Source organism: Faecalicatena sp. Marseille-Q4148 (genome assembly GCA_018228665.1).
GTDB lineage: Bacteria > Bacillota > Clostridia > Lachnospirales > Lachnospiraceae > UBA9414.
This window is the reverse complement of sequence record CP073692.1, coordinates 634,386-865,071: the sequence shown is the minus strand read 5'-3', so window position 1 is coordinate 865,071 and position 230,686 is coordinate 634,386. Positions and strand designations below refer to the sequence as shown.

The following is a 230,686-nucleotide window of genomic DNA, read 5'->3' as shown; positions in this document are numbered from 1 at the left end:
ATCGCACATATTTATGATATGGCAATGAAGATGGGGGCACCGGTAGTAGGTTTTGTGGACTGTGCAGGACTGCGGCTGCAGGAAGCGACAGATGCGCTTAACGGATTTGGAGAATTATATTTGAAACAGGCAATGGCTTCTGGTGTGATTCCGCAGATTACTGCTGTGTTTGGTACATGCGGAGGAGGACTTGCAGTTGTTCCGGCATTGACAGATTTTACTTTTATCGAAGAAAAAGGACGTTTGTTTGTGAACTCACCAAATGCAATTCCGGGAAATACAGAAGCAAAATGTGATACGGCATCTGCTTCTTATCAGGAGAAAGAGACAGGTCTTGTCGATTTTGTTGGAACCGAGGAAGAGATTATTGAGAACATCCGCGAACTGATCAGCATGATTCCTGGAAATAACGAGGACAATGATTCTTATGATGAATGTCTGGATGATTTAAACAGACGCTGCGAAGAATTGGAAAATGCAGTTGAAGATCCGGCAATTATGCTTTCAATGATTTCTGATAATGGGATTTTCTTTGAAGCAAAGAGAAACTTTGCAAAAGATATGGTAACAGGGCTGATCCGTTTAAATGGAATGACTGTTGGTGCAGTGGCAAACCGTACAACACGTTATGATGAAGAAGGAAACGCCGCAGAGACATTTGATTGTGCATTATCTGCCCGTGGCTGCAGAAAAGCGGCAGACTTTGTGAATTTCTGTGACGCTTTCAATCTTCCGGTTGTGACATTTGTAAATGTAAACGGATTTAAGGCATGTAAGTGTTCTGAAAATAATATTGCAAGAGAGACGGGACGCCTCACATATGCGTTTGCAAATGCAACTGTTCCGAAAGTAACTGTTGTAACAGGAAAGGCTTACGGAAGCGCTTATGTTGCAATGAACAGTAAATCGATTGGTGCAGATATGGTTTATGCATGGCCGGAAGCAGAAATCGGTATGATGGATGCAAAACTGGCAGCAAAGATTATGTATGCGGATGAAGCTGCTGAAGTGATTGCAAAAAAGGCAAAAGAGTATGAAGCGCTTCAGACAAGTCCGGCTGCTGCCGCCAGAAGAGGCTATGTAGATACCATCATTGAACCGGCAGATACAAGAAAATATCTGATCGGTGCATTTGAGATGTTATTTACGAAAAGGGAAGACCGTCCGGTAAAAAAACACGGAACAGTATAGTGAGGTGAACCAAATTGAAAAAGAAATTAAGTATTCTTGTCTGTATGCTTGTATTTGTACTCGGCCTTTCAGCATGTTCCGGACAGAAAGAAACTGCAGAGTACAATCAGGAAGCGCTGGCACAGGTATCAGACTTTTTGATTTCGAATTTCTCACAGATGACGGAAGAACAGTTCGAGGCGTTTCACAGTACATCTGAATATGCGTTGAATTATACTCTGATGAACACAGGGGTTCCATTAGAAAGTGATGCATTTCTTGCGGCAATGGATGCCTGGCAGGCAGCCATTAAAGAATGTGGAACATATGCTGATCATGGCGACTATTCTATGGAAGTGAAAAGTGACGGAGCAATTTTAAAAGCAAATGCATCTTTTGAGAACCGTGATGCAGTTATGGAGTTTGCTTTTGATGAAGAGTCAAAGCTGGAATCTCTTACCGTGAGTGCAGAATATACAACAGGAGAGATCCTGACAAAGGCAGGATTGAATACAGTGCTTGGAATGGGAACTGTATTTGTTGTGTTAATCTTTATGGCATGGCTGATTTCTCTTATGAAATATATTCCGGTAATTGCGGAGAAATTTTCCGGAAAGAAAAAAGAAGAGCCGTCAGAAGCAGCGCCGGTTGTTGTTGAGGAAACTGAGATCGCAGATGAAACAGATGATCTGGAACTTGTGGCTGTGATTACTGCAGCAATTGCTGCAGCAGAGGGAACATCCTCAGATGGATTTGTTGTAAGATCGATTAAAAAAAGAAGAAAACCAGGAAAATGGAATGCATAGGCGTTTTAGGAGGAAATCAATATGAAAAGCTATACAATTACAGTAAATGGAAATGTATATGATGTTACAGTAGAAGAAGTGGCTAATGGCACTGCACCGGCTGCAAGACCGGCGGCAGCACCTGTTGCAGCACCAAAAGCAGCACCGGCAAAGGCAGCAGCGAAACCGGCAGCAGGAAGTGTAGAAGTAAAAGCAGGTGCGGCAGGAAAAGTATTTAAGATTGAGGCATCTGTTGGTCAGACAGTGAAAAGCGGAGATACGGTTGTTGTCATTGAAGCAATGAAAATGGAAATCCCGGTTGTAGCACCGGAAGATGGAACAGTTGCAAGCATTAATGTAGCTGTCGGTGATGCAATTGAATCAGGAGCAGTTCTTGCTACATTAAACTAAACAATTAGCTCATCTTCGGATGTTACAGGAGGTTTAAACATGGAATATATTACAACGACCCTGGGAAACCTCGTTCATCAGACTGCCTTCTTCAATTTGACATGGGGAAACTTTTTGATGATTGCAGTTGCATGCGGTTTCCTGTATCTGGCGATAAAGCATGGGTTCGAACCGTTACTTCTGATTCCGATCGCATTTGGTATGCTGCTTGTTAATATCTATCCGGATATTATGCTCCATGCTGAAGATGCAGCGAACGGAACAGGTGGATTATTATATTATTTCTTCAAACTGGATGAATGGGCAATTCTTCCATCCCTGATTTTCATGGGAGTCGGGGCTATGACTGATTTCGGTCCTCTGATTGCAAATCCGGCCAGCTTCCTTCTTGGAGCTGCTGCACAGTTTGGTATTTTCGCAGCATATCTTGGCGCTATGGCAATGGGATTCTCAGATAAAGCAGCAGCTGCCATCTCTATCATTGGCGGTGCTGACGGACCAACATCTATTTTCCTTGCAAGCAAACTGCAGCAGACAGGACTTCTGGGACCGATTGCTGTGGCAGCGTATTCTTATATGTCGCTTGTGCCGATTATTCAGCCGCCGATCATGAAGCTTCTGACAACAGAAAAAGAGCGAAAGATTAAAATGGAACAGCTCCGTCCGGTATCAAAACTGGAAAGAATTCTGTTCCCGATCATCGTTACAATCGTTGTCTGCCTGATTCTTCCGACAACGGCTCCGCTTGTTGGTATGCTGATGCTCGGAAACCTGTTTAAAGAATGTGGCGTTGTAAGACAGCTGACAGAGACTGCCTCAAATGCAATGATGTATATTGTTGTTATTTTACTTGGAACGTCTGTTGGCGCTACAACAAGTGCAGAAGCATTCCTGAACTGGACTACATTAAAAATTGTGGCGCTTGGTTTGATTGCATTTGCATTCGGAACGGCATCCGGTGTTATTTTTGGTAAGATTATGTGTTATGCAACTCACGGAAAAGTCAATCCGCTGATTGGTTCTGCCGGAGTATCTGCAGTACCGATGGCAGCGCGTGTATCACAGAAAGTTGGTGCAGAAGCTGATCCGACGAACTTCCTGTTGATGCATGCAATGGGACCGAATGTAGCCGGCGTAATCGGAACAGCGGTTGCCGCCGGAACTTTTATGGCGATTTTCGGGGTATAGGAGACAGGGCATAATTGTCCAGGAAATAGGAGGAACACACAATGGCAGAAATGGTAAAAAAACCAATTAAAATAACTGAAACAATTCTGCGTGATGCACATCAGTCTTTGATTGCGACACGTATGACAACAGAACAGATGCTTCCGATCATTGATAAAATGGATCAGGTCGGATATCATTCTGTCGAATGTTGGGGTGGAGCCACATTTGACGCTTCTCTCAGATTTTTGAAAGAAGATCCGTGGGACAGACTTCGTAAATTCCGTGCCGGATTTAAAAACACAAAACTTCAGATGCTGTTCCGTGGGCAGAATATTCTCGGATATCGCCCGTATGCTGATGATGTAGTAGAATATTTCGTGAAGAAATCTGTTGCAAATGGAATTGATATTATTCGTATTTTTGATTGTCTGAATGACCTTCGCAACCTTCAGACAGCGGTAACAGCAGCAGTGTCAGAAAAAGCAGATGCACAGGTTGCGCTTTCTTATACACTGGGAGATGCTTATACACTGGAATACTGGATCGATATTGCGAAAAGAATTGAAGATATGGGAGCTACATCAATCTGTATTAAAGATATGGCAGGACTTCTTGTGCCGTATAAAGCAACAGAACTGGTACAGGCGATGAAAGAAGCAACAACACTTCCGATTCAGCTTCATACACATTACACATCAGGCGTTGCGTCTATGACTTATTTGAAGGCAGTAGAAGCCGGAGTTGATGTGATCGATACTGCAATCTCACCGTTTGCAATGGGAACGTCTCAGCCGGCGACAGAAGTTATGGTAGAGACATTTAAGGGAACGCCGTACGATACAGGACTGGATCAGAAATTGCTTGCAGAAATTGCAGACTATTTCCGTCCGATCCGCGACGAAGCTCTGGAATCCGGACTTCTCAATCCAAAGAATCTGGGAGTTAATATTAAAACACTTCTGTATCAGGTTCCGGGCGGAATGCTTTCTAACCTGACATCACAGTTAAAAGAGCAGGGTGCAGAAGATAAGTATTATGAAGTGTTAGAAGAGGTTCCAAGAGTGCGAAAAGATCTCGGAGAACCGCCGCTTGTAACACCATCTTCACAGATTGTCGGTACACAGGCTGTATTTAACGTATTGATGGGCGAACGTTACAAAATGGCAACAAAAGAAACGAAAGATATTTTAAGCGGAAAATACGGAAAAACAGTTAAGCCATTTAACGAAGAAGTACAGAAGAAATGTATTGGAGATGCAGAAGTCATTACATGTCGTCCGGCAGATCTGATTCCGGATGAACTTGACACACTGCGAGGAGAAATGGCACAGTGGTCACAGCAGGATGAGGACGTATTGTCTTATGCATTATTCCCGCAGGTGGCAACAGACTATTTTAAATATCGGGAAGCTCAGCAGACAAAAGTAGATCAGACAGTTGCCGATACAGAGAACGGTGCTTATCCGGTATAAGGAAATAAATAATCGGGGAGAAAATCAGAGATTCTGGTTTTCTTCCTTGTTTTTTTTCTGAAAAACATTTAATATAGAAGAGGTATTTTAGAAAAAAGGAAGAGTCAGAATATGAGCAGTAACAATAAGAATGAATTATTGCGGAGAATAGAAGAACAGTACAAAGAACTGAGCAAAGGGCAGAAACGGCTTGCAGACTATATTGTTCAGAATTACGATAAGGCGGTATTTTTGACTGCAGCCAGACTTGGAAAAGTTGTAGGAGTAAGTGAGTCTACGGTTGTGCGCTTTGCAACTCAGCTTGGTTATAAAGGATATCCGGGTTTTCAAAGAGCGCTGGAAGAGCTTGTAAGACATAAACTGAATTCCATTCAGCGTATGGAAGTAACTTATGGGCGTATCAGTCAGTCAGAGATTCTGGAGTCTGTATTGCAGTCGGATATTGAGAAGATTAAGATGACGATAGGAAGTCTGGATCAGAAGGCTTTTGAAGAAGCGGTGGATACGATTGTAAAGGCGCGGAAGATTTATATTATCGGGATTCGCAGCTGTGCGCCGTTGGCTAACTTCTTGAGTTATTACCTGAATCTGATCTTTGACCATATTACACTGGTTCATACCAACAGCTCCAGCGAGATCTTTGAACAGATGATACGGATTGGTGAGGAAGATGTCGTAATCGGCATTAGTTTTCCGCGGTATTCGATGCGTACACTAAAGGCGTTAGAATTTGCCAGCAATAGAAAAGCAAAGGTGATCACACTGACAGACAGTGTGCACTCGCCAATGACTATTTATTCTTCCTGTAATCTGATTGCAAGAAGCGACATGGCTTCTATTGTAGATTCGCTTGTGGCGCCGCTTAGTGTGATCAATGCGCTTGTTGTAGCATTGTGCATGAAGAAACAAAAGGAAGTTGTAAAGACGTTGGAGACGCTGGAAGAAATCTGGGATGAATATCAGGTATACAGCGGTGATGAACTGAATCAGGTAGATGACAGGATGGAATTAGGATATGAAGAATAAAGTGCTGATAATAGGCGGAGGAGCTGCCGGAATGTTTGCGGCTATCTTTGCTGCAAGAAATGGTCGGGAAGTACACTTATATGAACAGAACGAAAAGCTTGGGAAAAAACTATTTATTACAGGAAAAGGACGCTGTAATCTGACGAATGCTGCCGATATGGAAGTACTTTTCCGGTCGGTTGTATCCAACGCTAAGTTTTTGTACAGCAGTTTTTATGGATATACGAATGAGGACACCATTCGCTTCTTTGAAGAAATCGGGCTGAAGACAAAAATTGAGCGCGGAGACAGAGTTTTTCCGGTGTCAGATCATTCTTCTGATGTGATCCAGGTGCTGCAAAAAGAGATGAAAACTCAGGGAGTGCAAATACATCTGAACACAAAAGTGAAAGAAATTCTTACAAAAGAAGGAAGATTTGACGCGGTTATACTTGAAAAGGGAGAAAAGATACATGGAGATGCCTGTATTATTACAACAGGTGGATTTTCTTATCAGACAACAGGATCTCGTGGAGATGGATACCGGTTTGCAGCGGAACTGGGCCATAAGGTAACAGAGCTGATGCCGGCACTTGTTCCAATGGAGACGGAGGAAGTCTATACGCATGAGCTTCAGGGACTGTCGCTTCGCAATGTAGCAGTAAAGATTTTGAATGGCAAAAAAGTTCTGTACAGTGATTTTGGAGAAATGCTGTTCACTCATTATGGAGTAAGCGGACCGCTGATGTTAAGTGCCAGCAGCATTGTGGGAAAAAGGCTTTTAAAACAATCATTGGAACTTCAGATTGATCTCAAACCCGCACTTTCAGAAGAACAGCTTGATCAGAGGGTGCTTCGGGATTTTGAGGAGAATCGGAATAAACAGTTTAAAAATGCAGTCCACAAGCTCTTTCCGGCAAAATTGATTCCGGTAATGATTTCACTTAGTGGAATCGATCCGGATAAAAAAGTAAATGAAATTTCAAAGGAAGAACGCCAGAGATTTGTAAAATTGATGAAAGCATTTCCGGCAACACTGACCGGCTTGCGGGATTATAATGAAGCAATTATTACAAAAGGCGGTGTAAACGTAAAAGAAATCAATCCGGCGACAATGGAGTCCAAGATTGTACCGGGCGTTTATTTTGCGGGAGAAGTTTTGGATCTGGATGCGCTGACAGGAGGATTTAATCTTCAGATTGCATGGTCAACAGCTTATGCAGCGGGGATGAACGCCGGAATCGCAGAAGAATAATACGGAGGCAGAGTTTAGATGGGATATAATATTGCAATAGATGGACCGGCTGGTGCCGGTAAAAGTACAATAGCAAAAAAAGTTGCGAAAGAAAAAGGATTTATTTATGTAGATACCGGAGCAATGTATCGGGCGATGGCGCTGTATTTTTTAAAACTCGGAATCGCCCCGGAAGATAGTAATTCGATTGCCAAAGCCTGTACAGGTGCAGAAATTAAGATTGCCTATGAAGATGGAATGCAGCAGGTATATCTAAACGGACAGAATGTTACAGACCGGCTTAGAGAAGAGATGGTAGGAAATATGGCCTCTAAAAGCTCTGCTGTCGCTGAAGTGCGTGAGCATCTGCTGTCGCTGCAGAGAGAGCTTGCCAGAACTGAGGATGTGGTCATGGACGGACGTGACATCGGAACAAGAATCTTACCGGATGCCGATGTGAAAATATATTTGACGGCCAGCGTGGAAACAAGAGCAAAAAGACGCTACCGGGAACTTTTAGAGAAGGGCGAGGACTGCGATTATGAGAAAGTAGCGCAGGATATTGAACAGCGGGATTATCAGGATATGAATCGCCAGGTATCTCCGCTTTGCCAGGCAGAAGACGCGGTTTTCATAGATTCTTCCGATATGACAATTGAGGAAGTAGTGGAGGCGATTAAAGCATTATGCAGATAAAAGTAGCAAAAACAGCAGGGTTTTGTTTTGGGGTAAAGCGGGCTGTAGAGACTGTTTATGAGCAGGCAGAAACAAATCAGGGGAAAAAGATTTATACTTATGGTCCGATTATTCATAATGAGATTGTTGTGAATGATCTCCGGCAAAAAGGGGTAGAAGTAATCGAATCAGAAGAAGAGCTGGCTTCATTGAAAGATGGGATTGTTGTGATCCGTTCCCACGGTGTAGCAAAACATATTTATGATCTTTTGGAAGAAAATCAGATTGTCTGTGTGGATGCTACCTGTCCTTTTGTTAAAAAAATTCACAGAATCGTTGCAGAAGAGAGCGCGAAAGGCAAAGAAATTATTATTATCGGGAATGAAAAACATCCGGAAGTGGAAGGAATCAAAGGGTGGTCCGAAACAAAAGTGACAGTGATCGGATCAAAAGAAGATGCCTGCAGATTTCAGACTTCATTTGATCAGGAGCTGTGTATTGTATCACAGACGACATTTAATTACAATAAATTTAAAGAATTAGTTGAAATTATAGAAAAAATGGGGTATCATATAAGTGTTTTAAATACGATTTGCAGTGCTACGAAAGAACGTCAGGATGAGGCGCTTTGCATTGCCGGGGAAGTTGATGCCATGCTTGTCATTGGCGATAAGCACAGCTCGAATACCCAAAAGCTATTTGAAATATCAAAAAAAGCATGTAACAATACGTACTATATTCAGACACTTGACGATTTGGATTTGAATCAATTAGGGTCCTCGGAAACAGTAGGTATTACAGCTGGGGCATCGACGCCCAATAAAATAATTGAGGAGGTTCAAAATAATGTCAGATTTAACTTTTGAACAAATGTTAGAAGAGTCATTTAAAACAATACATAACGGAGAGGTAGTAGACGGTACAGTTATCGATGTAAAACCGGATGAGATTATCCTGAACATCGGATATAAAGCAGACGGTATCATTACACGCAGTGAATATACAAACGAAACCGGTGTAGATCTTACAACGCTTGTATCTGTTGGAGATCCGATGACAGTGAAAGTTCTGAAAGTCAATGACGGAGAAGGTCAGGTGCTCTTAACATATAAGAGATTGGCAGCTGAAAAAGGCAACGAAAGACTGCGTGAAGCATTTGAGAACAAAGAAGTTCTGAAAGCAACTGTAACTCAGATTTTAGGCGGCGGCTTAAGTGTTGTTGTTGATGAAGCAAGAGTATTTATTCCGGCAAGCCTTGTGTCTGACACATATGAGAAAGACTTAGGAAAATATCAGGGACAGGAAATTGAATTTGTTATCAGCGAATTCAACCCAAGAAGAAACCGTATTATCGGAGACAGAAGACAGCTTCTTGTTGCTAAGAAAGCAGAACTTCAGAAAGAATTATTTGCAAAACTTCAGGTTGGTGATACAGTAGAAGGAACTGTTAAGAATGTAACAGATTTTGGTGCATTCATTGACCTCGGCGGAGTAGACGGTTTACTTCATATTTCTGAAATGTCCTGGGGCAGAGTAGAGAACCCGAAAAAAGTATTCCAGGTAGGCGATACTGTGAAAGTTCTTGTAAAAGATATTAACGATACAAAAGTTGCTTTATCTTTAAAATTCCCAGAGACAAATCCGTGGGCAAATGCAGCTGAAGCATATGCTGTTGGAAGCGTTGTAACAGGAAAAGTCGCAAGAATGACAGATTTTGGTGCATTCGTAGAACTTGCTCCGGGTGTAGATGCATTACTTCATGTATCTCAGATTTCAAGAGCACATGTTGAAAAACCGGCAGATGTGCTGAGCATTGGTCAGGAGATTACAGCAAAAGTAGTAGACCTGAATGAAGAAGAGAAAAAAATCAGCTTAAGCATGAAAGCATTAGAACCAGAGACATCATCTGAAGAAGCAGCAGAGGAAGAATAAGACTGAATAATGCGAAGGACTGTACAGAAGTGTACAGTCCTTTTTACATATTGATGAAAAAATATCAATTTTGAAGCTTTTTTGTATGTTAAAATGTACAATATTTTTTGCACGGAAAACTGGATTTTTATATTGCTTTTGCCTATAATAGAGAAGGATAAGACTTAAAGAGAAAGGATAATGGGGTATGAAGCTTGTAACATTTAAAGGTGGTGTTCATCCGAATGATGGCAAAAGTCTCGCCAAAGACAAAGCCATCCAGGTATTGAAACCGAAAGGGACTCTTGTATACCCTCTTTCACAGCATATAGGTGCGCCTGCACAGGCAATCGTTTCTGTTGGTGATAGAGTGTTGAAAGGGCAAAAGATTGCTGAAAGCAGTGGATTTGTATCATCACCGATTTACGCATCTGTTTCCGGTACGGTAAAAGCAATTGAGCCGAGATATAATCCGACAGGTGCAAAGGTAAACAGTATTGTGATCGAAAATGATGAACAGTATGAAGAAGTAACCTATGAAGAGCGAAAACCGCTGATCTACATGACAAAAGAAGAAATTCTTAATATCATTGCAGAGGCGGGGATCGTTGGAATGGGAGGTGCAGGTTTCCCGACAAGGGTAAAACTGTCTCCGAAAGAACCTGAAAAGATAGATTATATTATTGCAAACTGTGCAGAGTGTGAACCGTATATTACGGCGGACTATCGCAGAATGCTGGAAAATCCGGATGAGCTTATCAGCGGTCTGAAGGTTGTTCTTCAGTTATTTGATAATGCTACAGGAATTTTGGCGATAGAAGATAATAAATCAGACTGTATCCAACGGTTAGAAGAGCTTGTTCAGAATGAACCGAGAATCAAAGTAGTAGCACTTCAGACAAAGTATCCGCAGGGTGCAGAGCGTCAATTGATTTATGCCTCTACAGGCAGGGCGATCAATTCAAGTATGCTGCCGGCAGATGCAGGCTGTGTAGTAGATAATGTGGAGACATTAATCAGCATTCATCGAGCAGTCATTACCGGAAAACCATTAATGGAACGAGTAGTAACAGTAAGTGGAGATGCTGTAAATGAACCTGGCAATTTCCTTGTTCCACTCGGAATGAATCAAAATGAATTGATTGAAGCGGCAGGAGGATTCAAAGGGGAACCGGAAAAAATTATTTCCGGCGGACCAATGATGGGATTTGCTATGTTTACGACAGATACGCCTGTGACTAAGACATCTTCTGCAATTCTCGGATTTACAGAAGATGAAGTTGCAAAACAGGAAGCAACGGCCTGCATTAACTGCGGACGATGTGTAGATGCGTGTCCGAGTCGGATTATTCCGTCAAGACTTGCAGATTTTGCAGAGCGGATGGATGAGTCTTCTTTTGTAAAATGGGAAGGGCTGGAATGTGTAGAGTGCGGTTCCTGCAGCTATGTTTGTCCGGCAAAACGTCATTTAAAGCAGGCAATCGGATCTATGAGAAAAATCGCTTTATCGCATAAAAAGAAATAGAGAGAAAGGGTAGGAATACGGGCGTGAGTGAACAATATCATCTTTCATCATCTCCGCATGTCCGGGATAAAATTACGACAAGCAATATTATGCTTATGGTAACAATTGCATTGTTGCCGGCAGCAGCATTTGGCGTATTTAATTTTGGACTTCCGGCATTGTGGAATATTATCGTGACGACAGCAGCAGCAGTTTTGACAGAATATGTTTATGAAAAGCTGATGCATAAGAAAATAACTATCAATGATTTCAGTGCAGTTGTAACAGGTCTTTTGCTGGCACTGAACCTTCCGCCGACAGCGCCGCTCTGGATGGGAGCGCTTGGAAGTGTTTTTGCAATTCTTGTTGTAAAACAGCTGTTTGGAGGATTAGGACAGAATTTTATGAACCCTGCGCTTGGTGCAAGGTGTTTCCTTTTGATTTCCTTTACTGGAAGAATGACAACATTTGTATATGATGGTGTGACATCAGCAACACCTTTGGCACAGATGCGGGCTGACGGAAGTCTTGAAGGAGTCAATACATTCAAAATGCTTCTTGGAACGATTCCGGGAACGATTGGTGAGACTTCTGTTATTGCAATTATGATTGGTGCGATCTTCCTTCTGCTTCTTGGCATCATCGATCTTCGCATCCCTGGTACATATATTGCTACATTTGTGATCTTTATCAGTATTTTTGGCGGACATGGATTTGATCCGCAGTTTATTACAGCACATCTGTGCGGCGGCGGTCTGATGCTCGGTGCATGGTTCATGGCAACGGATTATGTAACCTCACCGATTACAAAGAGAGGGCAGATTGTATATGGCATGCTGCTTGGTATCCTGACAGGATTGTTCCGTCTCTTCGGCGGCTCTGCAGAAGGTGTATCTTATGCGATCATTATCAGCAATATGCTTGTACCGTTGATTGAGAAGGTAACTCTTCCAAAACCATTTGGTAAAGGAGGAGAGAAATAATGAATAAGATTATGAAAAATACGTTGATTCTGACAGCGATCACACTTGTATCCGGTTTGCTGCTTGGGATCGTATATGAAGTAACGAAAGAACCGATTGCTGCATCTCAGGAAGCAGCGAAACAGGAAGCCTATCGTCAGGTGCTTCCGGAGGCAGATGCATTTGAGCCAATGACAGTTGATGTAAATGAAGCTGCAGCAGCTGTTGAACAGGCGACGATTGGCGGATCAGCTGTAAATGCTGTTATTGATGAAGCAGCAAAAGCACTTAGCGGAAGCGAAGAAATCGGATATGTAGTGACGGTGACAGATAAAGAAGGATATGGCGGAAATATTCAGATTTCTGTCGGAATTCTGTCCGATGGAACTTTGAATGGAATTTCAATTCTGTCAATCAGCGAAACTGCAGGTCTTGGTATGAATGCGCAGGAACCGGAGTTTTACGAACAGTTTTCAGGAAAACAGGCTGCTCAGTTTGAAGTAACAAAAAATGGCGCAGCATCAGATTCTGAAATCGATGCGATCAGTGGTGCAACGATTACATCGAAAGCTGTTACCGGTGGAGTAAATGCAGCATTAGCCTATTATCAAAATGTGTTAGGAGGCAGTGTCAATGAATAAATGTACAGAGAGACTATGGAATGGTCTCGTAAAAGAAAATCCTACGTTTGTCCTGATGCTCGGTATGTGTCCGACACTTGCGGTAACAACATCCGCAGTCAATGGAGTGGGAATGGGTCTTTCTACAACAGTAGTACTTGTATTATCGAATATGCTGATCTCCATGTTACGGAAAATTATTCCGGATTCTGTCAGAATGCCGGCATTTATCGTTGTTGTTGCATCATTTGTAACGATTGTGCAGTTTCTTCTGCAGGGATTTGTGCCAAGTTTATATGCTTCTCTCGGACTCTATATTCCGTTGATCGTTGTAAACTGCATTATTCTGGGACGTGCAGAGAGTTATGCTTCAAAAAACCCGGTACTTCCATCTATTTTTGACGGAATCGGAATGGGGCTTGGTTTTACAGTGGGGCTGACAGCAATCGGTATTGTCCGTGAACTTATTGGAGCCGGTCAGATTTTTGGATTTCAGGTAATGCCGTCTGCTTATGAGCCGGTTACAATCTTTATTTTAGCGCCGGGAGCATTTCTTGTACTTGCAGGACTTGTGGCAGTACAGAATAAAGTAAAAGCCAATGCGGCTAAGAAAAACAAGGCAGCAGCACCATCAGAAGGCGGATGTCCGGAGGGAGGATGTGCTTCCTGCAAAGGATGTACAGGTAATATCTTCCCGACAGGTCAGGAAAAGGAGTAGTGAGCTATGAAAGAATTATTGATCATTGCGATTGGTTCTGCACTTGTAAATAACGTTGTACTCAGCCAGTTCTTAGGAATCTGTCCATTTCTTGGGGTATCCAAGAAGGTTGAGACAGCTGCCGGAATGGGAGGCGCTGTTGTATTCGTTATAACAATCGCATCATTTGTAACAGGACTGATCTATAAATATATTCTGGCGAATCCTGCAATTCTCGGAGGAAAACTGGTTTATCTGCAGACAATTGTTTTCATCCTTGTAATTGCATGTCTCGTACAGTTTGTAGAAATGTTTTTAAAGAAAGCCATGCCGTCATTGTATCAGGCATTGGGAGTATACCTCCCACTGATCACAACAAACTGCGCTGTACTTGGAGTTGCACTGACAAATGTGCAGAAAGAGTACAATGTTTTAACAGGTGTGATCAATGGTTTCGGCACAGCAATCGGATTTCTTGTAGCGATTGTAATTATGGCAGGAATTAGAGAGAAAGTTGACAATAATACCGGAATTCCGGAAGCATTTAAAGGAACACCGATTGTTCTTGTAACGGCAGCGCTGATGTCTATTGCTTTCTTTGGTTTTTCCGGACTGATATAGGAGGAATAGAAAAATGATCATGGGAATTATTTTAGCCGCAGTAATTGTTGGCGGTACCGGATTATTTATTGGCGTTTTCCTCGGAGTAGCCGGCAAAAAATTTGCTGTTGAAGTGGATCCGCGAGAAGAAGAGATCGGAAGTGTTCTTCCGGGAAATAACTGCGGAGGCTGCGGGTATGCAGGATGTTCAGGACTGGCAGCTGCAATTGTGAAAGGAGAAGCGCCGGTTGGGGCTTGTCCGGTAGGCGGAGCGCCTGTAGCTGAGAAGATTGCTGAGATTATGGGAGAGAATGTCGGAGAATCTGTTCGCATGACGGCATTTGTAAAATGTGCCGGCACATGTGAAAAGGCAAAACAGAAATATGATTATACAGGTATTGAAGACTGTGTAATGGCTGGAATGATGCAAAATGGGGGGCCAAAAGGATGTACTTACGGGTGTCTTGGCTTCGGCTCCTGCGTAAAGGCATGTCCATTTGATGCAATCCACATCGTTGATGGTGTAGCAGTTGTAGATAAAGAGGCATGCAAATCCTGTGGAAAATGTGTAGCAGCATGTCCGAAAGGATTGATTGAGCTTGTTCCATATGAACAGAAGCATCTTGTACAGTGCAGTTCCAAAGACAAAGGAAAAGATGTCATGGCAGTATGTTCTGTTGGATGTATCGGATGCCGTATGTGTCAGAAAGTATGTGAATTTGATGCAGTCACAGTTGAAAATAATATTGCTCATATCGATCCGGAGAAATGTACCGGATGTGGAAAATGTGCAGAGAAATGTCCAAAGAAAATCATTTTATAAAAAAGGCAAAAAAAGTTCAGAGGACAAAGCAGTATCGCAGACGCTCACCGGGAGAGGTTCTGCGTACTGCCCTGCAGCTTGTTAGGGAAGATATCCGTGCATATGGTCTGGCAGTTGTGATTATTGCCGGATATCTTTTCTTCTGTTTGAAATTTTTTTACAGCAGCTGTCCGATTGTAATGCTGACCGGCTTTCCCTGTCCCGGATGCGGATTAACGAGAGCAGGAATCGCACTGCTTCATTTTCGATTTGCAGAAGCATTTCAAATGCATCCGATGATCTATCCGATTGCAGTATTCGTGCTGGTGTTTTTGGTTTGCCGTTATCTTTTGCAGAAACCTACTCGCTTTCTTCTGAAATATGTGGTTCTGATTCTGGCAGCAATGGGAATTCTTTATGTATATCGAATGTTGAAATACTTTCCGAATCATGAGCCGATGACTTATTACTATGGAGCTGTATTTCGATTTTTGTAAGAAACGGTAGTTTTTTCGTACAAAGCATGGTACAATAAGCGCAGAGTTTAGCCATGTCAGCGAAGCGCTGTGATGGCAGACCGGCAGGAGGTGAAAGATATGACAGAACAGGAATTTGAGAAAAATCAACCGGAGACAGGTGAATCCACGCAGTCTGTTGTGCCGGCAGCAAGTGAAACAGCAGAAGAACCGCAGCAGTCTGAAATGAATGGAACAATCGTACCGGAGAATAAACCGACAGGAGATTATCGTCAATATAATTATCAGCAGGAACAGACATATGACTATGGAAATACCGGTTATCATGCTGATTACAGCAGAAGCCAGAAGGCAGGAGAAGAGGAGCTGGATACACGCCCGCTTTCTATGGGAGAATGGGCGCTTACTTTATTAGCGTTGTTGATCCCGTGCTGTGGAGGAATCATCCTCTACATTTTTTGGGCATTTAGCAAAAAAGGCAATATTAACCGGAGAAATTACTGCCGTGCAGCATTAATTGTGATGGCAGGTGTTGCAGTTGTTTATTTCCTTGTAATGTCAATTCTCGGAAGCGCTGTATTTAGTTATGTGCAGCACTATGGAGTGTACTAAACGAGAGTATCAAAGATGATGTCAGGACTTTGGTTGTTCTGGCGTCATTTTTATTATATGGAAGGGAACATGGAATCGAACATGTGGTTGCATAATTAATTTCCCTGTGCTAGAATAGGACGAAGAGGAATGAAGGTGTGATATGAAACGAAATGATTATCTGCTGGCAGGAGTAATCTGTCTTACAGCTATGGTGCTGTGGGTGTTTCAGATTGTAAATCGGGATTCAGGAACTACCGTTGTTGTAAAGACGGACGGACGTATTTACGGAACGTATCGTTTGGATTGCAATCGGGAGATTTTAATTGATGATCATAATCTGCTTGTGATTGAAGAGGGAAAAGCATATATGAAATGGGCAGACTGTAAAGACCAGTTGTGTGTGCATCAGAAAGAAATCGCGTCGGAGAATGAGAGTATCATTTGCCTTCCGAATAAAGTAATTGCAGAGGTGTCCGGAAGGGCAGATACGCAGCCGGAAACAGATGCAACGGCACAGTAACGGAGGAATGAGTTTGAGACGACAGGCAGCATATTTTGGAGTATTGACAGCGCTTGCGCTTATTTTCAGCTATGTAGAAACATTCATCCCGGTGCCGATTGGGATTCCGGGAATAAAGCTTGGTCTTGCAAATCTTGTGGTTGTGATCGCGCTGTACAAGATGGATATTTTATCGGCGTATACATTGGCAGTTTTGCGAGTTGTACTGGCAGGATTCTTGTTTGGAAACCTGTTTAGCATCTTATATAGTTTGGCAGGAAGCCTTTTGAGTGTGTCGGTAATGTTTTTGCTTAAAAAAACAGAATTGTTTAGTGTAGTCGGAGTAAGCTTTGGAGGAGGAGTTGCCCACAATCTTGGTCAATTACTTGTGGCAGCGGCTGTAGTGGAAAGCTACGATGTATTTTACTATGTTCCGGTTCTGATTATTGCAGGGCTTCTTACAGGAGCTGCGATTGGATTTGTGGCCAGAGAGATGCTGAAGCGGCTGCAGAAGCTTTTGATATAGTGTGCAGGTCTTTATACAGATCAAGTATCTGGCAGTCAGAAATGAGAACAGGAGGAGAAGGATGATTTCATATATTAGAGGAACGCTTGCGGAGATAGAAGAAGACAGGATTCTTGTAGATGTAGGAGGTATCGGTTACGGAATCTATATGCCGGGAGAATCTATTACAAGACTTCCGGCGGTTGGAACAGAGATAAAGATTCACACATATCTGAATGTGCGGGAAGATGCGATGCAGTTGTTTGGATTTTTAACAAAAGATGACTTAAGGGTATTTCGTCTTGTGATTGGAGTCAGCGGAATCGGACCAAAGGGCGGATTGAACATCCTGTCTTGTCTCAGCCCGGATGACCTGAGATTTGCGGTAATGGCAGGTGATGCAAAAGCAATTTCGAAAGCACCCGGGATTGGGAAGAAAACAGCGGAAAAGCTGATTATTGAATTGAAAGATAAGTTGAGTATCGAAGATACGTTATCTCGGCTTGGAGATTCAGAAGAAGAACCCATGGCGGTTTCTTCCGGAATATCAGAGATACAGTCGGAAGCAGTTCAGGCACTTACTGCACTTGGATATGCAGCTTCTGAGGCGGCAAAAGCTGTAAAACTGGCGGCGCCTTCGCCGCAGGACAGCGTAGAAGATGTATTAAAAGCGGCGCTGAAGCAGATGATCAGTTTATAGCAGGAGATGGAAAACATGGCAAAACGGATTATAACAACAGAAAATCTGGAAGAAGATATGAAAATTGAGAATCATCTTCGCCCACAGATGCTGGACGACTATATCGGTCAGGAGAAGGCGAAGACGATGCTGAAGGTTTATATTGAAGCAGCGAAGGGCAGAGGCGAGGCGCTGGATCATGTGTTGTTCTATGGACCGCCCGGACTCGGTAAAACAACGCTTGCCGGCATTATTGCTAATGAAATGGGTGTTCATATGAAAATCACTTCCGGACCTGCCATCGAAAAGCCGGGGGAGATGGCTGCAATTTTGAATAATCTGCAGGAAGGAGACGTGCTTTTTGTAGATGAAATCCACCGTCTGAATCGTCAGGTGGAGGAAGTACTCTATCCTGCGATGGAAGATTACGCTATAGATATTATGATCGGAAAGGGCGCAGCAGCTCGATCCATTCGTCTGGATCTCCCAAAGTTTACGCTTGTGGGAGCGACAACAAGAGCAGGGATGCTGACGGCACCGCTGAGAGATCGTTTTGGTGTGATCAATCGACTGGAGTTTTACACGGATCAGGAATTAAAGACAATTATTACACGTTCTGCCAAAGTATTAGATGTAGAAATTGATGAACAGGGAGCGTTAGAGCTTGCAAGGCGTTCCAGAGGGACACCGCGTCTGGCGAATCGTTTGCTGAAGAGAGTCAGAGATTTTGCGCAGATTCGCTATGACGGAGTCATTACAGAGCAAGTTGCCGTCTATGCGCTCGATCTTTTGGATGTAGATCGATATGGTCTGGATCATATTGACAGAAATATTTTAATGACTATGATTCAGAAATTCGGCGGAGGACCGGTAGGACTTGATACACTGGCAGCATCAATTGGAGAAGATTCAGGAACGATCGAAGAAGTGTATGAACCGTATCTTCTAAAGAATGGATTTCTTCAAAGGACTCCCCGTGGACGGGTTGTGACAGAATTCGCGTACCATCACCTCGGAATTTCCACAGAAAATACCGGAAAATAGTTGGTTTTTTGTGCGATATCGTTTATAATAGGAAGAACAAAAGAGAAATTCGAGGAGGTAATGCCAATGGCATCAGCTAAGAATTATACAGAGGTTTTGATTGGCGGAAAGGTATTTACGCTGAGCGGATTTGAAAGTGAAGAATATTTGCAGAAAGTATCTGCATATCTGAACCATAAACTGACAGAATGTTCAAATAATGAGAGTTATCGCAAGCAGAGTGCAGAAACAAGAAGTATTTTGCTGGCGCTGAATATTGCGGATGACTACTTCAAGGCAAAGACACAGGCAGATTCTCTGGAAAATGACGCAGAGGGACGGGATAAAGAAGTATATGATCTGAAACATGATCTGATTTCAACACAGATCAAATACGAAAATACACAAAAAGCTCTGGACAAAGTACGCGAAGAGAACCGCGAACTTCAGATGCAGATCGTAAAATTAGAAACAGAAATACAAAGTAAGAAAAAATAGGCTGTCTTCTGACAGCCTTTTTTGAGGAAAGGGATTATGACGAAAGAAAGGACAGAAATATTGGCGCCGGCCGGTTCCTATGAAAGTTTAAAGACAGCGATTGCAGCAGGAGCGGATGCGGTATACATCGGCGGTTCTTTATTTGGAGCAAGAGCTTTTGCAGACAACCCGGAAGAAGATGTACTGCTGCAAGCAATTGATTATACACATTTGCATGGGAAAAAGATTTATTTGACGGTAAATACATTGTTGAAAGAGCAGGAATTGTCTGAACAGTTATATGAGTATTTGCTCCCATATTATCAGCAGGGATTGGATGCGGTTATTGTACAGGATATCGGAGTGCTGAGATTTGTGAAACGGCATTTCCCTAATATGGCTATTCATGCCAGCACGCAGATGACAATTACAAATACATACGGTGCAAAATTTCTGCAGCAATTGGGCGCAGAACGTGTCGTAACGGCGAGAGAACTACAGCTTTCAGAAGTGGCAGAGATTGTGAAGCAGACGGGAATGGAGATCGAAAGCTTTGTGCATGGCGCACTTTGCTATTGTTATTCCGGTCAATGTCTTTTAAGCAGTATGATTGGCGGAAGAAGCGGAAACCGGGGACAGTGTGCACAGCCGTGCAGACTTTTGTATCAGACAGCGCATAGCAAAAAGCCGGAATATCTGATGAGTCTGAAAGATATCTGTACGCTGGATCTTTTGCCAAAGCTTATTCAGGCGGGAATTTATTCTTTTAAGATTGAAGGGAGAATGAAAAAACCGGAATATGTGGCGGCAGTTACTTCGATGTACCGAAAATATACAGATTTGTATTTGGAAAGAGGAGAGAAAGGATATCGGGTATTGCCGGAAGATAAACAGATGCTTATGGACATCTATAATCGCGGCGGATTTCATTCCGGTTACTATCAGATGAGAAACGGGCGGGAAATGTTGTCTCTGGCTCGTCCGAATCATGCCGGAGTTCAGGCAGTAACAGTTGAAAAAATTCAGGGCAATCGAATCATAGGCAAGGCATTGACAGAACTGCATCCCGGAGATGTAATTGAAATCGGAAGAGAAAAAGAAAATTTCACAATGGCAGAGAGTGTTTTGGAAGGAAATAAGGTTAGCCTTACAACTCATCGAAATCATGCGGTAAAGAAAAATGCGGTACTTAACAGAGTACGCAATACGGCTTTGATTGAAGCACTTCGGAAAAACTATGTGGATACGAAAATAAAAGAAAAAATTAATGGGATTTTAATACTTTCTACGACAAATTCTGTTACACTAAAGGTTGAAAAAAACGGTATTGCAGTAGAGGTGTATGGGAAACCGGCTGAAAAGGCACAGACGCAGCCGATGACGATCGATCGGATAAAAAAACAAATGTGCAAAACAGGGACAACGCCTTTTGTATTTGAGACATTAGAAATTCAAATGGAAGAAGATCTGTTTGTACCGGTGCAGACTTTAAATGAGCTTCGCAGAGAAGCCCTTGAAGAATTAGAACGCAGACTATGCGGCAGTTACCGAAGAGAAACACCGCAGGAAGCAGATGAAGTATTGGAAAGAGATTCTGCAGAAGAGCAGCGGCTGAGGATGTATGCTTTGGCTGAAACAAAAGAGCAGTTTGATGCACTGTGCTGTGAACAGGGCGTTGAGAGAATCTATCTGGAAAGTTTCGCAGTTTCAGATGTTTTTGACAGTGAGGAAATACAAAAGATCGTACAGCTGGCTCATGAGATGGGGAAAGAGATTTTCTTAGCAATGCCTCATATTTTCCGCTCCAATACAGTTCAAAGATATGAAGAAAACTATACAGCATTCACAGGAACAGGCTTTGATGGTGTATTAATACGAAATTATGAAAGTTTTGCATTTTTGAAAACACATAATTATCAGGGAACCATTGTGACAGATCATAATCTATATCGATTCAATCGGGAAGCAGATAGATTTTGGAGAGAACTTGGTGTCAAAGAAGGAACTGCGCCGCTGGAGCTGAATGCCGGGGAACTTCGAAGACTTGGAATCCATGACAAAGAGCTTATCGTCTATGGTTATATTCCGGTAATGCTGTCTGCCCAATGCATTCAAAAGACAACCGGAGGATGCAGAAAGAAATCAGGGGTTATGACACTGACTGACCGTTGTCAGAAACAATTTCAGGTCAGAAACAATTGTGAAGATTGTTATAACATCATTTATAATACTGCGCCTATTATGCTGACAGATCAGCGCGAAGAAATAGAAAATCTGGCTCCCCGGGCGATTCGAATGATGTTTACGCGGGAGAATGCTTCGCAGGTAAAAGCATGTGTAGAGCGTTATCGCAAGGTGTTCCTGGAACAGGGCGAGATATCCAAAATAACAGGGGAATTTACAAGGGGACACTTTAAACGAGGAATAAAGTAGGTGAAGATTTGGTTAATATTATTGTAGAGCTGTCAAAATATCTCATAATTTTATTTATGATTGCGTATACTTATCAATGTTTTGCGGTATTTGGACATCATGACAGCAGAAAAAAGCGCAGGATTCTCCGGACACAAAATGTATTGATGTTTGAAATTCATCTTGTGGCCTTTCTTGTGATGTATTTACAGACACAGGAAAAAAGGGTTCTGTATTTATACATTGGTCAGGTATTTGTACTGGCTATGATTATTTTGTTATATACGAAAATCTATCCGAGGGTATCGCGATTGATTGTAAACAATATGTGTATGCTGCTAAGTGCAGGATTTATTATGCTGACACGTCTGTCTTATAATCTTTCTTTAAAACAGACGGTGATTGCAGCAGGAGGTGTGGTGATCAGTCTTCTCGTTCCGGTGGCCATGAGTCGGATAAAAATACTGGCTTCTCTGAAAAAAGTGTACGGGGTTGTAGGTATTATTGCACTGGCACTGGTGCTTGTGATCGCACCGATCTCCGGCGGCGCTAAACTGGGATTTGAAATTGGAGGATTTGGTATTCAGCCGTCGGAATTTGTTAAGATTTTGTTTGTGTTTCTTGTGGCAGCAAGCTTCGCAGAATCGGTGCAGTTTAAAAATATTGTTACGACAACGGCGATTGCAGCCGCACATGTGCTGATTCTTGTTGTCTCGAAAGATTTAGGAGCGGCGCTGATCATTTTTGTCGTGTATTTAGTAATGCTTTATGTAGCAACAAGACAGCCGCTTTATATTGTGGCAGGACTTGGTGCGGGTTCGGCAGCATCGGTATTGGCCTATCATCTGTTTACACATATCCGAACAAGAGTACATGCATGGAAAGATCCGTTTGCGGACTATTCCGGTGGAGGATATCAGGTGGCACAGTCGCTTTTTGCAATAGGAACCGGAAGCTGGTTTGGAATGGGACTGTATCAGGGAATGGCAGATAAGATTCCGGTAGCATCAACCGATTTTATTTTTTCAGCAATTGCAGAGGAGATGGGGCTGATCTATGCGCTCTGTTTGATTCTGGTGTATTTAAGCTGTTATGTTATGTTTCTGAATATTGCGCTGCAGCTTGTAAATGTGTTCTATAAGCTTGTAGCGCTTGGACTTGGAACTTGTTTTATTTTTCAGGCATTTCTTACGATCGGAGGGGTTACAAAATTTATCCCTTCGACCGGTGTAACTCTTCCGCTGATTAGTTATGGCGGAAGTTCTGTGCTGAGTACATTGATTATGTTTGCAATTATTCAGGGCTTGTATCATTTAAGAGAAGATGAGGAAGAGGCAATTGAACGAAGTAAAGAACAACAAAAACGCACAAAGCAGAAAAACGCAGAAAAAGAAAAACACACCCGCAGGCCAGCCAAGAGACCGGAAAGAGAAAGAACTGCAGTCTCCTCTGAGCGCAGGCCGCAGCCACAAAGCTATGGAACAGAAACGGGTAGTATTGACGAAGAGATCGGAGCAACCGTCCGTGAAGCACTCCGGGAACGCAAAGATGCCGGAGAAAGAAATGCGCCGGCAAGGAAGCGGGGCAGATAGAAAAGTGCATAGTCAAAAATACATGGATGAAGAAAGAAACAATCGAAGAAAACCGCCAAAACAAAAGCGGATTCGCAATAAAGAATTCACACGGATTACATATGTGTTTGTATCGCTGTTTCTTGTAATGATGGGGTATATTGTATATTTCAATGCAGTTAAAAGCAAAGATGTTATTAATAGCCCTTATAACAAAAGGCAGGAAGCATTTGCAGACAGAGTTGTGCGCGGAAATATTCTTGATCAATCCGGAAATGTATTGGCAAAGACCGAAGTGGGAGAAGACGGGAGTGAAACAAGAGTCTATCCATATGGTCCGATGTATGCACATGTAGTAGGGTATGATTCTTTCGGAGGAGCAGGACTGGAACTGACTGAGAATTTTTCGCTTGTAAATTCCAATGCATTCATTTTGGAACGAATTATGAATGATTTCAAAGATCAGAAAAATATTGGAGATAATATTGTGACAACGCTGGATACGGATGTACAAAGGGCAGCGTATCAGGCGCTTGGAGATAATAAAGGTGCGGTCTTCGTAATGGAGGCAAGTACAGGAAAGGTATTGGCAATGGTGTCCGGTTCTTCTTTTGATCCGAATACACTTGCAGATACATGGCCAACACTAAACTCAGACAATGAAAATAGTCCTTTGCTTAATAGAGCAATGCAGGGACTGTATGCGCCCGGTTCTACTTTTAAGATCATTACTGCTCTGGAATATATGAGGGAACATTCGGATTATCAGAATTATACATATGACTGCAGCGGAGAGATTGAGCATCAGGGAGCAGTAATCCACTGTTTCAACGGAACTGTCCATGGTCATCAGACACTGGCAGACTCATTTGCCAATTCTTGTAATGCATCATTTTGTAATATCGGACTTATGTTAGACCGCAATGCTTATCGGGAAACGGCAGAGAAATTATTATTTAATAAAAAGCTTCCGAATCTTTTGTCGTACAGCAAAAGTAAATTTTCGGTAACGAAACAGACAACAGACGCAGAACTTATGATGACAGCAATGGGGCAGGGAGAGACATTGGTAAGCCCTTATCATCTGGCGCTCATTACAGCGGCTGCGGCAAACGGCGGAACATTGATGGAGCCGTATTTGGTAGATGAGATTGTGAATCACACAGGAACCCGTGTGAAGAAAAATATGCCGAAAAAATATAAGACACTCATGACTTCAGAAGAAGCAGCACAGCTGAAAGAATATATGGAGGGCGTTGTGTCCTACGGAACAGGCACTCTTTTGAGCGGAGAAAGCTATTCAGCAGCCGGTAAGACAGGAACAGCAGAATACAGCAGTGATAAGAACAAGAGCCATTCCTGGTTTGTTGGATTTTCAAATGTGGAGAATCCGGAACTGGTTGTCAGTGTTGTTGTGGAAGGGGCAGATGATACAGGAGTGAAGGCAGTTCCAATCGCTAAAGCAGTATTTGATGCATATTATTATAGATAGTGGTGAATGCTATGCAGTATTACAGAGAATTATATTTAAGTGACACTTTATGCGAAAAAAAAGAAAAAATCATCTGGCGTTTAGAACATAATAAAATACAACTGCATATTTATCTGATCGTTCTGGCAGTTCGCGGAAAAAACCAATTAGAATTTTTTGATGCGGCTATGCTCCGGCAAAAGGAATTTTCTCCTCAAAAGGAGGAATGCAGAGTCATTGGGATTGCAGACGGCTATGAAGAAGCAGTAGGACTTGTGGCACAGATCACAGCAGATGTATTAGAAAAAACCGGTGGGATTGAACTTCGGGAATATTTTATGGAACGGATGCAGGCCGATGAAATGACAGAATAAGAGAAAGGGCATCAGAATATGATTTTACATATCTTATTATGGATTTTAAAAATAATCGGGATCGCGTTAGCTGTGATTCTTTGTATATTCCTGTTGTTAATCGGAATCCTTCTTTTTGTTCCGGTCAGATATGAAATTTTTTTTCGCTCGCGCGGTATGCGGGATTCTTTGGAAGCAGATATACGTGTTTCATGGTTTTTGCGCCTCATTGCCGCCCGGATCCGTGTTAATGGGAGAGAAACGGACTTCTGTGTAAGGGCAGCATGGAAACAGCTTCTTCCCGCAAAAGAAGAAGAGGAACCGGAAGAAGCTGAGAATTTTCCAAAAGAGAACCAGGAAAGCATATTGGAAAGTCCTGATGTGGAAGAAGAGCGGAAGACAGAACAGAGTTTTCCAAAAGAAGAGATTCTCAAAGAAAAGGATTTCAATCAAAAAACAGAAGAAAAAGAGACGGAAAGACAAAAGACAGAAGAAAAAAAAGGGACAGAACCGGACAAAGAATCGGACGGGATATGGTTCCGGAAAATATTGGTTCTCTGGAATAAGATAAAAGCAATCTGGGTAAAGATAAAATATACAATCACTGGAATTTGTGATAAAATAGAAGTATTCATTGAAAGAAAAGATCGTTTGACAGAATTTCTTGCGCAGGAAGAGCATCGGAAGGCATTTTCTGTTGGAGTTTCCGAACTTCGAAGAATTTTGTCTATTCTGAAACCAAAAGAACTTCGCGGTAAACTTCGGTTCGGATTTTCAGATCCGTATCTGACCGGAAACACATTGGCTTTGCTTGGGATAGTATATCCGTTCTTGGGAGATTCCTTAGAAATCACACCGGAATTTGAGGAATGTGTTCTGGAGGGAGAAGTTTTTGCCAAAGGGAAACTTCGAGTTGGAACATTTGTGAGAACAGCAATACGACTGCTGCGAAGTCGTGAATTGCGTATGACTGTCAGAGATATAAGAAAATTCAGATGGTAACGGCAGGATATGAATCAAAGGAGGAATACAAGATATGGCAGAAAATAATTTTAAAAATACTGTTGGAACATTGCTTCAGGGAATCGACAGTGTGATTTCATCTAAAACAGTGGTGGGAGATGCAATTCATATTGATGATACGATTATCGTACCACTTGTCGATGTCTCATTTGCAATTGGAGCAGGTTCCTTCCAGGGAGATAAAAAAGATAAGGGTGCCGGCGGTGTCGGCGGTAAGATTACTCCAAGCGCCGTGCTTGTGATTAAGAATGGTACAACAAGGCTGGTGAATATTAAAAATCAGGATACGATGACAAAAATTCTTGATATGGTTCCGGATCTGGTAGATAAATTTTCCGGGAAAAAAGAGACGGTAACGGAAGCAGATGTGGATGACATTTTGGATGCAGCAGTAAAAGAAGAGATGAAATAAAAGTGTGATAAGCAGATGCGTTCAGGCATAAATTATAGTAACACATGTCGGAGGAGTAATGTTTTGAAAAGGCTCATTGGATTTGGTCTGTTTTGTGTTGCGATTGGTTTAGTAGTCATGATGTGTTTGCCCGGTACTTTTGTCGGCAGTTTACTCGCATTGTTGTGTCTGTTCGCAGGGTACCGGTTATTCTGCTGTTGAATAAAAAGGAGAGAGTGGTTCTTATAAAGTTCTTATAGGAATGCTGTCTCTTTTTTTATTACACAGGAAATCCCTTCGGAATCTTGTGTAATAAAAATAAAACCGAGGCGATTACTCGTCCCGGTTTCTCTTCGTAAAATTAAGCTCTTTCAACTTTTCCAGATCTTAAGCAAGAAGTACACACGTACATTTTCTTTGTAGCGCCACCTTCTGTTTTAACTCTGACTGATTTTACATTTGATTTCCACATTTTTGGTGTTTTTCTATTAGAGTGGCTTACATTGTTTCCGAAATGAGCACCCTTTTCACAAATAGCACATTTAGCCATGACTGCACCTCCTAACGATCTTAAATAGTCTTGCTAGACTCACAACACTCGTTATTGTAGCAGATAACAATCAAAAATGCAAGTGATTATTTATGATTATTTTATTTTTTGTAAAGTTGTTGTAAAGCGAAAGGAAAAAGAGTATAATACATGTGTTAAGTATGCGTAAGAAATTCTAAGATAGAATTGGAGGTATAGATTATGAGAGGCAATATGAGTACAGAGCTTGGAATTATTACAGTAGATTCAGAAGTTATTGCGAAATATGCAGGATCTGTTGCAGTGGAATGTTTTGGAATTGTCGGTATGGCGGCAGTCAATGTGAAAGACGGTCTTGTAAGACTTCTCAAAAAAGAGAGCCTTACACACGGAATTCAGGTCGGAATCTCTGATGATAATCGTATTACACTTGACTTTCATGTCATTGTAGCTTATGGTGTAAGTATTTCTGCGGTTGCAGATAACCTGATCAGCAATGTAAAATATAAAGTAAAAGAATTTACAGGAATGCCGGTAGATAAGATCAATATCTACGTGGAAGGCGTGCGTGTAATTGATTAATCTAAGGAGGAACACGATTGTGGCAACGAAGACAATCAATGTAGAACTGCTTGCAAAGATGTTTCTTGCAGGTGCTTCGAATCTTGAAGCAAAGAAAGAGTTTATTAATGAATTGAATGTATTCCCGGTTCCGGATGGAGATACAGGTACAAATATGACACTGACGATCATGTCAGCTGCAAAGGAAGTAACAGCGCTTGCGAATCCTGATATGGCAACGCTTGCGAAAGCGATTTCTTCCGGTTCTCTAAGAGGGGCGCGTGGAAACTCCGGTGTAATTCTTTCTCAGTTATTGAGAGGATTTACTAAAGGAATCCGTGAATATGAAGAAATTGATGTAATGATTCTGGCGAATGCCCTTGTGAAAGCAAAAGAGACAGCTTATAAAGCGGTTATGAAACCGAAGGAAGGAACGATTCTCACTGTTGCAAGAGGGATTGCAGAGAAAGGTCTGGAGCTGGCAGAAGAGACAGACGATCTGGAAGAATTTATTCCGCAGGTAATTGCTTATGCGCAGGAAGTTCTGGATCAGACACCGGAGATGCTTCCGGTCTTAAAAGAGGCAGGTGTAGTGGACTCCGGCGGACAGGGACTTCTTGAGACAATCCGCGGTGCATATGATGCATTCCTCGGTAAAGAAATTGATTACAGTGCAATTACGCCGGCGGCTTCTTCTGTTAATGTGACTAAGATTTCAGATGACACTGCTGCAGAAATCAAGTTTGGATATTGTACAGAATTTATTATTCTGACAGAAAAGGAATTTACCGAGAAAGACGAACATGAATTTAAGGCATACCTGGAGTCCATTGGAGATTCTATTGTTTGCGTTGCAGATGATGAAGTTGTAAAAGTACATGTGCATACAAATGATCCGGGACTTGCGATTCAGAAAGCGCTGACATTTGGCCAGCTTTCCCGTATGAAGATTGATAATATGCGCGAAGAACATCAGGAGAAACTGATTCGGGATGCCGAGAAACTGGCAAAACAGCAACAAGAAGAGGCGCAGGAAGCAAAGAAGAATGAGCCTAGAAAACCGATGGGATTTGTTGCTGTTTCTATTGGCGCCGGTTTGAATGATATCTTTAGAGAGCTTGGTGTAGACTATATTATCGAAGGCGGACAGACAATGAATCCAAGTACAGAGGATATGCTCAAAGCCATTGATGAAGTTAACGCAGACTGCATTTTCATTCTTCCGAATAACAAGAACATTATTCTTGCTGCCAATCAGGCAAAGGCGCTTGTGGATGATAAGGAGATTATCGTGCTTCCAACAAAGACAGTTCCGCAGGGAATCACAGCTGTCATCAACTTCATGCCGGAGGCAACGCCACAGGAGAATGAAGAGACGATGCTAGAAGAAATCAAGCGGGTAAAGACAGGACAGGTAACATATGCGGTTCGTGATACGAAGATTGACGAAAAAGAGATTCATGAAGGCGATATCATGGGAATCGGAGATGCCGGAATTCTGGCAGTAGGCAGCGGAATCGACGCCACTTTGAAAGAAATGCTGGCAGAACTTGTAGATGAGGATTCTGAGCTTATCAGTCTCTACTATGGGGAAGATGTCTCAGAGGAAGATGCCGGTGCACTGACAGCAGAAATTGAAGAACTTTATCCTGAACTTGATGTGGATACGCATTTTGGAGGACAGCCGATTTATTACTATGTATTGGCTGTAGAATAGAAAAACAGATGAAAAGGCGCTCGGAGGATGTACTGATCTTCCGGGCGTAAATTTTATGCCGGATAAAGGCAGGAGTAACAGCAGGTTGGAATTATGAATGAATTAGCAAATATTAGCACCTTAAAAGGAATCGGCGAAAAAACAGCGCAGCTTTTCGGAAAGCTTGAGATTTATACGATAGGAGATCTTCTGAAATATTTTCCGCGAAGCTATGACGTGTATGAGAATCCGATTCCCATTAAAGAAGTGGAAGAGGGCCATGTGGTAACTGTAAGCGGTGCGATTTTTGGAGCGGTGCAGTTAGGAGGAAATCCGCGGATGCAGATTATATCTGCACAGATCAAAGATCTTACCGGAACGATCCAGGCGGTATGGTTTCGTATGCCCTTTTTGCGGCATACACTGCGCAGCGGTATGCCTGTCATTTTGAGAGGCCGGGCAGTGAATAAACGGGGACGATTAATTCTGGAGCATCCGGAGATTTTTCAGCCTCCGTCTTCTTATGAACATAAAAAAGATACATTGCAGCCGGTATATCCGCTGACAAATGGAATCACTAATCACACGATTATGAAAGCAGTCCGTCAGGCTTTGGAGCAGATAGATCTGCAGCCGGAATTTCTTCCGGAAGAGATTCGCAAGAAATATCACCTTGCGGAATATAATTATGCGTTGAAGGGGATTCATTTTCCGATTTCCAAAGAGAATTATTACCATGCAAGAGAGCGATTTGTTTTTGAAGAATTTTTTCTGTTTGTTATGGCACTGCGGCGTTTAAAAGCAGAAGAAGGGAAGGCAGAGAATTCCTTGCAGATTCGGGAGAAGGAAGAAATTGAAATCTTTATCAAAAAACTCCCGTATGAGCTGACAAATGCACAGAGAAAGGTATGGAAAGAGATTTCCGATGACATGACGGGACCGTATGTGATGTCCCGGCTTGTACAGGGAGATGTTGGTTCCGGAAAAACGATTCTTGCGGTGCTGGCCTTGATGTTAGCGGGATTTAATGGCTGTCAAGGTGCACTGATGGCGCCGACAGAAGTGCTTGCAAGACAGCACTTTGAGACTGTAAAGGAAATGTTTCTGACATATGATATTCCGCTTACGCCGATCTTACTTACCGGTTCTATGAAAGCCAAAGAAAAAAGAGAGGCATATGCACAGATCGAAAGCGGAGAGGCGGATATCATTATCGGTACCCATGCGCTGATTCAGGATAAAGTAAACTATCATAATCTTGGGCTTGTTGTGACGGATGAACAGCATCGCTTTGGCGTTCGTCAAAGAGAAACGCTGGCAGGGAAAGGAACGTGCCCGCATATTCTCGTTATGAGCGCGACACCGATTCCAAGAACATTAGGAATTATTCTCTATGGTGATCTTGATATTTCAGCGGTGGATGAGCTTCCAGCCAATCGTCTTCCGATCAAAAACTGCGTAGTGGATACCGGATATCGAAAAACAGCCTATCAGTTTATGAAAAAGCAGGTGCTGGAAGGACGTCAGTGTTATGTAATCTGTCCAATGGTCGAAGAAAGCGAACATATGGAGGCGGAAAATGTTATTGACTATGCGGCTGTGCTGCAGGAAGCATTGGGAGATGAGATTAAAGTCGGATATTTGCACGGGAAAATGAAGCAGACAGAGAAAGATCAGATTATGGAAGCATTTTCCAGACGGGAAATAGGGGTTCTTGTATCAACGACCGTCATCGAAGTTGGAATTAATGTACCGAATGCAACCGTAATGATGGTAGAGAATGCAGAACGATTTGGTCTGGCACAGCTTCATCAGCTCCGTGGAAGGGTTGGCCGGGGAGAGCACCAGTCATACTGTATTTTTATGACTGCATCAAAATCCAAGGAGACAAAGGAGCGCCTTGAAATTTTAAATCACTCGAATGATGGATTTTATATAGCAAATGAAGATCTGAAATTGCGGGGACCGGGAGATCTTTTTGGGATTCGCCAAAGCGGTGTAATGGACTTTAAGCTGGGAGATATCTTTCAGGATGCCAAAATTCTTCAAAATGCCAATGAAGCAGCAGGAACCATTTGGAAAGAAGATCCGACACTGAAAAAAGAAAACCATCGTCTTCTTGCAAAACGAATGGAGCAATTATTATCTGAAACAGAGCGGATTCGAAAAAATCTATAAACAATTTATAAATAATCTGTTTCTTCCATAAATTCTCATTGCAATTTATCATGGCGTTGGCTATAGTATCTTTTATATATTTTACAGAAGAGGTGACATGATGTATTACACATGGGAAGATTTGTTTTGGATTTTTCTTTTTTACTCGTTGATTGGGTGGATCGCAGGGGTAATTGCAAATGCATTCCGCAGAAAAGAATTTGTTAATACTGGATTTTTAAATCTTCCGCTTTGTCCTATTTACGGTGTGATAGAAGTTTTCTATTGTATTTTTCTTCCGGAATTAAAAGGACGTTTCTTTTTCCTGTTTCTCGGAAGCAGTGTGCTTGCGTTCTTTGTCATTGTAATGACAGGTTTGATACTGGAAAAAATCTTTAATGCAAAGTGGTGGGATTACAGCAAAAGCCGCTTTCAATTTCAAGGATATGTCCGTTTTTCACACCTGTTTCTTTTCGGACTCAGTGGTGTTGTCAGCATTAAGTTTGTGAACCCATTTATTTCTTCATTGCTTCACATGGTTCCGGACAAGATATTGCTGATTGCCGGGTTCATTACCGGTATGATTGTTATTTTTGACAGTATTTGCTGTATTGCTGCGGTGTTTAAACTAAAACAATCCCTTCAGACAAAACGCTTTGTCGGTTATGCGCAGCAGATTTCAAAAAACTTAGGGAATGCGCTGACAGGATATGTAGAAAAACGAATTGAGAAAGCTTATCCAAATGTAAAAGAAGCTGCTGTGACGGGAGAGGCATCTGGTTGTTCGCAACCGTCAGCAATTTTTGCAGAAGGATGTTGTTTTGATAAACTGGTTGGACTTTTTTTCATTGGAGCGTTTCTTGGGGATATTACTGAAACGATTTTCTGCCGGATCACTGCCGGAAGATGGATGAGCCGAAGCAGTGTTGTGTATGGCCCTTTTAGTATTGTGTGGGGACTTGGATGTGTGTTTTTAACTTTGTTTTTATATAAATATAAAGATAAAAATGACCGCTATATTTTTCTCTACGGGACAATTTTAGGCGGTGCTTATGAATATATCTGCAGTATTTTTACAGAGCTCGTTTTTGGCACAGTGTTCTGGGATTATAGTAAGATTCCTTTTAACCTTGGCGGAAGAATCAACTTGCTGTTCTGTTTCTTCTGGGGAATTGCAGCAGTAGTCTGGCTGAAGATCCTTTATCCGGTTTTTTCGGGATGGATTGAGCGGATTCCGGTAAAATGCGGAAAACTCCTGATTAAAATTTCGATTGTCTTTATGGTTTGGAATATCCTTTTATCCGCAGCGGCATTGTATCGATATAATGACAGGCTAGTGCATCCGACTCCGGCGAACCGGCTGGAGCAGCGTTTGGATGAACGTTTTCCGGATGAGAGAATGCATCGGATCTATCCAAATGCAAAAAGAGGAAGATAAGAAAGAATTGCTAAAATTTTCTAGTTTAAGTTTTTAAATTCTCCATATAATAGGACTGTAACAAAAACAGAAGTGTTACAAAGAAGGGAGAGTATAAAAATGACAAGTAATTCATCAAACAGAACATCTGTACCAGAAGCAAAAGAAGCATTAAACAAATTTAAATACGAGGTAGCCAGCGAGCTTGGTGTGCCGTTAAAAGAAGGCTACAACGGTGATCTGACTTCCAGACAGAACGGAAGTGTCGGAGGTTATATGGTGAAAAAAATGATTGAGCAGCAGGAAAGACAGATGGCAGGCAAATAAGCTTCCGCCACGTTTGGAAAGCAGACAATCTGAAAATAAAAAGGCGCTTTGCAGGATGCAGGCGCTTTTTTATTTTTCAGATGATGAGATACGAAACTTTCTTGAGATTTTTTGATTTTCCTTGACACAAATATTCTACAAATGTAGAATAGAAAATAATACGATAGTTGTAAATGCTGTTATTCCAAGTCAAATAGGAAAAAGCATATCAGGAGGTGAAGCTTGTGAAGAGACTTTCCGATGCTGAACAGGATATTATGATGTATATCTGGCAGAATCATCATGAAGTTACATCAGATGAAATTGTAGAGGGACTTCATTATCGCTGGAAAAAAACGTCTGTGCTTACATTTTTATCACGGCTGACAGAAAAAGAATATTTAAAATGCCGCAAAGATGGAAAGAAAAATTATTATGAACCTGCTGTTGCCTATGAAGCTTTTGCCAGAGAGGAAGGCAGAACAATCTTGGGAAAGTTATATCAGAATTCAGTCAAAAACTTTGTGGCGGCTTTATATGACGGTCAGGAACTGGATCGAAAAGAATTGGAAGAGTTAAAGCAATATTTAGTTTCTCTGGAAGATACCTCGGAAAAGAGCAGAAAGGAGTCAAGGTTATGGAAAAAAGACACAGAAAAATAAAGCGGAACAGATTGATCTGGATTTTGTCAGTTATCCTTATAGTTCTTATCGTAATCTGTATGGTTATGCTGTTATGGGGGAAAAAAGAAAAGAAACAGCAGACGCCGGAAATTGTTTTAAAAGCATATTATAAAGCGCTGAATGAAAAGAACTATGAAGAAATGTATGATTTTTTGACAGAAGATGCCAGAGCAAAGATTGCGAAAGAGGAGTTTGTAAAGCGGAATCAGAATATTTATGAAGGAATTGAAGCATCTAAGATTACCATTCAATTGACGAAAGAAGCAATCCGCTATGCCGATGACCAGAAAAGCGCTTCTGCTGAATATGAAACATCGATGCATACGATTGCCGGAGAGATTACATTTACAGCAAGTGCAGAATTTGTCAAAAACGATGAGAAAGATTATCGGATTAACTGGTCTTCCGAGATGATCTACCCGGAACTTTTGGATCAGTACAAATTAAGAGTGAATACAACGAAAGCAAAACGCGGAGAAATACTGGATCGGAATGGAATCGCTCTTGCGAAAAATGGAATAGTCACAAATGTAGGGCTTGTTCCGGGAAAAATGGGAGAGAATCGGCAGGCAGCAGAAGAGCAGCTGGCATCATTGCTTGGGATTTCAGCGGAAACAATTCAGAAGAAGCTGGAAGCAGGCTGGGTAACAGAAGAATCTTTTGTACCGATAAAGGAAATTGCAAAAGGAAACGCGGAGTTAGAAACAGCACTTTTAGGAATCCCGGGAGTGATGCTCAGTGATACAGAAGAAAGAGTATATCCTTTTGGTGCAGCAGCAGGACACTTAACAGGCTATGTGGCGTCAGTAAGTGCAGAAGATTTGGAAACGCTTTCCAAAGAGGGGTATCATTCCGGAAGTGTTATCGGGAAATCCGGATTGGAGAAAGCTTATGAATCCCGTCTCCGCCCGATAGACGGAGCAGAAATCCTGATTCTGAATGAGGAGGGAGAACAGGTAGGCATTATGGCACAGAAAAATCCTCAGGATGGAGAAACAATTACTGTGTCGATTGACAGCGCAGTACAGCAGAACACATATGAACAATTTGCAGAAGATGAAGGCGCGGCAGTTGCTATGAATCCGAAAACAGGAGAAGTGCTGGCGCTTGTCAGTACACCGGGAATGGACCCGAATGAATTTGTGCTGGGAATGTCAGACGCCAGGTGGGAAGCTCTGAATCAAGATCCGATGATGCCCCTTACAAACCGTTATCATGCTGCATGGGTACCTGGTTCAACATTAAAGCCGATTGTAGGTGCCATTGGTGTGGACAGTAACAGTCTGGATCCCAATGCAAATCTCGGAGATGTCGGGCTTTCCTGGCAGAAAGACGCAAGTTGGGGAAATTACTTTGTGACAACATTGACTGCTTATGGCGATCAGGTAACGTTGCAAAATGCGCTCGTATATTCTGATAATATTTATTTTGCGAGAGCAGCGCTTCAGATGGGAGAGGCTGCGCTGGTTGGCGGACTGAAAAAATTCGGTTTTGGAGAAACAATGGAATTTGATCTGAAACTGACAGCATCCAGTTACAGTTCAAAAGAAACAATTGATAACGAGATTCAACTGGCGGACAGCGGTTACGGTCAGGGAGAGATTCTTGTGAATCCGGTACATATGGCATCCATGTACTCTGCATTTGTGAATGACGGAAATATGATCCAACCGGTATTAATGACCGGAAAAACGCCGACTTACTGGAAAGAGCAGGTGATTTCGCCAAATACGGCAGAAATTATCCGAAATGCGATGAAAGAAGTGATCGAGCGAGAGGACGGAACAGGTCATGCCATGAAAATCGACGGTCTTATGCTCTGCGGAAAAACCGGAACTGCTGAGACAAAGCAAAGTCAGGAAGAGAGCGGAGCAACAGAATACGGCTGGTTTGCATGTTCAACTACAGAAGAGACAGAACGTCCGCTGGAAGTGATTGCAATGGTAAAAGACGTGCAGGCAAAGGGTGTGAAAGGGTACGTCACGAAAAAAGTACGGAATATTTATTCGTCCTATTATCAGCTTCCATAATTGACTTTTTTGCATAAAATCCTTATAATAGCGTGAGAGTGAAACGGAGGAAAGAACGTGAGAGTAATTTCAGGAAGTGCACGGAGGACCGTGTTAAAGACAGTAGAAGGAATGGATACAAGACCTACAACAGACCGGATTAAGGAAACGCTGTTTAATATGATTTCAGAATATTTATGTGACAGCAGTTTTCTGGATCTATTTGCCGGAAGCGGTGCCATTGGAATTGAGGCCTTAAGCCGCGGTGCAAGAGAGGCTGTGTTCGTTGAGAGCAGTCCGAAAGCGGCCGAATGTATCCGGGAGAATTTAAAGAGGACGTCTCTGACAGAACGAGGTTTTGTAATGATCCAGGATGTGATCAGTGCGCTTGCAGCTTTAGATGGGAAAAAGCAGTTTGATTATATTTTTCTGGATCCGCCGTACAGATGTGACTGGGAGAGAAAGGTTCTGGCAAAAATTGCAGACAGCAGTCTTCTAAGCCCGGATGCGCTGATCATTGTGGAAGCAGCAAAGGAGACAGATCTGTCCTTTGTGGAAGAATACGGATACCAGATGATAAAAGAAAAAGTTTATAAGACAAATAAACATATTTTTCTGGAATTTATCAAGAATTGACATTGTTTTCTGCTGAAGAACATGCTAGAATATGAAAGATAGGAGTATATTATCCTGTTATGATTGGAATTTCAAGTGTAGACTTTTGTGATACAAGTGAAATGAATGAACAAAGGAGAGTGTAGATTATGAGCAGCCGTATTGAGCAGATTATTGAAGAAATTGAAGAGTATATTGACAGCTGTAAATTTCAGCCGTTATCAACAACAAAGATTATTGTAAATAAAGATCAGATGGATGAACTGCTTCGTGAACTTAGAATGAAGACACCGGATGAGATTAAACGCTATCAGAAGATTATTGCCAACAAAGATGCGATTCTTGCAGATGCACAGGCAAAGGCCGACAGTATGTTAGAGCAGGCACAGGTACATACGAATGAACTTGTCAGCGAACATGAGATTATGCAGCAGGCTTACGCGCAGGCAAACGAGATTGTCATGGCAGCAACAGAGCAGGCACAGCAGATTCTTGACAATGCTACGAGTGATGCCAATGATATCCGCATTGGCGCAATTCAGTACACGAATGACCTTCTGGCCAATGCAGAGAATATTATTGGGCATACACTGGACAGCTATACAACAAAGTATGATGGTCTTGTGTCTTCTCTTCAGGAGTGTTATGAGACAGTACACCGTAACCGTGAGGAGCTGGAGATTCCGGAACGCTCTTCAAATGGTCTGGAATCTGAATTCGGCGGTGTCGTTTCAGAGGATATGATGTAAATAGAGCAAACAAAGCAGGCTGGTCACCAAAGCGGTGATCAGCTTTTCTATTAGATAAGGTACTATGCGAAGACCGCTGCCGCGGATCATGCAGTTTGTCTGGGCGGCGGCACAGATTCCCCCAAAGGAAGTCAGAGCACACACGGCTGGAAAAAGAAAATCCGACGACGGAAACATTTTTGTTAAAAGTAAAATACCATTTGTCATTTCCAAAGCCGGAAGAAAGAGCTTTGCACATGGCGGAAGGATGCTGCTTTCCTGAAGAAGAGCAAGAAGAATCGAGAAAAAGATAATATATCCTCCGATATTTGTAATGGTTTCAAAGCTATTCATAATACAGGTATCCAAAAGATCAAATTTTATAGAACAGCTGTGTGATGCTCCGGCTTGTGATTTTGGACTTTGGAAAGTTCGCAGATGATATTTGTGATAATAAAATATTCTAAAAAATATACTTGCAAGAACCGGAGAGAGCAGGAGAATAAACAGGCCGGGAACAGCCAGATCTTTTCTTTGCAGTATATTAAAAAAAATGTAATTCATAATAAATCCGATACTCGTATTATTACAAAAAGAAAGTAAATAAGTTCCCTCTGCCTGTGTAATATGACCGGAGCGGATAAGATCTGCCGTTGTTTTTGCCCCCATAGGGTAGCCGCAGAGAAATCCTGTCAGTACGGCAAAACTGCCTTCTTCGGATGTTCCAAAAAGCTGCCGGATGATTGGACCGAAAAGGCGGGTTAAGTAAGAAAATGCATTGGTATGTATAAGCAGGTTGGAAATTAGAATAAAAGGAAGCAGTGTAGGAAGTACAGTTTCAAACCAGAGGAGGAGTCCGGATCTGGCGCCGAGAAATACTGTTTCCGGACGGAGCAGCATACAGAAAAACAGCAGGACAAGAGAAATTTTCAAGACAGCAGGTTTCATAGAAGAAGCTCCTTTCAAAATGACGTTTTTAGTACTATATGGAATTGTCAAAGATCTTATGCAGAAAAACAGACCAGTAAACGTGCATGAGAAGTGGAGTGACTGCATAACGTGGTAGAAAAGAAGAAAAGGGATTCGTGTATGGGACCGATATGGGTAAAACAAAGAACGCTGTGGAATTTGTTTTTGCTTATCTTGCTTTGCTCTTTTTTTGATGTGCTTGGCGTGCAGATGTTGGAAGAAAAGTGTCATGCCCGGTGGCCGAAGGAAATTACTGTCAGAAGCGATGCTTTTCGGGCACAGCAATTTCCGGAAAATGCTCTTCCAAAGCTGTTTACATTTGCAAAGCCGGCAGAGGAGGAAAAAAGGGCAAAAGCGGCTGCGGCAATTTTTCTGGAATATCATTGTGCGGGAAAGGGATCAGGAAGAGGGAAGAAAACAGAGATTTCACAGCTGATCGAGAAATGGGAGCAATTTCCCCAGTGGAAATCATTTTTAAAACAAATGGATTCTATCTGGGCGGATGTACAGTATTTTCCGATTTTGCAGAGAACAGGAGAAAAAGAATCTGTCACTTTTGAAAACAGTTGGATGGAAGAACGTACTTTTGGGGGAAAGCGCGGGCATGAAGGGACAGATTTGATGACTGCATTTGATGAACCGGGACGTTACCCTGCGGTTAGTATGACGGATGGTACGGTGCTGCATAAAAGCTGGCTGCCAAAAGGTGGTTATCGAATCGGGATTCTCTCGCCTCACGGCGGCTATTTTTATTATGCACATCTGGATTCTTATGCAGAAATTGAAGAAGGAGATACGGTGCAGGCCGGACAGCTGATCGGTTTTGTCGGGAACAGCGGCTATGGTGTCGAAGGAACGAAGGGAAAATTTGCAACACATCTTCATGTGGGAATCTACCTGAATCCGGGGAAGGAAGAAATTAGTGTGAATCCTTATTGGATTCTGAAATATCTGGAACAGAGAAAATTAACATATACGTCAGGGTAGATTGTATGTTACAATAGAAAGAAGGTATGTTACTTGAGGAGGAAATCAGTATGAATTTACCGAAAGCATTTGAAGAGAAAATGAAACTACTTCTGAAAGAAGAGTTTGAAGATTATATTGCATGTTACGAAGAACCACGTTTTTATGGACTGCGCGTAAATACCGCAAAGATTAGTGTAGAAGAATTTCAGAAGATCTGCCCTTTTGAAATTCATCCGATTCCGTGGATTGAGAATGGATTTTATTATGACGGCGATCAGATACAGCCGTCAAAACATCCCTATTATTACGCAGGGCTTTACTATCTGCAGGAACCAAGCGCCATGACTCCGGCAAATCGCCTTCCGGTCAGTCCGGGAGAACGGGTTTTGGACGTCTGTGCGGCTCCGGGAGGAAAGGCCACAGAGCTTGGTGCGAAACTCGCAGGAGACGGAGTGCTTGTTGCCAATGATATCAGTAACTCCAGAGCGAAAGGTCTTTTAAAGAATCTGGAAGTATTTGGTGTAAAAAATATGCTGGTACTCAGTGAAGAGCCTGGAAAGCTGATTGATTATTTTCCGGAATATTTTGACAAGATACTGATCGATGCACCGTGTTCCGGAGAAGGGATGTTCCGCAAAGATAAGAAAATGGTAAAGGCATGGGAAGAGCATGGTCCGGAGTTTTTTGCGAAGCTTCAGAGAAGCATTATCACGCAGGCAGCACAAATGCTGCGTCCGGGTGGTATGATTTTATATTCTACTTGTACATTTGATGCAATGGAGAATGAAGGTACGATAGAATATCTGCTGACGCAGTATCCAGAATTCGAAATCTGTGAGATTGCCCCGTACGAACATTTTGCAAAAGGAATGCCGGAGGCAACCATGTCCGGTAATCCGGAATTTGAAAAGACAGTCCGTATTTTTCCGCATAAAATGCACGGAGAAGGACATTTTCTTGCGCTGCTGAAAAAGAAGGGGACAAAAGAGCAGCAATCTCAGGGAAAGAAGAATAAAAAGCCAACAGCAATTCCGGAACCGCTGGAAATGTTTTTCAAGGATACGAATTGGGAGCTGGAAGGCGACCGGCTTGAAATTCATGGCGAGCGGGTATATTATATGCCGGAGCAGATTCCGGACGTGAGAGGCCTGCGGTTTTTGCGGACAGGATTGTATCTTGGCGATTTGAAAAAGCAGCGTTTTGAGCCAAGTCAGGCGCTGGCGATGGCATTTACGAAGGAGGAATACCGTCATTGCATTTCTCTAAAAGCAGATGACGAGAGGGTAATTAAGTACCTGAAGGGAGAAACACTGGAAGTGGATGATCTTGTGACAGGAAAAGACAAGGGATGGCAGCTTGTACTGGTAGACGGATATCCGCTGGGCTGGGGCAAACTAAGCAACGGAACACTTAAGAATAAATATCTGCCAGGCTGGAGATGGATGTCATCATGATGAGATTAGATAAATTTCTTTCAGAAATGGGCGTGGGAACGCGCAGCGAATTAAAAAAAGCAATCCGTGCCGGTGCAGTGCAGATTGACGGAAGAACAGCGTTAAGACCGGAAGAAAAAGTGGAACCAGAACAACAGGAAATTACTTATCAGGGAAAACAGATCGGTTATGTCCAATATGAATACTATATGTTAAATAAACCGGCTGGCGTGATTTCTGCAACGGAAGATGCAGCTGCCAGAACAGTGTTAGATCTTATTGGAACAAAAAAACGCAAAGACCTCTTTCCGGTAGGAAGACTTGATAAGGATACGGAAGGTCTTTTGCTGATCACAAATGACGGGGATCTGGCTCATCGTCTGCTGTCACCGAAAAAGCATGTAGATAAAGTTTATTTTGCACGGATCGCAGGCCGGGTTACAGAGGAAGACAAGGAAGCATTTGCACTTGGCGTAGACATCGGAGATGAGAAATTAACGCTTCCGGCAGAACTCCAGATCCTGTGTTCCGATGAAGTTTCGGAAATCAAGCTGACAATCCGGGAGGGAAGATTTCATCAGGTAAAACGAATGTTTGAGGCAGTCGGAAAAGAAGTAATCTATCTGAAACGCCTGTCTATGGGACAACTTGTTTTGGATGATTCACTTGCTGCGGGAGCTTACCGGGAACTTACAAAGGAGGAATTGAATTTATTATGCTAAACGAAATCGATGCGGTTTTATTCGATCTGGACGGGACGCTTCTGGACTCTATGTGGGTATGGGAGGAGCTGGATCAGATTTATATTGAGAAATATCATTTGACGATTCCGGAAGATTTTTACACAAAAATGGAAGGAATGAGCTTTACCGAGACTGCCCGTTACTATCTGGAAACCTTTCCGCAAATTGATCGGACAATCGAAGAGCTGAAAGCAGAATGGAATGAGATTGCGATGGACTGTTATACGAAAGAAGTTGCAGCAAAGCCGGGGGCAGAGAATTTCCTGAGAGAGCTTCGGGAAAGGGGAATCCGCACTGCAATTGCCAGCAGTAACTCGAGAGAACTGATTGAAGCATCTTTAAAAGCGCATAAAATGGATCATCAGATTGAAGCGATCACAACAAGCTGTGAGGTAAATGCCGGAAAACCCGCACCGGATGTATATTTAAAATCAGCCGAGAAGCTTGGTGTTGTTCCGGAACGCTGCCTTGTTTTTGAAGATGTGCCAAATGGAATTCTGGCGGGAAAGAATGCCGGCATGAAAGTTTGTGCAGTTTATGACGAGTTTTCGGCTTGTCAGGATAAAAGGAAAAAAGAATTGGCGGATTACTACATCCGCAGTTATGATGAAATAAAAAATCAGACATACGAGGTATTATAAATGAGACAGGGATTTTTACCGGTCACGAAAGCAGATATGGAAGCACGGGGATGGGACCGGGTGGATTTTGTATATGTATCAGGAGATGCATATGTGGATCATCCGTCTTTTGGACATGCAATTATTACGAGAGTGCTGGAATCCAGAGGGTACCGTGTTGGGATTATTGCACAGCCGGATTGGAAAAAGAAAGAAAGTATTGCTGTATTTGGAGAACCACGGCTTGGATTTTTAGTTTCTTCCGGAAATATGGACTCTATGGTTAACCATTATTCCGTATCTAAAAAGCGAAGAAAGACAGACGCATATACACCGGGCGGAATTATGGGAAAACGTCCGGATTATGCAGCGGTTGTCTACGGCAATCTGATTCGCCAGACTTACAAGCATACTCCGATTATTCTCGGAGGAATCGAAGCTTCTCTTCGTCGGCTTGCCCACTATGATTACTGGTCGGACAAGTTAAAACGTTCGATACTTTTGGACGCTCAGGCAGATCTGATTTCTTATGGAATGGGCGAACGCTCTATTATAGAAATTGCAGAAGCACTGGATGCCGGAATCGCTGTGCAGGATATCACTTATATTGACGGAACTGTTTGTAAAGTGAAAAGCAAAGATCTGATTTATGACGCGGAATATCTTCCGTCTTATGAAGAACTTCAGGAAGATAAGATGAATTATGCGCGCAGTTTTTATCAGCAGTACAATAATACAGATCCATTTACCGGAAAGCGCCTTGCAGAGCCATATGGAGAGCATTTGTATGTAGTGCAGAATCCGCCGGCAAAGCCGTTGACACAGCAGGAAATGGATGACGTCTACAGTCTTCCGTATATGCGGACATACCATCCGGATTATGAGAAAGAAGGAGGCGTTCCGGCAATTTCAGAAGTGAAGTTTAGTCTGATCAGCAACCGGGGATGCTTCGGTTCCTGCAGCTTCTGTGCGCTGACATTTCATCAGGGAAGGATTATTCAGACAAGAAGTCATGAATCCCTTCTGCAAGAAGCAGAAATGTTCACAAAAGATCCGGAATTTAAAGGTTATATCCATGATGTAGGCGGACCTACAGCGAACTTCAGAGCGCCGGCATGTGATAAGCAGCTGACACATGGTGCATGCAGGCACAGACAATGTCTGTTCCCAACACCGTGTAAGCAGTTAAAAGCCGATCATAGTGATTATCTGAGTCTTTTGAAAAAACTTCGCGAGATCCCAAAAGTAAAGAAAGTCTTCATTCGTTCGGGGATCCGGTTTGATTATGTTCTTGCGGATCGTAATGACAGATTTTTAAAAGAATTATGCCAGTATCATGTCAGCGGTCAGCTGAAAGTTGCGCCGGAACATGTGTCAGACCAAGTGTTGGAATTGATGGGGAAACCAAAGAATTCCGTTTATCAGACTTTTGTGGAAAAATATTATGACATGAATAAAAAACTTGGCAAAGAGCAGTATCTTGTGCCATATCTGATGTCATCCCATCCGGGTTCGACTATGAAAGAGGCAGTGAAACTGGCGGAATATCTGAGAGGACTCGGCTATATGCCGGAACAGGTGCAGGATTTTTATCCGACGCCGTCAACGATTTCTACCTGTATGTATTATACAGGTGTGGATCCACGTACAATGAAACCGGTTTACGTACCGAAAAATCCGCACGAAAAGGCGATGCAGCGGGCGTTGATCCAATATCGTGATCCGAAGAATTATGATTTGATTCTGGAAGCATTAAAAATAACGGGAAGAATGGATCTTGTAGGATTTGGTCCGAACTGTCTGATCCCACCGAGAAAGACGGAATATACCGGAAGACAAAATGGAAAAAAAGCAAATACTTATGCGAAGCGAAAACCAATTCGGAATGTGCATAAAAAGAAGGAACGATAGAAATGAAAATTGCAGTTGTAACAGGAGCATCTTCTGGGTTTGGACGCATTTTTGTGTCAGAACTCCAGAAATGCTGTAAAACATTAGATGAGATATGGGTAGTTGCAAGAAGAAAAGAACGCCTGATGGAACTTGCAGAAAAAGCATCAATTCCGATACGAGTGTTTGAAGCAGATCTTAGCAAAAAGAGTTGGGATCGGGAATTTGCAGAGTCTTTAAGATCAGAGAATCCAACCGTTCGAATTTTAATTAATTGTGCGGGATACGGAAAGACCGGGAATTGTGGAGAGCTTGGCGTGGATGAGCAGCTTGGCATGATCGATGTGAACTGCAGGGCTCTGACAAAAATGACATTGTTATGTATGCCCTATCTTGGAAGTTACGGAAGAATTATCCAGGTTTCTTCGGCAGCAGCATTTGCACCTCAGCCAGGATTTGCAGTTTACGCAGCGAGTAAAGCCTATGTACTCAGCTTTTCCAGAGCGCTTCGGGAAGAAGTAGCGCCAAAGGGGATTTCTGTCACAGCAGTCTGTCCGGGACCGTCGGAAACGGAGTTTTTTCTTCGGGCAGGGCAGGGGATTGATGGAATAAAAAAACGAACAGCGCTCGCGCCGGAGCGAATCGTCAGACAGGCGCTGGAAAATGCCAGAAAAAGACGCGATGTTTCTGTCTGCGGTATACCGATGAAAGGCGCTCGGATTGCCTGCAAGCTCCTTCCGCATAGTATGATTGCGAAAGTGATGGCGCGATTTTGATATAGAATTAGGACTTACACAGAAAGAACGCTTAGAAAACAAAAGAAGAGGTGAATATGAATATGAAAATATCAGGCGGCGAGGCCGGATATATCAAATATAGAAAACGGATACTTGCCATCAAACTTCTCTTAGAGGCGGGTATCATTGCAGGACTTTTGATACTCGGTTATACACAAACCGGTACAAGAAAAAATCTGCTGACAATCGTGGCGATTATCGGCTGCCTTCCGGCATCAAAGATTGCGGTATTATTATTGACAATTTTGCCGTACAAAACCGTTTCCCAAAATATCATAACAGATCTTGAGGAGAAAGCAGCCTTATTAACGAAAGTATATGATACGGTACTGACAAGTACAGAGAAAATTTTACCGGTAGACTGTTTCGTTATTTCAGGCAATACGATTTGCGGCTATGCTTCCCACAAGAAAGCGGATCCTGCTTATACTGCAGATTTTATCAAACAAATATTAAAACAGAATGGCTATGAAGGGATTTCAGTAAAAATTTTCCGGGAATACCATGCATTTCTGACAAGGGCAGAAGGAATGAACAAAATTGCATCTGTAGAAAGAAACCAGGTAAAAGATTTGGAAAATGGACTTAAACAACTTCTGGTCAATATATCAATGTAAGGAAGAACAATATGCGGGAAATTATAATTTCTGCCAATGAGGCGGCGCAGAGAATGGATAAACTGCTATTTAAGTATTTGAATGAAGCGCCAAAGAGCTTTGTTTATAAAATGCTTCGCAAAAAAAATATTGTATTGAATGGAAAAAAAGCGGATGGCAGCGAAAAACTTTGTCCTGGAGACAGTATACGGCTGTATCTGGCGGAGGAAACACTGGAAAAGTTTTCAAAAGTACGGGTACAGCGGGTATCATCAAAACTTAATATTATCTATGAGGATAACAATATTATTCTGATTAATAAACCGGTCGGGATGCTTTCTCAGAAAGCAAAGCCGGAGGATGTGTCGGCAGTGGAACATCTGATTTCTTATCTGTTAGAAAAAGGGGAACTGACAGAAGAAACATTGCGAAGTTTCCGACCTTCTGTCTGCAATCGGTTAGATCGCAATACGAGCGGTTTGCTTGCGGCCGGAAAAAGTCTTGCGGGGCTTCAGACATTAAGCGAACTGTTTCGGGATCGAAGTCTGAAAAAATACTATCGCTGTATCGTTTCCGGACAGGTAAGAGAAGGATGTCGAATTTCCGGATGGCTTACAAAAGATGCCAAAACGAATAAAGTAACTATTTCCAAAGAAAAAACAGCAGATGCTTCTAGAATTGAAACAGAATATTATCCGGTTAAGGTGGGGGCAGCTGCCACACTGTTAGAAGTTCATCTTATTACGGGGAAAACGCATCAGATCAGAGCGCATCTGGCATCTCAGGGACATCCGATTCTCGGAGATTTTAAATATGGAATCGCAGGAGAAAATCAAAAATACCGGAAAGCGTATGGCATTCAGTCACAATTACTGCATGCTTTTCGATTAGAATTTCCGGACATGGACGGACCGCTTTCTTATTTGAGCGGAAAGACTTTTACAGCAGATATTCCGGAAAGTTTTCGCAAAGTATGCCGGGGAGAGGGGCTGTAGATGAGTACATGGAATTCAAGAGGGCTTAGGGGGTCAACACTGGAAGAATTTATTAATCGTACGAATGAATATTATCTCAGCAGGCATCTTGCACTGATCCAGAAGATTCCAACACCGATCACGCCTGTGAAAATTGATAAAACGCAGCGTCATATCACGCTGGCATATTTTGATCAGCGAAGTACGGTGGACTATATTGGAGCAGTTCAGGGGATACCGGTCTGCTTCGATGCGAAAGAATGTAATCAGGATACGTTCCCGATGCAGAACATTCATGAACATCAGGTTACATTTATGAGGGAATTTGAGGAACAGGGCGGAATTTCTTTTTTGATTATTTATTACAGTATGCGGGATGTTCTTTATTACATGCCCTATCGGGAAGTAAAACAGTTCTGGGAACGTGCCAAGAACGGCGGGCGAAAGAGTATACGGTTTGAAGAACTTACAGATGCACACTTTATGAAAGAGCGAAAAGGATTTCTTGTTCCGTATCTGGATGCGATTCAAAATGATCTGGATGAGCGGGATACAGAACAGTAATATATCCGGCGGGGGGATAGCGACACAGATGATTTGCAGTTAAATTTACTGAAAAGACAAAAGGGGAGATTTGCATGGATCAGACATTACATACTCCGGAAGGAGTCAGAGACATTTATCAGAAAGAATGCAGAAAAAAATTGGAATTGGAGCGGAAACTTCATCAGGCAGCAGCTCTATATGGCTATCAGGATATACAGACACCGATGTTTGAATACGCAGATGTATTTCAGAAAGACATAGGAACCGTTCCGTCAAAAGAGCAATATAAGTTTTTTGACCGGGAGGGAGAAATTCTGACGTTAAGACCGGATATGACACCGGCGATTGCAAGAGCAGCAGCCGGATTATATGAAACAGGAGACATGCCGCTAAGACTTTGTTGTTTTGGAGAAACTTTTGTGAACCATAGCAATCAGCAGAGGAGGCAGAACATTTCAGTGCAGCTGGATGCAGAGCTGATCGGAGTCGGAACAGCAGATGCAGATGTGGAAATGTTGGCAATGGCATTTGATTGTCTGAAAGAATCCGGCCTGAAACAATTCCATGTTACGCTTGGACATGTGGGATTTTGCCAGGGGTTAATGGAAGCAGCTTGTTTATCAGGGGAATCGGAACGGTTACTGAGGGAATATCTTCGGAATGGAAATGCCTCCGGAATCAAGATGCTTTTGAACCAGTCTAAGACCGGAAATGAAATAAAAGAAGCATTTGAAAAACTTGAAGAATTGCATGGAACAGCAGAAATACTGAAAATTGCGCGCAAATATGCGCCGGTCGGAAAAGCTATGGAGGCTATTTCCAGATTGGAAAAAGTTTTCGAGCTTCTAAAACTTTACGGAATCGAAGAAATATCTTTTGATCTTCGTATGACCGGGAAGTATGGCTATTATACCGGAATGATCTTTCGAGCCGAAACCGGAGAAGTATCCGGAGATCTCATGCGGGGCGGACGGTATGACCATCTGCTTGAGAAATATGGAAAATCCCGCCCGGCTGTTGGATTTACCATAAATATAGATAGACTTTTGGAGGCGCTCGAAAAGCAGGAAGTTTCTATGGACGGAGAAATGGATCGTACAATCGTATTATTTCTTCCGGAACGGCAGCAGGAGGCAATTGAACTTGTGCAGGAATTCCGCAGTTTGAAAAAGCAGACAGAACTCATTGGGAAACGTCCGGAATGTGCCCTGGAAGAATACTGCCGTTATGGACTTGAACATTTTGCCGGACGTCTGATTTATTTAAAAGAAGGAAAACTGATCGAAGTACACAATTTACTGACAAACGAACAGCAGACGATTACAGCAGAGGAAGAGTAACAGGAGAAGGAGATAAGAAAATGACATATAAGAGAATCATCCCATGTATTTTTATTAAAGATGGGAGAGCGGTGAAATGGTTTGATAATCCGGAAATAGTCGATGAAGATCCCATTGCACTGGCCAAATTTTATAATCTGCACGGGGCAGATGAACTTCTTGTATTTGATCTTTCTGATGATGATGAAGAACATGATGATACAATCGATCTGATCAAGAAAATGAATCGGGCAATTCAGATTCCGACCATTGTGGGAGGAAATATCCGCAGAGCGGAAGATGTGAAAAAAATCCTGTATGCGGGAGCGAAAAGAGCTATTTTGAATCTTGCAAAATCTTCGGCAGTTGAATTGTTTGAGGAAGTATCTTTAAAATTTGGCAGAGAACGAATCGCAGTCTCTTTGAATGATTTTGATGCATTGTTTAAACAACAGCATTTGATTGAAGAATACTGCAGTGAAATTCTATTTATGCACAGACTCGATCTGGATTCTATTATTAATATTACGAAAAAACCGTGTATTGTACTGACTGATACGATGGATGAGGAAGAATTGATCCAGATTTTAAAAAGTCAGAGTGTTATGGGACTGTCTGGAAAATATGTCAGCAGCAGAGAAATGGACTTTGAAGGATTTAAAGAGAAATGTACAGAAAAGGAAATCAAAATGGCATCCTTTGAAAGTCAGATGGATTTTGCCGAGTTTCAGTTGAACAGTGAAGGACTTCTGCCGGTGATCGTACAGAATTATAAGACAGATGAAGTTCTAATGTTTGCTTATATGAATGAGGCTGCGTTTGATCAGACAATTAAAACCGGACGGATGACGTACTTCGATCCGAACAAAGAGCTTTTGTGGACAAAGGGAGAAGCAGACGGACATTTTCAGTTTGTAAAATCATTGATCATCGAATGTAATAAAGAAAGTCTTCTTGCAAAGGTAGATCCGGTAGGGCCGGCCTGTCAAAGCGGGAATCCATCCTGCTTTCATCAGTCTATTGTAGGAAGCGATTATGATGAAACAAACCCACGGCAAGTTTTAGAGCGGGTTTATGATACCATTCGTGACCGGAAAGAAAATCCAATCGAAGGGTCGTATACAAATTATCTGTTTGAAAAAGGCATTGATAAAATTTTGAAAAAAGTAGGCGAAGAATCTACAGAGCTGATTATTGCGGCGAAAAACCCAAATCCGGAAGAAATTAAATATGAGCTTTCAGATTTTCTCTATCATGCAATGGTGCTGATGGTGGAAAAGGGAGTTACCTGGGAAGAAGTTATCCGGGAATTGGCAGATCGTTAAAGTTATTGGCTAAGTTCGTATAAAGAAAAAAGAGAGGGCATATACTGCTGTAACGTGGTATATGCTCATTTTATATAAGGGGGGAGCAGCATGAACGAAACAGAGAAACGCCGGCGGCAACTTTTGCGTCAGGCAAGAGAGCTTTACCGGGATGCCGGCGAAACAATTCCGGCAATTCATCCGAGATACCGGGCTGCTTATGAGAGTATTTATGGTACTGATACAGAAGAAACGATCCAAGGTACATTTGGGATACGGGTAGTCATCTGTGTAATGATTTTTGCTGTGTTTGTGTTGACGGATTATAAGGGAACAACGATCTGTAATCTAAATAGTCAGGAAATTACAGAGCAGATTCAAATTCAGTCCCATATAGCTAACGTCATAAAGGAAAGTCAAAATCCATAGGAAAATTAATGTTTTTGTAATGTCTTTGTAGTAGATTTGCATTTTTTCTCTGTTATAATTGCACTCTATGATAGGAGAGTGCATATGAGAGTTTTGAGAAACCGCTTCCTTCTGTTTGGAGGCATTATATATTTGATATATTTAGCAGTATATATTTTATTACGAAGACCGCTGCCCGGACATATTGAAATAAGAGCATGGGTATCTGTTCTCTTACTTATTGTCGCGATTGTTGGCGGGATGCTCTGGCTTTTGTCATTAATCCGGATAATTGCGGGGAAATTTACCAACATCGGCTGGAAACGATATGCCGTGAAAGGACTGGCAGTCATATGCAGTATGATAGTCATAAGCGGCGCGGTTATGTTCGGCAGGATACTTCTTTCAGAGATTCCGGATGAGACAATGAGTACCAGGGGAATACTCCTTGTCAGTGTTCAGGAATCAAAAGACTCTATGAGACTGTACTATTGCGAAGAAGTGAACATATTTTTGAGAAGGAAGCTTTCAGCAGAGGATTTTCGTCAGACGCAGCGCTAATCAATATTGTTGTGCAGTAGTTTATATATTCTTTAGATTTTCTGCATAGTTCTTTTCTTGTGAAATGAAAAAAAAGAGACTATAATAATAAAACAGAACGAATACTAGCAGGAAAGGAAGACGTGCAGATGCTTCAGATACAACATATCTGTAAAGAATATAAAACGGGAAAGTTTATCCAAAAAGCTTTGGATGATGTGAGTCTGAATCTGAGAGAGAATGAATTTGTTGCAATTCTCGGGCCAAGCGGCTCCGGAAAAACGACATTACTTAACATTATCGGAGGTTTGGACCGGTATGACAGCGGCGATCTTGTCATCAATGGTATCTCTACGAAAAAATACAAAGATCGCGATTGGGATTCTTATCGGAATCACACGATCGGTTTCGTATTTCAAAGCTATAATCTGATTCCACATCAAAGTGTACTGGCGAATGTGGAATTAGCACTGACTATTTCAGGAATCGGAAAAGCAGAGAGAAGAGAACGAGCTAAGGCAGCGCTTGAAGAGGTTGGGCTTGGAGAACAGCTTCACAAAAAACCAAATCAAATGTCAGGAGGACAGATGCAGCGAGTCGCTATTGCAAGAGCGCTTGTCAATGATCCGGATATTCTTCTGGCAGATGAACCGACAGGAGCGCTTGACAGCGATACAAGCATACAGGTAATGGAGCTTTTGAAAAAGGTAGCAAAGGACCGTCTTGTTGTTATGGTAACGCATAATCCGGAATTAGCAAAAGACTATGCGACAAGGATTGTAACATTGCGTGATGGGAAGATCCGGTCAGACACAAATCCGTTTGAAGTGGATGAGAAAGAACAGGCTGTGCCGGAACATAAGAACATGGGAAGATCTTCCATGTCTTTTTTGACTGCATTGTCGCTTAGTTTTCATAATCTCCGGACAAAAAAAGCCAGAACACTTCTGACTTCTTTTGCAGGTTCGATCGGAATTATAGGGATTGCATTGATTCTGGCTTTATCAGCAGGTGTGGATGCATACATCAAATCTATTGAAGAAGATACCTTATCAGAATATCCGGTACAGATTCAAAGCACCGGAGTAGATGTTACTTCCATGATGATGATGGAATCGGATGGAGGGACAGAGAAGAAAAAGGAAAGCGAGATCAATGTCATCGATATGGTAACAAATATGTTTTCCAAAATGAACTCCAATGATTTGACTTCTCTGAAAGCCTATCTGGACAGCAGTAACAGCGGCATTGATAATTATGCGAAGTCCGTAGAGTATGGTTATGGAATCACTCCGCAGATATATCGTATACAGGGGGACTCTGTCCGGCAGGTACATCCGGATAAGTCGTTCTCATCTCTTGGACTTGGTTCGGCTTCCGGCTCTAACAATTTAATGTCAGCGATGATGAGTACAAATGTGTTTTATGAAATGCCGGAATGTAAGGCTTTGTATGAGAAACAGTATGATGTGAAAGCCGGACGGTGGCCAGAAAAAGAGACGGAGTGTGTGCTTGTCCTTACCGGCAATGGAGATATCAGTGATTTTATGCTCTATACGCTTGGACTGCGCAACTCACTGGAATTGGATGAAATGATCCGGCAGTTCATAGAGGAAGAGCCGGTTGTGACGCCGGAATTGTCTAAAAACTATTCTTATCGTGAGATTCTCGGAACTACATTTAAACTTGTCAATGCAGCAGATTATTACCAGTACGACAGGGAATATCATGTCTGGAAGGACAAATCAAATGATGACGATTATATGAAGAAAATTGTGGAATCCGGAGAGAATCTGGAAATTGTCGGTATTGTACAGCCTTCTGATGATGCCAACAGCGCAATTCTTATGCCGGGCATCGCGTATCCTCACGGACTGGCTTTGCATGTAGCAGAAAATGCGGCAAACAGCCAGATTGTAAAAGAACAGCTTGCAGAGAAAGAGACAGATGTTTTTACAAAAAAAGCGTTTGGCGCTGAAGCAGAAGAAAAAACGCCTGATATGAATTCCCTATTTTCTGTTGACGAAAATGCATTGAAACAAGTCTTTGGATTCGATGAAAATGTATTATCGGGAGGGCTGGAGCGTGTCTTTAGACTTCCGGCGAATGGTGAAAACAGTAATCATACACTTGATTTGTCAGGCATGATAGATTTCAAAGATCTGTCAATCAAACTTCCGGATCATTCTCCGATTACAATGGATGAAATTCTGGAAAACCTTGATATTACAATAACGCCGGAGCAGCTGAAACAAATGTCGATAACATTTTTGGAGGGGTATAAAGCATACGTTGCGGCGCATCCGGAAGCAGACTATTCTCAGCTTGGGGAGCAATTTCTGACATTCCTTCAGACCGCGGAAGCGAAACAGATTTTGGCAGAACATATTCAGAATATGATTGAATCCGGGGGAAGTATTACTGTGTCAAAAGAACAGCTCCAGCAGCTTATCCGGGATGTCATGTCAGGATATGAGAAATATGCTCAGGAAAATCAACTGACAGATCCTGATAAGTTTGATGAATACTTGATCCAATATTTACAGACACCACAGGCGCAGCAGATTTTGAATGCGTGGGCAGAAGAGCACTTAAAGCCAAATGGAGATATTACCGTATTGCCTGAACAATTAGAAGCTTTGGCAAAAGATCTGGTAAATTGTTACAGCAGTTACGCAGCGGAAAATCATCTGCCTGATCCGGGACGGATGGAAGAGCATTTTCTTGCGTATTTAAGTACAGATCAGGCAAAAGAAGCATTGATGACGGGAATCTCCGGTATGATTGATACCGGAAAGCTGGAATCGGTTATTTCATCTTCTCTGAAAGAATACATGGAAGAAGTAATGAAATCTTACAGCACAGGGCTTTCAGAAGTAATCCAAACACAGGCGGCAGCTGTTACGTCACAAATCATAGAACAGATTGCCGGAAGTATGAAATCAACGATAACACGTTCTATGAATCAGTTAAGCAGTATGATGGAGCAGGCAGTTACGATTGATGGAGAAGCTTTTCTGAATGCATTCCAGATGAAAATGACTGGCGAGGAGTTGGCAGAGCTTTTGCTTACAACGACTAAGGAAACTGCTGCATCTTATGAAAATAACTTGAAGCGTCTTGGATATGTGGAATTTGACGAACCGGTAACCGTTAGTATTTATCCAAAAGATTTTGAGAGTAAGGAAGAAGTTGTTCAGATTCTTAATACTTATAACGAGCGAATGGAAGATGCCGGAAAAGAAGAACAGGTCATTACCTATGCTGATATGGTAGGAACATTGATGTCATCGGTAACAGATATTATTGATGTGATCAGCTATGTATTGATTGCCTTCGTAGCAATTTCTTTAATTGTATCTTCTATTATGATAGGTGTCATTACTTATATCAGCGTTTTGGAGCGGAAAAAAGAAATTGGAATCCTGCGTGCAATCGGAGCTTCCAAGAATAATATTTCTCAAGTATTTAATGCAGAGACATTTATTATTGGACTGGGTGCGGGAATCATTGGAATTGGGTTGACATTGCTTATGCTTATTCCCGGAAATGCACTCATTCATCATCTGGCAGGGACAGATGAGATTAATGCCGTACTTCCGGTAATTCCTGCTGTGATTCTGATTCTGTTAAGCGTGATTCTCACTTTGCTTGGAGGATTGCTGCCGTCCAGAAAAGCAGCGAAAAGCGATCCGGTAACAGCATTGCGGACAGAGTAATCATTTGAAACGATAACATCCTCATTCAAAAGTGATAAAAGCCGTCGGAGAATATTCTTTTTCAAAAGATTCCCGGCGGCTTTTAGTGCTATTTCTGATCTACCTCATTCATGTAACGAATCAGGCGGAAAATCTGACTGGTATAGCCCCATTCATTATCGTAGAAACTAATCAGCTTGAAAAATTGAGAATTTACCTGGATTCCTTCCCGTGCATCAAAAATAGATGCATGTGAATCACCGATGAAATCGGAGGAAACAACCTCATCATCCATGTAATCAAGAATTCCGGACAAGCAGGTGTTGGATGCCTCTTTCATTTTTACACAGATATCTTCATAAGTCGTCTGTTTCTTTAAAGCAACGTTTAAATCTACAATGGAGACATCTGACGTTGGTACGCGGTAAGAGATACCGCTCATTTTGCCTTCCAGTGACGGAATTACAAGGGAGATTGCCTTTGCAGCTCCTGTAGAAGAAGGAATAAGATTCCCAAAGGCAGAACGGCCGGTTCTCCAGTCTTTTAAAGAACGGCTGTCGACTACTTTCTGCTTTGCAGTAGCTGCATGAATGGTGGACATGAGTCCATATTCAATCCCATAATTGTCTTCCAGAACTTTACACAAAGGAGCAAGACAATTCGTAGTACAGGAGGCATTGGAAACAACGGAAAGATCTGAATGATATTTTTCGTGGTTGATTCCCATAATAAAAGTAGGGGTATTGTCTTTGGCAGGGGCGGAAATGATGACTTTCTTTGCACCTGCCTCTAAATGAGCAGAAGCTTTCTCGGTTGTGCAGTATGCTCCTGTGGCATCAATGATATATTCTGCACCGCATGCTCTCCATGGGATATTGCTGGCATCAGCTTCAGAGTATACCGGAATCTCTCTGCCGTTGATCCGAAGACCGTGAGCATATGTTTCAAGTTCTCCCTGAAAACGACCAAAAACTGAATCGAAACGGATCATATATTCCATATATTTCAAATCGGCATTGCGGATATTGATGCCGCATAATGTAAATTCTTCCGGTTTACTAAGTGCGATTCGGAGCGCCACACGTCCGATACGTCCAAATCCATTGATTCCGATCATAATTGCCATATCAAATACCTCCTGTCAAAAACGTACTCCTTTGCAAATAATGTAATGCATTTCGAATACATTAAAAAAATAATTATCTGTAAGTTATCGGAAGTATAGCATAATTATTTGACAAAAGCTATAGTTGAACCATTAATTAATAATTTAACGCGTTAGTTAATTAACTTTCAAATAGTACATTGGACGATACTAATTTCACTCCTTTTATTTTATATTGACACAAACCGTTAGTTAGTATATACTAACTAACGGATAATCTGACATTTTTACAAAAAGACAAAGCGGTCAGTGAAGAAATATCAAAAAGCAAAAAAGGAGTTTTATTTCATGAACAAAATTATTGACAAATTATTAATTAGCTCTATTATAATTATGACAGTGACTGGATTTACATTGAGTTTAGCCGGTGAGTTATTTATTATGATTATGCTGCATAAACTTTCAGCTGTTTTGTTTTTAGCGCTTAGTATCATGCATGCATTGCAATACCGGAGGAGAAAAATAAGAAAGAAGGAATTATCAAAATGATTACAACAGTTTTGTGGGATGTAGACGGTACATTGCTTGATTTTGCAGCCGCAGAGAAAGCAGCAATCCGAAAACTTTTTGAAGAATATCACTTAGGAGAATGTACGGATGAGATGCTTCTGCGATATTCCGGAATTAATAAAACATATTGGGAACGGTTAGAGCGGGGAGAAATTACAAAAGCAGAAGTACTTGTCGGCAGATTTCAGGAATTTTTTGAACAGGAAGGCATCGATAGTGCAATTGCTTCGGAATTTAATCAGAAATATCAAATCTGTCTTGGAGATACGATTGTATATCATGACAATAGTTTTCAGATTGTAAAATCACTGCAGGGCAAAGTCAGACAGTATGTAGTATCAAACGGAACAATAATTGCTCAGACAAAGAAGTTAAATCGTTCTGGGCTGGGAGCTTTGATGGACGGTATTTTTTTATCAGAACAGATTGGCGCTGAAAAACCGAATTTAGAATTTTTCGACAAAGTGTTTGAATCCATTGGAGAGATTGACAGAAATCAGACAATAATCATTGGAGATTCATTAACAAGTGATATATGCGGTGGTAATCGCGCAGGGATTATTACATGTTGGTACAATCCTGAAAAGGCAGAAAAAAGAGAACATGTCCATGTAGATTATGAAATTACAGATCTCCACGAAGTGTATCGGATTCTCTCATAAAGTGATTGAATAAAAATGCAGAACAGGATATAATAGCGCTAAGAGAATTTTTAGAATACGGTACAAATTTGGAGGAGAGATGGAACGAGAAAACTGGTGGGAACACAAAAAAGGACTTCTTTTAGCAATTATGGCGTTGGCATGGCCGACGTTATTGGAACAGTTTCTGCAGACGCTTGTACAGTACATTGATTCTGCAATGGTTGGAAGAATTGGAGCAGAAGCAACCGCAACTGTGGGAATAAGTACAACCGTAACATGGCTTGTAAATGGCCCCCTCTTTGCAATGGGAATCGGGTTTATGGCATTCATTTCAAGAGAGATGGGAGCAAAATCCTATGAGAAAGTGAAAGAAGCATCTGTGCAATCGGTTGTAGTAACGATTGCAGCCGGTGTTGTTGTCGGAATTGTTACACTTGCAATCAGTCCGCTGCTTCCGATATGGATGGGGGCAGAGGAAGCGATCCGCAGGAATGCTTCAATTTATTTCGCAATCATATGCCTCCCGATGCTGTTTCGAAGTGCGATTATTATATTTGGAGCAGTATTAAGAGCAGTCGGAGACACAAAAACACCAATGTATGTGAATGTATGCATGAATCTTGTGAATATTGTAATGAACTATATTTTTATTTACGATTCCAGAGTCATTACAATTGGCAGTATGAAGATTAAGATGTTTGGATTCGGATATGGAGCGGTAGGAGCCGGAATTGGAACTGCGATTTCATTTATCGTAGGCGGTATTTTTATGACAGTTGCACTTTATAAAAATAAATATGTTTCACCGGCAGGATGCAGGATCCGTGCGGAAAAAGATATTTTGCAGCCAATTATCCGTATCGGATTTCCTGTAGCGATGGAGCGTATAGCAACTTGTCTTGGTCACGTTGTATTTGCTTCATTGGTAACAGGGCTGGGAACCGTTTCTTTTGCAGCACATTCCATTGCTTTGACAGTAGAACAGGCTTTTTACATTCCGGGATATGGGATGCAGACAGCTGCCGCCACGCTTGCAGGAAATTCCATTGGAGCAAAAGATCAGAAGCGGCTGCATGAGTTGACGAGAATGCTGATGGTAATTATCATAATCATTATGGCATTATCCGGAGCATTGCTTTTTGTACTGGCGGCACCGCTTCTTGGAATCTTTACAAAAGATACGGAAGTAATCGCACTTGGAACGGTTGTTCTTCGCATGGTAGCAGTATCTGAGCCGCTATTTGGCGTATTGATCATTTTGGAAGGTATTTTTAACGGTGCAGGAGATACTGTAAAACCATTTTACTATGCACTTTTCAGTATGTGGGGCGTCAGAGTATTATTTACATATCTTTCTTTAAATGTATTTCATCTGGGATTATATGCAGTATGGGCATGTATGATTGCCAATAATGTTACACTCGCCACCTTCTTTATCATCAGATATTTTAGAGGAGAGTGGAATCCACTAAATAAAATCATTGAGAACGAATAGGAGAGGAGAAGATTTATGAACTTTATATATCCGGCAGTAATCCGAAAAAAAGAAAACGGAGGTTACCATGCATTTTTTCCGGATCTGGCCTGCTGTGAAGCAGAGGGAGATTCCGTTGATGATGTAATTGATCGTGCAAATGAAGCTGCTGCCACATGGATCATGGCAGAATTCGAAGAAGAAGAACCGGAATTTCCACCGGTTTCAGATTTGCATGATATTGTTTTACAGGAAGGGGATCTTGTAAGAAATATTTCTGTAAATTACCGATTCAGAGATGGATGGGATGAATAAAAAATAATATTATTTTTAAGGAGGTTTTATCATGAAACAATTATGCGAAAAAGTAGCTATCGTAACAGGCGCGGGACAGGGGATTGGCAAAGGGATTGCGCTCTGTCTGGCGAAACGTGGTGTGAAAGTAGTTGCAACCGGACGTCGTCTGGAGCCGATTGAGCAAACAATTGCAGAAATCAAAGCGCTTGGCGGTGATGGACTTGCAATGAGCTGTGATTCAGCAGATCGTGCCCGTGTGGACGAGGTTGTGAAAACTACAGTAGAAACATTCGGAGCGATTGACGTGATTGTTAATAATGGTCAGGCAATTGTACCGTCAGCTCCGGTAGAAGAAACAACCCATGAAAGTATGGTAAAAGCATGGGAAAGCGGTGTGATCGGTTCTTTGAATTATATGCAGGCAGCATTTCCTTATATGAAAGAGCAGCACGAAGGAAGAATCATCAACTTTGCTTCTGCCACAGGAATGTTTGGAATTGCAGGTCAGTTAGCATATGGTTCTAACAAAGAAGCGCTTCGTGGATTAACAAAAATTGCCGCAAAAGAATGGGGCCAGTATGGTATTTGTGTCAATATCGTTCTTCCGGGCGCAGAATCTCCTGCTGCAAAAGCGTGGGCAGAAAAATTCCCTGAAGAATATGCAAAACAGGTAAATCTCAATCCAATGAAACGATTTGGTGATCCGGAAAATGATATTGCACCGGTGATTGCGTTTCTTGCCGGCCCGGATTCCTGTTATTTTTCAGGACAGAGCGTAATTGTGGACGGTGCAAACTCCATTATGCCATAGAATAATTAAAGTAAATTCTAAGTTAAGAATAGAGCGGAATTTTAGAAATCCCGCTCTATTTTTTAGTTTATTTATCTAATTTTATAAGGTTCCGTTAGTTCTTTGGTGCAAAAAGAAATTGCATATAACGAATGAATGTATATACTACAAATATTACAGCGATGATTGTTTCGATCAAAACTACATATTGAAGAAATGGCATAGGCTGCTTCATATTTGCGAGACATGCCATTGTCTGCTTGGTAGCAATTGCACTGATAACAAATGGGAAAGTAAATGCTGCAAAGCTTGGATAGAATTTTAATTTTAAGTATCCGATTGCTTTGATGAGAGCAAACACATAAAGAATCGATGCAAGTACAAGCAGTGTCAATAAAAATCCTTTGGATTTTGGTGTAACAGACTGTACATATCCTGCAACACAAAGACTTGTAGGTGCTGCGTAGATGCAGATTAAAGGTTGTGCCGGCTCTGGGATTTGCTTAAATTTGATGTAACGGATTGTTACAAGCACTAACAGCAGCAGTAATGTCGCAAATCCAAACCAAAAGGCTGCTGTTCCGATGGAAAGCGCTTCAAATGCAGGTGCAGTTACAGCTGCGACTACAATTCCAACATATACGATAAAATAACTTGCAAACACCTTTGGCATCTGCAATTTAACAATAAATTTTATTGTAAAGTAAATGATTAGAACAAGATGCAGTGCAATTGCAAACAGCCAAATGTATTTTGCGATTGCACCAATCCATGGTTTTACATAAGTACTAAGAAGCATAAGCGCCATCGGGAATGTTGCGCTAACGCTTGCCATAATCGGATTCTGCAAATCCTCTTTGATCATCTTAGGGAACAAAACGAGCTTCAATAAAATTAGAACAAGCAACAATGCTGCTATTATTCCACAGGCATATCGAATACCTTCTCCGTAGCTTTGCAATAAATTGCCAAGCGCAGCCAACCCAAGCATAACACCGCAAAGCGGTACTGGAACTTTTTGTATTATTTTTTTCATGTTGATTCTATCCTCGTATTTAGATTTCTGCTATTGCGCGTCTAGGAGCCGGCTCATCAATTTCATCCAGATTTTTAATGCCTAGCTCACGACAGACAATCTGTGCAACCTTCCAGGCACAAAGACCTGTAAAGAAGATACATTGCTCTTTATGTTCTCCGCGTCCTTTGTCAAATTCTTTCGTAAGGATACGGCAGCAGATAGCATTTTTTGTATTTGCGACTTTAAACCAGTCGTGAAGTTCTTTGGTAAGTTCCATACATTTTACACTCTTAGGATTGGTAGGTCCATCCTGCTCTGTACGTCCAAAGAATAATCCTAAGGCAAGGATACCACCGTTGAATGCACCGCATACACAGCCGGCTTTTCCGGCGCCAACTGCCATACCGGAAGCCATTGCAATGACTTCTTCTGGAACGTCTAACTGGAATTCGTCACGAATAGCACTTACCAGTGCTTCGCAACAATAATATCCATCTTTGAATTTTTTCTCCGCTACTTGCTGTACGGCTCTTGGACTGATTTCTGTTACTCCGATTTTCATGTTTATTTCCTCCTACTAAATAAAATTGATATAACCATATTAACATAAATAAACGAAAAAGACTCATTGTGTTTTATAATGAACATATTGAAAAAAACTATATCTGTATAATTTCTACAGAAAATCAACCAAAATCTTGATGCAAAATCAACTTGATAATGTTAAAATCAATGTGAGTTTCTAGGGAAAGAGGAAATGAGAAATGAATCTAAGAACAATTTATGAGATTTTTTATCCGGGGAAAAGCACTCAATATCCTTTCGCATGGAAAGAAATACCGAAATATCGTTCCAAAAAAGAATTTTATGAAGAGATATTCCCAATGGAGCTTCGTTGGCTCAATATAAAACTCTGGAATGATAAGGCAAGAAGAAGCAGGTTTTTTACAGACAGCACGGTAGAGAAAAATTATGTTTCGGCATTAAAAGAATTTCTTATTCAAAATCCAATGGTAATTTCGCGCATGGAGAGTAAATGCTATCTTATGATAAAAGATGATTTGTTTCCTCCAACCATCAATCAGATTTTTTTTCAACTTGCCGAGCAGGAGCAAATAACTTTTTCTTCTGCGATAAAGCAATATTTGATGAATAAAGAAGGAACGGTTCTAAAAAATAGTTTTGAAAATGTGATTATCTTTTTGATTCTTTATGCCATATTTCCTTCTGAGATCAATCAACTATATATGCCTTATTTATATAGAAAGGGAAATGCAATTTCATATAATACAGAAGAAAAGGAACGAGATGACCGTTCCCTGTTTCAATATGAATTTCCACCGGATATGAGTGTACATAATCCGGGCGAATGGATTACGCATACATGGGTTATAAAAAATGTCGGAAAAATATCATGGAAGCACCGCCGGCTTGAATGTGTTTCCCCGCCGGACTGGCTGAATAAAGAGAGCAGAAGCATTGAAATAGCAGAGGTGGTTCATCCTGGCGATACAGTGTCATTTACAGTACATTTTTCTGTTCCGGATATTCCCGGGCACTATACTTTGTGCTGGAAAATGAAAAATGATATAGATGAACTTGTTTTTTGCGATAAATTAGGGCTTGGATTGCATTTTACAGTAATAGAAGAATGTATTGAAGATTTGGCAGAAGAAGGAAATAATTATCAGATTTTAGAAGAAAGGCCTGCGATTCCAACTACTTTGAGTGCCGGGAATCTGTATAAGCATAGTTGGATGATTGAAAATACGGGAACAATTGTATGGGAAAATTATTACTGCGAATGTATCAATGGAGATGTCTTTGGATATGCCAAAAATGAATTGCGGATTTCGATGAAAAAGAAAATAGAACCGGGGGAGCGTGTTGTTATGCAGATAGAGTTTGTTACGCCTCCGGTAGAAGGGCTCTATAAGTTAATATGGAGAATTATGAATCGCAATGGGAAGCCGGTATTTGCAAAAGGAAGACAACTGGAAGTGACATTGAATTTAATATAAAATTTATATATAAATTTATTAAAAACAGAGTGCAGCAAGCCAATAGAATCTTACCAATAAAGATACGGAAGAGAAGGGAACATATTACAGAAAATGTTCCCTTTTCCTGTACTACAGCTATTTCAAATCTTGTTTTTTAAAGATGGCTATTCCAATCTTACAAAAGAATACCAGTTCTAATAGATTAAAAATGCAGAATTCAAAATGGTATGGAACCTTTTTTAAGAGCAAAGAATTTGCAGCTTTTTCGCTTGTTTCTTCTAGTAACATAAAAGGTTCGTATTTCACCTGTGCGAATGGGGAAATTAAGAGCTGTAAATTTGCCGCAGTTCTTTTAAACCCATGAATATATAATGGATTTTTTTCTGTTTCGTGTGTAACAGGATCTGTCCAAGTTTTATCCTGACATAAGCTGGAAACCGTATTTCCTCCGAAAGATAACATGGCTAAAGTAAGTAATAAGACAATTGCCAGGCTGATTAATTGCTTATGTGCAATCATGACAAGCATTGTAAATAGGGAGGAAATGGTTATAATGCAGATCAGATTTATGAAAATATTCATAATAAAAGCTGTATATGTTACATGATTACTGAATTCCAAATGTTTTATCAAGGAACAGATAAAGACAATGATGATATCTGCGATAAATAAAAATGAAGAACAGATTGCACTTGTCACAACTTCCGTAAGATAAATCTGTTTTCTGGAATATCCGGCAGCTATCTTATTATTGATTGTGCGCACTTCAAAATCATGGCTAATATGCAGTGAAATGAATATCGCAATCATAATGCAGAGTAAGCCGGAATGTTCAAATAAAAAAGAAGTTGTGTATATGGCGAATCCATAAGAAGAACTTATGATTGCATATACGTTTATGCAGATTTCTGTAATGACGCTGATCCATAAAACAGGTGACAGGAAAGCGCGTTTCAGTTCCATCGACAGTAGTTTTTTCATTGTAAATCCCCCTTTTGTTATGACAAAATATTTTTAAAGTAAAATGTTTCCAAATCCTCATCCGCTATATCTGAGGAAGAAAATTCACGAATAAGTTTGCCATTTTTTAAAAATCCATAGTCAGTCGCAACTTTTTGCAATTCTCCCAGGATATGGCTTGAAATCAGGATAGTCACATCAAATTTGTGATTCAATTCCAAAATAACATTCCGGATATCTTTGATCCCTTCTGGATCGAGTCCATTGAGTGGTTCGTCCAAAATTAAAAAATCAGGCATTTCAACAAGGGCCATTGCCAAAGCCAATCTTTGTTTCATTCCCAGCGAATAATTCATAACTAATTTTCTCGAATCCTTTAAATGGACTAATGACAGAAGTCTGGCGCTCCTTTTCTTTCGTTCTTTTCCGGAATATCCGGTAATTTTCAATTGATATTCTAAGTTGCCGCGATCGCTTAGCGTAGGATAGAGGGCAGGAGACTCTATGATCGTTCCTATTTTGAGATTCTTTGGTTTCAAAACAGTTCCCGATGTTTGTGTTTGAAGTTCTGATAGAATTCTCATTAAAGTTGTTTTACCGGCTCCATTATTTCCGATTAATCCGTAGATAGATCCTTTTGGAATATGAAGCGAAACATGGTTTAAAGCAGTTGTTTCTTTGTATTGCTTGCAAAGAGCATCCGTTTTGATAATATACGTCATAACATTCATCCTTTCTTATGTTGGCAGCGCAATTGCCTTTTGTTACTGAAAGCATATCGAATTATGCTCAAATAGGAAAGCTTTTGAACCTTTACAAGGGTATTTGGGAACGATAAGATTACTTTACATCGATGTAAAGTAATAGTTCCTTGTGCGAAACAGAGATTATGGTATATACTTGAGGTAAGATTTTGTACAAAAATCAGAAGAGGGGATGTAAATGACAGTTGCAGAAATGATAAAACAAACCAGAACAGAATCACATATGACACAAGAAGAATATGGATTAAAATTTGGTGTGTCACGCCAGACGGTTTCCAGTTGGGAAAATGAAAGAAGTTTACCTGATCTTCAAATGCTGATTGATATTTGTAATACCTATCATATTTCTTTAGACAAACTGTTAAATGAAGATAAAGAGTTTGTTGAAAAAATCGATTTTTACAGTAAATATAAAAAGGCACTTAAAATATTTGGAATGTTTCTGGTTGTATGTTTTTTAATATTTGGTGCGATTTTTATCAATTGGAAGATCACAGAAGGAAACATGAATCAGGCGTTTGAAAACAATATGAAACGGTTAGGATTTGTGAAAGAAAAACAAATTTACGTGCTAGAGAAAGATGATATATCCTATCACTTGCCAAATCAAAAACTGCCATTTTTGAAAAAGGATTTCTATGTAAAAAATAGTTATGCAGATTTGATCATTAACGATACAGAGATTAGCATTTCTATTTATGACGGAAGTGAATTTAATATGAAGTTGAATCATTATCGCGGCATAGAAGGTATCATTAATAAAGAGGGTGAGTTTTTAGCAGAAGAAAATTCGCTGAATGAGAAAGAAAAAATCTTCTATGAGGAGAAAAAAGAAACAATAGAACAGACAATGAGGGAATTATTATCGATTCATATGAGCGTATATTCTGAATAACGGAGTGTGCAAGATGTTTTTAGGAGACAATAAATAGAGAGGAAAGACAGGAATAACATAAGGAGGCAGCGCTATGAAATTTATAATCGAACATTTATCTAAAAAATTCGAGAAAAAAGAAGTTCTCAGAGATATTGATTTTTCCTTTGAAGAGGGAAAAATCTACGGACTGTTGGGAAGAAACGGAGCCGGCAAAACAACACTGTTCAACTGTTTGAACCGTGATATCAAGGCAGACGGCGGAAAGTTTTATCTGGAAAAGGACGGTTCCCGCAATGAGGTGGCAGCGGAACCGATAATCCTCTTAATTACATCATATTGATTGTTTCTATACTTTGCATGAGTATGTTTTTCTCCGTACACTACCTGACGGTATATTATCTGCTCCAGCCCTTCAATGCCGGAACAGAGATAAAGAGTGGAATGTATCGTGTTGTTTTGACAGCGACTTATTTAATTTGTTTCTTTTTGATGCAGCAGCGTATGCCGATACTGATTTTTGGAATCATGACCATTGTGTTCTGTGTACTTTATTGCATCGTGGCAAGTGTCCTCATTTACCGGTTCGCACCAAAAACTTTCAAAATCCGTACATAAAATTTCCCTGATGTTACAGTTCTACTGCCGGTAGGTTTACATTATTTACCCATGAGCATAAAATGTGAGCAGGACAGGAGGTAAAATGAATGTATCAACTTGATAATGAAAAATTAGGAAAATTTCTTTGTGAGTTAAGAAAAGAAAAAAGTCTCACACAAAAACAACTTGCTGAAAAACTCTTTGTTTCAGACAAGACTGTAAGCAAATGGGAACGAGGCGCAAGCATACCTGATGTTGTGCTTTTAATACCGATTGCGGAAGTACTGGGAGTCACAGTAACAGAACTTTTAAAAGGAGAACGAATCGACACAAAAAAAGATATGGATGCAGGAGAAGTGGAACATCTTGTCGTTAGTTCTTTGGATCTATCAGTGCGGGATATGTTAAAACGCCGCAAAAGAATTTGGATCGTTTCTTATTTGGTTTGTCTTTTGATTGTTTTGGCAGAATTTATTTTACTTACGCTATTAAGTATGACTTCCGAACTGCTGCGTGATAGTTTGATTACGTCCGGTGTTATGCTGATATTTGCAGCGTGGCTTTGTTTTTTTGCAAAAGAATTGCCGGCATATTATGATGGGAATAAAATCAATTTCGTTTCACAGGGAATCTTCCGGATTCATATGGCCGGTTTATCATTTAATAATGCAAACTGGATTCATGTATTAAATGTATTCAGAGTAGTTTCGCTAGGTGTGGCAATATTGACTCCCGCCTTCTGTTACGCCTGTTTTCTAATTGGTGGTAAGGCATTATGGATTGAGTTAAGAACCTACGCAGTCTGGGTTACTGTTTTCATGACATTGGCAATAACTTATTATGTCGGGAAAAAATATGAATAAAAGTATTTTTAAATTGTTTATTTATAGTCTTTTATATGGCATATTGAAAATATGGCAGAAGGAGGCACTATATGACAGATAGAATACTTGTAGTAGATGATGATAAAAAAATAGTGAAGATGATAAAAGATTTTCTTGAAATGGAGCAGTATCAGGTCATAACTGCTTATGACGGAGAGGCAGCAATTCGACAAACACAACAGAATCCAGACTTGATTTTACTGGATATTAACATGCCGGGAATGAATGGGCTGGAAGTCTGCAGAACAATAAGAGATATGCTGGATTGTCCGATTATCTTTTTAACGGCGCGAATTGAAGAACGGGATAAAATTATCGGATTGCGTACAGGTGGTGATGATTATATTGTAAAGCCTGTTTCTTTGGAGGAATTGTTGGCACGGATAGAGGCTCATCTTCGCAGAGAAAAGCGAAAAAGTGCGAAAAGAACATTTCGGTTTGATGGTGGGTTATGCATCGACTATAGCAGCCGCCAGATCCTGTGTAATCATCAAGAGATTCTTATGACAAAATCTGAATTTGATATTATTGAGTTATTATCAAGTTATCCGGGGCAGATATTCGACCGTGAGCAAATCTATGAAAAGTTGTGGGGGCTGGAACGAACCGGAGATAATAAGATTGTCACGGAATTGATTCGACGGATCAGGAATAAATTAAAGGATGTTACTAAACAAGAATATATAGAAACTGTGTGGGGGTGTGGGTATAAATGGACCTTACAAAACAAAAATCAATAAAAGCATCCTTATTTTTCCATTTGGTGATTGCCTTAATGATATCTTTATTGTTTTCAGCCTTACTACAGGACTTTGCGTATGAGGCAAAACAGCAGATATGGTTGAATTATATAGAGGATAAGCAGCAACTGTATGAGTTTCAAAATGCATATTCTGAAAAGTTTGGAGAGTTACCACCTATTCCAAGTGTAAATAAGAGTATCCTTTCAACAACAGATAAATGGTTTGTAGAAATGTTAGACTGGATTCAGACGTGGAGTATGTTTTTCATTTCTTCTCTTTGTGTATTTTTTGCTTTGAACAGATTTTATCGGCATAGACTGAAAAATCCGCTGGAGATTTTGCAAAATGGCGCAGAAAAAATAGGGAGGCAGGAGTTGGATTTTTATGTTGCGTATGACCAGGACGATGAGATGGGACAACTGTGTGATGCTTTTGAACAGATGCGTCTGCAGCTTAAAGATAATAATCAGATGATGTGGAAGATGCTGGAAGAACAAAAACAGATGAGAGCAGCATTTTCTCATGATTTACGGACGCCGTTATCTGTATTAAAAGGTTATGTGGAGTATTTGAACCGATATTATCCGGATGGACGTCTTTCCAAAGAGAAAGTGATAGAGACTCTGAGTGAATTGGACGAACAGACACAGAGGATTGAAAATTTTGCGGATACAATGAAAGACATCAATCGGCTGGATGAACGGAAAGTAAATCGGAAATTGATGGATAAAGCCAGCGTTCTTAAAAAATCAGAAGAGGTACTTCATACGTTGGCAGAAAAATATGGAAAGACATATTCCATTCAGGAAACAATACAACAAAAAGAAATACAGCTTGACATTGATATATACATGGAAATTTTGGAAAATATTACTGCAAATGCCATGCGCTACGCTAAAAAAGAAATTCGATTGGAACTTGTAGATATAGAATCCTGGCTATACATGAATGTTTATGATGATGGCACAGGTTTTTCAACAGAAGCCTTGAAATCTGCGCGAAAACCTTTTTATCATGAGTTGAATGAAAATGAGGAAGACCATTATGGTATGGGATTGTATCTTTGCGATAACTTATGCAAAAAACACGGAGGAAAATTAAGTATTGGAAATCAAGGAACCGGTGGTGCGGCAGTAAAAGCGCAATTGAAAATAAAATAGATGACAAGATTCGGAAATTTCCGGATCTTGTTTTTTTGTAGTCATTTGTAAGATATGGTAAAAGCAGAAAGAAGGAGGCGAATAAAATGAATGGCAAATTAATAAAAAAAGAGATTGGTTTTTTGTTGAGAAACCCATTAGTTTATCTTGGGGTGTTGTTAATGACAGTCATTGTATTCTGGAGAGTCAGCCCGTATTGGAGTTTTTATGATAATCTCCAAGAAGCCGGAACGGAAGTTATGTATTCAGATGGCGGCGATGTGATTGATGGGTATATCCCAACTTCAAAGGAAGAAATATATCGGACTGCATTAGAAAAGTTGCAGAAATACCTGGTTACAGACTATAACTGGACGAATGAAGAAGCCAAATCGGAAATTGAGAAAGTAAAGAAGTGGAGTATACCGGAAATTGCCACATATTTTAAAGAAGAACATGGAATTGCAGGTGTGAGAAGTACCTTTGCGGAGAGAACATATCACTCTGCTACAAAAGAAGAAATGGATGACTACTTACAGGATACTTTTGGAAAAAATGGAAATAAGACTTATACAAAAGAAGTTTCTTATAAGTATGCAGATTATCTCGGGATCAGCTCCATTTTGTTTGCGGCGCTGATATTTGTATTACTATTATATCGGGATATGAAAAAAGATATTTATGCATTAATTCACGCCAAACCATTATCTGCCATGAAATTTCTTGGTGGGAAATTTGCAGCAGGAATTAGTGTCGTGTTTGGGGCAACCATACCGCTGACTTTAATGATGAATCTGTTGATGATAAAAGCGGGATCAGCGTATGGGTTGAGTGTTCGGTTTACTGATTTTTGGCTTACCATACTGATGTTCCATATTCCAAGTATTCTGGCAACCGGAAGTTTGATGATTCTGATTTCTCTTTTGTTTTGCAATACGGTACCTGCAATACCGGCGATACTTTTGTATTATTTATACTGCAATATGGGTTCCTATGATTCGACTCTTGGGATATTGTATGGATATCACTATCGGGCAAAATCATTGTCGCTGTTTACACGGTTTCCATCGGCATTCGGATTAAATGAATTTCCGGAAAACGGCATAATCAATCTATGTTTTTTGATTCTATTAACGATTTTCGCATTAATTGGAAGTATAAAACTGTGGGAAAGAAGGCGGTCTGTATGAAATATGAAATAAAAATCACGTTACCGGTATATAAAATTGTCTATTCGTTTTTGTTTGCGATAATTATTATACTGGTAAGACCAATTCAGTCAACCACAGAAATTATTGTGACATTAGAAACCTATATGGCATTACTTTCCGGAATATTTCTTGCAGATACTTATTATCAGGAATTTACAGGTGGCCGCATCGCCTGTTATTACCGCTATGGAATACGAAAGAAAATAGCATCTGTCATGAAAAGAAATGTGATTGCGATAAGCTATCTGCTTGTATTGACAACATTAACATACTGGGGATTTATACTCTGGTATCACCCGATTCATATATCCGCCGCTCCAGAGCTGCGCCTATATGGCAATGCAATTACGGCATCTCTGGCAAGTATTATTTTTATGAGCAGTTTTGGATTTACGCTAACAAATTTAGCGCAGAATATGGGAGCTGGCATTAGTGGAACATTGATTTTGTGGATGATTATGACCTCTTCGGTTATAAAATATCTTCCGAAGTGTTTTCAATTGTTTTTATTTAACAGTGCTGTGACAAAAGATGGAACACTGATCCCATATTATCCGAGCAGAGGATTATATGCAGCAGTTGGTATTGTACTATTCGGGATTAATGTGTTTTTAATCCAAAGGCAACCGAAACAAAAAAAGAAAGGATGGAAAAAGCATGGGAATTGAAATAAGAAATCTAGTTATGGAATATAAAAAAGGCATTAAAAGTTTAAATCACATAAACCTGTCTATTGAACATGGTATTTATGGATTATTAGGAGAAAATGGAGCGGGCAAAACGACATTAATGAAAATTCTCGTAACATTGCTTACTCCTACAGAAGGAGAAGTGAAAATTAATGGATTACAATTGGAAAAAAAGAATTATGAAGCAATCAAAAAGCAGATTGGTTATTTGCCGCAGGAATTAGGATTATATCCAAACATGACTGTTCGGGAATCTCTGGAATATGTGGGAATCATGTGCGGGATGGAGAAAAAGGCTTATACCAGGCAGATTGATTTTTATATGGAAAAAACAGGATTATTGGAACATCAGCAGAAAAAGAATAAGCAGTTATCAGGTGGAATGAAACGCCGGGTTGGTTTGGTACAGGCATTGCTGCATGAACCGAATATTCTGATCGTTGATGAACCGACAACCGGACTGGATCCAGAGGAGAGGATTCGCATTCGTAATCTTTTGGTTGATTTTGCAGCGGATAAGATCGTATTGTTTTCTACTCATGTAACAGAGGATTTAGCAGCCACCTGCGAACAACTCTGCATTATGAGAAAAGGTGAGATTGCTTATAATGGTACGATTAGCAAACTGATTGAAAATACGCAAAACCATGTTTTTTGTTGTACTCTTCTCAATGAACAAGAATTCTCCCTGTTTCAGCAAAAATATAAGGTGGCATCAAAAATTTATAAGGCGAAGGAAATTGAGGTACGTTTTGTATGTGACAGGATTCCGGGGATTCCATGTGAATTATGTGAGCCGACATTGGAGGACGCCTATATATACAGTTTGTATGTAAAAAATGATCAAAAGCACTTTTAATGATGGGCAAAGTTAGGTATAGGTTTTTGTTTAGATCTTTGTTATAATATAACCAGCAGAAAAGGAGTGTGAATGACATGATTCAAGAAAAGAAACGCCTTCCGGTAGGAGTGGAAAATTTCGAGCTGATTATGAATGATAATTATTATTATGTGGATAAGACAGGGCTGATTTCGGAACTGATCCGTAATGGCGGAATGGTAAATCTTTTTACCAGACCAAGACGTTTTGGAAAAACTTTGAATATGAGTATGCTGGAACACTTTTTTTCCATAGAGCGGGACCAGAGTATTTTTAATGGATTAGAAATTTCAAAAGATACAAAACTATGTGAAGAGTATATGGGGAAATATCCGGTTATTTCAATTTCCCTGAAAGGAATCAATGCCGCTGCTTATGAGACAGCATTTGATTTTGCGGTTCAGATTATGAAAAATGTAGCAGGTAAAATGCAGTTTCTTTTGGAAAGCGGGAATCTAAGTGATTTTGATAAGTCAGAATATAAGAAACTTTTAGATAGCGGAATGAGTAAAGCTGTATTTTGCAGCGGATTGAAAACTTTATCGGAATTATTGGAGAAACATTATGGAACAAAAGTAGTTCTTTTGATTGATGAGTATGATGTTCCATTGGCAAAAGCATTTGAAAATGGATATTATGATCAGATGGTATTTCTGATACGCAATCTGTTGGAACAGGTTTTAAAAACAAACAACAGTCTGAAATTTGCAATAATGACCGGATGTATGCGAATTTCAAAAGAAAGTATCTTTACGGGACTTAATAACCTGAAAGTATTATCTATTACAGATGAACGCTATGATGAATATTTCGGTTTTACAGATACGGAAGTAAAAGAAATGCTGAAGTATTATGAAATTGAAGATTATTACGAAGACATCAAAAGCTGGTATGATGGATATCGTTTTGGCAGTACAGAAGTGTATTGTCCCTGGGATGTCTTGAATTACTGTGATAAAGTAAAAGATCATGCAGATTCTTTCCCGGAAAATTATTGGATCAATACCAGCAGTAATGATGCCGTTAAGAAATTTATTCAAATGTCTGACAATATTACAACCAAACGTGAGATTGAAAATCTGCTTGCCGGCGGGGAAATCACAAAAGAGATTCATCAGGAACTGACTTACCCGGAGATGTATCAGTCTTTGGAGAACGTCTGGAGTCTTTTATTTATGACGGGATATTTAACGCAGCGTGGAAGGCTCGATGCAAAACACTATAAACTTGCGATACCGAATCTGGAAATCCGGGATATTTTTCAGACACAGATTATGGAATACTTTAAAGAGCATGTAAAAAAAGACGGCGACACGTTAAGCCGATTCTGTGATGCCCTGAAAAGCGGCGAGGAAACGAAGGTAGAAGAGATTTTTGAAAGCTACCTGAAAAAGACCATCAGTATCCGGGATACGTTTGTGAGAAAAGCAAGTAAGGAGAACTTTTATCACGGGATACTGCTTGGGATCTTGGGCGTAAAGGAAGAATGGTACGTATCGTCCAATCAGGAAAGCGGCGAAGGATACAGTGATATCCTCGTTGAAACCGAAAACAGTGAAACGGTTATCCTTATCGAAGTCAAGTACGCCAATGATGGAAATCTTGATCAGGCATGTGAACGGGCACTGCAACAGATAGAGGAAAAGAAATATGATGAAGAACTTCGGGAAAACGGAGTAGATAAAATTTTGAAATATGGAATTGCTTGTTATATGAAACGGTGTAAAGTAAAACTGGCGGATTCATGATACGTCCCAAAACAATCAGGTGATAAAAAACGGATGGGAAATCGTCCGATAAACGGATAGAATATATGAATCCAAATCATGTTTCAGTAGTTGATTTCGTGGCTGCTTTGACATTGAGAAGGGAATAAATATGAGGAAAAAAAGAAAAATTCTGATTGTGTTGATAGTTGGATTTACTCTTGCAATGGCATCTTTATTCTATTTTAGAGATAAACAGATGATTCGTTCTAATGACAATCCTGAAATAAGATCAATTAGCATTGACTATAAAAAGAACGGTATATATGGTACATTAGATTTATCAAATAATGAAATATCCAAAGATTTGAATGATCGTCTTGTATTTATATTTAATATCATATTGTTAACTCTGAAAGGGTATATAAAGAAGTCTATAGTCTATTGTTTGATTAGCTAATAATAAGAAGATAGCTATATTGGTTAAACCTTTAAAATGAACTGCTTTTTTGTATTCAAAGTTGAATATGGCCTTCTAAAGCACTTGCTATTTTCAATTTGAAAATGACAGGTGCTTTTGCTTTAGGATGCAAGAAAGCATCGTCTACTCTTTAAGTTGGTGAAGTATAATGTTGGTATTTCCATTGACTACCTTTTAGCGCATTTCTGATAGTAGCTGACATTGTTGTGTATTTTTTGCTAATCAATCTCGTAAATACAACCATTACAAATTTTTTGTCTCGAAAGCAGGAAACTAATTGCATATACAACGGGAAATTTGAAAAAGCAATCGCTTTGTTGACCCAATCAGAACAATGGAATAATAAGTATAGGTTTTTGCGTGGATCTTTGTTATAATATAATCAACAGTGAAGGAGTGTGAATAACATGATTCAAGAAAAAAAACGCCTTCCGGTGGGAGTAGAAAATTTTGAGCAGCTTATTAATGATAACTATTATTATGTGGATAAGACAGAGATGATTTCGGAGCTGCTCCGTAATGGTGGAATGGTAAATCTCTTTACCAGACCAAGACGTTTTGGGAAAACCTTAAATATGAGTATGCTGGAGCACTTTTTTTCCATAGAGGGAGATAAAAGTATTTTTGAAGGTTTGAAGATATCGAAGGATACAGAGTTGTCTGAAGAATATATGGGCAGGTATCCTGTTATTTTTGTATCATTAAAAGGAATTAACGCTGGATCATATGATACTGCATTTCGATTAATGGTTGAAACAATAAAAAGTGCTGCAAAAAAAGCAAAAATCCTCAAAATAAGCGACAAATTAGATGATGATGAGAAAGAGGATTATCGGGCACTCCTTGATAAAGATATGGATGAGGCCACACTTTTTTTGAGTTTAAAAACTTTGTCGGAACTTTTGGAGAAACATTACGCCTCAAAAGTAATTCTTCTGATTGATGAGTATGATGTTCCGTTAGCAAAAGCATTTGAAAATGGATATTATGATCAGATGGTATTTCTGATACGCAATCTGTTGGAACAGGTTTTAAAAACAAACAACAGTCTGAAATTTGCTGTGATGACCGGATGCATGCGAATTTCAAAAGAAAGTATCTTTGCGGGACTTAATAACCTGAAAGTATTGTCCATTACAGATGAACGGTATGATGAATATTTTGGCTTTACAGATACGGAAGTAAAAGAAATGCTGAAGTATTATGAAATTGAAGATTATTACGAAGACATCAAAAGCTGGTATGATGGATATCGTTTTGGCAGTACAGAAGTGTATTGTCCCTGGGATGTATTGAACTACTGTGATAAAGTAAAAGATCATACAGATTCTTTCCCAGAAAATTATTGGATCAATACCAGCAGTAATGATTCCGTCAGGAAATTTATTCAAATGTCCGACAATTTTAAAACCAAGCGTGAGATTGAAAAACTGCTTGCCGGCGGGGAAATCACGAAAGAGATTCATCAGGAGTTGACTTACCCGGAGATGTATCAATCTTTGGAGAACGTCTGGAGTCTTTTATTTATGACGGGATATTTAACGCAGCGTGGAAGGATCGATGCAAAATACTATAAACTTGCGATACCGAATCTGGAAATCCGGGATATTTTTCAGACACAGATCATGGAATACTTTAAAGAGCGTGTGAAAAAAGACGGCGACACGTTAAGCCGATTCTGTGATGCCCTGAAAAGCGGCGAGGAAACGAAGGTAGAAGAGATTTTTGAAAGCTACCTGAAAAAGACCATCAGTATCCGGGATACGTTTGTGAGAAAAGCAAGTAAGGAGAACTTTTATCATGGGATATTGCTTGGGATCTTGGGCGTAAAGGAAGAATGGTACGTATCGTCCAATCAGGAAAGCGGCGAAGGATACAGCGATATTCTCGTTGAAACCGAAAACAGTGAAACGGTTATCCTTATCGAAGTCAAGTACGCCAATGATGGAAATCTTGATCAGGCATGTGAACGGGCACTGCAACAGATAGAGGAAAAGAAATATGATGAAGAACTTCGGGAAAACGGAGTAGATAAAATTTTGAAATATGGAATTGCTTGTTATATGAAACGGTGTAAAGTAAAACTGGCGGATTCATGATACGTCCCAAAACAATCAGGTAATAAAAAAAGCGGAACTGTAAGTGCAGATAAAATCTTAGACTTTTTGGACATGAGTTATGATTTGATAGATGGGAAAATATAGTATAAGTGATGCGATGGGTGAAGTGTAGAATGTAATTAGAAAAGCTGTGCATCAGCGGTGGGTTTGACACCTAAAATCTGATATGTTTTCCGAACGCAGGTGTCGGAGGGTGGCAGACAACGGAAAAATCAACCTTGAGAAGGGAATGTTTAGTGCTGCGGCATGGACAGTCCCTTTTCTAAATCTTACAAGATTAAAATTGAAAGAGGAAAAATCAAATGAAATACATATTTTTGCATGGATTGGGACAAGTTCCTTCGGACTGGGAAACTACAATTAAGAGATTAGATTTGGGGTTGGATGTCGGCTGTCCTGATTTATCTGACTGGCTTTCAGGAAAAGAAGCCAGCTATTTTAATTTATATCATGCACTGGAGAGTTATTGTGAACAGCAAGAAGAACCTCTGCATTTATGTGGTCTTTCATTGGGTGGAATCCTTGCTTTGCATTATGCATTAGAACATGCAGAGAAAGTAGCATCTCTGGTATTAATTGGTACGCAATATGTCATGCCGAAGCGGTTATTGAAATTTCAGAATATGATATTTCACCTTATGCCAAACAGGAGTTTTCGCAAAATGGGATTTGGGAAAAATGATTTTATCAGCCTGTCCAAATCCATGATGGATTTAGATTTTCAAAAGGATTTAGAAAAAATAAATTGTCGGGTACTTGTGTTATGTGGCGAAAAGGATAAGGCAAATATGTCTGCAGCCATAGAATTAAAACAGCAGATCAATCATGCTGAATTAGAGATTATTCCTCATGCCGGACATGAGATAAATAAAGATAATCCAGTTGAATTAGGAAAGATTCTCAGTAATTTTTATAGATATGCCTCAATTTAGAGAAGAAAAAATTAATTGGTTCTAAATTTTAAGCAAACGGTATAAATTGATCTTAGTAAGCGATGAGAAGATGTGTGGTGACATGCATCTTCTTTTTGCGTTACAAGAGATTTTTAAGATTCCAAAAAGAAAATCATAATTTTTTCGATCTGTAACATTTCTAGGACATTTCTGTTGTAAAATAAGAATCAAAACTATAGCAAATTGTCATAAAGGATGAAAAGAATGAAACAGATTTTAATTGTAGAAGATGATGAACTTTTGAATAAAATGTTAGTTTACAACCTACAGTCAGAATCCTATGGGATTGTTTCTGTGGAAACGGTAAAAGAAGCCATGGAAGTACTAAAAAGCCGGCAGTTTGATTTGGTACTATTGGATATTAACCTTCCGGATGGAAATGGATATGCGATTGCAAAAACAATCCGGGAAAAATATAGTGATACCATTGTAATCTTTCTGACCGCAAATGATAGGGAAAGTGATGAGATCCGGGGATATGAACTTGGAGCAGTAGATTATATTACAAAACCTTTTTCTATCCATTCTTTACAGAGAAAAGTAGAAAATGTACTGCGTATGATGCGGCATCATGTATCTATGCAGGATGTCTTTGATGATGGCAGGCTGTTTTTAAATTTTGCAGAGCAGACGGCTATGCTCAACGGAAAACCATTAACCTTATCCACTTTGGAATTCCGGATGCTGAACTTGTTCTGTCAGAACCGCAATCGTGTATTAACAAGAAAACAGTTGCTAGAAAAAATATGGGACTGTACAGAGAATTATGTGGACGAGCATACGCTGACTACAACATTAAGCCGTATTCGGGGAAAGATTGAAACAAACGGAACAGTATATATCAAAACCGTATATGGCATGGGATATAAATGGACCGGAGGTGAACCTGCATGATAGGAAAGAAACTTTCTGTAAAAAGGATGTTTTTTTGGCTAACTGCCGGAATGACACTCACAATGACAGCAATCATATTGGTCGCATTCTTTCTGACCAAAAATATTGTAGTGTTATGGGTTGGGATGGCTTTGATAGTCTGTGCAATACTGTGGATGCTTTTTATGGTACAACTGTTGGGAATGAGACTGTCAAATTTCACTTCTGAATTGTGCCAGATCCTTGATGACATGATGAATCGTAGTCAGGAACCCCAAAATGTATCAGACAGGGAGACAATTTTTGCCCGTATCCATCATCGCCTGGTACGTCTGTATAACATCTTGCAGGAAAGTAACCGGAAGGTAGAAGCAGAACGGCAGGAATTACAGTCGTTGGTGTCAGATATTTCCCATCAGGTCAGAACTCCGGTAAGCAACATGAAGATGATTGTTGATACACTTTTGACAAAACCTCTGGAAGAACAGGAGAGAAATGAGTTTCTTAAAAGTGTAAGAGGACAGATTAATAAACTGGATTTTTTAATACAGGCATTAGTCAAAACCTCCCGTTTGGAAACCGGGGTGATTCAATTAGAGAAAGAAGAGCATTTCTTATATGATACTTTGGCTCAGGCTATGAGTGGAATCTTATATTCTGCAGAACAAAAAAAGAGCCATGTATCGGTGGAATGTCCGGAGGATCTGTGCGTATCCCATGACAGTAAATGGACTGAAGAAGCAATTTTTAATCTATTGGACAATGCAGTAAAATATACCCCGACAGGTGGACATGTAAATGTGTCTGTAGCGCAATGGGAAATGTATGTGGAAATAAAAGTATCCGATACAGGAAAAGGAATTTCAGAAAGCAATCAGGCATCTATTTTCAAGAGATTTTACCGGGAAGAAGAGATTCATAATCAGCCGGGTGTTGGAATCGGTCTTTATCTGACCAGGGAAATTCTGACACAGCAGGGCGGTTATGTTACTGTGGAATCACAGGTGGGAAAGGGATCAGCATTTTCTATTTTTCTGCCGAGATAAATAAAAGATAGTTTTTTGAAATGTCCGAGATTTGTAATAATTCAGGTTAAAATTCCTTGAATTTTGTTCCTTTTCTCGGACATTTCTGAGACATTTGTATTTTATAATAGAGCTATCATAAAGAAAGGCAGAAAGGAGTTTATAAAATATGAGTATTTTACAGACAATTGATTTAAAGAAATATTATGGCACAGAACCCAATATTACAAAGGCTTTAGACGGTGTGAATTTTTCAGTAGAGGAAGGAGAATTTGTAGCGGTAGTGGGAACTTCAGGTTCCGGAAAATCTACGATGCTTCATATGATGGGTGGTTTAGACACTCCTACCAGTGGAAAGGTCATTGTACGTGGAGAAGAACTGGCAAAGAAAAACGATGAAGAGCTGACGATTTTCAGGAGAAGAAATATTGGTTTTATCTTCCAAAATTATAATTTGGTTCCAATCTTGAATGTTTATGAAAATATTGTCCTTCCGGTAGAACTGGATGGAGATACGGTAGATCAGGGATTTATGGATGAGGTAGTTCATATGCTGGCGCTGGAAGATAAACTAAAGAATATGCCGAATAATCTTTCCGGCGGTCAGCAGCAGAGAGTTGCGATAGCAAGAGCTCTGGTTGCTAAGCCTGCAATTGTGCTGGCCGATGAGCCTACAGGTAACCTCGACTCTAAAACCAGTGTAGATGTTATGGGATTGATCAAACGGACCAGTTATGAGTTTCACCAGACAGTTGTAATGATTACACATAACAATGAGATTGCCCGACTTGCAGATCGGATTGTCCGTATTGAGGACGGAAAGATTGTAAATTGAGGAGGGGTGAAATGTTATGACTTGGCCTTTTGAAAATGATACAAAAACCATAATAAAGCGTATTTCGGGCAGGAATATATCAGCGAATCGAAAAAGAAATATCTTTATTATTATTACGATTGCACTTGCGAGTACATTATTATCTGCAATAACCCTTTATGGATTTGGAATTACACAGAAAACAAAAAATCTAAATAAAAAAACAGCACAGATTGTATATCATGCAATTTCAGAAAAAGAGGGTTCGGAATTATACAAAGAAAAAGAGATTGCGTGGATTGGAGAATTTTTCAATGCATTTTCTGAAGAAATAAACCATTCAACCGTAAATTTTACTTACGCAAATGCAGATATGCTAAAATCTCAAAGTATGCCTTATTCGGGAAAGTTACCAACTGCGGAAGATGAAATTGTAGTACAGGAATCTTTTTTGGACAGCTTAGGGTATTCAACTGAATTAGGACAGACAATTAAAATACCATTTTCTGACGGGATGAATCATGATTTCAGGTTGACAGGAATCTTAAATGTTGAAACCGGAGATATTGGACGATATACAGCTATTATATCGAAAGAATTAGTGAAACAACAGTATGGAAATAATACGGTTATAGATTATTACCTTGGATTAAAAGACGCTCAAAACATGAGCGAAGAAGATGCTACGGAATATGCAGACATTCTTGCAAAACAACTACACATCCCCGATGATAATGTGATTGTTCGCTCCACTTATTTTCATGTGAAGAGCGAAAATTCTGGAAATGAAATGCTATTTTATTTCGTGATTGGATTTGTAACTTTTATTGGCTCCGGCATTGTGATCTATTCCATTTTTTATATTTCCGTTGCAAGCAATATACGTAACTATGGACAGCTTCGCACGATTGGAACAACGAAACGGCAGATTAAAAAAATGGTTTACCGAGAAGGGAAGTTACTTGCTGCTGTTGGGATTTCTATTGGTTTGATTATAGGTAACGTAATCGGATATTTTCTGATTCCGGAGGGCTGGTACTGGCTGACTTCCTTATGTGTGACGATTGGGTGTGGGCTCTTTGCTTTTACAATGGTAATGCTCTCTATTCATACTCCTGTAAAAAAAGCTGCCGCAGTATCTCCAATGGAGGCTCTTCGATATTCGGATTATAAAGGAATATCGAAAGAAAGTTCGGCGTTGTACCGAAAAATAACACCTGCATCACTTGCTAAAATGAATCTGTCCAGGCAAAAAACAAAATCTATATTAACCATATTTTCACTCGCATTTGGAGGAGTGTTAGTTGTATTGATTTCAACGATATTAGTTTCCTATGATGGAGTTGCAGAAGCCCGTGGGAGAGATTTTTCAAAAGGCGAATTTAATATTCACCTTAATGCTAATCAATCCTTTGATACAGCAAAAGTTTCGTTGACGAAATTACAACAAAAAAATATGCTGAATGAAAATTTTGTGAAAACAATCAAAGATATCGATGGTGTTACCGGAATCAAGCGGTGGTATTATACGGACGCAGAATATCGTGTAAATGGAATTTCAGAAGATTGGATTCAGGGATTTAGTCAAGATGAACAATCTGATTTAGAAAAAAATCTCATAAAAGGAACTGCTGATTATGATGAATTGATTGCGGACAAAGGAATTATCCTATTACAAGAACGTGCAGATCTCAATGGAATGGATGTTGCTTTAGGTGATACAGTAGAAGTTGATTACGAAAATGTATCCGGTGATATTATGATGAAAACTTATACTGTGAAAGGCATAGTAAGCGATTATAATTATACGGGATTCGATAAATGTTTTACTCTCCCGGAACAACTTATAAATGAGGGAACCGGGATGGATTGCACAGGTACTATTTCCGTAATTACAGACAAAGATAAATTCGATACAATTGAAACTTCATTAAATCAGCTGATAGATAAAAACAGTGATTTGGTTATGGATACCATAGAAGAAAGCGTAAATTATTATAATAGAAATCAGCAACTAGTTTTCGGTGCATTTCTGATAGTAGCTATCATTGTTGTGTGTTTTTCGCTGATCAATCTCGTAAATACAACCATTACAAATTTTTTGTCTCGGAAGCAGGAAATTGGAATGTTACAGGCGATTGGTTTAAGCAAAAAACAACTCATCAGAATGCTTTGCTATGAGGGCATGATTTATTCACTCTTTGCTGTGCTTGTAACAGTGAGTTTAGGAGTTGGATTTGGGATTTTATGTATTCAGATCATGCGGTCATTAAATCCATATTTTTTCTATTCATTCCCATGGCCGGTTGTATCGATATATTCGGCTGTTCTGTTGGCTGTTCAGTTGATATTAATTGCATATACAACGGGAAATTTGAAAAAGCAACCTCTTGTTGACCAAATCAGAACAATGGAATAATAGGTATAGGTTTTTACGTGGATCTTTGCTATAATATAGTCAACAGTGAAGGAGTGTGAATAACATGGGTGAAGAAAAGAAACGCCTTCCGGTAGGAGTGGAAAATTTTGAGCAGATTATAAAAGATAACTATTATTATGTTGATAAAACAGGATTGATTTCTGAACTACTACGTAATGGTGGAATGGTAAATCTTTTTACCAGACCAAGACGTTTTGGAAAAACTTTAAATATGAGTATGCTGGAGCACTTTTTTTCCATAGAGGGAGATAAAAGTATTTTTGATGGTTTGGGAATTTTAAAAGATTCGAAGCTGTGCGACGGATATATGGGAAAATATCCCGTGATCTCTGTTTCCTTAAAAGGAATTAATGCAGCTACTTATGAGAGCGCTTTTGATTTTGCTGTGCAGATTATGAAAACTGCAGCTGGCAGCATGCAGTTTCTTCTTGACAGTGAAGTTTTGAGTGACTATGACAAGTCGGATTATAAAGTGCTTTTGGACAGCAACATGAGTGAGGCTGTTTTTTGCGGCGGACTGAGAAGGCTGTCAGAATTGTTGGAAAAGCATTATGGCACAAAAGTGATCTTATTGATTGATGAGTATGACGTTCCGTTAGCAAAAGCTTTTGCAAATGGATACTATGACCAGATGGTATTTCTGATCCGCAATCTATTGGAACAGGCGTTAAAAACAAACAGCAGTCTGAAGCTTGCCGTGTTGACCGGATGTATGCGCATCTCGAAAGAAAGTATTTTTACAGGACTTAATAATTTTACAACCTTTACGATCGCAGATGTCGATTTTGATGAATATTTTGGCTTTACAGATCAGGAGGTATGTGACCTTTTAACGTATTATGAATGTACGGATAAGTATGAAAGTATCAAAGAATGGTATGATGGATACCGCTTTGGAAACGTGGATGTATATTGTCCGTGGGATGTGGTTTCCTATCTTCGAAGTCTGCGTACAAACAGAGAAGCAATTCCTCAGAATTACTGGATCAATACAAGCAGCAACGCAGAAGTGAAAGAATTTATCCGGCAGTCGAAAAATCTGACCACAAAGCGGGAGATTGAGCGTTTGATGGCCGGGGAGAGCATCACAAAAACCATTCATCCGGAATTGACTTATAAGGAAATGTATGAGTCCATCGAAAATATCTGGAGCGTATTATTTTCAACCGGGTATTTAACGCAGTCCGGTCAGGTGGATGCGAGAAAATTCAAGCTGCGGATACCGAATTTGGAAATCCGGGATATTTTTAAAACACAGATTATGGATTATTTCAAAGAAAGTGTTGCAAAAGATGGGGATATGCTTGGCAGATTTTGTGAGGCATTGAAAAATGGAGAGGAAAAGAAGGTTGAAGATATTTTTGAAAGTTACCTGAAAAAGACCATCAGTATCCGAGACACCTTTGTAAGAAAGGAAATGAAAGAGAACTTTTATCATGGTATTCTGCTTGGGATTTTGGGTATCAAAGAAGAATGGGGAGTCTTTTCCAATCAGGAAACCGGAGAAGGTTACAGCGATATCTTGATAGAAACGGAGAACAGTGAAACTGCAATTTTGATCGAAGTGAAATATGCAGATAACGGAAACCTGGATGCTGCCTGTGAAAGAGCTTTAAAGCAGGTAGAGGAAAGGAAGTATGATGAGGAACTTCGGGAAAACGGAGTAGACAAAATTTTGAAATATGGAATTGCGTGTTATATGAAACGGTGTAAAGTAAAACTGGCGGACTCATGATACATGAGTCACATCTTTTTTTCAGTAAACTTGTTATTAAATAATAGGAAGTGATAGTGCTAGGAGAGTAGAATGTTAAAATTATGTTATAAAAATAATGCTAAAAGAACAGATGAATATTATTTTGATTTATAATCTCAGAAAGTATATAATATCTGTCTTTCAACATATTATGCAAAGCAAAATACAAGAGGTATCCCATTTGTTTTCATCTCAGGTGGGATATTAGCAATACTTTTAGAGCAGGTATCTCAACGTGTATATAGATATTAGTTTGTATAATTCTCCTGTATATTATGCGGTGCATGGCGTCTGTTAGAGTCGTTCAATAAGATTATCGGTACATAAAATTTTATTGTAGGGCCGATATGAGAATGCTATAATGTGGATATGAAAAAACGATAAACGGTAATTTTAAAAGGAGGAATGAAAAAGTGGCAGTTTCCAATATAAATACAATTATCAATAATGATATTCAAAAAGTTTGGAACATTGTTTTAGCTGTTGATAAATATAACTTATGGCGAAGTGATTTGAGCAAAACAGAAATAATAAATGACAAACAATTTATTGAATACACAAAAAATGGATACGCTACTACATTTACCGTTACCGTTGTAGAACCATATAAACGCTGGGAATTTGATATGGATAATAGCAACATGAAAGGTCACTGGATTGGTATTTTTGAGGACAAAGGGAATGAAACACAAATAGACTTTACAGAAAATGTGATACCTAAAAAGTGGTTTATGAAACCTTTTGTAAAAACCTATTTGAAAAAACAACAAAAGCAATTTGTGCTGGACTTAAAGAAAGCATTGGAATAATAAAATTTAAGAGTGGAGATTTAGAAATGGCTTCAAGTAAAGATTATTTACAATTTGTTTTAGAACAATTATCAGAATTACAAGAAATAACATATCGTGCAATGATGGGAGAATTTATTATCTATTATCGTGGAAAAATCGTTGGCGGTATATATGATGATAAGTTGTTGGTAAAACCAACAACTTCTGCGATTTCTTATATGCCGACAGTTACTTACGAAATTCCATACCAAAATGCCAAAGAAATGTTATTAGTGGAAGAAATTGATAATAAAGATTTTATAACGGGGTTGTTTAATGCAATGTATGATGAACTACCAATGCCAAAACCTAAAAAGAAAAAATAAACAGCTTACGTTTTAGTCCTGCAATCGAAACTGTTGTGAAAGAACAAGTTAAAAATCCGAAGAAACGTCAGGAAGATCTTTAGCTCTTTGCCAGCAGGATGAAATTGTTATGGGAATTGTATATGATCCTTTTCATGAAGATGTATTTTACACAATGAAAGGAAAAGGCAGTTTTTTTAATGGGATTCCATATTAGAGACTTGATAGCAGTAAGAGAGTAGTGAAAACTTTCTTACTGCTATTTTATGCTTGCAAATGACTATTTAACTATATAAGGTAGATTTGGATTGAAGCTTGAAGTTACTTTTGGGGAAATTTTTTGTGGATCCAAACCAGAAATTAGTTCTGCATTCAATTTTTGCAAAATTCTTTATGATTTCTCCGCACAGTTGGATTGAGAATTTCGTTATACATCATAGAAGGAGGGAAAAACATGGAGTTGGAAGAAATGTATGACCGGCTTTATCGGTATTGCTATTTTCATACAGGCAGAAAAGAATTGGCAGAAGATTTAACACAGGAAACTTTTCTGCGTTTTTTTCACAGGAATCCTTCTTTGCATCCGGAAAAACAGATAGCTTATCTCTATACCATTGCAAAAAATCTTTGTATAGATGTTTATCGGAAAAAAGAGGAATTACAGGAAGAAGTGGAACACAAAGTAAAAGAACATGTTTGGCCTTTGGAACAGGCAGAACTTTCTCTGGATTTAAAACAGGCTATTCTTCAGATGGACAGGCAGACTCAGGAACTGCTTTTGTTGCGCTATGTGGATGGGTTGAGTCCAGGAGAAGTGGGTAAAGTGCTAGAATTATCCAGATTTGCAGTATATCGAAGAGAAAAGGAAGCATTGAGAAGATTGAGAGAATATTTTTGTGTTGGAAATGAGGTGTGAAGATGAAAAAAAATCAGGATATATTAAAGACAGAACTGGAAAACTTATATTCTCCTCCGGTACCTGAAAGAAAGGAGGAATTTTTGCAGAACTTTTCTTATCCTCAGATTTCTTTTTGGGAATTTTTGCGGATTCAGTTTTTTTATATTGGAAAACTGGTTTGGGCAGGATATATCGTTTTGTTTTTTGCAGGTTTTTTTCTGGGAAAATTCCTTATGGATAAAGGCTTTTCCAGGGGAATGATGGCAGCTTTTTGTGCGGTACTCCCATTTATGGTGGCACTTCTAGCTAGTGAGATTTCAAAATCAGTACGCTTCGGGATGCAGGAACTGGAAATGAGTGCAAGGCATCGTCTGGAACAGGTGATGCTGGCAAGATTGTTTCTTTTGTCCGGTGCAGCAACTCTTCTAGTCATTTGCGGGTGTATTCTCGTTTCTCGGAATTCTGTAGTTGATGTGATTCCCTGTCTCTTTTACTTGACAGTTCCATTACTTTTTAATTCCGTTTCTTCTCTTTGGATTTGCAGACGAATCCCTTCTCTGGAGCTTCGGGATGTAAGTCTTGGGATGGGAGTGGCGATGGCAGGTGTTCACATTTTTTCTATAGAGAGAATGGATTGGATGTACGAAAAGGCGTATTTGGTTTTCTGGATGGGAATGTTAGTGATTTTGGCAGTGATACTGGAAAGGCAAATAAAACAATATAGAAAAAATCTGGAGGTATGTGTATGGAATTGAAAATTTCCCGTGTGACAAAACAGTTTTCTGCAAAAATTGCAGTAGACAAGGTGTCTCTGCAAATGCAACCTGGGGTTTACGGACTTCTGGGAGCGAATGGGGCAGGAAAAACCACACTTTTACGCATGATTTGCGGTGTGTTAAGCCCTGACAGTGGTGAAATTTCTTTGGACCGGTTTTCTGTAAAAGAAGAGGAATATAGAAATTGTCTTGGGTATCTGCCACAGGAATTTGGGTATTATCCTAATTTTACAGCCTGGGATTTTATGATGTATATGGCAGCACTAAAGGGGATTCCCAGAAATAAGGCAAAGGTAAGAATTGAGAAATTGCTGGAAGCAGTGAATTTAAAGGGATCGGAAAAGAAGAAAATAGCAGTTTTCTCCGGAGGAATGAAGCAAAGGCTTGGAATTGCACAGGCACTTCTAAATAATCCGAAGCTTCTGGTTTTAGATGAGCCTACTGCAGGCTTGGATCCAAAAGAAAGGGTAAAATTCCGCAACATGATCTCCCGCCTGGGTCAAGACAGGATTGTAATCTTGTCGACGCATATTGTTTCGGATATCGAGTATATTGCTGATGAGATTTTACTAATGAAAGAAGGTAGTATTCTTCAGAAAGGAAGTTTGTCGGAAATTCTGGAACCGATTCAGGGAAAGGTCTGGGAATGTAAGGTGAACCCTGCCAGGGAGGCGCAGATACTGGAGCAATATGCGGTGGTGAATATGAGAGAGGACACTGAGGGTGCATTTTTACGGGTTGTAGGTGCACAAAGGCCCTCTGCAGATGCTGTGAGCGTGGAGGCTACTTTGGAAGATTTGTATCTTTACTATTTCAAAGGAGAAGGAGGAGAATAGAAAATGAGGGAGTTGGTTTTCTTTGAGTATAAGAAGATGTTTAAGCGAAAATCTGTCTGGATTAGTATTTTTGCCATGTTGTTTGTGGTACTTCTGTGTTCTAATCTTTCTCTGTTCGGCAGTGTTTATGTAGATGACCATAAGGTGATGAGCCATTTGGAAGAAATTCAAATCAGGCGTGAAGGCGGAGAAAAGTTAAATGGAACTGTGCTGAAAAAGGAATTCTTAGAGGAGCATGCACAGGAGTATAAGTCTTATTTAAAAGACAGAGAGAACGGTAAAATTACCTGGGAAAATTATAAAACAGCACAAAGGGAGTTTGCCTCGGCACAACTTCTTTCCTGGTGGATGGAAAGCCTCGTACCTGAATTTCAGGGAGAAATCCCAGCGGATAAATTTTATGCCGCAAGAGAGAAGAACATGGAGAAGGTATGGAAAGCAGCAGGGCTTGATTCTGGTGCAATCCAGGAGCATAGAGAGCAGAATCAGAAAATCGCCACACCATTTACCTATTTTTATTGTGAGAGCTATGAAAAATTTTCTGTGTATTGGATGTCTAATATGATTGTTTTAGCCATGTCGGTGGCAGTTTGTGTAGCACCGGTTTTTGCAGAGGAATACAGTACGGGTATGGATATGCTTCAGCGTTCTTCCGGGAAGGGGCATGGAAGTCTGGTGGCAGCAAAGCTGGTTACAGGATTTTCTTTTACCTTCTTTCTTGGAGCGATTACTTTTGGCCTCAGTCTGGCAATGGAAATTCTTATCTATGGTGCAGGCAGTCTTAATGTACCTATGCAGATAATCGACACACTTTTGCTTAGCAGTTATCCCTTTACCATAGGAGAGATGCTGTTGTTATTATTCTTTGCCAGTGAGATTTCCCTGCTTGTTCTGGCGGCTGTGGTGATGTTTTGTTCTGCCAGAATGAACAGTGCTTTTGGGCCTGTTCTGGTGGGAGTTTTGTTAAGTTTATTATCTGTGGTAAAAGAAATGATTCCATCCTGGATGATAACCTTGCGGAGAATCGCATCTTTACTCCCAGGGCCTTTTGCAAGTTGGGAAAGTTTGTTTTATGAGAGATTTTGGAAACTGGGCGGAATGTATCTGAAAAGCTATGAGTATGTGCCGGTGATTTATAGCGTGGTAATTTTGCTGTTGTGCGTGTTTGCTTACAGAGGATTTGTGAGAAGGAAAAAATAAGTAAACTAATTTATAGACAAAAGTAGTTGTATCTTTCTGCTATTTTATACTTGTAAATGGCTGTTTGCATAAAAAATAGATTTGAGTTGAAGCTTGAAGTTACTTTTGCAATTTCATACAATAGAAGTCAGTTTTACAATTAACTTATAAGAAACTTTATAAAAAATTTCGGAAATGATGTAATATTTTAGGTAATTGCTGTGTCTAAGAAGTGAAGGAGGGAAATGGGATGCCGGCAGAGCAAGAAATAGAGCGAATGATAACAGAATATGGCGATACAGTACTGCGGATGTGTTATCTCTATTTGAAAGATTATCACTTGGCAGAAGATGCAGCACAGGAAACCTTCATAAAAGCACTGAAACATTATGACAGTTTTCACCGGAAATCCAGTGAAAAGACATGGCTTACAAAGATTGCCATTAACTGCTGCAAAAATATTATGCGAATGAACTGGTTCCGGATAGGGCGCTGGAAACTGGAAGAAAATATGCAGACTGTTGTTGCTGATCCCATAGAGAATGTGTTGGAAAGGGATAGTATAACCAGAGCTATTCAAAGTATGGAAGTTCAGGACAGAGAAGTAATTATTTTATATTACTATCAGGAACTGTCCATGAAAGAAATTGCACAGGTGATTGGAAAATCAGAAAATGTAACAATACAACGTGTAAACCGAGCCCGAAAAAAGCTCAGGAAAATTTTGATGGAGGCAGGTTATGGATTGTAAAGAAATGAAACAAAAAATAGACACAGAACTTTGTACGATTGTGTTTACAGATTGTATGAAGAAAACCGTTTTAGGAAGTTCGAAGAAACGGATGTCTCATCCGATACTGCGGTATGCGGCTATCATTGCACTTACTTTTTTGATTGGCGGGACTACTGCGTTTGCAGGTTATTATTTTTTGAATAAAGTAAACGTGAATGCAACCACCCTTCCGGAGCTGGATGAGATGAAGATTGTAAAGATGGCGCCTCTTAATGCAGAGGTAGATCAATATGGGCATATTCACAAAGATTTTTCTGATTACGCTATGCTACAATCTAATCTTGGGATTGATCTGCTAGAGAGCAAGTATGCAACAGATCAGTCGTATCTGCAAGGGAGTATGGAAACTGACCGGAAAGATTATGCGATTATAAAAATGGAGAATTATATCATAGGAGATACAAATAACTATATCTATCTGGAAGAGGAAGAACGGTATCAGTACGAACATGGAAAAACGTATTATTCTCCAATATCGCTGTCAATGGATTTGGTTTTAAGCCAGAAACAGTTGGGGCAAGGATGGGATACAGATTATTTGGGATTTTATGAGTATGTGGAAAACTATACATCTAAACAGGGATATAAGGTAAATCTTATTCAGGATACAACGGGAAAGCATATGTCCGAAGATTACATCTCAGAAAAATGTGCGGTTTTTGTTGCAGATGGTATTCGATATACTTTGTGTGGACGCACCTCTATAGAGCTGATCAAAGAGATTGTGGATAGTATGGAATAGAAAAGTCATTTTATTGATAACATTTCTTATAGGATAATCCAATAAGAAAAAGGATCTGAGAAAGGAATTGTTCTTTCAATTAGAAAACTTATGGAAACAATGGGGAGGTCGGTAGAACAGGAAATGGAAGGTCTGAAAATTCCTGAAGAAGAAAAGCGTAAATATTTAGATGAATTAAAAAAATGTAAGAGTACAAAGTATATAAATTTTGAAAATAGAGGTGAGCAGCACTGTTGTTGTTCACCTTATTGCATAATGCTACGGAAAAAGCAAAGCTTCCGCAAATGGCTTACAGAAATCAAATACTCCCTTTGAATATGGGAAGATATGTCACAATCATTGACACAATTCCTAATGCTTAGTATAATTTAAACGGCTTTTCATATTTATGCTGGGTGAATATGGAAGCCACCAAATAGATAGTGAATTACAACCAAACTATGAATGGGAAATATTATTTAGATTATACAAAAAAATATGGAGGTTTTCATGAGAAAACTAGCTTTAAACGATGAAATACTACTAAAAATCGAGAAGCCGGCCCGCTATATCGGGAACGAAGTGAACTCGGTGATGAAAGACAAAGAGAACGTAGACGTACGCTTCGCTATGTGTTTTCCGGATGTCTGCGGGGGTAGATGTCCAGATAGTATTATTTAGTATATATAGTGTTGATCAATGATGAATAGTACAAGATATAGATACAGAATGACATTAAAAAACACTCTTCAACACTAGATACTACTATGACCATGACCAAAATATGACCACTTTTAGCAAAAAACAGTTAAGAATTTTATACAACCAGTAAACAAAAATATGAATAAAATGGCTTAAATACCTCAAAGCATTTTATCGAGTATTTATGAAAGAATATATCAGGAATAAAAAGTACTTTGCAATGAACTGCAAGGTGCTTTTTTCTTAAAGAATTTAGGAAAAAGGTCAGCTTGTGTTCGGTAAATTGAGAGAGTATAATAATAGATGAAAGTAAAAAAAGATATAGATTGTGACGGTAAAATATGAACACTTATTGTTCTATAAGATATAAAAGAGAGATTTTGAAATGAGGAGATTTTTACAATGGATGATAACAAAAAATGTTTTGTATGTGGAAGTAATGCATTTGTTCAATTTGATATGGACCCCGTTAAGCATTTTTATGATTGCCCTGTTTGTGGGCGATATGAATATTATGTTGTGTTTGCAGAGTTGACAGAATTTAATCCGAATCATTTAGGAGCATACTTAGCGTATAATGGATTTAAACACAGTTTTAATGAGTATAGATATTTTACTACGATGAGCAAAGAGCAATGTGACGAATATAAAAAAGAATTTGAAAATGGAAATAAAAGTCATGGACATCCAGTACGATTAGAAAATGAAAATGTAGAAAATTGGTATCCTAAATCTTTTGCAGAAAAGGTTGATTATATTCTTTTATATTTGAATTCTAAAAATCCTTATTGGGGAGAAAGTATAATATTAGAAAAAGAAGAGATGATTAGTTGTCTTTTTGTAGATCGGTATGAGTTGAAAAATGGAAAATGGGAAAGACGTACGGATGAAGCATTACGGAATCAGGCGTATTATATGCTTCGATGTCTTGCAGAACAGAAATTTATTGAACTACCGGAAACTTGGAATGGCGGTGAATATAATAGATCTATTATTCTGACACCTGCAGGTTATGCCCGTATTGATATGCTACAAAAGAATAGTTCGAACGGTAAAAATGTCTTAGTTGCAATGAAATTTGGAGAAGACACAAAGATACTTCGAGAAGCTATACGACAGGGCATACATGAAGCGGGATATATTGCTATTTTGATTGATGAAGTGGAACATAATGATTTTATCACACCGGAATTGCTAAAATATATTAGAGATAGTAAATTTGTTGTTGTAGATTTATCACATCAAAATAATGGAGCCTATTTTGAAGAGGGTTATGCTATGGGACTGGGGAAACCGGTTATCCAGCTATGTAAAAAAGATGTTCGGTTGCATTTTGATATAGCACAAAAAAACACAATTATATGGGAAACGGAAGAAGAAATTCCCGAAAGATTAAAAAACCGAATTAAGGCAACTATAGATTAAAAACGATATACAAGAAACCAGTTTTTAAATTGAATAAAGCTGTTTTAACAAGTATTAAAACACGAGAGTAAGAATCTGAGTAGATTTTTGCTTTCGTGTTTTTTTATTTGCCTGAAAAATTTTTTTAATCTTTCCGAAAAAATTCATGAAATTTACAGAAAAGCCTTGTGTACGGACTTCTTATTTACTGAAGTTTGGTACATTGACAACTGAATACGGTAATGAGCTGAATTGTTCAGACGGGATGAATGCAGGATAAAACAATTTGGAGGGATTATATGTTGATATTAGGAGTTTGCTGGATGAAACAACACAGGAAAGATACCATGAAAGAATTGGGGGCGAATATATGGGAAAATCGGGTGTAATAAATCAAGATTTTAAAGGAGAAGACAATACTGCTTACCATGATGTGATCCGTCTGTTTAAAATATACCGGTCTGTAAATTGGAGAATGCAGATTAAGGTGAATCAAGTAAAGCACAGGGTACAAGAAGAGTATGGTACAAATCTGGATGAATTTCTGGATCATATTTATCAAGCCGGCATGGATATCAATCAGGATTTAGACGACATGAAGCAGCGGGTTGAGGCAATCAATCAAGCCAATAAGTTTTTAAAGCTGATAGATGAAGCAGTAGAATTGATGCGGAAGTTTCATCCGCAGGGCGAACGTTATTACTGGGTTTTATATTACAGCTATATGTCAGCAAGGAAAGCGGAAAATATAGAGGAAATATTAGACCATTTGGAACCACATTTCCCGAAAATTACCAGAATACACCGGGCAACTTATTTTCGATGGCGTGAGCAGGCATTTCAGGCTGTCAGCAGCATTTTATGGGGATATGAGGATGAGAGCAGAAAGCTAATTGAGTCTTTCAAAAATAATTTTGAAGAGGAATAGCGATTCTGTTGACGTAGCAAATACGAAAAATTTATAGTAGGTGCAAGTAATGAATGCGCATAAATTACGCAATAAGTTTTTTTATGGTTTGTACCGGAAAGGAGACAGAGAATATGTTTATGATGCCGATTGACACAGGAAACAAAGCAATCAAGACAGAAAATTTTGAATTTAATTCAGGGATCACAATGCTGGCGGACGTTCCAGGGGAAAATGAAGAAGCCTTAATGTATCAGGGCAGATATTACCGATTGAGCCATGAGAGAAATGTATATCTGCCGGATAAGACGATGGATGATCGCTATTATCTGCTGACACTTTTTGCGATTGCAAAAGAGTTGGAAGAAATGAGCCATTCAAAATCATTTATACCGGGAGAACTAATAAGCATGGATCTTGTTGTAGGACTTCCACCCTTGTATTATCGAGGACAGTATAAGAAGTTTCGAGAATACTTTTACCGGGATGGAAAAATCGTTCACTTTGTATATATGGGAAAATCATACCGAGTGACTTTTTCAAACGTGTTTGTTCATATGCAGACGTATGCCGCATACTTGTATATGGCAAAAGAATTAAAATTATCCACTTATCCGAAAGTGTTGATGATTGATATTGGTGGATTTACGATGGATTATATGTTGCTGGAAAAAGGCATGATTTTGTGGAATTATACAGATTCAACCGGAAAAGGTGTGATATCCATGTATCAGAGGGTGAATAAAGGAATTCGTGAAAAGTTTGATTTGGATTTGAAGGAAAACGATATTGACTCCATTTTGAAGGGCGAAAACTGTATGTATGGTGAACCAATCCGAAAGCGTGTAGAAGAAATCGTTACCGAGCACGTAGAAGAAATGTTGGGAATGTTCCGGGAGTGTGGCATTGATTTACGTTCGTCGATGACAATTTTCGTGGGCGGAGGTTCAATTCTTTTATCCAAGATTATTGAAGATGTGTGGAAGCGCTATGACGGAGAATATTATGTTGTAAATGATTCCAAGGTCAATGTACGGGGGTATCGGAAAAAATATCTGTTTGATATAGGGATGCAGTAAAGGAGGGAGTCCTTATGACAAAACAGGATGAATACCGTTTTAATTTGAAGTTTGACGAAGCTGATGAAGATCATAGACGAGTAAGCGAGTTTTTGAACAAATGTGGCAGGAAAAAGGCAAGATATATTGTGAAGGCAGTACTTGCTTACTGGGAATTGCAAAGCGGAAAAACGCCGATTGTAGAACGGTCAGCGGAAACACACATTTCACTAAAAGAGACAGTTATTCAGAAAGATGAACCGGATCGAGGTGATCGGCTGATTCAAGTGAAAGCTGAGAACAATAACGGATTAGATCAGGAGGAAGCTGATTTAATGCGTCAGAATTATGCAGTATTTGAAGATATAGAGTAAGAAAGGAGCTGAAAATACGAAAACCAAAAGAAATGCAATGCGAATAACACAGGCGTTCATCGTTGCGGTGTTGATATTGCTGGTGTTCCAGAACTTTTTTTCTATCGTTTATTTGAGTGGAGAGTCTATGGAGCCAACACTCCAAAATGGAAATGCATTATTATTAAAAAAGTGGGGGGTTCCACAAAAGGGAGATATTGTTACTGCATATATAGATGAATTGGATTATACAGTAGTAAAAAGAATACTGGCAGCAGAGGGTGATACTGTCAACATTGATGAAAGCGGGGTATATGTCAATGGGAAATGGGCAGCAGAGTCTGTCAAGAATGGGCAGAATAATATAGATTTTCGAGTGTCCGCAAATGAGTATTATTTAATAGGAGACAACCTAGCAGATTCCTTGGATTCACGTTCTTTTGGATGTGTTGGAAGAAGTGCAATCCGGGGAATTTTGATTAAAAAGTTATTTTAGGAGGCAGGATATGAGAACGAATAGGATTTACGGATTGTGTACGTTACAGCTTATAGGACTTGGGGTGCAGGTAATCAATAGGATGGCTGGAAATTTTATTATTTTTATATGTAGCGCAGGAATCATTTTATATGCGGTAAAGTTGGATATTGAACAGCGTAAATTTAAGATTTGTCCGAAATGTAAGATGAAAATACCAAAAAAAACACGTATCTGTCCGGAATGCGGATATCAGTACGGACCATCCGTAAGAGAAGAGGAATTAACAGATATGATTGAGCATAGGCGTGATGAAGAGGAAGCATACAGTGCGGATCGGATTGATTGTGATTTTGAAAAGATTGAGGAAGTAGCAGTAGATACGTTTACTTTATTTGACGGTGATATTCAGGAGTTTTTGGACGGGAGGGAAGATACCGAGGAAATATTGACCGTTAAGCAGGAAAATACTGGTAAAATGTAAGAATTCCTATATATTGCTACTGTTAAGATTATACCGAAAAAATCGCTTTGACAAGATAAAGCAAAAAAGAAAGGTATAATCTCAGGTAGAAGTATGATGACGGATGTTCTTTTGCAAGTATTTTCTTGGGACATAAGGTAAGCCTATTAAGAGAAGATACATAAAAAAGAGAAAACAAATAGATTTATCAGACTGTTGGGAACTATTCCTGACAGTCTGTTTTTTTATCAGAAATGGCAGTTTTCTGTGGAAATGTGTACGGAAACAGAAAAGATGCAAGATAAGAGCGCCGCCTGGAGGTTTCAGCGAAACAGAAAAAACTTTCAGGAGGCAGAAATGAATAAATATGATAGCGATTTAAAAACACAGTTTAGTGCGTATGTGAAACAGTCAGTTTTGAATGCAAAAGGACACTACCTGAAGAAAAAATGCAGGATTGAATGTATAGAGACAAGCTATGCAGATGGGTTGATTGTTCCGGGACAGAATACAGAAGATTTACTACGAGAAATAGAACTGTTGTCTGGAAAAATATTTAATGGAATTACAGAGATCAGAATACTGTTGGAACAAATAGAGGATGCACAGCTATTTCATGCGATTGTTACCTTGACGGAAGAACAGAAAAAGGTAATTTTGCTCCGTATATTTTACGAAAAAACATTCCGGGAAATTGGAAGAATTCTGGAGATGTCTGAAAAAAAGGCGGAGAATACATATTATAACGCTTTGAAAAAGATGCGGAAATTACTAAGGGGTGATAAATATGGAATTTGAAGAACTTTTACAGTATGCAAGAACGTATGATAAAAAGGCAATGATGGATATTATTGAAATGTATCGCCCTTTGCTGATCAGTCAGGCGATTATAAATGAAAAATTCGACGAAGATCTGTATCAGGAATTGGTTTACACGATGCTTTTATGTATTTTAAAATTTCCATATATCCCTACAAAATGGGAATAAAGAGAGAATAAACACTATATATAGTGCTTGAATGATTGACAAATACGATATATTGAACTATGATAAGAGTGATACAAATTTTTTTCAGACAATAGATTCTGGAAGACATTGTTTTTGTTTCAGCGTAGGTTGAAACTAAAATTTAGGCAGATATCTGCGAGTAAATTCGGAAGAAAGGCATTGATTGTTTTAGGATAATCAGTGTCTTTTTTTGTATGTCTGAAAGTAGAAAGTATCGGAGAGGAGGACAGGATAGCAGGACGAAAGAAGAATGGGAAAGGAGGAATACGAATGAAACCCAAAAAATTTGTACAGATTTACGGTAAAGTTGTATTGCCGATAATCAGAGGAATGAATGTAAGATATTTCAGCAATGGAACATGGAAAGAAACAGCAAGAGTGAGGCGTGTGATTGAGGTAACGGATGCATACATTAAATTTGAAACAGACCGGATTCGTTACTGTATTGATTTTGGGATGATAGAAGATAATGCAATGCCGATAGCTGCATAGAAGGGAGAGGAAAGGCTGTCAAATATGGATAGCCTTTCCCAAAATAAGATAAGAGATAAAATTGCTATGATTATGCGACTATATTGCGAACCTATTGATATTGACAGATGACTTCTGCAAATATACAATGATAAAGTAAAGTTTTGTGCATGGATGAGACTTTCATGGAGAGCCGCAAAACATTACAATGAACGGGCAGCCGCAGAAGGGCTGTCTTTTTTTGTGCGCAGATTAGGTGTCTGTCGTATTTGTGCAGACGGGAATCTGACGGGAACATATAGATTTTTATTAGAAGGGAGGGAAGTTATTGACGGGAAATATCAGAAAACAGAATACAGCTAGTCATAAAGCAGGGAATCAGTACATGGAACTGGTTCCCTGTTTTGCGTTTGTCGCATTTTTGGCAGTCGTATTGATTGCAGTTTCCGCATCCCCTGTGTTCGCAGCTGGGATTTTTGAAACAGCTAAAAATGCAATGCAGACAGTGTATAAGGATGTGGCAGGAATTGCTACAGTAGCAGCGGTTGTATGTGCGGCAGTCTGTTTGTTTTTAATGAATTTTTCTAAATCGGGACGTACTGTAGATGAATCAAGATCCTGGTTAAAAAGAATCATTATTTGTTGGGCAGCGCTCATGACGATGGGAGCTATTGTAACTTATTTCGAAAGTATTATTCCACAGAGTATCTTCGGCGGTTAATGAAAACAAAGAAAAAGCCGGTGCTCTCCCGGCAGAAAGGGGGTTACCTGAAAAGGTAAAACACATACATGGGTTGGTTATTAGAATTATTGGTCGAAGGAATCAGAGAAATGTTATCTCAGTTTGTCATTGATATGATGACACTTGTAACAGATATGTTTACCGAACTTCTGTCCTGTGACCTTAGCTTGTTTGAGGAACTATTTTCCGTAGTAGGAGACTTGTATAAAAATGTAGTGTTGCCGATGGGAATTGCTCTGCTTCTTTTGATATGTGTCTGGCAATTATTTAAAAGTATGTTCGGGAAAGCGGGGGTTGCCAGTGAAGATCCAATAGAATTAGTATGCCGGACTGGAATTAGTCTGTTTTTTATTGTAGCAGCGAAACCGCTGGTGGATTACATTCTGGCGGTAGCAGGAACACCATATCAATGGATCACAGGCACAGATGTTGAAGTAAGCAGTTTTTCAGAGTATGTATCGGTGCTGGAAGGACTGACAGGCGGACTGGGAATTGACAGTTTAAACATAGCGATTTTAATGTTGATTATGCAGTTTGTAGTTGCATGGAATTATTTCAAAATGCTCTTTGTAATTGCAGAACGCTATGTACTTTTAGGAGTATTCTCTTATACAGCACCTTTGGCATTTGGTACAGGCGGATCGAAAGCGACAAATAATATTCTTGCATCATGGGCGAAAATGTTTGGAGGACAGATTATCTTGATTCTTCTGAATTCCTGGTGCTTGAAAATGTTTTTATCTGGATATGGAAATCTGAATGCGAGTGCATACGGATTTACAAAATTCTTTGTAGCGACGTTATGTTTGGTAGGATTTTGTAAAGTTACATTTAAACTGGATTCGTATTTATCATCACTAGGCGTTAATCTTGGACGACCAACAACTGGAATCGGAGCGCTTGGACTGATGATGGCTGCCGGTAGAGTTTTGTCACATGTTGGCAGAGGTAGCGGAGAATCATCGGGCAGCAGTAGTCCTACGGGTACGGAAAGCCAGACTGCAGCTACAGATGGAGCCGGAATGACAGATGCCGCCCCGGGACCAATTCCAATGGGATTTCCAGGTGATAATGATGCTGTGCGTATGGATGGAGAAAATGAGTTTAGTGGCGCTACGACAGATGAAACAGCAGATATGGAACTGGCAAATGGAGATTTTGATACAATGGATGACGAACAGGGCAGCGTTCTGGAGGAAATGGGTATGATGCCGCAAGATTCATTTGCTGAAACAGAGGATGGCATGATGGATATGAGTGGTATGCAGGATGCCACAGATTTTGATTCTGGTACAACATCACAAAATGATGCGGACGCTTTTGTAGATGGTATGGACAATTCCGATATAAATGGTGCGTTTACGGGAGAAGGAAGTGCAGTTAATGATCTTGGCGATTATCCAGTAGAAGAAGAGGAAGCTGGAATGGAAGAATCTTCAGAACCGGATATGGAATTAGAAGGAAATGCAATCGGCAGTGCTGGAGGCGACGATATCGGAATTGGAAGTGGAATGGATACGTCAGGCGGGGAAACAGCTCTTTCAGGCGGAAATCCTTCATCCGGAGAGCAGGCATCCGTACAATCTGGTGGGATCATTAGTGAAATAAGTGGTAACGCCGGTATGAAACTATCGGATTCTTCTGAAACTTCTGGTGGAGTATATGCATCTAATGAAGGGGAATCTTCTTATACAGTAGGCGGACAAGGTTATACATCAGAAGGAAGATCGCCTCATACGGATTTCAGTTCAGCTCGTGAGAATGGCAAATATGAATCAGAAGGTTATCATGATTTTGACGGACCGATGTATCAAAATACTTCTACTAATATGGAGTCAAATCAAGGCATTCATGCAGAGGAATTGAAAAAAAGGGAGCAGGGAATTGGTTCGGAATCAGGAGAAATTCGTGAAGTTCCTAAAACAAGAGAAGAATTTCGTAAGAAGAACCAGAGAAACCACAGTCACAGTGAAGATCATTTTCTGACATAAGGAGGGGTGTATGTATGAGAGATGACAGGTCAGAATCCTCTCCTTTAGATCAGGCGGCTGGCACTGCAAGTCAAGCGGCACAAACAGCAGGGCAAGTAAAAAAAGCGGTCAATCAGGCAAAACAGGGAGCAAATGCAGCACAAAAAGCAGCTCATACATCACAGGCAGCCTATGCCGCGACTGCTTCTGCGCAAGGCGGTGCAGCAGCGGCTGGTGCAACAACAGGAACAGCCCTTGCAGGTCCATTGGGAGCAGTGGTCGGTGTGATTGTAACCAGTAAGACCTTCTGGAAGGTGATTGGCGGCATTCTTGGAGCAATTTTTCTATTTATGTTTATTATTGCGAACCTTATAGGCATTATTTTGACTTATCTGGGATTTGCTGATGCGGACGCTTTTGCAAATGAAGCTCAGTCAGAAGAACTCTCTAACTTGAAAATCCGGATCGAGCAGATTTTTGATCAAGAGGAGTATGAGCGTGAAATTCTAGCGATTATTGAGCAAAACAGAGATTTGAAGATTGAAGAAATTGATGCAGATAAGGAGAAAAACTATAGCGATTACCAGTTATCTGTGATAGACGAATATGAAACCAAGTTCAAGAGGAATGCAAGTTATTATCTTTCCATCTTTTTGCTGGATATTTGGGATAACAGTACAAGGAATAAATTTTTAGGATATTCCAGTGAATGGGGAGATATGTCAACAGATCTGACAAGTCAATATGATTCTTATTTTGAAGAGGCGGCACAAACTTACGGCGTTCCTGTGGCTCTGCTTAAAGCGATGGGAAAAACCGAATCAAATTTTAATCAGGGTGCAGTTTCCGGAGCCGGTGCAATCGGTATTATGCAACTTATGCCGGCAACGGCAGCCTCGCTGGGAGTAGATCCCTATGATGCACGTCAAAATATTATGGGCGGGGCAAAATATATTGCAGGCAATCTGGAGCGATTTAAAGATTATTCTAACGGCTTGGAGCTTGCCATTGCTGCTTATAATGCGGGACCGGGGGCAGTCATAAAATACGGTTATCAGATTCCGCCGTATAAAGAGACACAAAACTATGTGAAAAAGGTCTTGGGATATTTGACGATTGCAGAAGGAAAGACGGAAAACGGTGCTGATATAGAATCAGATGAGGATTTAAGTGAACCGTATCAACTGTTAAAGAATGCTGTCACAGAACATGTTGACAGCTTTTTTTCATGGTCTGTAACAGATGAGAAGGAACAAGCGGCTACGGAAAGCAAATACTATCAGATTTCAGAAACGGGGAAGATCGGAATAGATAAGGACACCTATGAAAAGATGAAAAAAGACGGAGAAAACGTAGTGATAGAAACGGTTCCTGTGACAAAAAAAACGGTTGAGTATACACTTGCACTCCTTCTTAATTCACAGCCACAAGCTGGAAGTGGGTATGAATATAAATATGTTACGAGCCAGAGTACTTTTGAATTGGTACTAAAAGTATTAAAAGTAATGGAGGATGGTGTATCAGCCTTAAAAGACGCCTTTTTCTCATTGTTTTCATGGAAAGATTTTGTGACCGGCGGAGGAGATGATACCTATGTCAGTAATCTTGATGTATCGGGAGATATCTTTACATACGATACAGTCGGAAAAGGAGTAAAAAAAGTGGTCTATTTTAATCAGACTGAAGAACCATGGGGCAGTATGCCTTATGGAACAAGTACCATAGGGGCAGCAGGGTGTGGACCAACCTCAATGTCAATTGTCATATCTACTCTTACCGGACAAACGGTAAATCCGCAGACGACCTGTGCATTTTCGATTCAGAATGGAGAATATGTGTCAGGAGTGGGTACGGCACATTCTTTCATCGGAAATGCTGCAAGTAACTGGGGATTGACATGTGAGCGCGTGGGAAAAGACCGTATGGACTATGTTGTACAATCGCTGAAGGAAGGGAAAATGGTTGTCGAAATATGTGAAGCATATACCATAACAGGAAGTGGCAGCGGACATTTTATCGTACTTACCGGAGTGACAAGAGACGGTTACATCACGATTGCAGATTGTGCGAGCAGAGAGCGAAGCACAAAGGTCTATAGTGTTGATACGATTAAATCATACGGACGTGATTTAAGTGCGGGAGCATTTTGGATTATTGGAAAGAAATAGCAATTTGGTAAATAGTCAAGGGTTATTTTGAAAAGATTTTTATACAAAAGGGTAACTTTAATAAACCTGTGAATTACAACGAGTTTCACAAGCAGAAAATGCGATATGGATTACCTACTCTTTTCCGGAGAGTAGAGTTGGCCCTTGTCCAGCAGACCATAGAGCAGACGTATAAATTTACGGGAAGTCAACGCGAGTGCTCGTTTATGCTGATGATTTCTTGTTTCAGCATATTTCTTTTGATAGAAGCGTTCATATTCAGGGCAGTGTCTTATGACACTTCCAGTAGCTTCTATAATGTAATAGCGCAGGTAACTGTTGCCAGCTTTGCTCATACGTTTGTCTTCGGCCTCAAAATCTCCGGAATCATTATCATTCCAGATAATGCCGCAATACTTTGCGAGAGCATTGGCATTTTGAAAAGCCTTGACTGAACCGATTTCAGCAAGAATCCCGGCAGAGTAAACCTTACCGATGCCAGGGATAGAATTTAGCACGGTATATTCGTCGGGATTTATCCCCTGTACAGTTTGCAGGATTGCTTTGTCAATTGCTTTTAATTCCTTTTCAAAAGAACTGATACAGTTAAAAGAGGATGCAATTGAAATCGTAAGCGGTTCATAAAGGCATTTATCAAGTCTGTATGAATTGCGGGCGGCAGCTTGTACCATCTTGGCAGTTTCTTCTGGATCAGCAATCCGGCCTCGGCTTTTTGCATTAATGAAAGCAACGAGATCTTCCACAGAGGAGTTCACAATATCCTCATTGGTGGTAAATTCGGTCAGGATTGCTTCGGCAGTAGCACTGTATTTATTTGAAAAGGGATGTTCTCCATCACGCAGTAAAGCATACTCACTGAATTTCAGAAAGATGTTATTTAACATATATGTTTTTTCTCTGGCAATACATTCAGTGATGTGCATACGGTGTCTGGTAAGCCTTTGCAAAGCAAGGTATTGGGAACCGCGCCAAGGTTTGATGCTGATACGCCCAACACGGGCAAAATCGGCAATGACAAAAGAATCAATGCCATCGTTCTTTCCGATGTCGTTGAAGGATTTTTTATAATTTTTCACTTCTTTTGGATTGAGGCAATAAACACGGACTGAAAATGGAGCCAGTAAATCGCTGGCAGAAAGGTAATTAGCCAGATGGACACCATAGAATCCGGTGGATTCCATTGCAATGACAACGTATTTAAACTGATGGTTTTCTTTCAAAACATCAACAATCATGCTCTCAAGAAGAGTAGCACCATCTTGAGTATTTTGAACAGGCTTCATCTTTATGAAAAAGTCCTGATTAAAATCAAGAGCAGAAAGCACATGGATACGGGATGCAATATCAATCCCAACAAAAAGCGTTGAGAGGTAATCGAATTTTTCTTTCACGGATCGTCACCACCTTTCATCGTAGAATAAAAAGAATGTAATCATGGCTTATCCCAGATCACTACGCCACCCTAAACCTCGCATTATGAGCATTCACCGGTAAAAAATACCCTGCTGGTGGCTAGAAACCGGGATGCAGCATTTGTGTAATAAGTCTTAGCGTAGCGTTAGGGCTGCAAGCTTTTTTTGGCAATAACAACATGTTTTGCAGGAGGCGTAAAGCAGTAACCACAGCTACAGTTCTTACGAACCTAAGTATAGCATCTGGGAGCATGACTATAAAGTAACTTATTAATCTAAAGACAGAGAAAGGATGAAGCAGCATTGCTGAAGAAGAATCTTCGGAAAAGATGTTTAGAAATATCCTTCTGTCTTATCAAAAAAAGAATAAGTCTGTAAGCGTTTTTCTTGCTTACAAACTTATAGGTAATTGCGAAACTCACGAAGTTTGTTTGCAATCTTGAACAAGAAAAGGGATGAATTCATGCTCTGCACGAGTTCTGGAATAAAATGTGGGTAAGCGGACAGTTTAGGCGCACTTTAATAAGCCTTAGGCTTTATAGAGTTGGTAAGTCCTATGCTATGAGAGGTTTTAAACTTCGAATGTATTCGTGATGTTTGATTTTATCTGCAAGAACGACACTGATGAGTTGTGTAATACCTGCAAGAATTAAATCCACATACAAAGTCCTCTCATTCTGGGTTCGGCGTCCTGCAAGACAAAGATTATCCTTGATGTGATTGATGTTTCTTTCCACAACAGTCCTGATTTTGTAGGTATTATCCCATTCTTCGGTTCCGCGAATCGTTCCGGGATAAGCACGCAGATTCTTTTCAGGATAGATATAAACCATACGACCACCTCTTGATGTGGTACAGGGAGTTTTGCAACAGCATTGCCGATAGGATTTTCTGGTAGATTTATCGTAAGCCCACTTCATTTTGGGACAGACAAACTTGAATCTGGTAATACCGTTTCTTAGTTTAGAAGTGCATTCGTACTTCATAGAAAGCGAAGGGTCATGAGGACAGCAGGGGATACCATCTTCATTGATGGTATAGTCTGGATGTTCAAGTCCGGATCTTGCATTCAGTGGAATATAAGCTTTGGCGAAATGTTTGTCATTACCAAAAGTGTTACCAGTAAGAAGGCTCTTATAGAGCTGTGTGGTATCGAAAGCTGCATCTCCAAGGAAAGTTTTCGGATTAATCAGTGGATGTTTGGAAAAGAAGTCTTTGAGTGTCGGAATCAAAAGCTTTGAATCATGAACACTTTTATCCTCATCAGGGGAGTCGGATTTCTTTTCGATAATAATATCAGGATGTGCATACATAAAGTCTTTATTATAAAAAGAGATATGACGAATAATTCCCAGCCCATTGGTAACAATGCCAAATTTGAAAACATAGCAAAAATGGCCATTGATATAAAGTTGTTTGATTTCAGGGTTAGCAGAAGCATGGGAAGGCATGGAACCATAAGCAGCTTTGTAGGGGTCGTAAGATTTATCAAATCCCTGAGTTTTTGCATAAGCTTTAAGCTGTTTGATAATTCTGTTAGCATACTTTGGATTATTTTCTGTAACGAATGCTTCAATACCGGAAGAATCAAAGATAGTCATATCCGCTTTTGCAGAGTCAATTGCCTGACAGATAGGCTCAGTAACATCAACAAGTTTATCGAAAACAAGCTGCAGGTCACCTAAAAAGTCCTGTTTGAAGCGGGTTATTTTGGAAGCGTCTGGGACTTTGGTAAAACCACAAAATTCACGAAGAGGTTTTGAGTAAGTGAGAAAAGTCAAAAGAAGTTGATCCGTAGGGATGGAGAAAATACGTTGGATGATCAAAGCCCACAAAAAAGCTTGTAAAGGGTATTTACGGGTTCGTCCCGTTGATGCATAAAAATGATTTCTGAAAGAAATCGGAATAAACTCATCCAAATCGATATGAGTTTCCAATAGAGAAAGAAATGCAGGTTTGTCATTTTCAAATTTATCTTGGCAATCCGAAAAAATATCTGCCAAAGAAAGCTGTTTATATGGTATCATAGGTATTAGAATAACTCCTTTCTTGGATTGCGGATTTTAGTTTTTGGCAACTCTATTATACCATATCCAGTGAGGAGTTATTTGCTTTTGAGCAACAAAAAATGCCGTATTTATGCGGCTTGCGGCGTTTCGCAAACGCCTATTACAAACTTATTATACGAGGAGGCGTGGTAGATGCAGTTGAAAAGCAAAATTTGTTGTTTGATTACCGCATGTAGTCTATTTTTCAGTCTTTTTTCCATGGATGTATTTGCAAAGACAGATAAAAATCAAGAAGATCCGGAAACTGTCCAATGGAAAGAACGAGAATCGTATGCAGAGAATTTCACAGATACCGAACAACCGACTGCGACACTTGCTTTACGAACAGAGTGTTTTACGGGATTTACAGGAAAAATTTCTGTTACAATACAAAAGGAAAATGGTGCAAGCAGACAGTATGAATTATCAGAGGATAACCTGTATGAACAGAATATTCCGGTAAATACAGGAATCTATATGGTGAAATCAGTGGAAGCGGCAGATGAAGAATGTGTCTATAAAACGGAATATTCCCAAGAGGAACTAAAGGTAAAACCAGATCAGTTACTTCTTTTGAAAATTATGGTTATGGAAGAAGAGATTGGAACAGTGGCAGAAATACAAAAAGAAAAGTCGGAAAATTCTCTGCATACAGAGATAAAAGAAACAGTGGATGAAGAAAATATCATCAAAACTCTTTTGGAGGAAGAACAAGGGATCGGAAAGTATCTTTTGGGGATTGGAATTTTGTCAGGAACTGCTTTGGTTATAGGGCTTTTGGTTCGTAAGAAAAGAAACAAGTATGATTAACAGGAGGTGGTTAAAATCGCACAGAGAGAACGGGTAGATGTATATACGATTCCGCCGAATTTTGCACAGGAGGGAACTATTTTTTCAGGAAGAGTCAGACTTAGGAATGCATTTGAAGCAGGCCTTCTGGCTCTTCTTTTATTGCAGGCACTTTTGGCGACGGATCTTGGAGTAAAAGGTAAGATTTATGCCGGGGTAATTGTGATGATACCGATTGTAATCTTTGCGGTATTAGGTGTGCAGGGAGAAAGTCTGACTTCTTTTTTATTTCAGTTTTTGAAATATCTGTGTGGTCGGAGAATACTTACAGTTCCGGATGGTAAATACCGTTTGAAGCGGAATCGCAGATTGAGGAAACAGCAATACAGAAGCCGGAGGGGAAAAGGAGGCGAGCGTCATAGGAAACGAAGTAAAAGAGCTGAAGCGTCAGCTCAAAGAAGCAAAACAGGCAGAAAAACAGAATCTGAAAGAAGAGAAAAAAGAACGTAAAGAGCAGCAGAAATTGGAACGGCAGCGTTTTCGGGAAGAGGAACGGATGCGAAAAGTTCAGATGCAGGAGGAACGTGAGTTAAAAAAAGAACTCGACAAAACTGAACCAGCGAAAGAGAAACATGTTGTCCGAACGGATATTAAGAGAAAAAAGGACACAGAACGTGAACCGGATTTGGATTTACTGCCGGTAACCTGGGTATCATCTTATCTTCCAATACGACAGATAAAAAATGGAATTATCTACACAACGGATCATCGTTATGTGAAACTGATAGAAATTCTGCCGATTAACTTTTTGCTGCGTTCGCCTTCTGAGCAACGGAATATTATCATGTCCTTTATGTCTTATTTAAAAATTGCTCCAGTCAGAATACAGTTTAAGGTTGTGTCTAAGAAAGCAGATATTTCGGAGTATATTGAAAAAATACAAAAGGAGGCGGAAAGGGAATGTGACACAAGGGTAAAAATGCTTCAGGAGGATTATGCAAAACTCATTGAGAAACTTGGAAGGAAAGAAGCAATTACAAGACGTTTTTTTATGGTTTTTGAGTATCAATCCTATAACAATAATAAAAATCCGAGGGAACATGATATTCTTCCGTACATGAAATCAGTAGTACAGACTGCTAAAAAATATCTTTCTCAATGTGGGAATGTTGTTTTGGAGCATGAAAACGATACGCGGTTTCTTGTGGATGTTTTGTATCAGATTTTAAATCGAAGGACAAGTGTTTATGAGTCTTTAGAAGAGCGTACCCAAAAGGTAGTAGCATATTACCGGAAAGAGAACGGTGAGGACAGTATTCGTCATATTCCGGTTACGGAATTGATTGCACCAGAGACGATGGATCTGCGTCACCGAAGTCATCTTGTTATTGATGGGATGTATTACAGCTATCTTTTGATACCTTCCCATAAATACAGATCGAGAGTGCCGGCAGGATGGCTGTCACTTTTAATCAATGCAGGTGAGGGAATTGATGTAGATGTTTTCTTTTTCCGGCAGGATAAAAGCAAATCTATGGAACGCATAGGAAGAAGTATTCGTCTGAACCGGTCGAAGATTAAAGATACCTATGATACGAATACTGATTTTGATGATTTAAGTGAATCCATCCATGCAGGATATTATCTGAAACGCGGATTAAGTGGAAGTGAAGACTTCTACTATATGAGTACATTGATTACCATTACCGGATACAGTGCGAAAGAGGTGGAATGGCGTGTAAAAGAAATGACAAAATTATTAAATTCGCAGGATATTGGTGTGACAAGCTGTATGTTTCGGGAAGAAGAGGCATTTCTGTCTTCTTTGCCGTTGCTATGTCTGGATAAAAAACTGTACGAGAGATCCAAACGGAATGTACTGACTTCCGGAGTGGCAAGCTGCTATCCGTTTACTTCCTATGAAATGTCGGATAAAGATGGGATTATGATGGGGGTTAATAAGGCGAATAATTCTCTCGTAATCGTGGATATTTTCAATACGAAAATATATAAGAATGCCAACATTGCCATTCTGGGAACATCAGGCGCTGGCAAGACTTTTACCATGCAGCTAATGGCATTAAGACTGAGAAGGAAAAATGTGCAGGTCTTTATTATTGCACCAGACAAAGGGCATGAATTTGCAAGAGCCTGTAATAATATCGGTGGGGCTTTTATACAGATTTCTCCAGCTTCCCAAAACTGTATCAACGTTATGGAAATACGTCCGACAGATAGGACTGCAAGTGAAATTTTGGATGGATATACAGTAGAGCGTTCTGAACTGGCAATGAAAATCCAAAGTTTACATATTTTCTTCAGTCTGCTGATCCCAGATTTGAGCCATGAAGAAAAACAGCTTTTAGATGAAGCATTAGTGATTACCTATGCAGAAAAGGGAATTACCCATGATAATCAGAGTTTAGAAGATTCTGATAATCCGGGACAATACAAAGATATGCCGATTTTAGGTGATTTACATGAAGTCTTATTAAGAAAGAGAGAATGTCGGAGGATGGCAAACATTCTCAATCGTTTGGTACATGGTTCTGCGGCAACATTCAATCAAAAAACAAATGTAGATTTATCGAATAAGTATGTTGTTCTGGATATTTCAGAGTTATCCGGAGATCTGTTGTTGGGAATGTTTGTTGCACTGGATTTTGTATGGGCAAAGGCAAAAGAAGACAGAACTGTAGAAAAAGCGATCTTTGTGGATGAGGCTTGGAAATTGTTGGTGTCAAACGAATTGGCAGGAGAATATCTGCTGGAGATTTTCAAAGTAATTCGTGCTTACGGCGGTTCTGCAATCTGTGCAACACAGGACCTTGTAGATTTCTTTGCTCTAAAGGGCGGCAAGCTTGGCAGAGGTATTCTGAATAACTCGAAGACGAAAATTATTCTCAATATGGAACCTAGTGAAGCGGAGAATATAAGGAAGGAACTTGATTTATCAGAGGCAGAAGCAATGTCCATTGCAAGATTTGAAAGAGGAACCGGTCTGATTTCCACCAACAGTAATAATCTGATTGTAGATTTTAAGGCGAGCCAGTTGGAAAAAGACTTGATTACAACGGACAGAAAAGATTTGCAGGAACTAAAAGAACGTTTGCAGAAATATGGAAGACAGGCATATGGAAAGCAGGCTATATAAGCAAGTAGATTTATAATAATGCGTATTAAAAGCGTCATTGTATGCGTCGTAAGATTGTTTATAAACGAGAGCTATAACAATCTGTCATACAATACGCTTTTTATATGTCATTAAGATAACTATTATTATTTGGAAAGGATACGGGCATTATGGAAAATCAGAACAAACAGAGAGGTGTGGAACGGGAATTAAAAGAGTTGGTACAGAAATATAATGTGCTGGAGAAGGGGCAGATATACGCCTATTTTGAAAAGGATGGAAGAGAAAGGTTTGTGGGGCGGGCATTGAAAACCCTGGAAAAGGACCGCATGATCTATACAAACAACGAAACCAAACAGGTAGCGTCCAGTGAGTCGGCATATGAAACCTGGGAACGTGGGACAAGTACCTGTTTGTGGGTGCTGCTTGATTTGATGGATCAAAAGAAGATTGAACAGCATTTTCTTGCATCCAAAGAAGAATATCCCATACGGATCGTATTTGTGGGAGACGGGGAAATCTTTGATATTCTGTATGTTGCACCAGAAGATATTGAATTGACAAATCAACTGTTTGTACGGAGAAAAATCGATGGATGCGGGCATGTTGTAGTAGTGGAGGAAGCGGAAAGCATCCCAAAGATTCAGGTTTCCGATGTGATTGGATATTGCACAGTAAAGGAGGATGGTGAAGTCGAATACTATCGAAAAGAAAGCCGGTAGCCGGGATACATTTCAAAAGGTAAAGAGGCAGTTAGATGATGCACAGAAAGTAACCGCAGAGGTGGGAGAACTGATGGCAGAAGCAAGAAATATACTGACCTCTTATGCAAGATGTAAAACGGAAAACGGATATGAAAATTTTATGGATATGATACTGGAAGCATCGAAAAAAGGAGAACAACTGACGGAAAAATTAAGGCGTTTATCTCTGGAAGTTGTGCTGGATCAGGTGAAATATGAGAAGTATCAGTCAGAACTTGTGGCTGTACATGGAATTAAAATTGGCTATTGTGATGAAATTTTGGGGATTACAATGCCGGTTTTAATTCCGCATCGGAAAGAACAATATACCGATTATTTGTATAAGCCTTTGTATATTGCATTCAAGCAATGGTGTATCGAGCAGAATCAGGAGCAAAAAAAGATACCGGAATATGAAAAATGTACGGTTTGTTTTGTGCATTTGTATAATCGGGATTTGCCGCTTGGACGGATCAGGGATCACGATAATTTTGAAGAAAAGCATGTCCTTGATGTGATTTCAAATTTCTTTCTTGTGTCAGACAGCGGCTTGCATGTGGACACGTATCATATTACACGAATGGCAGATAAAGATGGGACAGAAGTTTATATTATGGATACGGACAAATTCCCCCGGTGGCTTCAAAGTATTTAAAATATAGTATCGAAAAACGTATCTGGTTTGAAAGTGCCTTTTTCGATAACAGGAAAATGTCAGAAAAGGTAGTAAAACAATCGTTTTTTCGGGAGTCAGAAAGAAAAACTGTACCTAAGTGTTAATCAGATAGGGTAGTGTTTTTGGAAAAGAGAAACGGTGGAAGGAGAAAGTTATATGCGCAAACAGGATATGTTACTTTTGCTGATTGCTGTTAGCGGAGAGATGCCGGCAGACCTTGCGGAACAGATTATCGGCTCTGTATCTTATACAGCGTCTGTCATTACCAGATTAAAACAAGAGGGTTATATCTCTGTGAGAAATAAAGCCGGATGGAAAGGATATGTACTGCGGGCAAAAGGTAAGCGATATGTTCTTTCACAATATGGTGAAGATACGGCGTTCTTTTTACAGGGTTCAGTGGAAACAAATCATGTAAAAACGGAGATTGAAAAACGTCTTCGTTTATACCGGATGAGCAAGGTATGGGTCTTTTTTTGGAAGACGGGTATTCCCATTTTCAGAAGTCAAAAACCGGAACTGTTTTGTTTTGCTTCTGAATTTGGGAGGGGGCAAACAGCATATTACGGAAGTTTGGAGTTTAAGGGACTGACTGATGCCATTAAGGGGTCAAGAGCTTGTGGAATTATGCTGTCCGGGGAGTCCGGTTACATTGTTTACCATACGCTGGAACAGCGAATGCGCTGGGCGAAAAAAATGGAACGTACCATGCGCAGCTTTGTAGAAAGAGAAAGCATGAGAACGGGCGTATTAAAACGAATAGATGCAGTGATCATGGGAGATACATTGGAATTTCTTCTAGAACTTTTGAACAGCGATGGAGGTTTAAAGGGGAACCTGTTTCAAGTAGATGATATTTATGAGAATTATTATTATGTTCCAACAATCGAGCAGGCTAAAATACAGGTATTACTTTTAGCAGACCGGGAAAAACAAATCAGACTGTATCAGTTTTTATGTGGGATACTGGAAGAACAGAGAAATCAGGAATATCAGGTGAGTGCAGGTGTCGATCAAGCAGGGAATCCGGTTTATTTTTGCTATGAACTGGAAATGCGTCATTTGTTACGTGTGAAACAGGAACTAGGATGGAAAAAGCAAGGTACGATTCTCTGCTTATCTTATCAAAAAAACGTATTAGAAACTTATTTTGGAAAGGAGGTTGCATATCGTGAAATTTTGACAGAAAAAGTTTTGGATTATTTAGGAGGATTGTAACACTGTCCTTCATACAGTGAAGGAGGTGCGGGCATGAACAGTCCGTTTGAAACAGGCAGTCTTACGGTGGATCAGATGAGTCGGCTTCAAATATCTGGAAATGTGATTCCCGTCAGTTGGTATAAGACGATTCGGAAACCCACAGGGAAACCTAATTTGAATGCGATTATCATATTGGCAGATATTGTGTACTGGTACCGGGCGGTGGAAATCCGAGATGAAATGACCGGGCAGTTAATCGGACTAAGGAAAAAATTCCACGCAGATCTGTTGCAGCGCAGTTATCAGCAGCTTGCGGATCAATTTGGGATTACCAAGCGTGATGCTACGAATGCAGTTGTAGAACTTGAAAAGCTGGGTGTTGTGCGCAGGGTATTCCGAACACTTGATGTCAAAGGACAAACTGTGTCCAATGTATTATTTTTGGATTTGAACGTAACAGTTTTAGAGCATCTGACGTATCCGAAGGAAGCTGAAACAGGGACACCAGAGGCAAGAGGCAGGTGTCCGCCGGATACTGTCTCACCGAAATCGGGGAGGGGTATCACCGAAATAAGTGAGAGGGTATCCCCGGAATTTGTGGGAGGTGGCACGAAAACCAGTGAAACATATACAGAGAGTAAAGCAAAAGATTACCGTACAAAAGATTTCTATCAGTCTTATCAGTATGTGGAAGATATGGTAAAGGCGCAGATTGATTATGAGGCATTGAAAAATGATAATCCATACGATGAAAGAATCGATGAACTGCTTGGTATTATGGTGGAGGTACTGACTTCCAGTTCTAAGACTATTCGCGTAAACAGGGAGGAAAAACCAGCGCAGGTGGTAAAGGAACAGTTTCAGAAAATTACAAAAAATCATATAGAGTTTGTATTACACAGTATGGATGAGAGCCATACAAAAGCTCGTAATATTCGTGCACTTCTCGTGACTGCCCTTTATAACTCCATACATACTATCTCGACGTATTATGGAAATCTTGTACAATATCATATGGCAACAGATATTTATACAGCAAAGGAGGTGGAAGAATAAACCGGAAAGGTGTTACAGTTTTAAAAATCATAGCATTAGCAGGCGCATTTGTGATTCTTGCATTGTACGTGGGTGGATTCATGGAACAGTTATTTATGGAATCAGCAGTACGTTTAGCACCGATTGATACTATCCGTCATGGAATTTCTTCAGTGGCAGGGATTCAGTGTTCCATAGTCGCTTTTATCTTATTTGGGGCGGTTGCAGGACTGATTGTCTGGAGAGGATCGGGAAAAGAAGCTTACGATGAACGTAATTTTGAAGTTTCCAGCAAAGGAACTTACGGCACCGCAGGATTTATGGATGAAGAGGAACGTGCACAGGTTTTACAATCCGAGAAAAGTTTTGAAAAAGTAGACGGAGTGATATTTGGAAGAAATCTACAGGATGAAAAAATTATAAGTCTTCCGGTGGAGTCCAGACTAAATAGGAATTTTGCAGTCTGTGGGTCACAGGGAAGTATGAAATCGCGAGCTTTTGCACGAGTAATGGCATTGCAATGTATCCGCAGGGGAGAGAGCGTATATCTGACAGATCCCAAGTCAGAATTATACGAAGATTTATCGTGCTACTTCCGGGAATCCGGTTATACGGTGAAACAGTTAAATCTCATTCAGTTAGAGCATTCCGATGCATGGAATTGTTTGGGAGAAATTGACGATGGCAGTTTGATTGATGTTTTTTGTGATGTGGTGATTCGTAATACAACAGACAAATTCGATCATTTTTATGATAATACAGAGATGGATCTGTTAAAAGCTTTGTGTCTTTATGTGTTTCATGAGTATCCACCAGAAAAGAGAACTTTTCCTGAAGCATATAAATTATTAATTAACAAGAGCGTAGATATGCTGGATGCCATTTTTGATAGATTACCGACTCATCATCCCGCGCGAGGTCCATATCAATTGTTTGCCAAAGCCGAGAAGGTAAAGGGAAATGCAGTTTTAGGACTTGGAACAAGATTACAGATTATGCAGAACAAATTAGTGCAGCAGATTACCAGTCATGATGAAATTGATTTGTCGTTGCCGGGAAGAGAAAAATGTGCATATTTTTGTATTACATCCGATCAGGACAGTACCTTTGATATGTTAGCCACATTGTTTACATCATTTTTAAGTATTAAATTAGTGCGTTATGCTGACCGTACAAAAGAACGCCGTCTACCTGTGCCAGTACAATTTATTTTGGATGAATTTCCGAATCTGGGTGTTGTACCGGATTTTAAAAAGAAACTGGCAACTGCCAGAAGCAGGGGAATCGGTATGAGTATTCTGTTTCAAAATATTCCGCAGCTACAGAACCGGTATCCAGATAATCAGTGGGAAGAAATATTAGGAGGCTGTGATTTTTCTATCTTTTTAGGCTGCAATGATATGACAACAGCATCCTATTACAGTGACAGAACAGGAGAAATCACTGTGTCGGTATCTTCCATACGAAAAAGTTATTATACCATACGTGCAACGGATTATGTGCCGGAGTATACGGAATCTACATCACTTGGAAAGAGAATGCTTCTTCTCCCAGATGAAATTTTGCGTTTTCCACTTGATCAGGGGCTTTTGATTATCCGTGGACAAAAAGTATGCCGTTTTCGGAAAATGGATTATTTGGAGCATCCGGATTCACAATACATGAAACTGGAAAAGGTAGAGGAACATATTCCGGAATGGTTTAAAGACTGGAAGCAGGAGAAACAGAATTTCAAAATCTATGCCGAGAAGGAACCTGATTTACCGGATAAAAAAGAAGGCGGAACAGAAGCAGGGAATCCATTTACGTTAGATACGGAGATAAAAAAGACTGAAAAACAAGCCAACGCAAAAACGAGCGAACAACAGGAAGAAAAGAGAATCATGAAAGTGGAAGAACTGTTTGCATTTGAAACATCTGATGGAAAGGAGGGTTAGGTTGGAGAACTCCCTTGTGAAATATGGATTTTTAAAAATATTGGAACTGGAGTTTGGAATATATTTGAAAGAGCAGGAAACAGAAAAAATAGAACTTGCAGAGAAGTGTATTGAGATTTATGACAGCGTGGAAGAATTCTATAAAGCAACAGGATGGAAACGTGATAATCCGGAATCGGCAAATCTGGAATATCTTTTGCAACACAGGATATTGGTTGAAATACAGGGGAAAATGTGGTATTTTTCCAGAATCCGGTATGATGACGGACTAAAAGAGTTAGTGAAATAAAATTGCACCTAATATGCGACTGTATTGCAACGGTGCTGAAATTGACATCCGATTATAGTCCGTTTAAAATAGTATCTGTAAAATAATGACAGGGCATAAGAAGCAGCCAGATGGCTGTTTTTTTGTGCCCTTTTTTCAACTGAATGGAGGTTTACGATGGCAGAATTAAAGAGAGCAGGCAACAAGATGGAAGATCAGGGAATTCCAAGGGCAGCATTGTCAGAAGGTGTTTTAACAATCGATGTAGATTCCCATGTAGAAACTATGGAAGAACAGGAGGATGCCAGATGGCATCAGCTTTTAAACGCACACAGAACAAAGAAAATCCTGACCGGGCAATTGGGAGGAATAGAACGGTTGGATAGTGGATGGGTAGTTGCAATTACCTATTACAATGGATTCCGTATTTTGATCCCTATGGATGAAATGATGATCAATCTTATAGGAGATGGACGAGAAAATTCCGATACTTTAAACCGACAGACAAGAATTGCCAATAATATGCTCGGTAGTGATATTGATTTTATTATCCGCGATCTGGATGAACAGAGCAGAAGCGTGGTTGCGTCAAGAAAAGATGCCATGCTGAAAAAACGGCAGATGTTTTATCTGAATGAAAATGAAGAGGAAAAACCAATGCTGTATCCGGGAAGGGTTGTGGAAGCGCGCGTGATAGCTGTTGCGCCGAAGGTTGTCCGTTTAGAAGTGTTTGGGGTGGAAGTTTCTGTGCGGGCAAGGGATATGGCCTGGGAGTGGATGGTAGATGCCGGCGAAAAATTCCAGGTAGGCGATCTTACTCTTGTAATGGTAAATAAGATCAATATCCGGTCGTTAGAGGAAATAGATATTTCCGTAGATGCAAAAGGTGCAACTGCAAACACGAACAAAGATAACCTTAAGCGATGCGTACGTCAAGGCAAATATGTAGGAATCATTACAGATATTTACAAAGGAACGTATTTTATCCGGCTCAATATTGGTGTGAATGCAGTTGCACATTCCTGTAATATGACAAGTCTTCCCTCTAAACGTGACGAAGTTGGATTTGTAGTTACCAGAATTAACGATAAATTTGAGGTGGCAGAAGGAATCATCACCCGTATGATTAAGCGTGCTGTATAAAAAAGAAAAAGGGTACTGTTGACTCACAGAAATCAGATTGTTTACAATACCTGCAAAACAAAAGAGACATTTGACAGGAGGCGTTGCTGATGAAAAAGAAAAAACAGAAACCGGAGCAAATACGTGTACGGTGTCAGTATTGCGGCAGGATGGCGAGGCTACATCCGGCATCTTATGTATATGGCAGTAACAATCTGGATTCAGAAAGTTATCTCTATGTGTGCGACGGGTATCCCGATGATTGTGATGCGTATGTGGGAGCACATAAAAAATCACTTTTGCCGAAAGGGGAACTGGCAGATGGTCAACTTCGCAATAAGCGAATTTTAGCGCATCGAGCATTAAACACACTCTTGAAGGAGGGCGGGATGACACGAAAAAGTGCATATATCTGGCTGCAAAACAAATTGTGCCTTCAGAAAAAGGATATGCATATTGCAAAGTTCTCCCTGTATTACTGTGAGGAAACAATTCGGGTATGTAATGAATTGATTGAATGGCATCAGAAAAGGAAGGGGGAATGACATGCGTTTAAAGGCAAAAGAAGATGACATTTATAAACTAATGGATCAAAGAGATTGGTATCTGGCTGCAGCAGGTGGCTGTGGAATTGTAGGCATCCTTCTACTTTTCTTTACCTTACATGGATATGTGAGTTGGGAAATCCTGTATTTTCTGGCAGTCCTTTTGGTAGGAATCAGTCTTTTACTGTACCATATATGGAAAATCAGTAAGCGGATTGTAGAAGCTAAGTGGTGTTATATGGAATTGGATGAAGATTCTTTGGCAGTATACCAGCCGGAGGAAAACGGGCAATATGAAGCCTGCCGCATTTTCTATCAGGAAATTGAAAAAATCGTAGAGGGAAGCAGAAAAGGAATACCGGAGTTTTATGTGGTATTAAAAGACGATGAAGAACGGAAAAGTTTTATTTTGCTGAATGATGAAGAACAGATGCGGAAGATTTTTCAAGTCAGATCGTTGGGATACCAGCATGAGGAATTCAAAGCGTTCTACCGGAAACTCCGATGGGAGGTTCCAGGTAAAGTGCAAATAATCGGTACAAAATATCAGACCGTATGGGATATGAAAGCATCGCATAAAGGATGGTTGTTTTTAGGCTGTTCGGGAGCTGTATATTTACTTTTAAAAGCCGGTTTTATTTTTGGAATTTTGTAAGGAGGGCGACAAAATGAGATGGTATACAGCAGTGGGCGTAAAGATGGACCAGCCGGGAGGCTCATTCTGCGTTCAGGTTGGGGCGGAGAAAAAAATTTTATCCGGTATGGAAATTTATATTTGGAATGCATTACTTTGGTCATTTGTGGAAGAAACGCAAATTTATGAAAGGATGTTACAGTTGTTAAAAGCAGTTTTTCCTGGGGAAAATATAGAGGAGAAAACAGGAAAAGATGAATTTGATTTCTGCTTTCGGCGGCTGTCCGGACGTGGGCTCATTGCATTTCATGATTGTGATACGCTGAAAGAAGCGGCAGAACATCTGTTAAAAAATGCAATAGTCGTAAGGGTTATGAGAAATGGCGGAGAACGGTTTTTGATGTTTTGTGAGAGTTTTTCATGCGGTACCCCATTTTTTAAAGCAATCAGAGTGTTCCGAAAAGAACCCCTGGAACGGACATATCAGGAATTTCTCCTTGAGATACAGCACTGTGGAGAGGTGAGACAGTATTTGGAGAAAGCAGAGCAGCCGGATGAAATACTGGAGATTATACATCTTTTATATCAAAAGAAAATATTATTCATCCGTTCGGTAAAGGAGGAAATGATTGAAGCATAAGAAAAAAACAAATAGATGTGAGAGGATCATCACATACATCCGTCAGCGCATGGAAGGCATTTCGTCTGTTCCAGGCGTACTTGCAGACAGGGCATTGAAAATAGGCGCCCTGTCTTTTCTTATCCTTTTTCTTGGAAGTTATATAGGAAGACAGAATGATTCTTTGAATTTTATTATCTGGTCTATCATCCTGTGGATGTTTGGAATCGGATATTCGTATCATCTGCTTCGATGTGGGGAGAAAAAAGATTATGAGACAATAGAAGGAACGGTCTGTGAGATTAAAGGGAAACGTATTCCCGGACGGGTATATAAAGTGGTAGTCTGCCTTTCTGATGGAAAACAGACGATATTGATGATGGATAAGAGGCAGCGGTTTGAAATTGGTAAGAAGTACCGTTTCTATTTTAATAAAAAAACACAGGGAGTTCTTTTTGGAATTCAGAAATTAGACGCTGCTTTAAATGTAGGATCTTATTACGGAGCAGAAGAAATTGAGTAGGGCAAGGAGATCATGGGCATGGTTCGATTCCATGCCGCCCGGTTTCGTGTGGCGCCAACACGAGAATTAAAAGCAGAAAAGGAGAGATGATTATGGCACAGAAAACAGGAATCGTGAAGTGGTTCAGCGCAAGAAGAGGTTACGGTTTTATTTCAGATGAAAAAGGAAATGATTTTTTCGTCCACTTTTCAGAAATTCAGACAGAGGGATTCCGAAAATTGAAAACCGGACAGGCAGTTACATTTCAAACAGAGGAAGATGAACAGGGAAGACTGCTTGCTAAAGAAGTTTATCCGGCAGAGCCAGAAAAGGAGACAGAGCCAAAAGAAGAGCTGGTATAAGAAGCATATTTTGTATCTGAATTCTTAAAATCAAAAAGTGTGGCACAATATATAGATATAATAAGTTGACAACAACTATATATTGTGCTAATCTTGAATTGAATTAAAATTTGTGCAGGTTCAAGGTAAGAACAGGCAGAGTTTTTAATTTTTGTTCCGGCAAGACCGGAAGTTAAATTTGAAGTGCGAAGGCGCTTGGAAGAGGGCATAGTCTATAAGAAAGATACAAAAAGTGTAAGAACCTTTTTGTGTCTTTTTTTATTGCCCGTCATGCAAAACGAACCAGTAAGATCTGGTTTGTGACATTCAGAAAGGAGGAGCATGAATGAAAGCAACAAGGAGAATTTTTCAATCACACGAAAAAGAAATTCCACCTGACAGGAAACGATGCCACAGAAGGAGTGTATAGGAAGAACAAAGGAGGAAGAATATGCAGATCATAAAAGTAATGTGGGAAGGCATCAACGAACTGGATATTAGAACGTTAACAGAAATGAGTGAGGACGGTTATCTTTTTGAGATTGATGATGGAAGGATTCAAAAAATCCTGATGTTGACAGGAACTTCGAAATAAGAGACATCTAAGAAAGGAGCAGTATGTATTATTATGATGAATTCGGAAAGGAATTTGAAGATGAATTGAGTTTCCACGAGTATCTGGAAGAAATTGATGAGCGTGCCAAATGGATTCGTGTACCGTCAAGAAGTTTAAGCGTATTGACTGTTTCCGGACATGAAGTACTGATGCCGGATATAGAGAATGTTGACATGAAAGACCTGTTAGCTGATACCAAGAAACATTCCGGATTGCTGCTACAATTCCCGGAAGGGATGTATCCGCTTGGAAAAACGGCGGTCAGCACCCTGAAAGACCGGGCAAGAATCAAGGGAACGGCGCTTATGGATGTAAAAAAAACAGTACTGGCGGATATTCTCAATGAGTGTCTGCAGGTTTCAAAAGGGGAGGCGCTTCTTCGCATTTCAGAAGGAAAGGTAAGGGGAGTACTCTCTGGTGACGAGGCAGATTATGCAATTATTTCTATGCCGAAACTTTTTATGATTGCATCAGCGTACATTAGTGGTGATCACAATGCGGAATTCTCTTACGCTTATGCAGATCACAATATGGCGCAGATCACATGGAAGATTATCGACGAGAAGATGACAAAAGCTTATGCAGATTTGATGGCAGAACATGGGAAAACGCCGTTTGGAAAGCTTCAGACGTTTATCCGTATTGTGAGTTCTGATGTAGGGGCGTCGGGAGCAAATATCTTTTATTCTATTTTAGATGGAGATTATACCATTGTTTTGGGAGAAGCCTTGCGCACAAAGCATCGTCACAAACAGGGATTGGAGGAATTTACTGAAAATATGGAATCTATTTTCCAGTATTACAAACAGAAACTCAAAGATATCGGAAAACTGTGTGATATCCGTATCCGGTACCCGGTAAATACCCTGTCAGAAGTCATGAAGAAACAGAGTTTTGGAAAGAAACTGATTGCTGAGACTGTGGAACGGTTTAAGGTGAATTTTGGAGAACAGCCATGCAGCGCATACGAGATTTATTGTGGGCTTTGTGAAGCCCTCTTTTTTGCCAGAAAAAATGGGAGCAGTCCTTCCAGTCTCGTAAAGATGGAAGAGAAAATTGCACGATGTATGAATGTACGCTGGCATGACTGTGATATGCCAGGGGAACTTTCGTAATGAACAGGAAGAAATCAAAAATGCTGCCTACCTGGGTAGTATCGGGTTCTTGTACCGGGAGCTTTTGGGCATGGCTTGAGGAAACTGAGACAAAAAGTACATGGGAGAATCTGGACTATACTGTAGTAAAAGTAGAGCAGGGAAACTTTTTCTACCTGTATCTTCAAAAAAGAACAGGAAAAAACCTTATACCTGGAAATGACCTGAATTTTGCAGGGTTGTTTTCCAAAAAGAATAGCAGTCTGTATGATGTGGATGAGAAATTGGCAGTAATGCTCGGACTGCCAGAAGAAATGGGGTTTCCAAATAGAGCCGATATCAGGAAGGACGCAGAAAGATGTATCAGTCAAAAAGCGGAAGAAATGTTAAGTGCATCCTGGCAGGACTTTCTATACCAATCTGGATGTGATACAAAGAGCCTGCTTCCAATGGTAAGGCGCAGTGAAATCAGAGAACGCGCAGAGCGCTATTACCTACAGAATGGAAGTCTTGCGGACATTCACTTCATACCACAAATTTCTCTGGAGACTTCCTTTTCGGATGCTATATATTTATTGTTTTTAGAATATGGAGAACAGGCAGCAGAGAAGATTGCAAGGCAGTGGATCAAGCGAAATATACCGTATATTTCACAGCAGAGAATTTTGTATGGTTGTGTGCGGGACGAATTCCGGGAAATCTTGGACACGCCAAATGACCGGATTCATAAAATCAAACATTTGATACAAGCGCTGAATGAAACCCGTCACAAGGCAGTACAGGTAATTCTTTGCCGTAAAAAGAAAGTTATTCAAGTGAATATGTCGGTAGAGGAGCTTTGTAACCCTAAAGGGTATTATTCCATCCGAGGGTGTTCCCAAAAGGATAGAGCGACATTGGAGCGAATGTTTGGGAAAACGGCTGAGTTTCGGATTGAAGACATACAGAGTGTGTCATATGGTGGAATAGTTCTTTATGAAAACGTCGCAAGCAGGAATGCGGCATAAACAATAGAAATAGGAGGAAACGAATCAATGAAAAATTATCAATACTTGAATCTGGAACAGAAAATGTTAAGAATCAGACGAAAAATGCCGACTCTTTTAAAAAGATTTTACAATGATGAGGCTGATTATGATTTTGCTACGCTGGATGATATTTATGAAGCCATGACACCGGCATTAAATAAATATGGAGTTAATTTCGATATTGTGCGGGAAATCCCGACACAGTATGATGAGTCAGGGCATCAGACCTATCTGGTACTGGATAAAGATGATTACTGGAGATATGAGGCAGATGTAGAACTTTGCTGGACAAATGCAGACCGGCCGGAAGAATGCAGGCATGTGACGATCCATATCACCGGAACAAATGAGATCCCAGATAAGGCGCATGGAACGGCATTGACTTATGGCTTGAAATATTATTTCCGCAATAAATTCTGTATCCGTCAGGTGGGAAGTGAGCAGGAAGATCCGGATTATGCTGAGCATGATGGAAAGCAGAGTTCCAACACGAAAAATAATCCGACAAGGCAGGTACATGGAAAAGAAAAAGCAGTAGAGAAGAGTACTAAGCGGGCAGAAGATAAGCAAACTTCCAGTGGAGAAGGAAAAAAGTCAGTTGTTTCTTCTAAAAAAAGTCAGAAACTGAAACCGCTGTTAGGCAATGCACCGATTGTCAAAGACTGCGAACAGTTGGAAATGAAATCAGATGCAGAATCACGCCCACAGGAAAAAGCAGAAAAGCATTCGGAAAATAAACCGAGCTTTGATGGAAAAGATGAAACGATCAAACCGAAAATGGAAGAAAAACCGGAATCAGAAGAAGCATCATCGGTAGAAAAAGCAGAAAATACGGATGGATTCATCCCGGTAAATGCAGAAGAAGTTCCATTTGAAGAAGATGCTGATTTTATGGAAGAACTTCAGGAGGAACTGGAAGATGACGTATCGGATTCGGAAGTAGAAGCAGCGAAGAAATTCGTGTGTGACTTTGGCGTGTTCAAAGGAAAAACGATGGAACAGGTTCTGGAATCCGGAGTGAAAGGCACAGAAACCATGAAATGGATCGTAAATAAGTATAAGGGTCCGAATAAAGAGTTAGTAAAAGCGGCAAAAACACTTCTGGATTATCAAAGTGAATCGGAAGAGCTTAGGGCTGCATAACAGTTGCATGAACATGGTTCCTTTGTAGGGACCATGTTCTTTTGGGGAAAAGAATATGACACCATTTACAATTACAGATGTAGGAACGATTTTAGGAATTGAGAGACTTCCTGGTGGTGATGAGGCTTCGTATAATGTGGTCTGTCCGTTTTGCGGAGACAGAAGGGGAAAATGCAATTTTGTCGTATATAAAGAAGGCGAAATGGCGAATATCTATCATTGTTTTCATTGTGATGCGGCGGGAAATATGCTGACGTTATATGCGGATTTGACTGGATTATATGGGACAGAACGTTATAAAGAAGCATACCATGAGATCCAAAGGACACTGCATTTTGGTGTACGAGAACAGATCGCAAAGAAACTGGAAATCCATCGTCAGAAAAAGAAGCAGAAAGAATCCCTGGCAAAACCTGCAGATTATGAGAGGCGGGATCATACGTATCGGGAACTTATAACTTTGTTGCGATTGCTGCCACGACATAAGCAGGATTTATTGAAGAGGGGACTTACCCAACAGGAAATTGCAAATATGGAAAATGCGGGTTATAAAAGCACCAGTCCTGAAGAATCTGTTGCGATAGCGAGAAAACTGATCAAACGGGGATGTAGACTGGAAGGAGTACCGGGGTTCTTCGTGAATTATCAAGGAGATTGGGAAATTGCATTTTATGAAAAAAATCAAGGGTATCTTTGTCCGGTGTGGACCGATGAAGGATTGCTTGTTGCATTTCAGATTCGTTTGGATAATCCTTTTCAGAAACGGAAATATATATGGCTCAGCAGCGCTAAGATGGAAAAAGGTTGTTCCCCCGGAAGTCCGGTAAGCCTTTCCGGTACTTTGAAATCTCCTGTAGTTTATGTGACAGAGGGTGTTTTAAAAGCCGAAGCAGCTTCTCAGAGAACCGGGCAGCCATATCTTGGAAATCCAGGCGTATCCAATTACAAGGAACTGGAATTGTCACTGAACCGATTAAAAGAACAAGGAGTAAAAGTGGTCATTGAAGCAAATGATATGGATAAATGTATGCGGTTAGACTGTGACCATGCTTACAAAGAAATTTGTGAAAAATGTAAAGGCAGTAATGGAGAATGTCCGAAAAAGAGGGAAAAACGAAATCATATTCGGAAAGGCTGCCTGAAACTCTATGAGATTTGTGAAAAGCTGGATTTAATCTGTAAGCGTGCGGTTTGGGATACGGATGACGAAGGTTACTGGCAGGAAAATTACAAAGGCATTGATGACTGGGAATTACGGGAATTATGACTAAAGTTAGGTATAGGCTTTTGTGCGGATCTTTGTTATAATATAACCAACAGAGAAGGAGTGTGAATAACATGGGTGAAGAAAAGAAACGCCTTCCGGTAGGATTGGAAAATTTTGAGCAGATTATAAAAGATAATTATTATTATGTTGATAAAACGGGATTGATTTCTGAACTACTCCGTAATGGTGGAATGGTAAATCTCTTTACCAGACCAAGACGCTTTGGAAAAACTTTAAATATGAGTATGCTGGAGCACTTTTTTTCCATAGAAGGAGATAAAAGTATTTTTGAAGGTTTGAAGATATCAAAGGATACAGAGTTGTCTGAAGAATATATGGGAAGGTATCCTGTTATTTTTGTATCATTAAAAGGAATTAACGCTGGATCATATGATACCGCATTTCGATTAACGGTTGAAACAATAAAAGGTGCTGCAAAAAAAGCAAAAGTCCTCAAAACAAGCGACAAATTAGATGATGATGAGAAAGAGGATTATCGGGCACTCCTTGATAAAGATATGGATGAGGCCACGCTTTTTTTGAGTTTAAAAACTTTGTCGGAACTTTTGGAGAAACATTACGACTCAAAAGTAATTCTTCTGATTGATGAGTATGACGTTCCGTTAGCAAAAGCATTTGAAAATGGATATTATGATCAGATGGTATTTTTGATACGAAATCTGTTGGAACAGGTTTTAAAAACAAACAACAGTCTGAAATTTGCAGTGATGACCGGGTGTATGCGTATTTCAAAAGAAAGTATCTTTACTGGTCTGAATAATCTGAAAGTATTATCGATTACAGATGAACGTTATGATGAATATTTTGGTTTTACAGATACGGAAGTAAAAGAAATGCTGAAGTATTATGAAATTGAAGATCATTATGAAGAAATCAAAAGCTGGTATGATGGATATCGTTTTGGCAGTACAGAAGTGTATTGTCCCTGGGATGTATTGAACTACTGTGATAAAATAAAAGATCATGCAGATTCTTTTCCAGAAAATTATTGGATCAATACCAGCAGTAATGATGCTGTTAAGAAATTTATTCAAATGTCTGACAATGTTACAACCAAACGTGAGATTGAAAATCTGCTTGCCGGTGAGGAAATTATAAAAGAGATTCATCAGGAGCTTGTCTATCCGGAAATGTATCAGTCGGTAGAGAACGTCTGGAGCCTGTTGTTTATGACGGGATATTTGACACAGCGTGGAAGAGTTGATGCAAAACGGTATAAACTTGCGATACCGAATCTGGAAATCCGGGATATTTTTGAAACACAGATCATGGAATACTTTAAAGAGAGCGTTGCAAAGGACGGCGATACATTAAGCCGATTCTGTGATGCCCTGAAAAACGGTGAGGAAACGAAGGTAGGAGAAATTTTTGAAAGCTACCTGAAAAAGACCATCAGTATCCGGGATACGTTTGTGAAAAAAGCAAGTAAGGAGAACTTTTATCATGGGATACTGCTTGGAATCCTGGGTGTGAAGGAAGAATGGTACGTATCGTCCAATCAGGAAAGCGGCGAAGGATACAGCGATATTCTCGTTGAAACTGAAAACAGTGAAACGGTTATTCTTATCGAAGTTAAGTATGCCAATGACGGAAATCTTGATCAGGCTTGTGAACGGGCACTACAGCAGATAGAGGAAAAGAAATATGATGAAGAACTCCGGGAGAACGGAGTGGATAAAATTTTAAAATACGGGATTGCGTGTTATATGAAACGATGCAAAGTAAAACTGGCAGATTCATGATACGTCCCAAAACAATCAGGTGATAAAAAAGCGGAACTGTAAGAGTGCAGTTCCGTTTTTTTATGGCCTGATTTATGAGCCAGAGGAAAGGAGATGAAGCATATGCACATACGGGAACGCCCTACATAAGATTCGGGGAAATAAGAAGACACAATCACACTCAAAAACCAACAGGAAAGGAGCGTTGCAATTGAAACATAGAAAACACAGATGGCTGGCGGGAACGCTGGCTTTTCTTTTATCCTGTTCTGCACTTATTCCGTCTGAGAATGCCGTATTTGCGGCATCAAAAGGCAGAATAGCAGAATCAGAGACAAATGTAACAAAGGAGGAAAAAGGCGATGAGAATGAGAAACAGACCACCGCCGAAACTTTGACGATTGAGCAGGGGGAATCATTTGAAATCGAAAAAGATTTTACGGGGCTTGCCTTGAAAAAAGGTGAAAAAGCTGTATTCATGGATGTTGTCAGCGAAGATGGACAGGGATTTTTTGCAGACCGCCCTGGTACATACCTTGCAACTTATCTGGTTACACCGGAAAAAGGAGCGTGTTATGAACTGACACGAAAAATTGTAGTCAGACCTCGTGAACCAGAGAACAAAAGAGCAGACCGTAATCAGAAAAGTTCAAAAGAGGATACAGAGGAAAGTGACCCTGACCCGGAACCTGTACTGACAGAAGCACCGGAAGTGCCGGAGAATGTGGAGAACTTAAAGCTGGATGTATCTGCGGAGAATGCCTCTTTTTTATCGGTAGTACCAGAAACCATGACAGAAAACCGATCTGTCAATGTGAATCTGGTCGTAGGAGAAAGACTTCCGTATCCATCTAATTTAGGAAACTATTCCACCACTTATTTTACGGTGAATGGGCATGTGGCATATTGTCTGGAGTCTGCAAAATCTTCGCCGCCGTCCAGTGATTATGTAGCAAATATCTTTGAAAGTAATCTGGCTTTGCAGAAAGTTCTTTATTATGGATACGGAGGACCTGGAGATATTACTGGCAGTTATATGCCGAGTTTTGACTGGAAATTGAAATATATCTTTACACATATTGCAGCTTCTTATGCGTATTGCGGTACAGATGGATTTTACGGGTGTACTTTTGAAAGCGTCAAGGCTTCAGGATTATGGGATTACATTCAGTATCTAAATGGGTTGGAAGAGCCACCTAAAGCAGCCATTGATCTTACCCCAACTTCGACAAAAGCATACGAAAGCAATGGAGTGCAGCGGACAGAAGAATTTCGGCTGCAGGGAGATCATCGGAATTATATTACATTGAATCTGCCGGAAAATGTAACGTATCATAGCGGTGGCAGCACGAAAAACGGAAATGTAAAAATTCCTGGTGGTACAAATTTTTATTTCAGTGCGCCGATGACTGTGACCGGAACATGGAACTCCGGTTCCTTAGCGGGAAAAATGGGAACCCAATGGAAAACTCTTGTGGTCTCTACAGGCGGTTCTACTCAGGATATTGGATATGGCACATTCTTTGAAGAAGAAAGCGATTCGGTGAGTTTTGAAGTAAAATGGATGGATTATGCAAAAGTCAAGGTTATGAAAAAGGATAATGTGACAAATGTAAATCTTGCAGGTGCAGTTTTTGGAATTTACAGTGACAAAGAATGCACCAAGCTGATTACTGAAATGCCAGCAACAAATGAAAAAGGAGAAACGCAGGTAGAAATTCCTAAAACACAGGAAACGGTATATCTCAAAGAAATATCCGTTCCCAATGGATATAAGCTGAATACGGAGGCTTTCAATGTGAAGCTACAGTCAGGGAAAACACAGAGCCTGACTATCTCAAATGAGGAACAGAAGGGGAAAATCACAATTCGAAAAAGCGGAGAGGTTCTTTCTTCTGTATCCGGACAGGAAGGAAATCTTAAATTTGAATATCAGTCGGTTCCGTTTGGAGAGGCAAGTTATTCTATTTATGCAGCAGAAAAAATTGTAAGTCAGGATCAGAAGACACCTATTTATGAATCCGGTGAATTGGTAGATCAGTTGACAACAAAAGCAGACGGAAGCATTACCAGTAAAGAACTGCATTTAGGAAAGTATAAGATTGTGGAGCAGAAGGCGCCGGCAGACCTAACTATCGGAAAGACAGAGGCAGACCGCACACAGTATGTGACTCTTTCTTATGCCGGGCAGACGGTGGAATTGGTACAGGAGGAGACAACTTATATCAATGACAGACCAAAGGTAAAGGTCCAGGCAGTAAAGAAATCGGAAAATGACAAAGTGACTTTAGAGGGTGCTGTATTCGGTCTGTATGCAGGTGAAGACATTATCAATGCAGAAGGAAAAGTAGTGGTAAAAAAGGATACCCTGATTGAGAAGGTCACTTCTGATAAAGAGGGAGCTGCGGCTTTTCATTCAGATATTCCTATCAATTTCCGCTATTATTTGAAAGAGATTCAGGCTCCGGAATCTTATTATATGAGTTCTGACCGGTATGACTTCCTGTTTGAGTATGAGAATGATAAAACTTATACATATGAATTTTCGCATACGTTTTCCAATAAAGAGGTTCGAGGGGAAATCCATGTGTTTAAGATTGATAAAGATGCGGAAGAATATATCAGCCAGGGAGATGCAGACTTAGATGGTGCAGTTTACGGACTCTATGCAGCAGAGGATATCAAACATCCGAATGGGAAGTCAGAAGACGTCCATAAAAAAGATGATCTGGTTGCGCAGGGCGTGATCAAAGATGGAAAAGTTGATTTTACGAATCTGTATCTGGGAAATTATTATGTAAAAGAAATCTCACCTGGAGAGGGCTATCTTTTGGATGAAACGGCCTATCCAGTGGAAGTTGGTTATGAAGGACAGGATGTTGCAATCGTGCATCGGAATGTGACAGTGAAAGAAACGGTAAAAAAACAGGCATTTGAACTGATCAAGATTTCAGAGGATGGAAACCAGACAGAAACAGAGCTTTTGAAAGGTGCTGGATTTAAAGTATTTCTGATCCAGAATCTGAAAGGTGTAAAAGATGGAAGTCTGAAACCATCGGAAGGAAATGCTTTCAAAGCAGAGGATTTTATCGGCTATGATTATTCAGAAGATGAAACGGCACATTATTACGAGAATGGTAAGAAAGTTTCGGTGGAAGAACTGTTTACAGACAAGAAAGGATTTGTACGTTCTCCAGAACTTCCATATGGAAAATATGTGGTTTTTGAATCTACAACTCCAGAAAATCTCCAGACCATCAATCCATTCCTTGTAACCATTACCGAAGATAGCAGGGAACCGCAGCCATGGCGTGTTTTTGATGATAGACCAATCCAGTTTTTCCTTAAGATTATCAAGGAAGATGCACAGACACATCTTCCGGTATTAAATAATCACGCACAATATAAAATCTATGATGTGAAAAAGAAAGAATATGTGACAATGAAGGTGCGCTATCCGGAAGAAAAAGAACTGGATGTATTTGAAACGAATGACGAAGGTTATCTTATGACACCGGAGCAGTTAAAGATGGGAACTTACCGCATAGAAGAAGTAAAAGCTCCTGATTTATATGTACAGCCAGGGTATGAAATGGCGTTGAAAGACGGAGAGGGCGATATTCCATTAAACCAGTTGTCACAGACAGGCGCTTATGAAGATGCAAAGCGCGATTTCATTACAATCACTGTGAATTCCGAAACAGCTTATGAAGTAGAGGAAGAAACCGGAAAATATATTGTCGTAGTTCGACAGCAAAACGATGAAGCGGTAGGCAGTCTGACAATCAAGAAAACAGGGGAAGATCTTGTGGGTGCTAAGAATGTGGAAGATTCCCTTCTTACAAAAATGAAAAATGGCATCGCAGGCACAATAAATTCTATCAGTGAATTTTTCGGCAAAGAGGAAGTCATAGAAGAAGACAGCGGCTATATGTTCCAATATGAGAAGAAGGGAGCAGAAGGTATAACCTTTGAAGTTTATGCAAAAGAAACGATTTATACACCAGATGGGCAGAAAGATGAAGCAGGTAACCGCAAAGTGTTGTATGAAAAAGATGGACTTGTTGCAAAACTTGTGACCGGAAAAGAGGGAACTGTATCACTTCACAATCTGCCGGTTGGTTCCTATTATCTGAAGGAAACGGATGTTGGAAATCATCATTTTGTTTTGGATCCTAAAGCGAAAGAATTTGAAATTAAGTATCAGGGACAGGAAGTAGCGGTAGATTATGTTTCTATGGAACTTGAAAATAAGCGCCAGAAGATAGAGCTTGTTCTTACGAAATTGTCCAAAGAAACAAAAGAGCCTGTACAGGGAGCAGTATTTGGATTGTATGCGGAGGAAGATATTGTTGATCTTGCAGATAATGTACTTATAGAATCTGGTACTCTGATTGCAAAAACAGAGTCCGCAGAAGACGGAAGCATCCGCTTTGACGTTGAACTCCCACATGGAAAATATCTGGTAAAAGAACTGGAGGCAGCACCGGGATATCTGAAAACAGAAGATACATGGTCCTTTGATGCAACCTATCAGAACCCAGAACTGGAGGTTATCACGCTTACAAAAGAGATTGAAAATCAGCCGACAGTAGTAGAAATCACAAAAACTGACATCACAGATGAAAAGGAAGTAGAAGGGGCAAAACTTCAAATCCTTAATAAGGACGGGGACATAGTGGAAGAATGGGTTTCCACAAAAGAACCGCATAAAGTGTATGCGTTAGAACCGGGCGAATACATCCTGCATGAAGAGGCAGCCCCGGAAGGATATCTTGTTGTATCAGATGTTCCTTTTGTTGTAGAAGAAACGGGAGAAATCCAGAAAGTAGAGATGAAAGATGAACGTCCATCCGGTCAGCTCCTGGTTCAGAAGACAGATGCGGAAAATAAGGCTCCGCTTGCAGGTGTAGAATTTGAACTTCGCAATAAAGCTACTGGGGAAGTAGTTGGAACACTGGTGACCGGCGAGGATGGAACTGCAAAGAGTGAAGAACTGCCGATTGCAGTTTATGAAGAGGGCAAATATGTAGAACCGATTGTATATGTTCTTGTGGAAACGAAACCGTTAGAAGGCTATGAAGCAAACACAGAGGAGGTGGAAGTGGTATTCGATTATCAGGATGATGAGACAAAAATCATTGAGGTGACAAAAGAAATTGAAAATACCAGAAAGCCTGGAACACCTCCGCCGGATGCGCCAAAAACCGGTGATCATACAAAGATATGGATTCCGGTGATTATTATGGCAGCAGCGATACTTGGCATTGTGGTTATAGTAATCCGTATCCGCAGAAGGAGAAGATAAACGATAATGCTGAAAAAATGTAACATGTAACGATGGAGATTGTCACTTTAAAATTGTGAGTGGCAATCTCTTTTTTTATTGGAGGAAAAGAGATGCGTCATAGAGGAGAAAAGATGATTTTACTGCTTTGTATTGCAGTCTTTGGAATTGCAGCTGCGAAACTGATAGATATAGGGAAAGAATATTATGTTGGACAGAAAGAATATGAAGAACTGAAGGCGTACATAAAAGAAGTTCCTGTATGTCAGCCGGAAAAAATGACAGGAGATGAACCGGAAAAGGAAACAGGGAAGGAAATTGATTTTGAAGGACTTCGTAAAATCAATGAGGATCTAGTTGCCTGGATACAGATTCCGGGGATAGGGGTGGATTATCCTGTGGCACAGGGAGAAGATAACGAGTATTACCTGTATCACACTTTTCAAAAAGAAAACAATAAGGCAGGAAGTATCTTTCTGGATTATAGAAACCATGATGATTTTACAGATCGGCGCGTGATCTTATACGGTCATAATATGAAAGACGGCAGCATGTTCAGTAATCTGAAGCAGTATCAAGATTCTGTGTTCCGGAAGAACTCTAGTTCTGCATATCTGTATTTACCTGAAAAAACCTTGCATTTGGAGATAACAGCGTGTGAAAAAGTGTCCATGCGGGATGATATATATGCTTTGGAAGACGATGTGTCTTGCGACTGGCCGGAGGAAGTCATATTGTCTACCTGTAGTTCTTCTTCAGATACCAGACTAATTTTAAGATGCAAAGTAACAAAGATACAGCATTTAACGAATATAAAATAGGAATAACCTTTTAGATAAGGCTATGTTTAGAGAGAATATCTTTCAATGTTCAAGTGTTATAATCCAAAATAAGAGCAAATACTTTTCATTTTCATAATAGAATTTTCTTTCTTACGCCTGTTGCAGTATCAGGGCAGGTCTGCAGAAAGGGGGCATCACTTTTTTACTGTCGTTCCTTGATTCACCAGTAAAGCCCAAGAGCCAGTCAACGGTGGACATGCTTTGCTTACCGTTGACTGGTCAGCTTCGTGTTACTTGGAATTAAACTTGTAACCATATCCAATTACTGTTTTTATATACTCTTGTCCCTTGCAATATGGTTTTAGTCTTTTACGTATTTGAAAAATTGTGTTTTCTACTGCGTGTAAATGGTTATTTGTAGGTTCATTCCATATCTTTTCATAAATCTCTTTTTTGGTAAATGTGGTTTGAGGAGACGAGTACAACATATAAAGGACTTCAAATTCGTTTGTTGATAAATACACTTCCTGTTGATCTATCATTACGCAATGACTTTTAAGATCCATGCATAGGGTATGATTTATTTGCTTTAACCCCCAGAATTCTTGTACCGATAATCGGTCACTTCTTATTTGTTCAAGTAATAAGGATAATTCATTAAATTTTTTTACTTCTCTTAACTTTTTATATAGGTTGACAGTTATCGTACATCTATATATATCCCTATCAAAATCCAAAATATGTGTTTCGATTGAAATAGTATTATCGTTATCAAGTGTAGGTCGCATTCCGACGTGAGTAATACCATAATATCTTTGTCTATCTATGAGAACATTTGCAGCATATACGCCTGATTCTGGAAAGATTGTATTATTTCTTATCTCTAAGTTTGCGGTAGGTGTTCCAACATGCTTTCCAATACCCCGGCCATGCACAACAGTTCCTGTTAGTATATACATAGGTTTCAAATTTTCTTTCATTTTAATCCTCTCATATAATTCCTTTCATTGATAAAATAATCAAAATACAAGTTGTAAAAATAAAACCTGCCACTATAAACAGTCCAGCATGTTTCTGCTTTGCTTCTTTCTCTACAGTAGAAATATAGCTGCTTTTTCTCAATGCAGTAACTATGGGCTTATACAGTAAAAATGTAATGGATGCATTTAATCCGCCTTTTAATAAGTTGAAGGGAAGAATGGCAGGAAACAATAATTCTGCAACAGCTTCTCTAGGATATCCCATATAAAGCGGTGTCACTAAATAATTCCACAGTAGCATAATAATAACTGTTATCAGCCACCCAGATGCCAGTCCAATTATTGCACCAGATAAAGTGTGCTTTTTTTTATAAATAACAGATGCCGTACACGAAAAAGATAGTGTTTGTATTATATTCATGATACAACCCAATATTCCGGTATCACTTACTGTTAACATTTCGATCGTTGCCACAATAACAGATACAATGCAGGAAGTCATTGGTCCCCAAATAAAACCTCCTAAAGTCACGACAACATCAGATGGATCATACTTGAAAAATAAAATAACAGGTATCCTGCCTATAACCATTACAACATAAGTAATAGCACATAACATACCGATAGTTGTGATTTTTTTTGTTTTAGTGTTCATGATTGAGTACCTCCATGGTAAAAAAATTAACACCCAAAAGAAAATGTCTTTCAGGTGCTAATATCATAATTAGACCACAAAATGAGAAGTACCTCCCATGATCTGTGGAAACCTAACCATATCTTCTTTCATCCAGACTATACTGTTGGTTTTGGAATTGCACCAAATCGTGCGTTTTACGCTCGCGGACTTTACCGCCAATCGGGAATTTCACCCTGCCCCGAAGACACTTTTATTCTGTTGTTCATTTCAAATTATAACATTTCCTACTTTGGAGAACAATGGAGTGGAGGAAGTTCGGAAATATTTCGGAAACTTGCATTTTACAGAATGGGATTTACTTGGAATACAATTAAATTATAACAATAGAAGGATTCAATTACACTTACAGTTTTGAGAGTAAACGAATAACAAAAGAGCCGCAATCATGTAGGTCACAATTCTGTGAAGCATTTTTACGACCCTTTACATACACTCTCTAAAGAAATACAATTACGATTTTTTACAAATAGTCGTAGGAAACCAATTCTTTCATAGAAATACGGGTAGTAACGTGACGTTCTGAGTCTGCCGGGGTTTCTTTTCCATACCCGATGACTAATATATTGATTGGTTCCAAATTATCTGGCAGTTGAAATTCTTTTTTGATTACATCTGGTTTAAAAAAGCATACCCATACGGTTCCCAACCCTAATTCTGTTGCCTGAAGCATCATATGGTCTGTTAAAATGGATGCATCAATATCTCCAGTTTGTTTCCGGTCAAAAGGACGTACCCACGCTTTGTTGTGATCTGCACAGACAATGATTGCTAATGGGGCATTATAGATATTTGCTGCCATGCTTATTTTTGCGAGTGCTTCATCGCTTTGGGCTACAATTAGATGAACCGGTTGAAGGTTGGCTGCTGTCGGGGCAACATGGGCAGCCTCCAGAATTTTATTTAATTTTTCCGGCTCTACTTTCTGATCCGTATAGCTACGGACAGAGAATCGTTTCTTTGCAGTTTCAAGTAATTCCATAATTTTAAATTCCTCTTTCTTTATATATTTGGGAGATTATCAAATCAACCATTGACTATATTGTAACACCACCAGTATAATCTACAAGAATGTACTTTCAGGGAAGATAGTTCCCAAAAGGAAAGTGCCTGGATCTGAAAGGAGAGAACTATTATGCAGCGGCCACAAGAACCATTTAATTGTCCTGTAGAAGCGACATTATCTTTGATAGGCGGGAAATATAAACCGCTTATTCTTTGGCATTTAATGGATAACCCGCTTCATTACATGGAATTGCAACGACTTATTCCAAAAGCAACGGCTAAAATGCTTTCGCAGCAGCTTCGTGATTTGGAAAACGATGGGATGGTACTAAGAGAAGTTATTCCTGAAAAACCGCCTAAAACAATCTATTCTTTAACATCTTTTGGAAAAAGTATCATTCCTGTATTGGAAGCAATGTGCAATTGGGGAGAGGGGTATTTGGAGAGTTTAGATATACAGAACTCTTGTGACTCATCCAAGAAACAGTGATTATTAGGAGATGAAACCGTATGAATAAAATCATTGTTATTGAAGATGATATAGCCATTTGTGGGGATATGGCATACTCCCAGAAGTGAAAAATTGATTCATCAGACCAGATGGGAAAATATGCAGGATTTTAAGATGTTTGGAAATTTCATAAGCATATTAAGATTGAAGAAATTCGTGGACTTTTATCGTCCTAAATGTGTAGACAGGAGGTATCTTTTCTACCGGTGTTCCGAGTTTTTCTTACAGTGCATGGCTATTTCTGGATATGAGTTATACGTCACTTTCTTATTCATATTCCTTGCCTTGTATTCTTCGAGCAAAAGAAATATAATAAGTCATATTGGTGGGAAACTATTTGGACTACATGATGCTGAAAGAGGCAAGCAAGAAATGGGGTATCTCTACCCGAATGATAAACTATTATTGCACCGAGGGACGCGTCCCCGGTGCTGTAAAAATGGCTACTGTCTGGCTAATACCAAAAAAGGCAGAAAAGCCGGTTGACCGACGATATAAGAAAAAGTGAAAGGAGGCTCCTCTATATGGCAAATATTTTGATTGTTGAAGATGAAAAGAATATGCAGAGCATTATTGTCGAGTATATGCATCGAGGCGGCCACACCTGCTTTACGGCTGATGATGGCGTGGACGCTTTAATGATCTTGAAAAACAATCCCATGGACTTGATGATACTGGATGTGATGATGCCCCACCTTGACGGTTTTTCCGTCTGCAAGATGGCAAGGGAAATGAGTAACCTTCCCATTATCATGTTGACTGCAAAAAGCGAGGAAGAAGATAAACTGAAAGGCTATGAGTTGGGAGCCGATGACTATATCACAAAACCATTCAGTCCTAAAGTGTTACTGGCAAAGGTAGGCGCTTTGCTGCGCCGATCCTCGATTACGCCCACCGATTCTATGAATGCCGGAAAAATTACGATCATCCCTACATCCCACAAGGTCTTTGTGGACGGACAGGAAATCACTTTAACCCATAAGGAATATGAACTGCTGCATTTCTTCATGGCAAATCCCAGCCAGATATTCAGCAGAGAGCAGTTGCTTAATCGGATTTGGGGCTACGATTTTGAAGGAACGACTCGGACAGTAGATACCCATATCAAAACCCTGCGACAGAAATTGGGCGATGAGGGCAAGCACATTGTTACCCTGATCCGTTCCGGCTATAAGTTCGAGGTGAGTGTATGAAGATCAACGAAAACATGAACATCTTTACCATACGAAAGAAGATACTGCTTGCCTCCAAGCTGATTGGTGTTGCCTTGATTGTTTCTTATATACTGTCCACCAAACTGCCAGTGAATGCAGATATTTCCTTTGTGATATGGCTGGCATTTGTGGTAGTGCTGATCTGCGCCATTGACCTGTTGATGGCACGTTTTATCACAAAGCCAGTTTCAGAACTGAATGAGGCCGCGAAAAATCTGGCAGAGCTGGATTTTTCCAAACCTTGTAAGGTGACAAGCTTGGATGAGTTTGGTGAGCTTTCAGAAAGCCTGAATAAGATGGCGGAAAATCTGCAGCAGGCTTTTGTTTCGTTAGAAGATGCCAATTTGAAATTAGAGCAGGATGTGGAGCAGAAAAAACGGCTGTTGGCTGAACGTAAGGAGTTGGTAGACAATCTTTCCCATGAGATGAAAACTCCGCTGGGAGTGATTCGGGCATATACGGAAGGATTACAGGATGAAACAGGTGAAGAGAAACGGCAGAAATATACGGAAGTGATCATTCAGGAGACGGAACGTATGAACTGTCTGATCACCACACTTTTAGATTTATCCGCATTGGAAAATGGAGCAACCAATCTCCAGCCGGAACGATTTGACTTTGTAGAGTTTGTGGAAACGATAGCAGGACGACTGCTGATCGATACGCCGGATGCGGATTTTGTATTGGAATATGAACTTCCGGAGAGCCCAGTTTATGTGTATACAGATCAAGGGCGCATGGAGCAGGTTCTGGATAATCTGATTGTGAATGCGAAACGAAACGTATCTCCAGGCGGTATTTTGAAATTATCCCTGACTGAGAAGAAAGACGGTTTGCATTTTTCTATTTACAATGAGGGAAGGGAAATTTCAAAGGAGGATTTGAAAAAAATTTGGACCAAGTTTTACAGAAATCCCAATGCTTCCTATGGCGGTTCCGGACTTGGACTTGCCATTGTTGCACAGATTTTATCCATGCAGGGATTCTCCTATGGAGTGGAGAATCAACCGGGCGGTGTGAAGTTTTATTTTACAATTCCTGCCGTAAAATAAATCATAGAATACAGATGGAAAAGCTTTCATTTACAGAGAGATGAGGGTTTTTCTTTTTTTGTGGATATTTCACACCAACTTCACTTCGACTTCACCTCAATTTCAATGCGTTTTTTTATGTTTATCCTATCAAAAGAAGTAATAAGGAGGACACGATATGTTTTTAGGATTGGAATGGTATTGGTGGCTTGTGATTTTGGTGCTTTTGATTGTTTCTATCCCGTTTAAGGTGAAATTTATGAAATGGTGGAATCAACGGGAAAAAGAGAAGAAAAAAGGTCAGATAGGAAAATGGGGTGAGGAAGATGATTGAAGTAAAAAATCTGATGTTTTCCTATGGAAAGGATAAACAGGCGCTGCATGGACTAAATTTCAACGTAGAAGACGGGGAAATCTTCGGTTTCCTGGGACCAAACGGTTCTGGGAAGTCCACAACACAGAAAATATTGACGGGAATCTTAAAAGGACATGGAGGAGAAGTTTCTCTATTTGGAAAGGACCTCAAAGAGGTTCATACGCAGGAGTTTTTCCGGAAGATCGGCGTGTTATTTGAATTCCCCTATCTGTATGCGAATTTGAGTGCAGTAGATAATCTGAATTATTTTGCATCCTTTTATCCAGAAGAACAGTTGCGAGATGTAGAAGAACTTTTGACTATGCTAGAAGTAAAAAAGGACTTCTGGAAGAAACCGGTGTCTTCCTACTCCAAAGGAATGCGACAGCGTGTAAGTATGGCGCGGGCGTTGATCAGTAATCCAAAGCTTTTGTTTTTGGATGAACCAACCAGTGGTCTTGATCCTGCCGGGGCGGTGCTATTTCGCAAAATTATTGAGGAAGAACGACAAAAGGGTACAACCGTATTTCTTACTACCCACAATATGCTGGATGCAGATCTACTTTGTGACCGGGTGGCATTTATCGCAGGCGGCAATATTGTTGCACTGGATACGCCGGGAAACTTAAAGGAGAAAAACAGCGATCATCGTATTGTGATTTCCTATCTGTATCAAGGAAAACGGGAAGAGCAGATCATGGGAACCTTGGAACTGAAGGATAGCATGGCTTTTGCGTATGATGAAATCATCAGTATCCATTCCCAGGAGCCGACTTTGGAGGATGTCTTTATTCAGTATACAGGAAGGGGGCTGTCTTGATGTGGAAATGCTTTCTTTCTTTATTCAAAAAAGACTGCCGGATGATGATATCCGGGAAATTTTTTCTGGTGGCGTTTTGTTCCCTGATACTGTATACCTTGTTTATTAATTTTGGTTATGTAAATTTTATGGATGCGAAGCTCTACAACGTGTATTTATATGATCCGGAAGGTACACAGCGTGAGGTTTCCTCTTTGGTCCATCCAGTGTCCTCGCTAGAAGAGTTAGATGCAGCTCTTGTCGGTGATACCAACGGTGTTGGGATTGATGTAAGCAATGGAACTCCCCATGTCAGGTTCTATGAGGCAACGGAAAAAGCGGATAAACACAGAGTGGACTATGCGCTGTCTCTGCTGTCTATGGATGAGAACTATACAGCAGAAACAGTGGGCAATTATACTACGGAAACAAAACAGCGCAGGGAAATTACTTGTGAACTTGTATTTATTGAGATTGTTGCGGTTGGATTTTTGGGGATTGCTTCGGTGCTGTTCAAAGAAAAACAGATGGGTGTCATTCGTGTCCATGCGATTATGCCGCTTCAAAAAAGTCTGTTTGTATGTTCCAAAATCATACTTTTTTTACTTACGGATTTGATTTTTGCAACATTAATGGTGTTGTTGAATGTTGGACTTGATGGGGTTGCGGTTCTGCCAGGCGTTTTGGTACAGACAGCCATCCTTTCGTTGATTATGGCATTGGCAGGTTTTGGGTGTACCATGATTCTTAGGGATTTTAAACAGTTTTCACTTGCTTATCTGGTGATTGCACTCTTTGCAGCTACACCGGTATTCTTGGCAGCAAATACATCTGTAAAGATGGCATGGATTGACTATCATCCGTTTTATCATGTGTACATGGGGCTAAAAAATGCTTTTTTCGGTATCACGACTATCAACCCGGTGTATTATATTGGTGCAATCAGTGCAATTTTGTTACTTTTTATCTTTGTGGAAGCAGCGTTTCATAAGGAAATGGGAAGGGAGGGGTAGTGATGAAAGGACTTATGTATCAGCTGAAAAGTGTCCGGAAAGATAAGTTTTGCATTATGTCATTTCTCCTGCCTATTATAGTTGCTGTGGCATTGCATTTTGTCGGATCCATTGATCTTTCTTCGTTGGGGGAATTTCATTTTGGAGTGACAGAACAAGGCACGAATGATGAAGTAACCACATGGCTGGAACGGTATGGTACAGTTACCGTTTATCCAGAACAGGAAGAATTGGTTGCAGCTATCAATGAGCCTTCCACAAACCTAATCGGAGTGGAAACGGACGGGGACAGCATCCAGACCATCCTTTCCGGGGATGAACTAGAAATGTTCCGCCAGACAGCGAATACACTTCCAGCTCTCTATGCACAGAGAGAAATGGCAAAACAGGCCAGAGTGCAGGTATTAGAACGGCAGGACATGATGTCTGGCTATCAGAATATCTTTATTGCAATTACCCTAATTGTAGCGATGTTTATGGGATGTACCTTTAACGCTATGAACATCATTTCTGAAAAAGAAGATGGTGTTGCGCTGATCAATGAAATTCTGCCTATGACGGACTGGCAGTATATGATTCAGAAGATTTTTGTCGGTTTTGTATTTGGCTGCTTGTCCGCTATTCTTACGGCAGTAATCTGCTTTCGGCTCTCTTTCACAGGAGCGGCGGTTATGCTAGCATTGATTGTCCTTTCCGCATTTGTGTCGGCTCTGATTGGCTTGTTTGTCGGCAAACTCTCTGATGGCATGATGGTAGGCGTGGTCTATATTAAAATCGTGATGATTGTATTTATGGCAGTTCCGATCCTGAATTATTTGATTGGTGCAGGAAACAAAGTTCTTTCCTACATTTGTTACCTAATCCCGTCCAGCGCCACTTTTGAGGGCATAATGGATTTAGCAAATGGAACTGCATCAACAGCGATTAAGGACATCGTTATCCTCACCCTCCATTGTGTCTTATGGTTTTTACTCTACTTGTTGTTATCCAAACAACAAAGAAAACATATTTAAAAGAGCCTTTATAGAGCAAATAAGCTGCGCAAGATGTTACGCTTTGAAGCAGACCTTTCAAATTATATTGAGAGTGTCTCCGGAATCGGCTATAAATTTGAACATTTGTAAGCTAAAGCCACGAGATTTTTTCTATCTTGTGGCATTAGTTTTTTCAAGCTACTTTTCAATATTATAAAAATTTAAAAAATTGCAGTAATTACTCATGTAAAATGCCCATTCGTTCTATACACTATATCTATATGGTGGAGCACCAAACGAAAGGAGCAAAAAATATGTCTGAGATTCAAAATGCGATTGATGTGAGAAACTTAACAAAGGTTTTTAGTGGAAGAGTTTTGTTTGAGAATTTTAGCCTGAATGTAAAAGCAAACACCATCCATGCGATTATTGGTCCGAACGGTTCTGGAAAGACCACATTGCTACGCTTGATTACCGGGGTATATCAGCCAAATGAAGGAACAATCAACATTGCAGGAAAATATGCAATGCAACTTGAAAATGACTATCTGTATGAAGAAAAGACTGGTCTTGAAAATCTGAAAATTTTCGGGAAATACTTTGGATTTGAAATAAATAATCGTTCAGACAGCTACTGTACGCAATTAGGATTGACCGAACATTTAGAAAAGCGTGTTAGCACTTATTCTAAAGGAATGAAAAGAAAACTGTCCCTCTTAATTGTTATTATGATGGGACGAAATATTCTGCTCATGGATGAACCAACATCGGGTGTAGACCCCATATCCAGAGTAGAAATCCGAAATTTGATAGAGGCTCTAAAAGCTGACGGAAAAACGGTTATTATCACATCACATGACCTTAGCGAGATTGAAAAGTGTGCTGATGATGTATCTATGATTAAAAATGGGAGATTACTGTTTGATAAGAGTGTTCAAGAAATGCAAGGTCAATCACTGGAAGAAATCTTTATTAAGGAGGGCAATCGGCATGAGTAACATGGGAAAAGGCGCAGGCTACTATCTTACCAGAAGTAAAAGTCTCCAAATGGATACTGTGATTGTTGCCATTCTGGCAATTTTTATGAGCTTTGCAATGCGGATGGATGCCTTGCAGTCTAAGGGAGAAGATTATTTAGTGCTAATGCTCTATGCGGTTATTTTTGGTCTTACCTCCCTGCAATCCGGTGCTATGATTGTAGATTTGACAGCAAAGGATAAGTTAAGCCGGAGAATTGAATTTTTTGCAGCTTCTGGAATTGCGGTAAAAGAGATTATCAAACAGTATTCGATACAGATTTTCCGCTTTTCTGGAATTATCCCGTTCTTTGTTTTTATGAGTTGCTATTACTTTACCAACTGGACAATGAGCTTTGGGCGGATCGTATGCGTTTATCTTAGTATTCTTGCACTTAGTTTTTGTGAGATTGTCGCTTTGAATATCATTGTACTAGATATGAAACGAGTAAAACTGTTCAAAAATGTTCTGTTCTTTGGTAATTTTGCACTGGTTTATTTGATTGCAATGTCGGCAGAACGAATTACAGAGTTTGTTAGTGAACATCACATAGGAATTGACTATTTGATTATTGTGGTTGATGTTGTACTTTGTATTATGTTTGTACTATTAAGTTTCTTTAAGGCTCGGCACATGAGCAACGAAACAGTTATCAGGAGGGATGGCGAATGGGTTTGATAACCTTAAACCTTAAAAGGGTATTGAACTGGAATTTTATATTTATGAGTGCGGTAGCAACTATCTTCGGCATAATCTCTCTGATGAACTTCGGGGATATTTCAGAGAACATTGTATTTGGCGCTGATATAAAGTATTTTATGCTTGATGGCTACCTATGCTTATTTATCTTTTTTGCAGGAGAAATAAGCAAGGATATGTTGCAACAAGAAAAAATTACAAAGAGAATAGAATGGAAACTTGCTAATGGTATTAAAATCTCAAGTATTATCATGGAGAATCTGCTATCACTATGGATTGGTACGTTGATTCTTTTGTTTCCTCTACTTTTGATGATTTCCATTCGCTTGCCAAACCTTATTATGTTATTAGGCACCTATTTTCTAATTCTTAGTATATTGTATTCGGCATTTATAAATGTTTTGATTCTCTGGATTAAAAATATGAACTGGTTTAAGGGCATCCCTATTTGTGTAACACTACTTCACATTTTATTGCTTGTCTTAAAATGTGGGATATTTATGAAACTGAATAATATATGGGTGTTGCTACTATTTTCTCCAGTGAGTATAATAGTTTTGACTGCGTGTGGTTTATGTCTGATAACAAAAGAACGGATTGTATCGTCATACTACTAACATAGTGTATTTTAGCAGAAAGGAGGAATGTCCTATGCAGGATAAACGCTTTTACCCGTATTTGTTTCTTCATGCAGGTATTGTGACTTTATGGGTTATACTGGATAGAGTTCATAAAGGGATCACGAATGATGGAACAATCAACTTATTGTCGATTGCTATCTTACTTTGTTATTTCAATCTGCTTTATCTTCATGTAATGGCATCAAGGCGAGCAGCAACAGTATCCGAGTGTAGCTGGAATGTGCTTTCTGTATCCTTTATTGCAGCCTTGATGTATGATGGATTTTCCACCTTATATACGGGTATATTTCTGGCTTTTGCACTGATTATTGGAATAATACTGGTAAGAACCGATGCAAGCCCGGGAAAGATAGTTCGCCTGCTATTTGGAATTGCGGCTATTATATTGTCATTTTTCCATTTCCAAATTCTTCCAGCTGTAACTATATTAGTTGGAATGTTCTTGGGAATTTTCCTTGATTATAGATATATAAATTTGAAACAGATTAACATTCTTCCGATCGCCCAAAGAAAAGCAAGATATGTCCTCATTTTCATGATTCCCTTGTTTACAGTTGTACTTTATTGCTTTGATTTGTCTACCCTACAAGTCAATGTGTTTTTTCAACTTATAATGCTTTTGTTTGAGTCTTTTGCTGTCCTTCATCTTGGCGACATGGAAGCCCGTTACAAGGAACTAACAAAGTATTATGGATTGACGAATTATATTGCAAATGAGAGAGAAGGTTTCTCAAGGGTGCTTCATAACGATGTGCTTCAAGATATTGGAGGTGCCAAAAACCTCCTGTCGCTTCGTTCACCAGATATTGATGAAACAAAAAGGATATTATCCGATTTGGAACTGCGAGTAAGAAATATAATGAATTTCTATTCTTCCAATATCTTTTCAGGATATTCTTCATGGGAACATATCGAATATATGCTTGCCGCTATTAAGAAACTGTACCCCCAAAAGGATATACTTGTAGATTTCACCATTGACGGCGAAGCAAGGATTGCTTTGAAAAAAAGTGACAGTTTGGAACAGGCTATGCAGATAATCAAAGAGCTTGTCAACAATGTTTATAAACATGCTGCCGCTACTTTTATCCATTTGGAAATCGTGCTAAATGAAGAAAGCAAACTCGTAATTACCTGTCAAAACGATGGAGCGAAACCAAGTGACATTGAAAATATCCTTTCTTCCAAAGGTGGTATGTTGTTCTTGACAGTGTTGATAAATGGGAATGGTGGTAACATTCAGTATTTAGAGAAAGATGGTATTTTAACTGCAACGGCAGTTTTGGGGAGAAAAAATGAAGATATTATTATTTGATGACCATAGGATATTTGGAGAGAGTTTAAGCAAACTTCTAGAAGATTGGGACGAAATCTCTATCTGTCACTATGCAAGTAATGAAACAGAGTTTTGGAATATTCTTTCCGCAGAAGAATGGGACATTGTATTGCTTGATGTCAACCTAAGAGATCAGTCAAGGGGTTCTGGCATTGACTTGATAGAAACAATATATAGGAAGCAAGCACAAACAAAGGTAGTTATGCTATCCTCTTATGATATGCCGGTTTATAGACAGGAAGCGCTTAAAAGAGGTGCCGTAAGTTATATTAACAAATCTGCCTCCGCTGATGAGTTGGTAAAAAAGCTCACTGCTATTAGTAAAGGCTACAAATCCACTGATTCCCCTTTATTAGATCCCTTGACAGATCGTGAAGTGGAAATTATTAAGGCGATTGGAACAGGGAAAACAAAGAATGAAATCGCTAAGGATTTGTATATCAGCGAGAGAACTCTTTATAATCATATTCAACATATTTATGAAAAATTGGAGGCGAAAAATTTTATTGAAGCTTTCAAAAAAGCAATAAAAATGGGATATATTGAGCCGTTTATATGAATTTGGGCTTATCTATTTGATCTACATCATGAATCAACGAAACTATATATTATTTCTTGTCAGTGCGATTGCTGCTTTGAAGAATATTGTGACTGGACTGTATTCGGATTTGGATATATAAGGATACAGCATTTGGAAAAATTACAATAATCGTAATTCCAGATTGTAGAAGTAATGTGGGAATGTTATAATCTATAAAATAGGTTATTTTTTGTTAGAGATACCAGTTGCATGTAAGGTAGCTTCAGCAGACAATCAAAATAAATGAAAGAAACATAGGTAAAAGGCAGGGCAGATGTCCTGCCCGATTTTTGACCAAAAGAGAAATAAAATGAAACTATGGGGTGAATGTGAGCAATGAAACGGGAAGAAATTTTTGAGTATGTAAAAAAGCAATATGGAACAGTTCCAGAATACCTTTGGAAAGAATCTCCGGAGAGCGCGGTCCTTCGGAATAAAAATGGGAAATGGTACGCAATTATTATGAATATCGAAAAATCCAGACTAGGGATGGAAGAAAATGAAAGAATAGATATTATAGATGTAAAGTGTAATCCGGATATGGTGGGACTACTGACGCAAACCTTTGGATTTTTACCGGGATATCACATGAATAAAAAGTACTGGATTACCATGTTGCTGGATGGATCAGTAAGCGAAGCAAAAATATTGGACTTTTTGGATATGAGTTATGATTTGATTGATGGGAAAATATAGTATAAGTTTATTTAATAGGTTAAAGTATAGATTGAATAATGTATAAAATGTAGAAGAGTACCAGAATATAAAATGGTAATTGTATTTCTCACATATTTCGCGTAGAATGTAAATTAGAAAAGCTATGCATCAGCGGTGGGTTGACACCTAAAATCTGATACGTTTTCCGAACGAAGGTGTCGGAGGTTGGCAGGCAACGGAAAAACCTGTTATTTTCCAGACGCAGGTGCTGGAGGTTGGCAGACAACAGAAAAATCAACCATGAGAAGGGAATACTTAGTGCTGCGGCATGGGCAGTCCCTTTTTAAATCTTACAAGATTAAAAATGAAAGGGGAAAAATTGAATGAAATACATATTTTTGCATGGACTGGGACAAGTGCCTTCAGATTGGGAAACTACAATTAAGAGATTAGATTTGGGGTTGGATGTCGACTGTCCTGATTTATCTGACTGGCTTTCAGGAAAAGAAGCCAGCTATTCTAATTTATATCATGCACTGGAGAGTTATTGTGAACAGCAAGAAGGACCTCTGCATTTATGTGGTCTTTCATTGGGTGGAATCCTTGCTTTGCATTATGCATTGGAACATGCAGAGAAAGTAGCCTCTCTGGTATTAATTGGTACGCAATATATCATGCCGAAGCGGTTATTGAAATTTCAGAATATGATATTTCACCTTATGCCAAACAGGAGTTTTCGCAAAATGGGATTTGGGAAAAAAGATTTTATCAGTCTGTCCAAATCCATGATGGATTTAGATTTTCAAAAGGATTTAGAAAAAATAAATTGTCGGGTACTTGTGTTATGTGGCGAAAAGGATAAGGCAAATATGTCTGCAGCCATAGAATTAAAACAGCAGATCAATCATGCTGAATTAGAGATTATTTCTCATGCCGGCCATGAAATAAATAAAGATAATCCAGTTGAATTAGGAAAGATTCTCAGTAATTTTTATAGATGTGAATGATGTTAAATTGAAACAGGTGGATAAGAATGTAGAGGTTCAGTGATGAATTTGACGTTGGAGGTATTCTATATATGGATGAGAGAGAAAAAATGATCCGATTATGGTTTTCTATGTGGCTGGAAAAGAAGGATTTGGGAATTGATGATATTTTTGCAGAAAACGTGATTTATACAGAAAGTTGGGGACCATGTTATCGCAATCGTGAAATAGTAAAACATTGGTTTCAGGAATGGAATACGAGAGGAAGCGTAATCGCATGGGACATCAAACAGTTTTTTCACAAAGGAAATCAGACAGCTGTTGAATGGTATTTTAAAAATATTATGGATAATGGAGACATCGAAGAATTTGATGGAATCTCTTTAATTGAATGGTCAGCAGAGAATAGAATCCAATCCTTGAGGGAGTTCGGTTGCAATCTTCATAACTATAATCCGTACCAAAATAGTGATATGCCTCAATTTAGAGAAGAAAAAATTAATTGGTTCTAAATTTTAAGCAAGCGGTATAAAGTGATCTTAGTAAGCGATGAGAAGGTGTGTGGTGACATGCATCTTCTTTTTTGCGTTACAAGAGATTTTTAAGATTTCAAAAAGAAAATCATAATTTTTTCGATATGTAACATTTCTAGGACATTTCTGTTGTAAAATAAGAATCAAAACTATAGCAAAATTGTCGTAAAGGATGAAAAAAATGAAACAGATTTTAATTGTAGAAGATGATGAGCTTTTGAATAAAATGTTAGTTTACAACCTACAGTCAGAATCCTATGGGATTGTCTCTGTGGAAACGGTAAAAGAAGCCATGAAAGTACTAAAAAACCAGCAGTTTGATCTGGTACTATTGGATATCAACCTTCCGGATGGAAATGGATATGTGATTGCAAAAACAATCCGGGAAAAATATAGTGATACCATTGTGATCTTTCTGACTGCTAATGATAGGGAAAGTGATGAGATCCGGGGATATGAACTTGGAGCAGTGGATTATATTACAAAACCTTTTTCAATCCATTCCCTACAGAGAAAAGTAGAAAATGTGCTGCGTATGATGCGGCATCATGTATCTATGCAGGATGTCTTTGATGATGGCAGGCTGTTTTTAAATTTTGCAGAGCAGACGGCTATGCTCAATGGGAAACCGTTAACCTTATCTACCTTGGAATTCCGGATGCTGAACCTGTTCTGTCAGAACCGCAATCGTGTATTAACAAGAAAGCAGTTGTTGGAAAAAATATGGGATTGCACAGAGAATTATGTGGACGAGCATACGCTAACTACAACATTAAGCCGTATTCGGGGAAAGATTGAGACAAACGGAACAGTATATATCAAAACCGTATATGGCATGGGATATAAATGGACCGGAGGTGAACCTGCATGATAGGAAAGAAACTCTCTGTAAAAAAGATGTTTTTTTGGCTGACTGCCGGAATGACACTCACAATGACAGCAATCATATTGGTCGCATTCTTTCTGACAAAAAATATTGTAGTGTTATGGGTTGGGATGGCATTAATAGTCTGTGCAATACTGTGGATGCTTTTTATGATACAACTGTTGGGAATGAGACTATCAAATTTTACTTCTGAATTGTGCCAGATCCTTGATGACATGATGAACCGTAGTCAGGAACCCGAAAATGTATCAGACAGGGAAACGATTTTTGCCCGTATCCATCATCGCCTGGTACGTCTGTATAACATCTTGCAGGAAAGTAACCGGAAGGTAGAAGCAGAGAGGCAGGAATTACAGTCGTTGGTGTCAGATATTTCCCATCAGGTCAGGACTCCGGTAAGCAACATGAAGATGATTGTGGATACACTTTTGACAAAACCTCTGGAAGAACAGGAGAGGAATGAGTTTCTTAAAAGTGTAAGAGGACAGATTAATAAACTGGATTTTTTAATACAGGCATTAGTCAAAACCTCCCGTTTGGAAACCGGGGTGATACAATTAGAAAAGGAAGAGCATTTCTTATATGATACTTTGGCTCAGGCTATGAGTGGAATCTTATATTCTGCAGAACAAAAAAAGATCCATGTATCGGTGGAATGTCCGGAGGATCTGTGCGTATCCCATGACAGTAAATGGACTGAAGAAGCGATTTTTAATCTATTGGACAATGCAGTAAAATATACCCCGACAGGTGGACATGTAAATGTGTCGGTAGCGCAATGGGAAATGTATGTGGAAATAAAAGTATCCGATACAGGAAAAGGAATTTCAGAAAGCAATCAGGCATCTATTTTCAAGAGATTTTACCGGGAAGAAGAGATTCATAATCAGCCAGGAGTTGGAATCGGTCTTTATTTGACCAGGGAAATTGTGACACAGCAGGGTGGTTATGTTACTGTGGAATCACAGGTGGGAAAGGGATCGGCATTTTCTATTTTTCTGCCAAGATAAAGGAAAGAAATATATGGAGGGAATTGAATAATGTATCAAACCGTATTAATAGAAAACATTACTACTGAAAATGTAACTGAAAAAATAAATACAAAACTCCTGGAAATGGAAAAACAAAGCTACAAACTTGTAACCATGTCATTTCTGGGAACTGAAAAAGCTGTCTTGGTTTTTAAAAAAGGATTAAAAGGCAGTTTGCTGTGATATTTTAAACAGAATTATAGTCACAGATAAAATCAAGAACAGCAGAATATCATATTTGGTATCTTTTGCAACTTTTTTGAAATGTCCGAGATTTGTAACAATTCAGGCTGAAATTCCTTGAATTTTGTTCCTTTTCTCGGACATTTCTGAGACATTTGTATTTTATAATAGAGCTATCATAAAAAAGGCAGAAAGGAGTTTATAAAATATGAGTATTTTACAGACAATCGATTTAAAGAAATATTATGGCACAGAGCCCAATATTACAAAGGCTTTAGACGGTGTGAATTTTTCAGTAGAGGAAGGAGAATTTGTAGCGGTAGTAGGAACTTCAGGTTCCGGAAAATCCACGATGCTTCATATGATGGGAGGTTTGGACACTCCTACCAGTGGAAAGGTCATTGTACGCGGAGAAGAGCTGGCAAAGAAAAACGATGAAGAGCTGACGATTTTCAGGAGAAGAAATATTGGTTTCATTTTCCAAAATTATAATTTGGTTCCAATTCTGAATGTTTATGAAAATATTGTCCTTCCGGTAGAACTGGATGGAGATACGGTAGATCAGGGATTTATGGATGAGGTAGTTCATATGCTGGCTCTGGAAGATAAACTAAAGAATATGCCGAATAATCTTTCTGGAGGACAGCAGCAGAGAGTTGCGATAGCAAGAGCTCTGGTTGCTAAGCCTGCAATTGTGCTGGCCGATGAACCTACAGGTAACCTCGACTCTAAAACCAGTGCAGATGTTATGGGATTGATCAAACGGACCAGTTATGAGTTTCACCAGACGGTTGTAATGATTACACATAACAATGAGATTGCCCGACTTGCAGACCGGATTGTCCGTATTGAGGACGGAAAGATTGTAAATTGAGGAGGGGTGAAATGTTATGACTTGGCCTTTTGAAAATAATACAAATGGAATTGTAAAAAACCTGGCGAAAAGGAGTTTAAAAAGTGAAAAGCGTCGGAATTTAATGATAGTAATTGCTATTGCATTGGCAGCATTTTTGATGTCGATGTGCGGAACATTATTCTTTGCTTTTCAAGAATCCCAAAGTAATATAGCTACTTTTCAAGCCAGCTATCATGATGTAACACAGGATAAAATTGAAAAACTACGTCATCAATCAGAAATTGAAATGGTTGGCTCACTTTATAATCTGGGAGAAATAAAAATGTCTGAAGGATATTCCTTGTATTTGTCCTATATGGATGAAGTAGCTTGCCATATTGCCAGAAATCAATTTGTTTTAAAAAGTGGAACTATGCCCTCTAAAGAAAATGAAATTTCCGTTGACAAAGAAATGATAGAAACCTATTTTCCCAATACTTCAATAGGTGATAAAATTTCTTTGGAGATAGAGGGAAAACAACAGGAGTTTGTTGTTTCTGGTATTACAGAAAGTTTAACAGAATCACAAGGTAATTATTCTTGCTATGTATCAAAAAAATTCATAGAAAATATTCCTAATTACAATCCTGCAAATTATGACAGCTATGTTTGTTTTATTGATGCAGATACAATGTCAAAAGAAGATTTAAAAGAAAAAATAGCGTCTATCGGAAACACTATAGATGCAGAGTATAGCTTGAGTTTTCTCTTTTTTAGAGAAAATATGGGGTTATCATTTGAAAGTATATTAACTTTTGCAAGTTTATCTGTGCTTGTATTATTTGCAGGGGTAATTGTAATCCAAAGTATATTTAGAATTTCTGTTAATGAAAAAATAAGAAATTTTGGACAGCTACGCACTTTGGGTACTACTGCACTGCAAATAAAGAAAATGATAACTTATGAAAGTCGGTACTTATCATGGCTTGGAATTCCTCCAGGTATTGTTTTGGGAGCAATTGCAGGAACTGCTTTGGGAAGTAATAAAATTTCCAGCGGTTTTTCCTTGGCCAATATACTTCTGGTCATGATTGGTGTTTCTATTATCTGCATATTTATGGTAAAGTTTTCTATCCATAAACCCTTAAAAATTGCAGCAATGACTTCACCTATAGAAGCAATACGTTATGTGACCTATCAAAATGCTCCAATGCAATCTAGAAAACATAGTAAAAAGATTTCTCCTTACTCTTTGGCCTTGTTGAATCTTGGACGCGATAAGAAAAAAACTGCTAGTACTTTGTTGTCCTTGATATTCGGTGGATTACTTCTCCTTATATCTGCATCTGCAGCAGTAAGTAACACCCCAGAGCAATTCGTCCGTAAAAAGATGTTTGTAAACAATGGAAGTTTTCGCATATATTCTTCTGAAGAAATGGTTGAGAATGAGAAAATGAATCCATTGAATGCCTCTTTGAAGGAAGAACTTTTGAATATTGAAGGAATTCAAAAGATTATACAGATTAGAGAATCTGCAGGAATGTGCCAATTTTCTATTGACGGAGATGCCACAGAAGGAATGTGTGATATCATATCAGATCATAGCACAGAAGGTAATCCAAGTTTTATAGAACAACACTTGATTGATGGGCAGATGCCTAAGAATCCATTTGAAATTCTATTGACAGATGGATACTTGGATCTAGGTATTGCAAAAGGAACACCTATTAAGATTAAAAATAATGGAAAAGAAATAGAATGTGTTGTATCTGGATTTTTTGATAAGAGTTTTGTCGGAACGGAAAATGGTACTGATGCTATAGATCCGGCAAATCTTATGATTACACAGGAACTTGCTGAGCAGTTATTTCCTAGTATAGAAAATTTTGCATATTCATGGGAAATTATAACTGATACTACTTACAACAATCAAATAGAAAATGTCATTCAACAGAAAATTGCTGCCAAAAAGATGGATCTTTCTATTTGTAGTTACGATGCTGTCGTAAAGTATATGGAATCTTCTATGGATCTACTATTTGGAAGTTTACAGATATTATCCCTGTTAATTTTGTTGTTTGGAATAATTAACTTGATTAATATGACGCTATCAAATCATCAAGCACGTAAACAGGAAATCAGTACATTGCGTTCTGTTGGATTAAGCTTAAAACAGTTATACAGATCTCTTATTACAGAAGGATTATTGTATGTACTTGCTTCATTGGGAATGGTGCTTTTGATTGGCATCCCTATCGCTATTCCTGTAAGTAAGAGTGTTGGAATTTTATTCGGTATGTCAAATCTTCCATATAAATTTCCCGTGTTGCAAATCGGAATTTATTTACTAATATTGCTTGTTTTACAGTTGATTTTATCAGCATGGGCAGTAAACAATTTGCAAAAGCGTTCATTGACGGAACAGATGAAGTCAATGGAATAATCGATGAAATACTTGTATAAAATCACTAACTGATTCTCGTTTTCGCCGATTTTAAGGAAATATTTATCTTTAAATGATAAAGAGTATTTTAATAAACGGTAGTTATGATTACGCTCAGTAAAACATTATATTAAGAAAAAACAAGGAGATGATGTGATATGACTTGGCCTTTTGAAAATAATACAAATGGAATTGTAAAAAATCTGGCGAAAAGGAGTTTAAAAGCAGATAAGCGAAGTAAGATTTTTTTGTTTCTTACAATCGCTCTTTCTGTTTGTATGGTTTTTTCAATCATTCTGATATCAACAGGTACAGAGGAGAAGTTTAAGGATACACAGAGGAATAAAGCACAGATTGGTATTCTAGGAGTTACAGATGAACAAACAGCTCAGTTGCGTCAAAATAGTGATGTTTCATGGATTGGTGAATATTCCGCTATTGGATCGTTTTATGTAGATAATAAAACAATCACAGTTGCTTTTGGAAATGAAGATTATTTTTTTCATCAGGAAGAAAAAACCTTAGAAGGAACTGTACCACAAAATATAAATGAGATTATGCTTCCCCAGAATTACATTGACTTTTTGGGAAAGGAATATCAGGTTGGAGATATAATTTCTCTTGACCTAACCGGAACGGGTCAAGAAGCAAAATATACGCTTTCCGGTATTTTGGATGATGCAAAAGAAAGTAATGGATATTTTATCTATATTAGCAAAGAACTCGCTCGAAATTTGGCTCCAGATTCTTTTCAGATAACAGCATATACACGACTAAATACAGATTCCATAAATTCAGGAGATATTCTTGACTTTGCAGAGAAAGTAATAGAAAATACAGGCATTGTTGAAGAACAGATAAATCTTACAGAATATTTTGCAGTTATGTCCGGAGCAATAAAATCGGGAATTCCGATTCCTGTACCATTACTGGCATTGTTGACAGCTGTTTTAGCAGCAACGATTGTTTATGGTGTCTTTTACACTAAGATTGTAAAGAATGTTCAAATGTTTGGGCAACTGCGAACGATTGGTATGACAAAAAAGCAGATTAAACGAATGGCGAGAAAAGAAGGGGCGCTGTATGCCTTGACAGGTATTCCTTTAGGTCTTGTTATTGGTGGAATCATCGGATTTATGGGCTGTCCTGACGGATTTCATTTTAAAACAACAATCATTTATGCAATTTTGATTGCAGTGATAGCTTTTGTGACAGTTAATATTGCTATTTTCAAACCTGTTCATGTGGCTATGAATACTTCTCCTATTGAAGGTGCTAAATATTTTGCCTATACGGGAAAGGTAAAAAATAGTTCTAAATTGCATCGAAAACTTACACCACTTAATTTGGCAAAAATAAACATACAGAGAAATAAGAAAAAGGCAATCTTAACACTTCTTATGCTCGGATTGAGTGGTACACTTTTGCTAGTTACTTCTACGGTTGCAGGATCTATTGACCCGGAAAAACAGGCAAATTTCAAATATTATCCTGCTGGTAATATTCTGATCCAGATAAGAAATACAGTAGGAAGTTCTTTTAATACAGAGTCAGAACCATACGGAAGTTCAAAATTGCAGCTGGAAGCAAATCCACTTGAAAATCAAGCATTGATACAGGAATTAGAAAAGATAGATGAAATAGAAAAAATCACAGCTTTTAATTGTATTAATATGACAATCACTTTTCCTGATAAAAGCGGTTCTATTACAAGCATTACGAATTTCTTTCCGACATTAAATCGAGAACAGATGGATGAGAAGCAAGCAATTTTGTCTTCTGGAACAGCTTCTTATGACGAAATGGTTGAGAAAAATGGAATATTGGTTGCCGAGGGTACCGCCCAGGTCGGTGATACTTTGAAAATTGAAGGTAGATCATTAGATGGTAGTACCTTTTATATAGATGCTATTGTTGTAGGGATATACGACAGGACTGATTTAATGAAAGATAGTCCGATTGTACCAGGAAGTCCTTATTTCATTATGGCATATGATACGGCAAAGAAACTAACAGGGATAACAAATCAAACAGGTATTCTTGCAATTAAAAATCGTGACGGGTATTTTGATGAAGCTTTGGCTTCAATTCAAAGAATTGTGGATAGAAATGAAAAAATAGAAGTAAATACGATTGAGCAGACAGTTAAAAATATACAGTACCAGTATGATTCCTCTATAAAGGCGTTGTATATGATCTCTGCCATCCTATTTATCTTTGGAGGCATTAGTCTTATGAATATGCTTATGGTTGATTTTCAGAACAGAAAACGTGAATTTGGTCTGTTTGAAGCCATTGGAATAACACAAAAGCAGTTGAAGGTAATGCTGAATAGAGAGATTGGAATCTACCTCGGAGGTTCGCTGATAATATCTCTTGTATTTGGAAGCATTTTAAGCGTGATTGCTTGTATGAGATTGGATGCAGTAAATCATTGTATTACATTTGTGTTACCTTGGCTGTTCATATTGGCTTTAATCACTATTTTAGCCATTGTATATTTGATTTTTACTGCATATGTAAAGTCTGAATTAAGGAAAATCAGTATATTATCTGCTATAAGGGATGAGTAGTACTTTCATTGTTACTATAAAGCAGATATATCTGTGAAAAACAGCCTTTAAAGGAAGATAAACTTTCGCAGAAAATCACTAACTTCTTTTCGTTTCCGCTGATTTTAAGGAAATATTTAACTTTAAAAGATAAAGAGTCTTTTAATAAATCGTAGTTATGATTATGCTCAGTAAAACAGTATATTGGAGATAAAAAAATCAAGGAGATGATGTTATGACTTGGCCTTTTGAAAATGATACTCGTACTATCACGAAAAAGTTAGCAAATAGGAGTATTCATGCAGATAAGCGGAGAAATATTTTTATTACTTTAACAATCGTTTTTGCTTCTTGCTTAATGACAGTACTTGCACTTTATACTTTCGGTAAATCATATGAATTAAAAACATTTTTACAGGGACGTTATCAAGCAGCTGTTATTGATGTAGAACCAGAAATTATCAATGAATTAGAAAAAGATTCCAATATTGAACTAATTGGAACAGAAGTTTTACTTGATAGTTTTCGTATTGATGATTATACATTAAATGTGAATTTCCGCGACAGTAACAATTTATATTTATATTCAACAGAGTTTATTGGCAAATTACCTGATAAATATGATGAAATAGCAGTTTCAGAAGCCTATTTGAAGCATGCGAATCTTTCGGCTGAGTTAAATCAAGAAATTGAATTGCCTTTAAAAGGCAGTAAGGAAAAATTCACCATTTGTGGAATTTTAAAGGATGATGGAGCAAATCGGCGTTATCAAGTTCTTGTATCAAAAGAATTTTTGCAATCATATTATACCGATCATATTCCTTATAATGCAACACTTAGAATTGCCGGAAGTAGTTCGTTTAAAGAAGAGGAACTTAAAAATTTAATTCAATCGTGTTTAGAATCCTATGGAATTCACGAAGAACAAATAGCGTATAGTTCCTCTTATTTTGAGAGTGTAGACAATTCCACCAGAGATATGTTAGGCGTATCAGTTATTAGTATTTTGATTGTAATTGCTTGTTCAACGGTAATTTATAGCCTTTTTTATATCTCGGTAGTCGGAAAAGTAAAGGAATATGGTCGTTTAAAAGTAATTGGTATGACTCAAAAACAAATTAAAAGGATGGTCAGGAAAGAAAGTTATCAGTTATCACTTTTATCAATCCCTATAGGAATTATAATTGGTTGCATTGTAGGATATGTTCTTGTACCTAATGGATGGAATTGGCTAAATACATTTGTGATTATTGTTATAATATCTTTATTGACAGAATTATCAGTTCTCCTTTCAATCCATAAGCCAATTAAGATTGCTTCTAATATTTCTCCTGTTGAAGCAGTACGCATATCAACGACATCAACCGGAGATAAGCTAAATAATACAAAAAAATTAAGAAGAAAACTTACTCCTGATAATTTAGCTAAAATAGGTTTCATGAGAAATCATAAAAAAGCCATCTTAACTTTGATTTCATTAGGCTTTTCAGGAATTTTATTAATGAGTGCTGCAACCTTTTTATCCTCTATTGATGAAGAGGATATGGCACGTCAATCATTTGGAAATAAAGAATTTTTATTAACATTATCTGATGAAGAGAATAATGTTCCATTGGAAAAAAATCCGTTGAATGATGATATCGCTGAAATTTTAACAAAATTTCCTTATATAACCAAGGTTTATTCCATAACAGGGTGTTCTGCTGATATTTTCCTTCCTAATAGCGATGAACCATCTTCATTTCAAGAAATAATAGGTCTATCCAATGATGAATTTTCCCGTTTGTCTAATAATGTATTAACGGGAAGTATAGATTATCAGAGGTTCGTTGAAAAGAGGGGGGTATTAATTGATGATACATCTAACATGCTAAAGACATGGGAAAATTATAGTGTTTCCTTGGGAGATTGTATAGCAATAACTACTGCGGATGGAAAAAAGATTGAACTTCCTATTGTGGGAACAATTGATATGACCAACACAGATTATGCTGGTACATATTTCTTTGTTCCGGAAAACATACTGTCAGAAATTTATCCTGAAAGAGAGAATTTTAATACAAAGTTTGTTATCAACGCAGATGTAAAACACCTTTCAGAAGCAGAAGATGCAGTATTGAAGGCGATAGGTGATAACCCCAATATCCAGTTTCTCAGTTTTGAAGATGCGTTATCTTCCATTAAAATGCATATGACAGGGTATCAACTTCCAATATATGGATTAATTATTTTTATTGGGATCTTTGGTATTATAAACCTCAGCAATACACTAATGACAAATCTTGTGTCTCGGCAACAGGAATTTGGCATATTACAATCCATTGGCCTATCAAATAAGCAATTATATCAAATGTTGAAAATGGAGAGTTTATATTATGTACTGGGAACCATGATCATAACACTTGTTCTTGGCACTTTTTCAGGATACGTTTTGTGCCAAATATTTAATCAGGTAGGTATATTCGGAAAACTTAATTATACTTTCCCAATATTACAGATATTGATTTTCTTTATAATTTTATTGATAATTGCTAAGATATATGCTTCCCTGGCTATACGATACTGCCAAAAGAAATCATTTGTGGAACGTATTAAAACAATGGAATAAGAGACTATTTTAAAATTGACAAGAAATTACGAAGATGTATTTGCTAAAAAAATTATGTTTTCTGCAAATGCATCTTCTATTTTATATAAATTTTCTCGGAAAAAATATATAATATATATTGAGTTCCAAAATTTTATGAATGATTAGGACATTTCTGTAACATTTGAGGTTTAAAATAGCGACAAGTTTAGAAGATGGGAAAGGAAGAATCTGTATTGAGGAAAATTTTAATTGTAGAAGATGATAAAGTACTAAATAAAACACTGGCTTATAATCTTACTGCGGATGGTTATGAAGTAACTTCTGCATACAGTTTTCTGGATGCAGTAGAACGATTGAAGGAGAGTGAATTTGATATCGCCCTGTTGGATATTAATCTGCCGGATGGGAACGGTCTGCATTTATGTGATGAAATCAGAGGAAGAGGGCAGCATACCTATATTATGTTTATCACAGCAAATGATAAAGAAGGCGATATGCTGAAAGGCTATGAAGCCGGATGCACAGATTATATTACAAAACCATTTTCAGTGATGGTTCTCTGTAAAAAGGTAGCTGCTGTTTTTGCAAATATGGAATTACGGACACCAAAGCATGACGTATTTGAGGATGAAGTTTTGAAAATTGACTTTTCCGAGCAGAGTGCGGTTTTGGAAGGAAAGGTGATAGATTTTACACCAAAAGAATACCGTACCTTATTTTTATTTGTAAAAAATCCGCACATTATATTAACGAAGCGGCAACTGATTGAGAAATTGTGGGATATTGATGGGGATTTTGTAGATGAGCATACGCTTACTACCATCATCAGCCGGATTCGCAAAAAGATTGAAACAGATGAACGAAAATATATTAAAACTGCTTACGGAATGGGATATCAATGGATAGGCGGTGAATCACGATGAAATTACAGAATTTATCCACTAGAGCTTTTCTGCGGCTGATTGTGGGAGGTGCTTCACTGACATCAATTCTTTTGTTGTTCATCCTTTATGCCTTCACAAAAGATATAAGGATGATACTTGGTGGTTTCAGCGTGATGATCCTTCTGTTTCTATGGGGGGCAGTTTTTTTGCATTATTTCCAGAAGAAACTATCGGTATTTACAGATGGACTATGCCGAACATTAGATGAAATGATGGATAGTACCGTTCGTCCGCAAATAAATTATGAAGCAGAAACACTGTTAGCACGCATCAGTCATCGTCTGGAAAGATTATATCATGTAATGCAGGAAACCCGGCATAAAGTAGAAGAAGAAAAAGCAGAATTACAGTCTTTGGTATCTGATATTTCACATCAGACCAAAACACCGATAGCAAATCTAAAAATGCTCAATGACACGATGTTGACCAGAAGAATTACTGATGAGACACGTAAGGAATTTTTATATGCTACTGCCAGTCAGTTAGATAAACTGGACTTTTTGATTCAGGGAATGGTGAAAACATCACGATTGGAAACTGGAGTGATCACTTTGGAAAAGAAAGAAACAGCTATTGCGGATACACTTGTAGATGCGATAAATGGGGTTCTTGCTCCTATGGAAAGAAAGCATCTTCATTTATCCGTAAATTGTCCTGAAAATTTAACGGTTTCACATGACAGTCGCTGGACCTCAGAAGCATTGTTTAATCTTTTAGACAATGCAGTAAAATATACTCCGGAAGGCGGTGACATTCACGTAACAGTACAGGACTGGGAGATGTATTTGGAAATTGCCGTAGCGGATACGGGAAGAGGTATTCCGGAAAGTGTCCAGGCAACTATTTTTAAACGATTTTATCGGGAAGAAGCTGTACATGATGTGGATGGGATTGGAATAGGATTATACCTGGCACGTGAGATTATCACTATGCAAGGCGGCTATATTACAGTTGAATCAGAGGTGGGAAAAGGCTCAACTTTCTCTATATTTCTTCCTCAAAGATAATGAAACGGCGGTCTGTTTATTCAGACTGCCTTTTTTAAAAAAATTTAGAAAAAAAGAATTTTAGGACATTTCTGCAACATTTGAGAGTTAGGATAATGGCGAAAGGGGGCAATGGCTATGACATTACCATTTGAGAATGATACTAGCGTAATAATCAGAAAATATGCAAAAAAAAGTATAAAAGAAAGTAAGAGCAAAACGATATTGTCCATATTAACCATAATGCTATCTGTTGCATTACTATCAGGATTTATTCTTTCAGTAGTCGGAATGGCAACAGAAACCAAAAGAGGGTTGCAGACAACAAACCATGCAATTTATTACAATATCAATCATAAGCAAATTGAAGAATTGCGGCGAGACAGCAGAATTGCTGATTCAAGAATTTATATTCAAGCTGGCAACACACAGGTTGACAATTATTTAGTAATTCCAGTTTACATTGAACAGAATGACAGTAATATTGCCGTAGAAGAAATCGTAGAGGGACAATACCCCATCGGTTTATATGATGTAGCTGTGGATAAAGCCTATTTATCACGATTAGGATTACCAGCTGAATTAGGAACTAAAATTACAATTCCTTTTTATGATGGAAGTTCAGAAACTTTTACTGTTGTTGGTCTTACAGACAATGGATCAACAGAACGGACATATTCCTTATACTGTTCTGAAGAATATGCCCACATAGGCAGTCAATTTGAAACTTCTGTAACGGCGCTTACTGTTCAATTAGCAAATACTGCTCAAATGTCATCAGATAATTTTAAAGAGATTGTTCAAAAAATCGGGACTGATTATGGTGTTACACCACAGTATTCTGATTATAACGATGGTTTTGCAGCCTCTCTTGAACCAAATCAAGAAAATATTATGATTATCAGTATTTTTTCGATTGCGGTGCTATTAGTAAGCTATTTGGTTATTTATAGTATTTTTTACATTTATGTTCAAAATCAAGTAAGAGAATTTGGACAGTTGAGAACAATGGGAGCTACAGCAAAGCAAATTAAAACGATTTTACGAACACAGGGAAAACTTCTTTGCATTTTAGGAACAATTTTAGGACTTATCATTGGTGGAACGGCGGCCTTTTTATTTAAACCTGACGGCTGGAGTTGGCAGAATACTGCATTAGTAAGTGTACTGATTTTTTGCATCGTATATGCAATGGTATGGCTGGCTTTAAGCAAACCTGCTAAAATTGCAGGAAGCGTATCTCCAATTGAAGCTGCAAAAAATACGGGGTATCAGTCTACACAGTTGTACTCTAAAAAACTGCATAGAAAAATCACTCCGTTTTCAATGGCTGTTATGGGATGTTCACGCAATCGGCGTAAGTGGATAATGACCGTTCTTTCTTTAGGTGTAGCTGGGATTATGTTTATGGGCGGTACAACATTACTATCCTCTTTGGATATGGAGCGTTTTGCACGACAGGGATTATTGGAATACGGAGAATTTGAAATTAACTTGTCCAGAAATGCAGTCCGTAATGATCCTCATGGAACAACAGGAGTTCAGCTTAACAATCTCCATTAAACGACGATCTCATTCGGAATATCGCACAGATTGAGGGCGTAAAAGAAGTTACAGAATATAAAACTTTGGAGGCAAAATTTGAATACAATAAGGCTTCCAGAAAGGATAAACTTGTTCCATTCACTTCTGAACAACAAAGAATTTTGAAACAGTATCTTTCTGCTGGCACGATAGATTATCAAGCTATGATCGAAAACAAGGAAATACTCGTATTGCGTAATGAGTATGCAGAGTATGTTTTCGACTGGACGTTCCAAGTGGGTGATACCGTTAGATTCCGTTGGTTTGATGGGCAATCGTATCAGGAAACAGAATACACCATAGCCGGTGAAATCAGCGATGACATATTTAAAGATCCAATAGGCGGAAAACTATTCGGAAAAACAGGATTTTTCCTATTGCCCGATCAGCTATTGCAGAAAATGGTCGTTCCTAACTTCAATTTCACTAGCCATCTTTTAGTCAGCATTAACAATTTTTCTCTAGAGCCAGAAGTCCGGGAGAAAATGAATAGCTTGGTAGAAACGATCCCTACTGTTACAATGGAAACACTGCATAACCTTTATCAGGATAGTGAAGCAATGTACCAACGTACAAGTCTTGTCATTTGGGGCTTGAGCGGCTTTATTATGTTGTTTGCAGTTATTAACTTGATTAACACATTGATTGCCACAACACTTTCCAGAAAGCATGAGTTTTCAACTTTGCGTTCGATTGGCATGGAAAAAAAGCAATTACAATGGACGATACAATGGGAGGGGATTTTACTGGCTTTTTGGAATATTGGTATCACATTGGCTGTAGGAACGCCTGTCGGTTATAGCATTGTCCGTTACTTAAATAGTGTGGGGGATGATACATGGGTATGGAAATTCCCTTTCATTTACATGGGAGCATATATTATAATTTCAATTTTTCTTCCACTAATAATTTCTGCGATTATTATTCGTATTTTGCAGCAAAAATCTATTGTGGAACAATTAAGGGAAACTACGTAAGGATTAAAATTATGCCGAAAGGAGTGAATGGCTATGACTTTACCATTTGAAAATGATACAAATGCAGTTGTCAAAAAACTTGCCAAACAAAATATTAAAGCAAATCACCGGACAGCACTTTCTATTATGTCTGCCATATTAATTGCAGCCACTTTTATGTGTACATTATGTTCTCTTGTGCAGAGTTATTGGAATCAGAGAGTGCAGCAGGAAATTTTTGATTCAGGGAATTGGGATGCACAGATATTAGAAGTTCAGGCAAATCAGATTGAACTTATCAAAAAGAATGAAAATATCAAAGACGTTATGGTAAAAGGAAATAACCAAACATTCCTATTATCGTTTAGAGAAAATGATCCTTATCTTTTAGTCCAAAATTGTGATGCAAAATATTGGGAATCCATGCATGAAAAAAATTTAATTATACGTGGAAGAGTTCCAGAGGCTCCGGGTGAAATTGTTGTTGGGAAAAAATTTTTTGAGGATAATCCTTCCTTCAAAATCGGTGATACCATTGATTTAGAATTAGGTGAACGGAGAAAAGATAATAGAATTGTTGATTTCCTGTCCCCACTTCAAGATGGGGAAGTATTTGTAAAAACAGATAATGTACAGTATACCATTGTTGGAGAAATTGATAGGACAGTTTCCAGTGCATATAATGGTTATCCTGCATATGGTTGGCTCAATCTGGAAGAAACGCCAAAAGATGCTAGTGTAGTTGTATATACCCAGACAAAGAATCCAAGGAAAATCTATGAAACAGTCCCTCAGATTGCACAGGCTATTGGTTTGGAACAAGATGAATATGGTGAATATCCATATCGTTATCATACAGCTCTGCTCGGAATGTATGGAATTTATGAGCCGGGGCACTTCTGGAGCAGCGATTTACCTAAACTTTTTCTTTCACTTTTGATAGTTGCTGTTGCTTCTATGACGGTATTTGCCTATATTATCCGCGGGGCCTTTTCCATTTCTGCTAAGCGAAAAATAAAGGAGCTTGGAATATTAAAATCAATAGGTATGACGCCAAAACAGATACGGAAGCTAGTTAAATATGAAGCACGTTGGTTATCTTTTTTTCCAATTGTTATTTCTATAGGACTTGGTCATTTGCTTTCTTATGGAGTATTGACCGCATATTCCAAATTGACACGCGAAGTAACAGGAAATCAGATTTCAGTTTCTTTCTCACCATGGATTGCAATCATTTCAATAATGCTTTCTTTTTTAACAGTGCTCTTAGCAGCATCCGGACCTGCAAGACAAATGGGAAAAATACGTCCAATAGAAGCTATAAAGGAGAATTGGAACAATGTTTCTTTGGAAAAATCAGCAAAACATACCTTTTTAAAAAGGTGTTTTGGATTTTTGGGGAAAGTCTCAGCTAACTCTCTTATCGCAAATAAGAAATTATTTCGGACCTGTACTGTAACATTATGTTTATGTATGGTACTCATGTTTAGTTTTCTGGCTGTTTTTTCTGTTTCAGATGTTAATAATACGAAAGCAGAACATGATAATCCTTTTGATATAAATATTACATTAGAATCTGGTCAGCGGATAGAACCAGCGCTTATTCAGAAATTAAAAGATCTTCCAGACGTGAAAGAACAGACAACTTATACGATGGCAATGTGTGCAAGTTGGCTTTCGGAGCAAGAATTGTCTAAAGAATTTCTTTCATATGGAGGATTTGATACGAAAGCAGCTGGAGAATATGTTGTTAAACGTGATGGCAGATATAGAATTCCTTGTACATTAATTGGTCTGGAACAGGATACTTATAATGCTTATCTAAAGAATGCAGGAATTTCCTCCCATAATTCCAGATCAGCTGTTATTGTTAATTCAGTTGCAAAGAATCCGGATGCTAGGGGTTATGAAGCAAAAAAAGAGCAGGTGTCATATCTGGATATAAAAGAAGGTCAGAGGTTACAATTAACGGAAAAGTTTTTAGACTCTGTTCAAGGAAATTATAGTTTTGATATTCAAATATCTTCTGTACTTACAGAGATGCCAGACATAGGTTTGAATGTTGCTTTTTATACTTTGCCTATTATTGTACCTATGGAAGAGTATTATGAGATTATAAACAATTTTGGGGAAGATCGTGCAGTATATAATTATAGAACCTATATGAATCTTCGTACTGAGCAAGGGAAAGATATTATAGTACAAAGTCGAGTGGATCAACTTTGTGGTGAATATTTGAGTAAGAATGATTTTTTTACTTCCAGTAAAACACAAAGAGCAGCTGATAGAGATAAACTGACAAATGCTACAATGTTAATTGTTTATAGCTTGACAGCGCTTTTTGGGATTGTTGGTATTTCATCGGCAGTGGCAGCTATATTAAATAGTTTATATCAAAGAAAAAAGGAGTTTGCTATGTTGCGCTCTGTCGGTCTTGATAAAAAAGGGCTATGTCACTTACTTTATACAGAAGGATTTCTTCTTGTAATCAAACCTTTGTTAATAGGGATCTCAATACTAATTTTAGTCAGTACCATATTAATTTGGCTACAGGATATAACAGTTATAGAATTTCTTAAGGTTTTTCCGTTCTGGGGGGTAGTAGTATATATCATACTCACATTTGCCATCATCAGAGGAATCTATATGGTGGCATCCCGGAAAATTCGTAGGGATATTATTGTTGAAGTTTTAAAAGATGAAACCGTTTAGGATTATGAAAAATGAAATACATCAAATTAAAACATTTTTAAGTAGTTTCATAGAGTTTTAGGACATTTCTGCAACATTTGACCGTTACTATATACTCATCAAACAAAGAAAGGAAGTAGTGATTATGACAATTTTACAGACAAAGGATTTAAAAAAATATTATGGCACAGAACCTAATATAACTCGTGCTTTAGATGGTGTAAATTTTTCTGTTGAGCAAGGAGAATTTGTAGCAGTAGTAGGGACTTCAGGTTCCGGAAAATCCACGTTGCTTCACATGATGGGAGGATTGGATACTCCAACATCAGGAAGTGTAGTTGTGGCAGGGAAGGAACTGGCTAAAATGAATGATGAACAACTTACTATTTTTCGCAGGAGGAATATCGGGTTTATCTTCCAAAATTACAATCTGGTTCCGATTTTAAATGTTTATGAAAACATTGTCCTTCCGGTAGAGTTAGATGGAGATACCGTAGATCAGAAATTTATGGATGAAGTTGTTACTATGCTGGGATTGGAAGATAAGTTGAAAAGTATGCCAAATAATCTTTCCGGTGGGCAGCAGCAGAGAGTGGCGATTGCAAGAGCCTTGGTTGCTAAACCTGCAATTGTGTTGGCCGATGAACCTACAGGTAACCTTGACTCTAAAACCAGTGCGGATGTTTTAGGACTGCTTCAGAGAACCAGTAGAGAGTTCGATCAGACATTGGTAATGATTACACATAACAATGCTATTGCACAGCTTGCTGATCGCATTGTGAGGATTGAAGATGGGAAAATAGTAGGATAGAGGGGTGGGCATTTATGACATTACCTTTTGAAAATGATACAAAAACCATAATCAAGCGTATTTCGAGCAGGAATATATCAGCGAATCGAAAAAGAAATATCTTTATTATTATTACGATTGCACTTGCGAGTACATTATTATCTGCAATAACCCTTTATGGATTTGGAATTACACAGAAAACAAAAAATCTAAATAAAAAAACAGCACAGATTGTATATCATGCAATTTCAGAAAAAGAGGGTTCGGAATTATACAAAGAAAAAGAGATCGCGTGGATTGGAGAATTTTTCAATGCATTTTCTGAAGAAATAAACCATTCAACCGTAAATTTTACTTACGCAAATGCAGATATGCTAAAATCTCAAAGTATGCCTTATTCGGGAAAGTTACCAACTGCGGAAGATGAAATTGTAGTACAGGAATCTTTTTTGGACAGTTTGGGGTATTCAACTGAATTAGGACAGACAATTAAAATACCATTTTCTGACGGGATGAATCATGATTTCAGGTTGACAGGAATCTTAAATGTTGAAACCGGAGATATTGGACGATATACAGCTATTATATCGAAAGAATTAGTGAAACAACAGTATGGAAATAATACGGTTATAGATTATTACCTTGGATTAAAAGACGCTCAAAACATGAGCGAAGAAGATGCTACGGAATATGCAGACATTCTTGCAAAACAATTACACATCCCCGATGATAATGTGATTGTTCGCTCCACTTATTTTCATGTGAAGAGCGAAAATTCTGGAAGTGAAATGCTATTTTATTTCGTGATTGGATTTGTAACTTTTATTGGCTCCGGCATTGTGATCTATTCCATTTTTTATATTTCCGTTGCAAGCAATATACGTAACTATGGACAGCTTCGCACGATTGGAACAACGAAACGGCAGATTAAAAAAATGGTTTACCGAGAAGGGAAGTTACTTGCTGCTGTTGGGATTTCCATTGGTTTGATTATAGGTAACGTAATCGGATATTTTCTGATTCCGGAGGGCTGGTACTGGCTGACTTCCTTATGTGTGACGATTGGGTGTGGGTTCTTTGCTTTTACAATGGTAATGCTCTCTATTCATACTCCTGTAAAAAAAGCTGCCGCAGTATCTCCAATGGAGGCTCTTCGATATTCGGATTATAAAGGAAAGTCTAAAGAAAGTTCGGCGCTGTACCGAAAAATAACGCCTGCATCACTTGCTAAAATGAATCTGTCCAGGCAAAAAACAAAATCTATATTAACCATATTTTCACTCGCATTTGGAGGAGTGTTAGTTGTATTGATTTCAACGATATTAGTTTCCTATGATGGAGTTGCAGAAGCCCGTGGGAGGGATTTTTCAAAAGGCGAATTTAATATTCACCTTAATGCTAATCAATCCTTTGATACTGCAAAAGTTTCGTTGACTAAATTACAACAAAAAAATATGCTGAATGAAAATTTTGTGAAAACAATCAAAGCTATCGATGGTGTTACCGGAATCAAGCGGTGGTATTATACGGACGCAGAATATCGTGTAAATGGAATTTCTGGAGATTGGATTCAAGGATTTAGTCAAGATGAACAATCTGATTTAGAAAAAAATCTCATAAAAGGAACCGTTGATTATGATGAATTGATTACGGACAATGGAATTATCCTATTACAAGAACGTGCAGATCTCAATGGAATGGATGTTGCTTTAGGTGATACAGTAGAAGTTGATTACGAAAATGTATCCGGTGATATTATGACGAAAACTTATACTGTGAAAGGCATAGTAAGCGATTATAATTATACGGGATTCGATAAATGTTTTTCTCTCCCGGAACAACTTATAAATGAGGGAACCGGGATGGATTGCACAGGTACTATTTCCGTAATTACAGACAAAGATAAATTCGATACCATTGAAACTTCATTAAATCAGCTGATAGATAAAAACAGTGATTTGGTTATGGATACCATAGAAGAAAGCGTAAATTATTATAATAGAAATCAGCAACTAGTTTTCGGTGCATTTCTGATAGTAGCTATCATTGTTGTGTGTTTTTCGCTGATCAATCTCGTAAATACAACCATTACAAATTTTTTGTCTCGGAAGCAGGAAATTGGAATGTTACAGGCGATTGGTTTAAGCAAAAAACAACTCATCCGAATGCTTTGCTATGAGGGCATGATTTATTCACTCTTTGCTGTGCTTGTAACATTGATTTTAGGAGTTGGACTTGGAATTTTATGTATTCAGATCATGCGGTCATTAAATCCATATTTTTTCTATTCATTCCCATGTCCGGTTGTATTGATATATTCGGCTGTTCTGTTGGCTGTTCAGTTGATATTAATTGCATATACAACGGGAAATTTGAAAAAGCAATCTCTTGTTGACCAAATCAGAACAATGGAATAAAACGAATTGGAGCAGGGAAACTTGCTCCAATTTTAGCTGTATTATGTTATAATGCAGTTTAGGAGGATTGTTATGAATACAGAAATTTTAATTATTGAAGATGATCCAGTGATCCGTAAAGAACTGCAAACAGTACTGGAGGGAAATAAATATCACACATCTGTTATTGAAGATTTTTCTGATGTAACAGAACAAGTGCGAAAAATAAATCCACATCTGATTTTATTGGATATTAAATTACCGCAAGAAAATGGGTTTACCATTTGTTCTGGCATTCGGAGTTTTTCACAGGCTCCGATTATCTTTGTTACCAGCTGCAATACGGATATGGATGAATTGAACAGTATTATGCTTGGAGGAGATGCTTTTATCACAAAGCCCTATCACACAGCCATTTTACTTGCAAAAATTGCTTCCTTGCTGAAACGTGCTTATCCTGATACACAAAGCAGACATCTGACTTATCAAGGAGTTTCTTTATCTTTAGAGACTGGAACAATAGAAGCGGAAGGAAAGCAAACAGAACTCACAAAAAATGAACTGAAGATTATGTACTATCTATTTGAACATGCCGGAACCATTTGCACAAGAGCAGATCTGATGGAATATTTATGGGACAATCAGCTCTATGTAGATGATAATGCATTGAGTGTAAATATTGGCCGTATCAGAGAAAAATTATCAAAGATTGGCGTTAAAGACTTTATTAAAACAAAACACCGTCAGGGGTACACATTATGAATGGAAAACAGTATTGGAAAGACAAAATCCCTATTTTCATCATCAATATCGTCTGTATGGTATTGTTATCGGTTTTTCTGTTCTTTGTAGGAAATAATGTAGATAGTATTGCGGTGATTCTTATCATTTGGACGATGTTACTGGCTGGTGTACTGACGTTTACTTATCATCAGCGAAAAAGGAGATTAAATAGATTAGTAAAAATGGTAGAAGGACTGGAAGAAAAATACTTGTTGTCAGAGATGCTTCCGGAACCGGAACATGCCGAAGAACAGGTTTATTTTCAACTCTTAAAAATGGCGTCCAAATCTATGCTGGAACAGATTGGAACAGTAGCAAGGGAGAGACAGGAGTACCGGGAATATATTGAGCAGTGGATTCATGAAATCAAAACACCGATTACTGCAATGAAACTATTGTGTGAAAATCATAAAGAGCCTTTTACCAGAGAACTGATGAGGGAACTGGAAAAAACCAATCGCTTTACAGAACAGGCGCTTTATTATGCCCGTAGTGAATATACGGAAAAGGATTATTCTGTTCAGGAAATCCGGTTATTTGATGTGGTGCATCAGGCGATTGCAGATAACAAGTATCTTTTATTGCAGAATCAGGTTGCCTTAGAGACGGAAGAGAGTGAACTGACGGTTTATTCGGATGACAAATGGCTCCGATTTATTCTGGATCAGTTGATTGTCAATGCTGTAAAATACAGCCGGGAGCATCCCGTATTGCGCTTTTATACCAAGGTGCAGGGAGATCAGATTTTTCTCTTTGTAGAAGATCATGGAATCGGGATCTGTGCAAATGATCTGCCCCGTATTTTTGAGAAAGGTTTTACCGGGCAAAATGGACGTATCCGGCAAAATGCAACCGGTATAGGGCTTTATCTTTGCAAAAGACTTTGTGATAAGCTGGGAATTGGAATTGCCGCCCAGTCAGGCGAGACAGGAACGACAATGATCCTGTCCTTTCAAATCAATCATTTTATTCATCAGGTGCAGGGCTAAGAAAAGCCCTGCATTTCTTACATTTTTGTTAGAATTTTGTTAGAAAACTTGATACAAACACAGGCAGAAATCCGTTACAATCATAATATCAAAAGACGAGGTGAGTATCATGAAAGAAATTTTAAAATTAGACCATATTCAAAAATTTTATGGAAATGAAGGCAATGTAACAAAAGCGATTCAGGATATTGATTTTTCTGTGCAGGAAGGTGAGTTTTTAGGCATTATGGGTGCATCAGGCTCAGGAAAAACAACGATGCTGAACTGTATTTCTACCATAGATACGGTAAGCGCAGGGCATATTTATTTGGATGGTACAGATGTAACTGAGATAAAAGAAAAGGCGATTGCAAAGTTTCGGAGAGAAAATCTGGGATTTATTTTTCAAGATTTTAACCTGCTGGATACTTTAACCATTAGTGAGAATATCGCACTGGCACTGACGATTAACCATATTCCGGTCAGGGAAATAGAACCGAGAGTGGAAGAGATTGCGAAAAGTCTGAATATTGCCGATATTTTGGACAAATATCCATATCAGGTTTCCGGTGGACAGAAGCAGAGATGTGCTTGTGCCAGAGCAATTATCAATCACCCGAAGCTGATTTTGGCTGATGAACCGACAGGGGCCTTGGACAGCCACTCATCTCAGATGCTTTTATCTACCATGCAGAGTATGAATGAGAATCTGGGTGCAACCATTCTGATGGTTACACATGATGCATTTTCGGCAAGCTATGCCAATCGTATTTTATTTTTACGTGACGGTGTAATCTTCACTGAAATCTTAAAAGGCAGGGACACCCGTAAGGTATTTTTTGATAAAATCCTGAATGTTCTTACCATGATGGGAGGCGGGGGGAAGTGATGTATATTAAGCTCGCAATACAAAATATGAAAAAAAGCATACGAAATTATGTAATCTATTTTGTTACCATTACTCTGACTGCTGCCATGATGTATTCCTTTCTTGCGCTTGGATTTTCAAAAGAGGTCCTCTCCATGTCTGAAAATATGTCCATGCTGACATCAGGCATATTGGGAATGTCCGTTCTTGTAGCATTGATTGCATCTTTTGTAATCAGCTATGCAATACGCTTTATGCTGGAACAAAGGAAAAAGGAATTTGCCACCTATGAATTACTGGGAATGGAAACCTCAAATATCCAAAAACTATTTTTTATTGAAAATGGTGTGATTGGAATGGCTGCATTCTTTATAGGAACTTTTTCAGGAATTGGGCTTTCCGGAGTGTTGGTGCAGATTATCAACCATATTTTTGAGATGCCACATACCTATCGTATTTCCTTTTCCATAAAGGCTTTTGCAACAGCTTTTATACTTTTTATCCTCATGTACGGTATCGGAATATTGCGTGCAGCAAAGGTTATCCGTAAACGTAAAATTGTAGATATGCTTTATGATCATCAGAAAAATGAAAACGGAAAGACGCATTCTGTAAGATTTCATATTACACTGATTATTCTGTCGGTATTATGTATCCTTACGGGAGGCTGTCTGTTGGCAAAGGGAATGTCTGTTCAAACAAATGTATTCTACGTTTGGATGATTGGCGCTGTAATTTTATCAGCAATAGGAATATACGAAATGTATCGTAATTTACCAGTATTGCTGTTAAGACTTTTGAATAAAAGTAAACGTAGAAGATATAAGGACATCAACCTATTTTATTTGGGACAGATTGGAAGAAAAGTAGATTCTGCTGGAAAGCTTATGGCAGTCATCGCAATCCTTTTAACGGTATCCCTGAGTACAATGTTTGCAGGTCTTTCTACGGGAGCAGGATATAAGGCGAATATGGAGGCTTATTATCCGTATGATGCGGGTGTTGCTCTGGATGCTCCACTGACGAAAGAATGCCTACAGCCAATGGTAGAATTTACGAAGCAGCAATGTAGCGTAGAAGATGAACTGATTTATTATCTTTATGCAACAGATGCTTATCCGGTGGAAGCATTAGCGTTGTCCGATTATAATCATTTACGTTGTATGCTTGGGTTAAAATCTGTAAGTTTGTCTTCAAATGAATTTTTTATTCATTGTGATACATGGAATTATGTAGAGAAAATTCAAAAAGCGTTAGAGCAAAAAAGCGAAATTCTGTTAGCAGGCAGTGTTCTTGGAATTGCAGAAACAGCAATTTATACAGAACCGATGGAACAATATCAAATGGCAGGCACAAGAGGATACATTCTGGTAGTGCCTGATCAAGTGGCAACCCAGCTTTCCGGTGAAAAAATTCGTTTGGTAATGAAATTAGAAAATGGAGGATATCCAGAATTAAAACAAGCGCTGAAGAAGTTTTTGCATGATCCGAATGCATGGACTCCTGTACTTCAGGATGGAAAAGGTTTGCCAGAACAAGTAACGATGGGCGTAACTGTAAAAGCATGGGGCATTGAAAACTCTTTAACTGGATTTGCAGCAATTTCTTTTTGTGGCTTATATTTAAGTATTATTTTTATTATTTTATCTTCTACCATATTAGCTTTTGAACAACTTTCAAAAATAGACTATAATCGACGTAATTATCAGATTTTGGATAAAATGGGAGTGGCACAAAAAACAAGAAGAAACCTTATAAAAAAAGAAGTAGGGGTTCTGTTTTTCATTCCGGCGATTCTTCCAATGATCATGATGATATTTCTGATTTCAGGAGCAAATCAAGTATTTGGAGAAGCAATCTTGCAGGAAAATTTATTCTTGACATACGGAATCGTTACATTGGCAGTATTTGGTGGGATTTATTTGCTATATTATTGGGCTACAACCTCTGTTTTTCAATATGCAGTCTTAAAAAAGGAACTTTATAAATGACAGAATTGTAAGATCAAGGAGGTGACATAGAAGTATGTATTTGAAGCTGGCATTGAAAAATATGAAACAATCTACAAAAGATTATCTCATTTATATGATAACTTTGGTTTTATCGGTAGCGATGTTTTACGGATTTTTTTCTATTGTAAGCCCTTACTACAATAATATGCTTCCAATAAGTATTCACATGGAAATTCTGAATAAAGCTATGAGGATTGCTGTTCCGGCGGTAGGAATATTGATACTTTTTTTAGTTTCCTATGTAAACCGTTATATGCTAAAGCGAAAACAAAAAGAGTTTGCACTTCAGACAATTATTGGTATGGAACAAAGAACAGTAGCATGGATTTTCTTTTTGGAGAACCTAATGATTGGAGCACTCGCTCTTATACTAGGAATTTTATCAGGTACTATACTATCTCAACTGATTAATGCAGCTGTACTTAAGGCATTTAAACAAGAATTTAAACTATATTTTATGCTATTTCCAGATACTGTATTATGGACGGTATGTTTTTTTGGAATTATCTTTTTCATAACTGGTTTAAAAAATGTTTGCACCATACGAAAAATGAAAATTATCGATATGCTTCAGAATAGTCAGAAAGGCACACAATTTTTAAATCTTCATCAGCAGTTTGGAAAATTCAGTTGGTGTGTGGCGGTTTTATCAGTCGTGATTTTAATAATGCTTTCTCCGATTGTATCTATAAAGAACATAAATATTACTCTATGGATGAAAATCGGTGGGACGATCATAACTGCTTTGGGAAATTGCATACTTGTTTGTTGGTTCTTCATGGACAGAAGAAAGAAGAGAACAGGGAGTCTTCCATTGCTTTGCCTTACAATTTCTTGTATGTTGAATGGAATATTTTTACTTTTGCTGAATTCTTTTTTTGAAATATTGGTGCAGAAAGGAATTGCATTGCAGGCTTATGTTACTATGCCTCCATTGATAGCATTGTTTTTCATTCTCTTTGCTGTTATAAGTTTTTTTGGTAATTTAACATGGATTATAGTAAAAGCAACAGAGAAAAATCGCTGTTTTCATTATAATAATTTGTTTTTTGTAGGTCAATTAAAAAGCCGGTTGGGGAATTGCTCAAAAACAATGGGAATTATTACGGTCATAATGCTTTCCGCCATTGTGCTGTTTGTATGGTTCCCTATAATGGCTGTGCGAATTCATTCTTATCAGCAGGTAATGTCGGCTTTTGATGTGCAGCTGGGAACGATGTATACAGCAGATTTTAAAAATTTTCCTACAGGAACCTTGGATTATGAGTATATAAAAAAATATCTGGAGAAAAAAGGATATCCTATTATTTTAGAAGCACAAGTTGAGTTGTTTTCTTTAGGAGAAGAAAAATTACAATCGAAAAATGAATTTCCTGTTTTAGCTGTTTCTGTATCGGATTATAACGCAATCCGAAAATTATCTAATCTCCCGGAAATTCAATTAAAGGAAGATGAATATGGAGTTGCGTGGGAGCACAAAACACAGGAAAAAACGATTCGGAATTTTGATAAAACAGAGCAAAAGATAAAAGTAGAAAATCAAATTCTTAGTAAGGCAAAAAAAGCAGATTATAGAGAAAAAAAGGGAATCGGGCTTTTTACAAGCAAGACAGAAGGAGTATATATTATTCCAGACAAGTATTGTCGGAAACTACCTTTAGCAGTAACATTTTTTGCTGCAAATACAGAGAAGTCCCTTCCGTATGAAACTGCAAAATTGTTTGAACAGGATATGGAAATGTATCAGAAAAATTTGAATAGATTTTCAGAAGAACAATTGTATATCCGTTTACAGACGATACAAGAAAATGAAGGCATTTCCAATATGCTGTTATTGTCACTAATTGGTTCATATAGTGCTATGGTTCTAATTGTAATGGGATTGACAATGCTGTCTATCCAACAGATGACAGATGCAGTTGAGCAAAAACAGAGATTTCAAATAATTGAAAAAATGGGAGTAGATCGAACAACTCGGAACCGATATATTCGTCAACAGATGATGTTTTGGTTCGGCTTACCTGTTGGTGTCGCTGTAGTCGGAAGTGTGGGAACTTTGGCTTTTCTCATTTATAATACCTATAAAGAAATTATTGCTTATCTTACAATATCAGAGATTTTACAGATTTGTGGAGGGGTATATGTCTCATTTGCAATGATTTTATTGGGCTATTTTTCTGCAACCTACTATTTATTTAAAAGAAATCTGACATATAGAGTTATATAATCCTCAGTTTTTTCTTCTATGTTTGTAGCAGAAAAAATGTAATAAACCACAATATTTTTGAAATTAGGACATTTCTGTGACATTTATATTTTACAATATGACTATAGAAAGTAGGTGTCGTTATGAAAAAGAATCATGAGGTTGTTGGAGTGGTTATTGACGCAATTCAACAAAATGATACGCTGAAATTTTTATCAGTCATATTAGAATGTACAATTAAAGATTTTGATAAGATAACTTACAATGAAAACAGCACAGTAGAAGACTATCTGTCTACCTTTCCCATATTTCAAAATGATGTATTTTCGATGCAGGCAATGTTAGAACTTGCAGGTTTGAAAGGAACAGAAAACCATTCTATCAAAGAGTTGACAATTGGTGAGAAGAAATTACTGCTATTGATAACTCTTATTGTTGATACATCAAAACAATATTTGCTTCAAAATTTATTTCAGAATATGCAGGAGCTAGAAGTGAAATGTGCCACTGAATTATTAAAAGAAATGTCAACATATACGGATATTATTTTGGTTAGTTCATCAACGTATGGATATGAAATATGTGACAGGATGATTTACTGGCCGGATGATCATAGAATAGATGATGGCGAATACCATATTTCACGAAATAAGATTAAAGAAATGTGTATCATGCCCACCTTTATTATGAAGGAAATAATAAAAGTGATAAAAGAAAACCAAACTACAGATATAGCAATACCACTTTGGAGAGTAGTTCCGGGAGAATATGAAGAATACGCATATCAGCTATTAAATTCAAATGCAGATAAGGAAAGATTTGACTATCCATATATATCTATCACATAGACCTTTCCGATACGGTGATGTTTATTGGATTATGGAACATCAATTACAGGAATTGGAAGTAAATGGGAATAGGTGCTTTGAAGAAGCACATTTTATACCGGACGAAGCAATAATTCACGCGAAGTGTAGCGAATATTTCTTCAGATGTTGTAAAGAAGCAAAAAGGATTTTTTATGACTATGCAAAAAATCATGTAGAGGAACTGTAAGGAATTTAATAAACTGGAATAGTACTGAAAAACTTTCTTGTAATAAATCCTCCTTGTCTAGTAAATTAAAAAACTATTAATAAATTCTTTCCATTTTCTTAGATATAGCAATGTATAATGAATGATAAAATCGATATTACTATTAGAAACTATTATGAGCATGTTGGACCAACAAACTTTCTATAATTACTAGAAAGCTCATTAAAAACTGCAGGGAGGTACATAGATATGGAGATGATACAAAGTAACCAAACAGGGACAGCAATTCAGCTTAATTTATTTGAATCAATTAAAGACTTACTTTTGGTAAAACCTATTTTTCTAATAGGAGTTTTTCTAATAGGATTTTTCTTATTTTGGATATTTAATAAAGATAAAACGTTACCTAAACTGAAAATAACTGTTTTGTCGTTGGTAATGTATTACTATTTATGTTTGATGTTAGTAAATATTGTAGGTATCCCTACTCTTGATGAATATAAAAGACTGTTGCAGTTGGGTGAAACTTTCTTTAATCCTAATGTAAATCTTATTCCTTTTAGTGATGGATTTAGTTTGAGTTTTATTTTGAATATTTTTCTATTTATCCCATTCGGATTTTTGTGTCCATTGATCAGTAAAAGTTATGAACGTATAAGAAATACATTTTTAATTGGTATGGGGTTATCTTTTTTTATTGAAATTGTTCAGTTATTTACATTGTATAGGGCGACAGATATAAATGATCTTTTAACAAATGGCATTGGAACAATATTAGGTTATTTATGTTTTAGATTGATTACAAGGTTCCGAATAGTAAAGAGATCTTCTAAGGGCAACTCTATAAAGAAAGATTACACCGTATATATTCCATTTATCATTATTTTAGTTACTTTTGTATTAGGATTTTTTAGTTAAGAAGTGTAAAAAGATAAAGTAAGAATTGAATTGTACCACTTAGAATGGGGTTATAAGAGCAAGAGCCTTCTTACACTTTAAATAATTACATTAATGATTCTAAACATATTTTATAGATGCACAAAAAACAAAATGTGGGCAACATATTTCATGACATTTGGTAGTTTTCGAAAAAAGGAAGGTTATAAAAATGGAAAAAGAAACAATCGGAACGATAATTTCAGTGACTAAACAATGGTGGTTAAAAGTAAACCGTAAATCTGTCCGAATTCATGCCATGGATGGAGCAGACTTTCCATATATAATAAAGATTAAATATACAATAGAAGGCAAAGATTACATTTGCAGGAAGTGCATTGGTGCTGGTAAGAAGATTCCCGATAAAGGTGCAACGCTTAAAGTCATATATCGTGAAGACAGACCATCTAAGGTGAGAATAGAACTCTAATTCAAATAGCTGAATGAAGAAGATGTTGTTTATTGTGGAACAACTGATAGCTTATGAATCCAATATGAAAAATTTAATTTAAAGTGGGGATAAATATGAAAGTATTGGTTAGTGCCTGTATTCTGGGAGTGAACTGTAAATATAATGGGAAAAATAACGAAAATATAACAGCAATCAATTTCTTGAAAGATAAAAAAGTTATTTCTATCTGCCCGGAAGTATTAGCAGGTATGAAAATCCCCAGATCTTGCGCAGAAATTGTGAATGGGAGAGTAGTTGATGAAAACGGAAATGATGTTAGTTCAGAATATGATAAAGCAGTGCAGATTGCATTATCAAAAATTCAAAATGAAAACATTGACCTTGTTATATTGCAATCCAGAAGTCCGACTTGTGGCGTCAACCAGATATATGACGGTAGCTTTACCGGAAAATTAATTTCTGGAATGGGATTGTTTGTAAAAGAACTAAAACAAAGAGGATATAAGATTATTGATGTTGAAGAAATATAAGTTTTCAGTTTCTTATTTACCCAAATAACAAATCTCAATTTGTTTAATTGTATAATATCATTGGAAGGATAAAAAAGTTCATAAAGAATCATAAAAGGCAGGTTTCTAAATGGAAACTTGCTTTTTAACAATCGGGTATTATTTCTTGTGTCTTTTAAAATATCGAATTATAATGAAGTGGAATCTTATTTGGGAAGGAGAATTAATAGATGCATAATGTTTTGATAATTGATGATGATCAAGAACTTTGTCTTTTGATTAAACGCAGTATTCTATCGGAAGATATAGAAGCAGATTTTTGTAATACCGGAAAAGCAGGACTACAAAAATTGAAAGAAAAGCAATATCAGCTTGTTATACTGGATGTGATGATGCCTGGAATGGATGGCTTTGAAACGCTGGAAGAAATCAGAAAGGAAAACAGCTTGCCGATTTTGATGTTCACATCCAAAAATGACAGCGTTTCTAAAGTTAGGGGCTTACGGGCTGGAGCTGACGATTATCTCACAAAACCTTTTGATATGGATGAACTGATTGCCCGTATCGTTTCTTTGATCCGCCGTTATACCCGCTTTAATCAGCGAGAGGGCACTGCACAGCAGCAACTTATATTTGATGGATTGAAAATTGACCTCGAAAATCGCTCGATTACTACGGAAAACGGAACTTTTGAACTTCCACCAAAGGAATTTGACTTGTTGCTATATTGTGTGAAAAATCAAGGAAAGATTTTGACGAAACAGCAAATATATGAAAAAGTCTGGGGAGAAGAATACTTCTATGACGATAGTAATATTATGGCGATCATCAGTCGGCTTCGTAAAAAACTAGAAGTCAATCCTTCAAGTCCGAAGTATATCCAAACGGTCAAAGGAATTGGCTACCGCTTTAATAAGGAGGTATAGCTGGTATGGAAATCATCATTTTCTTGTCCATTGTGATTGCTGTTTTGGCTGTGCTGATCTCCATCTTTCTCATTCAGCACGTAAAGAAGCAAATAGCAGAAATGACGGATGCCTTAATTGATGTGAAAAACGGAAATGGCAATCGGCGTATTTTGTCTGCAACAAATGAACTGGTTGCCCCCATTTCCTATGAAATCAATGAAATTGTTGTGGCTTATGAAAACAGGCTTTCTATTGTCCGGCAGACAGAAGAAACCAACCGCCAGCTTATGACGAGCCTTTCCCATGATGTCCGAACGCCCCTTACCACTCTTATTGGGTATCTTGATGCTGCACATAAAGGGCTTGTTACTGGGAAAGACCGGGATGATTATATCGAAACCGCCCGTCGGAAAGCTCACGATCTGAAAGAATATATTGATGTACTCTTTGACTGGTTCAAATTAAATTCCGACGAGTTTGCTTTGGAGATCCAGTCTGTTGAAGCTGCAGAGCTGACAAGAAATATCCTGATTGACTGGATACCTATTTTTGAGGATAAGCAGGTTGATTATGACATTGATATTCCTGAACAACCTGTCCGAGTAAGGCTTGATATGGACAGCTATATAAGGATCATAAATAATCTCATTCAAAATGTAATCGCCCACAGTCATGCAGACAAAATTGAGATTTCCCTGTCAAAAAAGAAAAATAATATGAGGCTACTGTTGGCAGATAATGGTGTAGGGATTGAGAAAGAAGATTTGAAACACATTTTTGAACGGCTTTATAAGTGTGATAAAGGTCGGTCTGAAAAAGGCAGCGGTCTGGGCCTTTCTATCGTCCATCAATTAGTAGAAAAGATGGGTGGAAACATAACAGTTGAAAGTTTACTGGGAAAAGGAACTGAATTTACTTTGCTTTTTCCTTTGGATGATTGAGCAGGTTCCCGTCATTGTGGCGGGAGCCTTTGTCATTTTTACTTTATCCTAAATTGCAAGGTTAATGCAAGGTTGCGGCAAGGTTAATGCAAGGTTGGCGTGATAGAATACCTTACAGAACAGGAGGTTTTGAATATGGATACAAATTACATCATTGAAACAAAAAATCTTACAAAACAGTACGGCTCACAAAAGAGTGTTGCTGACTTAAATATTCATGTGCAGAAAGGGAGAATTTACGGACTGCTTGGAAGAAACGGAGCCGGAAAAACGACCACTATGAAAATGCTACTTGGATTGACAAAGCCAACTTCCGGCGAAGTTAAAATATGGGGAAAGTCTTTGCAGGGGAATGAAAAGAAATTGTTGCCCCGTATCGGTAGTCTGATTGAGTCCCCCGGTTTTTATCCTAATCTGACTGCTACGGAAAATTTGCGTATCTTTGCAACCCTACGGGGAGTACCAAACCGCCACGCAATCAAAGACGCTTTAGATTTGGTGGGATTGCCTTATAAAGACAAAAAACTGTTTTCCCAGTATTCTCTTGGTATGAAACAACGGCTTGCGATTGCACTTGCTGTTATGCACGACCCGGAGCTTTTGATTTTAGATGAACCTATCAATGGGCTTGATCCGATTGGAATTGCAGAGGTTCGTTCTTTTATTCGTGAACTTTGTGACGCGAGAGGAAAAACCATTTTAATTTCCAGTCATATTCTTTCAGAAATTTCGCTACTGGCTGATGATATTGGAATTATCGACCATGGCGCACTACTGGAAGAAGAAAGTCTTGCGGAACTGGATCAAAAAAGTAGCAAACATATCCGATTTACTCTTTCTGATACCGCACAGGCAGCAAGAATTTTGGAACGTACTTTCCACGAAAACCATTTTTCTATACAGGACGACCACAATTTACGTCTACACAATCTTGATTTACCAGTAGGGAAAATTGTAACCGCCTTTGTAGAAAATGGATTGGAGGTATCAGAAGCTCATACTTGTGAAGAAAGCCTTGAAGATTATTTCAAGCGTGTGACAGGAGGCGAGGGAATTGCTTAAACTGATTAAATGCGAATTTTACAAATTTAAACGACGTTCTCTTTTTGTTTTGGCTACTCTTGTTGCTTTGGTTTTTCCGGTAGTAATGACTGCTTTATATTGGAACATTCCAACACAAGTTAATTATGATAATTTGTTTTCTGGCATTGTGGACTATGGCGATTTTCTTCTTTTGTTGCCGATATTGGTTGTTATTGCAACTTCTCTGTTCTTTACAGAAACAGATAATGACACTTTAAAGAACCTTACAACCATTCCTGTCAGCAAAAGTAAAATAGTTGTAGCAAAAATAGGAGTAATGGCTATTATTTCAGTAGCTTATACTCTTTTAGGCTTTTTTGCCAGTATGTTGTGTTCAAAAATCCTTGGTATTGCTATGGAAAACATGGCACAAAAATTTGTATTGAGTATAGGATTGGGAATAATGCTCTTAGCTGCGGCTTTACCTTGTGTGGCATTAGTTGTATGGTTCAATAAAAGTGACTTGATTTCTATTGTCATTACCCTTTTTTATACAATTATAAACTATGTAATTCATGTAACAGATATAGGAATGCTGACACCAATAGGGGTAAATATAGGAACAATCTTACCTATACCTGTAATCAATCGTTGGATTTATCAATTTTACGACGAAGGGAACGGAGCTGCGGCTGAATTTTATAACACTATGCGTCCTTATTTTGTCCCAACTCATATATGCGTCTGTATTATTGCACTCTTTCTGTTCGTATCAATTTATGCAATTATAAAAATTTATAATCGTCGTGAAATATAGGAGGTGTGAATATGCTTGCTTTTATTACAACAGAATTTCAAAAGTTAAAAAGATACAGTATTATTTTGGTTGGTATATTTGGTGTAGCGTGTTCCCCTATTATTTCAATCGTTATGCAAAAAATTATGACAGATGAAGCTAAAAATGTCTTGAATTATACATTTCCTGATTTACTTAATAGTACGATTTGGAATAATATGACCATGTTTTTTCCTATGATTATAGCTTTAATTGGTGGCTATATGATTAATCGGGAATACACTGATGATACACTAAAAAATCTGCAAGTTATTCCTATTGCTTTTCCTAAACTGATGATTGGTAAGCTAACTACAATAGGACTACTTTCTATACTTTTAGGGTTATGTAATTCATTTGTCACTATTATAGTCGGAATAATCGCTTGTCGTGAGAATATGACTTTATCAACGATTATAATTGGTACTATACAAATTTGTGGAATGGCATTATTTACATTTATTGGAGAAATGCCACTTATCGCACACTGTGGGAAAAAACAAAACTCTTTCAAGGGCGGGGCTGTTGCAGCTTTTCTATTAGGATATATTAGTATTTACTTCAAAAATCCTATTATCAGAAATTTGTATCCGCTCTCTGCCGGATTAAGTATAGTCGGCTTTAACGGAGAAGGATTTGTGACAGATACTACCGGTGCTTATTCATCTTCTCAAAGCATTTTATTAGGTGTTTTAACGATGTTAGCTATGCTTATATTATCATTGATAATAATTTCTATTCCACAAAAAGAAACTTTAGCTACCCCTTTATCTCAAAAAAGAAGAAAAACAGAAAGGAAGATTGCAAAATGAAAAAGCTGATACCTTTATTTTTAATGTTATGTTGTCTTGTTTCTGTAACTGCCTGTTCTAAAGATGAAATTGTAAGTAATTATAATCAAACCTTACAATCTATTGGAGATAAGGGTTTAACAGATAATAAAGATTTGCAAGGAAAACGTGAATTTGGTATAGATAGCTATGTAGGAAATTATACTGCTGACTATGATGATTTTTCCGGTAATGAAATCATTTTCGGGGGAACAGCTCTTGAACGAGATAATGGAAATAAAATAGAAATTTCTTGTGATATAGCTGCTCAAACCGGGAAGTTGAAACTAATTTTACAAACGGGAACGGATGAACCGAAGATCCTTTGTGATACAGAAAACTCATATAATAATACTATTGAACTTCCATCTGCAAGCAATTATGTTCTGATTGAAGCAGATAATTTTACAGGTTCACTGAAATTAAAACTCAAATGATAATAGAAAGGAAACCATTATGAAAGAAAAATTTTTAAGTATTATATCCCTTGTTACAATTTTTGTGCCTCTTACTATGTTATTTGTTTGGAAGCCTACGGCTGCAAATGCAACAGCTATTGCTATTGGTTACGGTGTTTTTATTGTTGCCAGTTTTCTTTACGCACTATTCTTATTTTTCAAAAGACAGCAACGTGATATTTATGTAAAAGTTGGTTTGGGTGTAAATGTTCTTTACTTACTTGGGATATTATTTATGGTTATAATCCCACGTCTTTTCTAAAATTTCTTTATAACTTTTGAAACGTAGTGGCGAAGACCTTTATATATGGATATTTCGGAACTTTTGATGGATCTTTGTTAAACTATTATATACTTAAGATAAACGTGCTACTGATGGATTCGAAATATAGCACAGAGAAGAAAAAGGTCACGATATAAAACGGCGAGATTTAGAAATAAAAATCTGAATCTTGCCGTTTTATATCTTTGATTAAAAGGTTGCAATTCCCACGCATTAAAGAAGAAATCATCACACTATAAATGGAATTTCAATCTTTACACTTAGTCCATGTGGTTCAAGGTTACTAAAATATAGTTTACCTTTATGCAAATTGACAATTTGCTGTACAATTTTAATTCCCAATCCATGTTCTGTACATTCTGTTTTTTCCTGTGTACTGAAAATGGTTCCAGTATCATTTAAAGTTTTCAAACGTGCAGGACTGATGCCGCATCCATCATCACAAATATCAAAAAAGCAGCTATCAGCATTAGAAAAAATGGAGAGTGTAATGTTACACCCATTTGGATTATGAATAATACAGTTGGAAATCAAGTTGTATAACATACGATGCAGCAAAGAATGATCCCCATTTAATGTAATCGTACAAGGCTGCGAATCCTCCCGAAATTCTATAGGGTATTGTTCTGGTAATTCATTTAAAAATTCACTGACGACCTGCCTTGCTAATTCAACGATATCGACACTTCTTTTTTTTAGAGGATACATGGAATATTCCAGTTTAGTAGTTAAATTAAGATCAGAAATAAGTGATTGTAGTTTTTCGCTTTTTTTTCTTATTGCTTTTGCCTGTTTCCTTGTGATGATAGGAAGATTGGTATCATCTTCAATTTCACATGCATAACCTAAAATGATAGAAAGTGGTGTACGGATATCATGTGAAACACCCCGAATCCATTCTGCACGTGTGTTATCTTTTTTTTGTAAATATTCACCAGCATGATTTAAACAGATATTGATTTCTGATAATTCTCCTTTTTCATCCAGATGGAATGTTTCACTTTTTGAAAGCGCTTGGATACCATTTAGAGCAGGTTTAATTGCCTTTTCTATCCGATAAGTGTTACGTATTAAAAGATAAATCAATAAAAAGATATTAGTAAAAAAGACAATCCCAAGAGTAATAAATAAAGGACGTAAATAAATGGTTTTGAAAGATAAGTAATGATTCACAATATATCCAGGTGGGAATCCAATGACTAAAAGACCTTCTGGATGTTTCCAAACATTTACAGGATAATCTTTTAAATACCATCGACTGAATAAGGCTATATCAGCTGAAGTATATTTTCGAGAAAAATCTGATGGAAGATCGTATTCCCATATAACATCACCAATATCATTAAGTAGCATAGCCCAGGCATCTTCATGTTGCAAGATTTTCTGAACGTCTTTATCAGCATTTATTTTTCCATCCTTTAAAGTAATATGATTGGATAGTTCTTCAATAACCGGATGAGAATTCGTTGCACCATCAAGATAGAGAATGAAATTTAACATACCAAGCAAAAGAATGTTTATCATAAAGAACAGTGCAATAATACCAACTGTTGAAAAAATATAACGGCGAAAAAAATGTTTTACAGAGTTCATTATTTTGCCCCCTTGATATTGAGTAGGTAACCAATTCCCTTAATTGTGATAAGTGAAGTTGGGGATGATGGATTTCCTTCAATTTTTTCTCTTAGGTGACGGATATGTGATGATAAAGTTCTTTCATATCCCTGCCAAAATTCACCACATACTGCTTCACATAAGGAGCCTGTTGTCACGATACGTCCTGCATTATCAGCCAACTTTTTTATAAGTGTTAGTTCTTTTCCGGTAAGCGAGAGACACTCGTCACCTCGCTGAACTTCTGCCTTTTCCAGATTGATGACGGCAGAATCTAAATAGATTTTTCGATCTTTTTCAGGATACGTGCGATTTAAAATTACTTGTGTTCGTAATAATAATTCTTTGGGATAAAATGGTTTTGTAAGATAATCGTCAGCACCATTTTCAAATCCGGCTACCCGATCTTCTACCTCTCCACGCGCAGTTAATAAAAGAACAGGAACCTTACTGGTTTCCCTAATTTTTTTCAATACAGAAAGTCCGTCTATTTCCGGCATCATTATATCAAGTATCACCATGTCCGGTTGAGCATCAGACCATATTTTTAATGCTTCTCGACCAGAAACTGCCGTTAAAATATTAGTAAATCCAGCACGTATAAATATGGACTGTATCATTTCAAGAATATCCATTTCGTCATCTACTACAAGTATTGTTCTATTGTACATAAGACACCTCCCATTTTTGTTGATATTATAGCGCAGAAATATAGTTTTGACCATTTTTTGTTATAAATCTCAGAGTAAAATCAGAGTTACCTCAGCGTTATTTCAAGGACCATAAGATATACTGAAAACATAAAATAGAAAAGGAGATATAAAACTATGGGAAATTACATAATTGAAACCCGCGGATTAACTAAAAAATATGGAAACCAGATCAGTGTTTCCAATTTGAATATTCATGTAAAAAAAGGAAGAATATATGGACTTCTTGGACGGAATGGTGCCGGAAAAACAACTACAATGCGTATGTTATTGGGATTGACACAACCTACATCTGGAGAAGTTCAAATTTTTGGAAAAACATTGGTGAACAATGAAAAAACAATATTACCAAAGATAGGGAGTTTAATAGAATCGCCAGGATTCTATCAGAACCTTACGGCTACGGAAAATTTAAAAATTTTTGCTGATCTGCGAGGATTAAAAAAAGCAGGATGTATCAAAGAGGCTTTGAATCTTGTTAATTTACCTTATGGAGACAAAAAACTTTTTTCTCAGTATTCGCTTGGCATGAAACAACGTCTTGCAATTGCATTGGCTATTATGCACAACCCACAGGTACTTATACTAGATGAGCCTATTAATGGGCTTGATCCGATTGGAATTGCAGAAGTGCGTTCCTTTATCCGAGAATTATGTGATAGTTATGGAAAGACCATTATAATTTCTAGTCATATTCTTTCAGAAATATCTTTATTGGCTGATGATATTGGTATTATCGACCGCGGTGTTTTATTGGAAGAAGAGAGTTTAAAAGAATTGGAAGAAAAAAATGCAAAATACATACATTTTATTACATCTAATGCAAAAAAAGCTGCACAAGTTATTGAAAGTCTTTTTCAAACTAAAAATGTAAAAATCACAGATGAATATAATCTGTATTTATACGATACGGTGTTACCAGTAGCCAAGATTAATCGTACCCTTATCGAATCAGGGATTGATATAAAAGAGGTTCATCTATGTGAAGAAACCTTAGAAGATTATTTCAAAAAAATCACAGGAGGTGAAGGGATTGCTTAAATTAATTAAATGTGAATTCCGTAAGCTCAAACGTAAACATTTTATTTCATTTGTTTTTATTGCAGCATTGCTGTTTCCGATTCCATTTACAGCATTAGTATTGTCTGGAAACATTGCAAATTATTCCGGTTTTGATGCTATTTTTGGATTACTCGTAACATTGGGAGAACCGGTTATGCTTCCGATTGTTTTAGGAATCGTGGCGTCTATGCTCTTTTTTATGGAATATGATAATGATACGCTGAAGAATCTGCAAGTTATTCCAATACTGCCAATAAAATTGGCGACAGCTAAAATTGCAGTACTCTTTATTATGGGGTTGGTTTTTGCACTAGCTACATTATTATCTTCCATGGTAGGAGGAATAATTGCTGGAAATGAATTGATTAATATCGGTGAAAAGATATGGATTTCAGCAATCACAGCATTGCTCTATACTGCCAGTACATTACCAGTTGTTATTGTGATTGTTTGGCTGAATAAATCTTATGTTTTTTCAATTATAGTAACATTTTTTTATACAGTATTTGATTATATGATGGCGTATACAGGGCAATTTGCTTCAGATAATCAAGCTATAAAACTTATTTCAACGATATTACCTGCGCCAACTATTTATCGCTGGCAGGCATCACAATTTGTTTCTCCAGACTTGCCTGCATATCCAATTATAAAGCCGTATTTTCTACCTCTTTGGATAGCGGTATTAACGACATTTGTCATCGGAATAATCTCATATTTGATAATTGTCAGACTATATAGCAAAAAAGAAAGTTGAGGTAGACATTATGTTAAAAATCGCAAAAACAGAATTTTATAAATTGAAACGGTATTCTGTCATATGGATAGGTGTTGCTACAATGTTAACAGTTGTACTATTGAGTCGACTTATGGCAGTAGCAACAGATGGTACAGTTCATACTCTTGAACAATTTTCAGGTACTGTGATCTGGAATAATTTTAGTCTTATTTTTCCGGCAACAATTACATTGATTGTTGGATACATAATAGAAAGAGAACGGGTTGAAGATACATTGAAAAATATTTTGACAATTCCATTGTCATATAGAAATCTGTTAACGGGAAAAATAATCGCTGGTGGTGCAGTAGCAGTGTTTCTGGCTTTTATTGAATTTATTTTTACAATGTTGGTGTTTATTATAAGCAAATTTCCAGGCTTATCGTTCAGTGGTATGATACTTGCATTTGTGAAAATGACTGTAATGAATCTTTGTGTTTATGTAGCTGTGCTCCCAATTATCATTTTTACAGGACAGCGTTCTGGTAGCTTTATGGCCGGGGTTGGCTTCTCTTTCTTTTATGGGTTTGTTGGAACATTTGCTTCTGGTCATGGGTTAGGAAATGTATATCCAATTACTGCGGGGTTAGGGATTATCAATTATCAAAATGGAGAAGAAGTTACGTACAACGTTGTATTAAGTGTAAGTGTCTTGATGGTGATGCTTATCATTAGCACAGTTATGCTCTGCTCAGCCCAAAATAGAGTTTCATCAGAAAAAAATAAGTCTAAGAAACCAAGAAACAATTCAAGAAGAAAATGAACAAGGGACTAACTTGAAGGAAATAATCATTCTATAGGTAGGAAGAGAGGATCTCATGATAAAAATTCAACAAATATTATCTGTTATGGAAACGTTGTGTTTAATTGTTTTTATCATATTAGCAGGTATTTTCTATATGATAATTACATTGATTGGAGACATGATAAATTTTTGTTCTAGAAAGTTTAGAAATAAAAGAATGAAAATGATACCTTCCAAGAAAGGAGAAATTATATGAGAAAGAAATACGAAGTTGTCGGTTTGGTAATAGATGCGAAAAAAGAGTATGAAAAGTTGTACTTTTTCGAAAGAATATTGGGATGTTCCATTGAAGATTTTGAAAAGACACTTGTGCAACAAAAAGAAAAAATGAATACAAGCCAGTATCTAGCTAGCATCTCAGAAATGAAAGATGATCTATTTTCCGTTCAGGCATTGTTAGATTCTGTAAATATGAGAAATAAGGAAAATACATTAATTAGGGATCTGACGATTGGTGAGCGGAAGATAATTGCATTAATAAAATTTGTTGTATGCAATAAAAGCCGATGTGTACTCCAAAATCTTTTTCATGGAATGTCAGAAATGGAAGTGAAGAAGGCAAGTGTATTATTAGTGGAAATTTCTACATATACAGATGTTTATTTAATTGATTCTACTACTTATGGTTTTGAAATATGTGATAGGATAGTATATTGGTCAGATAATAAGTGAAAAAAAGAGTATAGAAATGAAAAGGGCATATAGAAAGTATGGATGAGATTATTGTAGAAACACGTAATTTGGTCAAAAAATGGGGTAGTCAAATTTGCATTGCTTTATTTTTAAGTTTCCTAAATTAAAAAACGAGATGGTAGCTTTCCAATGAATCGCAAGAAAAAAGCAAGAATATAAATCTGTTATTTTCACAACTCTATGTTAAAATGTTCTTACTCATACTACGAAAGGAGGCCCTATTTTTGTCGAAAGCAACACTATTTGACAGCCGTATCAAAAAATACGCTTACTGTAAGCCGCTAGAAATCTGTCGGGATCTTGGAATATCTGCCCTTGGGCTGTCCGGAGAACAAGTGGATGCAATGCGGGAAAGATATGGTAAAAACAGTTTTCAGGAGCGAAAAACGGATACCACTATCCAGCGTTTGCGGCGAGCGTTTATTAATCCATTTCATGTGATTCTATTTATTTTAGGTATTGTTTCTCTTGTCACCGATGTTTTTATGGCTTCTAATTTTGCAAGGAACGCTACCACTGCTCTTATCATTTTTTCTATGATCGTAATCAGCGGTATCATCCGTTTGATTCAGGAGCTGCGAGCGAAAAGCACAGCCGCACAGCTTGACCGTTTGATTCACGAAAAGGTTACCGTAAGACGAAATGGGAAACTAAGGGAAATCCCTGGTGAAGAATTAGTGGTAGGAGATCTGGTTCTGTTTTCTGCTGGTGATCGTGTTCCTGCGGATATTCGGCTAACAAAAGTAACCGATCTATTCATTTCCCAGGCCGCTATCACTGGAGAAAGCGCCATTTTGGAAAAAAGCTGCCGTACACTTTGTTACAAAGAGCAGGAACCCATAACACAATTGGAAAATCTTGCGTTTATGGCGACTACAGTTATCAGCGGAAAAGGGGAAGGCATTGTACTGGCGGTAGGAACGGATACTCTGTACGGAGAATTTACAAAACCGGATTCCGAAGATAAAAATGCTTTTCAAAAAGGAGCCAATTCCATTGCCTGGGTCATGATCCGGTTTATGGCAGTTCTGGTTCCCATTGTATTTCTTATATTGGGAATTACAGGTGGAAAGTGGCTGGAATCCTTTGCATTCGCACTGTCTGTCGCGGTAGGACTGATGCCGGAAATGCTCCCCATGGTCATCACTGCCTGCCTGGCAAAAGGAAGCCTTGCCATGGGAAAAAAGCAGACCATCATCAAAGATCTGAATGCCATGCAGAGCTTTGGAAGTATGGATGTGCTTTGTATGGATAAAACAGGAACACTGACCAATGAAAATATTCTGTTGGAATATTATATGGATATTCTGGGCAATGAAAATACAGAGGTCCTGGATCTTGCTTATCTGAACAGTTCCTATCACTCTGGTGTCTGCAACCCCATTGACAATGCCATTCTTGCATGCAAATCCATGCCAGGCAGGGAAATCCATTATGCCAAGCTTCTGACAGAATATCAAAAGGCAGATGAAATTCCTTTTGACTATACCCGTAAGTTTGTCAGTACCCTTGTACAGGACAGTACCGGAAACAGCCATTTGATTATGAAAGGGGATATTGCACACATCCTTTCCCGATGCAGTCATGTAGAATATCAGGGAACACGACTTCCTATGGAGAAAGATGCCAGACAAAGCGTATTTTCTGTGGTAGGGGAAATGTTGCAGGATGGGATGAAGGTTATTGCTGTGGCTCGGAGAAATGTGGGAACACGAAAGGAAATCACACCTGACGATGAAAAAGATATGACTTTGGTTGGTTATCTGTCTTTCTTTGATGCTCCGAAACAGACTGCAAGCGAATCCGTAACAACACTGAAGAGATTAAAAGTAATTCCGAAGATTCTGACCGGAGATCAGGCAGCCATTGCGGTATCCGTCTGCCGCCGGGTTGGAATCTCTGCGGAACATATCCTGACCGGCACCCAACTGGATGAAATGACAGACTGTGAACTGAAAAAGGTGGTAGAAGAAACCCATGTTTTTGCAGAGCTTACTCCCGGTCAGAAAGTGCGTCTGGTTTCTGCACTCAAAGAGAATGGTCATACTGTTGGATTTCTTGGGGATGGGGTCAACGACATTCCTGCACTAAATGAGGCAAATGTAGGGATTTCTGTAGATACAGCAGTGGACGCTGCAAAAGATGCTGCTGATGTTGTACTACTGCAAAAAGACTTAAATGTATTGGAGCAGGGTGTCCTGGAAGGGCGAAAAACTTTTACCAATATGCTGAAGTATATTAAAATCACTGCAAGTTCCAATTTTGGAAATATTTTTTCCATCATTTGTGCCAGTGCATTTTTACCGTTTCTTCCTATGACCTCCATTCAGATCCTGCTTCTGAATCTGTTATATGATACGCTATGTATCGTACTTCCCTGGGACAATGTAGATGAAGAAGAAATGCTGTCCCCAAGAGACTGGTCCGGCAAGACACTAAAGCAGTTTATGCTTTCTTTCGGACCGATCAGTTCCCTGTTTGATATTGTGACTTTCCTGTTTTTGTATTATTTCCTATGCCCTGCACTGTGCGGAGGGGCAACTTACCTGCAGCTTACCGATCCTTCCCTGAAGCTTCAGTACGCTGCTTTATTCCAAACAGGCTGGTTTTTGGAGTCCATGTGGACACAGGTTTTGATCCTGCATTTCCTTCGTACTGCCAAAATCCCGTTTCTCCAAAGCAGGGCATCTGCACCGGTCATCTCTATCACTCTGGTAGGGATTCTTGCTTTTACAGCCCTTACGTTTACCAGCGGGGCATCACTGTTTGGACTGACAAAATTACCGCTTTGGTATTTTGCCTTTTTGCTGCTTGTGGCATTTTTCTATATGCTGCTGAGTTCCGTAACCAAATATTTTTATAAGAATAAATATCAAGAGTTAATTTAAAGGAGGCGTTCATGATGAAAAAGAATATCAGTTATATTCCCATGGATCATGCCCTTGAAATCTGGCTCTTGGAAAAATTATTAAGGGAACCGCCGGAAAGTGCTTATACAAAAGATCTGCTTTCCGGTATTCAGGACATGATAAGCGGTGAAGTATCCTCGCTGTTATTAGGAGACTCCGAAGATACAGAGGTGGCTATTGGTATACAATCGGATGCACTTCTGATCGGTGATCTGGAGATTCGTCCAAGAAGTCGGAAAGTCCTGATAAAAGGTTCTGAAATCAGCCTGACACCAAAGGAATTCGACATTTTATATTTTCTTGCTAAGAATCGTGGAGAAGTTTTTACAAAAGAACAGATTTACCGTGCAGTATGGGAGGAGGATTATCTTCTGGATAACAGTAACATCATGGCTTTTATCCGGAAACTGCGGAAAAAGATTGAACCTGCCCCAGATTCTCCCACATACATTTTAACGATCTGGGGGATTGGTTACAAATTTAATGATGAGTTATGAGAAAGGCGGACTGAGACCATTTTAGGTTCCAGCCCGTCTATTTTCTTGCCAAATCGCAAGAAAATCGCAAGACTTTAGCCATAGGATTCCCCTGCTGTTTTTTATATACTTTTCATGGTCAAAGAAACGTATCCAGAAATACGTTAATGATGAATGACTATCTTTCGGTTTTGTTATCAGGTAAGTGCTGTGGTCTGGGTTATTCTTGCTACCACTATGATTGTACTTGCCACCAAACTTTTGAAACTGACAAAACGAAGCAACCGCTTCTATCACTAAAAGGAGGATCAGACAATGGACTTTACTTGCATTTTTTTTGGATTCCTATTTACCTTTGCCGGTCTTTGGTTTGCCTTTGGAAAGGGCTACCTCCATCTTTCCTTATGGAAAAATATGCCGCAAAAAGAGAAGGATAAACTTCGAATTGTCCCGCTTTGCCGTAATATCGGAGGAATCATTACCTTAAACGGTATCATCTTTCTGGTAAAAGGATTTTTGCCCTTGTTTTCAAACCACTGGTTTGTATCTGCAATGATTGCATGGATGATACTTGCCGGCTTAGATGTCTGGTATATCGAAAAGAGCAACCGATACCACAGACCGTAATTCCCATTGCGGTTTTACATAGATAGCTTTTAAAGATTGTGAGGTGAAAGACATGGACTCTGAAGGCAGTCCACGAAGGCAGAGAATATTGTATGAGTGTCCACAGATTCCGTGTCCCTCATATCATCTTCCTTGCCCCTACAAAAATTCAAGGAGGTAAGACCAATGAACAAAAAAGAAAATCGTATGGCTGTTCGCCAGACTGTAGAAAAGGCAGTCATCCGTGACGAACAGAACCGTCGCATCCAATCTGCAGCAACCAACCCGGTAAAAGAGGTTTTAAAAATCCTTCATACCACACTTAGGGGGTTAGAAGCAGATACCGTATCCGTAAACCGTTCCAAATACGGTACGAACAAAGTCACCCATGAAAAAAAGAAATCCCTGGCAAAACGTGTGGCGGGTGCATTTATCAACCCTTTTACTGCTATTTTATTTTGCCTTGCTTTTGTTTCCACGATTACGGATATGATTTTCCCGTATTTTTCACTCTTTGGAAGCGTACCAGAGGACTTTGATTTTTTGACAGTCGTTATCATTTTAACTATGGTATTTATTTCCGGTACCCTTCGCTTTGTGCAGGAATCCCGCAGCGGAAATGCGGCGGAAAAGCTGCTTGCAATGATCACAACCACCTGTACCGTCACCCGCATAGGACAGGAAAAAACAGAGATACCCATGGATGATCTGGTGGTAGGTGATATTGTCCATTTATCTGCTGGGGACATGATTCCGGCGGATGTCCGTATCCTGGATGCAAAAGATCTATTTGTCAGCCAGGCAAGCCTTACCGGAGAAAGTGAACCGGTTGAAAAGCTCTCTCATGTAAGCCCAAGCTCACATAAGGACAGTGTGACGGATTATACCAATATTGCATTTATGGGCAGTAATGTAATCTCCGGAAGTGCAACGGCTGTTGTTATCTGTGTTGGCGATCATACGCTGTTTGGCTCTATGGCCGCTGCTGTTGCCGGAGAAGCTGTGGAAACCAGTTTTACGAAAGGTGTCAATGCTGTGTCATGGGTGCTGATTCGTTTTATGCTGGTGATGGTTCCGCTGGTATTCTTTGTGAATGGCATTACAAAGGGGGATTGGCTGGAGGCTTTCCTATTTGGGATTTCCATTGCAGTGGGGCTCACACCGGAAATGCTTCCGATGATTGTAACCACCTGTCTTGCAAAAGGCGCTGTTTCCATGAGTAAAAAACAAACGATTGTAAAAAACCTCAATTCCATTCAGAATTTTGGTGCTATGGACATCCTCTGCACAGACAAGACAGGGACACTGACACAGGACAAGGTGGTATTGGAATATCATCTCAATGTAAATGGAGAAGATGATACCAGAGTCCTTCGACATGCCTATCTGAACAGTTATTTTCAGACAGGATATAAAAATCTCATGGATCTGGCTATTATCCATAAAACAGAGGAGATGGAAGCGGCAGATAAACGTCTGATTGACCTGTCCGAAACCTACATCAAGGTGGATGAGATTCCCTTTGACTTTAAACGCCGCCGTTTATCCACTGTGGTACAGGATAAAAACGGAAAGACACAGATGGTAACAAAAGGTGCTGTGGAAGAAATGCTTTCGATCTGTAGCTTTGCAGAATGTGACGGGCATGTACAACCTCTGCGTGATGAAGTGCGGAGCCGGATTTTGAAAACTGTAGATGGATTAAATGAAAAAGGCTTTCGTGTTTTGGCTATCGCCCAAAAGAGCAACCCATCTCCAGTAGGAGCTTTTGGTGTTAAAGATGAATGCGATATGGTGCTGATTGGTTATCTGGCATTTTTAGATCCACCAAAAGAGTCTACTGCCGATGCTATCCAGGCATTGAAAAACCATGGGGTCCTTACCAAAATCCTCACAGGTGATAATGAAAAAGTAACCCGAACCATCTGTAAACAGGTCGGGCTGAAGGTTCGCAATATGCTCCTGGGTTCTGATCTGGAACATATGAGTGATGCTGAACTTGCCAGAGTGGCAGAAACCACCGATGTCTTTGCGAAACTGACACCAGAGCAGAAAGCCCGTATTGTTTCTGTTCTTCGTGAGAATGGTCATACCGTTGGATTTATGGGTGATGGAATCAATGATGCTGCTGCCATGAAATCAGCAGACATCGGCATCTCTGTAGATACAGCGGTAGACGTGGCAAAAGAATCGGCAGACATCATTCTTTTAGAAAAAGATCTGATGGTTTTGGAGCAGGGCATCATTGAAGGTCGGAAAACCTATGCCAACATGATCAAATACATCAAAATGACGGCTTCCTCCAATTTTGGAAATATGTTTTCCGTACTAGCTGCATCGGCTCTTTTACCATTCCTGCCAATGGAAAGTGTACATTTGATTTTCCTGAACCTGATCTACGACCTGTCCTGTACAGCAATCCCATGGGACAATGTAGATGAAGAGTTTATTGCCAAACCACGAAAATGGGATGCCTCCAGTGTAGGCAGTTTTATGATCTGGATCGGACCAACCAGCTCCATCTTTGATTTTACCACATACATTTTCATGTACTTTGTATTCTGCCCATTCTTTGTATCCAAGGGTATCCTGTTCAATGACCTGCCGGCTCATTTTAGCGGAACAGAGCTGACGGCGATGCAGACACAGTATATCGGAATGTTCCAGGCTGGCTGGTTTGTAGAATCTATGTGGAGCCAGACATTAGTAATCCACATGATCCGTACACCGAAGCTCCCATTTATCCAGAGCCGGGCATCTGCTCCTGTGACATTCCTTACGATGACAGGGATTACGATTCTGACCATCATACCATTTACGATATTCGGAAAGCTTCTTGGGTTTGTGGCACTGCCAGCAGCATACTTTGCATATCTGCTTCCGTGTATCTTATTGTATATGATTTTGGCAACAAGCTTGAAAAAGGCTTATGTTCGTCACTTTGGCGAATTGCTTTAAGGAGGTGCAACAATGAACTGGAAAGAACTTTGGATGACACTTTTTGGAACTACGGAATGGCTTGGTCTGAACATGGGATTCTGGGTGGCTTTAGCTGCTGTATTACTGATTGTAATTCTCATGAATGTCCTGTTCTGGTCTATGAAACCGAAAACAGACACCAAAAACTATCCTAATAAAAAAATATGATTCTGTTTGTTCGCAAGAGCAATTCCAGTGCGTATAATTTCAAAGATGAATATTATAGAGTCGAGTGAAATGGTTGAATAAATATTATAAAGGTACGATTGAAAAGAAAGTACCATAATATAATAATTTTTGTGATTTAGGACATTTCTGAGACATTTCTGTGACATTTGTGTTTTACACTATATTTAATAAAAAAAGTACATGATACAAAATATTTAGAACAGCTATATTTACTATAGAGAAAAAATAGATGCAATAAATCACCATTGTTTGTTTCTCAAGGACAGGTGATATGTATGAAAGATAAACAACAGAAATATCTACTAGAGCATTATAACAATCCAGATACATATTATGCTGCAGCCTTCGGGTTTGCAGCATTTTTTATATTGTCCTGTTTCTTCAAATACTATTATTACAAAATATATGCCATTCGAGGTACGCCCGGATGTCGATCACCTTGTAATTTTTTCAGGAAACCGAATGAGAAAAAACGACAATGGGGAGAAATTAAACATGCAGAAATTAGAAAGCACAAAAATGGAATATATAAATATAATTGACAAACAAAATATACTATATCTTTCGGATTACCAGAAAGGAGAAAAAACGTTTCAATCGTATCTGCAGGATACTTACTTTGTGAGAAGTCAGAGAATACCAAAGAAAGGAAGAGCTCTCTCACTGACTAATGAGAATTTTGTCCTTTGTATTATTGATATGATTCGTTTTACGGACAGAAGCGCAGAACTCGTCCGAGAGATACATCAGAAAACAGATATGCCTATTTTGTTTATTTCAGGAGCAACGCTGCATACTAGACAACAGGAAGAGACAATACTAGCAATACAATGTGGTGCAGACGAGTATCTTGACAATTCTAAGTCTACTGAGGAGATTGCTATACGAGTGTGGGCACTTATCCGTATACAAAAACGTGTAAAAGAAGAGCCTGGAATTTGGAACTGTCGTGATATTGAGATAGTGCCGGATAAAAGGCAGATTTTTTATAACGGGAAAGAAATTTTGCTTACCAAAATAGAATTTGATATTGTTCAGTTTCTGGCGGAACAGAACGGAAGAGTTGTTACTTATAAAGAAATATACGAAAAAGTATGGCATTGTGAGTATCTTCAAGATGATGGCAATATTATGGCTCATATACACCGAATTCGACAGAAATTAGAACGTGACGTCAAAAATCCGATGTACATACAGAATGTATATGGAATCGGTTACCGTTTCGGATGCTGCGTGAAACAGATTAAAAATACGAATCGCCAAAAAACTTTTCAAAAGTTTATCCCGGTTTGATGTTAGAGGCAGTGTTGTAGCGGGCACTGCCTTTCAAAATCTCGGAAATACTTTCATATAATCATACCATACCATGATTTTCCCTTTTTATATAACCACATATCCGGCAATAATCTATACTGAAATTATAGCCGAATATTCGGCAATGTTCAAGGGATAAATGTTCGTGATAATAGAGTTATAAAAGCATACGCAAACACAGTGAGTGACATTCTTAGTCATTTACCGCTTATATAGCCGAATATTCGGCAACGTATAAAATAACAGGTTTTCCTATAATACATAGTAGAGTATAGAATGATGACAGGATGTGATTGCTATTATCAGCTATGAACCGTTATGGGAAACTTTGCGTAAGAAAAATATCAGCCAGTATTCTCTGATCAAAGACTATGGTTTTAGTACTGGTACACTGGATGCACTACGGAAGAATAAAAGTGTGACGTTGAATACGATTCACGATATTTGTACCTTACTAGACTGCGAGCTGGGAGATGTTGTAAAATTCGAGAAAGAATAACTAAGAAATACAATATACTGAAAAAGAAACATTGACCAATACTATATATTGTGCTATTATGAAAATGAAATTTGTATTTGTATTCATCAGACGATGGATAGCGTATTTTAGTTTCGGAAAAGTCCGAAAGTGAATTATGAGGAATGTAAGATTCCTGTCTGTCACGCAAAATATAAGTGAGGCATTTAGAATGGAAGAATTCTAAATGCCTTTTTTGTTTTTTAGCTATAAGGATGAAAGCAAATACGAATGAAATAAAATCACAAGGAGGTATAAAAAGAGAAATTAAAGAAGGGAGGACATGAATGAAATGAATCGCAGCACAAGAAAAACAAGATACTGGCGATAAAGTGTTTAGGAAGAAATTTCTAAGCACTTTTTTTCTGCAAAAATAAAGGAGGATATGCATGAACAAATCAATTATGATGGGAAGACTGGTAAGAGATCCGGAGGTTAACTACACAACAAAGAAAGATGGGGATGAATTTATTGTAGCAAATTTCCGTATTGCCGTAGATAGAAAATACAGTGACGAAACTGATTTTTTCCCATGTACGGCATTCGGATGGCTGGCAGAATTCGTAGAAAAATATCTGTATCAGGGCATTAAAATCGTAATCACCGGAAGAATGGAAAACAATAATTACACCAACAAAGATGGCGATAAAGTGTATGGTGTAAGACTATGTTGTGATGAGATTGAATTTGCAGAAAGTAAGAACAGTCAGGATGACGATGATGAAGATTCCAGAAACAGAAGCAGAAATTCAAAAAGTGGACGGAGTTCAACAAGAGGAAAGAAAAATTCTGGAAGTCAGCGGTCATCAAAGAGTAGTTCAGGCAGATCCGGCAGAAGTTCCAGTTATTCTTCCGGAAAAAGCAGTCGTGGTAGCAGCCAAAGAAATCGGACAACCAGAAATGACGATGTAGATGACCAGTTTGATGAAACAGATTACGAAGAATTTGATTAAAGAATCCTGGGGGGAATATCCCCCCGGGAAGAAAGAGGTAGCTTATGGCAGAATGGAAGAGATTAGCAGAAAAATATAAATGGCTTTGCATTCTTACAGGAGGAATTGGTTTTTTTCTAGCTCCTTTTTTGTGGCCGATTTTTCTTGCAATTATTTTTCAGTCCTTAAGTCTTGCGGTACCCGTTATAGTGGCAGTGTTTTTTATAACAACCATACGGAAGGAGAAGAAAAATGAACAAAAATGCGACAATGAGAAAGTACAGACCAGAAATACAGATGATGTTTTCTCAGAAAACATATCAAAAAAGGGAACTTCAGCGAAGCAGACAGATGAAACGGAAGAGCATCTACCGGAAGGAAATAAAAAAGAACAATCACAACCATTAAAACAGAAAGCGTATCCGCAGCATGAGAAATACGAGACGGAATGCAGGGCAGTTGCATGGTATCAGCTTGAAGGAAAAGGGCGTATTCAAAATCTGAAAGCGAAGATGGAAAATGAAAATATTCGGATGTTTTCAATTAGTCCGGAAGGCGTCTGCTGTGTCCGGGAAGGAAACCGCTTTCGGAGAATCGGTGTATTAAGGGCATTCCCCTGTCGGGAGACAAAGGCGCTGATAAAATGTTTGTCCAAAGATCACATCCATGCTGTTAAAAAAGGAAAGTATCTATGGTTATCTTGGGAAAGGGGTGTCGCTAGATGATACATGGAAAATCCATTGAGCGGATATTTTATAATGCAGGAAATGGGTACACAGTTGCGTCTTATCATACAGAAGAGGAATTACCCAAAAAAGTAACACGTTCCCATCCGGAAAATCCCGGATATTTTCAAGCTGTAGGAATTGAACTTCCTACAGGAGCAGATGTAGAAGTTGAATTAGATGGAGAATGGAAAGAAACAAAATATGGAATGCAGTTAGATGTGTCTTCCTTTCGCATCTGTATTCCTGAAACGGCTGCAGGAATCAAAGCATACCTTGCCTCTGATATGATCAAAGGGATTGGTCCTGTAACAGCGGATCGTATCGTTGAGAAGTTTGGAGAAAAAACACTATTTATTATGGAGAATACCCCTGAAAAATTGTTGGAGGTTTCAGGAATCACAGAAACAAAATTAGAGACTATACTTGACGGTTACCATAAAAGCAGACAGTTAAGAGAATTGATGGTTTATCTGGCACCTTTCGGGGTGACCTCCAATAAGTTAATGCGCATACAGGAACATTTTGGCAGCAACGCTTATCCAATTATTAAAAAGAACCCGTTCCGTTTGTGTGAGATTAAAGGATTTGGATTTTTAACTGTAGATCCGATTGCCAGAAAAGCAAAAAATTTTAAAGTGGATAATCCAGAGAGGATCAAGGCGGCAATTGCTTATGTGCTTCAGAAAGCTGCCGACGAAGAAGGACATCTGTTTTTGAAAAGTGATGAGGTAGTGGAACGGGCTGCTGAATTATTAAATCATGTGAACGAACACCAGAAAGTTTCTGAACGTGCAATTAAAGATGCCGGAAACGAAATGATACGCAAAGATCAAACATTAATCGGAAATGGAGGCGGAATCTATACCAGACGGAATTTCCAGGCAGAAATGGGGGCTGCTGCACAATTAATGCAGCTTTTGCTTCAAAAAAGAAAACAACGGGATATTGATTCCCTCTTGCGGCAGGTTACAACAGAAGAAGGGATTATCTTAAGTAAAACACAGGAACAGGCAGTACGTCAGGTGTTCCAGTATCCGGTATCTATTATTACCGGAGGTCCAGGAACCGGAAAAACAACTCTGATCCGCATCATTATTCGAATTCAGGAAAAACTCAACAAAGATTCTGTGATTTTGCTTTGTGCACCCACTGGACGTGCCAGAAGACGTATGTATGAAAAGACAAATTTTCCAGCAATGACAATGCAGAAAGCAGTCGGGACTCCCGCAGAGAATGAAGATGAGGAAGAAATGTGGAATGCCGGTAAACTGGAAGATGATTTTATCATAGCTGATGAGTTTGGTATGTGTGATATGTATCTGGCAGACAGGTTTTTTTCAGCAATAAAGAAAGATGCAACCCTTGTTATGATAGGAGACAAAGATCAGCTTGGCAGCGTGGGACCAGGAAATGTATTTCATGAGATGATCGTTTCAGGGATGATTCCGACTACCATTCTCGATTCCTGCTTTCGTCAAGAGGAAGGAAGTACGATCGTGGAAAATGCGGTACGAATCAATCAAAAGCAGACGAAACTCATTTATGATGATACTTTTGAATTTTATACTGCTAATACTCCGGAAGATGCATCTGAAATTATACGGGATCTGTACGAAGAATACTGGAAATCAAAAGGAAAACGGACAGATGAGATACAGGTTCTGTCACCTCTGAAAAAAAATACCGCAGCTGGTTCGGATGCACTTAATGAAATGCTCCGGGAAGTGGTTAATCCCAAATGTCGTGGACGCAAGGAAGTTAAAAATGGAGGACGTCTCTACCGAGAAGGGGACAGAGTTATGCAGACGGAAAACAAAGATGAGATTTCCAATGGTGATCTGGGCGAGGTGATAAGTATATCCAAAAAAGAAGGAAAAAGTATCATGCGGGTCGATTTTGGTGATGACAGGATAGTAGATTTTACAGATGATGATTATTGGCCTTTAACTCATGGTTATGCAATGTCCGTACATAAGTCTCAGGGCAATGAATGTCCGATTGTGATCATTCCTATGTTGGGATGTTTTTGGCGCATGTTGCAGCGTAATATTTTATATACCGGGATTACTCGTGCGACAAAGAAAGTAATTATTGTAGGCAGTAAACGGGCAGTTGCTCAAGCGATCCGAAATAATACCACAGCTAAACGTAATACACTTTTCGGAATGCGTTTAAAACAGGTAGGAAAAGAATTATTGAATGCATATGAACGACGTAGTGCATAGATTATAAAAATTATTTTAAAATAATTATTATAAAGTAAAAGTGGGAAAAGCGGTTTGTCAACATGATGAATCGCTTTTCTTATTAATATGGAAGGAGAAGTTTATGTATTTTACAAAAATGAGCGAAGAGTATTTTCCGGCTGTTATTGATTTAGAAAAACAATCTTATCCTGAAGAAATGCGCATGGGAATGGAAGGTTTGAAAGAGGAAGCAACGCAGCCGGGGTTTTTTTATTATTCAGTAGCAGGTTTTTCTAAAGGAGAACTTGTGTGTTACATTATTGCATATATTCCTCAGATTTATACCGAGTATCACTCAAAGCAGATTTATATAGCTGATGTAAATTGCCCGAATTTTCAATATTTACCAAGATTATTGTTATTCTTTTTCCAGCAATGCGAAAAATGGAACCATAATAAGAAGCTTTTTCATGCAGAAATGAGAAGTACATCCTACCATCTTTTGGATAGTATTGATAAATGCAAAAAAAGGGGGATAAAAATTATAGAAGATCATATTTTGCATAAATATTACGATAATGGAGAAGATGCTCATCATGTGATTTTTAGCGTCGATTTAGAAATATTAGAAGAAAGCAATTGGAAATATGGTTTTTGGAGACAGATTGATGAGATGCCTATTGGAGGAAGCACTTATATATCGTCAGTGCTGAAATTTTTGAAGAAACCGATACAGGATGGTGTTGATTTTCACAAAAAGAATCATATGAAATTTATAATGCGTAATATGATTGAAAAATGGATAGATTACTATAGTATGTTCGGAGAAACGATCCCTATAACATCTGATTATTTTTTATATAACAGGATCCCGGAAGAAGCGAAGGACATGGATAATCATGAGATTATACATAAGTTTTTTCAAAAAGCATTGGAGCGTTATCAGTTATTTGGATACAAAGAAAAGAAAGATATGAGAGATAATGAAAAAGGATATTGTTATGATGACTATAGAAAATGCCTTAAAATATACAATAAAGGCAAAATCTATAACACATCCTATCGAAATACGTTATCGGGCTATCGCTGGCTGGAACGTACCTCCAGGGAATTTGGCGAACAGTATTTTCGAAAATATAAACGCACATATTATGTAAGTTATTTTAATAAATTTGGTTTATATCATCCTATGTATCCGGTTCCATATATAACAAAAAATTTATATTTGTTCTATTTGGACAGAATGCTTATTATTGATAAATATTTAAAAGAATTAGATGAATTGTGTGAGAATGAAAAAGAACAGTTTATTTCCATGTGTGAGACAATTTATCACATAGTATCAAAAAAATATGCATCCGGGTGTATTGAAAATATCGTCAAACGAAGAAACAAAGAAGAGGGGAATTATTTCCATGACTGGAATCTGATTGTACAAACATTATTTGGTGGGAAAATGCTTCTTACAACTGGTGCAATGAAAGCTATTTTAACAAAATCATATAATCAAGCTTTAAATACATCAAAAGTTATAGAAGGCGTATGCCGATACCTTAGAATAGAAAAGGAATTACAATTGCAGCCTAATCAAAAAAGAGCCCGTAAAAGATTAAGCAGTCTTATTAGAAAAAATAAAGATTGTAATGATTATCTGATGGAATTAAAAGAACATGTAATGGAAGCATATAATAAAAAACTGAATTTTTCAGAAATGGAAAAAGAGATGGTGACAGATTATATGCAGCGCATACAGACGTATTGTCCAAATGTTGTATTATATGATTTGTTTCGTGAATATGGAGATCATAACCTGTCAAAATTCATACGTGGAAAATATCCCTGTTTGTTTAAAGCGCAGGAAATCCGTCTGTCTTATGAGGGATTATCATCCTTTGTGAAAACATTATTGAAAAAGCAAACAAGGCAGGCAAAACATATTTATCGCAGGCTGAAAAAGGAAAACCTGTTACATACAGTTTTGGAAGAGAAGCTGACGCCGGTTCAGTATCGTGAAGTGCTGGAAATTATGAAATTCCATAATGTAGAAAATCTTCCGGATGAATTAAAGAAACTATGTAACTTTAAGGTGTTAGTAGAAGCAAAAGGTTCCCCGGAATATTTGACAGCGGGTGATGCAACGGTGTGCTGTATGAGCTATGGCAGTATCAAGGCAAAACAGTATGCACTGGAAAAAGGATTTGGAATTGTAAATGTTTATTATAAGAACAGAGTGATTGCCAATTCTGTGATATGGATCAATGAACCTTATAATTGTCTGGTGTTGGACAATATTGAAGTGCATCCAAATTATACGGTTTATAATGAAATTTTAAAAACATGTTTTCGCACTGCTGCAGAACAGCTTATGAAACAATATCAGATAGGATGGGTTGTACAAGGTACCTGCTATAATGATCTTATATTGTACAATGATGAACAGGATGAAATTATATTTCCGATGATGGAGCCAAAAGAAGTACGTTCAAAACCATTTTATTCAGATGCAAAAAGGAGTAAAATCGTTTGTGAAAAAACACCGAATACCGGATTTGACTCTTTAGTAGCGGCTTCTTATCCTTTTGCGGCATAATCATGTTGAGTGCTGGTACAAGAGGGAAAATAACTTAACATTGACGGTTCCAGGAATCAGGGATATAATTATATTGGAAGGAGGTACAGCAGATGGAACAAATGGTATTAGGAGAACTTGTAGAAGGAATCTTATCTATATTAGAATCTCAGGTTATTCGGATTGTTTTATACGGTTCTGTTGCACGAGGAACAAATACGGCAGAATCTGATGTTGATATAGCCTTGCTTTTGAATGGCAATTTGAGTAGAGAAACGGAAGATAAACTGTCTGATTTGATAGTGGACTTAAATTTAAAATATGATATAGTGCTTTCTGTCATCGACATTGACTATGAAATGTTCAAAAAGTGGGAAAAGGTGACACCATTTTATAAGAATGTAAACGAGGAAGGAGTTGTATTGTGGAAGGCAGCGTAATTGATTTATCAAAGTATCGTTTTGAATCAGCGAAAGAAGATTTGGAAACGGCTCGTTCGCTTAAAAAACGGATAAAGAACTGGGAATGATAGAACCTTATTTACTGGAACAATGGAAGAACGGATAACTGGAAAAGGCATTATCGCAAAAGCGGTAGTGCTTTTTCTTGACACTATGGATAGACAATGTTAAGATAAAATTGTAATTATTTTACACATCTAGGATGTGTCTTGTAACTTTTATTCCATCTGTAAGTAAAGGATGGAAGCGTTATTTTTCAGTGTATTCTGCATAAATTTCAAATTAAGAATGACAGGCAAAGTATGAAAAGAAAGAATCATGCTTTGCCTTTTTTATTTGCAAAAAAGGAGGGAAAACATAGGCAAGGATGTCGGTGCTTATTTGAAATATGCAGAAAAGAGAAAGGAGACGGATATTTTTATGACAGCACTTTATGAAACATGGACATTTCAACAGGAAGTACCGGGTTTAATTCAGGATCTGTTGAACAGATTACAAAAACAAAAGACAAGTACGAAAGCATCTGACTGTTCGCAATACAATACATGCCGGGCAAAATCCGCTACATTACATGCACCTACATTACGTGCAATTTTATGGCTGGCAGAACTGTACGAAGGTCTGGAAACAGAAGGAGCTGTCGGAAGGCAGTTTGGTGAAAACAATGAGACGAATTATTACTGTATGGAATATAAAAACAAAGATGTATCCTATGCCCTGATTTACAACTGGAAGAATGGTCGCTTTAAAGGCTGCGTACAAAAAGGAGATACGGTTTTAAGATTATCATCTATACAGAAAGACAAGGATGTAATGGAGTTATATATCGCATTGCTTGCATTTGCCAGCACCTGTTATGGAACAGAATTGTACAATGCTGAGTTCTCACAACACTTTGACAGCATTTTGAAAATGTTAAGTCTTGACTTGGAAATGGACGAGGAGACTCTCCTCACCAATGCATACATTTGTTGTGATAATCTCTATCGGCGGGTAGAATCTGGTCTTTCATTGAAAAATGGTGGAATTCCAATTGCAGAGCCACAGTTTACAAAATGTGAGTTTGTAGAATCCTTTCGCCTGAAATCCGGCTTATATAGCCCCAATCATGTAGAAGCAGGAACATTTCTGATTTTAACCAGGAAAAAAGAGTTTAAAGAGTCTACAATCGGAGAGCTGAAAGCATTCTATCATCAGGGAAAAGAAATTGATGAGAAATATCAAAATCTGATTCCAAATCTTCCGGATAGTTATAAAGTGAATCCGGATACGCAGGAAATCCTCTCTATGATCGTGAATACTCCATCACGTTTATTTATGATGGAAGGAGATTCGGGTTCCGGGAAGACAACAGACACAAAGATCATTGCACAGTTACTTGGATATCCTCGTTTTGTATTTACATGTGGTCCGGGAACGGAGGAGATAAGCCTTATGGTATCCCTTGTGCCAAATGTGGATAGCACTGCTAAGATTACGGAAAGCGAGTTGCCGACATATGAAGATTTTAAGATAGATCCGGCTTCTGCTCTGGCAGCGCTGACCGGAAATTATCAAGGAGAAATTGATGAAGCAAAAGCATTTCAGGAATTATTGAATGCAGCCATCCAGCAAGGCTATCAGCAGGCAAAACAGGAAAAGGATTTTGTAAAAACAGAATCTACCATTATTCAGGCTTGCCGGATGCCGGCAGTGATAGAAATCCAGGAAGTTGCCATGATTGAAAAACCGGGAACACTGACTCGTCTGAATGCCTTATTTGATGATGATGCTAAAACAGATCTTCTAAATGGTGAAATCATAGAAAGACACCCGGATACTGTTGTAATCATGACAACCAATATGGATTATATTGGCTGCCAGATGTTTAACGAATCGGTATTGTCACGTATGCAGCTGGTGCAGCATAGAAAAGAATTAGGCGTGGAAGAAATGACAGAACGTGCTGTTATGAAAACTGGATGTAAGGAAAAAGATTTGATTTATCGAATGGCGACAGCCATCAGAAAAATAAAACAATATCTAAGAGACAAGCAAATCCGAGGCGGTGTATGCGGATACCGGGAATTGGAAAACTGGGTTTGGAACTACATGACATCTCAGGATGTTCTGGAATCAGCCATTAGCGCTGTGATCAGTAAAGTGTCCCCTTTCCCAGAAGAAAGAGAAATTATTTTACGTACATTTATAAAGCCCATTTTTGAAGATGCGGCGTAAAGGAGGAGCATGAGAAATCAATTTATCTGGAAACAGCGGGTTCAAGAAGAAAAGGAACACCTGAAAGATTATGAAATTTTTGAATCAGCAGATTATATGGAATTGTTACGTTCTATTACATCTGAGATAACAGGCGGCACATTAAAAGAAGTACAATTGGTAAAAGAACCAGATGCCCCCTATGGTGGAAAATGTTCCAGTTTGCGGATACTCCTCAATATTGCAAATGAAGTGACGAGAAGTTTTCCCACGATAGAATTAAAAAGTGACAGTATTGTCGGTATACTGGGACACGAATGCGGACACTGGAATTATTCTGATTTTGAACTTCGTAAAAATTATCTAAGCAACATGGAACAAGGAAAATGGTCCTTACAGCTTCCGCTTCCGAAAGACTGGTCAGGACAGGAACGGATAATGGAAATTTCAGAATTTCTGACGGGCAATCATCCTGCTGCTAGATATATTATGACAGAAACAGCATCATTTATCCAAAATATGTTGGAAGATGTATATGTTGAAGAAATCATGTGCAGCCGATATCCGGGCAGCATCCGGCGTGGGATTCTTCAGAATCGAATGCGGAATATGGAACGGATGCCCAGTCTAAAAGTCCAACTCAATAAAGGATACCGACCAGTCAGTGTAATGCTTAATCTGATGGTGCAATATTCCCTGACAGGAATGGTAAATAACTGGGAGATGGAAACAGGAATTCTATTAGACCTTTTGGAAGAAGCAAAGCCGATCATAGATTACGGTGTTACATGTGCGGAGGCTGCTGGACGTCTGATGGCCTCCAATAGACTGCTACTTCTTATCTGGAGATTGCTGAAATCAGAGATTGAGGATATTGAAGAAAAAACCAAACAGAAAAAGCAATCTTATGAAAAGCAATCACTCAAAGCACAGGAAGCAGCAGAAATTTTATCAGAAGTTCAGAAAGAATGGGAAAATGTAAAACGGGAACTTCCGGATTTTCTTTGTTCCAAAGATGAAGAAACGGTGAGGGATACACAGCCTTCCATTCCGAAAAAACAACGGAAAGAATTTGCAAATAAGCCAATCGAAATATCAGGACAGGTACTTCTTTGTATAGAAAAGATTGCTGAATCCAAAGCAGAGAAAACTCATAATGCAGAAGTTCTAAATACTCTCAGAAAGGAGCTATTCAACACCGAATTTGACGGTGACCACCGAAAAGTCAAAATGACAGTAGAACGTAAGTCGCAGATTGGTCAGAGAGAAATGGCGCAATATGAATTAGCGGAACCCCGGGTCAAGCAGATTATGAGGAAAATGAAATCTGTTCTTTTGCCGGTATTCTATCAGCAGGGAGAGCGTACTGAAAAACATTTATTTTTCGGGACCAAAATCCATACACCGTCTCTTTATGATCCATATGGGCGTTTTTATCAGAAAAAGGAATCGGCAAAAGAATTAAATGCAGCGGTTGCAATTCTGGTTGACTTATCAGCTTCTATGTTGGGAGAAAGATTAGAACAGGCAATACGTTGTTGTTTGAGTTTGTATGAATTCTGCATCCATGTAGGAATTCCAATTTTGATTTATGGACATCATACCAACGGAGAAGGCTATTTCTTGCAAAATGAACTCGTGACATTACACTCTTTGGCAGAATTTGAGCCAGACAGAAATGACCGTTACCGTATTGCATCTATGGATGTAACAGGTTCGAACAGAGATGGAGCAGCATTAGCTTATGTAGGGGAAAAATTAGCAAAGAGGACAGAAAAGACGAAGCTATTATGTTGTATTACCGATGGACGTCCAAATGGAGCCAGATATTGTGGTGAGGAAGCCGAAAGAGATATTCAGAATATTAAAAAGAAACTGGAAGCAAGAGGAGTGATTGTAATGGCCGCCGCAATCGGAGGTGATAAAGACATGATTGAAAGAATTTACCGGGAGGGCTACCTGAATATTTCAGATTTGGAAACCCTTACAGTTGTTCTTGCAAGAGAATTATGGAAACGAATATTGAGATGAAAAAGAATGGACAGCCCACACCGGCTGTTTTTATTTTTGGAAAGGAGGATACGAATGAAAAAGAATTGGCAAAGTGAATCTCTGGATATGGACCAACTATTTCCAGGAGGATATGTCATAGAACTGGAAACTGGAAGATATCTGAATAATTGCAATGGGAAAAAGATACGAAGTTCTCCTTTTGACAGGGCAAAGCATTTTCCAAACAAGCAACAAGTGAAAACGTATATGGATTTACATTTCCCGTATATTGGCTTTCCAATATTTATTTGCGAAGTTTTGTGGGTACTGCTTTCACATAGATACGAATTGGAGGGGATAACAGAATATTGGACAGGGACTGGTTTTTCCACACAGTTTCAAAATGCGATTACTTTCAATACTTATAAAGAAGCATACGGATACCAAAAAACACAAGGACTGCTGAGAATTAGTATGATTGAACAGCAGTGTTTCCGCAGAGAGCATGTAGTAATGGCAGCTTGATAATACTTTATGAATTGAAACGGGGGAACTGAATACTGGTTCCTCCAAAAGAAAGAAGGAGTGTTATGTTACAAAAAGTTTTTGAAAATATATTGGATGTGGAACTTTATTGTCAGATGGTGGATCTGATCATTCGTCTGTCAAGTGTTCAGCATAAGGATCCGATTTATCGTAGGCTGGAGTATAGTGCATTGTTTTTTCATCGTTTGGATCATTCTATGGAAGAAACTTATGCTCTTCATTATCCGGGAGAAGTTTTAGAACGTCTGAGTGAAAAAACAGAAGTCGGAGAAAAACAACTTCGGGCACTTGGACTTGCATTAGCAGAAACCAGGAGATTTCAGAATATCGGTATGTTTGTGGGAAAACAGGAGATATCTTTTTGGAAAAAATTTAACCATATCCTTAGCAAAAATGATATTTATCGGATGGGGATTCTTTATCTTTATGAGGATAAAGCAAAAGAAGAATTATATGAAAAAATGCGGAATTGCCCTCTTCATGGGTTACAGGAACTGCTTTTTGTTTTCAATATTTTTGAAGAGGATGATGAGTTTTGGGAAAGTCGGAAACATGATTTGAACCGTTTGCTTGGAGAAGAACGTAAATTTTCTGTTTATGAATACAAAGAAGTCTATGTCTGGCTTACAGAACATCTTACGTATAGATTGAAAAATTATCATAAAAAGGATGTTGAAGTATTAAAGTATCTGTTTCGTCTTCCGTATGGTTACGCAAAAGAGGGTAGTACGGCAAGGAAAAAATTGATGGCTTCTGGATATTCTGAAAGAGAAATCATGTTCCTTAATATGACGTTGCTCCTGCAATGTGATCTGTCACAAAAAATTAAAATAACTGGACTGACTGCTGAACGAATGGCAGCAGAAACCTGTTTATTGTTTTTTGACGGGGAACACTACCCACAGGAGGCATATGCTCTTTGCCAAAAGCTTTTGGAAGTATATCATCATTTTTCAGTGCGCCTAGAGGATGAAACAGGTATCCTTGATTATCTATATTCCCGCCTGGAAGTTCAAAATATAAGAACCTATCAGATATTATATGAATGTGACCAATCAAAAGAAAGCCATAGAAAATGGTTCCTGATTGATCTCACTGATCAGAAATGGCATAGTCTCCAACAAATAATGAAAGCAGATGAATTTGAGGATTGGGTACTGAAAACCTTGGAAGAAAAAAACTATACTTCTGAAGAACTAAAACAGTATTTATCTATATACACTGCTTTGACGGGAGAAGAAATCACTAAAATTTTTTGGAAATGTAATAAATATAGCCTGTATTTTTTATTTTCTCGTTTTGTAGAATGGGGGTATTTACACCCAAAGGCTTTGCTGGAACAGTACTTGCGTGATTCAGAAACACCCGGAAGGGAGGTTCGGGAGAAATGGTTTCATATGGTTTATTATTTGCAGCAATATATGAAGGGACTTCGTAGTCAGGAAGCCTATGACTTACTGATGATGTTGATTGCACGATTTGGCATATCCAATCAATCCAGCATGTTTGAAATTGAAAAAATTTTATGGGATAGCATAGGGATTCAGGCGAGATGGTCTCAGAAAAAATTATCCTTCCAATCCTTAGATTTCATACGTCCCTTTTTAAGTGTGGAAGAACATCAAGAGTTATTTCGGATATTGGAACAGTATATTTTTCATGACTATACAGAGTCTTATGTTGATTTCCTGGCACAGTTCTTGCAGGATTCCAATAATTTCCTGTGGTTTCCTAAAGAAGAGGCTAAAAAAATCTTTTTTTATTTGCAACCTCTCCTCACATCAAAAACAGATGTAATTTGTCTTAGACAAATCTATCTCACAGAACAGGAATTACATGAACTGGAAGAAGAAAACAAAAAAAGGGAACTGCGTCATCAGGAATACAAAAAACTAAAAAAACGGGAAGCAATACGAAAAGATTTTACCAGCCTGATTGCAAAAAAGAATGATACTGACCAATTATTTCATATGCTTCAAAAGTATCTATCGGGACATTATTATTCATCTGAGGAAACAAAAGAACGTCGATATATTACGAAAAAATTTATATGTGCTTTCTTTGCAAGAAAACAGAAAAAGTGTTTTAGGAAGGAGGAAATACAAGATCTGTTAGAAGTATTACAAATTCTTTTAAAAGAGAGCGTTTTAGAATTGGGCGAATTAAAGTTAATCATTCAAAATGTTGAATTAGAAAAGGAGGGACTGCAATATGAAGCTGCTTGATACAATACAGAACAATTTACGTTTGTATCAGGGAATGACACAAGCAAAAGTATCCTATGATTTTTTGAAGACTCAAAAAGAAGAAGATCTCCTGCGTCTATCGGAACAAATCAATCAGATGGATGCCAGCAAAATAATACTTATGTTACAAGAAAGTGCGGTTGCTTATCTAATAAAAGATCCAAAGTTTTTACCTGATTTGATCCGCCTGGAGTGCGAAGAAAAAATAAGTATCAATTCAATCAATTCGATGCTTGCACACGCAGGAGGGGATGTCTTATCGGTAAATTTTAAGTATGAAGAGCTCTATGAGGTGTTGACGGATGAACGCATTTTTAATCAATGGAAATATGAATATCTGAAATATTATTCTAAGTGTGGATTTGATAGTAGACAGCTCCTAGATTTGATGGATGGAATATCAAAACTAAGCAGCTATACAGATTTTACATTATCAGAGCTTTCAAATACGGAGCGTCTGCTGTTAATAGAACCCTTTTTCAGATCAGGTCTGATAAATGAAGTGATTTCAGACAGAACGGTATGGAAGTATTTTGAAGAACCAGAAGTAAAAGAAATTCTGAATATCTGTGCATCCAGTCCAATATATGATTGCCGAATACATCAGGAGCAGATAAAGGAAATCAGCAGGAATGCAGGTTCTATATTGAAAGGTATAAAAAGTGTATTGCCGTATTTTCCCCAAAAGTGTCAGGATGGTTTCATCGAACAATGGTTGGAAAATGATATGTTGGTATATGATTTAAAGCAGTTAAAACGAAATCTTCCATCTGCAACGGAAGATGCACTTGTCAGGATGGTGAAAAACCGAACATTTTATTTGAATTTCCTATATGGTGATTTTCTTGCAGAACTGAATTTAGAAAATGTGAGCAGTCAAAAGCAGGACATGTTAATTTATGCGCTTACACATAGGAAAAAACATTTCTTGTCAGTTGTAAAAGAGTATTATTCTCTTTTTTTGAAATTGCCAAGATATTCACTTTTAATGGATAAAGAGGTTTACACAACATACTTGAATCTAAATACGCTGAATGGGAAAAATTTGCAGGAAGCCTGTGGTTTAGGATGCTTGTCAAAAGAAATAAGGAAGTGTCTAACGAGAAAAGACTATACCTTTGCAGAGCTGAAGCTGTTTGTAACTGCGGGAAAACAGTATGTATATTTATATCATCAGCTTTATCCCCTAAAGTATGATGAACGGATGAAAACAATCCGAGAATTGGCAGGAAAAGAATGTATACCGGATAATATCAGCGAAGAATCCTTGATAAGCATAGCAGAAAAATTGAGGCAGAAGCCATTATCGCAGTGGATTCATAAGGAGTTGGGGCATATAGAAAATCTGTCATGGAACTGTGCAGTCAAAGTGCTTGCAGTATGGAATGAATTGGAACGCTTCATCCCAGGAGTCCGAACCGAGCAGCACCTACTGTTTTTACTGAAGAATCAGGAGAAAGTGAATGAATATCCGGATTTTGAAAGTGTAATCAAACAGATAACAGAGATTGATACTACATGGAACACGTTGTGCCGACAGCTAAAAATAGAACCCTCTTTTATACATGAAAATCAGAAAGGTGTTCGGGAATTTTTATATCAAGGCGGTGCGGAGATTATCAGTTTATTCTTACGCGATTCAGATGAAGATGCAGAAAAGATAAGACGGCTTTGTATGGCTGAAATTGCCGGCAGATTTTATGATGTCAAATATCATAAAGGCGATTTGGAACGGGAGATTTCTTTGAAAGTTCCAGATGAAATCGAAGAGATATGGAAGAAGAACCTGTCTATGAAAGAGGGAAATGCACAGCTTTGGGAAGAAGATCGGCTGCTGCCTGTGATGCAGATTGGGGAGTTAGTAGGCCGCACCTGTCTTTCTTATCGAAATGGAAGATATAAAGAATGTTTATTGTCTGCTTTTGATGCAAATAAGAAAGTGTTGTATTTTGCATTAAACGGGCAGCTTGTTTTCCGAGCATTCATCCGATTGACAAAGGGGACATTAAGTAATCGCAAAAGCCAGAATAATCATTTGCAGTTTGTGGATATTACAAAGGAAGAACAGGAAAGTGCATCGAAGCAGATAGACCAAACAGAACAACTGACTTTATTTTTGGAACGTCCTTATTTCAAAGGAATTTCAGAAGAAAAAGAAAGAGAAATTGTACAATTTGTATTGCGGATGTTGAAACAGAAAGCTAAAAAAATGTCAGCACAGCTTATTTTAAGCAATGATTACAAAGCGTTAGTTCCTGAAACATCAGGTTTGGTCCGGGCGCAGTACCATATGTATATTTCTGCTTCCAAAAATGGGAAACAATATCTGGATAGTTTGGGAGGTATGGCAACCATAAATAATGAAGGCAGTTATGAAAAAGGAATGTTTCTGCTGCCTGTAGAATTTTTAAGACAAAATACATTATAATATCAGGAGGAATTATATGGATACGAAACAGTTTTTAGAATATGAATGGGAGTATGGAAACGTAGAGATTGCACTTCATGTGGGAAAATATCTGTATGGTGGATTATATATCGAAATGCTGTGTAGAGAAGATGGCAACTGGGAAACATTTTCTGATCTTACAAAAAACATTCCTGGATATGTGTTGGAAGAAAATGAAGCGTATATCACGCACGATTTTTCAGACAGTAAACTCAAATTTATTAAGAAGCATAAGCTTGGAACTGTAATGCCTGATTCCGCAAGATCCGGATTCTGTACATACCGCAAGGTAGCTTTTGATTTAAAGCGGCTTGCCGAATTAGATCCAGATGGAGTAAAACAATTTGCACAGGAAATGGACATAGAGATAAAATAATTGCATTATAAGAGGCAGAGTGCAATATGTCTCAAAACTATATATAGATAAAATATCGTTGACGAATACTGTATATTGTGCTACATTATAAGTGGATTAGAATTTTGTGCATGAGAATACCAAATGCAGTCAGTTGATTTGTTCCGGGGAATACCGGAAGTTAAATTTAAGGCATCGCCTGATAGGTTATAAGAAAGACATCAAAAATTCAGAAATGGGTTTTTGGTGTCTTTTTTGCGTTTTGGAAATTTTCAGCAAAAACGAAGAAAGGAGGATTTGCTAATCCGAATAAAGAAACCAGAGCATTAGGAACGCGGATAACAGATATATTTTGCATTTTTTACAGAAGGAAGGCATTTATTTCCTTCTTATTTTATGTACTGATATCCGCTGAGATATCGGTATCTGCATATCCGTAAATGAAAGGAGGACATATGGTGGATTTATTTACCGATATTCCAGATGATCTGATTGAAAGTACATTGCAGACAATAAGAGAAAACCTCGACAAAGTAGGTTTGTTTGGCGGTCATACACTTCGCCGGCACACAGATATCCAGCTCATGGTATTAAAGTCCCGACTGACAAAAGAGGATATCCGTTATGCTACTTCTTATTGGGACATAAAAGTTGCAGCAGCAGTAACAAGTGGTCTGATGCATAAATTTTATGATTCAGAGATTGTTTTTTGGCTGAAAAGCAGCAATAGTGACTGTATCTCGTTAATCGGTCATTTCCCTCAGACGATTGGATATGGTTTTCGAAAAGGTGAAGAACGTTTAAATGAAAATTTAAGAAAAGCATGTCTGGTTCTGGTGAAAGATCCACAAGCAGATTGGGGATTTCGGATACTTACCAGTTATCCAATGTTTGAGTGATAGGAGTTACAGTGTGAGCAAAAAATTGAAAATGACAGTTTTAATGGCAGGTCAGTACGACATTGTAAATGGTTCAAAAATCGACTTTAGGCTGGATAAAGAAAAGCATTTGTATATTGCAGAATGTGGAGGAAAGGCGTTTGGTCTTTTGAATCATATACGAAAAGGCAGTAAGAAAGAGCTAAAAAGAATAGGCAATGAATTTTCCGGCGTTGCATTACGGACGATACCGGAACAGTACCTTATGGAAGTAATGGTAAGAAAGGGAAGTGAGATGAAGTGTATGAAAAAGAATTAGAAAGAGCAGCACGACTGTTAGAGAACGAATTTGGGGCAAATTGGAAAAAGATTATACAGACATTAGGTGTGTGGGATCTGACACATTGTGCAGGACGTAATCTTACTTCTTTTATGGCATATCCGGAAAGAGGCAATGGTGGGAACAACCACTGGAGAGGAAATTGTTCTCCGGAAATTGTCCGTCAGATTATCCGATATGTCAGAGAATGCCAGACGCATCGCAAAAGAGAGGACTTTCTATTACTAGATCCTATGTGCGGTTCAGGAACCAGTGGTGACGTTGCATCAAATTTAGGGATACAATGCGTACAATATGATCTGAATCCTGAATTAACCTGTGGGGTTGGTGGATGGAACGCTTTAAAGGATGATGTAAAAGACAGTGCAGATCTTATATTTTTACATCCCCCATATCATTCCATCATACGATATTCCGGTAATATGTGGGGAAAGCCTCATGCAGATGACCTGAGCCGATGCGAAAACTATGAAGATTTTATTGAAAAGCTCAATCTTGTGATTAAAAAAATGTTTTTCAGTCTGCGGTCGGGAGGTGCATTAGCTCTTTTAGTCGGTGATATCCGTCAAAAGGGCGAATTTCATTCGATTGCTAATGATGTCATGACAATAGGCACAATGAAATCATGGATTGTAAAAGCTCAGTTTGGATGTTCATCCAGTGGACAGAACTATCACAGCCGGCGTCCGTTTATTCCGATTGTGACAGAACATTTGCTGCTGTTTCAGAAAGAAGATGTGTTTCAGATACCATATTCTTTTCGAAGGGGCGGCATTTTTTGTCTTCGGACACAGGACTCAAAAGCTCTTACCTGGTTTCATCTTATCTGTGCAGTCATGGAAGGATCCGGTGGAATCCTGTCTTTGTCTCAGCTTTATGAAGAGTTAAAGGAACATCCTAAATCAGCAAAGAACAAGCATTATAAGGAACGTATCCGCGCCACCATCTACGAGCACCGAAATATATTTCTTACAAATCATAAGGGCTTATATCGGCTGAGTTATATGTAGGGAGGTGCAGGAATGGCAAACTGGGATGAAGACAGTGGTTACTATTGTTTGTTGATTGCAATCCTTTGTAATCTTGATGTATATGAATCTATTCTGATGTATAAGTATGGCCCGGATTATCCACTCTGCCAGAAAATCCTAAAAAAGAAAGTACGGATAGAAAACACTGACAAGATGACGGATGACGAAGTAGGTGAAATGATGTATCGACTTAGAAAAGCCGGTTATACGTTGGAAGAAATATCAAATGCTTTTCATTGCTATCCTTCTACCGTACGGAGACGGATAGAAAGAGAAAAAGGAAAAAAAGAGGAAACATAGAAGATAGCAGGGGGTGGATGTATGCCTGCAAAAATGCAAGAGAGAGGGACAACGATAGATTCCTGCTCTTTGGAAATCTGGGAACAGAAACTAAAAATACTATTGTATGCATGGGAAAAAGTTTATACCTATGGAGATGCAGAAAGTATGTGTACGGATGGGATTGTTCTGAATAGATATCGACAGGAAATCTTACACGCAAAAAGTCATCTGGAAAACCTTGGAAGCAAACTTTCTTATACAGTTCCAAAGAAAATGCCTGAAAAATATATGGCACAGGCTGAAACAATTCGGACACAGGCACAGAAATCAGCAGAAGATTATTTTTCTTCAGATGATTATCGATACCTAATGGCAAAATTCTCTTATTTGAATAAAAAGCAGAGAAATGAGACAGGAGTTACAGAGGTATATGGTAAAGTCCAAAGTCTTTTAAATGCTGTTGCTGAAGATGATCTGGTTGTGATGCGTGAATTGGGAACACCTGGAATGTTATGGGAACAAATTCAGGAGAGTGCAAAAAGAGTTCGATCTATCCCCTTCAAAATAACAAAAACACCTGAAAAGGAAGTAATAAAAAAAGAGGACGATTATCAAGTTCAAGGACAATTAAGCATCTACGACCTTGAAGCATCTTAGGAAGGAGGAAACGAATGACAGATCAAAAAAAGATAGCGGCAATTTTCAATGATTTTATGGCACTTTATCGAGGAACATCCCAGATAGGAATTCAAGAAATCTGTAAGAAGTATGAGAACCATAGAATGTTAATCGGACTTCTTGCAAATTTGGATGCAGCGACATCAATTCCGGTTCCAAAAGTGATGAAAGAATGCTATGAAATTTATAAAAAATATCGGGACCGCGAATTAGAAGGAAAAGACTGGGAAGCTGTAGTAGAAGAAACACGTATTCTTTCTGAAAAATGGAATGCAAATGCATGGTGCGTTCGTGTTTTGATTGAGCTAATTGGACTTTTGGAGGAAGACGATAAAGAACGAAGAAGAATTGCAAAAGAAGTAGAAAAAGAAATGGAAGAGGCAATGCAAAATGATGCAGCAGCCTGATATCTAAATGGAGAGTCTTTCGGCTCTCCGTTTTTATAAAGGAGGATTTTATATTGTTTGAAAAAATGATTCATAATACAGAGGAATTAAACGCAATGGCTGTTCACTTAAGGCTTTCGCAAAATTTTTCGGAATTAAAGTCACTCGCAGCCAAATGGCTGGTTCCGGAAGATCATATACAGGATTTTATTTCAGGAAAAAGAGCTCAACTTGCAGAGATACCATTGGAAGAAAAGGAATATTCTTCTGCCGTCGAGAAACTAAGAGAAGAAATGTGGCTTCTAAAAGATCAGATGTTTACAGATATCGTTTCCCGTTATCTAATTCAAAAAGCAGAAGAAAATCCGGCGTTTAGTATGCAAGTGCTTCAGAAGCATAAAACCATTCAAAAATGTATGAATTATATTATGGAACAGGCTTACAGTATAGCACAGAAGGAGCATGAAAAGAGAGTTAATGGGAAACAGCCTGTAACAGGAAGGCAGCAAAATGTAGCGCTTGGAATTTCTGAAATTCAGGTATATCAATGGGCTGAAGATTATTATGCGTTGGATGATGCTAAACAGGAAGCAGATAAAAAAGAAAAAGAACAGAAGAAAAGAATCTCTAAGCAAAAGAAAAGCGTACAACAGAACGGAAAGAAAAAGACTTCTGTGAAAACGTCACCTACAATTCCTGCAAAGAATTCAGCTCCGGCACCAGCTAAAAAGAAAAAAGAAGAGAATATCCAGCTTTCTATGTTTGATATGATGCAACTGGATAATGAATAGAAAGGAATGTACAGATGAAAGCATATAAGGGATTTCATAAGGATCTGTCTTGTTTAGGATACAAATTTAAAGAGAATGCATGGAATAAAACGGATAAAGCGAATTGCGGAGAGAATGGATTTCATTGTGCAGAAAATCCGCTAGATTGTCTGAGTTATTATAGAAACTGGAGAAATTCCGTTTATTATGAAGTAGAAGCCGCAGGTGATCTTGATGAAGATGAATTTGACAGTAAAATATCCTGTACGGAGATATATCTGCTAAAACGACTGACTTTAGAACAATTATTGTTTGAGGCACTTATTTACATGGTAGAACATCCGGAACGTACTTGGAATGGGTATGTAAAAAAAGAGTATGCAGAAGCCCATAACGGTTTTGCTGTTGTTCGCGGAAAAAATCCGAATGCACATGGACAGTTAGGAGATATTCTTATTCTTTTGAAAGAAGAGGATAATTGTTCTGCAATAGAAGAGGTGGCATTTTTAAAGATAGACGGGAAAAAGTGTTATCCGGGAATCCGCTATACGGTAAAAGGAATCGAAAATCATCAGGAGGAGATTTGTGCATGAAGAAAAAATTTTTAGTAACTCTTACTCCACCTAAATTAACAAAACAGTTGAAGGAGGAGATTGAAAAGGATGTTCCCATTGTTAGCCAAAAACTATGGGGAAAAAGAAAAGCATATAAATATAACAGCTATATAAAGGCAAAAGTTGAAAAAGGGTATTTGATCCTTTCTATTTTTAAAACTGAATTTGTACGCTCGGGTTCAAAATATCCAACGTATGTTGTTTATTTTAATAGAAAGTCTGAAGAATATATATCATTTGAAACTGAGATAGGCAAATGGAGAACAGCGATGTTAAACAATCTGGATACAGATTTCTCGTACTATTCTTCTCAACACTATATCTCTGAAAAGGATGGGATAAAAATCCAAAAGTACTTGAAGATAGAACGTGGTAATTTTTTGGCAATATGCGACTATCAATCATCTGTTTTAGAAAAACACCGGGATAAGCAATACAAACGTATAACAGATGAATGGGATAGGATGTTAAAACCTGTGCGCAGCCTTCCAAAAGACTGGGAAAAATGGGTTCTCCGCAAGGCAATCTCGGAACATTATATATTTTATCAGTATAAGAGAAGCGGTCCGACAGATGGCTATTGCACTTGTTGTGGCAAAAAGGTTGTGATAGAAAAACCAAAATATAACGAAAAAGGTGTCTGTCCGAATTGTGGTCAGAAGGTGCAGTTTAAATCTATCGGAAAATTCGGACCGATTTGGACAAAACAAGAAACGGCGTATTTACTTCAACGCTGCTATCCAGGTTTTATTATAAGGGAATTTTCGGTACGCATGGCTATAGGAAAAAATAGTTATCAAAATCCAGTAGCAATCTGTTCTGAAAAAAATCGCTATCTATATGACATGGATTTTAAAGAAACACCTTTTTATTTTGGAGATTATAAGCATCGTGGTAATCGTTGGATACGTGGAGAAACTCACAGTAACAACTATTGGTACTATTATTATAGTTATGTAGATAATAGTTCTGGGGCCGTATATGCAAGGACAATTCCGGATCTCTCTAAAAAGGAACTAAAAATGACCGGTCTTCCTGAAATATTAAAGGGGAAAAGTTATTTTCAGCCACGAGATTATTTGCGCTCATTAAGAAAAGCACCCATATTGGAGCAACTGGTTAAAGCAAAACTAAAAACGCTATCTTATGAAGTCCTGGAAAATCCACTGAAAATATCTTCTTTTCAAGATCATGGTGCTTTGCATTTGCGGCTTGGAATCAGCAAAGATGCATTGAAGCGTCTTCGAAAGAATGATGGAGATATGAAATATCTTACGTGGCTTCAGGAAGAAAATCGCTCACCACATTATCTGGATGATGAATTGATTTTTTGGTATATGGAAAATCACATAGAACCCAATGAGTTAAACTTTATTCATACGAAAATGAGTTATGTTCAGATCAGAAATTATCTCATTCGTCAGAAGGGAAAAAGAAAAGACAGTATTTCTCAAGTTCTCACAACATGGAAAGACTATATTTCTATGGCAAAACGTGTAAAAATGAATATCAATGATGAGATTGTTTATCGGGCAACGAAACTATATAAACGACACAATGATCTAATCAAATATATTGAGGATAATCAGTTATCTGTAACAGCAGGAGAACTGGCTGATAAATATCCGAATATAAATAGTGTACTTTCTGGTTTGAGGGAGAAATACGAATACAGCGACGAAACTTTTACTATTTTAGCACCTCGGTGTATTGAAGATATTTTAAAAGAGGGACAGGCACTTCATCATTGTATTGATAAGAAAACAGAATATCTGGAACGTATCAATGAGCAGGAAACTTATATTTTGTTTTTGAGAAATACGAAACAGCCTGACACGCCGTACTATACCCTGGAAGTAGAACCAGGCGGAGTCATTCGGCAGAAACGGACAGAATATGACCGACAGAATAAAGATATTGAAGCAGCTTCAGCTTTTTTAAGAGAGTGGCAGCAGGAAATTCAGAAAAGGATTACTGAAAATGACAGAGAGCTTGCGAACCGGAGTCGGCAGCTCCGAATGGAATCCTATGCAGAAATGCGTAAAAAGAAAGTTAAAATTAATGGCGGATTATTTCAAGGAAAATATCTGGCAGACGTTTTGGAAGCAGATCTTATGGAAATGCCAGATACTCTTCAACAGGCAGCATAAGCTGGAAAGGAGGACTATGAATAATAATATAGATATGACAGGAAAAGAACATCTTCTTGAATTATGGTCGGAAAGAAAAAATATGCAACAGGCAATTCATGAGCTTATTCAAAATTCTGAAACCGGCGTGGTTGCATATGATGGGTTCTATAAAGAATTGGAAGCAAGATATAATACTTCTTTTTCTAAAAGCAATGAGGATATGATTCTAAAAGGCATTTTAGATAATGTACTATGGAACATGGTTGGTAACAAAGAACTTTGTGAACATATTACGGAAAATGGGAAACTATACTGTTATCCGGAATGTGATACACAAATGACGGAAAACAATGCCGCATAGAAAGAGGGGTTATATGAGTAAAAAAGAAAGCATGTTGTTTGAGTTGATGGAAACCTGCAATTTTCTTGATGTGTTCGAGCATTGTTCAGAAGCACCGGATTCTTTACAGTCAGGGCAACATCCAGATGCCCAAATAGGATATATTCGTGCATACTGGAATGGAGACGGATGGCATGGAAACTATTTTCCCTGTAGAGGTGAGCTTTGGACGAAAGCATTTAACCGAGAATCACAGGATATTTATCGTTGTCTGGTGACGCAGTTTTATAATCTGGAAATATTAAGAGAATTTTGTAAGGGACATCCATCTTCGCATGTAGGTGAAAATGAGTATGATTTTTTTATGAATGGTCACGTAGCAGACTACTGGATTAGATTTATAACAAGAGCGAATGATTATAACCTGTACCTAAAAGGCTATAAGAAAAACTGTCAGCATACATAAAGCTATGGAAATATGATGAGGTGTAAAAAGGAAAGATAAAATTCTTTCCTTTTTACACAAAGTAGCAAATGTGACAATGTAAGGGTGAAAAGGATGGAAGAATTTGACAGGATTATAGAGTTTGCAATAAGAACAGATGTAGAACTATATACAGCAATGCCTTCAGGCTGGAAAAAGATTACCGGTTCAATGACTGCGCCGCGTGGGAGTACTTGGATCTACAATGGAAAATCATATTTTTCAGGGCAAAGGAAAACAGCGCTTTTGGTAGAAAAAGAATGTTTGAAATAGGATTTAAAAATGAGGTGGATAGTATTGAAGAAAAAGGAAGGATATTTTCAGCAGTCAAATGGTCAGCTTGCAATTCAAAGTCTGCTTACGGGTGAGTTTCCAGTCGAGTCTGTTTATGTGAACGGCAAATGGAAATACCCGGCAGGAGCTTGCAGCAGGAGGACCTTGTTAATCTGATAGGAGGAGATTACAAATGAAAACGGTAAAAGAAATAACACAGGAAACCGTAGATTCTTTCATTGAAACGATGAGTTTGACAATCTTTTATGAAAAAGTGGCAGATGAATTGCAGACAACAGCACCAGAAGGTTATGGATTTGACTGCCGGAAGATAAGTATTTCAAATGAAATTCAGGAGCAGTGGATACAGCAGTTTGAGGAAAAGCTGGGAAAAGAGCATCTTCCAGAATTGTTCAGAATGTTGTTACTTGCTGGACCAAAGGTGGAACATCAACTGAAAGCAAACGAAATAGCTACTGAAGAGAATTGGATTTGCAAAATGGATTAGGGTTATTACTTTCATTACGAAAAAAGAGAATAGGAGTTTGATATGACAGATGAAGAAAGAATATTTTCCTGCCAACAGGAAATCCGAAGACTTAGGGGTGTTGTGCGGGAATATGAAGAAAAAAGAAGAGTGTTTCTTGAATGGCTGGAAGAGGAAAGTAAAATACCATCTGAAAACCAGGCTGGATTGAATGTGGTGAAACAGTATTTGAATACATGTTTATATTAAAAGGTCTTAATTAGAGATACCTTTTAGGCATTCTGACAGGCGGCTATTTTGTAGTAGAAAGAAGAGGTAAATATGGTAAGATATGATGCACGAAAAGAAACTTTTGAAGAAATAGAAATTTTTGATACTTTGGCACTTTTCTGTTCGGGAAGAATTCAAAGAGAAAGTGTTCCAAAAGGCTTTTACTGTTATGAAGTGCGACATGATGATGAGTGTATGGGAATCCCATGTGAATTAAGTTCTCATGTTTTAGTAAATTTTTGGGGAACAGTAATATCTAAAGTATCGCTCATTAATAATGGAGAAGATAGGAGATATATAGGAACTGATGACTGGGGATATACGGAAAATACTGGAATACAATTGAAATCATGGCTTGGGTACAACATGTAAACTTAAAAATATCAGGCAATTTAATAAGGCGCAAAGCTGTTTTATTGAATTGCCATAAAATTACGTTTTATAGATACATTTGGATTTGTTGTAGTAAATTTTATGTAAAATGAGCGGTCTGGCAAAAATGCTGGACCGTTTTTTTATTTATTTACAGAAAAAGGAGAGTGGTGAACTTTTTATTTATTAGAAACAACTTCGGGTAAATAGTTGTTTTTGTATGTCCGGTAATAGACTTTTTGTTTCTATAACACAAAATGGGCTTACGAGAAATTATAGTATAAGACTCCTTTTGATAAAAAACATATAAAACGAGAAACTTGGAAAGGAGGACAAGTGGAAAATAAAACAGTAAAAAAAGTCTATGAGGTAGAAGAAATACAAAATATTTTGGGAATCAGCAGAAGTGCCGCATATGAACTGATTAGAGAAACTTATAAAATGCAGCATCCTTTTAAAGTCTTGAAAATAGGAAATCTATATAGAGTTCCTAAAGTACCTTTTGATAACTGGTTGAACGGAGAGACAGAATGATCTTTAGCCGGACATACGTTTCTGTTGACGTAAATTTTATCATTTTGATAAGGTTTCATTGAGGTATTTAAGTCATCACATGAGGAGGCTTATATATGAACAACGATATTATAGGAAAAGAGGTTGTGTTTTATGAAAATAATACATGGAATCATATTATAAAAGAAATCAATCTTTATACTTATACAATAGAATATGAAATAAAAAGCGGTTTTTCCGACAAAGAGCAGGCTGAACAAAGTTATTTTTTCTTCAATGAGAAGTTTCAAAAAGATATAGAGCGAATAAAAAGACTAACCAATATTCAATATACTTTTACGGAATATCTGGATTTTTGGATGAAAAACTTATATTTGCCATATAGTGATAGTTCTGCCAAAGTTGGCTATTCATGGACCATCTATCAGATCATTTTACCTAAAGTAAAACGAGATGTTTTATTAGGCATGGTTACCACGAAGTTTTTAGACGACCTGATTGATGAATGTGATGGATATTCAAAATGCTCTGCTGCCATGGCTTATAAAGTCATTCATTTGGCATTAACTGATGCATTAAATGACGGATATTTAAAAAATGATCCACTACCAGGAGTTAAAAAACGATATTGGAATTCCCCTAAAATTACGATTCTAACCAAGGAACAAGTTAAGATCTTTCTTGCTGCAGCAAAGGAATACCATTCTATCTATTTAGAGGTGTTGTTAGCACTGTTTTGCGGTCTTAGAAAAGGGGAAATAATGGGATTAAAATACAAAGATTTTGATTTTTTGCAACACACAGTATCCATAAATCGGCAAATAACACGTGATTACGATGTAGTTATTGAAGAGGATCGTACATACAAAATCGCTACTCAAAGATTATCCACAAAACCGCCAAAATCTTATAGCAGCTATCGAACATTGATCATTTCAGCTTTTATTTTTGATGAATTGGAAATAAGAAAAAAGGAAAATGAAGAAATTCTCAAACTTACAGAAAATCATGAATGGGCTGAATATATCTGTCTTGGCGTAAAGGGAAATATAAAGTCAGATGGAACTTACACTGAAGCAATAAAAAGAATTTGCAAACGCAATGGACTTCCACACATTACAATGCATGGGCTTCGTCATATGTTTGCTACGATACTGATTGAGCAGGGTGTTTCATTGGAAAAGATATCAAAATTAATGGGACATAAAAGTGTAGCTACAACATTTGAAATCTATTGTGGAATCATGGAAGCGAAGAAAGAAATAGCAAAAACTATTGATTCTGTAATGGATCCGGCAATTGGTGCCGTCAAAGTTCGCAGCAAAGGAGGGATAGTATGCATGTAAAACCTATCATAAAACCTCCGGTCAGTGAAACTTTCTTCTACGGTAAAATTATTTCATGGAAATTCAGTGATAGTGTAACTTATGTCAAAGCTCGGAAAAAATACTGTTTTCGTTTTGAAATTGTTTTTGAATCGGGAAAAGTTTGTCCAATGCAAAGAGGGGGATTTGTTTCTAAAACAGAAGCGATAAAAGCAAGAGAAAATACAATCAAACAACTTCACGAAAAAACATTTGTGCCATTTGAATATACAGCCAGAGAATTTTTTGATTATTGGCTTTACTATTATATGATTGATGAAGCTGATATTGCTTATAACACCTATACGGCATATCGGAATATCATATATAATTATTTTCTGGTAGTCTGGGGGGATAAAAAAATCACAGCTATACAAAGAGATGATTTGATTGCAGCGCTCGATAGCATCCCTTACGACTCCGTATTGAGAAGTGCATATGGCGTTATTGGTGGATCGTTTCAATACGCATTAGAAAATCATATTATCTATTTGAATCCTGTAAAATCTGCAATAAAAGTAAAACGAAAAACAGAGAAAAAATGTGAAATAGAGAATAATAAGAAGGAAGAACATGTTGATCAGCCTCCAGCTTTACCGGCAGTATATACACTTCAGCAGGTTACGATAATGTTATACCTATGCAAACAAGAAGAACCTAAAATTTTTATAGCATTATTATTGGCACTGACAGCCGGCTTACGCATATCAGAAATTATTGCAATAAAATATGAAGATATTGATTTCGGTAATCATGAAGTTTATATTGAACATCAGTTAGGAAGAAGCACAAAAAACGAAGGATTGGAAGATGGTAAACTTCTTACCCAGGAACTACGGACAAAAACCAGAAACAGTGTCCGAGGAACCCCACTGGCTGACTTTGTTATTGATGAAATTATACTTCAAAGACAAAAATATGAAGAATTACGTGCAAATATCCCAGATTTTCATGACTATGGATATCTGTGTTGTCAAGACGATGGCAAACCATACCATCGGGGTTTTGCTCAGGATGCATATACAAGGTTAATGGAAAAATGTGGTTTTACAAAAATACCTTGGAGAAAACTACGCAATACATACGCAACAATTCTGGCGGAATTTGAAATAAGCATGAAGGCTATTGCTGCAAGCTTAGGGCATTATTCAGCCGATTTTACTCAAGAAATATATGTTAATACGGAAAGAGTTGTATACAATGCCGACTGCGAAATAATCGCCTTTGCTCTAGAAGTTTTGCCTAAGAATAACGCCGCACAATTGATTCCGCTTGACGAAAGATATTTGCTTGAAGTTCTTCCCTAAAATGTATATAATGGTGTAGATTGGATGAGTCAATCACATAGCAGATGCTTCTGTAATGTTGTATCGTGTTGTATAATTATGCATGGTGTTTTCCAGTGATAAATAGTAAGGGAAATATGAGAAAAATGACCAAACCGGATTTTTGAGCGAAAAACACGTAAAATCAGTAAAATTTACATACGAAAAACAACATAAAAAATATCGATTTTTCACCTTGAAAAGTCAAAAACAGGTTCGAAAGAATTTGTGAAATATATACAAAAACAGAAAGGAAATATATGAGAAAACTTGCATTAAATGATGAAATATTACTAAAAATCGAGAAACCCGCCCGGTATATCGGGAATGAAGTCAATAGTGTCATGAAAGACCCGGAAAAAGTGGATATTAGGTTCGCTATGTGTTTTCCGGATGTGTATGAAATTGGCATGTCTCATTTAGGAATCCAGATTCTCTATGATATGCTAAATCGCCGGGATGATATCTGGTGCGAACGTGTCTACTCCCCATGGATTGACCTTGACAAAGTAATGCGCGAGGAGCAGATTCCACTTTTTGCACTGGAATCCCAAGATCCGATCAAAGACTTTGATTTTCTAGGTATTACAATTCAGTATGAAATGTGTTATACCAATATTTTGCAGGTGCTTGATTTAAGTCAGATTCCGCTTCTGGCAAAAGACAGAACAGAAACGCATCCAATTGTGATTGGCGGCGGGCCGTGTGTCTCTAATCCGGAGCCAATTGCAGACTTTTTTGATCTTTTCTACATTGGAGAAGGAGAGACCGTTTATTTTGAATTGATTGATCTTTATAAAGAATATAAAAAGGCGGGACGTTCCAGAAAAGAATTTTTGGAAGCTGCAGCTACCGTGGAAGGAATCTATGTTCCTTCTCTTTATGATGTTGTTTATAAAGAAGATGGCACGATTGAATCTTTTGTTCCAAATCATCCTAATGCACAGCCGATTATCAAAAAGCAAATGGTATTGGATGTGACAAATACATACTATCCAGAAAAACCGGTTGTACCATTTATTAAGGTAACTCAGGACCGTGTCGTATTGGAAATCCAGCGTGGCTGTATCCGTGGGTGCCGTTTCTGCCAGGCAGGAATGCTCTATCGTCCAACGCGCGAACGTGATCTTGAAATGTTAAAAGAATATGCAGTAAAAATGTTGGAAAACACCGGTCATGAGGAAATTTCCCTTGGTTCCCTTAGCTCCAGTGATTACTCAAAACTTCCGGAGCTTGTTAATTTCCTGATTGATGTATGTGAGAAAAAGAAAATTAACATTTCACTTCCGTCTCTTCGGATCGATGCGTTCTCACTTGACGTTATGAAAAAAGTTCAGGATGTGAAGAAAAGCAGTCTGACATTTGCTCCGGAAGCAGGCTCCCAGCGTATGCGCGATGTTATTAATAAAGGCTTAACCGAAGAAGTCATTTTAGATGGTGCCGGACAAGCCTTCGAAGCCGGATGGTCAAAAGTCAAACTCTATTTTATGCTTGGTCTTCCGACAGAGACAGAAGAAGATATGAAAGATATTGCCCGTCTGGCAGATAAAGTAGCAAGACGCTATTATGAAATTCCAAAAGACCAGAGAAATGGAAAATGTCAGATTACTGCAAGTACTTCATTTTTTATTCCAAAACCGTTTACGCCATTCCAGTGGGCAACGATGTGCCGTAAAGAAGATTATCTTCACAAAGCACATGTCGTAAATCATGAAATGAAAGAACAGTTAAATCACAAGAGCTTAAAATACAACTGGCATGAGGCGGATGTCACTGTACTGGAAGGCGTATTTGCAAGAGGTGACCGACGTGTTGGAAAAGCCCTTTTAGAAGCTTATCGTCTCGGATGTATTTATGATTCCTGGAGCGAGACATTCCGCAATGATCTTTGGCTGCAGGCGTTTGAGAATACCGGGATTGATATGGAATTCTACACAATGCGGGAACGCGATCTGGATGAAATTCTTCCATGGGATTTTATCGATGCCGGCGTTACAAAAGCATTTTTAAAACGTGAATGGAACCGCGCCATGAATGGAGAAGTGACTCCAAACTGTCGTGAGCAATGTCAGGGCTGCGGTGCATTGAAATATCAGGGAGGTGTCTGCATTGAAAGTAAGAATTAAATTTCGGAAAAACGGAGTGATGAAATTTATCGGACATTTGGATGTGATGCGTTATTTTCAGAAAGTAATGCGCCGTGCAGATATTCCGATTGCATTTACAGGCGGATTTAGTCCGCATATGATTATGTCATTTGCCAATCCCCTTGGCGTTGGTTTGACCAGTGATGGTGAGTATTTTGATATAGAGCTGACAGAACCTATTTCTTCCGCAGAAGCGATACGCCGCATGAATGCGACAATGGTGGAAGGAATGGAAGTGGTTAGTTTTGTTGAAATTCCTGATGAAAAAAAGAGTACGGGAATGGCGATCGTAGAAGCGGCAGATTATTTATCAAGACCAGTGAAAGGAACGCTTCCGGATAACTGGGAAGAAACATTATCAAGCTTTTTTGCCGAATCAGAGATTGTTGTCCGAAAAAAAACAAAGAAAAGTGAACAGGAAGTAAATATACGGCCAATGATCTATCAATTAGAAGTCCGCAACAATGAAATCTTCATGCAGGTTGCCACAGGAAGCCGTGAAAATCTGAAACCATCTACTGTTTTAGAGGCCTTTTTACAGTATCTTGGACTCGATGCAGATAGCGTGGATTTTGCGCATCATCGCCTGGAAGTGTATGCTGCGCTGGAAGAAGATGAGCAACGCAGATTTGTACCACTTGATGCGCTCGGCCATGAAATTGAATAGAAAGTAGAGAAAAAACATGGAACGAAAACTTATTTTGTGCCGGATCAATCATAATATTGTTTCGTCTGTTTTAGAGAATGGAAAGATTGTTGAACTCCATGTAGAAAAACCGGACAACAGGCAGTTTCATGTCGGTGACATTTACATAGGTAAAGTAAAAAATATTGTAAAGAATATTCAGGCTGCATTTATTGAAATACAACCCGGTGTAGAATGCTATTATCAGATGAACGATAATCCCTCTCCGATTTTTACGAAGAAAATCGGAAAAAAACCGCTTTGTATCGGCGATGAACTGCTTGTACAGATTGAGCGTGAAGCAGTGAAAACAAAAGTCCCAACGGTAACATCAAATTTGAGCCTGACCGGAAAATATATTGTGCTGACGCATGGAAATACCCAAATCGGTGTTTCTTCAAAGTTTCCGAAAGAACAGCGAACGCTATGGAAGGAAGCACTGGCTGATTATGCTAATTCCTCCTACGGGTTTATTGTCAGGACCAATGCTGCACAGTTATCGCTGGCTGAATTGAAAGCTGAAATCGATAAACAGATTGCGGCGTATGAGCAGTTGAAATTGCTGGCACAATCCCGCACATGTTTTTCATGTATGAAACAGGCGCCAAGAGAATATTTGGCTGCTTTGAAAAATATTTACCAGGACGGTCTCCAGGAAATTCTCGTAGAAGACGCACAATTATTTGATGAGGTTTTCCAATTTCTGAAGGAAGAACAGCAAGAAGATACAAAGAAACTTATTCGCTATGAAGATTCCTTGCTCCCACTTCACAAGTTATATTCCGTTGAACATGTACTTGAAGAAGCGCTGGCGGAACGCGTTTGGATGAAATCAGGTGCTTATCTCGTTATTCAGCCGACAGAAGCCTTAACTGTGATTGATGTTAATTCCGGGAAATGTGTCTTAAAGAAGAATGATCCTGATGCCTTTTACAAAATAAATCGGGAAGCTGCCGCAGAAGCTGCACGGCAGATCCGACTCCGCAATTTGTCCGGAATTATTTTGATTGATTTCATTAATATGGAAGCGTCAGAAGAACAGCAGGAACTCTTATCATTTTTAAAGAACCAGCTTCAAACAGATCCGATACGGACAGATGTTATTGATATAACAAAGCTGCAGCTTGTGGAAGTAACGAGACGTAAAGTACGAAAACCACTCCATGAAGTATGTCAAAAGCGAAGGAGTTAATACATGGGTAAGAAAGAATTAAAAACAAATGCAATGCGAATTCTGGAAAAACTGAAAATCCCTTTTACTTATGAGACTTATGAATGTGATGAATTTACAGATGGAATCCAGACGGCAGACAAATTAGGGCTTCCGCATGAACAGGTTTTCAAAACGCTTGTCACCGTCGGCAAAAGCAAAGGTTATTATGTGTTTGTGATTCCGATTGAAAAAGAATTAGATATGAAAAAGGCAGCGGCTTCTGTAAAAGAAAAATCTATAGAACTGCTCCACTTGAGTGAGCTGACGAAAGTAACCGGATATGTTCGCGGGGGATGTACTTCCATTGGGATGAAAAAGAAATTCCCGACCGTGATCCAGGAAGACGCAAAAGAGCAGGAGCATATTTTTGTAAGCGGCGGAAAGATTGGTATGCAGATTTGTCTTGCTCCGGAAGATCTCAAAAGAGCTGCAGATGCGATTTTTGCTGATGTGGTAAGGGAGGAACAGATTGATGAACACAGTTATTTTTGATCTCGGAAAGGTACTTGTAGAATATGACTGGAAACATTTGATGGATCGTTTCAGATTTGATGAAAGAACTTATCAGAAGGTCGCTGAGGCAATTTTTTTGAGCGATACATGGCAGCAGGGAGACGCAGGTGTTTATGATGAAACAACATGGCTTGAGGCATTCATTGAAAATGCGCCTGACTGCGAAGCACAAATCCGTCAAGTATATGGACAGCTGTCCGGTTGTGTCTGGAAATATCCATATACAGATGAACTGATTGCATATTACCGCTCGAAAGGCTTTCGCATTTACTATCTATCAAATTACTCAGAATATCTGCGGAATGCATCGAAGGATGTTCTTTCCTTTTTAGAACAATTTGATGGCGGAGTGTTTTCTTATGAAGAAAAATGTATAAAGCCGGAAGAAAAGATTTACAAAATCCTGTTAGAGCGTTATGATATAAAACCAGAGGATGCTCTATTTTATGATGACCGGGATGAAAACACAGCGAAGGCCCGGGAACTTGGTATTTGTGGTATTACATGGGTGCCTGGAATGGAGAAGACTATTTTAAAAGAAAC

At 38.6% G+C, this 230,686-nt stretch carries 220 protein-coding genes, 3 pseudogenes and 1 riboswitch (2 of these 224 only partly in view); of the genes and pseudogenes, 209 read left to right on the top strand and 14 right to left on the bottom strand.

Translation table 11 applies throughout. From position 1 onward, the window contains the following. The 29 genes from KFE17_04155 to KFE17_04015 form a co-directional block, all read left to right on the top strand. Positions 1–1,191 carry the 3' portion of a carboxyl transferase gene (locus KFE17_04155; GenBank protein ID QUO32951.1) on the top strand. 246 nt of this gene lie to the left of the window's left edge, so the window shows 1,191 of its 1,437 coding nt (coding positions 247–1,437); the start codon falls outside the window, past its left edge; it ends in the stop codon at positions 1,189–1,191. A 14-nt stretch (positions 1,192–1,205) separates the two neighbouring features. Further along, positions 1,206–1,976 (top strand): OadG family protein, encoded by a 771-nt coding sequence (locus tag KFE17_04150; protein QUO32950.1) that lies wholly within the window; start codon positions 1,206–1,208, stop codon positions 1,974–1,976. A gap of 21 nt (positions 1,977–1,997) precedes the next feature. After that, on the top strand, positions 1,998–2,366 hold the full coding sequence (locus KFE17_04145; GenBank protein QUO32949.1) for an acetyl-CoA carboxylase biotin carboxyl carrier protein subunit: 369 nt from the start codon (positions 1,998–2,000) through the stop codon (positions 2,364–2,366). A gap of 39 nt (positions 2,367–2,405) precedes the next feature. Next, positions 2,406–3,554 carry a sodium ion-translocating decarboxylase subunit beta gene (locus tag KFE17_04140; protein QUO32948.1) on the top strand — a complete coding sequence of 383 codons (1,149 nt, stop codon included), beginning with the start codon at positions 2,406–2,408 and terminating at the stop codon, positions 3,552–3,554. A 41-nt stretch (positions 3,555–3,595) separates the two neighbouring features. Further along, positions 3,596–5,008, top strand: a complete 1,413-nt coding sequence (locus KFE17_04135; protein ID QUO32947.1) for an oxaloacetate decarboxylase subunit alpha — start codon at positions 3,596–3,598, stop codon at positions 5,006–5,008. 111 nt (positions 5,009–5,119) lie between these two features. Beyond that, on the top strand, positions 5,120–6,034 hold the full coding sequence (locus KFE17_04130; GenBank protein QUO32946.1) for a MurR/RpiR family transcriptional regulator: 915 nt from the start codon (positions 5,120–5,122) through the stop codon (positions 6,032–6,034). Next, complete coding sequence (locus KFE17_04125) at positions 6,024–7,268, top strand: NAD(P)/FAD-dependent oxidoreductase (protein QUO32945.1); 1,245 nt, start codon at positions 6,024–6,026, stop codon at positions 7,266–7,268. The genes KFE17_04130 and KFE17_04125 overlap by 11 nt, the downstream gene beginning before the upstream one ends. A gap of 18 nt (positions 7,269–7,286) precedes the next feature. Then, positions 7,287–7,943, top strand: coding sequence for a (d)CMP kinase (locus KFE17_04120; protein QUO32944.1), 657 nt, complete (start codon positions 7,287–7,289; stop codon positions 7,941–7,943). Continuing rightward, the gene (gene ispH, locus KFE17_04115) at positions 7,934–8,788 is read left to right on the top strand and encodes a 4-hydroxy-3-methylbut-2-enyl diphosphate reductase (GenBank protein QUO32943.1); all 855 of its coding nucleotides are present in this window, start codon (positions 7,934–7,936) and stop codon (positions 8,786–8,788) included. Before KFE17_04120 ends, ispH begins: the two co-directional genes overlap by 10 nt. Next, on the top strand, positions 8,769–9,854 hold the full coding sequence (gene rpsA, locus KFE17_04110) for a 30S ribosomal protein S1 (GenBank protein ID QUO32942.1): 1,086 nt from the start codon (positions 8,769–8,771) through the stop codon (positions 9,852–9,854). The genes ispH and rpsA overlap by 20 nt, the downstream gene beginning before the upstream one ends. Before the next feature lie 187 nt (positions 9,855–10,041). Beyond that, entirely contained in the window at positions 10,042–11,358 is a 1,317-nt protein-coding gene (rsxC, locus tag KFE17_04105) for an electron transport complex subunit RsxC (protein QUO32941.1), read from the top strand. 23 nt (positions 11,359–11,381) lie between these two features. Further along, entirely contained in the window at positions 11,382–12,320 is a 939-nt protein-coding gene (locus KFE17_04100) for an RnfABCDGE type electron transport complex subunit D (protein QUO32940.1), read from the top strand. Further along, a complete protein-coding gene (locus KFE17_04095) occupies positions 12,320–12,940 on the top strand; it encodes an RnfABCDGE type electron transport complex subunit G (GenBank protein QUO32939.1) in 621 nt (206 codons plus the stop codon). The genes KFE17_04100 and KFE17_04095 overlap by 1 nt, the downstream gene beginning before the upstream one ends. After that, positions 12,933–13,637, top strand: a complete 705-nt coding sequence (locus KFE17_04090; protein QUO32938.1) for an electron transport complex subunit E — start codon at positions 12,933–12,935, stop codon at positions 13,635–13,637. Before KFE17_04095 ends, KFE17_04090 begins: the two co-directional genes overlap by 8 nt. Positions 13,638–13,643: 6 nt before the next feature. Continuing rightward, a complete protein-coding gene (locus KFE17_04085; GenBank protein ID QUO32937.1) occupies positions 13,644–14,237 on the top strand; it encodes an RnfABCDGE type electron transport complex subunit A in 594 nt (197 codons plus the stop codon). Positions 14,238–14,250: 13 nt separating this feature from the next. Beyond that, entirely contained in the window at positions 14,251–15,039 is a 789-nt protein-coding gene (locus KFE17_04080) for an RnfABCDGE type electron transport complex subunit B (GenBank protein ID QUO32936.1), read from the top strand. Continuing rightward, on the top strand, positions 15,003–15,515 hold the full coding sequence (locus KFE17_04075) for a DUF2752 domain-containing protein (GenBank protein QUO32935.1): 513 nt from the start codon (positions 15,003–15,005) through the stop codon (positions 15,513–15,515). The genes KFE17_04080 and KFE17_04075 overlap by 37 nt, the downstream gene beginning before the upstream one ends. 99 nt (positions 15,516–15,614) lie before the next feature. Beyond that, positions 15,615–16,106, top strand: a complete 492-nt coding sequence (locus KFE17_04070) for a hypothetical protein (protein ID QUO32934.1) — start codon at positions 15,615–15,617, stop codon at positions 16,104–16,106. 142 nt (positions 16,107–16,248) lie between these two features. Continuing rightward, the gene (locus tag KFE17_04065) at positions 16,249–16,608 is read left to right on the top strand and encodes a NusG domain II-containing protein (protein QUO32933.1); all 360 of its coding nucleotides are present in this window, start codon (positions 16,249–16,251) and stop codon (positions 16,606–16,608) included. 13 nt (positions 16,609–16,621) lie between these two features. Beyond that, the gene (locus KFE17_04060) at positions 16,622–17,113 is read left to right on the top strand and encodes a Gx transporter family protein (GenBank protein QUO33614.1); all 492 of its coding nucleotides are present in this window, start codon (positions 16,622–16,624) and stop codon (positions 17,111–17,113) included. Positions 17,114–17,174: 61 nt separating this feature from the next. Then, positions 17,175–17,792 (top strand): Holliday junction branch migration protein RuvA, encoded by a 618-nt coding sequence (gene ruvA, locus KFE17_04055; protein ID QUO32932.1) that lies wholly within the window; start codon positions 17,175–17,177, stop codon positions 17,790–17,792. A 15-nt stretch (positions 17,793–17,807) separates the two neighbouring features. Continuing rightward, positions 17,808–18,815 carry a Holliday junction branch migration DNA helicase RuvB gene (gene ruvB, locus KFE17_04050; protein ID QUO32931.1) on the top strand — a complete coding sequence of 336 codons (1,008 nt, stop codon included), beginning with the start codon at positions 17,808–17,810 and terminating at the stop codon, positions 18,813–18,815. Positions 18,816–18,881: 66 nt separating this feature from the next. Further along, entirely contained in the window at positions 18,882–19,292 is a 411-nt protein-coding gene (locus KFE17_04045; GenBank protein QUO32930.1) for a cell division protein ZapA, read from the top strand. 36 nt (positions 19,293–19,328) lie between these two features. After that, positions 19,329–21,704, top strand: a complete 2,376-nt coding sequence (locus KFE17_04040; GenBank protein QUO32929.1) for a U32 family peptidase — start codon at positions 19,329–19,331, stop codon at positions 21,702–21,704. An 8-nt stretch (positions 21,705–21,712) separates the two neighbouring features. Beyond that, the gene (locus tag KFE17_04035; protein QUO32928.1) at positions 21,713–23,275 is read left to right on the top strand and encodes an FtsW/RodA/SpoVE family cell cycle protein; all 1,563 of its coding nucleotides are present in this window, start codon (positions 21,713–21,715) and stop codon (positions 23,273–23,275) included. Between the two features lie 130 nt (positions 23,276–23,405). Next, the gene (locus KFE17_04030) at positions 23,406–24,746 is read left to right on the top strand and encodes a penicillin-binding protein 2 (GenBank protein ID QUO33613.1); all 1,341 of its coding nucleotides are present in this window, start codon (positions 23,406–23,408) and stop codon (positions 24,744–24,746) included. 11 nt (positions 24,747–24,757) lie between these two features. Then, positions 24,758–25,099 (top strand): hypothetical protein, encoded by a 342-nt coding sequence (locus KFE17_04025; protein ID QUO32927.1) that lies wholly within the window; start codon positions 24,758–24,760, stop codon positions 25,097–25,099. Positions 25,100–25,267: 168 nt separating this feature from the next. Continuing rightward, a complete protein-coding gene (locus tag KFE17_04020; protein QUO32926.1) occupies positions 25,268–26,080 on the top strand; it encodes a DUF2953 domain-containing protein in 813 nt (270 codons plus the stop codon). Positions 26,081–26,114: 34 nt separating this feature from the next. Next, entirely contained in the window at positions 26,115–26,513 is a 399-nt protein-coding gene (locus KFE17_04015) for a GerW family sporulation protein (GenBank protein ID QUO32925.1), read from the top strand. 340 nt (positions 26,514–26,853) lie between these two features. On the opposite strand, the gene rpmB is transcribed toward KFE17_04015, so the two are convergent. Next, complete coding sequence (rpmB, locus tag KFE17_04010) at positions 26,854–27,042, bottom strand: 50S ribosomal protein L28 (protein QUO32924.1); 189 nt, start codon at positions 27,040–27,042, stop codon at positions 26,854–26,856. A 201-nt stretch (positions 27,043–27,243) separates the two neighbouring features. On the opposite strand from rpmB, the gene KFE17_04005 reads away from it, so the two are divergent. From KFE17_04005 to KFE17_03965, 9 genes are all read left to right on the top strand, one after another. Continuing rightward, positions 27,244–27,603 carry an Asp23/Gls24 family envelope stress response protein gene (locus KFE17_04005; protein QUO32923.1) on the top strand — a complete coding sequence of 120 codons (360 nt, stop codon included), beginning with the start codon at positions 27,244–27,246 and terminating at the stop codon, positions 27,601–27,603. A gap of 19 nt (positions 27,604–27,622) precedes the next feature. Further along, a complete protein-coding gene (locus KFE17_04000; protein QUO32922.1) occupies positions 27,623–29,299 on the top strand; it encodes a DAK2 domain-containing protein in 1,677 nt (558 codons plus the stop codon). Between the two features lie 93 nt (positions 29,300–29,392). Further along, the gene (gene recG, locus KFE17_03995) at positions 29,393–31,456 is read left to right on the top strand and encodes an ATP-dependent DNA helicase RecG (protein ID QUO32921.1); all 2,064 of its coding nucleotides are present in this window, start codon (positions 29,393–29,395) and stop codon (positions 31,454–31,456) included. Positions 31,457–31,556: 100 nt separating this feature from the next. Continuing rightward, a complete protein-coding gene (locus KFE17_03990; protein QUO33612.1) occupies positions 31,557–32,873 on the top strand; it encodes a putative ABC transporter permease in 1,317 nt (438 codons plus the stop codon). Between the two features lie 99 nt (positions 32,874–32,972). Next, on the top strand, positions 32,973–33,179 hold the full coding sequence (locus KFE17_03985; GenBank protein ID QUO32920.1) for an alpha/beta-type small acid-soluble spore protein: 207 nt from the start codon (positions 32,973–32,975) through the stop codon (positions 33,177–33,179). 224 nt (positions 33,180–33,403) lie between these two features. Beyond that, positions 33,404–33,820 (top strand): BlaI/MecI/CopY family transcriptional regulator, encoded by a 417-nt coding sequence (locus tag KFE17_03980; GenBank protein QUO32919.1) that lies wholly within the window; start codon positions 33,404–33,406, stop codon positions 33,818–33,820. Next, positions 33,796–35,871, top strand: a complete 2,076-nt coding sequence (locus KFE17_03975; GenBank protein ID QUO32918.1) for a penicillin-binding transpeptidase domain-containing protein — start codon at positions 33,796–33,798, stop codon at positions 35,869–35,871. The genes KFE17_03980 and KFE17_03975 overlap by 25 nt, the downstream gene beginning before the upstream one ends. Positions 35,872–35,928: 57 nt before the next feature. Then, a complete protein-coding gene (gene rsmD, locus KFE17_03970) occupies positions 35,929–36,486 on the top strand; it encodes a 16S rRNA (guanine(966)-N(2))-methyltransferase RsmD (protein ID QUO32917.1) in 558 nt (185 codons plus the stop codon). A 128-nt stretch (positions 36,487–36,614) separates the two neighbouring features. Further along, the gene (locus tag KFE17_03965; GenBank protein QUO32916.1) at positions 36,615–37,214 is read left to right on the top strand and encodes an ATPase; all 600 of its coding nucleotides are present in this window, start codon (positions 36,615–36,617) and stop codon (positions 37,212–37,214) included. On the opposite strand, the gene KFE17_03960 is transcribed toward KFE17_03965, so the two are convergent. Continuing rightward, a complete protein-coding gene (locus KFE17_03960; protein ID QUO32915.1) occupies positions 37,197–38,141 on the bottom strand; it encodes a transporter in 945 nt (314 codons plus the stop codon). The genes KFE17_03965 and KFE17_03960 overlap by 18 nt on opposite strands. Before the next feature lie 231 nt (positions 38,142–38,372). On the opposite strand from KFE17_03960, the gene KFE17_03955 reads away from it, so the two are divergent. From KFE17_03955 to KFE17_03890, 14 genes are all read left to right on the top strand, one after another. Beyond that, the gene (locus tag KFE17_03955; protein ID QUO33611.1) at positions 38,373–39,149 is read left to right on the top strand and encodes a M23 family metallopeptidase; all 777 of its coding nucleotides are present in this window, start codon (positions 38,373–38,375) and stop codon (positions 39,147–39,149) included. A gap of 50 nt (positions 39,150–39,199) precedes the next feature. Beyond that, a complete protein-coding gene (locus KFE17_03950; GenBank protein ID QUO32914.1) occupies positions 39,200–40,585 on the top strand; it encodes an RsmB/NOP family class I SAM-dependent RNA methyltransferase in 1,386 nt (461 codons plus the stop codon). Continuing rightward, on the top strand, positions 40,570–41,286 hold the full coding sequence (locus tag KFE17_03945; protein ID QUO32913.1) for an rRNA pseudouridine synthase: 717 nt from the start codon (positions 40,570–40,572) through the stop codon (positions 41,284–41,286). The genes KFE17_03950 and KFE17_03945 overlap by 16 nt, the downstream gene beginning before the upstream one ends. Then, positions 41,280–41,948, top strand: coding sequence for an HAD family phosphatase (locus KFE17_03940; protein QUO32912.1), 669 nt, complete (start codon positions 41,280–41,282; stop codon positions 41,946–41,948). Before KFE17_03945 ends, KFE17_03940 begins: the two co-directional genes overlap by 7 nt. Continuing rightward, on the top strand, positions 41,949–43,838 hold the full coding sequence (locus KFE17_03935) for a YgiQ family radical SAM protein (protein ID QUO32911.1): 1,890 nt from the start codon (positions 41,949–41,951) through the stop codon (positions 43,836–43,838). A 2-nt stretch (positions 43,839–43,840) separates the two neighbouring features. Further along, positions 43,841–44,593, top strand: coding sequence for an SDR family NAD(P)-dependent oxidoreductase (locus KFE17_03930; protein ID QUO32910.1), 753 nt, complete (start codon positions 43,841–43,843; stop codon positions 44,591–44,593). Positions 44,594–44,655: 62 nt separating this feature from the next. Then, entirely contained in the window at positions 44,656–45,231 is a 576-nt protein-coding gene (locus KFE17_03925) for a hypothetical protein (protein QUO33610.1), read from the top strand. An 11-nt stretch (positions 45,232–45,242) separates the two neighbouring features. Further along, entirely contained in the window at positions 45,243–46,205 is a 963-nt protein-coding gene (locus tag KFE17_03920) for an RluA family pseudouridine synthase (GenBank protein ID QUO32909.1), read from the top strand. Next, positions 46,206–46,748, top strand: a complete 543-nt coding sequence (locus KFE17_03915) for a Holliday junction resolvase RecU (GenBank protein ID QUO32908.1) — start codon at positions 46,206–46,208, stop codon at positions 46,746–46,748. It begins immediately after the preceding gene. A 74-nt stretch (positions 46,749–46,822) separates the two neighbouring features. After that, positions 46,823–48,070 carry an ATP phosphoribosyltransferase regulatory subunit gene (gene hisZ, locus KFE17_03910; protein QUO32907.1) on the top strand — a complete coding sequence of 416 codons (1,248 nt, stop codon included), beginning with the start codon at positions 46,823–46,825 and terminating at the stop codon, positions 48,068–48,070. A 20-nt stretch (positions 48,071–48,090) separates the two neighbouring features. Continuing rightward, entirely contained in the window at positions 48,091–49,374 is a 1,284-nt protein-coding gene (locus KFE17_03905; GenBank protein QUO32906.1) for a bifunctional phosphoribosyl-AMP cyclohydrolase/phosphoribosyl-ATP diphosphatase HisIE, read from the top strand. A gap of 90 nt (positions 49,375–49,464) precedes the next feature. Continuing rightward, entirely contained in the window at positions 49,465–49,782 is a 318-nt protein-coding gene (locus KFE17_03900) for a hypothetical protein (protein QUO32905.1), read from the top strand. Positions 49,783–49,866: 84 nt separating this feature from the next. Continuing rightward, positions 49,867–50,322: a hypothetical protein gene (locus KFE17_03895; GenBank protein ID QUO32904.1), complete on the top strand. Its 456-nt coding sequence runs from the start codon at positions 49,867–49,869 to the stop codon at positions 50,320–50,322. Between the two features lie 128 nt (positions 50,323–50,450). Then, entirely contained in the window at positions 50,451–54,020 is a 3,570-nt protein-coding gene (locus tag KFE17_03890; GenBank protein QUO32903.1) for an ABC transporter ATP-binding protein/permease, read from the top strand. Positions 54,021–54,108: 88 nt separating this feature from the next. Here KFE17_03890 and gap read toward each other — a convergent pair whose 3' ends face one another. Continuing rightward, positions 54,109–55,125, bottom strand: coding sequence for a type I glyceraldehyde-3-phosphate dehydrogenase (gene gap, locus KFE17_03885; GenBank protein ID QUO32902.1), 1,017 nt, complete (start codon positions 55,123–55,125; stop codon positions 54,109–54,111). Positions 55,126–55,452: 327 nt separating this feature from the next. Here gap and KFE17_03880 point away from each other — a divergent pair, with 327 nt between their 5' ends. The 5 genes from KFE17_03880 to KFE17_03860 all read left to right on the top strand — a co-directional run bounded on the left by KFE17_03880 (position 55,453) and on the right by KFE17_03860 (position 58,900). Then, positions 55,453–55,653: a hypothetical protein gene (locus tag KFE17_03880; protein QUO32901.1), complete on the top strand. Its 201-nt coding sequence runs from the start codon at positions 55,453–55,455 to the stop codon at positions 55,651–55,653. Then, entirely contained in the window at positions 55,650–56,336 is a 687-nt protein-coding gene (locus KFE17_03875; GenBank protein ID QUO32900.1) for a YjjG family noncanonical pyrimidine nucleotidase, read from the top strand. The genes KFE17_03880 and KFE17_03875 overlap by 4 nt, the downstream gene beginning before the upstream one ends. Before the next feature lie 79 nt (positions 56,337–56,415). Continuing rightward, positions 56,416–57,813 carry an MATE family efflux transporter gene (locus tag KFE17_03870; GenBank protein QUO32899.1) on the top strand — a complete coding sequence of 466 codons (1,398 nt, stop codon included), beginning with the start codon at positions 56,416–56,418 and terminating at the stop codon, positions 57,811–57,813. A gap of 15 nt (positions 57,814–57,828) precedes the next feature. After that, entirely contained in the window at positions 57,829–58,107 is a 279-nt protein-coding gene (locus tag KFE17_03865; protein QUO32898.1) for a type II toxin-antitoxin system HicB family antitoxin, read from the top strand. 31 nt (positions 58,108–58,138) lie between these two features. Next, a complete protein-coding gene (locus KFE17_03860) occupies positions 58,139–58,900 on the top strand; it encodes an SDR family oxidoreductase (protein QUO32897.1) in 762 nt (253 codons plus the stop codon). A 94-nt stretch (positions 58,901–58,994) separates the two neighbouring features. On the opposite strand, the gene KFE17_03855 is transcribed toward KFE17_03860, so the two are convergent. Then, positions 58,995–59,915: a TDT family transporter gene (locus KFE17_03855; protein QUO32896.1), complete on the bottom strand. Its 921-nt coding sequence runs from the start codon at positions 59,913–59,915 to the stop codon at positions 58,995–58,997. A gap of 19 nt (positions 59,916–59,934) precedes the next feature. Continuing rightward, complete coding sequence (locus KFE17_03850) at positions 59,935–60,459, bottom strand: C_GCAxxG_C_C family protein (GenBank protein ID QUO32895.1); 525 nt, start codon at positions 60,457–60,459, stop codon at positions 59,935–59,937. A 202-nt stretch (positions 60,460–60,661) separates the two neighbouring features. On the opposite strand from KFE17_03850, the gene KFE17_03845 reads away from it, so the two are divergent. Further along, entirely contained in the window at positions 60,662–61,918 is a 1,257-nt protein-coding gene (locus tag KFE17_03845) for a hypothetical protein (GenBank protein QUO32894.1), read from the top strand. A 117-nt stretch (positions 61,919–62,035) separates the two neighbouring features. On the opposite strand, the gene KFE17_03840 is transcribed toward KFE17_03845, so the two are convergent. Further along, entirely contained in the window at positions 62,036–62,881 is an 846-nt protein-coding gene (locus KFE17_03840) for an ABC transporter permease subunit (protein ID QUO32893.1), read from the bottom strand. A 17-nt stretch (positions 62,882–62,898) separates the two neighbouring features. Then, on the bottom strand, positions 62,899–63,591 hold the full coding sequence (locus KFE17_03835) for an ATP-binding cassette domain-containing protein (GenBank protein ID QUO32892.1): 693 nt from the start codon (positions 63,589–63,591) through the stop codon (positions 62,899–62,901). 211 nt (positions 63,592–63,802) lie between these two features. Here KFE17_03835 and KFE17_03830 point away from each other — a divergent pair, with 211 nt between their 5' ends. The 38 genes and pseudogenes from KFE17_03830 to KFE17_03645 all read left to right on the top strand — a co-directional run bounded on the left by KFE17_03830 (position 63,803) and on the right by KFE17_03645 (position 100,872). Next, entirely contained in the window at positions 63,803–64,519 is a 717-nt protein-coding gene (locus KFE17_03830) for a helix-turn-helix transcriptional regulator (GenBank protein QUO32891.1), read from the top strand. Between the two features lie 73 nt (positions 64,520–64,592). Further along, complete coding sequence (locus KFE17_03825; protein QUO32890.1) at positions 64,593–64,841, top strand: ATP-binding cassette domain-containing protein; 249 nt, start codon at positions 64,593–64,595, stop codon at positions 64,839–64,841. Between the two features lie 364 nt (positions 64,842–65,205). Continuing rightward, positions 65,206–65,961, top strand: coding sequence for a helix-turn-helix transcriptional regulator (locus tag KFE17_03820; protein ID QUO32889.1), 756 nt, complete (start codon positions 65,206–65,208; stop codon positions 65,959–65,961). Positions 65,962–66,032: 71 nt separating this feature from the next. Then, positions 66,033–66,722 carry a response regulator transcription factor gene (locus tag KFE17_03815; GenBank protein ID QUO32888.1) on the top strand — a complete coding sequence of 230 codons (690 nt, stop codon included), beginning with the start codon at positions 66,033–66,035 and terminating at the stop codon, positions 66,720–66,722. A gap of 101 nt (positions 66,723–66,823) precedes the next feature. After that, entirely contained in the window at positions 66,824–67,885 is a 1,062-nt protein-coding gene (locus KFE17_03810; GenBank protein QUO32887.1) for a HAMP domain-containing histidine kinase, read from the top strand. A gap of 86 nt (positions 67,886–67,971) precedes the next feature. Further along, entirely contained in the window at positions 67,972–69,054 is a 1,083-nt protein-coding gene (locus KFE17_03805; GenBank protein QUO32886.1) for a hypothetical protein, read from the top strand. Next, positions 69,051–69,743, top strand: a complete 693-nt coding sequence (locus tag KFE17_03800) for a hypothetical protein (protein QUO32885.1) — start codon at positions 69,051–69,053, stop codon at positions 69,741–69,743. The genes KFE17_03805 and KFE17_03800 overlap by 4 nt, the downstream gene beginning before the upstream one ends. After that, positions 69,733–70,623 (top strand): ATP-binding cassette domain-containing protein, encoded by an 891-nt coding sequence (locus KFE17_03795; GenBank protein QUO32884.1) that lies wholly within the window; start codon positions 69,733–69,735, stop codon positions 70,621–70,623. The genes KFE17_03800 and KFE17_03795 overlap by 11 nt, the downstream gene beginning before the upstream one ends. Positions 70,624–70,700: 77 nt before the next feature. Beyond that, positions 70,701–72,392 (top strand): AAA family ATPase, encoded by a 1,692-nt coding sequence (locus KFE17_03790; GenBank protein ID QUO32883.1) that lies wholly within the window; start codon positions 70,701–70,703, stop codon positions 72,390–72,392. Between the two features lie 130 nt (positions 72,393–72,522). Beyond that, entirely contained in the window at positions 72,523–72,810 is a 288-nt protein-coding gene (locus KFE17_03785) for a hypothetical protein (protein ID QUO32882.1), read from the top strand. A 428-nt stretch (positions 72,811–73,238) separates the two neighbouring features. Then, positions 73,239–74,930 (top strand): AAA family ATPase, encoded by a 1,692-nt coding sequence (locus KFE17_03780; protein QUO32881.1) that lies wholly within the window; start codon positions 73,239–73,241, stop codon positions 74,928–74,930. Positions 74,931–75,253: 323 nt separating this feature from the next. Continuing rightward, positions 75,254–75,883, top strand: a complete 630-nt coding sequence (locus tag KFE17_03775) for an alpha/beta hydrolase (GenBank protein QUO32880.1) — start codon at positions 75,254–75,256, stop codon at positions 75,881–75,883. Positions 75,884–76,108: 225 nt separating this feature from the next. Then, positions 76,109–76,798, top strand: a complete 690-nt coding sequence (locus tag KFE17_03770) for a response regulator transcription factor (GenBank protein QUO32879.1) — start codon at positions 76,109–76,111, stop codon at positions 76,796–76,798. After that, positions 76,795–77,823, top strand: a complete 1,029-nt coding sequence (locus KFE17_03765) for a HAMP domain-containing histidine kinase (protein QUO32878.1) — start codon at positions 76,795–76,797, stop codon at positions 77,821–77,823. Before KFE17_03770 ends, KFE17_03765 begins: the two co-directional genes overlap by 4 nt. Before the next feature lie 148 nt (positions 77,824–77,971). Then, entirely contained in the window at positions 77,972–78,637 is a 666-nt protein-coding gene (locus tag KFE17_03760) for an ABC transporter ATP-binding protein (protein QUO32877.1), read from the top strand. A gap of 16 nt (positions 78,638–78,653) precedes the next feature. Next, entirely contained in the window at positions 78,654–81,035 is a 2,382-nt protein-coding gene (locus KFE17_03755) for an FtsX-like permease family protein (GenBank protein ID QUO32876.1), read from the top strand. 64 nt (positions 81,036–81,099) lie between these two features. After that, positions 81,100–82,791 carry an AAA family ATPase gene (locus KFE17_03750; GenBank protein ID QUO32875.1) on the top strand — a complete coding sequence of 564 codons (1,692 nt, stop codon included), beginning with the start codon at positions 81,100–81,102 and terminating at the stop codon, positions 82,789–82,791. Positions 82,792–83,225: 434 nt separating this feature from the next. Next, positions 83,226–83,621, top strand: a complete 396-nt coding sequence (locus KFE17_03745) for an SRPBCC family protein (GenBank protein QUO32874.1) — start codon at positions 83,226–83,228, stop codon at positions 83,619–83,621. A gap of 26 nt (positions 83,622–83,647) precedes the next feature. After that, positions 83,648–83,968 (top strand): TfoX/Sxy family protein, encoded by a 321-nt coding sequence (locus tag KFE17_03740; GenBank protein ID QUO32873.1) that lies wholly within the window; start codon positions 83,648–83,650, stop codon positions 83,966–83,968. A 76-nt stretch (positions 83,969–84,044) separates the two neighbouring features. Next, positions 84,045–84,161, top strand: a pseudogene (locus KFE17_03735) (inositol monophosphatase). Positions 84,162–84,401: 240 nt separating this feature from the next. After that, positions 84,402–84,863 carry a sigma-70 family RNA polymerase sigma factor gene (locus KFE17_03730; protein QUO32872.1) on the top strand — a complete coding sequence of 154 codons (462 nt, stop codon included), beginning with the start codon at positions 84,402–84,404 and terminating at the stop codon, positions 84,861–84,863. Between the two features lie 2 nt (positions 84,864–84,865). Next, a complete protein-coding gene (locus tag KFE17_03725; GenBank protein QUO32871.1) occupies positions 84,866–85,600 on the top strand; it encodes a hypothetical protein in 735 nt (244 codons plus the stop codon). After that, complete coding sequence (locus tag KFE17_03720; GenBank protein ID QUO32870.1) at positions 85,591–86,457, top strand: ABC transporter ATP-binding protein; 867 nt, start codon at positions 85,591–85,593, stop codon at positions 86,455–86,457. Before KFE17_03725 ends, KFE17_03720 begins: the two co-directional genes overlap by 10 nt. A gap of 3 nt (positions 86,458–86,460) precedes the next feature. Then, positions 86,461–87,657: a hypothetical protein gene (locus KFE17_03715; protein QUO32869.1), complete on the top strand. Its 1,197-nt coding sequence runs from the start codon at positions 86,461–86,463 to the stop codon at positions 87,655–87,657. A gap of 229 nt (positions 87,658–87,886) precedes the next feature. After that, on the top strand, positions 87,887–88,387 hold the full coding sequence (locus KFE17_03710) for a sigma-70 family RNA polymerase sigma factor (protein ID QUO32868.1): 501 nt from the start codon (positions 87,887–87,889) through the stop codon (positions 88,385–88,387). Beyond that, complete coding sequence (locus KFE17_03705) at positions 88,377–89,171, top strand: hypothetical protein (protein QUO32867.1); 795 nt, start codon at positions 88,377–88,379, stop codon at positions 89,169–89,171. Before KFE17_03710 ends, KFE17_03705 begins: the two co-directional genes overlap by 11 nt. Positions 89,172–90,311: 1,140 nt before the next feature. Further along, on the top strand, positions 90,312–91,277 hold the full coding sequence (locus KFE17_03700) for a hypothetical protein (GenBank protein QUO33609.1): 966 nt from the start codon (positions 90,312–90,314) through the stop codon (positions 91,275–91,277). 349 nt (positions 91,278–91,626) lie between these two features. Continuing rightward, positions 91,627–92,184 carry a hypothetical protein gene (locus tag KFE17_03695; GenBank protein QUO33608.1) on the top strand — a complete coding sequence of 186 codons (558 nt, stop codon included), beginning with the start codon at positions 91,627–91,629 and terminating at the stop codon, positions 92,182–92,184. A 113-nt stretch (positions 92,185–92,297) separates the two neighbouring features. Beyond that, positions 92,298–93,242, top strand: a complete 945-nt coding sequence (locus KFE17_03690; protein QUO32866.1) for a ParM/StbA family protein — start codon at positions 92,298–92,300, stop codon at positions 93,240–93,242. Positions 93,243–93,256: 14 nt separating this feature from the next. Then, the gene (locus tag KFE17_03685) at positions 93,257–93,595 is read left to right on the top strand and encodes a hypothetical protein (protein ID QUO32865.1); all 339 of its coding nucleotides are present in this window, start codon (positions 93,257–93,259) and stop codon (positions 93,593–93,595) included. A gap of 37 nt (positions 93,596–93,632) precedes the next feature. Further along, entirely contained in the window at positions 93,633–94,070 is a 438-nt protein-coding gene (gene lepB / locus KFE17_03680; GenBank protein ID QUO32864.1) for a signal peptidase I, read from the top strand. 10 nt (positions 94,071–94,080) lie between these two features. Continuing rightward, positions 94,081–94,533: a hypothetical protein gene (locus tag KFE17_03675; protein ID QUO32863.1), complete on the top strand. Its 453-nt coding sequence runs from the start codon at positions 94,081–94,083 to the stop codon at positions 94,531–94,533. Between the two features lie 336 nt (positions 94,534–94,869). Further along, positions 94,870–95,310: a sigma-70 family RNA polymerase sigma factor gene (locus KFE17_03670; GenBank protein ID QUO32862.1), complete on the top strand. Its 441-nt coding sequence runs from the start codon at positions 94,870–94,872 to the stop codon at positions 95,308–95,310. After that, entirely contained in the window at positions 95,300–95,500 is a 201-nt protein-coding gene (locus KFE17_03665; GenBank protein ID QUO32861.1) for a helix-turn-helix domain-containing protein, read from the top strand. Before KFE17_03670 ends, KFE17_03665 begins: the two co-directional genes overlap by 11 nt. 291 nt (positions 95,501–95,791) lie before the next feature. Further along, on the top strand, positions 95,792–96,013 hold the full coding sequence (locus KFE17_03660) for a hypothetical protein (GenBank protein ID QUO32860.1): 222 nt from the start codon (positions 95,792–95,794) through the stop codon (positions 96,011–96,013). 364 nt (positions 96,014–96,377) lie between these two features. Next, positions 96,378–96,713: a hypothetical protein gene (locus KFE17_03655; protein QUO33607.1), complete on the top strand. Its 336-nt coding sequence runs from the start codon at positions 96,378–96,380 to the stop codon at positions 96,711–96,713. Between the two features lie 68 nt (positions 96,714–96,781). After that, positions 96,782–98,725: a hypothetical protein gene (locus tag KFE17_03650; protein QUO32859.1), complete on the top strand. Its 1,944-nt coding sequence runs from the start codon at positions 96,782–96,784 to the stop codon at positions 98,723–98,725. Positions 98,726–98,739: 14 nt separating this feature from the next. Next, positions 98,740–100,872 carry a transglycosylase SLT domain-containing protein gene (locus KFE17_03645; protein ID QUO32858.1) on the top strand — a complete coding sequence of 711 codons (2,133 nt, stop codon included), beginning with the start codon at positions 98,740–98,742 and terminating at the stop codon, positions 100,870–100,872. A gap of 110 nt (positions 100,873–100,982) precedes the next feature. Here KFE17_03645 and KFE17_03640 read toward each other — a convergent pair whose 3' ends face one another. Together KFE17_03640 and KFE17_03635 are read right to left on the bottom strand one after the other, a co-directional pair. Beyond that, positions 100,983–102,263 carry an IS110 family transposase gene (locus KFE17_03640; GenBank protein ID QUO32857.1) on the bottom strand — a complete coding sequence of 427 codons (1,281 nt, stop codon included), beginning with the start codon at positions 102,261–102,263 and terminating at the stop codon, positions 100,983–100,985. A 575-nt stretch (positions 102,264–102,838) separates the two neighbouring features. Then, complete coding sequence (locus KFE17_03635; protein QUO32856.1) at positions 102,839–104,311, bottom strand: transposase; 1,473 nt, start codon at positions 104,309–104,311, stop codon at positions 102,839–102,841. 174 nt (positions 104,312–104,485) lie between these two features. Between KFE17_03635 and KFE17_03630 the strand changes: the two genes are divergently transcribed. From KFE17_03630 to srtB, 23 genes are all read left to right on the top strand, one after another. Further along, entirely contained in the window at positions 104,486–105,142 is a 657-nt protein-coding gene (locus tag KFE17_03630) for a hypothetical protein (GenBank protein QUO32855.1), read from the top strand. A gap of 6 nt (positions 105,143–105,148) precedes the next feature. Continuing rightward, on the top strand, positions 105,149–105,631 hold the full coding sequence (locus KFE17_03625; protein ID QUO32854.1) for a hypothetical protein: 483 nt from the start codon (positions 105,149–105,151) through the stop codon (positions 105,629–105,631). A gap of 46 nt (positions 105,632–105,677) precedes the next feature. Beyond that, the gene (locus KFE17_03620) at positions 105,678–108,275 is read left to right on the top strand and encodes an ATP-binding protein (protein ID QUO33606.1); all 2,598 of its coding nucleotides are present in this window, start codon (positions 105,678–105,680) and stop codon (positions 108,273–108,275) included. Positions 108,276–108,424: 149 nt separating this feature from the next. Next, positions 108,425–108,976: a hypothetical protein gene (locus KFE17_03615; GenBank protein ID QUO32853.1), complete on the top strand. Its 552-nt coding sequence runs from the start codon at positions 108,425–108,427 to the stop codon at positions 108,974–108,976. Beyond that, on the top strand, positions 108,939–109,652 hold the full coding sequence (locus KFE17_03610) for a hypothetical protein (GenBank protein ID QUO32852.1): 714 nt from the start codon (positions 108,939–108,941) through the stop codon (positions 109,650–109,652). The genes KFE17_03615 and KFE17_03610 overlap by 38 nt, the downstream gene beginning before the upstream one ends. A gap of 177 nt (positions 109,653–109,829) precedes the next feature. Then, positions 109,830–110,891, top strand: a complete 1,062-nt coding sequence (locus KFE17_03605; protein ID QUO32851.1) for a hypothetical protein — start codon at positions 109,830–109,832, stop codon at positions 110,889–110,891. 33 nt (positions 110,892–110,924) lie between these two features. Further along, complete coding sequence (locus tag KFE17_03600) at positions 110,925–111,929, top strand: DNA replication protein DnaD (GenBank protein ID QUO32850.1); 1,005 nt, start codon at positions 110,925–110,927, stop codon at positions 111,927–111,929. 80 nt (positions 111,930–112,009) lie between these two features. Next, complete coding sequence (locus KFE17_03595) at positions 112,010–113,845, top strand: type IV secretory system conjugative DNA transfer family protein (GenBank protein QUO32849.1); 1,836 nt, start codon at positions 112,010–112,012, stop codon at positions 113,843–113,845. Then, a complete protein-coding gene (locus tag KFE17_03590) occupies positions 113,829–114,134 on the top strand; it encodes a hypothetical protein (GenBank protein ID QUO33605.1) in 306 nt (101 codons plus the stop codon). The genes KFE17_03595 and KFE17_03590 overlap by 17 nt, the downstream gene beginning before the upstream one ends. A 156-nt stretch (positions 114,135–114,290) precedes the next feature. Beyond that, positions 114,291–115,256: an RNA-binding protein gene (locus tag KFE17_03585; GenBank protein ID QUO32848.1), complete on the top strand. Its 966-nt coding sequence runs from the start codon at positions 114,291–114,293 to the stop codon at positions 115,254–115,256. 89 nt (positions 115,257–115,345) lie between these two features. Next, positions 115,346–115,780 carry a hypothetical protein gene (locus KFE17_03580; GenBank protein ID QUO32847.1) on the top strand — a complete coding sequence of 145 codons (435 nt, stop codon included), beginning with the start codon at positions 115,346–115,348 and terminating at the stop codon, positions 115,778–115,780. Between the two features lies 1 nt (position 115,781). Further along, positions 115,782–116,435 (top strand): hypothetical protein, encoded by a 654-nt coding sequence (locus KFE17_03575; GenBank protein ID QUO32846.1) that lies wholly within the window; start codon positions 115,782–115,784, stop codon positions 116,433–116,435. A 13-nt stretch (positions 116,436–116,448) separates the two neighbouring features. Then, positions 116,449–117,054 carry a hypothetical protein gene (locus tag KFE17_03570; protein QUO32845.1) on the top strand — a complete coding sequence of 202 codons (606 nt, stop codon included), beginning with the start codon at positions 116,449–116,451 and terminating at the stop codon, positions 117,052–117,054. After that, positions 117,044–117,556, top strand: coding sequence for a hypothetical protein (locus KFE17_03565; protein ID QUO32844.1), 513 nt, complete (start codon positions 117,044–117,046; stop codon positions 117,554–117,556). Before KFE17_03570 ends, KFE17_03565 begins: the two co-directional genes overlap by 11 nt. Before the next feature lie 92 nt (positions 117,557–117,648). Beyond that, positions 117,649–117,897, top strand: a complete 249-nt coding sequence (locus tag KFE17_03560) for a cold shock domain-containing protein (GenBank protein QUO32843.1) — start codon at positions 117,649–117,651, stop codon at positions 117,895–117,897. Positions 117,898–118,327: 430 nt separating this feature from the next. Next, entirely contained in the window at positions 118,328–118,471 is a 144-nt protein-coding gene (locus KFE17_03555) for a hypothetical protein (protein QUO32842.1), read from the top strand. A gap of 23 nt (positions 118,472–118,494) precedes the next feature. Then, the gene (locus tag KFE17_03550; GenBank protein QUO32841.1) at positions 118,495–119,607 is read left to right on the top strand and encodes a hypothetical protein; all 1,113 of its coding nucleotides are present in this window, start codon (positions 118,495–118,497) and stop codon (positions 119,605–119,607) included. Then, positions 119,607–120,593: a hypothetical protein gene (locus KFE17_03545; protein QUO32840.1), complete on the top strand. Its 987-nt coding sequence runs from the start codon at positions 119,607–119,609 to the stop codon at positions 120,591–120,593. Before KFE17_03550 ends, KFE17_03545 begins: the two co-directional genes overlap by 1 nt. 27 nt (positions 120,594–120,620) lie before the next feature. Next, a complete protein-coding gene (locus KFE17_03540; protein ID QUO32839.1) occupies positions 120,621–121,757 on the top strand; it encodes an ERF family protein in 1,137 nt (378 codons plus the stop codon). 55 nt (positions 121,758–121,812) lie between these two features. Continuing rightward, positions 121,813–123,024, top strand: coding sequence for a hypothetical protein (locus KFE17_03535; protein ID QUO32838.1), 1,212 nt, complete (start codon positions 121,813–121,815; stop codon positions 123,022–123,024). A gap of 71 nt (positions 123,025–123,095) precedes the next feature. Then, positions 123,096–124,787, top strand: coding sequence for an AAA family ATPase (locus KFE17_03530; GenBank protein ID QUO32837.1), 1,692 nt, complete (start codon positions 123,096–123,098; stop codon positions 124,785–124,787). Between the two features lie 190 nt (positions 124,788–124,977). Further along, positions 124,978–130,074, top strand: coding sequence for a hypothetical protein (locus KFE17_03525; GenBank protein ID QUO32836.1), 5,097 nt, complete (start codon positions 124,978–124,980; stop codon positions 130,072–130,074). Between the two features lie 92 nt (positions 130,075–130,166). Further along, a complete protein-coding gene (gene srtB, locus KFE17_03520; protein QUO32835.1) occupies positions 130,167–130,874 on the top strand; it encodes a class B sortase in 708 nt (235 codons plus the stop codon). Positions 130,875–131,125: 251 nt separating this feature from the next. Here the strand turns inward: srtB and KFE17_03515 are convergent, their stop codons facing one another. From KFE17_03515 to KFE17_03505, 3 genes are all read right to left on the bottom strand, one after another. Continuing rightward, positions 131,126–131,815: a winged helix-turn-helix domain-containing protein gene (locus KFE17_03515; protein ID QUO32834.1), complete on the bottom strand. Its 690-nt coding sequence runs from the start codon at positions 131,813–131,815 to the stop codon at positions 131,126–131,128. A gap of 10 nt (positions 131,816–131,825) precedes the next feature. Next, on the bottom strand, positions 131,826–132,470 hold the full coding sequence (locus KFE17_03510) for an ECF transporter S component (protein ID QUO32833.1): 645 nt from the start codon (positions 132,468–132,470) through the stop codon (positions 131,826–131,828). A gap of 116 nt (positions 132,471–132,586) precedes the next feature. After that, positions 132,587–132,702, bottom strand: a riboswitch (FMN riboswitch). Between the two features lie 270 nt (positions 132,703–132,972). Continuing rightward, the gene (locus tag KFE17_03505; GenBank protein ID QUO32832.1) at positions 132,973–133,491 is read right to left on the bottom strand and encodes a nitroreductase family protein; all 519 of its coding nucleotides are present in this window, start codon (positions 133,489–133,491) and stop codon (positions 132,973–132,975) included. A 153-nt stretch (positions 133,492–133,644) separates the two neighbouring features. Between KFE17_03505 and KFE17_03500 the strand changes: the two genes are divergently transcribed. The 44 genes and pseudogenes from KFE17_03500 (at position 133,645) to KFE17_03285 (ending at position 181,713) form a co-directional block, all read left to right on the top strand. After that, the gene (locus KFE17_03500) at positions 133,645–134,004 is read left to right on the top strand and encodes a helix-turn-helix transcriptional regulator (GenBank protein QUO32831.1); all 360 of its coding nucleotides are present in this window, start codon (positions 133,645–133,647) and stop codon (positions 134,002–134,004) included. Between the two features lie 545 nt (positions 134,005–134,549). Then, complete coding sequence (locus tag KFE17_03495) at positions 134,550–135,218, top strand: response regulator transcription factor (protein QUO32830.1); 669 nt, start codon at positions 134,550–134,552, stop codon at positions 135,216–135,218. Beyond that, complete coding sequence (locus KFE17_03490) at positions 135,215–136,291, top strand: HAMP domain-containing protein (protein QUO32829.1); 1,077 nt, start codon at positions 135,215–135,217, stop codon at positions 136,289–136,291. Before KFE17_03495 ends, KFE17_03490 begins: the two co-directional genes overlap by 4 nt. 157 nt (positions 136,292–136,448) lie before the next feature. Beyond that, the gene (locus KFE17_03485) at positions 136,449–136,604 is read left to right on the top strand and encodes a hypothetical protein (protein QUO32828.1); all 156 of its coding nucleotides are present in this window, start codon (positions 136,449–136,451) and stop codon (positions 136,602–136,604) included. Then, positions 136,597–137,445: an ABC transporter ATP-binding protein gene (locus KFE17_03480; protein QUO32827.1), complete on the top strand. Its 849-nt coding sequence runs from the start codon at positions 136,597–136,599 to the stop codon at positions 137,443–137,445. Before KFE17_03485 ends, KFE17_03480 begins: the two co-directional genes overlap by 8 nt. Further along, the gene (locus KFE17_03475; GenBank protein QUO32826.1) at positions 137,445–138,437 is read left to right on the top strand and encodes an ABC transporter permease; all 993 of its coding nucleotides are present in this window, start codon (positions 137,445–137,447) and stop codon (positions 138,435–138,437) included. The genes KFE17_03480 and KFE17_03475 overlap by 1 nt, the downstream gene beginning before the upstream one ends. A gap of 2 nt (positions 138,438–138,439) precedes the next feature. Beyond that, positions 138,440–139,450: an ABC transporter permease gene (locus KFE17_03470; protein ID QUO32825.1), complete on the top strand. Its 1,011-nt coding sequence runs from the start codon at positions 138,440–138,442 to the stop codon at positions 139,448–139,450. A gap of 275 nt (positions 139,451–139,725) precedes the next feature. Beyond that, the gene (locus KFE17_03465; GenBank protein QUO32824.1) at positions 139,726–140,409 is read left to right on the top strand and encodes an ABC transporter ATP-binding protein; all 684 of its coding nucleotides are present in this window, start codon (positions 139,726–139,728) and stop codon (positions 140,407–140,409) included. Next, positions 140,402–141,106, top strand: a complete 705-nt coding sequence (locus tag KFE17_03460; protein ID QUO32823.1) for a hypothetical protein — start codon at positions 140,402–140,404, stop codon at positions 141,104–141,106. Before KFE17_03465 ends, KFE17_03460 begins: the two co-directional genes overlap by 8 nt. Beyond that, positions 141,097–141,744: a hypothetical protein gene (locus KFE17_03455; GenBank protein QUO32822.1), complete on the top strand. Its 648-nt coding sequence runs from the start codon at positions 141,097–141,099 to the stop codon at positions 141,742–141,744. Before KFE17_03460 ends, KFE17_03455 begins: the two co-directional genes overlap by 10 nt. A gap of 34 nt (positions 141,745–141,778) precedes the next feature. After that, a complete protein-coding gene (locus tag KFE17_03450) occupies positions 141,779–143,083 on the top strand; it encodes a hypothetical protein (GenBank protein ID QUO32821.1) in 1,305 nt (434 codons plus the stop codon). Further along, entirely contained in the window at positions 143,064–143,663 is a 600-nt protein-coding gene (locus tag KFE17_03445; GenBank protein ID QUO32820.1) for a response regulator transcription factor, read from the top strand. The genes KFE17_03450 and KFE17_03445 overlap by 20 nt, the downstream gene beginning before the upstream one ends. Before the next feature lie 357 nt (positions 143,664–144,020). Beyond that, entirely contained in the window at positions 144,021–144,380 is a 360-nt protein-coding gene (locus tag KFE17_03440; GenBank protein ID QUO32819.1) for an MmcQ/YjbR family DNA-binding protein, read from the top strand. Positions 144,381–144,724: 344 nt separating this feature from the next. Continuing rightward, positions 144,725–145,348 (top strand): alpha/beta hydrolase, encoded by a 624-nt coding sequence (locus KFE17_03435; GenBank protein QUO32818.1) that lies wholly within the window; start codon positions 144,725–144,727, stop codon positions 145,346–145,348. A 71-nt stretch (positions 145,349–145,419) separates the two neighbouring features. Beyond that, on the top strand, positions 145,420–145,839 hold the full coding sequence (locus KFE17_03430) for a nuclear transport factor 2 family protein (protein QUO32817.1): 420 nt from the start codon (positions 145,420–145,422) through the stop codon (positions 145,837–145,839). Between the two features lie 202 nt (positions 145,840–146,041). Then, a complete protein-coding gene (locus KFE17_03425) occupies positions 146,042–146,731 on the top strand; it encodes a response regulator transcription factor (GenBank protein QUO32816.1) in 690 nt (229 codons plus the stop codon). Continuing rightward, positions 146,728–147,756 (top strand): HAMP domain-containing histidine kinase, encoded by a 1,029-nt coding sequence (locus tag KFE17_03420; protein ID QUO32815.1) that lies wholly within the window; start codon positions 146,728–146,730, stop codon positions 147,754–147,756. Before KFE17_03425 ends, KFE17_03420 begins: the two co-directional genes overlap by 4 nt. 30 nt (positions 147,757–147,786) lie before the next feature. Continuing rightward, the gene (locus tag KFE17_03415; protein QUO32814.1) at positions 147,787–147,960 is read left to right on the top strand and encodes a hypothetical protein; all 174 of its coding nucleotides are present in this window, start codon (positions 147,787–147,789) and stop codon (positions 147,958–147,960) included. Positions 147,961–148,168: 208 nt separating this feature from the next. Further along, positions 148,169–148,834, top strand: a complete 666-nt coding sequence (locus KFE17_03410; GenBank protein QUO32813.1) for an ABC transporter ATP-binding protein — start codon at positions 148,169–148,171, stop codon at positions 148,832–148,834. A gap of 16 nt (positions 148,835–148,850) precedes the next feature. Further along, entirely contained in the window at positions 148,851–151,238 is a 2,388-nt protein-coding gene (locus KFE17_03405; protein ID QUO32812.1) for an ABC transporter permease, read from the top strand. Positions 151,239–151,396: 158 nt separating this feature from the next. After that, complete coding sequence (locus tag KFE17_03400) at positions 151,397–153,811, top strand: ABC transporter permease (GenBank protein ID QUO32811.1); 2,415 nt, start codon at positions 151,397–151,399, stop codon at positions 153,809–153,811. 214 nt (positions 153,812–154,025) lie between these two features. Next, positions 154,026–156,398: an ABC transporter permease gene (locus KFE17_03395; protein ID QUO32810.1), complete on the top strand. Its 2,373-nt coding sequence runs from the start codon at positions 154,026–154,028 to the stop codon at positions 156,396–156,398. 215 nt (positions 156,399–156,613) lie between these two features. After that, a complete protein-coding gene (locus KFE17_03390; protein ID QUO32809.1) occupies positions 156,614–157,303 on the top strand; it encodes a response regulator transcription factor in 690 nt (229 codons plus the stop codon). Beyond that, positions 157,300–158,331, top strand: a complete 1,032-nt coding sequence (locus KFE17_03385; GenBank protein QUO32808.1) for a HAMP domain-containing histidine kinase — start codon at positions 157,300–157,302, stop codon at positions 158,329–158,331. Before KFE17_03390 ends, KFE17_03385 begins: the two co-directional genes overlap by 4 nt. Before the next feature lie 117 nt (positions 158,332–158,448). Then, positions 158,449–160,871 (top strand): annotated as a pseudogene (locus KFE17_03380) (FtsX-like permease family protein). Between the two features lie 33 nt (positions 160,872–160,904). Next, positions 160,905–163,562: an ABC transporter permease gene (locus KFE17_03375; protein QUO32807.1), complete on the top strand. Its 2,658-nt coding sequence runs from the start codon at positions 160,905–160,907 to the stop codon at positions 163,560–163,562. A gap of 124 nt (positions 163,563–163,686) precedes the next feature. Further along, a complete protein-coding gene (locus KFE17_03370; protein ID QUO32806.1) occupies positions 163,687–164,352 on the top strand; it encodes an ABC transporter ATP-binding protein in 666 nt (221 codons plus the stop codon). 14 nt (positions 164,353–164,366) lie between these two features. Continuing rightward, positions 164,367–166,748, top strand: coding sequence for an ABC transporter permease (locus tag KFE17_03365; GenBank protein QUO32805.1), 2,382 nt, complete (start codon positions 164,367–164,369; stop codon positions 166,746–166,748). 72 nt (positions 166,749–166,820) lie between these two features. After that, the gene (locus KFE17_03360; protein QUO32804.1) at positions 166,821–167,489 is read left to right on the top strand and encodes a response regulator transcription factor; all 669 of its coding nucleotides are present in this window, start codon (positions 166,821–166,823) and stop codon (positions 167,487–167,489) included. Further along, complete coding sequence (locus KFE17_03355) at positions 167,486–168,499, top strand: sensor histidine kinase (protein QUO32803.1); 1,014 nt, start codon at positions 167,486–167,488, stop codon at positions 168,497–168,499. Before KFE17_03360 ends, KFE17_03355 begins: the two co-directional genes overlap by 4 nt. Positions 168,500–168,608: 109 nt before the next feature. Further along, a complete protein-coding gene (locus KFE17_03350) occupies positions 168,609–169,367 on the top strand; it encodes an ABC transporter ATP-binding protein (protein QUO32802.1) in 759 nt (252 codons plus the stop codon). Beyond that, a complete protein-coding gene (locus tag KFE17_03345; protein ID QUO33604.1) occupies positions 169,367–171,337 on the top strand; it encodes an ABC transporter permease in 1,971 nt (656 codons plus the stop codon). Before KFE17_03350 ends, KFE17_03345 begins: the two co-directional genes overlap by 1 nt. A gap of 34 nt (positions 171,338–171,371) precedes the next feature. After that, complete coding sequence (locus KFE17_03340) at positions 171,372–173,585, top strand: ABC transporter permease (GenBank protein QUO32801.1); 2,214 nt, start codon at positions 171,372–171,374, stop codon at positions 173,583–173,585. Positions 173,586–173,707: 122 nt separating this feature from the next. Beyond that, positions 173,708–174,620, top strand: a pseudogene (locus KFE17_03335) (hypothetical protein). Between the two features lie 228 nt (positions 174,621–174,848). After that, entirely contained in the window at positions 174,849–175,517 is a 669-nt protein-coding gene (locus KFE17_03330; protein ID QUO32800.1) for a VanZ family protein, read from the top strand. 190 nt (positions 175,518–175,707) lie between these two features. After that, positions 175,708–175,965 (top strand): sugar ABC transporter permease, encoded by a 258-nt coding sequence (locus KFE17_03325; GenBank protein ID QUO32799.1) that lies wholly within the window; start codon positions 175,708–175,710, stop codon positions 175,963–175,965. A 95-nt stretch (positions 175,966–176,060) separates the two neighbouring features. After that, positions 176,061–176,477: a DUF523 domain-containing protein gene (locus KFE17_03320; protein ID QUO32798.1), complete on the top strand. Its 417-nt coding sequence runs from the start codon at positions 176,061–176,063 to the stop codon at positions 176,475–176,477. A 209-nt stretch (positions 176,478–176,686) separates the two neighbouring features. Next, on the top strand, positions 176,687–177,382 hold the full coding sequence (locus KFE17_03315; GenBank protein QUO32797.1) for a response regulator transcription factor: 696 nt from the start codon (positions 176,687–176,689) through the stop codon (positions 177,380–177,382). A 5-nt stretch (positions 177,383–177,387) separates the two neighbouring features. Next, on the top strand, positions 177,388–178,305 hold the full coding sequence (locus KFE17_03310) for a HAMP domain-containing histidine kinase (GenBank protein QUO32796.1): 918 nt from the start codon (positions 177,388–177,390) through the stop codon (positions 178,303–178,305). Positions 178,306–178,440: 135 nt separating this feature from the next. Next, entirely contained in the window at positions 178,441–179,367 is a 927-nt protein-coding gene (locus KFE17_03305; GenBank protein ID QUO32795.1) for an ABC transporter ATP-binding protein, read from the top strand. Beyond that, complete coding sequence (locus tag KFE17_03300; GenBank protein QUO32794.1) at positions 179,360–180,145, top strand: ABC transporter permease; 786 nt, start codon at positions 179,360–179,362, stop codon at positions 180,143–180,145. Before KFE17_03305 ends, KFE17_03300 begins: the two co-directional genes overlap by 8 nt. Before the next feature lie 11 nt (positions 180,146–180,156). Continuing rightward, on the top strand, positions 180,157–180,975 hold the full coding sequence (locus KFE17_03295) for an ABC transporter permease (GenBank protein ID QUO32793.1): 819 nt from the start codon (positions 180,157–180,159) through the stop codon (positions 180,973–180,975). Next, complete coding sequence (locus tag KFE17_03290; protein QUO32792.1) at positions 180,972–181,430, top strand: hypothetical protein; 459 nt, start codon at positions 180,972–180,974, stop codon at positions 181,428–181,430. Before KFE17_03295 ends, KFE17_03290 begins: the two co-directional genes overlap by 4 nt. A 19-nt stretch (positions 181,431–181,449) precedes the next feature. Then, entirely contained in the window at positions 181,450–181,713 is a 264-nt protein-coding gene (locus KFE17_03285; protein ID QUO32791.1) for a hypothetical protein, read from the top strand. 249 nt (positions 181,714–181,962) lie between these two features. On the opposite strand, the gene KFE17_03280 is transcribed toward KFE17_03285, so the two are convergent. Together KFE17_03280 and KFE17_03275 are read right to left on the bottom strand one after the other, a co-directional pair. Further along, positions 181,963–183,327 (bottom strand): HAMP domain-containing histidine kinase, encoded by a 1,365-nt coding sequence (locus tag KFE17_03280; protein ID QUO32790.1) that lies wholly within the window; start codon positions 183,325–183,327, stop codon positions 181,963–181,965. Next, complete coding sequence (locus tag KFE17_03275) at positions 183,327–184,019, bottom strand: response regulator transcription factor (GenBank protein QUO32789.1); 693 nt, start codon at positions 184,017–184,019, stop codon at positions 183,327–183,329. Before KFE17_03275 ends, KFE17_03280 begins: the two co-directional genes overlap by 1 nt. Positions 184,020–184,175: 156 nt before the next feature. Here KFE17_03275 and KFE17_03270 point away from each other — a divergent pair, with 156 nt between their 5' ends. The 46 genes from KFE17_03270 to KFE17_03045 all read left to right on the top strand — a co-directional run. Next, entirely contained in the window at positions 184,176–185,099 is a 924-nt protein-coding gene (locus KFE17_03270) for an ATP-binding cassette domain-containing protein (protein QUO32788.1), read from the top strand. Continuing rightward, on the top strand, positions 185,092–185,877 hold the full coding sequence (locus KFE17_03265) for an ABC transporter permease (GenBank protein ID QUO32787.1): 786 nt from the start codon (positions 185,092–185,094) through the stop codon (positions 185,875–185,877). The genes KFE17_03270 and KFE17_03265 overlap by 8 nt, the downstream gene beginning before the upstream one ends. A gap of 10 nt (positions 185,878–185,887) precedes the next feature. Continuing rightward, positions 185,888–186,661 (top strand): ABC transporter permease, encoded by a 774-nt coding sequence (locus KFE17_03260; protein ID QUO32786.1) that lies wholly within the window; start codon positions 185,888–185,890, stop codon positions 186,659–186,661. A 234-nt stretch (positions 186,662–186,895) separates the two neighbouring features. Then, on the top strand, positions 186,896–187,375 hold the full coding sequence (locus KFE17_03255; protein QUO32785.1) for a hypothetical protein: 480 nt from the start codon (positions 186,896–186,898) through the stop codon (positions 187,373–187,375). A 245-nt stretch (positions 187,376–187,620) separates the two neighbouring features. Next, on the top strand, positions 187,621–190,284 hold the full coding sequence (mgtA, locus tag KFE17_03250) for a magnesium-translocating P-type ATPase (GenBank protein ID QUO32784.1): 2,664 nt from the start codon (positions 187,621–187,623) through the stop codon (positions 190,282–190,284). Positions 190,285–190,298: 14 nt separating this feature from the next. Next, on the top strand, positions 190,299–190,802 hold the full coding sequence (locus KFE17_03245; GenBank protein ID QUO33603.1) for a winged helix-turn-helix transcriptional regulator: 504 nt from the start codon (positions 190,299–190,301) through the stop codon (positions 190,800–190,802). A gap of 294 nt (positions 190,803–191,096) precedes the next feature. Then, a complete protein-coding gene (locus tag KFE17_03240; protein ID QUO32783.1) occupies positions 191,097–191,408 on the top strand; it encodes a DUF3784 domain-containing protein in 312 nt (103 codons plus the stop codon). A 165-nt stretch (positions 191,409–191,573) separates the two neighbouring features. Next, on the top strand, positions 191,574–194,345 hold the full coding sequence (mgtA, locus tag KFE17_03235) for a magnesium-translocating P-type ATPase (protein QUO32782.1): 2,772 nt from the start codon (positions 191,574–191,576) through the stop codon (positions 194,343–194,345). A gap of 12 nt (positions 194,346–194,357) precedes the next feature. Continuing rightward, complete coding sequence (locus KFE17_03230) at positions 194,358–194,534, top strand: hypothetical protein (GenBank protein QUO32781.1); 177 nt, start codon at positions 194,358–194,360, stop codon at positions 194,532–194,534. A gap of 540 nt (positions 194,535–195,074) precedes the next feature. After that, complete coding sequence (locus KFE17_03225) at positions 195,075–195,848, top strand: response regulator transcription factor (protein ID QUO33602.1); 774 nt, start codon at positions 195,075–195,077, stop codon at positions 195,846–195,848. Positions 195,849–196,167: 319 nt separating this feature from the next. Then, positions 196,168–196,368: a helix-turn-helix transcriptional regulator gene (locus KFE17_03220; protein ID QUO33601.1), complete on the top strand. Its 201-nt coding sequence runs from the start codon at positions 196,168–196,170 to the stop codon at positions 196,366–196,368. Positions 196,369–196,775: 407 nt separating this feature from the next. Then, entirely contained in the window at positions 196,776–197,339 is a 564-nt protein-coding gene (locus tag KFE17_03215; GenBank protein ID QUO32780.1) for a single-stranded DNA-binding protein, read from the top strand. Between the two features lie 44 nt (positions 197,340–197,383). Next, positions 197,384–198,043 carry a hypothetical protein gene (locus tag KFE17_03210; protein QUO32779.1) on the top strand — a complete coding sequence of 220 codons (660 nt, stop codon included), beginning with the start codon at positions 197,384–197,386 and terminating at the stop codon, positions 198,041–198,043. Beyond that, positions 198,040–200,271 carry an ATP-dependent RecD-like DNA helicase gene (locus KFE17_03205; protein ID QUO32778.1) on the top strand — a complete coding sequence of 744 codons (2,232 nt, stop codon included), beginning with the start codon at positions 198,040–198,042 and terminating at the stop codon, positions 200,269–200,271. Before KFE17_03210 ends, KFE17_03205 begins: the two co-directional genes overlap by 4 nt. Positions 200,272–200,374: 103 nt before the next feature. Beyond that, positions 200,375–202,822, top strand: coding sequence for a hypothetical protein (locus KFE17_03200; protein ID QUO32777.1), 2,448 nt, complete (start codon positions 200,375–200,377; stop codon positions 202,820–202,822). A gap of 92 nt (positions 202,823–202,914) precedes the next feature. Further along, positions 202,915–203,241 (top strand): nucleotidyltransferase domain-containing protein, encoded by a 327-nt coding sequence (locus KFE17_03195; GenBank protein QUO32776.1) that lies wholly within the window; start codon positions 202,915–202,917, stop codon positions 203,239–203,241. Positions 203,242–203,682: 441 nt separating this feature from the next. Further along, positions 203,683–205,479 carry a hypothetical protein gene (locus KFE17_03190; protein QUO32775.1) on the top strand — a complete coding sequence of 599 codons (1,797 nt, stop codon included), beginning with the start codon at positions 203,683–203,685 and terminating at the stop codon, positions 205,477–205,479. A gap of 9 nt (positions 205,480–205,488) precedes the next feature. Continuing rightward, entirely contained in the window at positions 205,489–207,489 is a 2,001-nt protein-coding gene (locus tag KFE17_03185) for a hypothetical protein (GenBank protein ID QUO32774.1), read from the top strand. Between the two features lie 54 nt (positions 207,490–207,543). Beyond that, positions 207,544–207,975 (top strand): hypothetical protein, encoded by a 432-nt coding sequence (locus KFE17_03180; protein QUO32773.1) that lies wholly within the window; start codon positions 207,544–207,546, stop codon positions 207,973–207,975. Positions 207,976–208,334: 359 nt separating this feature from the next. Further along, positions 208,335–210,221: a hypothetical protein gene (locus tag KFE17_03175; protein ID QUO32772.1), complete on the top strand. Its 1,887-nt coding sequence runs from the start codon at positions 208,335–208,337 to the stop codon at positions 210,219–210,221. Further along, positions 210,208–212,670 carry a hypothetical protein gene (locus tag KFE17_03170; protein QUO32771.1) on the top strand — a complete coding sequence of 821 codons (2,463 nt, stop codon included), beginning with the start codon at positions 210,208–210,210 and terminating at the stop codon, positions 212,668–212,670. Before KFE17_03175 ends, KFE17_03170 begins: the two co-directional genes overlap by 14 nt. 16 nt (positions 212,671–212,686) lie before the next feature. After that, positions 212,687–213,067 carry a DUF4313 domain-containing protein gene (locus KFE17_03165; GenBank protein QUO32770.1) on the top strand — a complete coding sequence of 127 codons (381 nt, stop codon included), beginning with the start codon at positions 212,687–212,689 and terminating at the stop codon, positions 213,065–213,067. A gap of 434 nt (positions 213,068–213,501) precedes the next feature. Further along, positions 213,502–213,945: a hypothetical protein gene (locus tag KFE17_03160; protein ID QUO32769.1), complete on the top strand. Its 444-nt coding sequence runs from the start codon at positions 213,502–213,504 to the stop codon at positions 213,943–213,945. Between the two features lie 13 nt (positions 213,946–213,958). Then, positions 213,959–214,243: a hypothetical protein gene (locus tag KFE17_03155; GenBank protein QUO32768.1), complete on the top strand. Its 285-nt coding sequence runs from the start codon at positions 213,959–213,961 to the stop codon at positions 214,241–214,243. Next, positions 214,225–215,274, top strand: coding sequence for an SAM-dependent methyltransferase (locus KFE17_03150; GenBank protein ID QUO32767.1), 1,050 nt, complete (start codon positions 214,225–214,227; stop codon positions 215,272–215,274). Before KFE17_03155 ends, KFE17_03150 begins: the two co-directional genes overlap by 19 nt. 12 nt (positions 215,275–215,286) lie before the next feature. After that, positions 215,287–215,595, top strand: a complete 309-nt coding sequence (locus KFE17_03145) for a hypothetical protein (protein ID QUO32766.1) — start codon at positions 215,287–215,289, stop codon at positions 215,593–215,595. A 21-nt stretch (positions 215,596–215,616) separates the two neighbouring features. Continuing rightward, positions 215,617–216,234, top strand: a complete 618-nt coding sequence (locus KFE17_03140) for a hypothetical protein (GenBank protein ID QUO32765.1) — start codon at positions 215,617–215,619, stop codon at positions 216,232–216,234. A gap of 14 nt (positions 216,235–216,248) precedes the next feature. Then, complete coding sequence (locus KFE17_03135; protein QUO32764.1) at positions 216,249–216,662, top strand: hypothetical protein; 414 nt, start codon at positions 216,249–216,251, stop codon at positions 216,660–216,662. Between the two features lie 53 nt (positions 216,663–216,715). Beyond that, a complete protein-coding gene (locus tag KFE17_03130) occupies positions 216,716–217,432 on the top strand; it encodes a hypothetical protein (GenBank protein QUO32763.1) in 717 nt (238 codons plus the stop codon). A gap of 14 nt (positions 217,433–217,446) precedes the next feature. Beyond that, a complete protein-coding gene (locus KFE17_03125; protein QUO32762.1) occupies positions 217,447–218,004 on the top strand; it encodes a hypothetical protein in 558 nt (185 codons plus the stop codon). After that, positions 218,001–220,175: a PcfJ domain-containing protein gene (locus tag KFE17_03120; GenBank protein ID QUO32761.1), complete on the top strand. Its 2,175-nt coding sequence runs from the start codon at positions 218,001–218,003 to the stop codon at positions 220,173–220,175. Before KFE17_03125 ends, KFE17_03120 begins: the two co-directional genes overlap by 4 nt. Positions 220,176–220,191: 16 nt before the next feature. Next, positions 220,192–220,518, top strand: coding sequence for a hypothetical protein (locus KFE17_03115; protein QUO32760.1), 327 nt, complete (start codon positions 220,192–220,194; stop codon positions 220,516–220,518). A 13-nt stretch (positions 220,519–220,531) separates the two neighbouring features. Next, entirely contained in the window at positions 220,532–220,963 is a 432-nt protein-coding gene (locus KFE17_03110) for a hypothetical protein (protein QUO32759.1), read from the top strand. Positions 220,964–221,056: 93 nt separating this feature from the next. Next, complete coding sequence (locus KFE17_03105) at positions 221,057–221,254, top strand: hypothetical protein (protein QUO32758.1); 198 nt, start codon at positions 221,057–221,059, stop codon at positions 221,252–221,254. 9 nt (positions 221,255–221,263) lie between these two features. Beyond that, entirely contained in the window at positions 221,264–221,431 is a 168-nt protein-coding gene (locus KFE17_03100; protein ID QUO32757.1) for a hypothetical protein, read from the top strand. A gap of 16 nt (positions 221,432–221,447) precedes the next feature. Then, a complete protein-coding gene (locus KFE17_03095; protein ID QUO32756.1) occupies positions 221,448–221,762 on the top strand; it encodes a hypothetical protein in 315 nt (104 codons plus the stop codon). Positions 221,763–221,804: 42 nt separating this feature from the next. Beyond that, the gene (locus tag KFE17_03090) at positions 221,805–221,990 is read left to right on the top strand and encodes a hypothetical protein (GenBank protein QUO32755.1); all 186 of its coding nucleotides are present in this window, start codon (positions 221,805–221,807) and stop codon (positions 221,988–221,990) included. A gap of 72 nt (positions 221,991–222,062) precedes the next feature. Continuing rightward, complete coding sequence (locus KFE17_03085; GenBank protein QUO32754.1) at positions 222,063–222,383, top strand: hypothetical protein; 321 nt, start codon at positions 222,063–222,065, stop codon at positions 222,381–222,383. A gap of 336 nt (positions 222,384–222,719) precedes the next feature. Beyond that, on the top strand, positions 222,720–222,917 hold the full coding sequence (locus KFE17_03080) for a helix-turn-helix domain-containing protein (GenBank protein QUO32753.1): 198 nt from the start codon (positions 222,720–222,722) through the stop codon (positions 222,915–222,917). Positions 222,918–223,012: 95 nt separating this feature from the next. Continuing rightward, positions 223,013–224,242: a site-specific integrase gene (locus KFE17_03075; GenBank protein ID QUO32752.1), complete on the top strand. Its 1,230-nt coding sequence runs from the start codon at positions 223,013–223,015 to the stop codon at positions 224,240–224,242. After that, a complete protein-coding gene (locus tag KFE17_03070) occupies positions 224,233–225,567 on the top strand; it encodes a site-specific integrase (GenBank protein QUO32751.1) in 1,335 nt (444 codons plus the stop codon). The genes KFE17_03075 and KFE17_03070 overlap by 10 nt, the downstream gene beginning before the upstream one ends. A 278-nt stretch (positions 225,568–225,845) precedes the next feature. Further along, on the top strand, positions 225,846–227,711 hold the full coding sequence (locus KFE17_03065; GenBank protein ID QUO32750.1) for a TIGR03960 family B12-binding radical SAM protein: 1,866 nt from the start codon (positions 225,846–225,848) through the stop codon (positions 227,709–227,711). After that, complete coding sequence (locus tag KFE17_03060) at positions 227,695–228,399, top strand: TIGR03936 family radical SAM-associated protein (protein QUO32749.1); 705 nt, start codon at positions 227,695–227,697, stop codon at positions 228,397–228,399. The genes KFE17_03065 and KFE17_03060 overlap by 17 nt, the downstream gene beginning before the upstream one ends. A 16-nt stretch (positions 228,400–228,415) precedes the next feature. Next, the gene (locus tag KFE17_03055; GenBank protein ID QUO32748.1) at positions 228,416–229,609 is read left to right on the top strand and encodes a ribonuclease E/G; all 1,194 of its coding nucleotides are present in this window, start codon (positions 228,416–228,418) and stop codon (positions 229,607–229,609) included. A 3-nt stretch (positions 229,610–229,612) separates the two neighbouring features. Then, positions 229,613–230,122 carry a Cys-tRNA(Pro) deacylase gene (gene ybaK, locus KFE17_03050; GenBank protein ID QUO32747.1) on the top strand — a complete coding sequence of 170 codons (510 nt, stop codon included), beginning with the start codon at positions 229,613–229,615 and terminating at the stop codon, positions 230,120–230,122. After that, a protein-coding gene (locus tag KFE17_03045; protein QUO32746.1) for an HAD family phosphatase crosses the window boundary here: on the top strand, positions 230,100–230,686 show its 5' portion. Its footprint extends 7 nt past the window's final position; the window shows 587 of its 594 coding nt (coding positions 1–587); the start codon lies at positions 230,100–230,102; the stop codon falls past the right edge of the window. Before ybaK ends, KFE17_03045 begins: the two co-directional genes overlap by 23 nt.

What these genes read in the sequence shown, in the direction of transcription:
- KFE17_04145 (QUO32949.1), top strand. Translation starts at nt 1,998, where the DNA reads ATGAAAAGCTATACAATTACAGTAAATGGAAATGTATATGATGTTACA.
- KFE17_04140 (QUO32948.1), top strand. Translation starts at nt 2,406, where the DNA reads ATGGAATATATTACAACGACCCTGGGAAACCTCGTTCATCAGACTGCC.
- KFE17_04135 (QUO32947.1), top strand. Translation starts at nt 3,596, where the DNA reads ATGGCAGAAATGGTAAAAAAACCAATTAAAATAACTGAAACAATTCTG.
- KFE17_04130 (QUO32946.1), top strand. Translation starts at nt 5,120, where the DNA reads ATGAGCAGTAACAATAAGAATGAATTATTGCGGAGAATAGAAGAACAG.
- KFE17_04125 (QUO32945.1), top strand. Translation starts at nt 6,024, where the DNA reads ATGAAGAATAAAGTGCTGATAATAGGCGGAGGAGCTGCCGGAATGTTT.
- KFE17_04120 (QUO32944.1), top strand. Translation starts at nt 7,287, where the DNA reads ATGGGATATAATATTGCAATAGATGGACCGGCTGGTGCCGGTAAAAGT.
- ispH (QUO32943.1), top strand. Translation starts at nt 7,934, where the DNA reads ATGCAGATAAAAGTAGCAAAAACAGCAGGGTTTTGTTTTGGGGTAAAG.
- rpsA (QUO32942.1), top strand. Translation starts at nt 8,769, where the DNA reads ATGTCAGATTTAACTTTTGAACAAATGTTAGAAGAGTCATTTAAAACA.
- rsxC (QUO32941.1), top strand. Translation starts at nt 10,042, where the DNA reads ATGAAGCTTGTAACATTTAAAGGTGGTGTTCATCCGAATGATGGCAAA.
- KFE17_04095 (QUO32939.1), top strand. Translation starts at nt 12,320, where the DNA reads ATGAATAAGATTATGAAAAATACGTTGATTCTGACAGCGATCACACTT.
- KFE17_04090 (QUO32938.1), top strand. Translation starts at nt 12,933, where the DNA reads ATGAATAAATGTACAGAGAGACTATGGAATGGTCTCGTAAAAGAAAAT.
- KFE17_04085 (QUO32937.1), top strand. Translation starts at nt 13,644, where the DNA reads ATGAAAGAATTATTGATCATTGCGATTGGTTCTGCACTTGTAAATAAC.
- KFE17_04080 (QUO32936.1), top strand. Translation starts at nt 14,251, where the DNA reads ATGATCATGGGAATTATTTTAGCCGCAGTAATTGTTGGCGGTACCGGA.
- KFE17_04075 (QUO32935.1), top strand. Translation starts at nt 15,003, where the DNA reads ATGTGCAGAGAAATGTCCAAAGAAAATCATTTTATAAAAAAGGCAAAA.
- KFE17_04070 (QUO32934.1), top strand. Translation starts at nt 15,615, where the DNA reads ATGACAGAACAGGAATTTGAGAAAAATCAACCGGAGACAGGTGAATCC.
- KFE17_04065 (QUO32933.1), top strand. Translation starts at nt 16,249, where the DNA reads ATGAAACGAAATGATTATCTGCTGGCAGGAGTAATCTGTCTTACAGCT.
- ruvA (QUO32932.1), top strand. Translation starts at nt 17,175, where the DNA reads ATGATTTCATATATTAGAGGAACGCTTGCGGAGATAGAAGAAGACAGG.
- ruvB (QUO32931.1), top strand. Translation starts at nt 17,808, where the DNA reads ATGGCAAAACGGATTATAACAACAGAAAATCTGGAAGAAGATATGAAA.
- KFE17_04045 (QUO32930.1), top strand. Translation starts at nt 18,882, where the DNA reads ATGGCATCAGCTAAGAATTATACAGAGGTTTTGATTGGCGGAAAGGTA.
- KFE17_04040 (QUO32929.1), top strand. Translation starts at nt 19,329, where the DNA reads ATGACGAAAGAAAGGACAGAAATATTGGCGCCGGCCGGTTCCTATGAA.
- KFE17_04030 (QUO33613.1), top strand. Translation starts at nt 23,406, where the DNA reads ATGGGGTATATTGTATATTTCAATGCAGTTAAAAGCAAAGATGTTATT.
- KFE17_04025 (QUO32927.1), top strand. Translation starts at nt 24,758, where the DNA reads ATGCAGTATTACAGAGAATTATATTTAAGTGACACTTTATGCGAAAAA.
- KFE17_04015 (QUO32925.1), top strand. Translation starts at nt 26,115, where the DNA reads ATGGCAGAAAATAATTTTAAAAATACTGTTGGAACATTGCTTCAGGGA.
- rpmB (QUO32924.1), bottom strand. Translation starts at nt 27,042, where the DNA reads ATGGCTAAATGTGCTATTTGTGAAAAGGGTGCTCATTTCGGAAACAAT.
- KFE17_04005 (QUO32923.1), top strand. Translation starts at nt 27,244, where the DNA reads ATGAGAGGCAATATGAGTACAGAGCTTGGAATTATTACAGTAGATTCA.
- recG (QUO32921.1), top strand. Translation starts at nt 29,393, where the DNA reads ATGAATGAATTAGCAAATATTAGCACCTTAAAAGGAATCGGCGAAAAA.
- KFE17_03990 (QUO33612.1), top strand. Translation starts at nt 31,557, where the DNA reads ATGTATTACACATGGGAAGATTTGTTTTGGATTTTTCTTTTTTACTCG.
- KFE17_03985 (QUO32920.1), top strand. Translation starts at nt 32,973, where the DNA reads ATGACAAGTAATTCATCAAACAGAACATCTGTACCAGAAGCAAAAGAA.
- KFE17_03975 (QUO32918.1), top strand. Translation starts at nt 33,796, where the DNA reads ATGGAAAAAAGACACAGAAAAATAAAGCGGAACAGATTGATCTGGATT.
- KFE17_03965 (QUO32916.1), top strand. Translation starts at nt 36,615, where the DNA reads ATGAGCAGCCGTATTGAGCAGATTATTGAAGAAATTGAAGAGTATATT.
- KFE17_03960 (QUO32915.1), bottom strand. Translation starts at nt 38,141, where the DNA reads ATGAAACCTGCTGTCTTGAAAATTTCTCTTGTCCTGCTGTTTTTCTGT.
- KFE17_03955 (QUO33611.1), top strand. Translation starts at nt 38,373, where the DNA reads ATGTTGGAAGAAAAGTGTCATGCCCGGTGGCCGAAGGAAATTACTGTC.
- KFE17_03950 (QUO32914.1), top strand. Translation starts at nt 39,200, where the DNA reads ATGAATTTACCGAAAGCATTTGAAGAGAAAATGAAACTACTTCTGAAA.
- KFE17_03945 (QUO32913.1), top strand. Translation starts at nt 40,570, where the DNA reads ATGGATGTCATCATGATGAGATTAGATAAATTTCTTTCAGAAATGGGC.
- KFE17_03940 (QUO32912.1), top strand. Translation starts at nt 41,280, where the DNA reads ATGCTAAACGAAATCGATGCGGTTTTATTCGATCTGGACGGGACGCTT.
- KFE17_03935 (QUO32911.1), top strand. Translation starts at nt 41,949, where the DNA reads ATGAGACAGGGATTTTTACCGGTCACGAAAGCAGATATGGAAGCACGG.
- KFE17_03930 (QUO32910.1), top strand. Translation starts at nt 43,841, where the DNA reads ATGAAAATTGCAGTTGTAACAGGAGCATCTTCTGGGTTTGGACGCATT.
- KFE17_03925 (QUO33610.1), top strand. Translation starts at nt 44,656, where the DNA reads ATGAAAATATCAGGCGGCGAGGCCGGATATATCAAATATAGAAAACGG.
- KFE17_03920 (QUO32909.1), top strand. Translation starts at nt 45,243, where the DNA reads ATGCGGGAAATTATAATTTCTGCCAATGAGGCGGCGCAGAGAATGGAT.
- KFE17_03915 (QUO32908.1), top strand. Translation starts at nt 46,206, where the DNA reads ATGAGTACATGGAATTCAAGAGGGCTTAGGGGGTCAACACTGGAAGAA.
- hisZ (QUO32907.1), top strand. Translation starts at nt 46,823, where the DNA reads ATGGATCAGACATTACATACTCCGGAAGGAGTCAGAGACATTTATCAG.
- KFE17_03905 (QUO32906.1), top strand. Translation starts at nt 48,091, where the DNA reads ATGACATATAAGAGAATCATCCCATGTATTTTTATTAAAGATGGGAGA.
- KFE17_03900 (QUO32905.1), top strand. Translation starts at nt 49,465, where the DNA reads ATGAACGAAACAGAGAAACGCCGGCGGCAACTTTTGCGTCAGGCAAGA.
- KFE17_03895 (QUO32904.1), top strand. Translation starts at nt 49,867, where the DNA reads ATGAGAGTTTTGAGAAACCGCTTCCTTCTGTTTGGAGGCATTATATAT.
- KFE17_03890 (QUO32903.1), top strand. Translation starts at nt 50,451, where the DNA reads ATGCTTCAGATACAACATATCTGTAAAGAATATAAAACGGGAAAGTTT.
- gap (QUO32902.1), bottom strand. Translation starts at nt 55,125, where the DNA reads ATGGCAATTATGATCGGAATCAATGGATTTGGACGTATCGGACGTGTG.
- KFE17_03880 (QUO32901.1), top strand. Translation starts at nt 55,453, where the DNA reads ATGAACAAAATTATTGACAAATTATTAATTAGCTCTATTATAATTATG.
- KFE17_03875 (QUO32900.1), top strand. Translation starts at nt 55,650, where the DNA reads ATGATTACAACAGTTTTGTGGGATGTAGACGGTACATTGCTTGATTTT.
- KFE17_03870 (QUO32899.1), top strand. Translation starts at nt 56,416, where the DNA reads ATGGAACGAGAAAACTGGTGGGAACACAAAAAAGGACTTCTTTTAGCA.
- KFE17_03865 (QUO32898.1), top strand. Translation starts at nt 57,829, where the DNA reads ATGAACTTTATATATCCGGCAGTAATCCGAAAAAAAGAAAACGGAGGT.
- KFE17_03860 (QUO32897.1), top strand. Translation starts at nt 58,139, where the DNA reads ATGAAACAATTATGCGAAAAAGTAGCTATCGTAACAGGCGCGGGACAG.
- KFE17_03855 (QUO32896.1), bottom strand. Translation starts at nt 59,915, where the DNA reads ATGAAAAAAATAATACAAAAAGTTCCAGTACCGCTTTGCGGTGTTATG.
- KFE17_03850 (QUO32895.1), bottom strand. Translation starts at nt 60,459, where the DNA reads ATGAAAATCGGAGTAACAGAAATCAGTCCAAGAGCCGTACAGCAAGTA.
- KFE17_03845 (QUO32894.1), top strand. Translation starts at nt 60,662, where the DNA reads ATGAATCTAAGAACAATTTATGAGATTTTTTATCCGGGGAAAAGCACT.
- KFE17_03840 (QUO32893.1), bottom strand. Translation starts at nt 62,881, where the DNA reads ATGAAAAAACTACTGTCGATGGAACTGAAACGCGCTTTCCTGTCACCT.
- KFE17_03835 (QUO32892.1), bottom strand. Translation starts at nt 63,591, where the DNA reads ATGAATGTTATGACGTATATTATCAAAACGGATGCTCTTTGCAAGCAA.
- KFE17_03830 (QUO32891.1), top strand. Translation starts at nt 63,803, where the DNA reads ATGACAGTTGCAGAAATGATAAAACAAACCAGAACAGAATCACATATG.
- KFE17_03825 (QUO32890.1), top strand. Translation starts at nt 64,593, where the DNA reads ATGAAATTTATAATCGAACATTTATCTAAAAAATTCGAGAAAAAAGAA.
- KFE17_03820 (QUO32889.1), top strand. Translation starts at nt 65,206, where the DNA reads ATGTATCAACTTGATAATGAAAAATTAGGAAAATTTCTTTGTGAGTTA.
- KFE17_03815 (QUO32888.1), top strand. Translation starts at nt 66,033, where the DNA reads ATGACAGATAGAATACTTGTAGTAGATGATGATAAAAAAATAGTGAAG.
- KFE17_03805 (QUO32886.1), top strand. Translation starts at nt 67,972, where the DNA reads ATGAATGGCAAATTAATAAAAAAAGAGATTGGTTTTTTGTTGAGAAAC.
- KFE17_03800 (QUO32885.1), top strand. Translation starts at nt 69,051, where the DNA reads ATGAAATATGAAATAAAAATCACGTTACCGGTATATAAAATTGTCTAT.
- KFE17_03795 (QUO32884.1), top strand. Translation starts at nt 69,733, where the DNA reads ATGGGAATTGAAATAAGAAATCTAGTTATGGAATATAAAAAAGGCATT.
- KFE17_03790 (QUO32883.1), top strand. Translation starts at nt 70,701, where the DNA reads ATGATTCAAGAAAAGAAACGCCTTCCGGTAGGAGTGGAAAATTTCGAG.
- KFE17_03785 (QUO32882.1), top strand. Translation starts at nt 72,523, where the DNA reads ATGAGGAAAAAAAGAAAAATTCTGATTGTGTTGATAGTTGGATTTACT.
- KFE17_03780 (QUO32881.1), top strand. Translation starts at nt 73,239, where the DNA reads ATGATTCAAGAAAAAAAACGCCTTCCGGTGGGAGTAGAAAATTTTGAG.
- KFE17_03775 (QUO32880.1), top strand. Translation starts at nt 75,254, where the DNA reads ATGAAATACATATTTTTGCATGGATTGGGACAAGTTCCTTCGGACTGG.
- KFE17_03770 (QUO32879.1), top strand. Translation starts at nt 76,109, where the DNA reads ATGAAACAGATTTTAATTGTAGAAGATGATGAACTTTTGAATAAAATG.
- KFE17_03765 (QUO32878.1), top strand. Translation starts at nt 76,795, where the DNA reads ATGATAGGAAAGAAACTTTCTGTAAAAAGGATGTTTTTTTGGCTAACT.
- KFE17_03760 (QUO32877.1), top strand. Translation starts at nt 77,972, where the DNA reads ATGAGTATTTTACAGACAATTGATTTAAAGAAATATTATGGCACAGAA.
- KFE17_03755 (QUO32876.1), top strand. Translation starts at nt 78,654, where the DNA reads ATGACTTGGCCTTTTGAAAATGATACAAAAACCATAATAAAGCGTATT.
- KFE17_03750 (QUO32875.1), top strand. Translation starts at nt 81,100, where the DNA reads ATGGGTGAAGAAAAGAAACGCCTTCCGGTAGGAGTGGAAAATTTTGAG.
- KFE17_03740 (QUO32873.1), top strand. Translation starts at nt 83,648, where the DNA reads ATGGCTTCAAGTAAAGATTATTTACAATTTGTTTTAGAACAATTATCA.
- KFE17_03730 (QUO32872.1), top strand. Translation starts at nt 84,402, where the DNA reads ATGGAGTTGGAAGAAATGTATGACCGGCTTTATCGGTATTGCTATTTT.
- KFE17_03725 (QUO32871.1), top strand. Translation starts at nt 84,866, where the DNA reads ATGAAAAAAAATCAGGATATATTAAAGACAGAACTGGAAAACTTATAT.
- KFE17_03720 (QUO32870.1), top strand. Translation starts at nt 85,591, where the DNA reads ATGGAATTGAAAATTTCCCGTGTGACAAAACAGTTTTCTGCAAAAATT.
- KFE17_03715 (QUO32869.1), top strand. Translation starts at nt 86,461, where the DNA reads ATGAGGGAGTTGGTTTTCTTTGAGTATAAGAAGATGTTTAAGCGAAAA.
- KFE17_03710 (QUO32868.1), top strand. Translation starts at nt 87,887, where the DNA reads ATGCCGGCAGAGCAAGAAATAGAGCGAATGATAACAGAATATGGCGAT.
- KFE17_03705 (QUO32867.1), top strand. Translation starts at nt 88,377, where the DNA reads ATGGATTGTAAAGAAATGAAACAAAAAATAGACACAGAACTTTGTACG.
- KFE17_03700 (QUO33609.1), top strand. Translation starts at nt 90,312, where the DNA reads ATGGACCCCGTTAAGCATTTTTATGATTGCCCTGTTTGTGGGCGATAT.
- KFE17_03695 (QUO33608.1), top strand. Translation starts at nt 91,627, where the DNA reads ATGGGAAAATCGGGTGTAATAAATCAAGATTTTAAAGGAGAAGACAAT.
- KFE17_03690 (QUO32866.1), top strand. Translation starts at nt 92,298, where the DNA reads ATGTTTATGATGCCGATTGACACAGGAAACAAAGCAATCAAGACAGAA.
- KFE17_03685 (QUO32865.1), top strand. Translation starts at nt 93,257, where the DNA reads ATGACAAAACAGGATGAATACCGTTTTAATTTGAAGTTTGACGAAGCT.
- lepB (QUO32864.1), top strand. Translation starts at nt 93,633, where the DNA reads ATGCGAATAACACAGGCGTTCATCGTTGCGGTGTTGATATTGCTGGTG.
- KFE17_03675 (QUO32863.1), top strand. Translation starts at nt 94,081, where the DNA reads ATGAGAACGAATAGGATTTACGGATTGTGTACGTTACAGCTTATAGGA.
- KFE17_03670 (QUO32862.1), top strand. Translation starts at nt 94,870, where the DNA reads ATGAATAAATATGATAGCGATTTAAAAACACAGTTTAGTGCGTATGTG.
- KFE17_03665 (QUO32861.1), top strand. Translation starts at nt 95,300, where the DNA reads ATGGAATTTGAAGAACTTTTACAGTATGCAAGAACGTATGATAAAAAG.
- KFE17_03660 (QUO32860.1), top strand. Translation starts at nt 95,792, where the DNA reads ATGAAACCCAAAAAATTTGTACAGATTTACGGTAAAGTTGTATTGCCG.
- KFE17_03655 (QUO33607.1), top strand. Translation starts at nt 96,378, where the DNA reads ATGGAACTGGTTCCCTGTTTTGCGTTTGTCGCATTTTTGGCAGTCGTA.
- KFE17_03650 (QUO32859.1), top strand. Translation starts at nt 96,782, where the DNA reads ATGGGTTGGTTATTAGAATTATTGGTCGAAGGAATCAGAGAAATGTTA.
- KFE17_03645 (QUO32858.1), top strand. Translation starts at nt 98,740, where the DNA reads ATGAGAGATGACAGGTCAGAATCCTCTCCTTTAGATCAGGCGGCTGGC.
- KFE17_03635 (QUO32856.1), bottom strand. Translation starts at nt 104,311, where the DNA reads ATGATACCATATAAACAGCTTTCTTTGGCAGATATTTTTTCGGATTGC.
- KFE17_03630 (QUO32855.1), top strand. Translation starts at nt 104,486, where the DNA reads ATGCAGTTGAAAAGCAAAATTTGTTGTTTGATTACCGCATGTAGTCTA.
- KFE17_03620 (QUO33606.1), top strand. Translation starts at nt 105,678, where the DNA reads ATGCGAAAAGTTCAGATGCAGGAGGAACGTGAGTTAAAAAAAGAACTC.
- KFE17_03615 (QUO32853.1), top strand. Translation starts at nt 108,425, where the DNA reads ATGGAAAATCAGAACAAACAGAGAGGTGTGGAACGGGAATTAAAAGAG.
- KFE17_03610 (QUO32852.1), top strand. Translation starts at nt 108,939, where the DNA reads ATGGTGAAGTCGAATACTATCGAAAAGAAAGCCGGTAGCCGGGATACA.
- KFE17_03605 (QUO32851.1), top strand. Translation starts at nt 109,830, where the DNA reads ATGCGCAAACAGGATATGTTACTTTTGCTGATTGCTGTTAGCGGAGAG.
- KFE17_03600 (QUO32850.1), top strand. Translation starts at nt 110,925, where the DNA reads ATGAACAGTCCGTTTGAAACAGGCAGTCTTACGGTGGATCAGATGAGT.
- KFE17_03595 (QUO32849.1), top strand. Translation starts at nt 112,010, where the DNA reads ATGGAACAGTTATTTATGGAATCAGCAGTACGTTTAGCACCGATTGAT.
- KFE17_03590 (QUO33605.1), top strand. Translation starts at nt 113,829, where the DNA reads ATGGAAAGGAGGGTTAGGTTGGAGAACTCCCTTGTGAAATATGGATTT.
- KFE17_03585 (QUO32848.1), top strand. Translation starts at nt 114,291, where the DNA reads ATGGCAGAATTAAAGAGAGCAGGCAACAAGATGGAAGATCAGGGAATT.
- KFE17_03580 (QUO32847.1), top strand. Translation starts at nt 115,346, where the DNA reads ATGAAAAAGAAAAAACAGAAACCGGAGCAAATACGTGTACGGTGTCAG.
- KFE17_03575 (QUO32846.1), top strand. Translation starts at nt 115,782, where the DNA reads ATGCGTTTAAAGGCAAAAGAAGATGACATTTATAAACTAATGGATCAA.
- KFE17_03570 (QUO32845.1), top strand. Translation starts at nt 116,449, where the DNA reads ATGAGATGGTATACAGCAGTGGGCGTAAAGATGGACCAGCCGGGAGGC.
- KFE17_03560 (QUO32843.1), top strand. Translation starts at nt 117,649, where the DNA reads ATGGCACAGAAAACAGGAATCGTGAAGTGGTTCAGCGCAAGAAGAGGT.
- KFE17_03555 (QUO32842.1), top strand. Translation starts at nt 118,328, where the DNA reads ATGCAGATCATAAAAGTAATGTGGGAAGGCATCAACGAACTGGATATT.
- KFE17_03550 (QUO32841.1), top strand. Translation starts at nt 118,495, where the DNA reads ATGTATTATTATGATGAATTCGGAAAGGAATTTGAAGATGAATTGAGT.
- KFE17_03545 (QUO32840.1), top strand. Translation starts at nt 119,607, where the DNA reads ATGAACAGGAAGAAATCAAAAATGCTGCCTACCTGGGTAGTATCGGGT.
- KFE17_03540 (QUO32839.1), top strand. Translation starts at nt 120,621, where the DNA reads ATGAAAAATTATCAATACTTGAATCTGGAACAGAAAATGTTAAGAATC.
- KFE17_03535 (QUO32838.1), top strand. Translation starts at nt 121,813, where the DNA reads ATGACACCATTTACAATTACAGATGTAGGAACGATTTTAGGAATTGAG.
- KFE17_03530 (QUO32837.1), top strand. Translation starts at nt 123,096, where the DNA reads ATGGGTGAAGAAAAGAAACGCCTTCCGGTAGGATTGGAAAATTTTGAG.
- srtB (QUO32835.1), top strand. Translation starts at nt 130,167, where the DNA reads ATGCGTCATAGAGGAGAAAAGATGATTTTACTGCTTTGTATTGCAGTC.
- KFE17_03515 (QUO32834.1), bottom strand. Translation starts at nt 131,815, where the DNA reads ATGAAAGAAAATTTGAAACCTATGTATATACTAACAGGAACTGTTGTG.
- KFE17_03510 (QUO32833.1), bottom strand. Translation starts at nt 132,470, where the DNA reads ATGAACACTAAAACAAAAAAAATCACAACTATCGGTATGTTATGTGCT.
- KFE17_03505 (QUO32832.1), bottom strand. Translation starts at nt 133,491, where the DNA reads ATGGAATTACTTGAAACTGCAAAGAAACGATTCTCTGTCCGTAGCTAT.
- KFE17_03500 (QUO32831.1), top strand. Translation starts at nt 133,645, where the DNA reads ATGCAGCGGCCACAAGAACCATTTAATTGTCCTGTAGAAGCGACATTA.
- KFE17_03495 (QUO32830.1), top strand. Translation starts at nt 134,550, where the DNA reads ATGGCAAATATTTTGATTGTTGAAGATGAAAAGAATATGCAGAGCATT.
- KFE17_03490 (QUO32829.1), top strand. Translation starts at nt 135,215, where the DNA reads ATGAAGATCAACGAAAACATGAACATCTTTACCATACGAAAGAAGATA.
- KFE17_03485 (QUO32828.1), top strand. Translation starts at nt 136,449, where the DNA reads ATGTTTTTAGGATTGGAATGGTATTGGTGGCTTGTGATTTTGGTGCTT.
- KFE17_03480 (QUO32827.1), top strand. Translation starts at nt 136,597, where the DNA reads ATGATTGAAGTAAAAAATCTGATGTTTTCCTATGGAAAGGATAAACAG.
- KFE17_03475 (QUO32826.1), top strand. Translation starts at nt 137,445, where the DNA reads ATGTGGAAATGCTTTCTTTCTTTATTCAAAAAAGACTGCCGGATGATG.
- KFE17_03470 (QUO32825.1), top strand. Translation starts at nt 138,440, where the DNA reads ATGAAAGGACTTATGTATCAGCTGAAAAGTGTCCGGAAAGATAAGTTT.
- KFE17_03465 (QUO32824.1), top strand. Translation starts at nt 139,726, where the DNA reads ATGTCTGAGATTCAAAATGCGATTGATGTGAGAAACTTAACAAAGGTT.
- KFE17_03460 (QUO32823.1), top strand. Translation starts at nt 140,402, where the DNA reads ATGAGTAACATGGGAAAAGGCGCAGGCTACTATCTTACCAGAAGTAAA.
- KFE17_03455 (QUO32822.1), top strand. Translation starts at nt 141,097, where the DNA reads ATGGGTTTGATAACCTTAAACCTTAAAAGGGTATTGAACTGGAATTTT.
- KFE17_03450 (QUO32821.1), top strand. Translation starts at nt 141,779, where the DNA reads ATGCAGGATAAACGCTTTTACCCGTATTTGTTTCTTCATGCAGGTATT.
- KFE17_03445 (QUO32820.1), top strand. Translation starts at nt 143,064, where the DNA reads ATGAAGATATTATTATTTGATGACCATAGGATATTTGGAGAGAGTTTA.
- KFE17_03440 (QUO32819.1), top strand. Translation starts at nt 144,021, where the DNA reads ATGAAACGGGAAGAAATTTTTGAGTATGTAAAAAAGCAATATGGAACA.
- KFE17_03435 (QUO32818.1), top strand. Translation starts at nt 144,725, where the DNA reads ATGAAATACATATTTTTGCATGGACTGGGACAAGTGCCTTCAGATTGG.
- KFE17_03430 (QUO32817.1), top strand. Translation starts at nt 145,420, where the DNA reads ATGGATGAGAGAGAAAAAATGATCCGATTATGGTTTTCTATGTGGCTG.
- KFE17_03425 (QUO32816.1), top strand. Translation starts at nt 146,042, where the DNA reads ATGAAACAGATTTTAATTGTAGAAGATGATGAGCTTTTGAATAAAATG.
- KFE17_03420 (QUO32815.1), top strand. Translation starts at nt 146,728, where the DNA reads ATGATAGGAAAGAAACTCTCTGTAAAAAAGATGTTTTTTTGGCTGACT.
- KFE17_03415 (QUO32814.1), top strand. Translation starts at nt 147,787, where the DNA reads ATGTATCAAACCGTATTAATAGAAAACATTACTACTGAAAATGTAACT.
- KFE17_03410 (QUO32813.1), top strand. Translation starts at nt 148,169, where the DNA reads ATGAGTATTTTACAGACAATCGATTTAAAGAAATATTATGGCACAGAG.
- KFE17_03405 (QUO32812.1), top strand. Translation starts at nt 148,851, where the DNA reads ATGACTTGGCCTTTTGAAAATAATACAAATGGAATTGTAAAAAACCTG.
- KFE17_03400 (QUO32811.1), top strand. Translation starts at nt 151,397, where the DNA reads ATGACTTGGCCTTTTGAAAATAATACAAATGGAATTGTAAAAAATCTG.
- KFE17_03395 (QUO32810.1), top strand. Translation starts at nt 154,026, where the DNA reads ATGACTTGGCCTTTTGAAAATGATACTCGTACTATCACGAAAAAGTTA.
- KFE17_03385 (QUO32808.1), top strand. Translation starts at nt 157,300, where the DNA reads ATGAAATTACAGAATTTATCCACTAGAGCTTTTCTGCGGCTGATTGTG.
- KFE17_03375 (QUO32807.1), top strand. Translation starts at nt 160,905, where the DNA reads ATGACTTTACCATTTGAAAATGATACAAATGCAGTTGTCAAAAAACTT.
- KFE17_03370 (QUO32806.1), top strand. Translation starts at nt 163,687, where the DNA reads ATGACAATTTTACAGACAAAGGATTTAAAAAAATATTATGGCACAGAA.
- KFE17_03365 (QUO32805.1), top strand. Translation starts at nt 164,367, where the DNA reads ATGACATTACCTTTTGAAAATGATACAAAAACCATAATCAAGCGTATT.
- KFE17_03360 (QUO32804.1), top strand. Translation starts at nt 166,821, where the DNA reads ATGAATACAGAAATTTTAATTATTGAAGATGATCCAGTGATCCGTAAA.
- KFE17_03355 (QUO32803.1), top strand. Translation starts at nt 167,486, where the DNA reads ATGAATGGAAAACAGTATTGGAAAGACAAAATCCCTATTTTCATCATC.
- KFE17_03350 (QUO32802.1), top strand. Translation starts at nt 168,609, where the DNA reads ATGAAAGAAATTTTAAAATTAGACCATATTCAAAAATTTTATGGAAAT.
- KFE17_03345 (QUO33604.1), top strand. Translation starts at nt 169,367, where the DNA reads ATGTATATTAAGCTCGCAATACAAAATATGAAAAAAAGCATACGAAAT.
- KFE17_03340 (QUO32801.1), top strand. Translation starts at nt 171,372, where the DNA reads ATGTATTTGAAGCTGGCATTGAAAAATATGAAACAATCTACAAAAGAT.
- KFE17_03330 (QUO32800.1), top strand. Translation starts at nt 174,849, where the DNA reads ATGGAGATGATACAAAGTAACCAAACAGGGACAGCAATTCAGCTTAAT.
- KFE17_03325 (QUO32799.1), top strand. Translation starts at nt 175,708, where the DNA reads ATGGAAAAAGAAACAATCGGAACGATAATTTCAGTGACTAAACAATGG.
- KFE17_03320 (QUO32798.1), top strand. Translation starts at nt 176,061, where the DNA reads ATGAAAGTATTGGTTAGTGCCTGTATTCTGGGAGTGAACTGTAAATAT.
- KFE17_03315 (QUO32797.1), top strand. Translation starts at nt 176,687, where the DNA reads ATGCATAATGTTTTGATAATTGATGATGATCAAGAACTTTGTCTTTTG.
- KFE17_03310 (QUO32796.1), top strand. Translation starts at nt 177,388, where the DNA reads ATGGAAATCATCATTTTCTTGTCCATTGTGATTGCTGTTTTGGCTGTG.
- KFE17_03305 (QUO32795.1), top strand. Translation starts at nt 178,441, where the DNA reads ATGGATACAAATTACATCATTGAAACAAAAAATCTTACAAAACAGTAC.
- KFE17_03295 (QUO32793.1), top strand. Translation starts at nt 180,157, where the DNA reads ATGCTTGCTTTTATTACAACAGAATTTCAAAAGTTAAAAAGATACAGT.
- KFE17_03290 (QUO32792.1), top strand. Translation starts at nt 180,972, where the DNA reads ATGAAAAAGCTGATACCTTTATTTTTAATGTTATGTTGTCTTGTTTCT.
- KFE17_03285 (QUO32791.1), top strand. Translation starts at nt 181,450, where the DNA reads ATGAAAGAAAAATTTTTAAGTATTATATCCCTTGTTACAATTTTTGTG.
- KFE17_03280 (QUO32790.1), bottom strand. Translation starts at nt 183,327, where the DNA reads ATGAACTCTGTAAAACATTTTTTTCGCCGTTATATTTTTTCAACAGTT.
- KFE17_03275 (QUO32789.1), bottom strand. Translation starts at nt 184,019, where the DNA reads ATGTACAATAGAACAATACTTGTAGTAGATGACGAAATGGATATTCTT.
- KFE17_03270 (QUO32788.1), top strand. Translation starts at nt 184,176, where the DNA reads ATGGGAAATTACATAATTGAAACCCGCGGATTAACTAAAAAATATGGA.
- KFE17_03260 (QUO32786.1), top strand. Translation starts at nt 185,888, where the DNA reads ATGTTAAAAATCGCAAAAACAGAATTTTATAAATTGAAACGGTATTCT.
- KFE17_03255 (QUO32785.1), top strand. Translation starts at nt 186,896, where the DNA reads ATGAGAAAGAAATACGAAGTTGTCGGTTTGGTAATAGATGCGAAAAAA.
- KFE17_03245 (QUO33603.1), top strand. Translation starts at nt 190,299, where the DNA reads ATGAAAAAGAATATCAGTTATATTCCCATGGATCATGCCCTTGAAATC.
- KFE17_03240 (QUO32783.1), top strand. Translation starts at nt 191,097, where the DNA reads ATGGACTTTACTTGCATTTTTTTTGGATTCCTATTTACCTTTGCCGGT.
- mgtA (QUO32782.1), top strand. Translation starts at nt 191,574, where the DNA reads ATGAACAAAAAAGAAAATCGTATGGCTGTTCGCCAGACTGTAGAAAAG.
- KFE17_03230 (QUO32781.1), top strand. Translation starts at nt 194,358, where the DNA reads ATGAACTGGAAAGAACTTTGGATGACACTTTTTGGAACTACGGAATGG.
- KFE17_03225 (QUO33602.1), top strand. Translation starts at nt 195,075, where the DNA reads ATGGAATATATAAATATAATTGACAAACAAAATATACTATATCTTTCG.
- KFE17_03215 (QUO32780.1), top strand. Translation starts at nt 196,776, where the DNA reads ATGAACAAATCAATTATGATGGGAAGACTGGTAAGAGATCCGGAGGTT.
- KFE17_03210 (QUO32779.1), top strand. Translation starts at nt 197,384, where the DNA reads ATGGCAGAATGGAAGAGATTAGCAGAAAAATATAAATGGCTTTGCATT.
- KFE17_03205 (QUO32778.1), top strand. Translation starts at nt 198,040, where the DNA reads ATGATACATGGAAAATCCATTGAGCGGATATTTTATAATGCAGGAAAT.
- KFE17_03200 (QUO32777.1), top strand. Translation starts at nt 200,375, where the DNA reads ATGTATTTTACAAAAATGAGCGAAGAGTATTTTCCGGCTGTTATTGAT.
- KFE17_03195 (QUO32776.1), top strand. Translation starts at nt 202,915, where the DNA reads ATGGAACAAATGGTATTAGGAGAACTTGTAGAAGGAATCTTATCTATA.
- KFE17_03190 (QUO32775.1), top strand. Translation starts at nt 203,683, where the DNA reads ATGACAGCACTTTATGAAACATGGACATTTCAACAGGAAGTACCGGGT.
- KFE17_03185 (QUO32774.1), top strand. Translation starts at nt 205,489, where the DNA reads ATGAGAAATCAATTTATCTGGAAACAGCGGGTTCAAGAAGAAAAGGAA.
- KFE17_03180 (QUO32773.1), top strand. Translation starts at nt 207,544, where the DNA reads ATGAAAAAGAATTGGCAAAGTGAATCTCTGGATATGGACCAACTATTT.
- KFE17_03170 (QUO32771.1), top strand. Translation starts at nt 210,208, where the DNA reads ATGAAGCTGCTTGATACAATACAGAACAATTTACGTTTGTATCAGGGA.
- KFE17_03165 (QUO32770.1), top strand. Translation starts at nt 212,687, where the DNA reads ATGGATACGAAACAGTTTTTAGAATATGAATGGGAGTATGGAAACGTA.
- KFE17_03160 (QUO32769.1), top strand. Translation starts at nt 213,502, where the DNA reads ATGGTGGATTTATTTACCGATATTCCAGATGATCTGATTGAAAGTACA.
- KFE17_03145 (QUO32766.1), top strand. Translation starts at nt 215,287, where the DNA reads ATGGCAAACTGGGATGAAGACAGTGGTTACTATTGTTTGTTGATTGCA.
- KFE17_03140 (QUO32765.1), top strand. Translation starts at nt 215,617, where the DNA reads ATGCCTGCAAAAATGCAAGAGAGAGGGACAACGATAGATTCCTGCTCT.
- KFE17_03135 (QUO32764.1), top strand. Translation starts at nt 216,249, where the DNA reads ATGACAGATCAAAAAAAGATAGCGGCAATTTTCAATGATTTTATGGCA.
- KFE17_03125 (QUO32762.1), top strand. Translation starts at nt 217,447, where the DNA reads ATGAAAGCATATAAGGGATTTCATAAGGATCTGTCTTGTTTAGGATAC.
- KFE17_03120 (QUO32761.1), top strand. Translation starts at nt 218,001, where the DNA reads ATGAAGAAAAAATTTTTAGTAACTCTTACTCCACCTAAATTAACAAAA.
- KFE17_03115 (QUO32760.1), top strand. Translation starts at nt 220,192, where the DNA reads ATGAATAATAATATAGATATGACAGGAAAAGAACATCTTCTTGAATTA.
- KFE17_03110 (QUO32759.1), top strand. Translation starts at nt 220,532, where the DNA reads ATGAGTAAAAAAGAAAGCATGTTGTTTGAGTTGATGGAAACCTGCAAT.
- KFE17_03105 (QUO32758.1), top strand. Translation starts at nt 221,057, where the DNA reads ATGGAAGAATTTGACAGGATTATAGAGTTTGCAATAAGAACAGATGTA.
- KFE17_03100 (QUO32757.1), top strand. Translation starts at nt 221,264, where the DNA reads ATGAGGTGGATAGTATTGAAGAAAAAGGAAGGATATTTTCAGCAGTCA.
- KFE17_03095 (QUO32756.1), top strand. Translation starts at nt 221,448, where the DNA reads ATGAAAACGGTAAAAGAAATAACACAGGAAACCGTAGATTCTTTCATT.
- KFE17_03090 (QUO32755.1), top strand. Translation starts at nt 221,805, where the DNA reads ATGACAGATGAAGAAAGAATATTTTCCTGCCAACAGGAAATCCGAAGA.
- KFE17_03085 (QUO32754.1), top strand. Translation starts at nt 222,063, where the DNA reads ATGGTAAGATATGATGCACGAAAAGAAACTTTTGAAGAAATAGAAATT.
- KFE17_03075 (QUO32752.1), top strand. Translation starts at nt 223,013, where the DNA reads ATGAACAACGATATTATAGGAAAAGAGGTTGTGTTTTATGAAAATAAT.
- KFE17_03070 (QUO32751.1), top strand. Translation starts at nt 224,233, where the DNA reads ATGCATGTAAAACCTATCATAAAACCTCCGGTCAGTGAAACTTTCTTC.
- KFE17_03065 (QUO32750.1), top strand. Translation starts at nt 225,846, where the DNA reads ATGAGAAAACTTGCATTAAATGATGAAATATTACTAAAAATCGAGAAA.
- KFE17_03055 (QUO32748.1), top strand. Translation starts at nt 228,416, where the DNA reads ATGGAACGAAAACTTATTTTGTGCCGGATCAATCATAATATTGTTTCG.
- ybaK (QUO32747.1), top strand. Translation starts at nt 229,613, where the DNA reads ATGGGTAAGAAAGAATTAAAAACAAATGCAATGCGAATTCTGGAAAAA.